The sequence below is a fragment of the Faecalibacterium sp. OM04-11BH genome, from assembly GCF_003482185.1.
Classification (GTDB): domain Bacteria; phylum Bacillota; class Clostridia; order Oscillospirales; family Ruminococcaceae; genus Faecalibacterium; species Faecalibacterium tardum.
In genome coordinates this window covers 1-177,699 of sequence record NZ_QULS01000005.1, presented here as the reverse complement: position 1 = coordinate 177,699, position 177,699 = coordinate 1, and the positions used below count along the sequence as shown (strand labels likewise).

Sequence of the window (177,699 nt, the reverse complement as noted above, 5' to 3'; positions counted from 1 at the left end):
AAAAATGGCGTTTGTATAGACAAAAGCCCTGCTTGCTACAATGGTGTTGGTTCTGAGAAGTTCACAGCCAGTGAGCTATACAGATGCCCAAACCTAAGCTACAATGAAGATGTGCTGAGAGAACGAAGCATTGCTTGAGCTGAACGCTCGTACGCGCAAACTGTTCTCCGCCATCTCCATTGCAGCGTTCGATTGACGCAGGTTGAGTTATCGGCAGATAAAAATGTTGCCGTACATTCGTGTCACAAAGCAAGCTGAATCGGTAATGGGCATAGGCGGAACCGGCATTAATATCCTCGACCGCGTGGGCGGCGGCGATGCCTTCGCCAGCGGCCTCATCTACGCCATGCTGCACGACTACAAGGCCATGGATATGATCAACTTTGCCGTGGCCAGCAGCGCCATCAAGCACACCATCCACGGCGATGCCAACATCACCGACGAAGTAAGCTCCATCCGCAACCTGATGAACATGAACTACGACATCAAGCGTTGAGTTTCGCCTTAGCGCTTCCGTCTGCCGGGAACCGACCGCTGCACGTTGGTTTCCGGCTTTTTTTATACCGTCAGCGTCACAAATTGACACCAATTTATCATTCTTCACGAAGTATGTGCTAAAATCTCTTGACAGCACCTCACAAAATATGTTATCTTTTGTAAACATCCTTGAAAAGATATGACATTTTCTGGGGACCGAACACAAACCGATTTTTCTCTGGAGGAAAGACCCATGAAACAGGAGATCATCCGCAAACTGAGCGCTGCCGTGGCCATGAGCCTCGTTGTTGGCGTCTCTCTGGCCGCCTGCGGCGGCAGCAGCAGCTCCACCGCTGCCGGTGTGACTAAGACCGGCTCTGCCGAAGGCTTTGGCGGTGCTGTCACCGCCACCCTGACCGTGGATGCCAACGGCACCGTTACCGACTGCAAACTGGAAGGCGCACAGGAGACCGAGAGCATCGGCGGCGCTGCACTGGAAGAGCTGTCCAAGCAGGTCGTGGCCGCCAACGGCCCCGCCATCGACGGCGTTGCCGGTGCCACGGTGACCTCCAAGGCCGTCCGGAAGGCCGTTGCCGCCGCACTGGGTGTGGAGCTGGCCGAAGAAGCCCCCGCCGACTCTGCTGCCGCAGCCCCCGCTGAGCCCGCCGCCATCGTCCCGGTGGAAGGCGGCATCCAGATCGGTCAGGCCTATGCTGCCGCCCACGGCACCAAGTGCTTCACCGAAGCGGTGGCTGTGGTGAAGGATGACGTCATCCTCGCCGCCTACCTCGACGATTTTCAGTTCACCAGCACCGATGCAGGCGTGACCGCCGTGCCCAACTCCGACTCCGACTTTGCCGCAGGCTACGCCGAGGGCAAGGTGCTGATGTCCAAGCGGGCCAACGCCGATTATTACAGCAAGATGATGGCTGAAAAGGGCGGCTCCACGGTCGCTCTGGATGCAAACTTCGACGCCATCCAGAACTTTGCCGTCGGCAAGACCATCTCCGAGCTGGAGGATGTGGCCGCCAAGGGTGCCGAGGCTGTGGACGCCGTCTCCGGCGCAACGCTGGTGGATACCGCCGGTTATCTCTCTGCCATCGTGGATGCCGCCAAAAACGCCCAGACCACGCAGGCCGTGGAGTTCAACGGCAGCTCCGAGGACCTGAAGCTGAATGTGGTCTATGGGGCCGCACACGGTACCAAGTGCTTCACCTCCGGCGCTGTCGCCACCGCCGGGGACACCATCGTGCTGAGCTACATTGACGAGTTCCAGTTTGCCGGTTCGGACGCCGGGGTCGTCGGTGTGCCCAACTCCGATTCTGACTTCGGCGCAGGCTACGCCGAGGGCAAGGTGCTGATGTCCAAGCGGGTCAACGCCGATTACTACAGCAAGATGATGGCCGAAAAGGCTGGTTCCACCGTTTCGCTGGATGCCAACTACGACGCCATCCAGAATCACGTGAACGGCATGAGCATTGCCGACGCCGAGGCTCTGAGCAAAGATGAAAAGGCTGTGGACGCCGTTTCCGGTGCCACGCTGGTGGATACTGCCGGCTACGTTGGTGTGCTGGTGGATGCCGCAAAGTAAGGCAAGAAAAATAACGTTCCTCTGAACACAGCAGCGCCCGCCGGGAGATCTCCCGGCGGGCGCTGCTTATTTATTATACGCAGTTAGCACAATCTAACCATCTGGTGGAAGAAAAGGCAGGCCACCTGTATGCAGTCTGCCTTTTGCCTGATGCGAAAGCTCGCAGACACGCGGAGCTTACAGCACCAGCGAGGGCGCGGTGTAGACCCGTGCCTTCAGCTCGCTGTTTAGCATATACAGTCCCTTGCTGTCACCGCCGAACAGATCCATCTTGGTAATGAGGTCAGCGGCGTTCTTCTCCTCCTCGCCCTGTTCCTTGATGAACCAGTCCAGCATCTGCATGGTGCGGAAGTCCCTGACCTCGTATGCGGCGGCGTAGATGGCATTGATGCTGGCGGTAATCAGCATCTCGTGTTCCAGTGCTTTTTTCAGCGGGGCCATGTGGTCGCCTCGTTCCCACTCCGGCTTTGCGATAGCCTCAAAGGTGACGTCCTCGCCGTTATTCTGCAAATACTGATAAAACAGCATGGCGTGATCCCGTTCCTCCTGCGCCTGTACCCGGTACCAGTTCTCAAAGCCGTCCAGTCCGACGGCGGCGTAGTAGTTGGCAAAGTCCAGATACAGATAGGCGGAGTAGAACTCCTTATTGATCTGCTCGTTGAGCAGAAGAGATACGTTAGTGTTCATGATACTTCTCCTCCATAAGATTGTCTTTTCCTGCTCCCGGCATGGGGGCAGATATACCGTACCCAGAGCGATGCTGGGATGCTCCCTTTTCATCTCCAGGAACACCTGCTCCGCCTTGGGATGCTGCTGCAGCTCCGTTGCGGCGGCCAATATCTCCTCTGCGTATTTTGGCATACCGCCAACTCTCCAAATGCAAGAATGAATCTTATTATTTTGCTTTTATTATACCTATATTTTTTTCTCTGTCAACAACCACAAAGGGCTTGTGCTCCAAAAGTTGCCTCGAAGCCGATTTTCTCAAATTATGTGACGCCGTCACAGTAAAACCGCTTGTCACGCGGTAATACTACGCATAAAAGCACAGCCGCAGAGTACATCTGTGGCTGTGCTTTGTGTTCAGTTGCTCACTGTTGTGTGGACTGGATATGGAGAGACAACATATCTCCCGATCTTACATGGGTTATCTTATCTGCCATCACTCTGGCAGTTTGCCTTGCAGATATGTCGGCATCCCCACTGCGGTCGTATCCGGCCTGACCTTAAACATGGCTTTTTCAATCTACCTCCCTTATCGGTTTTCCGCGATATATTTCTCCGCCATGTGAACTGCCACCGCGCCGTCCGCCACGGCGGTGACCACCTGACGGAGGGGCTTCGTCCGCACGTCGCCCACGGCGTAAACGCCGGGAATACTGGTTTCCGTGGTCTCTCCGGCCACGATATAGCCGCCGCCGTCCAGCTCCAGTTGACCCACCGCCAGCGCCGTGGCGGGCTGTCGGCCCACGCTGACAAATACGCCGTCGCAGTCCACCACGCTTTCCTCACCGGTGACGGTGTCCCGCAGGCGGACGCCGGTCAGCCTGTCCCCGGAAAGCAGCGCGGAAACGACACTGTTCCAACGGAATTCCACGTTTTCGGCCTGTGCCAGCGGCTCGTGATAGATTTTGGTGGCCCGCAGGGTGTCTCTGCGGTGGACGAGGATCACTTTTTTCGCCACGCGGCTGAGAAGGAGGGCATCTGCCGCGGCGGAATTGCCGCCGCCCACCACGACCACCGTTTTGCCCTTGTAAAACATCCCGTCGCAGGCGGCGCAGTAGGCCACGCCCCGGCCCAACAGCTCCGTCTCTCCGGCAACGCCCAGCGTTCTGGGTTCTGCGCCGGTGGCCAGCACCACGGTTTTCCCCCGGAAGATCCCCTCGCTGGTCTCCACGAGCTTGGGAACCGCCGTCAGATCCATGCGGAGAACTTCCGCGTATTCGCTGCGTGCCCCAAAACGCTCCGCCTGCTTTTGCATATTCTCCGCCAGAGAGAAGCCGTCGATCCCGTTCTCAAAGCCGGGGTAGTTGTCGATCTGCTCGGTCAGGGCCATCTGCCCACCGGCGGACAGTTTTTCCAGCACGATGGTGTCCAGCCCCGCCCGTGCCGCGTACAGGGCGGCGGTGTAGCCGCCCGGGCCGCCGCCCACCACGAGCATATCATAAACATGATTGTTGTTCATATCTGAACCCTCCGTTATTTCGCCAAGGCTTCCTGAATGAAACGGTCGATTTCTGCCTTTGAGCCGGGCGCGATGATGGAATCCACGGCCTTTCCGTTCCGGTACAGCACCAGAGTTGGGATGTCCTCGATCCCCTCGGCCCCCGCCAGCCGCGGCTCCTCGTCAATGTTGATCTTGCCGACGGCGAGGCTGTCCGCGTATTCCTCTCCGATCTTCTCATACGCGGGGCCGATCCTCCGGCAGTAGCTGCACCAGGGCGCCCAGAAATCCACCAAAACGGGCTTTTCGCCCCGGGTCGCCTGCTCAAACTGCTCCTGATTCATATTGATAGCTGCCATATCTGTCAGCTCCTTTCCTTTGTTTGGGTATTCTCAAGACTCCGGTCTCGCCCCACACCACATCGTGACCTCAACCTGAGATGACGGTACTCTGCCCTTGGGACATAAAGCAGATGAGTAAGACCATCATCTGTACGAAAATAGCTGCGGTTTGTTGCAGCTTATTCTGCGCAGAGCTCAGCCACCAGAGCGTCCATCTGCGCTTCGCTGGATTGGTTCAATGCACCACGCAGAGACACTACCGTTTCGTAAAGGTGGATATCCTTCATCTCCTCCAATTTGGTGCGCATCAGCCGCGCGGCAGCAGGTGCCCAAGAACCGTCTTCAATAAGGCCAACCCGGCGGTTTCGGAATCCCTTTGTCCGTAAATGTTCCAAAAACTCCCTCATGGGCGGAAACAGTCCTCCGTCATAGGTGGCGCTGGCTAAAACCAACTTCCCGCAGTAGAACGCACTGGCAACAGCGTAGGAAAGATCTGTCACAGTGAGATCACATATGTTGACCTGTACGCCTTTTTTCTCTAATTTACCCTTGAGGGTCTTCGCCGCATGGGCAGTATTTCCATGGATGGATGCGTGGGCAATCAGTATGCTCTCCGATTCTTCTGGTTCCCATTGTGACCAGAGATCATAGAGCCGCAGACACTCCTCCAGCCCTTCTGTAAGCACGGGACCGTGGAGCGGGCAGATTGTTTTGATCTCCAGCGCGGAGATTTTTTTCAGCAGAGCCTGCACCTGTGCGCCATATTTCCCGATAATATTGTAATAATACCGTCGGGCCTGCGGCACCCAGGGGGCACGGGCAGTCCGTTCCAGTGAGCCAAAGCGTCCGAAGGCATCCGCCGAGAACAGGATTTTTTCCGTTTCCTCATACGCCGTCATCACCTCCGGCCAGTGTACCATCGGCGCCAGCAGAAAGCGCAGCCGGTGCAAACCCAAGGAAAGCGTATCTCTTTCGCCAACCTCCAGCATACGGTCTTCCGACAATGCACCTGTGCCGAAGAACTGCTTGATCAGGATAAATGTTTTCGCGTTTCCCACGATCTTCATCTCCGGGTACTTTTGTGCCAGCCGCATGAGACTGCCGGAATGATCCGGCTCCATGTGCGTGACCACAAGATAGTCGGGCCTGCGCCCCTCCAACACCCGCGCCACATTGGAAAGCCATTCTTCCGTTGCCCGTGCGTCCACGCTGTCCATCACGGCAATCTTCTCATCCAGAATGACATAGGAGTTGTAGCTCACTCCCATAGGCTGGACGGGGTACTGGTTTTCAAAGAGTGCCAATGTGTTATCATCCACCCCTACATAGCGGATGGCATTTGTTACCGTTTGGATAGCCATATAAAAAACACCTCCTATTTTCCTTACTCAGACTCTGACTGATAGGTTCTTCTTTTCTAACGAAACATACGCTCAACCGCGGATCGACGGTCGCGCATTTTACCGTTGCCTTGCTTCCTCCAGAGTCGTTACATGTGGTACACCGCAGCGGAGCGAAGTCCTTCCGGCAGGCCGTCGGGAGCAGCAGGTGAAAGTTCCCAGCGTACCTGCCCCGCCCACTGGGAGGCGACGGCGGAGAAGTGGAGCATGACAATACCGAGATCCAATGCGGCATCCAAATTATCGGTGTAGGCATCCTCCTGCTGCACCAAATAGATGCTGTGATCCTGCACAAGGAAGCCATAGGGCTGACGGTTGAGATAGCTGGGGGAGAGCGAAGCGGCGTAGAAGGACTGCCAGAGCATATCGTCGTAGAAGTCCATCATCTCGTCAAGCCCAGACTTGTTGCTCCAGCTCCCCATGTGAACCAAATCGTTCACGCCCTTTTTGGGCGCGTAGTACTGCTGCTCGGCCCGCACATCGATCTGAGACATACTTAGGATATTCAGCCGCAGCTTTTTTGCGGTCTTTTCCCCGTAGCCAAAGGCAACGATTGCCGCCACCTCTAACGGGGTGGCGAGAGACAGTGCCTTTTTGATTTTGTCGCTGTCGGTGAAGGTCATCCAGCAGGTGTCAATGTCCAACTCAGTCAGCTTGAGGACGAGATCTTCCATCATGTAGCCGGCGTTGATGGCCGCATAGGAATGCGGGGCAGACATAAGGAGCAGGTAGTGCGGTGCTCCGATGAGAAATTGATTATAGCCCGCTGAGCTCTCCAGCGCCGGCTGTGCATCCTTATCCAAGACGATCAACTCCGTTGCAATCTCCGGGACAAGACGGGGGCAGGTCTTTTCATAGTAGGATCTGAGCTGGCCGATAGCCTCGCTCGGAACTTCCTTTTCGCGGAATGCGTGAACGGATCTGCGATTTTGAATCATAGCGCTGTAATTCATAGTAATATCTCCTATTCTGATGTCTTTGGTTTTCTTATAAATCGTCTATCAGTGCGGTGCTCTTGGCGTAGGCGGTACTGCGTGCCTCAAAGAAATCGGTCTTGACCATGTTGGCGTCGGCGTACTGGCTGACCCATTCCATGCTCTCCGGTTCGCTCTCAAAGCCTGGATACAATGCGGGATAGCCAAGGCTCGTCCAGCGGAGGTTGCCGAGATAGCGGATGTAATCGCTGATCATCTGCCGGTTCAGCCCCGGGATGTCGTCGCCGATTACATAATGCCCCCATGCGATCTCCTGCTCCACGCCCTCACGCATCATCTCGCGCAGCGCTTGTACGCTCGCGGCGGTGAACAACTCCGGCTGCTCCTTTTGCAGCTCCGTGATGATATTGCGGAACAGCCACAAGTGCGTGTTCTCATCGCGGTTTATGTAGCGAATCTCCTGCGCCGAGCCGGGCATCTTCCCGTTTCGGGAGAGATTGTAGAAGAACATAAAGCCGCTGTAAAAATAGATGCCCTCCAAAATATAGTTTGCCATCATCACGCGCAGCAGCGTGGGAGCGTCCTTCCGCTCCTGAAACTCGTTGTAGCAGTCCCCAATGAAGGTGTTGCGGCGCAGCAGATGCTCGTCCGTTTTCCATTGGTAGAGGATGTCATTGCGCTCCACGGGGGAACAGATGGTGTCGAGCATATAGCTGTAGCTCTGTGAGTGGACACACTCCTGAAACGCCTGAATGGACAGGCAGAGATTGACCTCGTTGGCGGTAATGTAGGCGCCGATATTAGGCAGGTTCGCTGTCTGAATGGAATCCAAAAAGACAAGAAAACTCAGAATTTTATCGTAGGCGCTGCGCTCGGCTGACAGCAGGCGGGGATAGTCCTTCACATCCTGCGAGAGATTGATCTCCTCAGGAATCCAGAAGTTGTTCATGGCCTGCCGGTACCAGTCGCTGACCCAAGCGTACTTCATATTGTTGAAGTCATTGAGGTTGGTGGTATTGCCGCCGATCATGCGCCGCAGGCGCACATCAGGGTCGCCCTCCGGGTTAAAGAGGGGCTTTTTCTTCAGTTCCGTCATGCTATCCTCCTTATGACGAGCAGCTTTCGCAGGCCTCGACCTCAAGGGCCTTGCTGCGGACATAGTAAATGGTCTTGACGCCGGCCCTCCACGCCTCCAAATACAGTCTGAGCACCTGACGCATGGAATAGTCGTTGGTGATATAGAGATTCATGCTCTGCGCCTGGTCAATATGTCTCTGGCGAAGGCCCGCGGCGCGTACCGACCAGCTTTGGTCGATTAGATGCGCTGCCTTATAGTACCACCATGTGTCCATAGAAAGCTCCGGAGCAACGCGGGGCAGCATGCTGCCCTTTTTTTCCTCTAAAAAGAATTTCTTCATAATTGGATCTATGCCCGCCGACGTGCCGGAGAGGATAGATGTGCTGGAGGTCGGTGCGACCGCCAGCAGATAGGCGTTGCGCATTCCCTGCACCGCCACCGTTTTCGCAAGCGCCCGCCACTTTTCGGAGGTATAACCCCGCTTTTCAAAATACGCGCCCGTCTGCCAGTCGCTGCCCTCAAAGAGCGCGTAACGACCCTTTTCCCGTGCCAGTGCTGTGTCCGCCTTGACGGCGGCGTAGTTGATGAGCTCGAATACTGCGTCGGTGAAGGCAAGGTGCTCATCGCTCTCCCAGTGGATGCCGCGCTTTGCCAGCATGTGGTGGTAGCCGCTGACGCCCAGGCCGATGCTGCGGTACTTCTGATTGGTAAGCCGCGCGTATTCCAACGGGTAGAAGTTGAGGTCGATCACATTATCCAGTGCGCGGATGGCCGTTTCCACCGTGCGTTCCATATAGGCCTCGTCCTCCACCGGTAGATTACCGAGAGACAGACTCGCCAGGTTGCAGACCACAAACTCACCTGGGCGTGTGGCCGTCACCACTATTGTGTCGCCGTTCTCCGTGTGCACCTCAGTGCTGATGTGCTCGATGGGCGCCATGTTCTGCGCGATCTCCGTACAGAGATTGGAGCAATAGATCATTCCCGTGTGGCCGTTTGGGTTCATATGATTTACACTGTCTCGATTGAAAGCGAAGGGCGTGCCGGTCTCCACTGCCGAGCGAAGCACCAGCCGCACGATGTCCTTGACGGTGACGCTGCGCTTTTCGATGCGCGGGTCATTGACGCAGTCCAGATACCGCTTCTCCCATTCTGTACCCCAGTAATCCTCCAGTGCGTAGCCCTTGACCGTGAGGATTTCATGCGGACACATGAGATGCCACGGCGCGTCTATGTTCTCCTCCGCCAGTCGCCAGAAGAGATCCGGATAGCACACGGCGGGAAACACATCATGTGCCTTCATGCGGTCGTCGCCGTTGTTGGTGCGCAGTTGAAGGAATTCCGGCAGATCCCGGTGCCATGCGTCTAAGTAAACCGCCACAGCGCCCTGCCGCATCCCCAACTGATCCACCGCCACGGCGGTGTCATTGACCAGCCGAATCCAGCGGATAACACCGCCCGCCGCCCCTTGAAAGCCGCGGATGGTGCTGCCTGCAGCGCGCACCTTACCGAAGTACATCCCCATTCCACCGCCGAATTTAGAGACCTTTGCGAAGTTGTCCAGCGAGCGGTAGATGCCGTCCAGACTGTCCGGCACAGTGTCCACAAAGCAGCTTGAAAGCTGATGGTAGGGCTTTCGTGCGTTGGACATGGTAGGTGTCGCCATCGTGACCTCCATACGGCTGAGCATATCGTAAAAGCGTTTTACCCACCCCATGCGGTCAGAGCCTTCGTTCATAGCAAGATGCAGCGCGATACCCAAAAACATCTCCTGCGGTGTTTCCAGCGGCACGCGGCTGCGTGACTGGATCACATAGCGTTTGAGCAGCAGGTCAAGGCCGGAGTAGGTGAACAGCTCGTCCCGTTCCGGGCAGAGAAAGTCCTCCGCCATGGCAATCTCCTCGTGGGTATAGTGGGCAAGGATATAGTCACCGTAGAGTCCCTTATCCGTCAGATAGCGAAGCTTGCCATAGAGGTCGCAGACGCCGCGCCCCTCCCATTCCTGTGCGTTGCGACAGCGAAAGGAGTGGTTCAGAAGCCGCGCCGCGATGAACTCCCACTTGGGTGCCTCTGCCGTAGTCAGCTCTACCGCCGCCTTGGTCAGTGCCTCAGCCCGCTCATCCTCCGTCATGCCCAGGCGACAGAAACTCTCAAACTTCATTTGAAGCGCCGCGAGGGAGTAGACTTCCTCGGTAAAATCCATCTGGATGCGGCGCAGCACCTCGTCAAGCGAGTCATCCCCCACCGTCCGCGCGATGGTATGCCGGACACGGCGCAGCGCAGACCGCTTTTCGCGGTAGAGGATGTACGCCTTGGCCACCTCATAGTGTCCGCGCTCCATGAGCGTTCGCTCCACCTCGTCCTGCACACGTTCTACGGTGAGCGGCACTGTGACGGAGAGATTGTTGAGAACGGTGGCGAGGATCTCATCCATCTCTCTGCTCCCGATCTCCTTGCCCTGTCCGTCAAACGCCTTTTTCATGGCGTTGAAAATTTTCTCCTGTTGAAAGGGAACAGACTCCCCGTTTCGTTTTCTGATCTCCATTTCGATCCTCTCATCTTCTCCGGGCACTTCTCATGTCCTTTTGGGCAAAGAGCGGGCAAGCGCAGTATCACGCTTGCCCGCTCTGTTTTTGAAAGCCGGTTTTTCTGCAGCCGACGCGGCGGGGCTGTTTGTTGTCTGTTGTCTTGGTTTTGGCTTTCCTTGCCAGTTACTTCATAGATTCCAGAATGGCGTCCGCCAGTGCTTCCAACTCAGTGCGCTTGTCCGTGCCCATGGACGAGGCGAGACTGAGCCGCTCGTTGAGCACTGTCATGTTCTTAAGCTCATTGTTGACGAATTTCTGCATGAGGTCACCGGACTTCACCGCCCATGAGCCGTTTTCAATGATGGCAAAGGTGCGGTTTTGCAGATTCAGTGCCTTCATATCCATGAGGAAGTCATGCATGGCGGGGTAGATGCCGAGGTTGTAGGTCACAGAGGCTAGGACAATGTGACTGTACTTAAACGCCTCGGAGATCAGCTGGGAGACATGAGTGGAGGACACATCGTACATCGCCACCTTGCTCATGCCCTTATCGCAGAGCGACGTCGCCAGCGCCTGCGCCGCGTTCTCCGTGTTGCCATACATAGAGGCGTAGACGATGAGCACGCCCTGGGTTTCAGGGGCATAGCGGCTCCATGTGTCGTACTTTTCGATGAACCAGCCCAGATTCTTGCGCCACACGGGGCCGTGGAGCGGGCAGATGTACTTGATCTGATCCAAAACGCCGCCGGCCTTTTTCAGCAGGAGCTGGATGTGGGGGCCGTACTTGCCCACGATGTTGGTGAGGTAACGGCGGGCGTCGTCCAGCCAGTCCCGCTCGAAGTCCACCTCGTCGGCGAACAGCTTGCCGTCCAGCGCGCCGAAGGTGCCGAAGGCGTCGGCGGAAAAGAGGACGCCGTCGGTGACGTCGAGGGTCACCATGGCCTCCGGCCAGTGAACCATAGGCGCGCCCACAAAGGTGACGGTGTGCTTGCCGAAGGAGAAGGTGTCGCCCTCCTTCACCTCGATGCACTCATGTCCGTCCACATGGAAGCCGAACTGCCGCATGAGCATGAATGCCTTCTCATTGGAGATCAATTTCACCTTGGGATGGCGCAGCAGGATCTCCTCGATGCAGGCGGCGTGATCCGGCTCCAGATGGTTGACCAGCAGGTAGTCCAGCTCGCGGCCATCCAGCACATACGCCAGATTTTCCAAAAGCTGGCGGCAGGCAGACCAGTCCACCGTGTCAAAGAGCACCGTCTTTTCATCCAGCAGGCAGTAGGCGTTGTAGCTTACGCCCCGGGGAATGGGAAAGCAGTTTTCAAACAGGGCCAGGCGATGGTCGTTGGCGCCCACCCAGTAGAGGTCGTTCGTTACTTTACGCACGCAATACATCTTATCTTGCCTCCTTCACGGCCTCAAGCCTTTACAAATTGATCCTTCGTCTCCGCGCACTCGGGACACACCCACTCGGCGGGAAGCTGCTCAAAGAGGGTACCGGGCGCGATCTCGCCGTCCTCGTCGCCCAACTCCGGCACATACTCGTAGCCGCAGCCGCTGCAGACGTAGCGGTCGCCGATGGGGGCGGGCTTCGGCGGCGTGGGCCGCTTCATCTTTACCATGGGCGGCGCGGGCAGCTTTTCGCCGCTATCCAGCGCGGCAGTGAGCAGGGGCAGGATCTCCTCCACATCGCCCACGATGCCGTAGTCGCAGTTCTTGAAGATAGGCGCGTTACCGTTCTTATTGATGGCCACGATGGTGGAGGCGTCCTTGATGCCCTTAAGGTGCTGGGATGCGCCGGAGATGCCGCAGGCGATGTACAGATTGCCGGTGAACTTCTGACCGGACATACCCACATAGCGGTTCAGCGGCAGATATTTGAGAGTCTCCGCCACAGGGCGGGAAGAACCGATGGCCGCGCCGGCGGCCTTGGCCAGCGACTCTACCAGTTTCATGTTCTTTTTCTCCCCGATGCCCTTGCCCGCGGAGACCACCCGCTCCGCCTGCGGGATGGGCGTATCCATAGGGATGCCCACGGAGAAGTCGTGACCATCCTTCTTCAGCGCCGCCACAAGGTCGGCCACCTGCTGGGCAGCATCCCCCTCCCGGAAGATGGTCTTTTTGCGAATGCCGGTGATGGGCGCGGGTTTCTTGGCCGCCGAACGGCTCTCGCCGCCGGAGCTCTTGCCCAGCCTGCCCAACAGATGAGAGGCGATGACCACCCGCTGGATCTCGTTAGTGCCCTCGTAGAGGGTGGTGATCTTGGCGTCGCGGTAGGCCCGTTCCACCTCCATGCCCTTGAGGTAGCCGCTGCCGCCGTGGATCTGCAAGGCATCGTTGGTGACCTCCAGCGCGATGTCCGAGGCGTACATCTTCGCCATGGCGGACTCCATGCCGTAAGGCGCGTGCTGCTCCTTCAGCTCCGCCGCGGAGTAGATGAGGAACCGGGCGCAGCGCAGCTTGGTTGCCATATCCGCCAGCTTGAAGGCGATGCTCTGCTGGGCCGCGATGGGCTTGCCGAACTGGACGCGCTCCTTGGAATAGCTCAACGCGTGCTCAAACGCGCCCTGGGCGATGCCCAGCGCCTGCGCGGCGATGCCGATGCGCCCGCCGTCCAGCGTGGACATGGCAATCTTGAAGCCCTCGCCCTCCTTGCCCAATAGGTTTTCCTTGGGAACCTTCACGTCGTTAAAGATCAGCTCCGCCGTGGAGGAGGAGCGAATACCCATCTTGTCATAGTGGTCGCCGAACTCAAAGCCCTTCCAGCCCTTCTCCACGATGAAAGCGGAGATGCCCCGGGTGCCGATGTCCGGCGTGGTGACGGCGAAAACCACATAGGTGTCCGCCTTAGGGGCATTGGTAATGAAGATCTTGCCGCCGTTGAGGAGGTAGTAGTCCCCCTTATCCAGCGCCGTGGTCTCCGTGCCGCCGGCGTCGGATCCGGCGTTGGTCTCCGTGAGGCCGAAGGCGCCGATCTTCTCGCCCTTGGCCAGCGGAACCAGATATTTCTTCTTCTGTTCCTCGGTGCCATAGGCGAAAATGGGCCATGAGCCGAGGGAGACGTGGGCGGAGAGGATTACGCCCGTGCCGCCGTCCACACGGGCCAGCTCCTCCACCGCGATGGCGTAGCTCAGGGCATCAAGACCGGCACCGCCGTACTCCTTGGGGTAGGGAATGCCCATCCAGCCCAGCTTGCCCAGCTTCTTGACAGCCTCATCGGGAAACTCATTGTTCTGATCCATTAAAAATGCGAGTGGCTTGATCTCCTCCTCCGCAAAACTCCGGATCTTCGCGCGCAGCTCTTCGTGCGCCGACGTGGTTTGAAACAGCATACGGGTACCTCCTTTTAAAATTTTACAGCTTGCTTGTATCTTGGGAATCGGATCCGCCGGTCAGCAGCCTGCGCAGGCTCACGGCACGGAACGCCTCGTCCTGCTTTTGCTGCAAGGCCGCCAGCTGACAGTGGATGGTGCACCGACCATGCTTGTCCTGCCAGCGGCATTCATATCCCGGCTCCATGCAGGCGCACAGGATGCCCCGCTCCCCCACGACCCCCATGAGATCGTAGAGGGAGGTTGCGTCCAGATCGCAGGACAGCTCGCAGCCGCCGAGAGCGCCGCGGCTCACCCGCACCAAATTGCCGGCGGAGAGCTTGCGCAGAATCTGGTAGGCAAACTGATTGGGGATCAATTCCGTTTCCGACATCTCGGCCACCGAATGCTTCTCCCCGTCCAGCAGCACCCGCAAAATGCGCAGCGCGTAGTCCGTCTCTTTGGTGATGATCATGCTCCACATCCTCTTTTCGCTTGCTTGTTAATACCATAATATCAATCTTGATAAATTTTGTCAAGATAGTTTCAAAAAAAATATCGCTTTATTACAGACCGCCCCAGCCCGGGTCAGCTTCGCTTTCCATTCAGCGAAAAGCCATGTTCCTTACAATTATAGAAGCCGAAAAAGCTGTGCCGTGGCAGTCCGCCGAAAGCAGAAAAGACTATGCCTGAAAACCAGAAAGCGGAGAAATTGGTTGGGGCTCGCAGGGGTCGCCCATCCAAGGCGGATGAGGCGATCCCTGACAAGCCTAAGCCATCCAACCGAAACAAGCAATAAAGTGCGTGCTTTTCATTTTATTTATGCCGATCATTCTTGGGAGACAGTAGAAAAATTTCCATTGTTATTGACATGATGTGCGTTACAGAGTAAAGTATTCATCAAGACTGATTCGCAATAAAGAATATCATGGTCGTTCCGTGATCGAGGTCGTTATGATAAAAGGAAATGTAAAAATAGATCGCAAAAATCTCATCAGCATCCTGCAAAGCTGCCTTGTGCTGATTTTGGTGATCCTTGTCGCTCTGATGATGGTCGAGATCGGCAACCTGAAGGGCACGGCCCGCGTCATCAATTATGCCGGGCTGGTGCGCGGAGACACGCAGCGGGCGGTAAAGCTGGAGATCACAGGCACCCGAAACGATGAGTTGATCGCGTATTTAGACGATATCTTAAGCAATCTGACATCCGGAGAAGGGCACTACGAATTGGTAAAGCTCAAGGACGCGGCCTATCAGGAAAGGCTGGACAGCCAGCGTGCCTACTGGGAGCGGCTCAAGGCGGAGGTCGCGGCGGCCAGACAGCGTGGATATGAGAACACCCAAATCGTTGCCATGAGCGAGACCTATTTTGAAATGGCGGACGAAACGGTGTCTGCCGCGGAACACTATTCAGAAAAGATCGCCATGAAGATCCGCACTATTGAGATCCTCTCGGCACTGGATATGCTGTGCCTGGTTATCCTAATCATGCTCCAGACCGCCATGGCACTGAAAATGGCCCGGAAAAACCAACTGCTGGAGCAGAAGGCATACATCGACATCCATACCGGCCTGCCCAACAAGGGCTCCTGCGAGGAGCTTCTCAACAACAGGGAAATTCTCCGGGAGCCTACGGCCTGCGTCATATTTGACCTGAACAATCTGAAAACCGTCAACGATACGAGGGGTCATTCGGCGGGTGATCAACTGATCCTGAGCTTTGCCCGGCTTTTACGCCGGGTGATCCCGGAAAAGCATTTCGTGGGCAGATACGGCGGCGACGAATTTATGGCGGTCATTTACCATACGGACCGGCAGGAGGTGGAGGGCATACTGGACAGTCTGCGCAGGGAAGCCGACGCTGCAAACCGTGACGGCAATCAGCTTCCTCTCAGCTACGCCTACGGTTGGGCGATCTCCGCCGATTATGAAGGCTGCATCATGCAAACGCTGCTGGACAAGGCCGACTATTGCATGTACGAAAATAAGCGAGCCTACTACGCCACCCACGACCGGAGAGCGCCAAGGCCATAAGGCTCTTTTCAAACGAAAAACAGCAAGAACGAATTCGTCGCCACTATTGCGAAAAAAGCCTGGCCTGACGAAGAAAGGACAGGGAGGCGGCACTGAACGTCCACGTCGCAGTTGTGATGGAGGTACTGAAGGCTGGTGGCAGCGTGCAGTTCATCAGCTTCGTTAGCTTTGAGGTGAAGGGGTGCGCTGCCCGATCTGCCGGTTCGATGGTTGGCTGTACAGGAAACTCACCAGCAGGTACTTTACGATGAACGCTGGGGCGAGGGGCGGACGACTATCTTCTTTGCTGCACAACTGCACCATTTTCTCATACACGGACGATAGATCCAGCACTGCCTTACATTTCCGGAGGATGGTCTCCTGCTGCATTAGATACTCGATTAATCCGCCAAGCTGATCTGGCCATTGCTGTAACGATACATAGCTGCCCTCCAGGTACAAGGTTTTTGCTGGATTTTTTCCAGTTCTCTTGCTCCAATTATACCACAGATTGGCCTCTATGGATTGAAATATAAGGCTTTTTCTTTTATTCAGTGCATATTAAGTTAGGATGTGCAGTAGATGCTCCATTTTAGCGTTTATCTGGAGATTGCCAAAGGATAAATAGAAGCAGTATTATGATGAGCAGCTTGCCGCAGAAAAGCAGCGCACCGAGCGTGTGCCCAAGCGCATTCTGACTGAGGAAGAAATGTCGGCTCTGTCCGATCGGCTGATGCAGGTCACCAAGGGCATGACCATCACGGTGCGGTATTTCAAAGAGGATACCGCCCACCCGGAGATTCCCGCAGTGGGCAACTACATCACGCTGACCGGAAAAGCGGACCGCATCGACCCGGTGTTCCGCACCTTGCAAGTGGGCGAAACCGTAGTGCCCTTTGAAGATCTGGTTGAGATCAGTGGGGAAAGCATCATGGAGATTGACCAATATCTCGGCATTACAGAGGATTAAGCACAAAAAAGGCCACCAGTCGAAAAAACGGCTGGTGGTCTTGCCTACTTATGATGTATCGTCGGTAACTGCTTGACTTTGTTTCTGACTTTTTTGCGTTCCAGTGAGAACACCATATCTGGAGTACGTTCAAAAAATCCTATATCACGCCGCCAGCTTGTGCCGCATTTGCAGTGGAACAGACCAATGAACTGCTGCTTCATTTTACGTCCGCAGTTCGGACAGATTCGCTTGCTGGCTTCCATAAAAATTTACTGGAGTTTGGCAACAATTTCATCAGCGGACATACCGCTGGCAAGCAGCTTCTTCAGCACATCTTCTGCTTCGCTCTTCTTTGCTTCTTCCATTGCCTTTGCTTCGGCGGCAGCTTTTTTGTTTTCGGCTTTGGTAAGTTCCTTGGTGACGGCTTTCAATTCTGCTTTCTTGGCTTTCATCTGCGTTTTCAGATCATCGAGATTTGCAGTCAGCGTAGCAACCTCAGATTCAATTTTTTCCTTTTCAGCGGTCTTTTCTGCAACGACGGCTGCATAATCAACGCTGGCCTTTACAGTACGAGCCTTATTCTTGCTTCCCTTGGGTCTTGCCATAATAATTTCCTCCCATAAAGTGAAATAATTTGATACTTACAAGTATATTTCCAAATAGTCAGAATTGCAATAGGTAACATGAGCCGTTTTCAACTGCTACTGTGCCACATCAGAAGGTAGGGCTTCATAATGGCAAGATACTTATCGCGTGCAGAACTTTCGTGCATATGCTTCTTGAGAATCCATCTAGTGAATACCGACACCCTCCATGATCTTTTCTATCCAATTTGTGGAAGAATCATTTTTCTCACTAAATGACCCCAAATAATGTGACGAACTCTCAACCTCTATTATTACACCATCCGGCATTCTGTATTTTTCTAAACTGAGATTCAAACCTTTAAGTGGGATTGTTCTAGCCAGTTGAGGGATAGAAACTGTATGGAGAATATCAATTTTTGATAAACCTCTATACGTTTCTGTCTTTTCGGCTTCACTTAGCAACCGTTCTGCATACTGATTTGAAATAACCTGTATGCGAAATTGTTCTTTTTCATCCTCGGTCATCTCAAGTGGAACGCCGTGCAATGTGTCTACAATATAGGACGAAATTTTAGCGAAGTGCTCGTCAAAATCAGTGGTATTCAAATTTTCTTCCTGATTCACTTCACTCTGCATGTACGGTCACCTCACTTTCCTTTTTTTTAGGCATAAACCAATAAAACATAACACAAAATGCTAAAGCAAACACAACACCAAAAACATTTTGACTCACTCTAAGACTAACCGCTCCTTGTAGTCCATATGTCTCTGCAGCAATGGCTAAAGCACCAAATGTGTTAAATACTGCCTGCCAGCCATATTGTGCTGAAAATCCTACACCGATTCCACCAAGAATTCCTATATATGCATAGATTGACGAAGGAAGCAGAAAATATAATACTGTAAAACATATAACACCTGCAATATTTCCGACAATCCTTTTACGGACTCTGTAGTGCATATCTTCCATAGACGGCAAAATCACGGACATGGCCGCAATACCAGCCCACATTGCACGTGGCATATTACAAAGTTCTGCAATGCAAAGGACAATCGGTACGCATAAAATCTGACATATCTGCCATTTTGTTCTGGAAGAAGTGATATCAAATTCTTGTATCAGATCTTTCAGATTTCTTTTATAAGTTCTGTTTTTATGATTTCGATAAAATACGAAGCAGGTAAGTGCTGCGCCTAAAGCCATTCCGACTAATCGCATCTGATAGCTTTTTCCCGTAACATCATAACCATATAGCAGCAGATACCCAAGAACCAATGTAGATTGATTAAACATGGATGGATTATGGCATCCGAACAGAATCAACACAGCCAGTGCCGCAATATTTAACAGCATTCCCAATACCGGTGAAAACTGATTTGCTAAATGCGGACATACAGTCATAATTACAAAGAACAAAGCCAAAAGCATCGTAGATTGTCCGGTGTGGATCCCCAGATCCGCATTCCTAAACACCATGAGACATAATAAGACTACTACACCTACAATGCTGTTCTCATTTCCAAATAGGATGCTGAAAATACTAACAAAGAAAAAACAAAATGCCATTGTAGCAGCTATCTTCACCAGATATACCCACATATGATATAATTTTTCTTTTAGTGTTTCACTCTTTTTCAACAGGTTTTTAGAACCCGCCTGATTTAACTGCAACTCCTGATAAAATGTCATATAAATTCTCCCATCTTCTAATTTATCTTAAAACTAGATAATCTCATCTTTCTGCTTTGGCAGCTCTATAACAAATCTGCATCCACCATATTCACGGTTTTCTGCTTTGATTGTTCCTCCGGCACTATCTACAATCCGTTTTACAAGTGCAAGACCTAGGCCATTTCCTTCTGCTTTATGAGATCCATCTACCTGATAGAACTTGTCAAATATTCTGGATTTTACATCATCCTCTATTCCTGGTCCTTCATCTTCCAGAATGAACTTAACAGAATCCTGTTCTTGTTTCAGAAACATCGTAATTGTCCCCTTTGAAGGGCTGAACTTAATCGCATTATCTAAAAGATTTATCCAGATATGCATAAAAAGTCCTTCATTCGCAGTATATTTAACTTCCTCCAATTCTACCTGAAAACCAATTTCTTTTTCTGTCCATTTTGTTTCCAATGAAAGAACTGCCTGGCGGATCTGTTCATCCAGACGATATTCTGTTTTTTTCATTGGTATATTCTGATTCTCTAACTTGGATAACAGCAAAATATTACCAACCAATCCGGAAAGTCTTTGGGTGTTAAATAAGATTTTTTCTACATATTCCTCTTGATCCGGAGACAGTTCTTCTCCCTGAAGCAACATTGTATATCCTTCAATGGCATTAATCGGGGTCTTAAACTCATGAGAAACATCAGATACAAAATCCATCTGCAGCACCTCTGTTGCACGAAGTTCTTTTGTCATAACGTTAAAACTTTGATAAGATTCTCCAACTTCTGCTATACGGCTGTTCGTTTCCAAATGCTGTTCAAAATCTCCCCGAGAAACTTCCTTCATTGCTTTACTAAGTCTTGTAATTGGTTCCAGTAACTTTGCATTAATAAAGGAAGTGATCAGCCCTGCAATCAATGTATTGAAAATCAAAAGCCAGCCAAGCACAGGTATGCTGCCCGGCAGATTAAAAAAATGATTCAAAAAAGCAAATAATAACGCAGATATGACTGTTGAAAATACAAGTGCCAGCCAGATTGCACCAGTCAGACAGGATCGGATCCGCAATCCTTTTTCTTTCTTTTGTTCCATTATTTTTTCACCACCTTGTATCCAATTCCGCGCATTGTTACGATTTCAAAATCAGGGTTATCTTTCAAACGCTCCCTGATTCTTCCTATATGTACCTCTATCGTATGTGGGTCTGCCTCCGTCTCGTATCCCCATACTTCATCCATCAACTGTTGTTTTGTAAATATTCTGCCTGGCGAAGCTGCAAGCTTATATAAAAGCAGGAATTCTTTTTTAGGCAAAACAAGACTTTCCTTATCAGTTGTAACCGTCATTGCATCATAATCAAACTCTGTTGAACCGATCACAATTTTGTGTTCATTCAGTATCTGTGCACGGCGAAGCAGTGCTCCGACTCTTAAAACCATTTCATTCACATTTACCGGTTTTACCATATAATCGTCACTTCCCGAAAGAAATCCCTGGCGCATATCATCAAAGGAACCTTTCGCAGTGATCATAAGTACAGGTATCTGATATCCTGCTGAACGGAGTTCCGACACCAGTTCATAACCATCCATAACCGGCATCATAATATCAGAAATGATCAGATCAATATATTCCTTAACCAATACTTCTAATGCCTGTGCTCCATCCGATGCACTTTTGACTTGATATCCATTCTTCTCAAGCACTTTTTGGAATAGCTGGCTTAATTCTTTATCATCTTCTACAATCAATATTTGAAACACGTTTTCCTTCCTCCTTATTAAAACAGATACCTTGCCCATCCAAGCAGATGCTGTACCAAAAATATTTTTCTCTGACGTTTCTTTGTTAATTCGATTGGCTTTACATGATATGGATCACGATAGGTTCCATCTTCCAATACCTGGCGGGACACTCTTTCATATTCCATCATGCCCTCTTCCAACTGTTTATTAATATCTTTACTGCGAATTACAAGCATCAGTTCCGTATCCAGATATGCACTTCTCATGTCCATATTAAAGGAACCGATTACAGACAGATCATCGTCAATCAGAATACTTTTTCCGTGGTATGAATAACCGCCTTCATATTCCCAGATATTAATTCCTGTACTTAAGATTCTATTTCTGTTTTTCGCATAATCGGCAGCCCCAAATGGATTCCCATTATTCGCAACTGAATTTGTCATGATAGAAAAATCTGAAACGTTCTCTGCAATCTCCTCCCATGTATTATACATCATATCATTACAGATAATATATGGCGTGTGGATCTTCACACGATTTTTTGCATTTTTCATCAATTCTCCCAACTGATACCACACTACTGGTTCTTTGGAACCTGTGTGAATAGGATTTGACACTAATGCAATCTTTTCTGTCTCAAAAGTTTCGTCCGTGTAATCGGTATCGCAGATTCTTTCCTTATTCTCTTCAAAATATTTCTGATAGCCGTTCTGCAGCTCTAAAACTGCGTTCTTTACAGATTTTCTATTTGCCAGTTTTTTATTGTCATGAAAATAATCACTGTCTTCTTGTTCCCATATCGTTTCAAAATACTCTAACAACTGGTTAACTGAATTTTCTTTCTCAGGTTCATCGCAAACCACTAACACGTCTCTGTCATAGTTCTTATGTCCCGGAAAATCACCCAGGAAATAATTGTATGTATTTCTTCCCCCAAGAATATATCTCTTTCCATCTGCAATCAAATATTTATCATGCATTCTACCCATTATTTTCCACGGTTTCAACGGATTGGCCTTATTATACAGTTTAATTTCAACATTCTCATGGGAAGATAATCCATAGAAATACGGATTTCCTTCCATATCAATCCAGCTCTCCATTCCATCTACTAACAGACGAATATGTACACCTCTGTCTGCCGCATCATGCAGTGCTCCTAAGATCAATTTTCCACTTTCATCGGATTGAAATGCAAAAGTAGAAAGAATAATTTCCTTTTTTGCATTCTTGATCAAACGCACTCTTTGTAAAAGCGCTTCTGGATTCTTTTCTATGATTACTGCCCGTTCTGTATTTTCACTGCATTCGTTCCATGACCCATTTTTTGTTTCTTTTTTGGTTGTATTGGACACTTCCAGCTGCTTTTTATATGCAACGCAGATTCCGAGCAATTCATAAAAAGCCACACATAAAAAAATTGCCAGTATAACAAGAAGGATTTTACATATTTTATGCTTTTTCATTGTACATCACTTGATTCCTTTTTATTTCTTATTCTTATTCATTAGCAATACAATACAATAGAAAACTCAATTTAACCTCAACAAGGTTTGTTTTTTCATCCATGCAAAATCTTCTTTGTACAACAGACTGTTAGATATAGCAAAAACGGCCTTTCAAAAACAGTTAACTTCTAAATCAACTGTTTTTTGAAAGGTCGTTTCATCAGATTCTTATAGCAATCCAGCAAATAATCTCATAAATAATTGTCCCAGTCGCAAATATGCACTTCGTCCGGTTTGATATTGGTCTGTCACATCACGACATTCTCCCATCGTTCTTATCAGATCATTTTTTATTTCCACAACTGCCTGACAATCTGCCATAAAACAGCCGTTTTCAAAATGGTGATATAAACTTCGATAATCCAAATTAATTGTTCCACAAGTTGCCATACAGTCATCTGCCACACTCATTTTTGCATGACAGAAACCAGGAGTCCACTCATAAACACGAACACCATGTTTAACTAATCCATGATAAAAAGAACGAGTTACATTATAAATGAATTTTTTATCAGGGATACCAGGTGTGATAATTCTTACGTCTACCCCTCGCTTAGCAGCCAGACATAACGCATGCGTCATTTCATCTGTTATGATTAGATATGGAGTCATAAACCAACAATATTTTTCAGCTTTATTTATCATACTGATATAAACTTCTTCTCCGACCTGCTCATTATCCATAGGACTGTCTGCATAAGGCTGAACAAAACCTGTTTGCTGTGCTTTATAATCGTAATGAATAATGTATTTACTAAAATCAGTATCATTCGTAGCTTTTTCACTAACAGCATTCCACATTTCTAAAAATGTCACTGTAAGCGACTGAACAGCATCTCCTTCTAAACGAATACCTGTATCTTTCCACTGTCCATACGGGTGTGTGTAATTAAAATATTCGTTTGCTAGATTATATCCACCTGTAAATCCGACTTTTCCATCAATAACTGTTATTTTTCTATGATCACGATTGTTCAAAAACAGATTTAAACCTGGCATAAACGGATTGAATACACGGCAATGAATTCCTATTGTCTCCATTTTTTTCACAAAATCTGTGTTAATAAAGCCTATAGAACCCATATCATCGTAGAATACTCTAACTTCCACACCTGCTTTTACTCGCTCTTCCAGAACATCTTGAATCTTATGCCATGCTTCAGCGTCTTCTATCGCATGATATTCCATAAAGATAAACTTTTGTGCTTTCTCCAAATCCTTAAGCTGTGCCTCTAATCCTTTCACTGCTTCATCAAAATACACAATATCCGTATTCTGATAGATTGGATACTGCGAATTTCTTTGTATGTAACTTGCTATATTTCCTGCTTTCGGAATTGTTTCTTTTATTCTGCTCAAACACTCCTGACTGTCCGGAAGCATTGGTAACAATTTTCTATCAATTTCTGCATACCGCTCACGCATTTTATGTGTGCCACCATTCAAACCAATCAACAAATACAGGCCTACACCCATAATTGGGAAAATTAGAATTAAGATGACCCAAGGCATTTTCATAGAGGATGTCTTATTTGATGCGTACAATCCCAAAACCAAGATCCCACTCAAAATCCTTGTAAATAAATTTATGACTTCTGCATATTCATTCAAGCGTGTTACGATAGTAATAATAAAAATCACTTCCAGAAGAATGCAGATTATGGAAAAACACAGCCGTTTTACCCCATTTTTTGTTTTTGCTTTGCCCTCTAAAGTATCTTGTTTCATATATATTCCGCCTTCCTACTTGCTCAGTTTTCTCCCTAAATTTCGTGGAACATACCAATTTTGTCTTTTATTCTCTGCATTTCATTACACCGGACTGGATAAGTTTGGTGCGGATGTCCTCATACAGTGAAATAATTTGATACTTACAAGTATATTCCAAATAGTCAGAATTGCAATAGGTAACCTGAGCTGTTTTCAACTTCCAAGGCAAATCTTATTCGGTAAGAGAGAAAAAAGAGACCTCATCTCGTAAAAAAGTCAATGCGGTCGTCTGCTTCTGTATTGAAATACAGTGGACGACCGCGTTGATCTTTGATGAGCAAGTACTGCCATGCCCCACACAGCGGGCAAAACTGGACGCGCTGCTGTATAATAATCCTTTGGAGTACGCCCAGCTTGTGCTGATTGGTGAGATTGAGCACTATCTCTCACTTGGTTGTGACCACGGTAGAATGGAAGACTAACCTTTAATTAAAATATCCAAAGCAGACAAAACAGCCCTCTACTTGCAGTCGTTGCAAATAGAGGGCTGTTGCTTAGTTAGCAGTTTAGCCTATTATAGTAACCATCTGAAAATACTGATATTGATATTCGTCTTCTAATACCGCCTGCATTTCTTCCATGTATAACGAGTCTTTCAACAATTTGGGATGAAATGCTCGCTCTCTCCAGAGTCGGACTCCAATTTCGGGAAAAAAATATTCCGTTCCCAGTTGCAAGTCCTTTTCGTTGCAAATAACGTTGTCCTTTTTCATTAAGCTATCAATAATACACTCGGCGGCTGTATTAAACATATCCATCCCGAACAATTTTATTGATGCCACTTTAGACAAATCACGCTGGATGCCGATTTCAGCAGCTTTTCCGTTCCGATACTGCACCAGAAAGAACGAATCATTATCCATATATCGTCCGGTTATCAAATTAGGGTCATCGGTTTCCGCACAACGCTCCATTTGCATTGCTTCATCAGAAGAATTCGACCGCTGTTTCTTCATTTGTAGAAGAGCATTTTCTAGCTCATCTGATGTCATACCTAATTTTAATTGTCCAATTCTAATATGCGGTTCAACAATTATCTCTTTCATAATAATATCTTCATATTCTCAAAAGCATCTATATTCATTTCATTGTTTAGGGCATGAAAATAGGATTATGGTAATCGAATACTGTATATCGTATCAAACTGATAGGGGTCAGATAACAAAACCTTTCCATTGGAAACTACCACAATATTTTCGCCTTCTTCAATTTGCGATAGCTGAATATTTCCTTTTAAGTATTCCGAAGCTCCCTGAATGAGATAGTAATCATTTGTACCGTACAGTTGATTGGGAGCGGTTGCATAGATAGAATTATCGCTTAAATCCACCTTTGTTACAGTAAGTTCCGATTTTGTCCTCTCCCACGGATGCAACAGGAAACCGCCTATAAGAATTGCTAGGGCCAAAGCTATACCAAAAGCAGTCAATTTCTTACTTGATTTCGTCATTTTAAGCACCTCTTCATCATAGCTCCATTTGAATTTTCTGAACGTCACATTTTTTCCGAACGATTGCAGCTATAAGAATCACATCAATGGTATCATGATTATTGGCTTCTCTGTTTGAATAACGAATTTTAAGCCTGCTTTATTTCATCTGTCCACAATTCTTTTCAAAATCGTATAGCTGCACATAAATTCCCAGAAAACTTGTAGCACAATCACAATTTTTCTTTTCACTCAGATAAACCACCACGGCAGTTCCAGCCACAGGTTATCCATATCCCCCACCGGCTTGACGGCATTGGTTTGAGTGACCGAACATCAAAATCAAGTCATGGAGGCTCGCATATTGAGCAATCCATTTTCTTTCCACTGCATCATAGGGATAACCGGAATTCCCCAGCATCTCTTTTATTCAGGATTTTTCTACTGAAATCCGGATTCCAAATCCTCCCTCTGAGTATGCAATGCTTATCCATGTTTCATCTTTTCTTAGCAAAACGCCTGTCGAAACGCTTTCTGAAGCCGATGCCTCTTCAGCGTATCCTAAGGTTTTCAATTGGTCAATATATTTTTGTATTTCTTCTTCAGAGATATTATTATAAAAGATTGCATAATACCCAGCATTAGAACCATCCAATATATATTCTATCGTTCCACTTTCCGGCTCACAAATAAGCCTAGTGTATTCATTATCCGGCCAAACTGAAGTATAAATACATTTTACATCAGACGGATTGGTTCCTCCATGTGTAGCAAATTTTCCCTGACCTGAAAAACGAATGCAAAGAAAGACCAATATCAAAACTATAAAGGCAACCGCCATACTGCTAAAAAATTCCAATTTCTTATTCATTTAGCTTGCTCCATAATTCAAACGTACAAAGCCACGATTCTTTTCTTTCGACTCTAAAGAATCGTGGCTTTTATACCCATTATCTAATGCTTTTATTACGGAATCGTGATGTCGTAGGAAATGGAGAAATGGCCACCGTTTGCCAAAGCATTCAATTTGTTTTCAAGGAAATTATCTGCATTGGAATCACCTCCATCACGGTTTCCATTTTAGATGTTGATAATAGCAAAGCACAAATAGAAAAAAATCCACAATATTGTAGCAAGACGGAGAAAAAATGTCACCAAAACGGTGTAAGCGCAAAGCAGGGATTGGTTCTTGATCTCTGTTGTGAGAGTTCACAAACGTCCGGGGTGCTGTTGCCGGAAGGATGCTTTCTTCAATTTTCTTCCAGAATTCTCTGCAAATAGCGGGCTGTTTATGCTTCTTGAGAATCCATCTAGTGAATACCGACACCCTCCATGATCTTTTCTATCCAATTTGTGGAAGAATCATTTTTCTCACTAAATGACCCCAAATAATGTGACGAACTCTCAACCTCTATTATTACACCATCCGGCATTCTGTATTTTTCTAAACTGAGATTCAAACCTTTAAGTGGGATTGTTCTAGCCAGTTGAGGGATAGAAACTGTATGGAGAATATCAATTTTTGATAAACCTCTATACGTTTCTGTCTTTTCGGCTTCACTTAGCAACCGTTCTGCATACTGATTTGAAATAACTTGTATGCGAAATTGTTCTTTTTCATCCTCGTTCATCTCAAGTGGAACGCCGTGCAATGTGTCCACAATATAGGACGAAATTTTAGCGAAGTGCTCGTCAAAATCAGTGGTATCTTCGTTGGTCATATTTCTGTTCTACCCTCATTATAAGCTTTCCGGTCTGCTTAAAGTTACAGCTTTTAGCGTAAAGCTTCCGTAGTTTTTAATGCTAAACGATAGTTATCGAACTTTTCCACAGTTTTTGCAAAAACGTTCAGAAGAAGCATTTAATGTTCCGCAGTCCGGGCAATACCATCTTCCGTCTGGCATCGGTTCAACAGGCGAGGGCGTTTGGTGTGCTTTTGCTGGAGTTTGAACGGGTGATGCAGTAAACAGCGGCGCAATATTCACATCTCTACGGCCAACACCAGCGAGACTTCTAAAATCCCACGATTTAACTTCTTGTGCCAATGTCCGTTTTGGTTCAATATACTGACCGCACCGTTGACAATATCGAACACCCAACTTGTTTTCATAACCACAATTTTTACAAGTCATCAAAGCTCCCTCCTTGCTTTTTGTTTAGATAACGAAATTTAAGCCTGATTTATTTCGTTTGTCCACAAAATTTTTCAAAATCGTATAGCTGCACATAAATTCATGGAAAATTTGTTGCATAATCACAGTTTTGTTTATCTGCATCGCTATTGAGGACGAGTACGGCAACACCCCGGTACAGCGGGCGAAACTGGACTGGTTGCTGTACAATAAGCCTTTGGAGTATGCCCAACTTGTGCTGGGTGATGAAATTGAGCATTATCTCTCACTTGGCTGTGACCATGGTAGACTGGAAGACTAATCTCTAATTAAAATATCCGAATTGAATCAGCCATCTACTTACAGTCGTAGTGACTGAAAAGAGAACTGCTATAATGCTATGAATTAGAGTATTATGAAAGCTCGCCAGACATAAAATCTGGCGAGCTTTCACTTTTCCGTAATGGGATTAGATTGCTGTAGACCTTGATACAAAAAGATAGATAATGAAAATGCACCACAAAACGACTTCAGCAATTATCAGATACTTTAAGTGCTGATGCAACTTATCTGGATCAATTTTTTCCTTTTTTAATAAAATGAAAATGAAATCTCGCATTTTATCAATATCTTCCTGCTTAACTTCCAACTTCAAATAAAAATTCTTCCCAAAGAGGAGTTGGTGCAATCCATAGTAAATTGAAAGCAAAATCAGAAATAAAGTAACACTTGCAAAAGCTGGTTGCGCCCAATCTACCACCGTTGCGCTTTCCGACAATGTAACATTTCTATAAAAAACAAGGTCGTTTAAGCCCGTAGCAAATAGAAACAAATCCCACAGGAGAAATGTATATAGAGCTTTCTTCATTTTCTATACCTTTTAACCACCAACCGCTTGATAATAATCCTTTTCGGTTAAAAAAGGTGTGGATTCGAGGAATCGGTTAATATTTTAAGTTCTGCACTGGGATCACCTCATATCAATCTCATATTCGTGCTTTAGGTATTAAAAATATCAAAGCACAAGAATCAATCCCTGTCCATGATTTTGTAACAACAGAGAGAAAATTTGTAACGAAATCGGTGTGGTTGCAAATAATATGACCCTCAACACTGGGCATCCAGCATTGAGGGCCATGTCTCTAAGTTATCTTTTGCATTGTTCTCGCACTGTATTGCAAATCAATCGTTAACCGAAGGCTTTTATTATGTCATGAAGAATTTCCATCTGCTGCGGCGAAAGATCATTTCCTTTTTGGCTTGGCGAAAGCAATTCATTACGGAGTTTAATTAAAGTTTTCTTTTGCGTACCAGTCAATCCAGAAAGAGATAGTACTTCTGGCGCATCCAGTCCTAGGAGTTCATCTGTTGAAATGCTAAATAAGGATGAAATGCTTGCAAGAACATCCAACGGAATTGCATGTGCATCACTTTCATATCCACTGGCCGTGGATACAGCCTTATTTAACCGTTTAGCCAAATCCGCCTGCGTCCAGCCACGACTTTCTCTCAGCTTTTTTAGTTTTTCTCCTAAATAATGCTCCATTCCCGTACACTCCTATCCTATATAAAGTGTACTATTTGAAATTTCAACATAATCGTACTATACTACATATAATGTTCGATTATATTGAAATTCAATTGACTTGTGAGGAGCAGGGCTGTATGTTGTGTGATAAAAAGCATTCCCATGTGCAATGGAGGGATTTCAAAATGAATGTCTTGGTTTGTGATGATGACCAGCAGATTGTTGATTCTATTATTGAAGAACTCAAAAAGAAAAGTGAGGAAACGCATGTAGCATCAAGATTTTATGGAGTTTCGCAGCCAAGTCAAATAGACTTTTCTCGTCCTTATGATATTGCGCTTCTGGATATTGATATGGGCGAAACAAATGGAATTGAGCTTGCCAGAAAGTTACGAGCAGAAAATGAAAATATTGTGATTATCTTCATTACGAATTTCATTCAGTATGCTCCAGAGGGATTTGAGGTTCAAGCCTTTCGATACTTACTAAAAGCAGATCTCTCTGCTAAACTTGATTCCTACTTTGATTCAGCTGTCCAAGAAGTACTTCGACGGAAACAGCTTGTCACAATTTCAATCAACTCTGAAATTATCGATGTACCTGTAAATGACATTCTGTATTTAGAATCTCATCGAAGAATCATTGTTATGCACTTGTTGGACGAAAAACGCCCAGCATACCAATTTTACGGCAACATAACGGAACTATCCGAAAAAATCGAGCCACTCGGTTTCCTTCGTATTCAAAAAAGCTATCTTGTCAATATGCACTATGTCGAAATCTTTCAATACAATAAAGTCCAATTGCGCGGTGGTCTTTGTCTGGCTCCAAGCGAAAAGAATTATAGTGAGCTAAAACAGAAATATTTACATTGGCGAGGTAAAAGTAGATGGATGCTTTGATCAGTTTGGTTTACACAATCATAGATTCAGTCTGCGTATGTCTGTTTTTAGACGCTTTTGCTTCGCACCGTTGGAAAGGTCATAGATTCCTTGTCGGTGTAATAGTTCAAACTATTTTAATGTATGCATCCATTGAATTCAGTGTTATTGCCTTAAATCGAAACCAAATCGTCAAAATTCTCTTGATTCTACTATCCTGCTTTATTGTTGCCAGAACTCTATATGAGAATATCTCAGGAAAGTTTTTATTATTTCTTATCGTTGTAGAATATCTCTTGACTTATAGTTTATCTTTTGCAGTCGGAATGCTTGCAACATCGGTTTGTGGGATGGATGCTCAGACGTTTCAAGCAAACAAGACGTTATCCCTAATCTATGGAATCTCTTATTATTCATCCGAATTATTTATTATTGCGCTATTTCGCAAAATGATGCTTCAGCGTATGGGCAACAGACCCAGAAGCGATGCTCAACATTCGCAGCTGATACTGTACTTTCTATTCCCATGCGCATCGTTTGTAATGCTTGTGATCCTACTTTACGTTACAAGCGGTCATAATATAGAAGAGTTTGTTTCTGCTGGCTGTTGTATTCTCATTTTTATTTCAAACGTCGCAGTCCTCTTTTTATTGGAGCGAATGGAGTATGCAGCATCGGAAAGAGAACAATTATTGATGCTTAACCAGCAGATTCAGCTACAATCGAAAAACATGACTTCGGCAAGCGAACTTTATTCTGCCCAAAGGAAAAAAGTTCACGATTTCCGGGCGCACCTGAATATCCTAAATCGATTGATGAAGAATCAAGAGTATTCTGCCGCTGAAGAATATCTTGAAAAAATCACCGAACAGCAAACTGATCGGCTATTCCTTGTCAACACACATCATCCCATCTTGGACGCACTTTTCAATACAAAAGCTGCCGAAGCAACTCAAAAGAAGATCAGCATTGATTTTGAAGTGAATGATCTATCAAATCTTCCATTTGATGTCTCCGATATGGTAGTGCTTCTATCAAACCTTTTGGATAATGCCATTGAAGCGTGTCAGCAGTATGATAAGGGCGATAAAGCGATTCATGTCATGGCCGTTGCACAGCAAGACTTTTTTATCTCTGTCCGAAACACATCGGAACCTGTTGTAATTATAAGTGGTTCCATTCCAACGACAAAACCAGAACCGCAGATGCATGGCTTTGGACTTGCGAACATCCGGCTGATTCTCGAAAAATACAGTGGAGAGTATACGATGTTCTATGAAAATGGGTGGTTCCAGTTCACCGCTGATATACCGTTCACCCCGATTTCGTGACAGATTTTCTCCATCTTATTACAGAAACGTAGACAATATTGCTTGCTGCGTATACAGTGTAAGAAAGGATGGCACAATGCACAAATCGAAAGGAGTTACTCCAATGCAGCAATATAGCTTTGAATGAAATTCAAACTTATCAATTTAATAAGAAAGGATTGCTTATGGACGAGTAACGGATATCGAGAGCAGACCAAGGATTTTGACATTCCTGCATCTCAGAAAGACTGGACAAAATACCCTGATTCCTCTTGGGCTGGTGTTCTGGTAGATGCAACAAATCGCGTTGGCTGCTACTATGTTGTCAATATTGCTGCAAAGACCGGAAAGACTTGGTATGTTGAAATTTCAAATAATATCCGATAACCGTTTTTGAGCAAGGAGTTTTTTATGCTACCGTTTTTTAATCAAAAAGAGTTGGTGGTTTGCTCAAATCAATCTCAATACCAAAAATACACATCTCTTTTAGAAAAAGAAGGAATCGGATATCGAACAAAAGTACGCGATTTATCATCGCCGTCTTTGTTTTCGATGGGAACCCGTGAAAGAACTGGAACCACATTTCAAAAGGTCAATTGTCAAACAATCTACACAATATACGTTCGCAAAGTTGATTACGAACGTGCTGTTCACGTTATCATTGTTTGATTAAACCGCCAAAACCATATACGCTTTTCCTCGCCAAACAACCAGTTGCAAAGCAGATCTGATTGTTTGGCTTTTTATTTTGCAAAGGAGCGTGATGCCATGACCCAACCCCAAACTGACCTTGCCTACCTCCGTAGCGAAAAAGCCAAAGCGGACCCAGTACCCACAACCAAGGCAGTGAAACCGTTCTCGTCACTTTTAATACCGTAAGCACCAGCGTTAAAGCAAATAAGAGGGTCATTGCAATTATTTCGGAACGGTCAGGTTTCTTCTCCATACGCAGATCACCTCGAAAGTCCGGTCACATCTGAGAAATAGTATAAAAGTCAGTATGCTTCATCCGGTTCGGTAGGTGCTGCGGTAATATCACGGTAGAAAGTGGCCCATGCAGCTTCCTCATAGGGGCATACAAAAAAGAAGCCAATGCTCAATGGAATTGTCAGCAGAAGAAAAAGAGAAATCGCCATAGCCTCTGAACCGGTGAAATATTTGAGAACCAGAAAACCCCCGGCATACAGTGGCAACGAACAGAGCAGCTCCCAGCCAATGAAGCTGAAATCCAGACAGAACAGCCGCCATTTGTTGCCGTCCATAATCCGCCGGGATTCTGTGATCGCTTCATTTGCAGTCAACGAAGGATGCTCGGACATGATGTAAGGTGTCATCGCATAGCTGTATGTTTTCACGATTCCCGGAATCACCAACAGCAGCGACCAGAGGGCGATGTACAGACCCTGCAGGAATTTCATGCAGAAGCCATCCCACAGACGATCTTTCTGAGAGAACAAGTCCGAGATGGCAGCATCATTTCCATCTACAAGGTTCAGATTAAAATGAGCATATCCCAGTTGAACTGCACCGCCCACGATCAGTTGGAGGATTGCCCACAGACCAATGCCGACAAGCAAAACAGCAAGCAGCCGACCGCCGTTTGGCTGGGCGAACAGGTTAAAATGAATGTCCTTTGCCTGATTGGAATTGGAAACGACACTGTTGGAACTGCTCACAATGGTAGCACCGAGCGCACTGGCGGCAATACCTGTCAGAACAGCAGTTTTCCATTTTCCGCGCAGAGCATCGAGAGCGAGCATACGATAGTCGGCAGATATTTTCATAAAAGCAACCTCCTGTCTGAAAATGGCAAGTATGTGTGAAAAGGAATATGATATGCCACTTTAATTTAGATACGTTTGAAACGCTGAAAAAATTGCAGCATGAATGAAAAAGAGGCTGTTGCACCGGCTTTTATCCGTGTGCAACAGCCCCTTCCTTTACTTTAGCAGCTTGTCCAGTTCATCATAAACGGATTTGACGTTCGTGCCGACAATGACCTGACAGGCATTCTTCCCCGGACGGATGATGCCTGTTGCGCCTGCCGCTTTTACAGCCTGCTCATTGACCTGACGGTAGTCCTTGACCTCAAAGCGCAGACGGGTAGTGCAGTAGCTGGCGCTTACTATATCACGCCGCCAGCTTGTGCTGCATTTGCAGTGGAACAGACCAATGAACTGCTGCTTCATTTTACGTCCGCAGTTCGGACAGATCCGTTTGCTGGCTCCCATAAAAGTTTACTGGAGCTTGGCGATAATTTCATCAGCGGACATACCGCTGGCAAGTAGCTTTTTCAATACGGATTCCGCTTCGGCCTTTTTGGATTCTTCTGCGGCCTTTTTTTCGGCTGCAACCTTTTTTGCCTCTGCTTTAGAAAGTTCCTTTACTGCAACCTTCAGCGCAGATTTTTTGCTTTTCAACTGCTCTTTCAGTACGCTGATGTTGTCAGACAGCGCAGCGATCTCAGTTTCAATTTGTTCCTTGGCAGTAGTCTTTTCAGCAACAATAGCCGCATAGTCAACATTTGTTTTCTTGGTACGCACTGCATTCTTGCTTCCTTTTGGTCTAGCCATAATAGTCCCTCCACCTAGTATTGGAATTTACTAATATAAGTATATTCTTTCTGCCTCGAAATGGCAATACTTTCTTAGACAACAAGAGCAGAGCTTTTGCGAGGCCCCGCTCTTATTGCTGCCGTTAAGCAGAAAATGAAGGAGATCTATCTTTCAAAACCGCCTGCGGACTGCTGCAGCGACGGGGAGCCACAACAAACCCATCAGACAGGCTTTGGAAGAAGCAAATAGGGATGTGAGAAATGCACTGTCACAGGTTGATGCCGATTCCAAGGATCACGAATAGGATCGCCAGACAGATGCAGCTTAACATTTATCTGGAGATGGCCCAAGGATAAAATAGAAGCAGTATTAAAGCCGCTCACCGTGCAGGTTTCCAGCATGGTGAGCGGCTTTTTACTATAAGTATGAGGAATCAAAGAAGTCTTTTAAGGTGATTCCCAAGCCAAGACAGATTCTTTCGATGGTTTCTACGCTTAACTGCCCTCCCCGACGGGCAGTTGTTTGAATCGTGGAATACGATATTCCGCATTTCTTTGCCAACACAAACAGATTCATATCACGCGCTTGCATCAAATCCTGAACACGCTTGATCGTATCCACGAAAACTCCTCCCATCTTTTTAGTTCAAAACTTTTCCAACAACCTCGAATCTTTGCTCTGGAGATATAAGGATCGGTGAATATTTGGTGTTAAGAGAAACTAAAACCGGTTGGTTATGCACCACGCCATAGCTGTCGGTAAAAAACTCTGCTTGGGACTTATCTGGGGTATGTTCATCGTATTTTTTCAGATATCCACAGTCATCATATACGAATATCCCGATATCCCCGCATTCAAGTTCTTCGCAGTGCTTCACCCATACGATTTGTCCGTCATGATAACGCGGCTCCATACTATCGCCACTAACGTATATCCCGAACTCAGCCCCTGCCGGAACGCTACTGGCAGGCACCTGTATCTGTTGAAACATTTCACCTTCAAGAAAAGCTCCTAGACCTGCCGATACTGGCAACTCTGATACTGGCATCATTATGCAGTCGATTTTCGCAGGTTCTTCTGTGCCTGGCTGGTAGCGCCGAGATGCAATCAAGTCCATTTCGTACTCAGCGACTTTTTTTTGCCCGATGGCATTTAGAAGGGCGGGTTTCTGAAAGGTCTTTGTAAAGTAGGAAGGTCCTTCCTTGATGTTCAATGCGTGGCAGATTGCAACCAGTTGGTAGATGCTGGGAGTGGTGTATCCTTTTTCCCATTTACTGATTCCCTTGTCACTGACATCGACGCCATAGTGGCGGAGAAGTTCGGAGAAAGTCACAAGTGAATAGCCATTCCTTTTTCGTACAGCTGCGAGAATCAGGCCAACCTCATTACTATCCCTTGCGGCGACTGCATCATAGCACACCGTGGATGGGGCTATGTGCATTTTGGTGAGCGTGGTTTTCTTTTTCATAACAAGAACACTCCTTTGTGATCCGGTAGCCCTATTATAGTATAGAAAATACAGGAAATCAATAAGAAATCTCCAAAATAGCGACAAATTCGTAATTGACATCTCCATAAAGTGGGCGTATAATCGAACCAAATCCACAAATAACAGCTTTTTGGTGTTAATTCTGGACCGAAATCGTGTATATTTGGCGTTTTTGAGAGGTGATAATATGAGAAAAGAAAATGTAAGATGCCCGATGTGCGGAACCATGAACTATGATGTAGATCTTGATGCAACCGACGGCTGGACAAAATGCCGTCTGTGCAAAGCAGTAACCTGCTCTATGGATGAGTGGAAAAAGCATACAGTGTCCGTTCCTCTGTTAAACGAAAAACAGCTCGTGGCACGCAGTATGATTCGCAAGTAATGCACGCTGCATTCTGATAAATCTGCAAAAAGGAGGAATTCTGATGTGTGGTGATTACAACCTTCGCCGTGAGAAAAGATACGTCGAAGTGGATGTTCGTTTTACTCCTGACGGCAAGATCCGTCCTCTTGCCATAAACTATGACAAGACTCGCACTTATGGAATTGATCGTGTCTTGGCAGTCAAGCACGGTACATCACGTTTTGGCGTGAAAGGGCATTGCTTCACCTGCCTGATTTGCGGGCAGAAACGGAATCTTTGGCTTGAAAAGGGCAAGTGGTTCGTGGAAGCCTACTGTGCCACATCAGAAGGTAGGGCTTCATAATGGCAAGATACTTATCGCGTGCAGAACTTTCGTGCATAGCAGGCAAATATATTGAAATGTACTATGCACTCTTCGGAATAAGCAAAAATGACCCCGCTCCTATTAACCCAGAGCAGTTTGCAAATTCTGTTCTTGGACTGAATCTGAAGATGTTGCCGCTGTGTAGCGATGGTCACATCCTTGGATTAACGGTTTTCCAGAGATGTAGCTTCACCGCAACCCTTGAGGATGGAACAAAGCTTGTTGAAGTATTTATGCCGAAGGATATCGTAATCGATTCTGCTCTTGCGGCAGACAGATGCACTGGATGCCGGAATTTCACAATAGCGCATGAAGCAGCACATCAGATTTTGGCTGATCTGTTTCCGAACGACTACGGAAAAGCAGTCAAGTGCCGTGGGCACATTGCCTATCGGGAGAGAAACGGAAAGCCCTCGTGGGAAGAATGGCAGGCGGATACCCTTGCAGCAGAGCTGCTGATGCCAACATTTCTGATCAATGCCGAAATAGAACGTGTAGCGTTGACTCTGCCAAATGGGATTCTGTACAAATCAGTGTCTGACCCTAACTATGAAAAAATTCTGGAGATGGCTCGACGGATTGGGGTTTCTTGGTCTGCAATCAGGATCAGACTGCAGCAGATGCAGGTTATAAAAGGCAAACCCATCCACTGCCATCCATTGGACATCATGCGATTTGGAGAATGAATATGATTCAGTTAAAGAACCGTCCCTTTGCCGGTAAAGCACCGACTACTACACAGCAGGCAGAATTTAGCATAGGCTGGAGATTTTGCCCTGTTTGTGGAAATAAGTTATACCAAAAAATCGAGGGGTGTTCAGGTATACTACAAGTGAAGTGCAATAGATGCAAAGAAACCCTGAGACTTGATCTGGCATTTAGATGCCGGTGATTTTCCAGTCATTTTAACAAATACGGGTGCATTGCACCCTGAATATGGACTGTTCGCTCCGAGCAACGGGCCATTGCCGCAAGGCAATGTATGAAACGTGCTCCAAATAGCCGGGCAACAGCTGATTGAGAGATTTTCTTTGAAGATCCCTCAGTTGGTTGTTGTCCGGCTATTTTTTTAGCCTTCAGGAAGCCTGCTCCCGTAAAAAGGAGCAGGCTTTATGTTTGTCCGTTTTTCGTGGATGCCCCAAGCGGCTAGATATCCGTAGCAACTCCGAGTTTTCGACTTCTCACGCTTTATCGAAAATTTGGAGGTCACACATGAGTTTTGATCCGAATGCTATTGGTAACCGTATTTTTACTTTGCGTACAAATGCGAAGTTATCGCAGGAAAAACTTGCTGAAAAACTTGGTGTTTCCCATCGCCACCTCGGCGATCTTGAAAGGGGAAGCTCCAATGGCTCTGTAAAAATCCTGATCGATATTGCAGAATACTTCCATGTCAGTATGGATTATCTTCTTTTGGGCCGAGATCCTTCTAGGGATCAGTTTCAAAATGAACTGCAAGCCGCTATAGATCATCTTGAAAAAATCAAAGGTCTTTTATAATCACTTCAACAAGAAACGCTCCTGCCGGTTTTACACCGACAAGAGCGTTTCTTGTGTTATTCAAAAATATCGGCAAGGGTAAGCAGCTGTATTTCTCCGCGTTCCTGTGCCTGAAGTAGTCCGTCCGTAAATCCGCCTTTCGAGAAAATGTAGTAGTGGTAGTTTGTTCCTTTCCCAAAGACTGCTGCATATTCCCGAATCAGTTCCAGTTCGTCCAAACCGATTTTTTCATTGCGATATTTGCAGGAGCCGATGATATAGTCATTGCCCTCAACCGGCCTACCGACAATATCGATTTGTATCTGCTTCTTTTTTTGAGGGTCGGTTCCCCACCACTGCCCAATCTCACTCAACTCGATAGGAAGATCATTCGCATAATAGAGCAAGTAGTCTTGGCACATCTTCTCAAAAATCAGACCCATATAGTCTGGAAAATACTGCTTCACCGCATGGGGGTAGGTCTTTGCGATCCGCCCCGAATCAATGGCACTTGCATTGACCGGCACAAAACGGTACCAAAAACGAAAAAAATTGTCTGCCAGAAGATAGATCGTTTTTTTGCCCGGTTTCTCAGTGATCGGCGTTTCCTTTTTGACGATTCCAAGGTCTATCAACGTTTTGAGGTACTTCGCCACCACAGAGTTTTCTTCACCAACTTTCGTGGTGATATCATTCAGGCGAGAAGCCCCCTCTGCAATTGCCTTGATGATTGCATTATAAATTGCTGGCTCACGCAGCTCCTGCTTTAACAGGTTGGCCGGTTCCTCATAGAGGTAGCTGGAACGGTCAAACAAGTTTTCCATCAGTGCTTCATCTACGCTGTCCCGAACATCCAATTTGTTGATATAATGCGGAACGCCGCCTGTGATGCCATAAATCAGGGCGTTATCTTCCTCGGACAGATTCGGATGGAACACCGCTGTTTCCTTGTAATCCAGCGGCATGATCTTGAATTGCGCTGTTCTGCGCCCATACAGAGGGCTTTCTTTGCCCAAAACCTGACTTTCCATAAAACTCATGGACGAGCCACACAGGATCAGGTACATTTGGGACTCTGTCCATTTATGGTCGATGATGTGCTGAAGCATTGCGGAAATAGCGGGTTTAGCCTTTGCAAGATAAGGATACTCATCAATTACAAATACGATCCGCTGCTCCTTGGAGAGAGCTGTCAGTTCGTCCAATGCTGCATCGTAGGTTGTAAATTCCGGAGATGATTCTGCATTGGGTCGTTCAAAACTCATGATTGCCTTGGACAAGGCTTCCAGATTTTCTTTTCCGGTCGTATTCAAGGCAGAGAAGAAAATGGTCGGTTTATCCTTGCAGAATTCATTGATCAGCGCAGTTTTTCCAACACGGCGTCTGCCGTAAATGACAACGCATTCAAACTTTCCATTCTCATATCGTTTGTTTAACTTCCGAAGTTCCTCATCGCGGCAGTAAAATCGGCTCATTTTGTTCCCTCCCCAAAGTGTATTTATCGAATTTATATACTCGTAAGTTAGTTTCTTACGAGTATAATACTTCATTTCTTACATAAAGTCAAGAAATATATTTTTGACGGCTCATCGAAAAACAGGAACTATACTTCCTATTTTCCTCAAAAATTGTGAACTCTGAGTTCCTGTTCATTTCGTTCCGCATCGGTTACAATACAGCCATAGCTTCGGAAAGCGTTCAAAGCAGCCCTCAAGCTATCCCGCCCCTTGAAAATTGAACACGCATTCTTCAGTCACGTTCCTGTGATGATGAGCCACGTCCGTAACAAATGCGATGATCTCCCACTGAGGGAATGAGCGGTAGGTTGACGGTAAATGGATGACAGCTTCTCCATAGCTAAGAGCCATCACAGAATAATGATACTTCTGCCTTCGGGCAGCTCGGTGAGAACCACGGAGAGGTGAGAACCCTATGGATTCGGTACGCTGCCGGACGGCTGAAAGATTTCCCACACGAAAACTGAGTTTTCGTTTTCCGGGGATGTCGGGGACAAATACGGAAAGGTATAGAACTATAAATCACAGCATTTTTGCTGTTTGAGATAGTAGGGTGGGCTGTGCGAGCAGCCCACTGTTACATATACGGATAGAAAGGAGAAATCCAAATTGGCAACACGAGGCAAAAAAGAGAAAAAGTATCCGCCTATGCCCGCAAACTGGATGTACAAGCGCGGGGATGTCTACATGATGGATCTGAATCCTTACAGCGGTTCCGAACAAGGCGGCATCCGACCTGCCATTGTTGTCCAGAACGATGACGGTAATTTTTATTCCAATGTTCTTCTGGTCGTTCCGCTGACAACACAGATCAAAAAGCGAAATATGCCGATGCATTTTATTCTGCACAATCGCTTTTTGAGTGCGCCATCTATGGCGATTTGCGAAAGTCCGCGCCCCGCAGATAAATCCAGAGTGTTAAGCTACCTTGGGCACCTGTCCAAATATGAAATGCGGCAAGTGTCAGTGTGTCTGCAATACAGCTTTGGCTTCATTGGGTATAAGTCATTCCGAAAATACCTTACGGCTCCTCCGCAGGAGGATGTTCTCGCCGCTGCAAAAGAGCTGCTCTCCCAGCAGTTTCAGAATCTTCGTGTGCTGAACAGTCAGCCCCCTGCTCTCACCAAGCACACAAAAGGCGATTTACATAGCATTGAGCAGATATCGGAAAGGATGCTCTCCACCCCAACAGAATCTTCTGTTGAGTTCATGGTCGCAGAACTGGATGATGCACTTCAATCGCTTATGTTCCGCTGGAATATCTGTTATGAACGGTATTCCAGTTTTCACTTATCCGATAACGAAAAGAAGAAAATCGGTTTGATTATCCAATCAGGAATTGATTTTCTGCAAAAGAAGAAGGAGGTTCCTTTATGATGAACGCAGTTGTAAAACCTTACCATGAGATGTGCCTGAACAGCAGCGAACTGATCGTGCCGCGCGACACTTATCAGCGTGCTCTTCACCCCGCTCGTGTTGCCCGCATCGCAAAAGAATTTGACGAGCGGGTTGCCAATGAGCCGAAGATCAGCTTCCGGGATGGTCACTACTATGTGATGGACGGACAGAACACCATCGCTGCACGGAAATTTCTGAACGGCGGCGAAGATTTGCAGATTCGCTGCAAGGTTTATTTTGGTATGACAGAACGAGAAGAAGCCCTCCTGTTTGCACAGCAGACAGGCATTTCGGAACGGCTGAGTGCAGGACAGAAGCTCCGTGCCCTGATTTTTGCAGGGGAGCCTGCTGCCGTTGCATTCCAGCAGGCCACCGAATTGGCTGGCGTTCATCTTTCTTTTGAAGAAGGCCGGGGCAAGCAGCGGATCAGCTGCATCGCAACCGCCTATCACGAATTCATCCGGCTGGGTCCGGAACTGTATATCGAATCCCTTGATGTTTTGCTGAATGCGTGGAACGGAGAACCTGATTCCATGAGTTCTGCAAATCTGCTCGGCATCTGCCGCTTTGTAGAACTGTACCACTCCGAATACAGTAAAAGCCGTCTGATTGCCAAACTGCGGCAGGTCGATGCATTCACGATTTTTCGCCTTGCACGAACCGCAGGCGTAAGCCTTCCCGGCAAGACGAAGTACCTTCAGCAGGTCTATACTATTTATAATGGTGGCAGCCGCCGGGCTGCATTGCCGCTCAAGTTTTAACTTTAAGTATATTTAACGAGGTATTATCCAATGATTATCCATGAAGAACCTTCGCCCAACTCGGTTTCCTCCCCTGTTTCCACAGCAAAGGACAGCCGCTGCTATACCGTAGGACCTGATGGAAATGCTGCTCCTGAGCCGTCCCACTGTCTACCGTCTACTGAAGCAGAACGAATTCCGCTGGTTCAAGGTAAGCGGCGCTTACCGTATTTCCAAAGCCAGCTTTGAAGCATGGCTCAATGATGGCACTGTTGAACGCAATCCTGCTGTTTGACATCCTCAACATTTCACGCGAAATCTGCTATTCTTTAGCCGGGATGAGAAATCCCGGCTAAACTTTTACATAGATAGAGAGGTGTCTTTCATGGATGATATGCGGAATACTTCGGCTCCCTTATACGGAAAAGCTGAACCTGCCACTACCAAAACCACCATGTCGGTTCGTGAGATGCGGCAGCTTCTCGGCCTTGGTAAAACAGACAGCTATTGGCTGCTTCATAAGAATCTCTTTGAAGTCATTCTGATAAACGACAAAAGGCGTATCGTTATTTCCAGCTTTGAGAAATGGTATGCCAATCAGGTCAAATATCATAAGGTCAATGGTTCGCCACCGGGCGAGGAACTTTGCAAACGGTCCTATTCCGTTCCTGACGCCGCCGAGATATTGAAGGTGAAACCCGAAACGATCTATACACTCATCCGACAGGGCAAGTTGAAAACAGAAACGGCAGACTTCTGTATGAGAATTCCCAAAGAGGACTTTGAGCGGTGGTACCGATCACAAAGTCGCTACCGCACAGCAGCCGACCGTGAGCGTGACCGGGAGATTGAAGCGCAAACCATCTCCATCCCGGAAATGGCAAAACTACTCGGTATCCCACGCAAGAATGTTTATGGGATTCTTGATTGCAAAAAATACCGAGATTGTTTCGTCATTGAGCGCGTGGCCGACAGGCCGCGCATTACCAAAAAAAGTTTTAAGGCATGGCTTAAAAGCCAATCTACATACCAACTTCAAAAACCGAAAAAAGAAACGCATGAGGAGCCGCCGCTAAAACTGCAATGTCCCAAGAATGGGAAATACTACAGTTTTCAGGAAATTCAGGCTTTTTACGGAATCAGCCGCCCAACACTTGACTCGTGGGTTCTCAAAGAAGGAATTCCAACGATGAAGTTGGGAAGGGTAAAACGCATCCAAAAAGATGCTTTCGATGAAGTTCTGAAGTCCAAACGTAAAGTAGAGGAGGATGTATAATGGCTAGCATTGTCAAACGCAATAACCGATACTGCGTTGTCTATACCTACAAACACACTAATGGAACGCTAAAGCAGAAATGGGAAACCTTTACCGACCTTGCAGATGCCAAAAACCGTAAGAAAGAGGTCGAATACAAAGAATCCGTCGGTACCTTTGTGGCACCCCAGTGCCGAACTCTAAAAGACCTGCTTAAAGAATACGTCACCCTGTACGGAAGAACCAAATGGGCACTTTCAACCTATCAATCAAACACTGCACTGATTTCAAACTACATAGAACCGCTTATCGGCTCAATGAAGCTGCAAGATCTCACCACCCGCGTAATTGAGGGATATTATCAGCGGCTGCTTAAATACGAAGCCGTTGACCCTATGTGTGGAAAGCGTCAGCATCAATACGTTTCTCCCGGCACGGTTCGTTCGGTTCACAAAATTTTGAGAAGTGCCTTTGAGCAGGCTGTAAAGTGGGAACTTATGGAAAAGAATCCCTGTATTTATGCCACCTTGCCCAAATACACTGCAAAGAAGCGTGATATCTGGACTGCCGAGACCCTGTTCCATGCCTTAGAAGTCTGTGATGATCCACGGCTCCGGCTTTGCATCAACCTCTCCTTCTCTTGTTCCCTGCGCTTAGGGGAATTGCTCGGTCTGACATGGGATTGTGTGGATATCTCCCCCGAAAGCATTGAAGCCGGGCGAGCCTCCATTTACATAAATAAGGAATTGCAGCGTGTAGATATTGCTTCGCTGAACGCCTTGGAAAATAAAAATGTCATCACTCGTTTTCCCTCGCTGAGTTCCCGCTGCACCACGGTCCAGGTTCTGAAAAGCCCTAAAACAGACAGCAGTATCCGAACCATTTTTCTCCCCAAAACAGTTGCTGAAATGCTTGTCCACTATAAAGCCGAGCAGGACATGACAAAGGACGCACTGGGTGCAGAGTATGCAGACTATAATCTCGTGGTTGCCGGCCCGCTGGGAATGCCGACCGAACAATCCACCATTAACGGTGCATTGAAGCAGCTGATTGAGGAAAACGATCTCCCCAAAGTGGTTTTCCACAGCTTCCGACACTCCAGCATTACATACAAGCTCAAGCTGAACGGCGGCGATATCAAAGCCGTGCAGGGCGATTCCGGTCATGCACAGGCTTCGATGGTCACCGAGCAGTACGCACACATTCTGGATGATGATCGGCGTTTGAACGCACAACGATTCGACGATTTCTTCTATCAGCATCATGGTGCAGAGCCTGAAGCCCTCCCTCGCGCAGAGCAATCCACTCCTAAAGCCAGTCCAGTCGATACAGATGCGGCAGCAGCTCTTGCTAAACTGCTGGCTGACCCCTCTATGGCTACACTCATTAAAAATCTTGCAAAGAACCTATAAGCCTCTATACATAAACAGCGGCAGTTTTCCGTATATGGAAAACTGCCGCTATCTGTTTTAGGATGATCCCGTTTCTTTGTGTTTTTTCGCCTTAGCTTCCTCTATGTCCATCTTCAGCTGATGTGTAAGCTGTTTTACATAATCGAGTGAAACTTCATAGCCTTCTGCGATTTTTTCTGCCGGCATCCCATCAAGGATACGGGAGATCACAATGTTCTGAGTGGCTTGTTTTCTCGACTCTGCAATCATTTCCTCAATAGAGGGGCAATGTTTATTATGCATCCAGTTCAAGTAATCCAAGCGTTCAGCTTCTATCCGTGATAAAAGCCTGACTGCATAGAAATTGTCATCCACCTCGAAGCGAACTTCCTCTCCGGGTTTAACTTCAAGTTTTTTCAGCACCTCATCCGGGAGTTTTACCGTTCCATCTTCACTGACTACAATGTTAAATTTCTTTTCCATTGTACACTCCTAAAATCACGCAAAATTCTTTGTGCACAGTGCCTATACTTCCATAAGAATACCATAAAACCGTTCTTTTTACAAGATGAAGTATACTTTCCACTACATAGGTCAGAATCCTTTTATATTGTGTTCTGGCCATGTTCCTATTGCAACTGCGATTCCGACATGGTATCATAAATCCAGAAACAGGCTTCAGCTGCTTTTTGCAACTGGTGTTCTTCTGGTGCCATGAACAGCCACACGCCTCCCAGCTAATGAAAGGTGGGCATTTTACAATGAACCTTCCACTTTTCATTAGCTCTGCTAATTTTCTGCTAATGAAAAGCCTTTTACTCGCTTTATTTCGGGGTTTGTGTTCTTTACTTAGATTGACAGCGCAACAAAAAATCCATTGATAAAGCGTTACTTGTTTTACCTACTTTTGCCTAGGATTTATAGCTTCAGCCCCTACTCCTAAGCGGAAGGCCGTGTGTTCAAATCACATCGGGGACGCCAGTGCAAAAACCAAGCCCGGAAGGTCTATGAACCCTCCGGGCTTGGTTTTTTCTATTGAAAGCGCCGCCACAGCGCTCACACCAGCCTTGCCCCGGCGTGGGGCAAGCTTTCTGCGCCAAGGCTTTGCAGCTTTTGGGGCAGGGCGGCAAGGTCGCCGCCGGTATAGTACCACCCGGCAGCCAGCGCTGCCAGTGCCAGCAGCAAAAGCACCGTCAGTACCTTGCCCAGCCGGTGATGCTTCGGGTTCAGCGGCGTGGGCGGCGCAGCCGCAAGAACGGCAGGGGTCAGGGCTGCATCCGGCACAGCTCTGCCGTAAGGCTGCCAGTTTGTGCCCCCAGCCTGCGGCAGACCACAGGCGGCACGGCGCAGCAGATCCAGCAGCCACAGGCCGGGGTTCTCCTCCGGCGATACGCACCGCAGCCAGCAGCCCTTTTTGCTGCCCACCAGCAGCAGGCGGCTTTGGGGCAGCTCCGCACAGCCCGCTACCAGCGCGGCACCGGTCATCCGCTGCATGGCCTGCACCCGCGCCAGTGTGCGGGCAGGCTCTGCCTGCGGTGCTTTGCGCAGCTTCCGGCTGAGCCGGGCGTTGAGCGCGGCGTTGGCGTAGCTCATGGCCCCAAAATCGAACACCTTTTCCGCGCCGGGAAGGTTTTCCAGTCGGGTCTCCAGCAGCGCCCCGGCAGCGGCATCGCTGCACACCAAAAGCTTGCGGTGCTGCTCCAGCGCCTGCACTGCGGCGGCGGCAAGGGTCTGTTCCCCTTCCCCGTACAGCGCCGGGGCAAGGCTTGTCCGCAACTGCTGTACCGCCCGGTGCAGCTGCTGCGGGGTGCTGCTTTGCAGCGCCACCAGCGTTTCCGCACCCCGGCTGCGGCAGTGCACCGTGCCCTGCCAAGTGTCCGGCAGGGCTTCCACAGCCTTTTGCACGGTCTGCTCCGGCGCACCGAACAGCCGCAGCACGCAGCCCGCCGGGCGCTCTTCCTTATTTGTCATGACGCATCCCCCCCTGCGGCCGCAGGGGCCGCCCTTACTCTGCCCGCAGGGTCTCGTCCAAGGCGGTCAGGGCGGCGGGGTCATGCTGTGCGCTTTCGGGCAGCACCTGCGTACCGGCTGGGGTCTTGCCCTGCGCCAGCCGCAGCGCCAGTTCCAGCGCAGTCTGTGCGGCGCGGGCGCGGATGAGTGCACGGTCCGGGCGGGAGACGAACAGCTTTTTCACATAGACCTTGTCTCCCCGGGCAGCGCCCAGATACACCGTGCCCACAGGCCGGACGGCATCACCGCCGCCGGGGCCTGCCAGACCGGTAACGCTGACCGCGATATCCGCACCGGCGGCCTTTGCCGCGCCCAGCGCCATCTGCGCCGCCACGGGAGCCGACACCACATTATATTGCGCAATGACCGCCGGGTCTACCCCGACAAGCTTCGCCTTGGCCTGCTCCCAGTAGGTCACAAAGCCGTAGCCGAACACCTCGCTTGCGCCGGACACGTTGGTCAGGCGCTGGGCGATCATGCCGCCGGTGCAGCTTTCGGCTGTGGCAATGGTCAGGCCGTTGGCCTGCAGCGTGTGCACCACCGTCTCTTCCAACCCGGCGACATCCTCATCATACACCGCATCGCCCAGCAGATCATAGAACTTTTTGGCGTAGGCGCGGCACATGGTCTGTGCCTCGGTGTCGTTCTGTGCCCGGGCGGTGATGCGGATCTCGCACTCACCGGTCTTGCAATAGATGGCGGCGGTGGGATTCGTGTTTTCCAGCAGCGGACGCACCCGGTATTCCAGATTGCTCTCGCCGCCAAGCACCCGCAGCGTCAGGCTGTGCAGGGCGCAGCTTTGCCGCGCCAGCAGCAGCGGGCGCACGCTTTCCTCCCACATGGCCTTCATCTCGTGGGGCACGCCGGGCATCAGCACGGCACAGTGACCGTCCTGCTCGAACCATGCACCCGGCGCGGTGCCGTGGTGGTTGACCACCTTATGCCCATGCACCGGCACCATGGCCTGCTTACGGTTGTTGGGGGTGGTCTCGCGCCCGGTGCGGGTAAAGAAGTCCACGATCTTCTGCCACTCGTCGGAGTCAAAGGTAAGGGTGTCGCCAAAGCAGGCGGCCACCGTCTCCTTGGTCAGGTCGTCCGCCGTGGGGCCCAGCCCGCCGGTGAACACCAACAAATCGCACCGTTGCTTTGCTTCGTTGACAAAATCTGCCAGACGGTCATGGTTATCGCCGATGGTGCTCTGCCGCCGGACGGTGATGCCCAGTGCAGCCAGCTCCCGGCTGAGGTACTGGGCATTGGTGTTAAGAATGTTGCCGAGCAGCAGCTCGGTACCCACACTGATGATCTCTGCTGTCATGGACAAATCAACCCTCGAATTCTACCTGATCGGTGATGCGCACCCGGATGCGCTCGGTCTGTTCTGCGGCCTCGGCCTCCAATGCGGCAAGGCCGGGCATGGCGGCTTCGGCGGCAAGGATCTCCTCCAACTCGGGGCGGATCTTCGGGTGCGGCGGGGTGAAGATGGTGCAGCAATCCTCGTAGGGCAGGATGCTGGTCTCAAAGGTATTGATGTGGCGGGAGGTCTCGATGATCTCGGTCTTGTCCATACCGATGAGCGGGCGCAGGATGGGCAGATCCTGTGCGGCATCGGTGCACTGCAAAGCCTTGACGGTCTGGCTTGCCACCTGTGCCAGACTTTCGCCGGTGACCAGCGCTTCGCAGCCCTGCTTTTTGGCGATCACGTTTGCAATGCGCATCATGCTGCGGCGCATCAGCACCGTGAACAGCACATCCGGGGCGTTGTCCCGAATGTATTCCTGCGGTTTGGTGTAGGGCACCACGAACAGGTTAGCGCTGCCGGTATATACGGTAATAAGCTGCGCCAGGGCCTTTACTTTTAGTTTTGCACGCTCAGAAGTATACGGAGGGGATGCAAAATGGATGTGATCCAGTGCCAGACCGCGCTTTGCCATACGATAGGCCGCCACCGGGCTGTCGATGCCGCCGGAGAGCATATTCAGGGCACGACCGCTGGTACCCACAGGCAGACCGCCCTCGCCCGGTATTTTCGGGCCGTGAATATACGCACCGTAATCGCGAATTTCCACGATGACCTTGAACTGCGGGTTATGCACATCCACCTTCAGGTAGTTGTGCTTGCCCAGCAGGTAAGCGCCCAGCTCCCGCATCAGCTCCGGGCTGGTCATGGGGTAGGTCTTATCGGCGCGGCGGGCTTCCACCTTGAAGGTGCGAATGCCGTGCAGCGCGCTGCCCAGATAATCCTCAGCGGTCTGGCAAATGGTATCGAAATCCTTTTCGCACACCACGGCGCGGCTGAGCGCGGCAAGGCCGAACACCTTGCTGACCCGCTCAAAGGCTAGGTCCATATCCACGTCCTCTTCCTCGGGTTCCATATAAAAGGTGGACTGGGTGCAGTACACCTTGAACTTGCCCACCGTCTTGAGACGGTAGCGCAGGATCTTCATCATGGCTGCTTCAAACTGGTTGCGGTTGAGGCCTTTCAGGGACATTTCGCCCTGATAGCCCATAATAATTTCCTTCATAAATGTTGCATCTCCTGATGTGGGATTTATAATGGCCTCCGCTTTCGCTCTGGCCATATTCAGCGGATGAATGATTTTTATCTGTGAATGGAAAATGACCGCAGTCATTTTCCATTCACTCTTTCACAAATCGGGGTCGTGCAGGCAAACTGTATCTTCCCATAGAACGGCTTCCGTTTTTACTTTCTGATCTTCTGCAAATGCTTCATGCCGTCCTCGAAGCGGTTGAGGAAGGCATCCACATCCTCCGGGGTGTTGTCGGCGCAAAAGGACACCCGGATGGCGGTGTCGATGGCAAGCGGGTCGCGCCCCATGGCTGCCAGTGTGTGGCTGGGCTGACCGCGCCCACAGGCGCTGGCCGAGGAAACGTAGATCTGCTCTTCGGCCAGAAAAGCCAGCATGGTCTCGCTCTTGATGCACATCTCGCTGAAGTTCAGCACCTCGGGCACGGCGTTCTCCGGGCTGTTGATGACCACCTCCGGGAAGGCCTTCAGCCCCTCCCGCAGCTGCCGGTTCAGCGCACGCATGGCGGTGTCCCGGCTTTTCATGGTCTTGGCCAGACGGGTAGCCGCTGCGGCCAGACCCATGGCGTAGGGCAGATTTTCAGTTCCGGGGCGCATCTGCCGCTCCTGCTCGCCGCCCAGATAGGGCGGCTGGAAGGCCTGCACCAGCCGGTCGGAAAGGTAGAGCACACCAATGCCCTTGGGGGCATGGATCTTGTGGCCGCTCACCGAGAGCGTATCGATGTTGTCCAGCTTGATGGGCACACGCATCCACGCCTGCACCGCGTCCACATGGACGATGGTGCGGCTGTTGCGGCGCTTTACCTCGGCGGCAAGGCGTTCCACATCGTTGCGGGTGCCGATTTCGTTATTCACCATCATGCAGGCCACAAGAACGGTGTTTTTGTCCACCCGCTCCAGCATGGCGGTAATGTCCAGCGTGCCGTCTGCCCGGGGTGCTACCACGGTAACGTCGTAGCCTTGCTTTGCCAGCCGCTCCAGCGGCCGCTGCACGCTGGGGTGCTCGAAGCCGGACACCACGATGCCCTTGCCAAAGGTGCGGGTCTGCACCGCGCCCAGCAGCGCCAGATTATTGCTCTCGCTGCCGCAGGAGGTAAAGTACAGCTCCCGGCTTTTGCAGCCCAGCGTGCGCGCCACGGCGGCGCGGGCGGCGTTCAAAGCCTCTTCACTGCGCGCGCCCGGGCCGTACAGGCTGGAGGGGTTTGCCCAGTGCTCCCGCATGGCCTTGTTTATGACGTCCGCCACCTCGGGCGCTACGATGGTGGTGGCCGCGTTGTCCAGATAATGTAACTGAGGGTTTTGCAGCATATATGGATTTCCTGCTTTCTGTCGTTGTTTTCATAATAACCCAGAATAAGTATAGCACAAACCCTTGGATAACGCAAAAAATTTTCTGCATTTATGAGTGATTTTTCTCTTTTTTTGTAACTGTACCTCCTTGACAAACACCCCGGTGGTGTGCTATCTTTACAGCATAGACCGCATCCCTGCTGACGGAACCTTGTGGAGCACCACAGTGCAGGGGTGCATGGGATGTCAATGCCGACCGTCTGGGCAGCCTTGCGCAATTGCTGCGCAAAGCTGCCCTTTTTTGCTATCAAGGAGGATGTCTGTATGAAGACCGATATCGAGATTGCGCAGGAAGCCAAAATGAAGCCCATCACCCAGATCGCCGCCCAGCTGGGTCTGAAGGAGGAAAGTGTGATCCCCTATGGCCGCTACAAGGCCAAGATCGACCACCGGCTGATCCACAACGCCAAAAAGCAGGGCAAGCTGATCCTTGTCACCGCCATCAGCCCCACCCCTGCCGGTGAAGGTAAAACCACCACCAGCGTGGGTCTGGCCGATGCCATGAACGCACTGGGCAAAAAGACCATGCTCTGCCTGCGCGAGCCCAGCCTTGGCCCCGTGTTCGGCGTAAAGGGCGGCGCTGCCGGCGGCGGCTACGCACAGGTGGTGCCCATGGAGGATATCAACCTGCACTTTACCGGTGACCTGCACGCCATTGGCACCGCCAACAACCTGCTGGCTGCCATGATCGACAACAGCATCCAGCAGGGCAACCCGCTGAACATCGACCCCCGCCGCATCACTTGGAAGCGCTGCATGGACATGAACGACCGGCAGCTGCGGTTCATCGTGGACGGTCTGGGCGGCAAGGTGAATGGCACCCCCCGCGAGGACGGCTTTGACATCACCGTGGCCAGCGAGGTCATGGCCATCTTCTGCCTTGCCACCAGCATCTCCGATTTGAAGGAGCGGCTGTCCCGCATCGTATGCGCCTACACCTACGACGGCAAGCCGGTGACCGCCGGTGAGATCGGCGCAGCCGGTGCCATGACCGCCCTGCTGAAGGATGCACTGGACCCGAACCTTGTGCAGACGCTGGAGAATAACCCCGCCATCATCCACGGCGGCCCCTTTGCCAACATTGCCCACGGCTGCAACAGCGTGCTGGCCACCAAGCTCAGCCTTTCGCTGGCAGACTACACCATCACCGAGGCAGGCTTCGGCGCTGATCTGGGTGCGGAGAAATTCCTGGATATCAAGTGCCGCTATGCCGGTATTGCTCCCTCTGCCTGTGTGCTGGTGGCTACCGTGCGTGCCCTCAAGAGCCACGGCGGCGTAGCCAAGGCCGATCTGAACCAGCCCAACCTCGAAGCTGTCAAGGCCGGTGCCTCCAACCTGATCCGTCACATCGACAACCTGAAGAACGGCTTCGGTCTGCCGGTGGTGGTAGCCATCAATGCCTTCCCCACCGACACCGCCGAGGAGCAGGCCTATGTGGAGCAGGTGTGCGCCGAGCAGGGCGTGCCCTGCGTGCTGAGCGAGGTATTCGCCAAGGGCGGCGAGGGCGGCAAGGCACTGGCTGAGAAGGTGCTGGAGATTTTGGAGGATCGTCCCATCCAGTACACCTACCCGCTGGAGATGCCCCTGAAGGACAAGATCAACGCCATTGCCACCAAGATCTACCGCGCCGACGGCGTGAACTTCAGCGCCGCCGCCAGCAAGACGCTGGCCGAGCTGACCGAGATGGGCTACGGCAACCTGCCCGTCTGCATCGCCAAAACCCAGTACAGCTTCAGTGACAACGCCAAGCTGACCGGTGCGCCCACCGGCTTCACCATGGAAGTGCGCGAGGTGCGTCTGGCCGCCGGTGCAGGCTTTGTGGTGGTGATCTGCGGCAACATCATGACCATGCCCGGCCTGCCCAAAAAGCCCGCCGCCGTGAACATCGACGTGGACGCCGACGGCAAGATCACCGGCCTGTTCTGATAAAAGAGCCTGATAAAACACAAAAGGCGCTGTCCGCAAGGACAGCGCCTTTTACGTTCTTTTTCACTCCATGGTGTGGCTGCAAAGGTATTTTACCCATGCGGCGTAGCCCTCCGGCTTGATGTGGTAGCCGTCCGGCTGGGCATAGCTTTCAATCAGGTCGCCGTTTTCGTCTGCCAGTACCTCCCAAAGGTTCAGGAAATAGCAGTCCTTTTCCAGCGCAATGGCGGCAAGTTCGTTGTTGATGTGACACAGGCGGTCCCGGTTTAGCCCTGCGTGGTTTGCCTGTGTGCCCACCTCCGGCCGTACCGGCGTGATGGACTGCACATAGATCTTTGCATCCGGCAGCGCCTGACTGATCATATCCAGCATCAGGCGGTAGTAGGTCAGAAAGCTGGTGTAATCGGTGTCCCGCCCCAGCACATTGCTGCCCAGCAGTACATAGACGGCCTTGGGCTGCTGGGCGGTCAAAGCGTCCAACGGGATCTCCGTCACGCCGTCCGCCCGCTTGCAGCTGGTGCCGTTGACAAAGGCGTTGGGGCCTACCCCCTTATAGGCGCAGAACTGCGCCCCGGGCAGACCGGTATCGTAGATCTGCAAGCCCTGCGTCAGGCTGTCACCCACAAAACTGACCTGTGCAAACCAGCTTTTTTCCACCGGAGCGCTGGCCGGCAGCGCTGCCATGCGGAAGTCCAGCGCGGTCTCGGTGCTGTCCTCCAGCGTCTGCACCCGGAGCTGCCGCGCCAGCGGGTAGTTGACCGTGTTCCATGTATTATCCGTGGTCACCTGCCGCAGAATGGTGTTTTGACTCAGGGCAGTATCCACGCGCTCCCGGTGCAGCACCTTCCACAGAATGCCGATGGCGCTCAGCAGCGCCACCAGCGCCAGAAGGGCGACGATGATAAACACCCTGCGCCAGCGCCGGTGCAGGATGCGCCGCCGGTATTCCTGATAATCTGCCATTGTCGTTCCCTCACTTCCGGCCCGGAATGCGGGCTGTTCTATTTATAGTATAGCATAACTGCACCCAACAGCAAACCCCATTTGCCAAAAATGTACTGCCGGTTTTGCACGGTACGGGGCTGTTTTGGTGCAAAACTGACAGAGCACTGCCGCAAACGCTTGCATCCCATAGGCAGAATGTGTTATACTAAGGTGAATCAAACGACAGGGAGGCTTTCACGATGGCATATACACCGAAACTGACTTATAAAGGCAAGCCCCTCGTCCGCAAGGACAACGAGCTGTATTACGGCAGCATGACCGATCCCTATGTGCTGTATCTGCAGATCCTGACCACCACCCCGGTGGGCGAGCAGCAGGTAGCCGACAAGGTACACCTGATGCTGCTTTCTACCGATACCACCAAGGCACCGCAGGAGCGCGTAGCGCGTCAGACCACTAAGCACGGCCTGTACAATGCGCTGGACATCGGCGGCATCTGGCTGCAGAAGGCCAACGAGACCCGCTGAACCAAATTAAAATGAACAATGCCGGACAGTCTGCGGACTGCCCGGCATTGCGTTTTTACAGGGACGATTTGGAATGGCCTTCGCGTGCGCTTTGGCCATATTCATAGGAATTTCTTTTTTAGATTGCAATTTTGGAAAATCTGCGGATTTTCCAAAATTGCCTTTTCACGGGCGATGAAGAAGCGTTTACTCCTCGGTCACCTCAAAGTCCAGCGGCTCACCGCAGTTGGGGCACTTGGGTGCGCCGTCCAGCAGCTCATCCTCCTCAAATACGGCGGTCTTTCCGCAGGCGGGGCAGGTCACCTCGTACTGCACAGGGGCGTCCTTGGCTTCGTCCTCGTCGCCTTCCAGTGCGACCTCAAAGGTCACACCGCAGTGGGCGCAGTTGGCTTCGCCTGCATCCAGATCATCCTCGCTGACGTAGACGGTCTCGCCGCAGGCGGGGCAGGCTACCTCGTAGAAGGGCTCGCTGGCGATGTCGTCATCTCCCGCATCCTCATCCTCGTCGGCTGCGTCGTCGTCCTCGTCCTCGGCATCCTCGTCCTCGTACAGGTCGGCTTCCAGATCCTCCAGCTCCTCGCTCAGATCGTTGATCTGGTCGTAGGCTTGGGTCAGATCCTCGTCCATGGCGGCAATGGCATCGGCCATCTCGCCCAGCAGAGCGGCCATGGCCTTGATGATCTTGCCCTCTTTGGTGCTCTCATCCACGCCCAGACCATCCACTAAGCCCTGCAGGTAGGCTGCTTTCTTGTTCAGTTCCATCTGAAATGCCCTCCTAACTTATCATAAAAAAACCGGGCAAACGGTTGCCCGCTGCCCGGTATGCGACAAATGATCAGACGCGCTCCATATACTCGCCGGTGCGGGTATCGATGCGGATGTGATCGCCCTCGTTGATGAACAGAGGCACACGAATCTCGGCGCCGGTCTCAACGGTAGCGGGCTTCAGGGTGTTGGTAGCAGTGTTGCCCTTGACACCCGGCTCGGTCTGGGTGACTTCCAGCTCGATGAAGTTGGGGATCTCAACGCTGAACACCTTGCCCTTGTAGCTCAGCAGCTTGCACAGCTCGTTCTCCTTGCAGAACTTGAAGTTGTCGGGCACGTCGGCTGCGTTGACGGGGATGTCATCGTAGGTCTCGTTGTCCATGAAGTGGTACAGGTCGCCATCCTCGTAGCTGTAAGTCACGTCCTTACGCTCGATGAAAGCCTGCGGGAACTTTGCGGTGGGGTTGTAGCTGGTCTCGACCACAGAGCCGGTGATGACGTTCTTGGTCTTGGTACGGACAAAGGCAGCGCCCTTGCCGGGCTTGACGTGCTGGAACTCAACGACCTGAAGAACCTGGCCGTCCTGCTCAAAGGTCACGCCATTGCGAAACTCGCCTGCAGAAATCATAGGAATTCCTCCATAAATTTAATCTCAGATGCTTAACGCATATCTCTATTTATTTTACCCAATCTGCCCCTGTTTGGCAAGGGGTTTGGGCAAAAAAGACGATAAAAACACAAAATTTTTTACACATTCCGCGCTGCGCGGTACATTTGCTGCATGGCGCACGCATCCTCGGCCTGTGTGCCTGCGCTCTCACAGATGACCACCGGCGCAAGCTTCCGCTCTGCCAGCAGCTCCATCAGGGGCTGAGGCTCCGGGCCGAACTGAGTATCGGCAAAGGTCCAGTGGCGCTTTTCGCCGCCCGCCGAGTACTCGATGCGGGAAAAATGCACATGGAACTGCCTGGCGCGGTCATCGCCCAGCACCTCAGCCATGCGGTCCAGAATGGCGGCATAGTCCGCCTTGGTCTGGATGCCGCCCAGCGTGCGGGCGTTCAGGTGGCCGAAGTCGATGCAGGGGGTGATGCGGCTGTCCACGCCGCACAGCGCCAGCACCTCGTCCAGCGTGCCCAGCTGCCCTACCTTGCCCATGGTCTCCGGGCACAGGGTCATATCCCCAAAGCCTGCCTCGTCCAGCGCAGACACGGCGCGGCGCATGGTATCCAACGCCTTTTCCAGCGCAGCTTCCCGGCTCTGCTTGCCGCAGCTGCCGGAATGGAAGATGATGCGTCTGCCGCCCAGTGCCCGGCACACCGCCGCGCTTTGCAGCAGGTACTGGATGCTGTTCAGCCGCTTGTCCTCTTCCAGACTGGACATACTGATATAATAAGGTGCATGGACGCTGAACAGGATGTCCCGCTCCGCTGCAAGGGCAGCCATGCGGGCGGCCTTATCCAGCCCCAGACGCACCCCACGCCCGCACTGGTACTCAAAGGCGTTCAGTCCCATTTTGGCGGTGTACTCCGGCACATCCAGACTGCTTTTGTAGCCTTGGGCGGCAAAGCTGTCGCTGGTACCTGCAGTGCCGAACCGGATGTTCCAAGCTTCGCTCACAGGGTTTTCCCTCCCCGGTCGTAGTATTTCTGCCAGTGTTTCTTTTCCCACTTGCGCTTGAGGATGACCTGCGCACCCAAATCCGGCCCGCGGGGGATGACCATCAGCCCGGGGATGCCGTACAGCGCCGCCACCATGCGGTCGGCGTAGAGCTGGTCGCCCACCATGGCCATCTGGCGGTGCTTCACGCCCATGCGGTGCTGTGCCACCATCAGCGCAAAGGGCAGGGGTTTGGCTGCGCGGTACAAGTAGGCAAGCCCCAGCTTTTCAGCAAAGGGGCGCACCCGCTTTTCTGCACCGTTAGAAACGATGGTCAGCTTTACCCCGGCTTTGCGCATGGCGGCAAGCCACGCGGCCACCTCCTCCGGCAGCTCCTGACTGCGGTCTGCGGTCAGGGTGTTGTCGATATCCAGCACCAGCGCCGTGATGCCCTTGGCGGCAAGCCATTCCGGCGTGATATGGGTAACGTCCTTGAAAACATATTCGGGGGTAATGAGCATAAATAGACCCTCTCAGTCTGCCCTGCGCAAAGCAGCTTTAAAATGAAAATAGGGGAACCTGCATAAACAGGCTCCCCTACATCGGCGTTAGCAACGCGTTTAAAATCTAAAGCAACGTGCGATTCCAAGCAAGTGATTACTTGAACTTGCGCTTGCGGGCTGCTTCGGACTTCTTCTTGCGCTTAACAGACGGCTTCTCGTAAGCCTCGCGCTTACGAACCTCTGCGAGCACACCGCTGCGAGCAGTGCTGCGCTTGAAGCGACGCAGTGCGCTTTCCAGCGACTCGCCCTCTTTAACACGAATTTCCGACATCTTATTCCCTCCCTTGGACCGTGAGGCAGGAATTTCGTTGTTACATGGTAACTAACAGTAGACAGTATAGCGCATTTTATCCGGTTCGTCAACCTTTTTTTGAAAGTTTTTGCTCAAAACTTTTGAAAGATTTTTGAACAGACGCTCCCGGGTGTTTCCTGCGCTAAATCCGCCTCTGCGGGTGATGATATGTTCACGCTTATTCAGCGGAGCAGCAGTTCTCAGCCCTTGGCAGCCAGATTGACCAGACGGCCCTTGACGTAGATCTCCTTGACCAGCTGCTTGCCCTCCAGTGCGGCAGCCACAGCGGGGTCTGCCTTGGCGGTGGCAATGGCGTCCTCGGCGGTGATGTCTGCGGGCACCTTCAGGCGTGCCTTCACCTTGCCGTTCACCTGCACGGCGATCTCCACAGCAGCCTCCACGCACTTGGCTTCCTCGTAGGCAGGCCACGGATAGTAGGCCAGCTGCTCGTCGTGGCTGTGCCCCAGCTTCTCCCACAGCTCCTCGGTCATGTGGGGAGCAAAGGGGTTCAGCAGCTGCACCAGCGTCTCAAACTCGGCCTTGGTCGCGCCACCGTTGTCGTACAGGGCGTTGACCAGCGTCATCAGCTGGGCAATGGCGGTGTTCATCTTCAGGCTCTCGATATCTGCGCTGACCTTCTTGATGGTCTGGTGCATCAGGGTCTCCATGGCGGGGCGGTAGCCCTCGCCCTCCACCAGTTTATCGCTCAGTGCCCACACGCGGTCAAGGAAGCGGTTGCAGCCCGCAATGGCAGAGGTCTGCCACGGTGCAGCCTGTTCAAAATCGCCCATGAACATCTCGTACAGACGCATGGTGTCGGCACCGTACTGATCCACCACCTCGTCGGGGTTGATGACGTTGCCAAGGCTCTTGGACATCTTCACGATGGGATGGCGTGCCATCTCGCCGTACTTCTCTTCCAGTGCCTTCTCGGCGGCCTTCTGGCTGCCGTACTCCTTGAGCAGCTTCTCCTGCTCCTCAGCGGGCAGGTTGACAAAGCTGTGGGGGTTCAGGCCAAGGATCATGCCGTGGGCGGTACGCTTCTGGTAGGGCTCTGCCGTGGGCACCACACCGATATCGTACAGGAACTTATGCCAGAAACGGCTGTACAGCAGGTGCAGGGTGGTGTGCTCCATACCGCCGTTGTACCAGTCCACCGGAGACCAGTATTCCAGTGCTTCCTTGGAGGCCAGAGCATCCTTGCAGTGGGGGTCCATGTAGCGCAGGAAGTACCAGGAGGAACCAGCCCACTGGGGCATGGTGTCGGTCTCGCGGGTAGCGGGGCCGCCGCAGCAGGGACAGGTGGTCTTGACCCAGTCCTTATGGCGTGCCAGCGGGGACTCGCCGTCCGGACCCGGCTCAAAGTCGGTGATGTCCGGCAGGGTCAGCGGCAGGCTGCTCTCGGGCAGGGGCTGCCAGCCGCACTTGTCGCAGTGCACCATGGGGATGGGCTCGCCCCAGTAACGCTGACGGCTGAACACCCAGTCGCGCAGCTTGTAGTTGACCTTATCGCGGCCCTTGCCGTTCTCTTCCAGCCAAGTGATCATCTTCTTTTTGGCATCGACCACGGACAGGCCGTTCAGGAAGCCGGAGTTGACCAGCGTACCGGTAGCCACATCGGTAAAGGCAGCTTCGTCCAGATTGGACGGGGTGTTGCCCTTGACCACCTCGATGATGGGCAGGCCGAACTTCTTGGCGAATTCCCAGTCGCGGGTATCGTGGGCAGGCACGGCCATGATGGCGCCGGTGCCGTAGGTGGACAGAACGTAGTCGGAGATGAAGATGGGAATCTCGGTCTCGTTGACCGGGTTAATGCCCATCACGCCGTCCAGCTGCACGCCGGTCTTTTCCTTGTTCAGCTCGCTGCGCTCAAAGTCGCTCTTGCGGGCAGCTTCGGCCTGATAAGCCTTGACCGCATCGGCGTTCTTGATGATGCCCTTTTCCAGCCATGCCTTGAGCAGGGCGTGTTCCGGGGAGATGACCATGTAGGTAGCACCGAACAGGGTATCGCAGCGGGTGGTGTACACGGTCAGGGTGTCCCCTGCGGTGGTGCCGAAGTTCACCTCGGCACCGTGGCTGCGGCCGATCCAGTTCTTCTGTTGGGTGGACACGCGCTCGATGTAATCCAAGCCGTCCAGACCGTCGATCAGCTTATCGGCATAAGCGGTGATCTTAAGCATCCACTGGCTCTTGACGCGGTGCACCACCTCGCTGCCGCAGCGCTCGCACACGCCGTTGACAACTTCCTCGTTTGCCAGCACGCACTTGCAGCCGGTGCACCAGTTGACGTTCATTTCCTTCTTGTAAGCCAGACCGTGCTTGTACAGCTGCAGGAAGATCCACTGGGTCCACTTGTAGTACTCGGGGTCGGTGGTGTTGATCTCACGATCCCAGTCAAAGGAGAAGCCCAGCGCCTTGAGCTGGCTGCGGAAATGATTCACGTTGCTCTTGGTGACGATGGCCGGGTGGATGTGGTTCTTCATGGCGAAGTTTTCGGTGGGCAGACCGAAGGCGTCCCAGCCCATGGGGTACAGCACATTGTAGCCGTTTTTACGGCGCTTGCGGCTTACCACGTCCAGCGCGGTGTAGCTGCGGGGATGGCCGACGTGCAGGCCCGCACCCGAGGGATACGGGAACTCCACAAGGGCATAGAACTTGGGTTTTTTGTGGTCGATCTCGACGTGGAAGGTCTTTTCGTCCTCCCACACCTTCTGCCACTTGGCTTCAACAGCCTTGTAATCATACTTCATGTTTGTAATCAGCTCCAGACTTTAACCAAAATACCGTTGCTTGTGGGTGTGTATGCTTTTAAGGTACTTCCGGTACAAACCTCTCTGCCAAATCCCCCGAGGGGAAGCTTTTCTGCCAACTTTCCCTATTGCGCCGCAATAACGGAGCGGGTTCTGCCAGAAGCAAACCTTTTTGCCTTAATTATTCAATGCTGCTATCCGGGGTCAGGTACTCCGAGATGTCCACCGGCTCGCCGTCTGCCCACAGGTGCTCCAGATCATAGTAAGCGCGGCTGTTGGGCACAAAGACGTGCACGATGACGTTGGAGTAATCCAGCAGCACCCAGTTCTTGGTGTCGTGACCCTCAACGCTGTAGGGTTCCAGACCCTTCTGCGAAAGCTCGTACTCCACCTCGTCGGCCAGAGATGCCACCTGCGTGGTGGAGGTACCGGAGGCGATGACGAAGTAATCAGTCAGGACGGTCAGGCTTTCCACCTTGAGCACCCGCACATCCTGTGCCTTTTTCTTGTCCAGGATCTTGGCGATCTCAATGGCAAGCGCCTTGCTGTCGTTGAAATTATCCATGTGTTTCTCCCTTCTGTCGGAACATCCCCGCACCCGGTGTGCAGGGCATTGTTTTTGTTGTTACTGTCCGGTGCCCGCTGCCTGACCATCAGTGGTCACAGCGCCGGAAAGGTCGGTATCGCCGCTGAGGATGGCGTCGTCGGATTCCTTATCGATGCGTCCCATATACTGCACGTTGGCATCGGTGGATGCGTTGCCATGGGGCCACTGGTCGGTGACCATGTGCAGCTCGCTTACCTCCACCGGGCCGGTGTAAGTGCAGAAATACTGGTTGAGCAGGTTTGCGATGGAACCGGCATCCGGCACCACGCAGGAATAACCGGCAAAGGAGTCGGTCTTGCCCACGTTGGGCACACCCATGAACACCGGCGTCTGCGCCAGAATGATATTGGAACTGTCGATCTTGAGGAAGGATGCCAGCAGCTTTGCGATGGTGGTGATATCCATATCCGTGTGGATATAGTCCTTGAATATCAGCGGCAGCTGGTTCAGGATATCGGTAATGCCCATGGCGCGGGCGCGCTTGAACAGACCTGCGTAGAAGTAGCGCTGCATATTCAAGCGGTCGATATCGGAGTTTGCGTAGCCGTCGCCGTGGCGGCAGCGCACAAAGAACTCTGCCGAGGCACCGTTCAGATTGCGGTAGCCCTTCAGCAGCTTACTGCCGCCGTAGGACATATCCCGGGGGATATACACCTCGATGCCGCCGAAGTTATCCACCATTTCCACCAGTGCCTGCATATCGATGGTGACATAGTAGTCGATGGGCAGGTGGTACTGGTCGTAGATGACATCTGCCAGCGCGGCAATGCTGCCGCCGTTGGAAAGCGCCACCGAGTTGATCTGGTAGTTGGAAACGGCATAGGTCTTGCCGTTGGAGAGGGTCAGTTTGCGGTTCTGGGTGGTCACCAGCGTATTGCGAGGGATCTGCAGCATCCGCAGCGCACCGCCCTTGATATCGAACTGGCAGTACAGGATCATATCCGTCATGCCGTCGTTGGAGCTGGCGTCGCTGTAAGAGCGTCCCTCTTCAAAGTCGATGCCGCAGACCAGAATGTTGACCACATCGCCCTTGTACTCCTCGGCGGTCTGGATCTCCTGTACGATGGAGGGGGCGCTTTCTGCCGGGCGGATGCTGTCCTCCACCTTGTTCACAAGGCTCACACCGTACACCACCACACCGGAGATCACGGCGATCACCCCCATCACGATGGCAAAGGGCAGCCACAGCGGGGTCTTTTTCTTCTTTTTGCGGCGGCGCGGTGCATTATCCCCGCCCATGTCGGGCTGTGCCGGGCGGCGGGGCGGGGCGGCGTGCTGCGCCCCGGCGGTGCTGCGGGTGTTCTGCTCCGGGGCAGTCTTAGGGGCGCGCGCCGCCTGATCCGGGCGGCTGAGCGAGCGGTCTGTATTGATATGGCGTGGCGTCTGGCTCATGCTTTTTGTATCCTCCAGCTTTTCACTGCTCTGCAGAGTTTTTTACTTGCAGACCTGTCATATCCTTCAGTATAGCATGGTACGGCAAAATCTGCAATGTTTTATCCGGGGATGACCGGAACCATTTTTAACCGGCGTCCGGCGTTTCATCCTTCATTCTGCCCGCTGTGCGCTAAGATATCCTCGTAGGCAGCCTTGCTTTCGGGGTCAAGGGGCTTGCCCTCGGACAGCACAAAGCCGTTGGTCTGCTTGAGCGCCGCCAGCATGGCGGCGTCCAAGTCCTTCATTTCCAGCTTGCGCAGCTTTTCCACCCCGGGCCAGTCCCGCTCGGCACTGGTCATATCAGCCAGATACAGGATCTTGTCCAGCTGGGTCATGCCCGCCTTGCCTGCGGTATGGCAGGCGATGGCGCTGAGCACGGCTTCGTCCGTAACGCCCCACTCGGTACGCGCCAGAATGGCGGCGCAGATGCCGTGCCACACCGGCGTGGGGCGTGCTTCGCCGCCCTGTGCATACTCCGGGTGTGCCTGCATGATGGCGCGCATTTCGTCCTTGGGCAGTTCCTTGGCGGAATCGTGCAAAAGCGCCGCCAGTGCGGCCTGCTCCGGGTCGGTGCCGTAGTGCTTGGCCAGCTTGACGGCCATTTTTTTCACATTGATGGTATGCTCGTAGCGCTTATCGCTCAACCGACTGCGCACAAGCTCCTTTGCCTGTTTCAGCTCCATTATCTGCTACTTCCTTCTGTATTCCGGTATAGTCCCTCCCGCCGGATGACGGCGCGCACCATCTCCGGCAGTTCGGTTTTGCACTCCTCTCCGGCGGCAAGCCGGGCCCGCAGCTGGCTGCTTGCCATAGGCAGCGCCTGCACGGGGGCAAACAGGATGCGTCCGCCCGACGGGTCCAGCTGCTTTGCCTTTGCGTGCAGCGCCGGGGCATCGCCGATATCCCGGCTGGTGACCACCACCCGCGCAATGCGCAGGATATCCTGCCAGCGGTGCCAGCCCTCAAAGCTGAGCAGCATATCGCTGCCAATGGCAAGATACAGCACAGCGCCCGGATTTTCCCTTGCCAGCATTTCCAGCGTGAGCACAGTATAATTGCGGCTGCCCGCTGCGGCCTGCGCCACCTCCCAGCCGCTTACTTCCAGCGGCGGCATACCCGGCTCCTGCGCCAGTGCCGCAAAGCACCGGCACATTTCCAGCCGCAGCGCACCAGAGGCATTCGTTCCCTGCTTAAAGGGGGAAGTACCTGCCGGCATCACCACGATCTTATCCGGGCGCACGCGGTCTGCCGCTGCACGCAGGTTATTCAGGTGGCCGTTATGGGGCGGGTCAAAGCTGCCGCCATAGAGAAGGATCTTCATCTTACTTCAGCAGGGCAGCGTAGGCGCTGTCCTTTTTCTTCTGCAGATACAGCACGAACTTGGAGCCGATGACCTGCACGCAGTCTGCGCCGGTGGCCTCAGCCAGCTTGGCAGCGGCCTCACGGGCGTTGTACATACTGTTTTCCAGCACCTTGAGCTTGATGAGCTCCCGGGCATCCAGACAGTCCTTGACGCCCTGGATCAGGGTCTCGTCGATCTCGCCCTTACCCACGATGTAAACGGGGTCCATGGTATTTGCCTTGCCGCGCAGAATAGCGCGCTGTTTGCTTGTCAGCATAGTTTTTCTCCTTTATTTTCAGGTTGATATTTCGGATTTTTCAATTTCACTTTTTCACGGGAGGTGACCCGAGCGGTAGGCACGTTTCTCTTCGGACACGAATCGGGCCATTCCATCGCCCGCCCTATTGCCCTGCGGGCAACAGGGTCCCACCCCAGCGGACGGTCCTCAGAGAAAGTACCAATCGCCCGGGTCAAACACAGCAACCCTTTTACTCCCCCAGAAAGCTGGGCAGCTGCTTTTCCAGCGCTGCCAGCGCGTTGCCGCGGTGGCTGATGGCATCCTTTTCGTCCGGGGTCAGCTGGGCATAGCTGCGGTTCTCGGTGTTGGGGCGCTTGTCCGTTTTGCCCACACCGCAGTCGGCGGGGATGAACAGCGGGTCGTAGCCAAAGCCGTAGTCGCCGCACAGCCGCGTAAAAGCGATGCTGCCCGGGCACTCGCCCATGCAGGTCAGGTGCCGACCGTCCGGCAGGATGAAGCACACCGCCGAGACGAACTTTGCCCCCCGCTGCCCGGCAGGCACCGCCTGCATGGCAGCCAGAAGCTTATCGTTGTTGGCTTCATCATCGCCGTGGTGGCCGCAGTAGCGGGCGCTGTACACGCCGGGTGCGCCGTCCAGCGCGTCCACACACAGGCCGGAGTCATCGGCGATGGTAGGCAGGCCGCTGGCCTTGCAGATGGTCTCGGCCTTGATGAGAGCGTTTTCCGCAAAGGTGGTGCCGGTCTCCTCCGGCTCGATGGTGATGCCCAGCTCTTTCTGGCTGACCACCTCATGTCCCTGCGCTTCCAGAATGCGGCGCAGCTCGCGGAGCTTACCGGCGTTGCCGGTGGCTGCACAAATTTTCATCTTGATACTCCTTCCGCTTTCAAAGCTCCCCCTGAGAGGAAAGACTCTCCCCGGTCGGGGAGAGATGGCGCGTCCAGCGCCAGAGAGGGGAATCTCCGTTTCCGCGCCGCTGTAAGCGGACGGAACGGTGAGAGGGTTTTGTTTTAATGCTTCCATTCCCGGGGGAGCAGCTCTTCCACAAAGCCCTCCGGGGTAAAGGGCAGCAGGTCGTCGATGCCCTCGCCCACGCCGATAAAGCGCACCGGCAGGCCCAGACGCTGCTTGACCGCCACGACGCAGCCGCCCTTGGCGGTGCCGTCCAGCTTGGTCAGGATGATGCCGGTGGCATCGGCAGCCTTGCAGAACTCCTTGGCCTGACTGATGGCGTTCTGCCCGGTGATGGCATCCAGCACCAGCAGGGTCTCAAGGCTGGCCTCCGGGCTTGCCTTTTTGACGCTGCGGCTGATCTTGGAAAGTTCTGCCATCAGGTTTGATTTGTTGTGCAGACGGCCTGCGGTGTCCGCAATGACCATATCATAGCCGCGTGCGGTGGCAGACTTGACCGTATCAAAGATGACGGCGGCGGGGTCTGCGCCTTCGCCCGCGCTGACGATGGGCACGCCGGCACGGCTTGCCCAGATCTCCAGCTGCTCGCTGGCAGCGGCGCGGAAGGTGTCGCCGGCGGCCAGCATGACCCGCTTGCCCTGCCGGGTGTAGTAATCGGCCAGCTTGGCAATGCTGGTGGTCTTGCCCACGCCGTTGACGCCGATGACCAGAATGACGGCGGGCTTGCCGTCCAGTGCCATCTCGGCCTCCGGGGTCATCTCCTCGGCAATGATGTCGCGCAGAGCATCTGCGGCCTGCTCACCGGTTTTCAGCCCCTTGTCACGCACACGATCGCGGAGCTTGTCCACCAGATGCACCGCCACCTCGCCGCCTACGTCGGCAAGGATCAGCTGCTCCTCGAGATCATCGTACATTTCATCGTCGATGACGCTGCCGGTCAGGGTGTTCATAATGCTGCCCCAGAAGCCGGTGCGGGTCTTTTCCAGACCCGTTTTCATCTTGTCTTTTTCTTTTTTTCCAAATCCGAAGAACGCCATAGTGGTCCTCCTATCTATTTTCTATTTACTTTATATCAGGAAACCAGCGTTGCGTCAACCTGTTCCAGATCCAACTTGAGCAGCTTAGACACGCCGTCCTCCTGCATGGTAACGCCATACAGCACGTTGGCGGCCTCCATGGTGCCGCGGCGGTGGGTGATGACGATGAACTGGGTCTTGTCGCTGATGCGGCGCAGATACTGGGCAAACCGCACCACGTTGGCATCGTCCAAGGCGGCTTCGATCTCGTCCAGAATGCAGAAGGGCGCGGGGTTCACCGCCAGAATGGCAAAGTAGATGCTGATGGCCACCAGCGCCTGCTCGCCGCCGGAAAGGGCTTCCAGATTCTTGATCACCTTGCCCGGCGGCGCCACCCGGATGCCGATGCCGCAGGCCAGCACATCGCTTTCGTCCTCCAGCACAAGGCTGGCTTCGCCGCCGCCGAACAGCTCGGTGAATACGCGGCTGAAGTTTTCGTTGATGGCGCGGAAGCTGTCGGTGAAGATCTCCCGCATCTGGGCAGAAAGCTTTGCGATCATGCGTCCCAGTTCGTTGCGGCTCTCCTCCACGTCGGTCACCTGACGGGACAGTTCATCGTAGCGGGCTTTGACCTCCTTGTACTCCTCGATAGCGCTCACGTTCACGCTGCCAAGGGCGCGGATCTTGCCGCGCAGGTCTGCCACCTGTGCCCGCAGCGCGGTCAGGCTGTCGAACTCCACGCACAGCTGCTCCGCCTGACTGACTGAGAGCTGGTACTCGTCCCACAGCTTTGCCACGGTCTGGTCGTACTCGGTCTCGGCAGCGGCCTTGCGCTCGGCAAGGCGTGCCATCTCCCGGCCCATCTCCTCGCGGCTGTCGGAGGCGGTGCGGGCTTTTGCCAGTGCTTCCGTTTCCTTCTGCTGGCAGGCAAGCCGCTTTTCAGTAGCTTCGCGGATGGCCTGCTCCTTTTGGGTAATGGTGGTCTGGCTGTCTGTTTTGGCCTTGCGGATAGCTTCGATCTCGGTGCGGCAGGCTTCACTGCGGGCGGCAAGGGCGGCAAGGCTTTCTTCCAGTGCGGTGCGGCGGGCAGCGGCGTCCTTGGCACGCTGTTCCAGCGCGGCGATCTGGCTGTAAGCCAGCTCTGCATCCTTGCGGCGGGTCACCTGTTCCAGCCGCTTGGCGCTGAGCGCCTGTGCCAGCTGGTTCTGTTGGGTCAGAAAGCTGTCGCTGCCCTCTGCAATGCGGCTCAGCTCGGCAGTCAGCTGCTCGATCTGCGCTGTCAGCTCTGCCTGCTGCAAGGCAGCGGCATCCGCCTTTGTGCGGCTGTCGTTCAAAGCAGCCTGCAAAGTGTCCATCTGCTGCTGCGCGTTCTGCACGGCAGTTTCCAGCTGGGCGGCGGCAGCTTCCAGCCGCTTCTGTTCGGCCTCCGCACGCACCCGGTCGTTGGCAGCGGTGATCTGCTCGCTGGCGGTGGCGGTCAGCTCTGCCTGCAAAGCATCTGCCTGCTCTTTACACTGGTCAGTCTTTTCCTGTGCGGCAATGCAGTCCTTTTGCAGCTTCGCCGCCTTCAGACGCAGCTCCTCCATCTCCTGCTTGCGGGTGAACAGACCGGCGCTGCGCTGCACGCTGCCGCCGGTAAAGCTGCCGCCTGCATTGATCACCTGTCCGTCCATGGTGACCACTTTGTTGTGGTAGCCGTTGTCCCGCGCCACGCGGGAGGCTTCGTTGATATCCTCCACCACGATGATGCGTCCCAGCAGGTTCGAGACGATATTCTCGTACCGGGGGTCAGCCTGCACCAGCGCAGAGGCCAGCCGTGCCGTGCCGGACAGCCGTCCCCGGAACGCGCCGGGCTGCACGGTGTCCAGCGGCAGAAAGGTGGCGCGGCCTGCATGGTCGTTGCGCAGCAGGGCGATAGCGGCTTTCGCGGCGGCTTCGTTTTCCACTACGATGTTCTGCAGCGCGCCGCCCAGCGCGGTCTCGATGGCAACCTCGCACCCGGACTCCACTTTCAGGATGGTGGACACCGGCCCCAGAACGCCCCGCAGACGGCGGGCCCCGGCGGCGCGCATGACCGCGCGCACCGAGTTCTGGTAGCCGTCCATGTTCTTTTCCAGCTCCCGCAGCACCGAAAGGCGCTGCCGGGCGGCATCCAGTTCCCTGCCCAGCCGCTGCTCAGCGGCATCGGCTTCGTCCAGCGCGGTCTTGCGTCCTCGCAGCTTGAGCTCCAGACCGGAGCGGATGTTGCCCAGCTGCTTTTCGTTTTCCTCCAGCGTCTGGCGGTACTTTACGGTATCGGCCAGATCCTGTCTTGTTTCCTCCAGCTGTGCGGCGGCATCCCGGGCGCTCTGCTCCAGCGCGGGCAGACGCTGCCGGGCGGTATCTCCGGCTGCTTCGGCGGCAGCCTGTGCCACCTGCGCTTCGGTGCGCTTTGCAGTGTGGTCGGCAAGCTCTGCCCGCAGGCTGTCCTTGCGGGCACCGCTGGCGGTGCTGGCATCTGCCAGCCGGGCAAGTTCGGCATTCAGCGCTTCGATCTCTGCCGCCAGCTTTTCGCCCGCCGCTTCCATGGTCTTTGCCACGGCGCGGTGGCGCTGCAACGCGGCGTCTGCTTCGGCGGTGTCTTGCTGCCCGGCGGCGATCTCCTGCTGCAGGGAAGCCGCGCTCTCGTCATTGCGCAGAATATCGTTTTCCAGCACGGCGATGCGGCTTTCGGAGCCGCTGATCTGCTGGGTGATGCTGCGGATATCCCCATTCAGGCGCTCGACAGCAACCGTCAGCTGCTGTGCCTGCATACGGATCTCCTCAGCCTCCTGCTCGGCGGCCTTGGTCTCCCGGTCAAAACGCTCGTAGTCGGTCTGGGCAGTCTCGTAGTCCCGCACCTGCTGGCGCACGGCCTCCCGGGCGCGGTGCACCCCATCGGTCCACAGGGTCACTTCCAGCGTTTTGCGCTGGGCGCTCAGTTCCAGAAACTTCTGCGCCTTGGCGCTTTCTTTTTCCAGCGGGCCCACCCGGCTTTCCAGCTCGCCAAGGATATCCCGCAGGCGCTCCAGATTTTCGCCCGCCGCAGCCAGACGGCGCTCGGCCTCGGTCTTGCGGTAGCGGTACTTGGCAATGCCGCAGGCTTCTTCAAAGATCTCGCGGCGCTCGCTGCTTTTGGCTGCCACGATCTCCGCAATGCGTCCCTGCCCAATGACCGAATATCCGTCCCTGCCGATGCCGGTATCCAGCAGCAGCTCATACACGTCCCGCAGACGGCATACCTGCCCGTTGATGGTGTACTCGCTGTCGCCGGAGCGGTAGTATTTGCGTCCGATGGTCACCTCGTCCGCGTCCACATCCAGCGTGTGGGCGGTGTTGTCCAGCGTCAGCCGCACCTGCGCAAAGCCCATGGGGCTGCGCTTGCGAGTGCCGCCAAAGATGACGTCCTCCATCTTGCCGGCGGCGCGCAGCTGGCGGGAGCTGGTCTCGCCCAGCACCCAGCGTACCGCGTCCGAAAGGTTGGATTTGCCGGAGCCGTTAGGCCCCACCACGCCGGTGACGCCGGTATCAAAGCTGATCTTTACCTTATCGGGAAAGCTTTTAAAGCCCTGGATCTCCAGTTCCTTGAATACCATTTACTTTTCCTTTATAACGCCCAGCAGCTTGAGCGCTTCCTTGGCGGCGCACTGCTCGGCGGCTTTTTTGCTGCGTCCCTCGCCCCGCGCCACGCGGTCGGAGTTAAAGCGCACCGCCACCACAAAATGCTTGTCGTGATCCGGGCCGGACTCGCTTTCCACCACATAGCTCAGGCGCTCTTCCGGGTTCTGCTGCACGATCTCCTGCAGACGGGTCTTGTAGTCTGCCTCGGCGTGCTTGCCCTCGGTGATGAAGGGTAGGATAAACTTGCGCGCCACCTCCATGCCGCCGTCCAGATACAACGCGGCAATAACAGCCTCAAAGGCGTCCGACACCACGCTGGGGCGGGTGCGGCCGCCGCAGCGCTCCTCGCCGCGGCCAAGGCGCAGATACTCGCCAAGGTCGATCTCCTGCGCAAACTGGAACAGTGCACCCTCGCTGACAAGGCTGGCGCGAATGCGGGTCAGGTCGCCCTCCGGGCGGTCAGCGTAGGCGTGGAACAGGTAGTCTGCGGACACGATCTGCAACACGCTGTCACCCAGAAATTCCAGCCGCTCGTTATGCTTGACCGGGGTACGGCTCTCGTTGGCGTAGCTGGTGTGGGTAAGCGCGGTCTCCAGCAGCTCCGGGTTTTTGAATTTGTAACCGATGATAGTTTCCAACTGATGGCTCATGGTCGTTTTTACTCCCTTTTATTCCTCAGTTTTCTGCGCTGCGGCCAGCTCGTCCAGTGCGGACTGCATGGTGCCGCACAAATCGTTCTCCACGCAGATCTTTGCCTGCCGGATAGCGTTTTTGATGCCCTTTGCCTTGGAGGAGCCGTGTGCCTTGATGACCGGCTGCTTTGCGCCAAGGAAGGGCGCGCCGCCGTATTCCTCGCTGTCCATCTGGTGCTTCAGGTCGGTAACGCCGCCCTTGAGCAGCAGATATGCCAGCTTGCCGCCAAGGTTTGCAAGGAACATCTGCTTGAGCATACCCAGCAGCATCTTTGCCACGCCCTCGGTCAGCTTGAGGATGACATTGCCGGTAAAGCCATCACAGACCACCACGTCCACCTCGCCGTTGGGCACATCACGCGGCTCGATATTGCCCACAAAGCGGATGCCCGGGGTAGTCTTGAGCAGCTGGTGGGCGTCCCGCAGCACGGGGGTGCCCTTGCTCTCCTCGGCACCGTTGTTGGCCAGTGCTACGCTGGGGTTTTTGCGTCCCTCTACTTTGTTCACATAGCAGCTGCCCATGACCGCAAAAGCGGCCAGCATCTCCGGGCGGCACTCCACATTGGCACCGCAGTCCAGCAGCAGATAAGCCTGCCGCTTTGCGGGCACCATGGTAGCCAGTGCCGGGCGCTTGACGCCCCGCAGGGTGCGCACGATGAGGCTTGCGCCAACGTGCAGCGCACCGGTGCTGCCGGCAGAGACAAAGGCATCGCCTTTGCCCTCTTTAAGCATATTCAGACCCACCACGATGGAGGAATCCTTCTTCTGGCGGATAGCGCGGGCGGGCTCGTCGCACATCTCGATGGTCTCGGTGCAGTTCACCAGTTCGATGCCGTCCAGCGGAATGTTGTGCTCGGCGGCAGTTTTGCGCACCAGCGCCTCGTTGCCCACACCGATCAGCTGCACGCCGTACTCCTTGACGGCCTGTGCAGCGCCTTCCAGAACAGCCAGCGGGGCGTTGTCGCCGCCCATCATGTCCACAATGATCTTCATACCTGTTTTCTCCTTTCAGGTGGTTTGCCTTACAGAGCAGTTTCCTCCAGCCACTGCTGGAAGCTGGCAACAGCGCGCTCAGCCTGTGCCATGTAACGCAGCCGCTTGTCCCGGGGACGGGTCTCGGCGGGCAGCGGCGGCAGAATGCCCATGTTTGCGCCCATGGGCTGGAAGTTCTTGTTCTCGGTGGTCAGATACTGCACCAGCGCACCGCACATGGTATCGGCGGGCGGCGGGGGCAGCTGTTTGCCCTCCAAGTGGGCGTAGAGATTGCGTGCCGCCAGCAGACCGCAGGCGGCGCTTTCCATATAGCCCTCAAAGCCGGTGATCTGCCCGGCAAAAAACACGTTAGGGTGTGCTTTCAGGCACAGCTGGGCGCTGAGCACCCGGGGCGCATCCAGAAAGGTGTTGCGGTGCATCACACCGTAGCGCACAAACTCCGCATTTTCCAGCCCGGGGATCATGCTGAACACCCGCTTCTGCTCACCCCATTTGAGGTTTGTCTGGAAGCCCACGATGTTATACAGGGTGCGCTCCTTATTTTCTGCGCGCAGCTGTACATTTGCCCAAGGACGGTGGCCGGTGTTCGGGTCTACCAGACCCACCGGGCGCAGCGGGCCGAACCGCATGGTGTCGGCACCCCGGGCAGCCATGATCTCAATGGGCATACAGCCCTCGTACACAGTGACGGTATCGGCCTTTTTGCCGTGGGCGTCCGGGTCGGGCTTTGCGCTCTGCTCTGCACCGGTGTCAAAATCGTGCAGGGGGGCACGTTCCGCACCGGCTAGTGCTGCGTGGAAGGCCTCGTACTCTGCCTTGTTAAAGGGGCAGTTCAGGTAGTCGGCCTCGCCACGGTCGTAGCGGGAGGCGGCAAATACCTTGTTGTAGTCCAGACTTTCGGCGGTGACGATGGGGGCAACGGCATCGTAGAAATGCAGCCGCTCGTCCCCGGTCAGGCGTCCGATCTCATCGGCCAGCGCACCGTCGGTCAGCGGGCCGGTGGCTACCAGAATGGGAGTGCTCTCGTCGATGGTTTCCACCTGCTCCCGGTGGACAGTGATATTCTCACACTGCTCCACCATGCGGGTGACAGCGGCGCTGAAGGCATCGCGGTCCACCGCCAGCGCACCGCCGGCGGCCACGCGGGTCTCCTCGGCGGCAGTCAGCAGCCGACTGCCCATGCGGCGCATCTCTTCCTTCAGCAGACCGGAGGCGGAGTCCAGCCGCTCAGCCTTCAGGCTGTTGGAGCAGATCAGCTCCGCAAAGCCCTCGCTTTTGTGGGCGGGGGAAAAGTGGACGGGCTTCTGCTCGTACAGTTCTACCTGCACGCCCTTGCCCGCCAGCCAGAGAGCCGCTTCGCAGCCCGCCAGACCCGCGCCCAGAATGGTTACTTTGTACTCGTTCATTTGGTTTTTCCTTTAATCCTTTTTGGGCACCGGCATCTCAAAGCCGCAGCCCTCCTTGGCGCAGTACAGCTTGCCGCCCTTGCGGAACAGGGTGCTGCCGCACTTTTCGCACTTGGTAGCCACCGGCATATCCCATGTCATAAAATCGCAGTCCGGGTAGCGCTCGCAGCCGTAGTAGATGCGTCCCTTGGAGCTCTTGCGTTCCAGCAGACGCCCCTTGCCGCACTTGGGGCAGATGCCGCCGGTATCCTTGACGAGGCGCTTGGTGCCCCGGCATTCCGGGAAGCCGCTGCACGCCAAAAACTTGCCGTACTTGCCCACCTTGATGACCATGGGACGGCCGCACAGGTCGCACACCTCGCTGGAAGGCTCGTCCGGCACCTTGACCTTTTTGCCCTCCATGTTCTTTTCGGCCTGCTCCAGACTGGCTTCAAAGCCCTGATAGAAGTCGTCCACGGTCTTGCGCCAGTCGGCCTTGCCGCTTTCCACCTTATCCAGATTCTTCTCCATCTGGGCGGAGAAATCCACGTCCACGATGTGGGGGAACTGCTCCAGCATCAGCCCGTCCACAGCCCGGCCCAGCAGGGTGGGCTTAAGCTTTTTCTGGTCGCGTTCCACATAGCCGCGGTCGATGATGGTGGTAATGATAGGTGCGTAGGTGGAAGGACGGCCGATGCCGTTTTCTTCCAGCGCCTTGATGAGGGTGGCTTCGGTGTAGCGGGCGGGCGGCTGGGTGAACTTCTGCTCGCTCTTCAGCTCCCGCAGCTTGAGCACCTGTCCCTGCTCCAGCGGGGGAAGGTTCGTTTCCTTCTTTTCCTTTTCGTCGGTGGCTTCCTCGTACAGGGCGGTAAAGCCGTCAAAGGTCACGGTGTAGCCGCTGGCCTTGAAGTGGTAATCCGCCGCACTGACGGTGACCGACACGGTATCCTGCTGGCAGTCTGCCATCTGGCTGGCCATAAAGCGGCTCCAGATCATGCGGTACAGCTTTGCAGTGTCGCCGCTGATGCTCTTGTCCACCTCGTCCGGGGTCAGGGAGGGCACAGAAGGACGAATGGCTTCGTGGGCGTCCTGTGCTGCCGTGGCGCTTTTGGTCTTCCATGTGCGCTTATAGGGGCAGATATACGCCTCGCCGTAAGCACCGGCGATATACTCCTTGGCGGCGGCCACAGCCTCGTCCGAGATACGCAGACTGTCAGTACGCATATAGGTGATCAGACCCATCATGCCGTGCCCGGCAATATCCACGCCTTCGTACAACGTCTGGGCGGCGCGCATGGTGCGGGTGGCCGTAAAGCCTAAGCGGCGGGAGGCCTCCTGCTGCAGGGTACTGGTGATAAAGGCCGGGGTGGGCTGCTTTGCGCGCTTGCCGCGCTTGAGCTCGCTCACCACATAGCTTGCGCCCTCCAAACCCTTTTCAATGGCGCGTGCCTCCGCCTCGCTTTTGGGCAGCAGCTTTTTGCCGTTGGCGTCCGTGGCAAGGCGTGCCACAAAGCTTTTGTGCCCGGCACCCAAGGTGGCGTCCACGTTCCAGTATTCATCGGGCTTAAAGTTTTCGATCTCCTTTTCCCGGTCGTCGATCAGCCGCACCGCCACGCTCTGCACACGGCCTGCGGACAGGCCGCGGCGCACCTTGCGCCACAGGAACGGACTGAGCTTATAGCCCACCAGACGGTCCAGCACGCGGCGCGCCTGCTGGGCGTTGAACAGATCCTCGTCGATGGCGCGGGGGTGGGCCATGCCCTCCTTCACGCCCTTTTTGGTGATCTCGTCAAAGGTGACACGGTTGGGCTCGTGGGGGTCCAGCCCCAGAATATTGGCCAGATGCCAGCTGATGGCCTCGCCCTCGCGGTCCGGGTCGGTCGCCAGCAGCACGCCGTCGGCGTGTTTGGCCTTGCTCTTCAGTTCCTTGATGAGCTTTTCCTTGCCCTTGATGCTGATGTATTGCGGGGTATAGCCATGCTCCACATCGATGCCCAGCTGAGATGCGGGCAGATCGCGGATATGGCCCATGCTGGCGGTGACCTCGTAGTCATCGCCCAGATATTTGCCGATGGTTTTCGCCTTTGCAGGCGACTCCACGATAACCAGTTTCGCCATTTCTTCTTTTCTCCTCTATCTGCAACGTGCCCCCAAAGGGATGCACGGTCATTCGCTCATATTATTGTACCACAGCTGTTGTGTGCTTTACCAGCGGAAATATTCCACAATTTTACCGCAGCACATACCGCTGCCCCGGCTGCTTGTACACCCGGCCGGTGAGTTCCAGCTTCATCAGGGTGCCCAGCAGTGCGGACATGGGCAGGCCGGTGCTCACGCACAGTTCCTCGATGCCCACGGGCTTTGGCCCGATGCCCGCCAGCACCCGGCGCTCGGTATCGCTCAGGGGTGCAGGCTGCTTTACAGCCGCCGGTGCTGCCTGCCGGGTATGCAGGCCCAGCGCCGCCAGCAGGTCGGCAGCGCCGGCCACGGCCCGGGCGCGGCCGTCCCGCAGCAGACCGTTCGTGCCTGCTGAATTGGGGGAATAGATGCTGCCCGGCACGGCGTACACCGGCTTGCCGTAGCGCTCGGCGTGGGCAACGGTGGACATGGTGCCGCTTTTTTCCCGCGCCTCCACCACCAGTACGGCAGAGGAAAGCGCCGCGATGAGCCGGTTGCGCTGCAAAAAGCAGGTAGGGCCAATATATTCACTGTATGGCGGGTACTCGCTGATGACGCAGCCCTTGTGCTCGATTTTCTGCCGCAGAGCGGCATTGGCTGCCGGATAAGTGCGGTCGATGGGTACGCCCATCACCGCGATGGTGGGGCAGTCGTTTTTCACTGCCGCCCGGTGTCCGGCGCTGTCCAGCCCATCGGCCAGACCACTGACGATAACAGCTCCGTTTTTTGCCAGTTCGCCGCCGATATCTGCCGCCGCGTTCAGACCGTATTCCGTGGGCTTTCGGCTGCCCACGATGCCCACCGCCCCGGGCTCGTTGAGCCAGCAGGGGTCGCCGGTGCAGTAGAGCACCAGCGGCATATCCGGGATGCGGGAAAACGCCAGCGGGTAGTCCGGGTCGTCAAAGGGCAGAATGCGCACCCGCAGGGCATCGCACTGCATCACCAGCGTGTGGAAACTTTCTGCATCCAGCTGTGCTGCCCGCTTAAAGGCCGTATCCCCTGCCGCCTGCCGGAATTCCTCGGTCTCCCGCGCTTCCCACGCCTCCTGTGCGCCGCCAAAGGCATCCAGCACCTTTCCGGCGTGGAGACTGGCGGGCCCCAGCACCTGCGCCAGCCACAGCCAGCACAGCAGCGGGTCGGGTGCAGGCTCCGGCGGGAACAGGCTGGTCTGCCCGGTCACAGGCTCTCCTCCCGGAAATGCCACAGCAGGATGCTGCCCGCAATGCCGGCGTTCAGGCTTTCCACCCGGTCGGTCATGGGGATGCGCACCGTGCTGTTGCAGGCGGCGATGGTCTCGTCGGTCAGACCCTGTCCCTCGCTGCCGATGACCACGCAGACACCGCCGGGGTACCCGGCCTTTGCCGCGCTGAGCGGCTGGGACTGGTACAGCGCCGCCGCAAGGCAGGTGATGCCTTTTTCCCGCAGCAGAGCGATGGCCTGCGGCATGGCACCGGTCTCGATGACCGGGATGCGCACCGCTGCGCCCATGGAGGCGCGCAGGGTCTTAGGGGCGTAGACACTGGCGCAGCCCTCGCTCAGGATAACGCCGTCAAAGCCAAAGGCCGCTGCGCTGCGCAGCAAAGTGCCCACATTGCCGGGGTCCTGCACCCGCTCCAGTGCCAGATACCGCCCACCGGGGCGCACCTCCTCCAAGGTATGCACCGGGGTGCGGAACACCCCGAACACCCCCTGATGGGTGCCCACGTCTGCCAGCTTGTCCGCCACATGATCCTCTACCAGATAATGCTCGCCCGGCAAAGCGGCAAGCTCCGGGCACTTTTCCAGTGCATTTTCGGTATAAAACAGGGTCTCCAGCTCTGCACCGCGGCAAAGCTCCGGGCACAGCTTGCGCCCTTCGGCCAGAAAGCGCCCCTCGGCGCGGCGGAATGCTGTACTGGAAGCAAGGCGGCAGGCATATTTTATTTTTGCGTTTTCCCGGCTGGTGATCTTTTCGTCCATGCGTTCCTCCTGAACAGGTGTGTATGCGTTCTGCTTTGGATACAATAGAAAAAGGGCAGCGACTGCCGCAGATTTCTGCGGCAGGGCGCTGCCCCGTTGCCTTGTTTCCCTGGCCGCAAAAAATGCCCGGATACAAAACGGACGCCCGCGTATACGCGCGGGCGTCACGATGCAAGGTCTTTATCAGGCGTTCTTCACGGTCTCGACCAGAGCGGCAAAGCTCTGAGGATCGTTGATGGCCATCTCGGACAGCATCTTGCGGTTCAGCTCGATGCCTGCCTTCTTCAGGCCAGCCATGAAGGTGGAGTAGTTCATGCCCAGAGGACGAACTGCGTTGTTGATGCGGCAGATCCACAGGTTGCGGAACTGACGCTTCTTCATGCGGCGGCCAGCCAGAGCGTAGTTACCGCTCTTCATGACCTGCTGCTTGGCCATCTTAAAGTGCTTGCTCTTGCAGCCGTAGAAGCCCTTGGCCAGCTTCAGCATCTTCTTACGACGTTTGTGGGTCATGGTTGCGCCTTTGATACGTGCCATTTTTTATATCTCCTTTAGTATCTCGTAGAAAGTTTTGTGTACCTGCGGCTCGCTCTTAGGCGTAGGGCAGCATGCTCTTGATGGTAGCTGCGTTGGTCTTATCAACGTAGCTGGGCTGACGGTAGCCACGGGTCAGCTTGGTGGTCTTCTTGGTCAGGATGTGGCTGCGGAATGCATGACCACGCTTGATCTTGCCGTTCTTGGTCAGCTTAAAGCGCTTCTTAGCGCCGGAGTGCGTCTTCAGTTTCATCTTAGCCATTTTAGTTTCCTCCTAAAATTAGTCCTTATTGGGTTTCGGGATCAGCAGAATGGACATCGTGCGGCCCTCGAGCACGGGCGGCTTATCGGTGGATGCCTGAGGCAGCGCCTCGGCAAACCGCTTCAGCACGTCTGCGCCCAGAGCACTGTGCGCCATTTCGCGGCCGCGGAAACGGATCGAAACCTTTACCTTGTGTCCGGCTGCCAGAAACTTGGCAGTCTGGTTGAGCTTGGTGTTGAAGTCGTTGGTGTCAATATTGAGCGAAAGGCGGGTCTCCTTGACCTCGACAACCTTCTGGTTCTTCTTGGCTTCCTTCTCCTTCTTCTGCTGTTCAAAACGGTATTTACCGTAGTCCAGCACCTTGCACACAGGCGGCACAGCCTGCGGTGCGATCTTTACCAGATCGAGCCCGGCTTCTTCTGCAGCGCGCATGGCCACCTGAATGGACACAACGCCCTTCTGCTCGCCGTCTGCACCGATCAGGCGAACCTCACGATCACGGATCTGGCCGTTGATCTCCAGTTCCTTCGACTTTCCAGCGGTAGCGATAATGAATGCACCTCCAAACAAAATCCATAGTGTTGCAATATTTGGCATAGAAAACGCGGCCGCCCATATTCTGGACAGCCGCGCGAAATTTCACACAAAGCCGCAGCATTCGCAAAGGAATAAGCTGCTGTTTCGGGTATAGCCCGGGGACATTCTCCCACAAGGCGAGCGCGGCACAGGCCGTAGCTGCTTTCTTTACCCGGTTATTTTACCACGCCTTGCCTGCCCTGTCAAGCACTTTTTATGCGTTCTTTGGAAAAAATATGACTTTTCCCTTTTACGCCTCGATCAGTTTGCCCAGTGCAAAGGAGTAGATGCCCTTATAGGTCACCTTTTTTGGCGCAAAGCGCTTTTCGATGGCAATGGCGTAAAGGTTCAGCTGGGCGCGGTAGGCGCGCAGGAAGTCGCTTTCCGCCTTGCGGCGGTCGGTCTTGTAGTCCAGCAGTTCCAGATGATCCGGGTACACCAGCACAAGGTCGGCAATGCCCTGCACCAGCACCTGCGCGTCTGCGGCAGCGGGCAGTTCCTCGTGCCCCTGCGCCGCCAGCACTGCACCGGCGGGCAGCGCCGTGATGAAGGGCAGCTCCCGCAGCACCTGCTCGGCGGCGCAGATCTTTGCAAAGGCTTCGCTTTCCACAAAACGGCGGATGCACACCGCATCCAGCTTTTCCGCGATCTCCGGGGCGGTCAGCTGCAATGCCACCTGACGGTCCCGCTCTGCCGGGATGGCCTCGTCCAGCGTGCCCGCGGCCTTGGCCGCAGCCAGCCGGGCAAAGTCTGCGTGCTCCAAAAAGGCGTGCAGCGCGGTGCCCATCTCGGCGGCGGTCAGGCCGTCCTTGGAAAGGAAGCCCGGGCGCTCCAGCGTGGTCTGTTCGGTCTTGTGCACGATGCTGGTCACGCTGACCTTGGCGGGCACCTGCGCAAGCGCTGCCGCCGGGTACTGCCATGCAAAGTTCTGCCGCAGGGTCTCAACCAGTGCCGGGTCGGTCTCCGGCGCTTCGTCCGGCGTATCTGTATCTATTTCCTCGGACAGCTGCACGGCATCGTCGCACACTTTGATTGCCATCGTACTTTCGGTCTGCACAAACAGCAGCTCCCGGTTGCCGGAAAGCTGCCGCAGCACCCCGCCGTCCGGGTGCACCAACAGCGCCGCCCGCAGCCAGTCGGCAAAGCTGTTGGCCTGCTGGTGCAGTGTGGCTCCCGCCCCGGCAGCCAGAAAAGCCGCTGCCTTGGCAAAGGGCTTTGCGCTCTTGCCACTGCTCAGGGGTACGGTGAGGATGAGCTTATCCTGTGCACGGGTGAGCGCCACATACAAAAGGCGCATCTGCTCGCTGCGCAGTTCCTTAGCGTGGGCAGCGGCCAGCGCAGTGTAGGCAGCGGTCTTGTAGGCGCCCTCGCCGTTTTCCGGCCGCAGCCGCAGCCCTGCGCCGAAAGTGCGGTGCACCAGCACCGGCTGACGGATATCCGAGGCATTGAACTTGCGGGCTGTATCCCCCACGAACACCACCGGGAACTGCAAGCCCTTGGAGCGGTGGATGGTCATGATGGACACGCACCCGGGGTGCACCCCGCTGGGTACGGTGTCCTGTCCGGTGCTGCCTGCCTGTGCGGCGGCATCAATGGCGCGCACCAGCGCCGAAATGCCGCCTGTACCGGAAGTGGCGCAGAAGTTGGCAAAGCGGCGGGCATCCTCCCGGCGGCGGGCACCGTTTTCCAGCACGCCCAGCGCCGCCAAATAACCGGTGGAGGCAAAGATCTCTTCCAGCAGCTGCTCTGCCGGGGCGCTGCGCGCCATCTGCCGCAGGGCGGTGAGGTGGGCGTAGAAGTCCTTCACCTTCTCGGTAAAGGGATCGTCTGCCGGGTCCTCCAGCGCCAGCAGCAGCGCGCCGTACAGGCTGATGCGGGCGGGCTTTTTGTCCGGCTCTGCCGACACCTGACGGCTGCGGGCGCGCAGTCGCACAAGGTCATCCTCTGTAAAGCCGAACATGGGGCCCAGCATGGCGGCAGCCAGATAGATATCCTGCGAGGGGTCGTCGATGACCTTGAGCAGGGCGATGAGGGGACGGATGTGGGGTGCAAGCATCAGGTTCTCCCGGGCGTCGGCATATACCGGGATGCCCCGGGCGGTCAGTGCCTCCACATAGGCCGGGAACTCGGTGCGCGCTGCCAGCAGTACACAGCAGTCCTCGTACCGCACTGGGCGGGTGGTACTGCCCTCCCGCACCGGCTCTCCGGCAGAAACCAGCTGCGCGATGCGTTCGGCGATCCAGCCTGCATCGGTTTCCGTCTCATCGTCCGGCAAAAACTGCACTTCCACGCTGCCCTGATATTCCCCGGGCGCGCCGCAGACCAGACGCTGCCCGTCGCCGTAGGCGGTATCGCCCAGCTCCGGGGTCATGAGCTGCTCAAAGAGGTAGTTGATGCCCGCCACCACCTGCGGTGCGGAGCGGAAGTTTGCATCCAGCGCCAGCAGTGCGTCCGTGCCCGGGGTGCCCTCCGGCGGGCGTGGACGAGCTTTTGCGCCCGGCAGCAGCGGCCAGCTGTCCAGCTTTTGCCGGAAGATGCCCGGCTCTGCCTGCCGGAAGCGGTAGATGCTCTGCTTCAAATCGCCCACAAGGAAAAGGTTATCTCCCGCCGGGGCGGCAAGGCAGCGGTAAAGCGCATCCTGCAAGGCGTTCGTGTCCTGATATTCGTCCACCATCACGGCGGCGTAGTCCTGACGGATGTTCTCGCACAGGGGAGTGGGCACCCCCTCCGGGGTGCGCAGCAGGCGCAGGGCAAGGTGTTCAAAATCGCTGAATTCCAGCAGCTTGCGCTCCCTTTTTCTGGCCGTGAACCGGGCATCGAAGTCCCGCACAGCGGCAAACAGCGCCCGCAGCCGGGGCAGGGTGATCTGCCGGTCGGTCTCGGCTTCGGCCTCGGAGCAGCAGATGAGTTGGGTCATCTGCTCAAACAAAGCGGCAGCTTCGTCCGAACGGGTCTTGATCTCCGCCTTGTGGTCGCCGCCCAGACGCTTTTTCATGCCTTTCAGGCCGGGCGCTTCCTCCATGCCCAGCACATAGGGGGTGAGCAGATCGTACAGCGGGTCCCACTGCCCGGCAGCTGCCAGCTGCTCCGCCTGCGCAAAGAGGGCGGCAGTTTTTTCCAGCCTTGTACCGGCCTCCTCGTATTTTTCTGCCACCGCGGCCTGTGCCTTTGCCCGGGCAGAGGGGGTCTTTTTTTCCTCAGCAGCTGCCTGCTCCTGCGCAAAATCCGCATGGCAGTCGGCCAGTGCTGCCTTCAGCAGCTCCCGCGCAGCCTTGGCGCAGCGGGCAGCTTCGGCCAGAAGCAGATCGTGCCAGCAGGTATCGGCAAAGCCGTTTTCCTGTTCATAAGGCGCAAGAAATTCGTCCAGCTTGCGGTCATAATCCGGCAGTGCCCGCAGAAAATCGTAGATCTGCAAAATGGCATCGCCTGCGGGCTTGTCCGTGCGTCCCTTGCCGTACAGGTCTGCAAAGGCGCAGAAATCCGGGTCGCGGTAGGCGTTTTCCAGCGTTTCAGCCAACGCCGCGCCCCGCAGCAGCTGCACGGTACCGGGATCTGCCGGGGCAAAATCCGGCGGGATATCCAGCGCCTGAAAATGCTTGTGCAGCAGGTTCAGACAAAAAGCATCAATGGTGCAGATGGGCGCGCGCTGCAATAGCATCCGCTGACGGCGCAGCATGGCGTTGCCGGGCTGCAGCTGGCTGCGGTGCAGCAGCGCCTGCCCGATGCGGGCACGCAGCTCTGCCGCCGCCGCGTTGGTAAAGGTAACGATGAGCAGCCGGTCGGCGTTGACCGGCTGCTCCGGGTCGGTGATCAGCTGCACCGCCCGCTCGGTCAGCACGGCGGTCTTGCCGCTGCCTGCGGCTGCGCTTACCAGCAGCGCACCGCCCCGGTCGGCAATGGCGGCCTGCTGCGCCGGGGTCCATTTGGGTCCGCTCACGGCTGTTCCTCCTCTTCTTCGGGTTCTTCCTCAGGTTCAAAGGGCTTTGCGGGGGCTTCCAGCGCACGCTCGTGCAGCCCGGTCTCGTGGCAGCAGATAAAGCTGTAATCGCACCAAGTACAGGGGCTTTTGCTGCTGCTCACCACCAGCGGCTCGGCGTCGATCTGCCCGCCGTAGAGCTGCTCGCCCATCTGGGTGACAAGGTCGTCCAGATGCAGCTGGATGCGGCTGAGCTTTGCGCTGTCCGCCCGTTTGTCCTTCTGGTAGGGACTGGGTGCGCCGTTGCGGTAGCCGAAAGGCAGATACTTGCCGGTTTCGTCCGCATCCATTGCGTCAAAGATCTTCTGCTCGTCCCGCACAAGGCCGTCCAGCTGGTACTCCACCGCCCGGGCAGCCTGCCCGCGGGGCAGGGTCTGGGGGGCGGGGTCGGCCAGCAGATACAACACGCCCGCCGGCTGTGCGCCGGTAAAGCGCCCGCCGGAATCCCGGGTCAGGCTGAACAGATACAGCAGCATCTGGCAGTCCAGCCCGCAGTAGACCTCTTTCAAGTCCAGCTTTTTGCTGCCGGTCTTGTAGTCCACCACCCGCACCCAGCGGGTGCCGTCGTCCTCGATCCACTCGTCCGCGCGGTCCACCGTGCCCACCAGCTGCACCGTGCGCCCGTCCGACAGGCGGTACACCTGCCCGGGCACTGCATCCTCGCCCCGGCCTATTTTCAGCTCACAGGCCACAGGCTTGAATTGGGACTGGTTCTGCTCGTCCCGCAGGTAGCACAGCAGGCTGGTCATGCTCTTTTTCAGCCGGGAGAGCAGGTAGGCAAAGCGTGCGGTATCCTCCGGCAGATAGCGCCGCGCGTACTCATCCACCAGCGCAGCGGCAAGGTCAGCCATGGCGGCATCGTCCAACTCCAAAAAGGGGCGCAGCCCGGCACAGGGGTTGTCCTCCCCGGGGTGGGGGTCCAGCGCCATCTGCAAGACCCAGTGCATCAGCGTGCCGCTCTGGTCTGCCGAAAGCTCCGCACGGCGGCGGGGTTTGAGCCCCAGCACATACTGCAAAAAGTAGCCGTAGCGGCAGGTATAGTATTTTTCCAGCTGGCTGGGCGAGATGTGCAGCCGCCTGCCCAGCAGCATTTCCAGCGTGGGCAGATCCTGCACCTGCCGGGGCGGGTCCTGCTCCATGCGCTGCAACAGGGCAAGCCCCCGGGGCGCCTGTACCCCTTCGCCGGGGGCGCGCAGCGCCTCGGTCAGGCTGGCACGTTCCAGCTCGGTCAGCGGCCAGCCGCCGCCCAACACGTCTAAGCCGTCTGCGGGGGTGGCAGCAAGGTCGATCAGTTCCAGCTGCGGCGCGGCGGGCTGCAATGCTTCCACGATGGGCTCCAGCGCGGCGCACAGAGTCTGCCCCTGCCCTTTCGGCCAGCTCATCCACAGCCCCTTTGCCGGGGCAGTAAGGGCCTTGTAAAAACAGACCTGCTCGCGCACCACGCGGTTCTCAAAGCAGTCCGGCAGGTCGATCTGTTTTGCCATCAGCAGGTCGCGGTCGGCGTGGGTCAGCAGGCCGCTTTCTGCGGGGGTACAGGGAAATTCCCCCTCTGCCAGCCCCAGCACAAATACATAGTCCGGTGCATCCAGACGCATTTTGCCGGCACTTGCCAGCACCACCGCATCCAGCGTCTGCGGGATGTGCCCAAGGTCGGAGGAACGCAGCAGCAGGTTGAAAAGATCCTCGTACTCCGGCACGGTGATGCCCTGACTGCCCAGCAGCCGTGCCATCTCGTCCAGCAGCTGCATCACCACGTTCCACTCGCGGGCGGCTTCCTCTGCCGCCGGGATGCCCCGGGCGGTGCGGATATCCTCCACCTGCGCGGCTTGCTGTCCCTCTGCGCCCAGCTCCTTCAGGCAGAAATACAATGCCCGGCTGATCTGCTCGGCGTTGGCGCTGCGCACCTTGCTGCGCAGGGTATCCACCGCCGTCACCAGCTTTTTGCGGGCGTTTTCGGCGCGGGTCAGGTTCTGGGTATCCTCCTCGGTCAGCTCGGCGTCACCGAAGCCCCGGGGGCTTTTTGTAAATTCTGCTCGCCACGCCGCTGCATTGGGCGACCATGTGTAGGCGTAGTTTTCCAGCGCGCAGACTTCCGGCTCGGTCAGGTCGCACAGGCCGGTCTTGGCCAGCACGGTCAGCTGCTCGGTCATGTCTGCGCCCCGCAGCAGTGCCAGCAGTGCCCGCACCGCCGTAGCGGGGGCGCTGAACTCCGGGGTGGTGGGCTCGTCACAGTACAGTGGGATCTCTGCCATGCGGAACTCGTACCGCACCGCAGCCCGGTACAGGCTGATATCGCGGCAGACCACTGCGATCTTTCCGCAGCGCACCCCCTGCCGCATCAGGCGGCGGATGGCGGCAGCGGCGCAGCGGGCTTCCTCTTCCCGGCTGGCAGCGGCAAACAGCCGCAGCTCCGGGGCGCTTTCCGGCGGGGTGCAGCTGCCGGTCTCCAGCAGCTCAGTCAAGGCGGCAAGGCCCGGGGCGTCTTTGTGGCGCAGGTCCCGCCGCAGCAGCTCCGGCGCTGCCACCTGTGCGCCGTTTTTGCGCGCCAGCTGGCGCAGCTGCGCCGCCACCTGCTTTGCACCGGAGAACAGTTCCAAATCCCCGGGCTGCATGGGTGCACCGTCCTCGCATAGTGCCACCGTCACGGCGGGCAGAGCGGCCAGCATCGCGCCCATCAGCCGCTTTTTGGGCGCGTTGAAGGTGTCGAACTCGTCAATGAACACCTCGCGCTCGCGCAAAAAGTCCGGCAGCTCGTTCCGGGCAAGCGCGGCTTCCAGACGGTCAGCCGCCAGCTCCAGACGGTCGGCGGGATCCATGCCGGTGCCCGCCAGCAGGCTCTCGTAGCCCTGAAAGATGAGCGCCAGCTCGCCAAGCTTTGCGCTCTCGGTGCCGCAGTCCCGGGCAAGCTCCTGCAATTGCTGCCCGGAAAGCCCGGCGCTTTTCAGCTCGTCGATGGTCTCGGCTGCCATCTGGCAAAAGGCCGCGCTGCGCCGGTGGCGGTAGTAGTAGTGCACGTTATCCTGCAATTCCTCCAGCGCACGGCGCACCAGCACCGCCCGCCCGGCATCGGTCAGGGTCTGCACCGCCGCGCCGCCAAGAGCCGCAAGGATATGCTCCGCCAGACTGGTGAAGGAATAACTTTCCACCATGCCGGAAAGGGCATCCCCCAGCTCCCGGTAGATGCGTGCCTCGGTGCTGGAGGTGAACTGCTCCGGCACCAGCAGGATACTGCGCTTTCCCGCCTCGGCACGGGCGCGGATGCGGGCATACAGCAGGGTGGTCTTGCCGCTGCCGGAAGCACCCAGAACCAGTTTCAGCATTTCGGTCTCCTCCCGCTCATTGATTTTTGTCTTTATTGTAACACGAAAGCAAAGATAAAACCACCGCTTTTCTTTGCAATCCCGCCGCCGCTGTGGTACACTGAAAAAAACATTCTGCACACCGGAAAGGGACTTTGTATGAAGATTTTAGCCGTTGACTACGGAGACAGCCGCACCGGCCTTGCCACCTGCGACCGCACCGAATTTCTGACCACCGCCATCACGCCCCAGATCACCTTAAAGGCCCGCAACAAAGTTGCCGCCCGGGTATGCGAGGTGGCGAAGGAGATCGAAGCCGAGATGATTCTGATCGGTCTGCCGCTGAATATGGACGGCACCGAGGGTGAGCGCGCCGCCAAGAGCCGCAAGCTGGCAAAGACCGTGGAACTTTGGAGCGGCCTGCCGGTGCGGATGTGGGACGAGCGTCAGACCACCTGCGCCGCCGCCGATCTTCTGGACGAAAGCGGCACCTACGGCAGCCGCCGCAAGGAGATTCTGGATTCGGTCAGCGCCACGGTGATTTTAGAGGACTACCTTGCATGGCGCAAGGAGCACCCCGGGGAGATATAAAAAATGATGCCTGTGCTCACGCACAGGCATCATTTTTTTGACTTTACTATTTATCCCTGATAGGTCTCGATGCTCACGCTGTTGATGGTGATCTCGGTGGTGGGCTTCTGGCTTTCGTCCACAGCGGTCTGGGCGATGGTGTCCACGATGTCCATACCCTCGTACACCTGCCCGAACACAGTGTCGGTGTAGTCCAGATAGGGCGCACCGCCCGCCGTCTGGTAAGCGGATACCACCTCGGCGCGGTAACCGGCGGCGTTCATCTGGTCTGTCAGTTCCTGCGTTACCGACTGTTCTCCCGGCAGCGATTCCACCACATAGAACACACTGGCGCACGCGCCGGAAGCGTCCACGCCCATGCACAGCGCCCCGGCGTAGTGGTGCAGGCTGTCCGATGCTTCCACCGGGTAGCGGCTGCCCTTCCAGATGGTAGAGCCCTTGCCGTCTGCGCCCTGCCCGGCTTCCACCACGAACTGGTTCTCCACCCGGCTCACGGTAAGGCCATTATAGTAGCCCTGCTGCACAAGGCCGATAAAGTTGTCGCAGGCCTGCGGGGCCTTTTCCGGGAAGAGCACCGCCCGGAAAACACCCGCAGAGGTATCGAACACCGCAACCGTGTCCCCCGCTGCCGGGTGGGTGAATTGCAGCTCTGCCGATTCCACCGCCGGGCGGCTGATGCTCTGGACTTTACTGCCGTTTTCCTGCGGCCGCAGACTGCAGCCCGTAAGCAGCAGCACCGCCGCAAGACAGACCGCCCCGAATTTTTTCAACATACTCCCGCTCCCTGTTCCATATACTGTACTACAACGCTGCACAGCGCAGCGCAAAAGATTCAACCAGTAGTATACCATATTCTGCGCGGCAGTGCGAGAGGAAATTGCGTGAAAATTTATCCGGTGAATTCTGTGCGAAAAAGCATCTTGACGAACCGGGCAAAACACGCTACACTATAAACAGACCAAGCGGGGTACAGCCCGCAGCATCAACTGCTTTTTGTGATGAAGCAATACAGGAGCGTATTATGTCTGACGAGATCAAGAACCCCAATACGGAAGAAGAATATCAGCCCGACCTGATGACCCTTGAGGACGAGGACGGCAACGAGGTCACCTTTGAGGTGATCGATGCACTGGACCACAAGGGTGTGCATTATCTGGCTGTTGTGGAATACGCCGAGAACGAAGAGGACCTGAACGAGGACGCCCAGCTGGTGATCCTGAGTGTCGGGGAAGATGACGAAGGCGAATATCTGGACGTTGTAGAGGACGACGAGGTGCTGATGGAAGTCAGCAAGCTGTTTGAGCAGCGTCTGAGCGAGGACTACGATATCGAGTAAGTCCTTTGACGGATTGACCGTGCAAGACTTCCTGCCCGGCTCGATTTGTTGCGGTTTGTATGATCCTACTAATCATTCAACGGGAGCCCGGAGTTCTCCGGTGGATTGCAGACCTCCCCGCCATGGGTCGACCATGGAGGTTCGATGAGGAAGCGTGATTCCGGAGACAGGGCACCCACCTGTCCGTAAGGGTAGGTTTGATTGGCCGCAGACGACCGGGCGGGATCTTTATAGTAATCCAATCCACCGCTTGTGCCCCTGCAAACACAGGGCACGGCTGTGGATTTTTTTATCACCATTTGAAAGGATGTGCAATTGCGGCATGAGTTCTGAGCATCTGGTTGGTACTTCCATTCCCCGGTTCACCTTTGACACCCCCACCACCCCGGGCAACGATTTTTACGCCCTGTGCGAGGGCACCGAGCCCCTGTGCATGATCTTTCTGCCCGGGTTCGACCACCCGGTCACCCGGGAATACCTGACCCGCTACTTAAAGACCCTGCCGCGGCTGCGGGGTGTGCGGCTGGCCTGCGTGGTGCGCTCAGCGCCCCGCGCGGTGGCCGAGGCTACGCAGGGGAAAGAGTTTCCCTTTCCCATCATCTGCGATGCGCCGGGTGTGCTATACAGTTATCTGGGGGTGGAGCAGGCGCGCGGGCTTTTGAGCTGGAGCTTTTCTGCCCAGCGCATCTACAAAAGTGCCCGGGATGCCGGTTATCACTACGACCGCAATGCCCCGCAGATTTTGCCCATGACCCTGATCGTCGGCCACGAGGGCAAGATCCTGTTCACCCACTCCGGCCGCAGCCAGACCGACCTGCCGGAGGACTGCGTTGCCATCCGGGAGCTTGCCCGCGAGGTGATCCATACGAAAGCTGCCGACCAGCGCCGCACAAGCCACCACTGCTCGGACGAGACGCTGACCCTGCCCGACCTTATCGGCTGGGATGATGTGGACAACGACCAGTAAACCACGCAGAAAATATTTTATATTTTCGCTGGAAAAGCTATAACCTGAAAACGGCTGCCGCACGCAAAAGTGCAGCAGCCGTTTTGTTATTCTTCCTCCGGTTCCTCGCTGAACAGATTCGGAATGCAGCCAAGGGCGGCCAAGCCCACCAGCGCAAACACGATACGGGACCACACCGAGGTACTGCCGCCCAGCAGCCAGCCCACAAGGTCGAACTGAAAAAGCCCCACGAGCCCCCAGTTCACGCCGCCCACAATGAGCAGCAGCAGGCAGATTTTGTAAAAGGTCTGCACAAAAAAGACCTCCTTCCTTTGGGGCCAGTATGCCCTGCAGGAAGGAGGTTTATACTTTTTAGCGGATCACCCGGGCACCGCCGCGGTCGGGCTTGGCAACGTAGACCTGCGGCCACTGCCGCTTTGCTGCCGCTGCGGCGGCTCTGGCGGCAGCTTCGTCCCGGAACACGCCGAACACTGCTGCGCCGCTGCCGGTCATCAGGGCGGTAACAGCGCCGTGCGCCCGGAGCAGGGCTTTGATTGCTTCGTTGTCCTTTGCGCCGCTGCACTCTTCCAGTGCATTCCCGGCGGCAGCGCATACGGCGTCCAAGTCTCCGGCGCGGATGGCCTTTTCCTGCGCCTCACAGTCCGGGTGGGTGCTGCTGCCCACGGTATCGTAGGCGGCAAAGGCTTCCGGGGTGGACACACCGTAGTCCGGCATCACCACCGTGAACCAGCAGTCCGGCACAGGGGGCAGCGCCTTGAGTAGGTCACCCACGCCCTGCACCCGGCAGGTGCCGCCCATCAGGGCAAAGGGCACGTCCGCACCGATGCCTGCGCCCAGCGCGCACAATTCGCTCATGGAAAGCTTTGCGCCGTACAGGGCATTTAAACCCACCAGCACGGCGGCTGCGTCTGCGCTGCCGCCTGCCATGCCCGCCCGCACCGGGGTATTTTTGTAGATGGTGATATCCACCCCCGCCAGCAGGCCGGTGTAGTGGAAGAACGCCAGCGCCGCCTTGATAGCGGTATTTTTATCGTTGGGCTGCACAAGGCTGCCCGGCAGACGCAGACTGAGCCCGGCGCTGCGGCGCAGCATCACCCGCTCGTACAGGGTGATGGTCTGCATGGTCATGTCCAGCGCGTGGTAGCCATTGGGCAGCAGGCCCACTACATCCAGTGCCAGATTGAGCTTGGCCGGGGCCAGCACGGTCACTGCGTTTTTCCGCTCTCGCCGTTCCATCTGTGTTCCTCCTCAGTTGCCATGGTAGATGTTGTTTTCCACCAAAAACTCCCGGATGCGCTTCAGTGCCTCGGTCAGGTGCTCCACGCTGTAAGCGTAGGAAACGCGGCAGTACCCCTCGCCGGAAGCGCCAAAGGCATCGCCGGGGATGATGGCAACGTGCTTCTGTTCCAGCAGCTTTGTGCAGAACTCCTGACTGCTCATGCCGGTGCTCTTGATGCAGGGGAAGGCGTAGAACGCACCCCGGGGCTCAAAGCAGGTCAGACCCATATCGTTGAAGCTGCGCACCACCAAGCGGCGGCGCATATTGTACTCGTCCCGCATCCGGTCGATCTCGCCGTCACACTCTTTCAGGGCGGTGATGGCGGCGTACTGGCTGGTGGTGGGGGCGCTCATGATAGCGCTCTGGTGGATCTTGGTCATAATTTTAATGACAGCCTCCGGGCCGCAGGCATAGCCCAGCCGCCAGCCTGTCATGGCGTAGCTCTTGGAAAAGCCGTTCACCACGATGGTGCGCTCTGCCATACCGGGCAGGGTGGCAATGGAAACGTGCGGCCGCAGACCGTAGTTCAGCTCTGCGTAGATCTCGTCCGACAGCACCATGATATCGGTGCCGCGCAGCACCTCGGCCACTGCTTCCAGATCCTCCCGCTCCATCACCGCACCGGTGGGGTTGTTGGGGAAAGGCATGATGACCAGCTTGGTCTTGGGGGTGATAGCTGCCTTCAGCGCCTCGGCGCGCAGACGGAACTCGTCCTCCTGACGGCAGGCAACGTGCACCGGCACGCCGCCGGACAGGGTGGTGATGGGCTCGTAGCACACAAAGCAGGGCTCCGGGATGATCACCTCGTCCCCGGGCTTGACCAGCGTGCGGATGCACATATCAATGGCTTCGCTGCCGCCCACGGTCACAAGGATCTGCCGCATGGGGTCGTAGCGCAGGTTCATGCGCCGCTCCAGATACCGGCTGATCTCGGCGCGCAGTTCCTTTAAACCGGCGTTGGAGGTATAGCGGGTGCGGCCATGCTCAAGGCTTTCGATGCCGGCTTCGCGCACAGCCCACGGGGTCTTGAAGTCCGGCTCGCCTACGCCAAGGCTGATGCACTCGGGCATTTCGGCGGCCAGATCGAAAAATTTGCGGATGCCGGAGGGGCGCATGGCCTTGGCGGCAGGCGCGATCAGTTTATCATAATCCATCACAGCACCGTGCACTCTCTTTCATCAATTTCTTCATCCTGATACAGCCGCCCCTCTTTTTTATAGGTGCGCAGCACAAAATGGGTGGCGGTGGACAGCACATCGTCCAGCGGCGACAGCCGCTTTGCCACAAACAGGGCGATCTCCTGGAAGGTCTGTCCCTTGATCACCAGCTGCAGGTCGTACCCGCCGCTCATCAGCAGCACGCTCTCCACCTCGTCAAAGGCGGCGATGGTGGCAGCGATTTCATCAAAGCCGCGGCTCTTTTTGGGGCTGACGTTCAGCTCGATGACCGCCTCCACGCGGTTCACCTTGGCCTTTTCCCAGTCCACAAGGGTCTTGTAGCCCTTGATGATGCCCTGTGCCCGGGCAAGATCCATCATCGCCGCCACCTCGGCGGGGGATTTGTTCAGCATGGTGGCAATGTCCTCCACGGGCAGCCGGGCGTTGTTTTCCAGAATCTTCAAAAGCTGTTCCATTGTCATATACTCCTTATCAACCCTCTACACGGAAATCCGCGGGAAATTAAATATAAGTATAGCACAAGCCCCGGCAGAATGCACTTGATTTTTATATAGAATGTCTTTTGCCCTTGGATTCTGCTCTTTTTTACAAAAAGTGTGTTCAAAATTTGCTAAATCTGCTATACTGGAAGGGTAAGCGTGTGCCGGGTCTTTGGCGGCACCAATCACTATAAGGAAAACGAGGGTGGAAACCATGAAAGCTTTCATTACCGTCATTGGACACGATACCGTGGGCGTTGTCGCAAAGGTGGCCGGTCTGTGCACCGAACTGAACATCAACATCGAGGATGTGACCCAGAGCATCCTGCAGGGGATGTTTGCCATGATCATGCTGGTGGATCTTTCCAACTGCAATGTTGACCATGACCAGCTGCACAAGCGCACCGATGCGCTTGCCGCCGAGATGGGGATGCAGATCAACGTGACCCGTCAGGAAGTTTTTGACGCCATGCACACCATCTGAGCCGGAAAGGAGCCCGCAACCGCTATGAGTATGTTTAACACCGGGGATATCCTGGAGACCATCGAGATGTTCACGCAGGATAATCTGGACGTGCGCACCGTGACCATGGGCATCAGCCTGCTGGACTGCATCGACCCGGACCCCAAAAAGGCCTGCGAGAATATCTATAACAAGATCACCACCAAGGCTGCGAACCTTGTCTCCACCGTGGAGCACATCAGCGCCGAGTACGGTATTCCCATTATCAACAAGCGCATCAGCGTTACCCCCATTGCCATGCTGCTGGGTGCCTGCCCAGAGGCAGACCCCGTGGACTTTGCAAAGACGCTGGACGCCGCCGGCAAAAAGGTGGGCGTCAACTTTGTGGGCGGCTACAGCGCACTGGTGCACAAGGGCTTTTCTGCCGGTGACCGCCGCCTGATCGAGTCCATCCCCCGCGCACTGGCCGAAACCGACATCGTGTGCAGCTCGGTGAACATCGGCGCCACCAAGGCCGGTCTGAATATGGACGCCATCAAGCTGATGGGTGAAGCCGTGAAGAAGGCCAGCGAGCTGACCGCCGACCGTCAGTGCATCGGCGCTGCCAAGCTGGTGGTGTTCTGCAATGCCCCGGAGGATAACCCCTTCATGGCCGGTGCCTTCCACGGCCCCGGCGAGCCGGACTGCGAGATCCATGTGGGCGTTTCCGGCCCGGGCGCTGTGCGCGCCGCGCTGGCACGCCTGCCCAAGGACGCCCCCATCGACGAGGTGGCAGAGCTGGTAAAGCGCACCGCCTTCAAGATCACCCGCGTGGGTCAGCTGGTGGCAAACCTTGCCTCCAAGGCACTGGGCGTGCCCGCCGGTATCATCGACCTTTCGCTGGCTCCCACCCCTGCCATCGGCGACAGTGTGGCAAACATTCTGGAAGAGATGGGTCTGGAGACCTGCGGCTGCTGCGGCACCACCGCCTGCCTTGCCCTGCTGAACGATGCCGTGAAGAAGGGCGGCGTGATGGCCTCCAACCACGTTGGCGGTCTGTCCGGTGCCTTTATCCCGGTCAGCGAGGATGCCGGCATGATCCACGCTGCCGAGATCGGCTGCCTGACCATTGAAAAGCTGGAAGCCATGACCGCCGTCTGCTCTGTGGGCATCGACATGGTCATCATCCCCGGCGACACCACCCCCGCCGTCATCAGCGCCCTGATCGCGGACGAAGCCGCCATTGGTATGGTGAACAGCAAGACCACCGCCGTGCGCGTCATCCCCGCCATTGGCCGCAAGGCCGGTGAGGTGCTGGACTTCGGCGGCCTGCTGGGCTACGGTCCCATCATGCCGGTAAACAGCCACGACCCCTCGGTGTTCATCAACCGCGGCGGCCGCCTGCCCGCACCCATGCAGTCTTTGAAGAACTAACATAAACTCCCTCTCCGTCATTTTGCAGTAATGGCGGAGAGTTTTTTTGTATAACCCCGCCGCAACAGACCCATCCTCTGGTTATCATTTCCAGAAGAGGGGTCTGTTTTTATGGTGCGTTTTTTCTTAAAGCCGCTTTCCGTCCGGCAAATGCGGCTGCTGTGCGCCAGCTTGCTGGCGGGCTTTGCGCTATGCGGCGCTTTGCAGGGGCTGTGCTGGGGGCGCACCCAGCTGGATGCAGGGGCAGCGCTGTGCGCCGACACCCTGCGGCTGCACATCCGGGCAGCCAGCAATGCCGTGGCCGACCAGAGTGCCAAGCTCCGGGTGCGGGACGCCGTGCTGGCCGTGATGCAGCAGTGCCCGGCGCAAAGCGCACCGGAGGCGCGGGCATGGGCGGCGGGGCGGCTTTTGCAGTTTCAGCTGGCGGCGCAGCGGGCATTGGCCGCGCAGGGCATCCGTGCCCCGGTGCGGGTGTATCTCGTGAATATGTACTTTCCCGCCCGGCGCTACCCCACCGGTCAGCTGCCCGCCGGGCGGTACGATGCCGTGCGCATCGACATCGGCAGCGGCGGCGGGCGCAACTGGTGGTGTGTGCTGTACCCGGGGCTGTGCAGCTTTGCGCAGGGCGGCTACGCCCTGCCTGCGGAGAACGACCTTGTCTGCGGGCAGTATATCCTGCGCTTCCGGCTGGTGGACTGGGCGCACCGGCTGACCGCCCGGCGGCAGACGGTGCTGCTGGTAGGGTGACGCCGCACCCCGCCGGAGCATAGCATGGAGGGAAAGGAGGGATCCCTCTATGGCGATTCCCGGTTATTATTCCCTGCTCCAGCGCGGCTCCTCCGGGCCGGACGTAGCACTTGTACAGACGTGGCTCAACGGCGTGCGCGATGCTTGCACATGGTACGATGCGCTGAAGGCGGACGGCAAATTCGGCGCAAGCACCCAGCGCGCCGTACAGGAGTTCCAACTGAAGAACAAGATGAACATGGACGGCAAGGTGGGGCAGAACACATGGAACGTGCTCTACACCCGCTACACCGCAAAGCACGGGCTGAAGGTGCCATACCCCGGCATCGTGCTGCACACCGGCTCTTCCGGCGGCACGGTGCGTTTGGTACAGCAGAAGCTCAACTCTCTGGGCGAGCGGCTGAAAGATGACGGCAAGTATGGTGCGTCCACCGCTGCCGCCGTGCAGCGGTTCCAGCGGCGCAACGGTCTGACGGCAGACGGCAGCGTGGGCTACGCCACTTGGGAAAAGATGTTCTGATATACGCAGACCGTAAAACGATTTGGAATGGCCTCCGCGTGCGCTTTGGCCATATTCAGCGGAAAAATCATTTTAAATTTCGGGACACCGGAGCGTCTGCGGACGCTCCGGTGTCCCATTTTCACAGAAGGGGTCGCAACGGCAAACAGCAGTTGTCCGTTTTTCTGTTCTCCTTGGTTGCGCCCGCAGCGGCGGCTGCGTTATAATAGGACAAAGCATTTTTTGAAAGGCGGTGTTCCTGTTTGCGTTTTCTGCATTTGTCCGACCTGCATCTGGGCAAGCGGGTGTGCGAGTTTTCCATGCTGGAAGATCAGCGGTATATTCTGGAACAAATTCTAGCCCTGCTGGATGCCACCCCTGTGGACGGCGTGCTGCTGGCAGGCGACCTTTACGACAAGCCCGTTCCCCCTGCCGAGGCGGTGCGGCTGCTGGACTGGTTTTTGACCCAACTGGCGGCGCGGAAGCTGCCGGTATTCGCCATCAGCGGCAACCACGATTCTGCTGACCGGGTGGCCTTTGGCTCTGCCTTGCTGGCCGACAGCCGGGTCTACGTCAGCCCGGTGTTCACCGGTGCGCCGCAGCCCATCCCCTTGCAGGATGCCCACGGCACGGTGGATGTGTACTTACTGCCCTTTTTGAAGCCCGCCATGGTGCGGCACGTCTGGCCGGACGAGCCTATTGAGAGCTACAACGACGCCCTTGCCTGCGTGCTGCGGCACTGCACCCCGGACCCCGGCCACCGAAGCGTGCTGGTAGCGCATCAGTTTGTGGCGGGTGCTGCCGCCTGCGAGAGCGAGGAGCCCTCAGTGGGCGGGGTGGACAGCGTGGACGCCGCCCTGTTCGATGCCTTTGACTATGTGGCGCTGGGGCATCTGCACAGCCCGCAGAAGGTGGGGCGGGAGACCTTGCGCTACTGCGGCACGCCGCTGAAATATTCTTTCTCGGAGGCGGGGCAGCGCAAAAGCGCCACCTTTGTGGAGCTGGGTGCAAAGGGCGAGGTGCACATCACCACCGCGCCCCTGACCCCCCGGCACGAGCTGCGCGGGCTGCGGGGCAGCTACATGGAGCTGACCGACCGCCGCTGCTACGAGGGCACCGCCGTGGACGACTATCTGTATATCACCTTGACCGATGAGCAGGATGTACCGGATGCGCTGGCGCGGCTGCGGGTCATCTACCCCAACCTGATGCAGCTGGACTACGATAACCAACGCACCCGCCAGCAGCAGGAGATCAGCGCCCCGGAGCGCACCGAGAGCATCTCCCCGCTGGAACATCTGGCTGCCTTTTACCAGCTGCAAAATAACCAGCCCCTGACCGCCGAGCAGACGGCATTCTGCCAGGAACTGATCGAGGAGATCTGGAAGGAGGGCGACACCGTATGAGACCGCTGCGACTGACCCTTTCGGCCTTTGGCCCCTATGCCGCCCAGACTACGCTCGACCTTGAAAAACTGGGCAAAGGCGGGCTATACCTTATTACCGGCGACACCGGTGCGGGCAAGACCACCCTTTTTGACGCCATCACCTATGCGCTGTACGATCATTCCAGCAGCGGCATCCGGGAGGGCTCCATGCTGCGCTGCAAGTACGCAGACGACAAGACCCCCACCTTTGTGGAGCTGGAATTTGAGGTGCATGGCGTGCGCTACACGGTGCGTCGCAACCCGGAGTATCAGCGTCCCAAAACCCGGGGCGAGGGCATGACCACCGAAAAGGCAGATGCCACTCTGACCTACCCGGACACCCGTCCGCCGGTGACCAAGGCAAAGGACGTGACCGCCGCCGTGCAGGAGATCATCGGGCTGGACTATAACCAGTTTTCCCAGATCGTACTCATCGCGCAGGGGCAGTTCACAAAGCTGCTCAACGCCTCCACCGAGGAGCGCAGCCGCATCTTCCGCAAGCTGTTCCGCACCCAGCGCTATGCTCAGTTACAGGAGCGCTTACAGGCCGAAGCCGCCGCGCTGAACCAGCAGCGCACCGCCCAGAACGCCAAACTGGACAGCCTGCTGGGCGGGCTGCAATTCAGCCCGGAGGACCCGGACGCCGAGGCGCTGCGCGCCTTGTGCGCCCAGACCGTGCCGGAAACGGCGCTTGCTTTACTGGACGCCCTCACCGCACGGCAGGCTGCGGCGCTGGAAGAAGCCAGCACCGCCCTGCACATCACCGAAGCCCAGCTGGACAAAGTACAGCAGCAGCTGGGTGCCGCCGCACAGGCGCAGCGACTGGCGCAGCAACTGGCTACCCGGCAGGCAGAGCTTGCCGCCGCAAAGCCCGCACTGGATGCCGCCCGCGCCGAAGCTGACCGCCACGCCGGGGACGCTGCGCAGCTGGATGCCCTGACCGCGCAGGTGACGCAGGCGCAGAGCGCCCTTGCGGCCTATGACGCGCTGGACACCCTCTGCCGCCAGCGGACAGAAGCGCGGGACGCCGCCCAGCTGGCGGCGGCGCAGGCGCACAAGCGGCGCACCCAGCTGGACAGTCTGAACGCCGCCCTTGCTGCCGCCGAGTCCCAACTTGCGGCTCTGGCAGACGCGGACACCCGGCTTTTGGTGCTGCAAACCCGCAGCGCCCAGCTTTGCCAGCGCGGTGAAGCGCTGGCAAAGCTGGAACAGCGCCTTGCGGACTGCCAGCGACAGGCCAAGGCCGCACACAAGGCGCAGGAAAGCTACCGCGCCGCTGCCGCCGCACAGGACGAAGCCCGCGCCCGGCAGAATACGCTGGAACGGGCATTCTTGGACGCACAGGCCGGGCTGCTGGCCGAAAGCCTTGTCGAGGGCGCACCCTGCCCGGTGTGCGGCAGTACCCATCACCCCGCCCGCGCCCTGTTGCCCCATACCGCGCCCACGCAGGCACAGGTGGAAGCTGCACGGCAGGCCGCTGCCGCCGCTGACCGACAGGCGCAGACCGCCAGCGCTGCCGCCCAGAGCGCACTGGCTGCTGCCAACGAAGCAAAGACCTCCCTCCGGCGGGACGCCGAGACCCTGCTGCCGGAGCGCTTTACCGCCCCCGAGGGCACGGTCCCCCTCACCTTTGCCCTGATGACCAACGTTCTGGCTGAGGAAACGGCTGCTTTGCAGACGGAACAGGCAGACTGTACCGCCCAGTGCCAACAGGCAGATGCCGACTGCCGCCGCAAGGCACAGCTGGAAGCTGACCGGCAGGCAAAGACCCGCCAGCGCCCGGCGCTGGAACAGGCCGCTGCCGAAGCTGACCGCAGCGCCGCCGCCCAGAGTGCAAGTGCAGACGCGCTGGAGGGTCAAATCGCAGAGCGGCGCGCCGCTCTGCCCTATCCCCGGCGTGCGGACGCACAGGCGGCGCTGGACAAGCTGGAAGCCGACCGCCGCACCCTGCGCACCGGTATGGACACGGCGCAACGCAAGCTGAAACAGGCCGAACAGAGCGTTGCCGCCGCTGAAGCTGCTGTGGAGGCGCTGACCGCACAGCAGACCGCCGCCCAAAAGGAACTGCCCGCCCGCAGCGCCGAGGAGCTTACCGCACAGCAGACCGAACTGACCGCCGCGCGGGAGGCTTTGCGCAGCCGGGAAAAGCAGCTTTCGGTACAACTGCTGCCCAACCGCAAAACAGCGGTGCAGTACCGTGCTGCCGCCGAAGCGCGGCAGACGCTGGAAAGCCGGTGGCAGTGGGTCAGCGCACTGGCTGCTACGGCGGGCGGCACTTTGACCAGCAAGCAGAAGATCAAACTGGAAGCCTACATCCAGATGAATTATCTGGACCGCATTCTGCGCTACGCCAACACCCGCCTGATGCAGATGACCGCCGGGCAGTACGAGCTGGAACGCATCGGCGCAGAGAACCAGCGCAGCCAGTCCGGGCTGGACCTTGGCGTCATCGACCACTACAACGGCACCCGCCGCAGCGTAAAGACCCTTTCCGGCGGTGAGAGCTTCAAGGCTTCGCTGGCACTGGCGCTTGGCCTTTCGGACGAGGTGCAGAGCAGCGCCGGCGGCATCCGGCTGGACACCTTGTTCTTAGACGAGGGCTTCGGCTCGCTGGACGAGGAATCGCTGGAGCTCGCCATCCGGGTGCTCTCCGGCCTGACCGAGGGCGACCGTCTGGTGGGCATCATCTCCCATGTGGGGGCGCTGAAAGACCGCATCGACCGGCAGGTGGTGGTGCACAAGGCCCGCACCGGCGGCTCTACCGTAGAGCTGCGGGTGTAAAACGCCGCCGGCGGGGCACACTAGGGGCGGAGGTGAATTTTGATGAATTCTCTGGAACCCTTCATCCGCCACGAACTGGAAAACCAGCCCGGCACCGCTGCCGCCCCGCAGGCAAGCAGCACCCGCATCGCCCCGCCGCTGGGCAGTATGCCCCTGCAGCCCCCTGCTGCGCCGGACGCCCCCGGCACCCAGCTGCCCCCGCCGGAACTGCCGCAGCCCGAAAAGCCCGGCGTTCCCATGACAGACGGCACCCCCATGGCCTGCCGCCAGAAAAACGCCGCCGCCTTTCTGGCCGGGGACGTGCAGACCAGTGTGATGGCGCACTACGCGCCGGGGCTGTTCAGCACAAAGCAAAAGCTGCACAGCCGTCACCCTGCCCCGGATGAGGACACCGCCGCCGTTTTGGAACTGGTGGAATGGCGCGAGGACGCCCCTTACGGCTGAGCGTAACAAAAATTTTTTAAAATATTTCAGTTTACCTGTTGAAATCTCGCCGCACTTCCCTTATTATGGTAGCATATAAACATAAAGGCAGGTTTTGCAATATGGCAGAGATCAAATACGAAGTTGTCCAGCGTGTAGCCGTGCTGAGCCAGCGTCCCCGCGGCTGGGAGCGCCAGCTGAACCTTATCAGCTGGAACGACGGCGAGCCCAAGTACGACATCCGCGACTGGTCCCCGGACGGCACCCGCATGGGCAAGGGCATCTCCCTGAGCCACGACGAGCTGGCCATCCTCAAGGGCATTCTGGAGGACATGGAGCTGTGAGCGGGGGCGACCGCGCAGAGTTTCTGGACGTGTGGCAGCAGCATGTCACCCGCCCGGGCAGCGAAAAGCTGCTGGACTGGCTGGACAAAAAGACGGATTTTTTCACCGCACCGGCGTCCACCCGCTTTCACGGAGCCTGTGAGGGCGGGCTGTGTATGCACAGTCTGAACGTCTACCACGCGCTGCACGACAGCTTTTTCACCGAGGGCGAAAGCGAGGAGAGCTACGCCATCTGTGCCCTGCTGCACGATCTGTGCAAGGCCAACTACTACAAGCTGGGCACCCGCAACGTGAAGAACGAAGCCACCGGACAGTGGGAGAAGGCGCCCTTTTACAGTGTGGACGACCTTTTTCCCTACGGTCACGGCGAAAAGAGCGTGTTCCTCATCGAGCGGTTCATGAAGCTGAAGGTGGAGGAAGCGGTTGCCATCCGCTGGCACATGGGCGGCTTTGACGATGCGGCCCGGGGCGGCTGTTTTGCCATCTCGGAAGCTTACGACAAGTACCCGCTGGCGGTCAAACTGCACATCGCAGACCTGCAGGCTACCTACCTGATGGAGCATCGCACCAGCAATATGCGCTGAATAAACTAAACAGGCGGCTGTACAGCATTTTGTACAGCCGCCTGTTTGTTTGTAGAAATTTTCAGCAGCCTTCCCCGGTGCAGAGGGCTTTCACCTTCTGCACGGCGGCAGCTACAAGGCTGCCGATGGGCTGGTCGGGCACGCCGACGATATAGTTTTCACAGTGGTTCACCGGGATCAGCACCCGGGTGGCACTGCTCTGGCACACCGCCGTGGCCATGGCGGGGGTGATCTCCCCCAGCAGCGCATCTGCAATGACGATGCCGATGGGCCCCACGATGATATCCGCGCTGCGGCAGTTCACCACCACGGCGTTCTCACCGGTGGCGGCGCGCTGCGCCCCGGCCTTGTGCATGGCCTGCGCAGCCACACTGTTGGTGCCCACGGCCACCAGCCGGATGTCCGGGCACTGGGCGCTGAGAGCCGCCACCAGCTGGCGGCCCAGTCCCCCGCCCTGCCCGTCAATGACAAGCACGTTCATGCTGTACCTCAGAAGTCGACCTCTTCCAGACGCAGCAGCGCCAGAATGTAGATCTTGACGGCCTCCAGCAGCTTGTCGATGGGGGCAGCCTCGTTGGCACCGTGCATCGGGCCGCCGAACTCCGGCAGCTTCACATCCTCATGCTCCGGGCCGAAGCTGACGGCATAGGGGAAGTGGCGGGCATAGGTGCCGCCGCCCATGGTGAAGGGGGTGGCATTCTCGCCGGTCACCTCGTTGTAGGTGTCGATGCAGGCGCGGATGGCGGGGCTGTCGGCTGCGATATAGAACGGCTCGGCTGCGTCCACATCCTCCAGCTTTGCGCCCTCGCCCAGTGCAGCAGTGACCTGTGCAGTCAGCTTTTCACCGTTGGTGCAGGTGGGGAAGCGGCTGTCGATGGTCTGCACCAGCTTACCGTCCTCCATATAAATGCGGCCACCGATGATGGTCAGCGGGCCAAAGGGGCCGTCGGCGCAGTCGATGCCAAGGCCGGTGCCTGCGGTGGAGCTGTGCAGTTTGCGCAGTGCCTCCAGATAAGCGCGCTCAGCATCGTTGCACAGGCCGTTGTCCAGCAGATACTCCGCCACCAGACCAATGGCGTTCACCGTGCCCTCCGGCATAGCGGCGTGGCCGGATTTGCCCCAGCCGCGCACCCGTACGCCGTCCCCTTCCGGTTCCAGCGTGATGTTGGGGGCGTTCTTCAGCTTGCGGATATCGGTCTTGACCAGTGCGCTGGCGCGGTCCGGCACCGCGTTGTTGGCAACACCGCCCTCAAACTCTGCAATGACGCCGTTGCACACCGGGCTGACGATCTTGCCGCCGAAGTGGCCTTTTTCGCCGTTGCACACCGGGAACTCCGCATCCGGGGTAAAGCAGAACACCGGGGCGGGGTAGTTTTCCAGATAGTACTTCACATCGTTCATGTGGGTCTCCTCGTTGTCGCCCACAATGGCACGGATGGGGTAGCGCAGCTGGTAGCCCTGCTCTTTGAGGAACTTCAGCGCGTACAGAGTAACGATCATCGGGCCCTTGTCGTCCGAGACGCCGCGGCCCAGCAGCCAGCCGTCCTGAATGCGCATCTTAAAGGGGTCTGCCGTCCAGCCGTTGCCCACGGGCACAACGTCCACATGGCAGATGGTAGCCAGATATTTTTCCGGGTCCGCACCGGCCAGCTCGGCATAGCCGATGTAGTTTTCGCAGTTGCGGGTGGCAAAGCCCATGCCCGCTGCCAGCTCCAGCGTCTTGTCCAGCGCTGCACGGGGGCCTGCGCCGAAGGGTGCGCCCTCCTCCGGGGTGCCCTCCACGCTGTCGATGGCGACCAGCGCTGCAATGTCCTGCAGCAGCTGCTCCTTATTTTCCGCAATATATGCGTCAATTTTCTGATTCAGTGCCTGATCCATGTTCTATAACGTCCTTTCTGACCGGGAGCAGATCCCTGTCTTTACACAACTGTTACCTAGTTTAACACACTCCGGGCGGAAAAGCTACCGGCATTTTTCACGACAAAAGCGTCCGCGTTTTGTCAGCCTGCCGCAAACAGCCCGCTGAGCGCGCCCAGCAGCCCGGCGCTTGCCAAGCCCATGATGATGCCCGCCAGCAGCACACCGCCCATACAGGCGATCAGCACGTCCTTGAACTTCATATCCAGAATGGAGGCTGCCAGCGTGCCCGTCCACGCACCGGTACCCGGCAGCGGGATGCCCACGAACAGCAGCAGTGCCACAGTCAGACCCTTGCCGGCCTTGGCTTCCAGTGCGCGGCCGCCCTTTTCGCCCTTGTTGATGCAAAAGCGGCAGATGGGGCCGATGAGGGGCTTGTAGTAGCCCCAGATAAGGAATTTGCGGGCAAACAGGTAGATGAAGGGCACCGGGATCATGTTGCCCAGCACGCACAAAAGGTAGGTGGGCAGCACCGGCAGCCCCATGCCCAGCCCGATGGGGATGGCCCCGCGCAGCTCAATGATGGGCACCATGGAGATAAGGAAGATCAGAAGATAATTTTTCAGCATTGGCTTCTCCTTATATTACAGGTCGATCTGCAGCTCCACCGGGCAATGGTCGGAGCCAAAGATCTCGTTGTGGATCTCGGCGGCGCGGATGCGGTCTGCAATGCGCCGGGAAACGATAAAATAATCGATGCGCCAGCCCGCGTTCTTTTCCCGTGCGTGGAAGCGGTAGCTCCACCAGCTGTACTTCACCTCGTCCGGGTGCACCACCCGGAAGCTGTCCGCAAAACCCGCCGCCAGCAGCTCGGTCATCTTGGCGCGCTCCTGATCGGTAAAGCCCGCGCTCATGCGGTTGGTCTTGGCGTTTTTGATGTCCATCTCGGTGTGCGCCACGTTCAAATCGCCGCACAGGATCACCGGCTTTTTTGCGTCCAGTGCCAGCAGGTATGCCCGGAAGGCGTCCTCCCACTCCATGCGGTAGTCCAGCCGCTTCAGCCCGTCCTGACTGTTGGGGGTGTAGCAGTTTACCAGATAAAAGCCGGGGTATTCCAGCGTCAGCACCCGCCCCTCGTGGTCGTGCTGCTCCAGCCCGATGCCGGTGGTCACTGCCAGCGGTGCCGTTTTGCACCAGCAGGCTGTGCCGGAGTATCCCTTTTTCTCGGCCGAATAGGTGTATTCGGTGTAGCCCTCCGGCGCAAAATCTGCCTGTCCCGGCTGCATCTTGGTCTCCTGCACCGAGAAGATGTCCGCGTCCAGCGCGGCAAAGCTTTCGGCAAAGCCGTGGGTCAGGCAGGCGCGCAGACCGTTCACGTTCCAGCTGATCAGTTTCATGCTTTTCTCCTTATTGTTATGCCTGATATTTTGTTTTCCATGCGCCGCTGCGGAAGCGCAGCACAAAGCAGGTCACGCGGCAGGTCCAGTCGATGACCATAGCCACCCACACGCCCACAGCGCCCCAGCCCATGCGGACGCACAGCAGATAGCTGAAGCCCAGCCGCCAGCATGCCATGCTGAGGATGGACACCACCATGGTAAATTTTACGTCGTTGGCCGCGCGCAGGGCGTTGGGCAGCACGAAGGACAGCGGCCAGAAGATAATGGCGCAGCCCGCGTGGATGGTGACCAGCGTGATGGCCAGCTCCATCGTCTCGCCGGAAAGGGCGTAGATGCCCACCAGCTGCCGGAGGAACAGCAGGATCGCGCCGTTGGAAAGCCCCATGGTAATGTAAGCCCACAGCAGCAGCTTGCGGGTGTAGTAAACGGTCTGCTCGTGGTCGCCGGCACCGATGCAGCGCCCCACTACCGTGATCATGGCAAGACTGATGGCCTTGCCCGGGATGACACCCATGCCGTCCAGATTGTTGGCCACGGCGTTGGCTGCGATCTGCACCGTGCCGAAGGTGGAGATCATGCTCACCACCAGAATGCGTCCGGCCTCGAACAGGCTGTTCTCAAAGGCTGAGGGGATACCGATGCCCAGAATGCGCTTTGCCATGCCGCCGTCCAGCCGCAGGGTCTTGGGCACGGTAAGCACCGCATCCTCCCGGTAGCACTTGCGCAGGATCAGCGCCGCAGCCACCACACGGGATACCACACTGGGCCACGCGACACCGTCCACCCCCATTTTGAAGCCGAAGATGCACACCGCGTTGCCCACGATGTTGATAATGTTCATCAGAAAGCTGATCTGCATGGAGATCTTGGAGTTGCCAATGCTGCGGAACAGTGCCGCACCGCCGTTGTACAGCGCCAGAAACGGGTAGCTGAGGGCGATGATCTGCAAATATTTCACGCCCGCGTCCAGCACGTCAGCGTCAATAGAGCCGTAGAATAGCCGGATCATGGGGCGGGCCAGCACAAAGCATATCACGCCGATCACTACACCGGACAAGCCGCTGAGCAGCAGCAGCTGACCGGCGCTTTTGTCGGCATCCGGGCGGTCCTTTGCCCCCAGATACTGACTTACCACCACCGCACCGCCGGTAGCCAGCGCTGCAAACAGCACGATGATGAGGTTATTGATCATATCTACCAGACTGACGCCGGAGATGGCCGCCTCGCCGCAGCGGGACACCATCATGGTGTCGGCCATGCCCACCGTTACTTCCAGCAGCTGCTCCACCAGCAGCGGAACGGCCAATACCAGCAGTTCCTTCTGGCTGAACAGCGGCTCCCGCCCGCCGTTCAGGCTGGTTTTTTCATTGCCATGCAGTAGCTTTGTCATTCGTTTCTCCCCTCCCGGCACTAGGCACTTTCCCGGTACGCCGCCGCTGCCCGGCGCGTGCATTTTTCCGGTTGCAGCAGATGTGTCCATCTTAACACACCACCGGCTACTTGTAAAGCGGTGCAGGCTACATCCCACGAAAATCCGCTTTCCATGCCTATCTCCCATTGCCCGCCGGTTTTATAAAGGTATCCTGCACGGTTTTCCGGCAGGCTTTCCGTTTTTATGCTTGTTCGTCAGTTTGCCGGGAACTTTCCGTAAAATTTGTGCGTTTCTACAAAAATGCGATTTCCCGCGTATTTTTTGGGAGAAATTTTAAAAAACCTCTTGCAATTTCTGTTCCAAAGTGGTATGTTGTATCCAACAAAAACGAAACTTGGATACATCTTCACTTTGGAGCAGCAAATTCGGCTCCGCACACGCTTTTGTTTTTCACCTTGCTATTTTCTTCATTTACCTTCTTATCATTTACCCTGCCTGTCCCGCAAGGGACGAGAAAAGCGATGACCCACCTGCACGGGTCGTCGCTTTTTCTTTTGTTCACGACTGTTCTTTGGGCTGGGACGAGCCTGAATGTCCTCTGAGCATTTTCAGCGGAAAAAACATCTTAACGCAAAACAGGGCGCTCCCCGGAGGGAACGCCCTGCTGGATGCACCCATTATGCAAGGTGGAACAGATCGATCAGCACGACCATGGCAAGGCCATAGTAGACCACGACCGCCACCAGATCGTTGATCGTGGTGATCAGCGGGCCGGAGGCGACCGCCGGGTCGATATGGATCTTATGGAACAGCATCGGGATCAGCGTGCCCACCAGACTGGAAATGACCATGGACACGATCAGCGACAGCCCGACACAGCCGGACAGCAAAAAGGCCGAGGTCCAGACATAGCCCTTGAAAAAGTGGATGTAGCAGCCCAGAAAGCCCAAGGCCATCACAGCCAGAATGGCACCGTTCAAAAGACCCACGCGGGTCTCCTTCCAGAGCAGCTGCAACTTTTTGGAAAGGGTCAGGTTTTCATCCACCAGCACGCGGATGGTAACAGCCAGCGACTGGGTGCCAACGTTACCGGCCATATCCAGCACCATGGATTGGAAACAGATGACCACCGGCAGTACCGCTACCACCGATTCAAACGCGCCGACGACCGAGGAGACCAGCATCCCGAGGAACAGCAATGCGATCAGCCACGGGAGACGCTTTTTCACACTTTCAAATACGCTTTCGTTCAGATCCTCTTCGCCGGTCAGACCGCCCAGCTTTGCGTAATCATCGCCCATCTCATCATCGACCAGCTCGACCACATCGGACGAGGTGATGATGCCCACCAGCTTACCGGCATCGTTCAGCACGGGCAGACTGCGCTCCGCGTAGTCCACGATGCGGTCGATACAATCGCTGATCTGCTCCCGGTCCGTGACATAGGGATAGGAGCGGACGATCAGGCTTTCCAAGCTTTCCTCTGCCCGGGCAATGATGAGGTCTTTCAGGTCGATGGCACCGTAGAAGTGCTCGTTTTCGTCCACCACATACAGGGTGGAGATGTTGTCGTTTTCTCCGGCCTGCTTTACCAGCTCGCTCATCGCCTGCCGGATGGTCATATCGTTTTTGATGGAGATGTAGTTGGTGGTCATTCTGCTGCCGATCTCATCCTCGTCATAAGAGAGCAGCATCTTCACATCTTCCACCGAGTCTTTGTCCAGCTTGTTGACGATCTCGTTTTTATCGGTATCGTCAAGGTCTTCCAGTGCGTCCACCGCATCGTCCGAGTCCATGTTGGAAATGACCTTTGCGGCTTCGTGGCTGGGCAGCTCCTTCAGATACGGCTCGGCATCGTCCAGATAGGTAAAGATCTCGGCAACGGTATCGACGCCCAGAATGGAATAGAGCGATTGACGTTCAGCGGGGGTCAGTACCTCCAACGCATCCGCCAGATCCTTTTCATGGTAATCCGACAGTTTTTCGGCCAGTTCTGCCTTGGGCAGACCGCTGTGAATGATGCTCAGAATTTCCTGTACATAATTCTTCTGCATGGGTAGTTCCTCCTGATTCCGCGAGCTCGACAAATCAAAATCTATCGCTCCGCTTCAAATTTTGCACCTCATCATAGCACATCCGGTATGCGGCGGCAACCCTGCCAGAGTGAATTTTTTGTAAAAAAATCGGGCGCAAAAATCCCCGCAAAAGCAAAAGGCTCCGGCGGGGAAAAGGGAAGCCCGGCCGCTTGGCAGCACTTTGAAAAATCAGAACGCTGCGCGGGCAACGCCTTCCTGTACTCCCCTTTTTGTCGCTATGCGACATCTTCCCCCGACCGGGGGAAGTCTTTGCTCGCAGGCAGCGGTCGTCGAAACCCCATACAAAACAAAAAAGACAGCTATCAAAAGCTGTCTTTTTGTGGTGCAGTTACGCAATCAAAATCCGAACCATTTCCCTTTGCTTTGGATTCCTCTACTTTTTCAAAAGGAATGGTCTGTGTACCCTCTTTATAGTTAAAGGTAATCAAAACCTTATCGTCATACAGGTAAATCGAATTGATGAATGTATCCACCAATGCCTGCCGCTGATCTTTCTGGTTCATGTTGAGCTTACGAAACCGCAGCAGCCAGAAGCGGATGAAATCTTCCGTGACCTTGGGTTTTGCCAGCTTTTCTTCCGCAATGCGGGCTTCAAGCTCACGCTTGGTTTCTTCGAGCTGTTCCAACCGCTCCTTGGTGGAACTGGTCAGGATACCGGCCTGAATCGCATTGAGCATATTCTGGATACCAGATTCCGCATCTCGAAGCTGTTTCTCATAGAGGGGAATGTTGGTGTTCTCCTTGTTTTGCAGCTCCATGACCTTGGCGATGATGGATTCCATGGCGGCATCATCCCGGACAAGCTGCATGGTCTGGTTGACCACCAGATCTTCCAGCCACTGTTTGCGGACGGTCTTTTTCTTACAGCCCTTGTGCTTCTTGGCAGTAGCACATTTATAGTAGCGGTGAACTTCACCTGTCCGGCTTGTGCCGCTTTCGCCAAACATCAGCGCACCACAGTGACCACAGAACAGCTTAGTGGTGAGCAGGTAATCATCCTCTGCCTTTCTCCGGGCAGGAGCTTTCTTGTTTTTCAACATCTTCTCCTGCACCTCATTGAAAATCTCCACGGACACGATGGGCGGAATCGCATCGGGAATCAGGATGTCCCGGTACTTCAATTCACCAATATAACGGCGGTTGCTCAGCATATGCTGAATAACATTGAAGCTCATCGGCCCACCGCGCTTGTTTTTGATACCTTTTTCGTTCAGCCAATCCCGAATTTCTCGCATGGTCTGGCCGTCGTTGTACCGCTGGAAGGTTTCTGCTACAAAAGGTGCGGTGAGAGGGTCAATTTCAAAGCGGCGGTCTGCATTGATAGTGTAGCCGAAAGGGATAGCACCGCCAGAGAACTTGCCTTTCAGGGCGTTTTCCGTCATGCCGCGAATGACCTTTTCGGACAGGTCAGCGGAATAATATTCCGCATAGCCTTCAAGCACCGATTCCAGAATGATGCCTTCCGGGCCATCCGAGATGACCTCGGTAGCCGACATGAGCTTGACACCGTTCTTCTTCAACTGGGTCTTGTACCGGGCACTGTCGTAGCGGTTTCGGGCAAAGCGGTCCAGCTTCCAGACCAGCACAATGTCAAACAGCTTCTTGTCGCTGTCTTTTATCATCTGCTGAAACTCCGGGCGGTTGTCTGTCTTAGCAGAGATGGCACGGTCAATGTAGTGCTTGACGATGGTGATGCCAGTCTTTTCCGCATAGGCCGTGCATTCACGAATCTGGCCTTCAATGGATTCTTCGCGCTGGTTATCCGATGAATAGCGGGCATAGATTACGGCGGTCATGGCAGGCACCTCCCATTTACACATCATTGAACGGTGGAGTGTTCTTTTAAAGCAATGTTTCGTATAATGGATATACCATGTTTTGATAGGAAAATCAAGACTTTTTAGAATTATCTTGCAGAGATATCTTTTTCATTAGTAGTCGCAATCGAGTAATTCTAGGGCATCCGGCTGGTACGCTGTACAAACGCCTCCCGTGTCCAACTTATACATTTCCTGTAATCCACCCATCCTCGATCCGAATGACCTGCTGCGCCTTCTGCGCAATTTCCGGGTTATGCGTGACAACGATAAGCGTTTGTCCAAACTCCGCAGCGCATTCCATCAGCAGCCGCATCGTATCCTCGCCCGTCCGCGTATCCAAATTTCCAGTAGGCTCGTCTGCAAAAACGATGCGCGGTTTTGCGATGAGTGCACGGGCGATCGCCACCCGCTGCTGCTGTCCACCGGAGAGCTGCGCGGGGCGGGAGTGCAGCTTGCCCCCAATACCCAAGATTCCGGTCAGCTTATGGAGCATCTGTTCATCCGGCGCTCTATGGTCGAGATAAAACGGGATCAGAATATTATCCTGCACCGTGTACTCCGGGAACAGCCGGAAGTCCTGAAAAATAAAGCCGATCTTTTGCCGCCGCACCTGTGCCAGCTGCTCCGCATTCATTACATAAATGTCCTGACCGTCCAGCAGCACCTTACCGGTGGTGGGTGGCAAAAGTCCTCCCAGAATTTTCAGGAGCGTGGATTTTCCGCTGCCGCTGGAACCGATGATGGACGCAAATGTACCGTTTTCAAGGGTCAGGTCGCTATTTCTGAGGGCATGAACAGCGCTTTCTCCTTCCCCGTAGGTTTTGGAGATCTGCACTGCTTCCAGAATTTTATCTTTCATAAGATATCCCCCTTGGATGCTTTTTTACGAATAAAGGAGAAGATCGGCAGCAACGCTGCGGACAGCCAGAACACCATCAGCAGAATGCTGACCATGATCTGACTTCCAACAGGTTTATGGAACGCATACTCCCGTCCGCTTGTATGGATACGGATCAGGTCGAGAATGCTCTGGATCGGAACGATACGCGAAACTGCCGCATAGACAACGATGTTCACAAGCAGCTTTGTCCACTTTCACAATTTTGACGTGAAAAGCGCAAAAACAATTGACTTTCAGGCAAGCTCCATGTATTCTGAACACAGAAAGCCAAATGGTTTTTTCCCATAAGGCGCATAAAGCAAAAGACATAACAGGAGGTTTCATGTTATGAAAATGACCCGCCGTGATTTTTTGAACGTTTCTACTGCGGCTGCGGTGGTTTGCGCAGCTACACTTTTGCCCGTAGAGAAAGCCGCAGCCGCACAGCAGACGCTGGCTGCACAGAACCTTCTGGAGCAGGCGTATCTGTACGCCTTTCCGCTGGTGATCATGGATGCTACGCGGACGGCTTCCACAAACACCCGCACAGCTACAAGCAACAAAGCCCCCATCAACCAGTTCATCCATGCGGAAAAGCTGGCAGATGCAACGACCCGTGCCGTGGTTACGCCGAATGTGGATACCATCTATACGCAGGCGTTTCTGGATGTCGGCGCAGAACCAATGATCTACGGCGTGCCGCAGACCGACCGCTTTTTTAATGTACAGGTGCTGGACGCGTGGACAAACACCGCCGCTGTGCTGGAAACGCCGGGGCTTTATGCCATTACCCGTGCAGACTGGCAGGGCGAACTGCCGGAAGGGGTGCAGCGCATTGATGTGCCTACCACGATGGTCTGGACCATTGCCCGCATCGTGCTTTCCGGACAGGAGGACCTGCCCAACGTCCGGGCTATTCAGGATAAGATGCAGCTGATGCCGCTTTCCGCCTATCAGGCGGGTGGATGGACCGCCCCCGCAGGCAGCTATGACCCTGCCAATGACTTTGTGCCGGTAAAGCACGTTCTTGCTATGGACGCAAAGGAATTCTTTGATACCGCCAATCAGCTGATGGAAACCAACCCGCCCGCTGCGGCAGATGCGCCGGTACTCCGGGAGCTTGCAGCACTGCATATCGGCCCCGGCGAGAAGTTCGATGACAAGGCGCTGGGTCTGTTCAGCGGGCTGCGCTGGAAGCTGATGCTGCTCCAGCTGAAGAAAAAGCTGCTGAGCGAATCGAAGGGCTATACGCGCCAGATGGGTCAGTGGACCTATTTCGGCGACCCCATCGGCAACTTTGGCACAGCATATACCTACCGTGCCATGGTTGCGCTGCGGGGTCTGGGTGCCAACACCACCGATGTTGCCATCTACCCTAAAACAGATGTGGACAGCACCGGCACAGTCCTGACCGGCAAAAAGACCTATACGCTGCATATCGAGGCAGATCCTCCCACACTGGAAAAGGGCTTCTGGTCGGTGACCGCCTACGGGGAGAACGATTTCCTCATTGAAAACCCCATTGACCGCTACTGCGTCAACGACCGCTCCGGTCTGCACCGTAATCCGGACGGCTCGATCGATATCACCCTTTCCAAAGAGGCACCGGCGGACACGACCAACTGGCTGCCGGTAGGAGAGGGAGATTTCCACCTCTTCCTTCGTATCTATAAACCGGATGCCGCCGCACTGACAGACTGGCAGCCGCCGGTCGTCCGCACAAACTGATCCGTAATAAGGAGGATCCTGCTATGAAAATGACCCGTCGGAATTTTATTTCAGCTTCGGCTGCTACAATGCTGGCGTGCGGAGTATCCTTGTCTGCACATGCAGCCGGAAGCGAAGCCGAAAATAATAGCCTGAACTTTATCGCTGATTTCTTCAGCGACCCTTCAAAGCCGGGGACGACGCAGGATGCGACGAGCTGTACCGCAGAAAAAAATGCGGAGTGGTACAGCAAACTGGATTTTTCCGACCGGCAGGAATTTGACAATGCAACGCGCGGCCTGCTGGACGATCAGGAAGGCAGGGTCATTTACAACGATGACGGAACAACGGCGTGGGATCTGCAAAGCTATGGCGATCTGGATTGCGATGCGCCGGATACGGTCAACCCCAGCCTGTGGCGGAATACCCAACTCAACGCCAAAGCCGGTCTGTTTGAAGTATGTGACGGCATCTATCAGGTGCGCGGCTTTGATATGGCCAATGCGACCTTCATCCGCACCAACCACGGCTGGATCATTTTTGATGTCCTGATGTGCAAAGAAAATATGCAGGCAGCAAAAGCGTTGATGGAAAACCGGTTCGGACCGCTGGATGTCAAAGCTGTGCTGTACAGTCATAGCCATGTGGATCACTTTGGCGGCGCAGAGGGTGCGATCGACCGGAACGATGTAGCGGACCCCAGCCTTTCCATTGACAAACAGTTTGCCTCGGGCAAAACGGTCATCCTTGCACCGGAAGGATTTTTGAAACACGCCATCAGCGAAAACGTCTATGCCGGCATCGCAATGGCCCGGCGTGCGCAGTATCAGTATGGTACAGTGCTGGAAAAAGGAGAGAAAGGAGCACTCTCCATCGGCATCGGCATGGGACAGTCTACCGGTACGGTGACCCTCATCGCTCCTACCTACGAGATCGGGGAAGATGTTCCAAAGCTGACCATCGACGGGCTGGAGATCGAATTCCAGCTGACCCCCGGCACCGAAGCCCCTGCCGAAATGAACGCCTATTTCCCGAAGTACCGTGCCCTCTGGATGGCCGAAAACTGCACCGGCACCCTGCACAACCTCTACACCCTGCGTGGCGCACAGGTGCGGGATGCCAACGATTGGGCGAAGTACATCATCGAGGCTGACCAGCGCTTCTGTGACAAGACCGACGTGGTGTTCCAGAGCCACAACTGGCCGCACTGGGGCGAGGAGATCCACGAGTATCTGTTGAACACGGCTGCGATCTACAAGTTCATCCACGACCAGACCCTGCACTATATGAACATGGGGTACACCTCCAACGAGATCGCCGCCATGATCTCGTTGCCGGATGCGCTCGAAAAAGTCTGGTATACCCGCCAGTATTACGGCACGCTGCCGCATAACGCCAAAGCCATCTACCAGAAATATCTGGGCTGGTACGATGCGAACCCGGTCAATCTGGACCCGCTCCCGCCCAGCGAAACAGCAAAAAAGATGGTGGAGTATCTCGGCAGTACGGAAGCCGTTCTGCTTCGGGCAAAAAAGGACTACAACAAGGGCGAGTATCAGTGGGTGGCGCAGATCACAAAGGAGCTGGTCTTTGCAGATCCATCCAACCAGAAGGCGCGCAACCTGTGCGCCGATGCGCTGGAGCAGTTGGGTTATCAGGCAGAGTCCGGTGCGTGGCGCAATGCGTATCTGATGGGCGCAGCGGAACTGCGGAACGGCAATCTGTCCGGGCGTGCCCGCACGGCGAATGGTCTCACCAACAGTATGCGCGCAATGACGGTCTCCATGCTGTTGGACTATATCGCCATCCTGACCGATGCCAACGCTGCGCAGAACGATGACCTGACCCTGAATTTAACCGTAACGGATGAGAACGAGCAGTTCTATGTCACCCGCAAGAACGGCGTGCTGCTGACCTATCCGGGCGAGAACCGCCCGGATGCGCAGGCGTCCGTTACCTGTCGGCGGCTGCAACTGTTTGCTCTGATGACCGGTCAGCAGGCGGGTCAGGTCCAGATCACAGGCGATGCCACCGTCCTGAAGCGTCTGCTGGCGTATGCCTCCAAGTTTGAAAAGACCTTTAATGTGATCGAACCGTAAAACTGACCCCGCTTTTTAGCTTTGCTTCAAAAAACCGGGCTTTTGATAGCCGGGTATGTCAAGAGGGCTGGCACTGCCAGCCCTCTTTTTTGTGTTGTTTCTGCCTTACGGCACGCTTATAGTGGTCTTTCGTGCTTTTTCACTGATAGCCAGACCGTTGTTTTTGCCCCGCAGGGGGGCTACCGCCATGGGCTAACCGCGCCATTGCCGAGTATGACCGCGCTGTTCACGTTATTCTTGCTTGATTAAATATGAATGCTCCATTCAATTAAGACTACTGTCTATGGTACAATGATTATACGCAATCGGACTTTTACCGTGAAAGTTCGATTGAACTGCGAGAATTAAGAGTTTTTCTAAAACACAGTGTTGCTTTCCACTTGTACTGTGTATGTTTTGCCTATTTCATGTATTCATTCTCCTAAAGTGTTGACACCTTGCAGAGAATATGCTATTATTTCCGAAAGTCCCACTGATTTTGTGGATTGGTTACAAGTCATCCACAAGATGTGGTCGTGTTCATTTTGAACACAGCCACAGAAAGTGGTTGGTTATCACCGTGAGACCCACCACTTCAGTGAGGGAAAGTCCGCAAAAGAATTTACCGCCCCGCAACACATCCGATCTATTTTGCCGCCGATTCACCCGACAAAATCATCGCTGCGCTGCGTGGGCGGTATTTTTCTTTTTCACAAATAAAATCTTATGTGGTTGTTCAATCTTCCAAAATTTGTTTTCGGTTGTTGACTTCACAGCTTCAAAGTGTTGCTCTTGTGCTTGAAAGAAGCAGGACGTAGTGTCCGCACTGCGCCCGGCTTTCTTCATACTGTACCTTGAACCCTTCATAAGCCGTCTGAACGTGATACTGTGCCACGACCTCACACTTTCTGTGAGCGAGCCGGAAAACGCCGCTGCACAAACAGGGGCAGGAACTTCGTTCGGAGCAAACGGCGATCAACATACACGAGCAGCGGAACTCTCTACTTATTTTTGCGTCTTAACAATTCGGAAACAACTCCCGGAAATGCGTTTTGAGCGCAGCGGTAGAGGGCAAGAACCGTCCCGTGGCCACAAATTTTCAATTCTTGAAAATTTCCTGTCCATCCGGGACTTCACTTCTCAAACTCTTGCGAGTTTTCCAAGTGATCTTGTTGGGGCGTGCCTGCCCCAAACCCTGCCGAGTAACAATAAAGTTCATAATTGTTCCATGGACTGAGTATAACACATCCTTCGACGATACACTACTCCTCTTTTTGCAAAAATCCAATTATCTTTGGTGACCTGTCATGAGATGCAATTATTTCATGTCGTTTCACCAATCACTTGACTTGGTTTGAAAAAACACAGAGCATATGATACAATAGAACAAATAATGTTGTCTACCAAGAAAGGAAGTGTCTTTCCATGAAAAAAATCCATAAGTTCTTTTCTAAAGATTTGCTCCATATTCTTGGTGCTGTTGGGATTTTTGTTGCTTTTCTGATTTCTATCGCCTATAAGCAAGTTGGAATCGGGGCACTCATAGCTGCGTGGCTTATTGCTATGGCAATTATCGGGGTAGCATGGATTACAGACATCCGCAAAGCAGACCTGCTGAAAAACGGAAAGATTGTTTCCGGAAAAGTTAATGCAGTAAAAAGGGTTCACATAAAATTCCACATGAGTACCTATCACCTTGCTGATGAAGATGTAATTTATCCTTGGGTGATTCGGTACCAATACAAGATTGGAAAAGACACTTATTATGGACAGTCCCATTGGTTTTGGTTCAAGCCTCTCGTGAGCAAGGGAACACCTATAAAGGTGACTATTGACCCTCAAAACCCAGAAAGAAGCATTGTTGCTGCATGGGAAAGTTAATAGATTGTTTCTTTCCTCTATGATAACGGAAATTTCAAAGGAGCGTAATCTCCTTTGGCACACGACTTTGGAACAAAGTCTAGTGTGTTACACCTCGATAGAGGTGTGCCGCTCCCAGACACAAAAAGTCCCATGGCCAACACCTCGGCGGTGTGGTCATGGGACTTAATGCTTTTTAGGCCTAGCGGAGTGAACAGTAACCAATCCTGACATCCAGTTGCCGTGTCATTTGTTGAATACTGTTTTACGAACAGTCTGCGGACGTGAAGACCCACCATTATATCATCAGCTTCGACCCGAAGGACGCAGTAGAGAACGGCCTGACCATGGAGCGGGCGCAAGCCCTATATGCAGAAGCCCCGCGATTGGCGTGAGGGCATGAAGCACTCCAGCACAGCCCAGACCATGCGGCACTTGCGTGTTGAGGTCATGGAGCTGTGCGAGGGTGCCGGACTGTACCAGATCGACCTGCTCAACGGCTCGAAGGAGCGTGTGAGCGAAGCCGAGTATTGGGCGCGTAGGCGCGGCCAGTTGAAACTTGACCGTGAGAACGCATCCCTTACCGCAACCGGACAGCATCCCCGGCAGAAGAAGTTTGAAACCGTGAAAGTCGCTTGTCGGGGCGAGGCCCCTCCATTTGCTGCGCAAACCGCTCGGTCACTCAAAAGCCTCACTGGGGCTTTTGTTGCTTCGCAAACGCGAACTTTGCGGAAACAGATTTCTTCGGTGTTGTACCGCACAACGAGTTTTAAAGAATTTTCCGATAGGCTCATGCAGCAGTACGGCATCACGGTCAAGGAAAGCCGTGGGCAGCTCAGCTATCTGCCCGCTGGCAGAACGAAGTTTATCCGAGCGAAACATCTCGGTGACAAGTTCGATAAGGCAGCAGTGCTTGCCACGTTGCAGGCAAACGCCGAACGCAAACCCAAGGCGCAGTTCAAGCAGGATACCATCGGGAAACTGATCGACATCCAGTCGAGAATGACCGAGGGCAAGGGCATCGGCTATAAGCGTTGGCTCACGAAACACAATCTCAAAGTTATGGCACAGACCGTGAAGCTTTTGCAGGAAAAGGGCTTGACCGACGAGGACGCCCTGAACCAGCGCATCACCGAACTGGAAACCAAGTATCACGACGCACTGGCAGTGGTGAAAGACCTCGAAGGACGCATGAAAGCCAACAAAGAGCTGCGCTATCACGTCGCAGCCTACACCAGTACCAAGAATGTTGCCCAGCAGTTAAAGATCGCCAAGCGCCCCGCAGTCTTTGAGGAACAGCATCGTGCAGAGCTGACAACGTACCGGGCGGCAGCAGCCTATTTCAAGGCAAACAACATCACAAAGCTGCCCAACCCGAAAAAGCTGGAAGCCGAGTATGCGCAGCTGGCATCCGAAAAGGCAAAGTTCTACGAGCAGTACAAAGAAGCCAAAGAGAAACTTCTCAAGCTGAAAACCGCAAAGCAGAATGTTGCGTCCTTTTTCCGGGAGGAAGAACCGGCGCAGCAGGAGAGATAAAGGAGTGTGCGAATGATCAACCTGAAAATCGACCCGGAGTTCCAGTCCCAGATCCCTCCTCTGACCGATGATGAATTTAAACAGCTTGAAGAAAACATCCTCAAAGAAGGCAAGCTGCTCTCTCCTTTGATTGTCTGGAACAATACCCTTGTTGATGGACACAACCGTTATGCCATCCTCCAGAAGCATCCTGAGATTTATTTCTCCACCACGCCGCTCCGATTTGAGAACCGCGAAGAAGCCATTGCGTGGATTTGCCGGAATCAGTTGGGACGGCGAAACCTGAGTCCCGAACAGAAACGCTATCTGCTTGGGAAGCAGTACGAAGCCGAGAAGAAAGCTGCAAAAATCTTTCGGGGCAATCAGTACACTTTAGCAAAGAAAAGTGGGTGCCTCGGTTCTTCGTGCCAGCCACTATACACGAGGCATCGACATTGCAGATAATCTCTCTCCCGGCATCAAGCAGAAAGTCTTTTCCGGCGAAGTGAAGTTTACCAACGAAGAAATGTCCAAACTCGTGCAGGCAAGTGCCGAGCATCGTTCAGATGTCCTTGCTCAAATCCTGCACCCAGAGGCATTGGAAGTGTTGGAATCTGCCAGCGCAGAATTTGAACCTGAAAAAGCGGAACCCGTTCCCATGCCCACACCACAAACAGAAGAATTTCGGTGCTATCAAGTACCGGACGAGTTTATGAAGGTTTACAAATCTTTGAGCCGTGCGACCGAAATGATGAAAAACTCATGGAAGAAAACGCTCAAAAACAATCCCAGCTATTTCACTGACCCGGAAAAGCAGAAGGTTCTCCGCTTCGCAATGCAGCGACCTGCTAACTACCTGACTGAAATCGAAACCTATCTGGAAAAGGCTCTTGCAGAAGCCCTTGAAGAAGAAAAGACCGCATAACGACAGGCACTTGTAAGCCATCAACGAGCCACCAGCCGCAAGTGCAGGGCGGAAAGCATCCGCGCCCTTGCGCCTGATAAAAAATGGAACTTTGATTTTCTTGCCCGGCTTTGCTGCGGTGGGACGATCAAAGGAGCGTGCGTTTGAACAAAAAGAAAAAGTCCACAAACATTTCCCCCTATCCCGATGAAGTCATCGACCGTCTGGCACGGGCATTCTACCCGGCCATCCTTGCCTGCTGGAACAGCGAGGAAGGCCAGAGGGAGTTTGCCGCGTGGCAGGCAGAGCAGGCTCATCATGCAAACAACGAAAAACAGGAAGTTCCCACTGGGGAACTCCCTGTTGTACATATCGCTATCGTCTGTGGTCTTTTGCAGGGTGCGTCCGCAGGGCGCATCCTGTTTTTTATTTTGTCCTTAATCTTCTAACCCACGGCTCCCAGCCGTATTTTTCAAATATTCTTCCGGCTCGCCGTTTAGAATCAAATCTGCATAATGCCATTCTTTTCGGCATACGCCGTGCATTCCTGGATCTGGCCTTCGACGGATTCTTCGCGCTGATTGTCGCTGGAATAGCGGGCGTAGATTACAGCGGTCATAGGAGGGCCTCCCTTCGCTCTGGATGGGGATGGATGTAACCGTATTGCATTTCGTATAATATATACCATATTTTGTGTCCTATTGCAAAGCTTTTGAGTGCCGTCTGGTGGTGTTCTTTTTGAACACTACCTGTTCTTGTACACCAAAGGCAGATGTTCGGCTGCCCGCCGTTATTTTTGGTATGACTTTCTTTCAAAACAATACGCTTCTTTGACATTTCGCTGTCAAATATGATACAATAAAAACACTTTGAGAAGGCGAGGGGAGGCAGCAGCGATGAGCGAAGCAAGAGCGATGGGTTCTCTGGCAGACAGGCTGCTCAGTTTTGTGAGCACCACACCCGAACGGGACGCAAACTATGATATCGCAGTGACTCTGCTCAAGCATTACCCCCAGCTCAAAGGGATGACTCTCGGCCAGATCGCGAACCTGTGCTATACCTCCAAGGCGTCCATCTCACGGTTTTGCCGCTTTCTGGGGATGGACAGTTTCAAAGCGTTCCAGGCCTGGCTGGAGCAGGACTTCACCATGAGGACCGACTATTCCCGACAGTTCTACACCATGCTGCACAACAATCAGGAAATGGCCATCGGTTTCTATCGAGACGCGCTGATCAGCAACATCTATGCTACCATCACGCCTGAAAACGCCGAAGTCATCCCCGACATTGTGCGGGTGTTGCACGGCTGCGGCAAGGCGGCCTATTTCTCCCACCACTTTTTGTGGGACATCGGCCACTACTTCCAAAGTAAAATGATGATTATGGGCCGCTATGTCGAGCTGTTCATGGATTATGCCGCTCAGCTGGAGTGCGCCCGCAGCCTGACCGAAAACGACTTTGCCATCATTTGCAGCGTGGGCGGCAGCTACCCGACTCGTTACCCGGACATCTGTAACGCAATCATTTCCAGCGGCTGCAAGGTTCTGGTCATCACCCAGAACCTTGCCAGCCCCTATTTGAACACCGCCGATTTCATCCTGCAATGCGGCACCACCAACCGCAACGACGTGGGCAAATATGCAGCCCTCATGGCCAACGACCTGATCGTCATGGGCTATATGCAGGCATACGATAAAGCGTTCCAGTAAAGCATAGCAAAAAATACAGCAAGGCCGCGAGGGTTAACCGCCCTGCGGCCTTTTTGTTTTGTCAAAGCGCACAAAAAACGATAAAAAAGTTTTTCGCTTTTCAGAAATTGAAACATGCGCTACCAATCTGAAATGGCGCACTTGTATTTGCAACCAAATCAAGTTCCAATTATGTTATAATTTTAGTGCAAAGAGGAAATCAGACTGGCCAGTCGTGAAAACCTTGGTATTGAAACAAATGAAGCAAGAACCAAAAGCAAAAACTGTAACTTTTTCTTTGTAGAGGACAAAACCATGAAACGATTACTCATCCGTGCTGATGACCTTGGCTACTCTGAAGGCATCAACTGCGGCATTGCGGCGGCGGTAGCAGCCGGACTGGTGCGCTCAGTGGGTGTGATGACCAATATGCCCGCAGCTGTCCACGGACTGGGGCTGCTGTATGGCCGCCAGCTTTGTCTAGGGCAGCACACCAACATTTGTGTGGGCCGGCCGTTGACTGACCCCGCTCGCATCCCCAGCCTCTGTACGCCGGAAGGAGAGTTCAAACCCAGCCGCGCCTACCGAGAGGCCGCCAAAGAAGGCCGTGACTTTGTGGTGCTGGACGAGGCGATCGAGGAGATCGAAGCCCAGTATCGCCAGTTCAAAGCCTTGACCGGCCGCGAACCGAGCTATTTTGAGGGACACGCAGTGGCCAGCGCCAATTTCTTTCAGGGATTGGAAATCGTTGCCCAGCGGCACGGCCTGCCCTACTTTGCGATGGGCCGTCCCGGCGAGGCAGTAACCTTCCGCCACACCAAAGTGTACGCCTATATGCCAAGAGATTTTAAGGCATACGAGACCGCCCCCTTTACGGGCGTGCAGGACGCGGTGGCAAATGCTCACGAGGGCGGGTGTGACTTGATGGTCTTCCATCCGGGTTATATCGATGCCTATCTGCTGGACCATTCCAGCATGACGACCACCCGTTTACGAGAAACTTCTATGCTCTGCCGGCCCGAGGTACGCGCCTGGCTGGCGGAGCAGGATGTTCAGCTCGTCACTTACGATGATTTGACTTAAAATAGGAGGAATCAGTATGACAGACAATAAAAAGATCGCCGAGCAGGTTCTGGCGGCGGTAGGTGGAGCGGCCAATCTCAAGGATGCCACCCATTGCATGACACGCCTGCGTCTGTATCTGAAAGACGACAGCCTCCCCAAAGACGATGAGGTGAAAAAGATTTCCGGTGTGCTGGGTGTTGTGCGCGGCGGCCAGCAGTACCAGATCGTGATCGGCACCAATGTTCCGAAAGTGTATGAGGAACTGTGCAAGCTGGCAGGCATCAGCGCCAGCGCCGCCGTCAAGGATGATGCTGCTGCCGTCCAGGATGCCGCCATCACCAAACGGAAGCTGACCCCCAAGCAGGTGGGTAAGAATATCATGGGCTATCTGGCAGGCTGTATGACCCCCATGATCCCGGTGCTGCTGGCCGGAGGCTTGTTCCGTGCTGTCAACTCTATCTTTGGCCCCGACTTGTTGGGACTGTACACCCTGGAGAGCAACTTATATATCCTGTTTGATTTCTTGTACGATGCGGCGTTTTACTTTATGCCTATTCTGGTGGGTTACAATGCCGCCAAACAGCTGGGTGTCAACGGTATGCTGGGTTCTTTCATCGGCAGTGTTCTAATGGTGCCCGATTTCGCGGCTTTTGCCACCAACGGTCAAACGTTCACGGTCTTTGGCATCCCTGCTACCGTGACCAATTACGCCCAGACTGTTCTGCCTGTTATGCTGTCGGTGCCCCTGTTCTGCCTGATTTATAAACTTGTCAAAAAGTTCATGCCCGACCTGCTGACGAGCGTTTTTACCCCGTTCTTCAGCCTGATTATTTCCATGCCCTTTATCCTCTGCCTGCTGGCACCTCTGGGTACCATTGTGGGTAATGCCATCAGCGGCGGTCTTGCCTGGTTTGGCATGACCACCGGCTGGTTCGGCGTGGCTGTCATCGCCGCTCTGTGGGAGTTCCTGGTTATGAGCGGTATGCACCTGGCTCTGATGATGCCTATGATGGCCGATTTCTTCGAGACCGGCATCATCAGCGGCCCCATGAATGCGGGCAACTTTGCGACTTGGGCATGCTTCGGTGTGGCTCTGGGCGCAGCGCTCCGCCTGAAAAATAAGGATGACCGCAGCACCTCCTTTGCAGCCTTCGCTTCTGGCATTCTGGGCGGCGTCACCGAACCCACTCTGTATGGCATCTGCTTCCGCTTTACTCGTTGCTTTGTAACGATGGCCGTTGGCGGCTTTGTGGGCGGCGCCATCGCCGGCATATTCGACCTCAAGGGATATGCAATGACCTCCCCCAACTTCCTGTCTCTGCTGGGCTATGTGGGTGGTACCAATGCCAACATTGTGGTTGGCGTGGTAGCCTCCTTTGCTTCTCTGATCGTGGCAGCTGTTCTGACTTATCTGTTTGGCTTTTCCCAAAAAGATTTGGAGAGCGTTTGACTGCGTGATACCATAAAATCAAAAAGGCTGGTGTTATCGACTTGACGAAACAAATGATTTTCCCCACCAATTTCCTCTGGGGCGCGTCTACCAGCGCCTTTCAGGTAGAGGGCGGTTACAACGAAGGCGGCAAAGGCGTTGCCACCACCGATCTGGGGGCACGCCGCCCCGGCATCGCCGACAACAAAGTGGCCGCAGACCATTACCACCACTGGAAAGAGGACGTGGATCTGATGGCCGAGCTGGGCCTGAAGGTCTACCGGATGGGCTTTGCCTGGAGCCGCATCATGCCGGATGCCACCTGCACCCCCAACCCCGAGGGGCTGGCCTTTTACGACAGGCTCATCGACTATCTGTTGGAAAAAGGGATTGAACCGCTCGTTACTCTCTATCACTTCGAGTGTCCGCAGGCGCTGGTGGACGCCTTCGGCGGCTGGCTCGACCGCAAGATGATCGACGCCTATCTGAAATATGCCGAGGTCTGCTTTACCCACTTCAAGGGCCGCGTCAAGCGGTGGGTCACAGTGAACGAACAGCTCATCGCCACCGCCGCCGGCATCATGAACGGCAACTTTGAGCAGGACAAGCAGAAGAACCTGCAGAACATCTACCAGATGAGCTATCATGTCTCGCTGGCCGAGCACCGGGCTATTTCGCTGCTGCGGCAGATTGACCCGGAAGCCCAAATCGGCCCGGTGTGTGCTATCCAGGTGGTCTATCCCCAGTCCAGTCGCAGCGAGGATGTTCTGGCTGCCGAGAACGCCGAAGAACTGATGGAGTTCTACCTGCTCGACCTGAGTGTCCGGGGCGAATATCCGCCCTATGTGGCCAGCTACTTAAAGAGTCATGGACTTTACCCCCAGACGCTGCCCGAAGATGCAGCCGTGCTGAAAGCCTCGACCCCCGACTTCATCGGCATCAACTATTATTTCAGCATTTGCGCCAAAGCCAAGGAGGGTCCCGTCAACTACGACCAGCCGCCCTTCTGGGTGTCGGACGCCTTCGACATCTGTGATAATCCCCACCTGCGCAAAACCGAGTGGATGGACAAGGGCATCGACCCGATGGGCCTGCATATTGGGATGCGCAAGGTCTATAATCGCTACCGTCTGCCCATGATCGTCACCGAAAACGGCATGGCCTATAGCGAAACACTGGGCCCGGACGGCCAGATCCATGATCCCTACCGCATCGAATACCTCAAAGAGCACATCGAACAGCTGGCCATCATGATTGACGAGGGACTGCCGGTGTTCGGCTATTGCCCCTGGAGCTTTGTAGACGTGGTGTCCAGCCACCAGGGCTTTGCCAAACGGTACGGCTTAGTCTACGTGGACCGCACCGAGACCGATCCCAAGCAGTGCGCCCGGGTGAAAAAGGACAGTTTCTACTGGTATCAAAAAGTGATCACCAACAACGGCCTGACAGAATAAGCCATCACCTATTTTCCCCGCAGCCGTGCGGGCAACGTCCTGCGCTGCCTGCATGGCTGTTTTGTTGTTTGAAAGGAGTTTTTGTATGCATATCGCATTCGTATCGCTGGGCGCCTTCGGGCACATCAATCCTACCCTGGCCCTCGTCACCGAACTGGTGAAGAAAGGCGTCCGGGTGACTTATTTCACCACTGAAGCCTTCCGCACTATCATCGAGCCCACCGGGGCAAAGTTCGTCGCCGTACCCTCCTGGATGGCGGAAAACGACAAGCATAATGAGGACGGCGAAAAGAAAGAGGATGACGGCGGAGTGGCCGCCGCGGTGCCCTTCCTGTTCTTAAACGAGGCAGGAGCCTACATCGACACTGTGCTGGACACCCTGAAAAACGACAAACCCGACGCTGTCGTCCACGACTTTGCGGGCATTGCCGGCACAATCGCGGCGGACAACCTCAAGGTTGCCAACGTCATGCTCTACACCAGCTACCCCTCCAACGACAGCTACTCGGTAGCCGCCGGGTTCGAGAACTGCCCGCCGGACCACCCTCTGCGCAAAGCCGCGGCGCAGTTGGCCCAGACCTATGCCGAAAAATATGGCTGCCGCCTGCTGACCGTCAAGGAAATCTTCGACGGCCACGGGGACTTCAACCTGGTCATGATGCAGAAAAAGTTGGTTCCCAATTACGAGACTTTCGATGACAGTTTCGTGTTCACCGGGGTACAGATCGGCAAGCGGACCGCCTTCGGCAGCTGGAAGGCCCCCGACAACGGCAAACCCCTGCTGTACTCTTCCCTGGGCACCGCCTTCAACAACTGGCTGGAGTATTACCCTATCCTGTTTGACGCAGTGCGGGACCTGGACATCAACGTCTTTGCCGCGCTCGGCTCCATCGACCCCGCCAGCCTGAAGGACATCCCCGCCAACGTGGAAGTCGGTCAGATGGTGCCCCAGCTGGATATCCTGTCCCAGGCGTCGGTGTTCATCACCCACGCCGGCATGGGCGGCACCGGCGAGGCCATCTACTACGGCGTGCCCATGATCGCCATTCCCCAGATGGAAGAACAGGCTATCACCGCCCGCCAGATCGAGAAGCTGGGCCTTGGCTGCGCCTTTCCGGATAAAAACGCCATCACCAGCGAGGGACTGAAAGCAGCTATCTTCAAGCTGCTGATCGAACCTTCTTATAAGGAGACGGCCCACGCCTTCAGCGAGGATATGCGGAGCCTGGGCGGGGCCAAGGCATCGGCGGAAGCCCTGCTGGCCTATTTGAAGCAGTAAGAAGGTGACGTGATCGAGGGCAACTGGTTTACGATGCAGTGTGCCCGCCCCTGCCACGACACCCTCTATTCAAGTTTAGAGGTGGCCGAAAAATTATCCGCTGCCGAACAGGGCGGCCATGTGCCTACAGAGTTGGTGCCGCGCTGTCCCAAGTGCGGAGGTCCCATGGACATCCACATGGGCGCGGGTCAGAGAATGATTCCGGATACCGCTGCTCAGGCACGGTTCCAAACCTTTCTGAAAACCTACCACGGGAAGAAACTGGTGGTTCTGGAGCTGGGCATTGGCTGGCGTAATCAGCTGATCAAGGCTCCGATGATGCGCTTGGTGGCCAGCGAGCCAAACGCCACTTATGTGACCATCAATCTGGGGGAGATCTATATTGCGGACAATATCAAAGAGAAGTCCTTCGGACTGGACGGGCGGCTGGATGAGCTGCTGCCTGCTCTCCGGGAGGCGTGCGAGGCATAACGATTTACGTATTTTCCGGACATAGCAAAACCTCCTCGTGTAGTTCTATTATCCTACACGGGGAGGCTTTTTTCTATTTTCTACTTTTTATGGATCGGTTCAATTTTTACACCTCTCCGGAGGTTTATGCAACTATTGGGATGACTCCAAAAAAATGCTGGACAACACCAGCTCAAAATGGTATTGTCCAGCATACTTCATGTTTGTGTCCTTTCTGCCTTACGGCACTCTTACAGTGGTCTGTCGTGCTTTCTTATGATAAGGTTTGGGACGCTTTTCGATGGAAGCAAGGGATTCGTTCTGTTTTCCAAAGAATACAAAAAATCCGAACCCTTCTCCTATCGAGAAAAGGTTCAGATTTTCATGGTTTGGTGCGGATAAGAGGACTTGAACCTCCACCGAGTTGCCCCGATTAGAACCTGAATCTAACGCGTCTGCCAATTCCGCCATATCCGCATATTCTGTTGGTACGGATATTACTTTCTCAGTCAGGTTTCGTTATGGAATTCCAACCGTTTTTCACGTTCAGAGGTTTTTGTTCATCTTCCCGGCGGGTTTGACCCTCGTAAGACTTTCTCAGCTTTCACTCGTAAAACTCCAAATTTTCATAGGGGTTATCTGAGCCGTTCTCTATGAAAACTCGTTCTGCTCTTAAATTTATCATACCGGAAATTTTATTAAAAGTAAAGTGGATACGCTTAAATAGTTCAGCTTGAAGAAAGAGCAAGGAACCAATGAGAGTCTTTCATAAGCTGAAAACCAGTTTTAAGAAAGCGATTTCTCGTTTTTAAGTGATTTTTTAATAGCAGTTTAACGCCAAAGGGGCACCAGCGCTTTGAATGCTGGTGCCCCTTTTCCCTATTAAATCGAAAAATCAGGTCACGTCTTGGAGGTGATGATAGGTACACGTTTGATAGTTCCTATGTCGTCTTTGAGCCAGTCCGTTGTAATCTCAATCTCCATGTTGCCCTTGCTATTTTTCTTACTCTGAAAATGGATGCCTTTGCTCGCAAATGCAGCTTCGTACTGATGGAGTGCCCTGCTCAGGTGGTTTGCTTCTTTGGGATACGTCCGGGGATTGTAAATTTCCTCCGTCATATTTTGCTGGCTCATGAAATCCTTGAGCGACTTATAAAGCAGGCTCATCGTTCCTTTCCAGTAGCCCTCATCTTCTTCATTCTTCAAAAAATCTTCCACGAGAGAGATAATCATGGCGTTCTGACAAGTGATCTCCATCTGGCGGGTCTTATTATCCTCCAAAACTTCATTGAACTTCTTGCCCAGCCCCGTTTTCATCGCTTCAGCTACTGCATATCCAAAAAGGTGGAAGTCTGCCAGCCGCTGTAATTTTTGAAGTTTGACAGTCGGCAGGATTTTCATTGCCTTCGAGTACAGGTCAAAGATACCGCCCAAGATATACGGTAAATCAGCAGAAAAGTCTTTCCAGAACGTCATATCGCTGATACGGGAAGTATCCTTGATCAGCTTAGCGGTAAAGAACAGTACACGCTCTGCCAAATCAGCCTTTTGAACAAAGGGCGAGATACCGTTCAGACACATACCACGCTTGATATAAACGCTGTTGATGGTGTTATCCGTATACTTCATACGGTTGGAACTTGTTACACCTGTAATCGCCGCGCAGAGAAAATCGCTCTGTTTTTTGCTGATACTGGACAGGTTATCAAATGCGAGATAGTAGTCCTGATTCAGGCGTACCCGCAGGTCGTCAATCGTATCCGGGAGCGTTTCCAATTCATTGGAAGAAGGGTCGATGATTTTCTTGATGATTCTGGAAAGGGTGCTCTTACCGGAGCCGTTTGTTCCGTTGATACTGACAGACGGGAAAGTGATGTCCGGGTTGAAGCAGGTGACAAGATAAACCTTGAGCAGGAACTTTTCCTCTGGCGAGAGGTTCAAATAGCGGTCGATTCGGTCAAGTCCCTTCTTTCCGCTGCCGTGAATAGGTGTTACCTGTTCGATTTCATCCGCGCCTTTCAGAAACATCGGGTAGGCATTATCTACGATTCGCCAGCCTTTTTCATTTACTACAACGCACTTTCCATTCTGTAAGTCGTAAATCACCGATTTATCGCGTGAAGCGATTCGGTACTTTACCTCTTCCAACGGAAGTTCCATCGCATGGCTTTCCGTATACTGTAAGCAATTCTGGACAACTGCGTCTGGCGGAAACTCTCCAACTTCATCCTTGAACATACTTTTGAGCTTGATTTTCAGCCGATTGTCGTTCAAATTGTAGGCTTCCAGTTTTCCGTTTGTTTTGGGGATATGAATAAAGAATCCGTTCTTTGTATGGGAGATTCGATACCGCTGAATCATTTCCAGAAGGATGTCCTCCTGCTTTTTCTTCGGCTCCTTGTTTTCCTGATTGACCACTGCATTTTCCGCTGTCTCTGTAGATTTTTTCTTTGCCATAATCATTTTCCCTCCGGCATCGTTTTTCTTTTAGTCGGTTGATACAACCTTTCTGAATAAAGTGTATGCAACTATCCGGCGATAAATGTCAAGAAATGGGATAACTGGAAAATGACCTTAAAATGTAGAAATCAACAGAAAAGAGGTGCGGATTTTTATCTCCGTACCTCTTTCGTATGTTGGATTGTTCAATTCTGAATGCTTATTTGCTCTTGAATCTCTGCCAGAGAGCCAGCCAGTCTTCCATATCCTTCTCGCTGACATAAGGAAAGCCAACCGGCGGCTCTACTCCGTACTCCTTGAGCGATTCCCTCAACGTCCGTACTTCCCCCATCAGCTTTTCCCGGCGTTTCTCCCGCCGGGCTGAGGGCTTTTGCTCCGGTTCAGAAAAGGCTTCGTTCTGCGCCTGTACATATTTTGAATGCGCCCATTCATTCCGATACTCCCAGACCGCCAAACGTTTTTTCTTGGGAACAGTCTTGAACTGGTTAATACGGTCATACTCCGCCAACGGGTCAAAGACAGCGACTGTCCCGCCATTTTCAAAATCGAAGTCGTTCCATACGCACTCGCAGCCTGCGCCCTGAATCGTTCCCGCCAGCTTTCCGCAGGTAAGACAGGGCGTTTTCATCGGGAGAATCTTTATCAAGCCGTTGATTCGCTTACAGTAAATACAGCCGTTTTCGTCTGGATAGAGAAAATGTATTGTATCCATCCCGCTGTCCTCCTGCTCAGGCTAGCGCGTGTCCAATCAGGCTTTCCGCCCACTTCCGGAGTTCTTTTTCGAGTTCTGGTGTCTTGGCGGTGATGACGAACTCCTGACCCCGGCAAGCGGAGTTCAGCTCTGCGTGACCATTTACCAGCACGGGGGTATTCTTACCCTGCCAAGAAATGAAGATGTCACGAGAGGCGCAGAAAGCAGGCAAATTCCAAAGCCGACGGTTCGGCTGACCCGGTTTACTGAGAAGGAGAGAATCACGGTTCTCGAACACGCCGTAGTCCGTAGCGAGGTAGAGGCGGTTGTCCGGGTGTTCCGTACTCGCTGCGTGCGGGTGCCACGGATAAAGCTCTTTGATTTTATCCTGGTCTTTCAGGATTTCGCTTACCACCATATAGCCATAGATGATATGCTGGATGGGCGCGCCCTTTACAAAATGGAGCGTTCCATTTGGAAGTGCTTCGGTCTTACGGAACATTCCATAGAACAAAAAGACATCGCCTACGTCTACGCCCTGCCCATCCAGATGCTTTGCCGGGATTTCGTACTGACCAAAAGCAGGCTTCCACCCGGCGTGCGTATTTTTTAATACACCGTAAATATCCGGGTCAAGGTGACAGAACGGATGCTTCTGAAAATCAAAAGTCGGGTGAATCTGCTGGATAATTTGCTGATAAGTACGCCCCTTATAGACCAAATCTCCATAGGGGACACCGCTTTTTTCGTTTGGAATAGGAAGGGACAAAAGCGTGCCGTCCGGTAAAATCGGGCTGGGGATGCCACCCGCTCTGCTGTCCATTCCTTTTCGGCTTAAAACGACCTTCATAAAACTCGCCCTCCTTTTGTATGTTACCCTCATAATAGCATAGCCTTGCAAGAAAAGCAACTATAAGCCTACGAAAATACAGCTTTCAGCATATTACCACTGATGCCGACGAAATGTATCATTTTCTTATGCTGATAGCTGTATTGAGGAGTGCGCTTATGGATTATACCAGACTGGGAAAACGTATTAAGGAAGAACGGCTGCGTCTGAATCTTACCCAAGAGAAGCTTTCGGAAAAAGTGGGTATCTCTACCGCTTATTTAGGTCAGATTGAACGTGGTGAGCGTTGTATTACGCTGGACAAGCTGATTCCTCTGGCGAATTATCTGGGGGTGACAGTAGATTTTCTCTTGACGGACTATATTGTAACCGATGAAGATAACAACCTGAATATCCTTACTCAGCTTTTTCGTGGAAAGACGGTAGAAGAAAAAGAACTAGCTGTAAATATGCTGAAGCTCTTATTCTCCTATACGGACGGTAAGATTTGATGCCTGCCGGAGGTACGGAGATAATTTTCCGAAAGTAAAGCTTTGGGGGTCTATTTACCTTGCTTCGCAAGGCTGGTGCCTACAGGCGACAGTTTTTCCATAGCGAGATATAGTGAGAACGGCAACAGTTTTATAGGGCTAGGCTTTCTGACTTTCAGAGTTTCTAAGTTTTCTAACTTTATTTTATCATTCTCTCTAGTCCCCAATTTACTACATAAAAACAACAGAAAAATCTTTTCTTAAGCTGCGCGTTAGCGCAGCCTATTTGAGTGGATAGGGCGTTCCGTTAGGATAAGCCCGTTATCCACTCAAATAGCCTATGTAAACCCGAGGGTTTACTTAAAAAGAAGCAAAAACTTTTATATTACCTCCGTACCTCCGGGAATCATTTTCCAAACCCGATTTTTCCAGCAGTCCGAACAGTCCCCAGCGTATCCAGCGGATTAAAGCTTGTATAATCCTTCGTCAGGTCACGACCAAACATATTTACATATTCTTTTACAATATCCAGATTACTATGACCTAAAAGCTTTTGAAGGCGGAAAATATCTCCACCATTCAGTATCCAGCGCTTCGCAAAGGTATGACGGTACAGGTGAGCTGAAGTCTTGGAAACTCCACGCTTTTGATTATACTTCGCCAGCATTTCCTGATAGGAGCGAATATCACCCTTTCCTCCATACGAGTTACAGAATACATAATCGTCAGGGGAGCCTTTCCGGTAGGTCAGGTATTCTTTCAGGATCACTTTCAGGGAAGAAGCCATAGGCACGATTTGAGCCTTGCGGTTCTTACACTTGTTCAGTTGAATCGTTTCATTCTCAAAATCAAGGTCTTTGATTTGAAGGCTCAGAACCGTAGAGATACGGTTTCCAGTCGCCAGAAGATAGTTGGAGAACACCCAGGTCTTATATTCGTTGAACTCGCAGGTTTTTACATTCGGCTTTTTGAGAAGTTTCTTCAGTTCGGTATCCGTGTAGGTTTCCTTGATACGCTTATCCGCTTTGGGGAGTTTGATTTTGAAGCGCTGGAGATACCCTTCTTCCATCAGATAATAGCAGAAACAGCGCACTCCCCTCATATAGGACTGAACCGTGATGTCGTTACAGCCCCGGTTCTGAAGATAGAGGATAAAGCCTTCTAAGGTATCCTCCGTGATGTCAGAAGCCTTTTTATCCGGGTCGCTGAGGTATTCCCTGAAGAACTTGAAGTGGACAGTATAGATGTTCAGCGTTTTCTCAGACAGATTCTTAGCTCTGCACTTTTCCAAAAAGTCAGCAAAGGCATCGGTCAGCAGGGCATCTTCCGGTCGGGTCGGCTGCATTTTGATTTTTTCCATAGCGGGTTCCTTTCAGCAAATAAAAAACACTCGTCGGACTATTCGCAGAGAACGAAGAAGTTCGACGAGCATCTTTCTGCCGGAAAGCAAAAAAAGACCTTGTAAACTTTAAAAGTTTACAAGGTCTTTTCAGAAGATGGTGCGGATAAGAGGACTTGAACCTCCACCGAGTTGCCCCGATTAGAACCTGAATCTAACGCGTCTGCCAATTCCGCCATATCCGCATATTCTGTTGTGTTCGTGAGCTGTGACGCTCGGAACGATAGTTATTATACCAGATGCAGCAGAATTGTCAAGCACTTTTTTGAAAAACTTTTCGTATTTCTGGAAATAATCATACTTTCGTAAAAAACTGTCGTAGGCTGTGGTTCCGGTCAACATAGTGTCGCACCGGGTATCCTGTAAGCGTTTTTGCGGTGCCTTGCGTGTACCGTGCGCCGTTTTGGGTTTGACAGGGTTTTCGCGGCGATGTAGAATAGAGGTACTGTTTTCTTACAATTACATAGAGGAGCGTTTTGCCATGCTGTATTTTGAAAACGACTATTGCGAGGGTGCACACCCCGCCATTCTGCAAAAGCTGACCGAGACCAACTTTGAAAAGGTCTCCGGCTACGGCACCGACCCCTACTGCGCCAGCGCCCGGGAGAAGATCCGCGCCGCCTGCGCCTGCCCGGAGGCCGACGTGCAGTTCATCTCCGGCGGTACTCAGAGCAACGCCATCGTCATTGCGTCCATGCTGCAGCGGTGGCAGGGCGTAGTGGCTGCTGCCACCGGCCATGTGGCCGGGCACGAAGCCGGTGCCATCGAGTACACCGGCCACAAGGTCATCACCCTGCCCCAGCACAACGGCAAGCTGGACGCCGCCGAGCTGCGGGCGCTGGTGGCCACCTTCTACGCCGATGACAACCACGACCACATGGTGTTCCCCGGCATGGTATACATCTCCCACCCCACCGAGTACGGCACCCTGTACACCAAGGCAGAGCTGGAAGCCCTGCACGCTGTGTGTCAGGAGTATAAGATGCCTCTGTTCCTCGATGGTGCACGGCTGGGCTACGGTCTGGCTGCCGAGGGCACGGACGTGACGCTGGCCGACCTTGCACGGCTGACCGATGTATTTTACATCGGCGGCACCAAGGTGGGTGCGCTGTGCGGCGAGGCTGTGGTGTTCCCCCACGGCGCACCGGCGCATTTTATGACCATGGTCAAGCAGCAGGGCGCACTGCTGGCAAAGGGGCGGTTGCTGGGCATCCAGTTTGACGTGCTGTTCACCGATGACCTGTATTTCTCCATCAGCAAAAACGCCATTATCACCGCTAACCGCCTGAAAGCCGGTTTTGCGGAAAAGGGCTATCGCTTCTTTATGGACTCCCCCACCAACCAGATCTTCCTTGTGCTGGAAAATGCCCAGCTGGCTGCGCTGGAAGGCAAGGCAAAGTTCGGCTTCTGGGAGAAGTTCGATGACACCCATACCGTGGTACGCATCGCCACCAGCTGGGCCACCCGCATGGACGAGGTGGAAGCACTGATCGACCTGATGTGATCCTGCGCTCCTTTTTGGGTATAACGATTTGAATGCCCTCCGCGTTGCTTTGGGCATTTTTAGCGGAAAAATATTTATAATTTTGGGACAGCGAAGCGTCTGCGGACGCTCCGCTGTCCCGTTTTCACGGAAAGGGCTGCTACGGAAAACTGGCTGGTTGCCGTCACGGCTCCAATCGTGAAAAGAGGCTCAGAAGCGCCGACAGGTGCTCCTGAGCCTCTTTTATTGTTCTTCTGTGTTCCACGGCTGCGGGGTGCTTTCCACCGGCTGGCCGGGGGCGGCAAGGGCGCGCTCCATCAGCAGGGCAAGGTAGGCGTCCTGCAAGGCATCTGCCAGCGGGTACACCTCTGCCCCGCCGGCAAGATAGCCCTGCATCCTGTCCAGAAAACAGGCGATGGCAGTCTCGTCCTCGTTCAGCCCTGCCTGCGCGGCGGCAGCTGCCAGCGGGTCCGGCAGCGGGGTCAGTTGACGGCACACCGGCTCCCCGGCGGCATCCAGACAGCGCAGGGTATCATCGAACACTTCGCCCCGCTCCCCCTGCACATTGGTGTGGGTGCTGCGCAGGTAAGAGTGGTACTGCACGCCGTTAAAATCCAGAAACGCCGTGCCGCCGCCCGCAAATTCCAGCGTGTGCTGCTGCAACGTCTTTTCCACCAGTGCGCCGTTATGCACCGCACCCCAGCGGGAATCCGTTTCGATGATCTTTTCCGTCCAGCTGCGGCCGGTCACCCGCACCGGCTGCTGCCCGGCATTCAGGAACTGCCGCGCCAGACTGACCGCGTGGTAGCCGTGCGCCACCGACAGCCGGGCAAACTGCGGCGTGCCCAGTGCGCCGCTGCGCACTGCTGCCAGCCGTTTTGCCAGCGTGGGGTACAGCCAGTACTGCTCCGCCACCTGCAGCTTTGCGCCCTGCTGGTGCAGCTGCCAGAGGGCGCGCAATGCGTCCTCCTCCAGTGCCGCCGGGGTCTCGCACAGCACGGCAAAGCCCCGGGCAAGCCATTCGGTGCTGACGGCGGCGATGGACGCTTTATTCACTGCCACCACCACAAGGTCCGGGTGCAGGGCAGTGCACTGCTCCGCCGAGGTACTTACCGGCACGCCGTACTCCCGATGCATTTTTTCGGCCTTTTCCTCGGTGCGGCAAAGCATGGCGCACAGCTCGAACCGCTCCGGCAGCGCCTGCGCGATGCGCCAGTAAAACAGCGACCGCCAGCCGGAGCCTACTACTACAAACCGCAGCTTAGCCATTTGCCTGTTCCTCCTGAATATGCTTTTGCAGCTCCTGTTCAAAGCGGTCTGCATCCAGCGGCAGGGTGAGCTTTTCCCCCAGCCATGCAGACAGGTAAGCCGCATCGGTCAGCTCCAACGCCCGCACGCCCTCCACGCCGGGGGCGGTCAGGGGTGTGCCGTGCAAAATGGCGTCCGCAAAGTTTGCCAGCATCTCCGGGTAAGGCTCTGCCTGCGGGGCGAACTGCTCGGTGGTGGTGGTCTCGGTGAGCTGCTGGCGCTCGGTGCAATCGGCGGTGCGGCGGTAGGTCTCGGTGTCTGGCGTGTAGGTGTGCAGGGTGAGGGTGTCCTCTTCCAGCAGGGCAGTGCCCTTGGTGCCCACGATCTCCAACCGCTCTGTGTAGCTGCCCTCGCCGGTGGAGAGGATAAAGGTTGCCGTGCGCTGCTGCGGGTACTCCATCAGCAGAGTAGCCTCGTCATCCACCATGAAATTGTTATACTTACCGTAGGGTATCACGGCATAAATACTCTCCGGCATTCCGAACAGCCACTGCCAGATATCCAGAATGTGCTGGCCCTGATTGAGCAGCGCACCGCCGCCCTCCCCTGCCCAGCTGGAACGCCAGCTGCCGGAGCGGTGGTACATCCATGTGCGGAAGTAGCGGCTGTTTTCCAGCTGCACCCGCTTGACCTCGCCCAGCGCCCCATCATCCAGTAATTTTTTAAGCCGCATATACTTTTTGTAGCGGCGCTGATGAAACATCATGGCGAAAACAAGGCCGCTTTTTTCGGCGGCGCGGTTCATTTCCAGCGCCGGTGCCAGCGCGTTTGCGCTGGGCTTGTCGCACAAGACGTGCTTGCCGTGGGCAAAAGCCTGCATCACCAGCGCCGGGTGGGTCTTGTGCGGGGTGACCACCAGCACGGCGTCAAACTCCTCTGCGTGGGCGTACAGCTCCTCGGCGCTGGGGCACACCCGCACCGTATCCGGCAGGGTATCCTTTGCCCACTGCTGCGCCCCGGCGCTGCGGCAGACCACGGCGGTCAGGCGCAATGCGCCCGCCTTTCCTTCTGCGATCATCTGGGCATACTTGCGCCCCATGACCCCGGTGCCAATAACGGCTGCGCGTACTTCCTGCATGATGCTCCCTCCTGTTTTTCCACAATGTATTTTGTTATAGTTGAAAATAGAAAATCAACTTTCCGAATGAAGGCTTCCCCCGGTCGGGGGAAGCTGTCACCGCAGGTGACTGATGAGGGCGATACTGCCGAAATCACCCCTCATCCGTCTGCTCACTGCGTTCGCAGCCACCTTCCCCCCAAGGGGTGAAGGCTTTTGCGCCGGGTCACGCTGCAAAAGTTAACTTTCGTAGCCCTTCAATTTTGCTTCAATGGCGGCTTTGTCCAGCCCTTCGCCGATGACGATGACTACCTCCTGCCCCTGCGGGATGGGCGCAAGGGTGCAGCCGGCAGCGGTGGCGTTCAGCTCCAGCCAACCGCCTGCCGGGGCGGGCGCAAAGCCCTTGACCCGCAGCACCTGCCCGCACTCGGGCGCGGCGAACAGCCGCTGTGCGGCGGCTTGCAGCTGCTGTGGGGTGAGGTGCAGTTCCAGAAAGCAAAGGGAGGTAAAGGCCGCGTGCTGGTCAAAATGCAGCTTTTCGCAGCTGGCCTGCCGGTAGCCACAGGCGGCAAGGGCAGCAAGGTCGGCATCGGTCAGAGCATCCCAGTCCTTGGCAAGGATTTCCCCGGGTGCAAAGCGGCGGGAAGATTTTGCGGCTTCCAGTGCACGCTCCAAGTGGGCAGCGGCGGCAGCACACTGGGCGGGCGCTGCCAGCTGGGCGCGGCTCAGCAGTACGCGGCCCGCGTTCATGGTCTCGGAAGCCAGCAGGTACTCTGCCTGCGGCGAAAGCGTTTCCGGCAGCAGGGCGTCCACGATCGCGATGACGCTGCCAAGCTGATACCACCGGTCCAGCGGGTCGTCCCGCAGGATATCGAAAAACTCGTCCACATCAAAGATGCCGCTGGGCTCCACCACTACACGGTCAAAGCCGCGCATGGCCATGGCGATGAGCTTGGTGCGCATCCGGCGCTGGTGGGTATCGCAGTCGCAGCCGCCGCTGATAGTCTCCACATCGCAGCCGGGGCCCAGCACCTCCTGCACCAGCATGGCGTCCACGTTCACCGCGCCGAAGTCGTTTTCCAGAATACACACCTTATGCCCCTGCTGTACCAGATACCGCACATAGCGGCGCAGAAAGGTGGTCTTGCCTGCGCCCAGAAAGCCGGTGATGAGATCCACCTGAACCATATCTTTTTACCTCCGTTGCAAAAACCCTCCCAGCGCCGCAGCGCCCGGGAGGGCTTGTATTTCAGTCTTTTTTCCGGCGCTGCAACTCCCGGATGATCCCCGCTGCTTCCGGCGCGATATCCCCCGGCACAATGGCCGGGCGTGCCAGAAAATAGCCCTGCAAAAGGTCTGCGCCCAGCTCGATGACCGTGCGCAGCTCGGCGGCGGTCTCCACGCCCTCGGCAACGATCTTCATGCTGCGGGGGTGGGCGTAGGCCACCACATTGCGCAGGATCTGCTGCTTGTCCGGCGAGGTGTCGATGCCACGGATGATGGTAATATCCACCTTGACAAACCGGGGTGCAAGCTGCAATAGCGTATTCTCGTTGGAATAGCCGCTGCCGTAATCGTCCAGTGCAAACATCCCGGAAAAGCCCGGTGCATTGCGCTTTCTCTCCAGTGCTTCGTAGTCGATTTCTTCCTCTTCGGTGATCTCGACGACCATGCGGCGGCACAGCTCGTGCCAATGGTTGTTTATATATTTGCCGTCCTCATGCGACAGGCAGGTGTTGGCGATGGAGTTGACAAAGAGCATGGCATCCTCGGACACGCTGCCCGCCCGGCACAGGCTGTCAAAGGTCTCCAGCGCCTTGGTAAAGGTGATGCGCTCGATCTCGTACAGTGCGCCCTGCTCCCGCGCCAGCTTCATGATGGTGGCCGGGGAGCGCAGGGTGGGCAGGTCGGAGCGCATCAGCGCCTCGTAGGCGACTACCCTGCCGCTGCGCGCCGAGAAGATGGGCTGGAAGCAGTAGAACACCTGCGCATTGCTGAGCAGCTGCCGGAACTCCCTGCGGGTGCGCTCAGCATAGGCTTCGCGGTTGTACACCCCGATGTCGAACTCCTCCACCCGGCCCTTGTCGGCGTGCTTGACCTGATACATGGCAAAGTCGGCGTATTTTTTCAAGGTCTCCCAGTCCTGCCCATCGTCCGGGTACCACGCGATGCCGCCGGAAAGGCTGATGTGCAAAGCGTTGCCGCTGGGCAGCAGCGCCACGCTCTGCTGCATGGCCTTCGTCAGGCAGTCGATCTTTTCCCGCACTGCGTCCCGGCTGCGGTAGCCGTGGAACAGCACAAGGAACTCATCGCCGGAAAGGCGGGCGCACACCGTCCCGGCGGGGGTATTGTCCCGCAGGCACTGACCGGTGCGGCGGATGTACTGGTCGCCCCAGTCGTGGCCGTAGGTATCGTTGATGTGCTTGAGGTTATCCAGATCCATCATCATCAGCGCCGCCACGCCCATGCGCTCCGGCGCGGCGAACAGCTCGGTGCACACCCGGTTGAAGGCCTGCCGGTTGTACAGCCCGGTCAGGATATCGTGATCGCGCTCGTGCTCGATGCGCTTCCGCTCCAGCACAGCGGCGGTCACGTCCTCGGCAAGGCCGATCTTAGCGTGTCCCTCGATGGTGCTGCGCAGCATGATGTACCGCACCCCGTCCGGCTGCTGAATGGTCAGCAGCTCGTCCCCCTCGGCGGTGTGGTCACAGGGATTCTTTTCCCGGATGTCCTTGAGCACCTCCTCGAAGCGGCGCACGCTCAGCGGCTCGCCCTGCATCTCGGGCTTGCCCAGCAGGGAGAAGAAATTATCGGTCACGAACACGCTGCCGGTGTCGGTGCGCAGCTCGTAGCCGCCGATCTCCACACTGGCCATATCCATGATGCGCAAAAACTTGGTGGAGTTGGTCACCAGCTCCCTGTTCAGCTCTGTAATGGTCTCGGCAAAGCGGTCCACCTCCCGGATGGCCGTGCGTGACAGGCGGGGGAAGGTCTTTTTCTCCTGCGCGTCTATCACCTCGCGGTACAAATGGTTGATGGGGCTGGCCAGCCGTGCCGAGATCAGCAGGCTGCCCAAAACGCTCAGCACCAGCGTGAACAGTAAGGTAGCCAGCAGCACCTCGCGCACCCGGTCGGAAAAAGCCAGCAGCACCGACTGCTCCATGGTACCGGCCAGAAACCACTTTTCGGCGGCAAAGGGCGCGTTGCGGTTATACACCAGCAGCGGCTCCAGCACCATATAATAGCGCTTGCCGTTCAGCTCCGCCCAGTTGCCGCCGTTGCCGTCGCTGCGGCAGTTCAAAACGCCCAGCGGTGCATCCGCCGTTACCAGATCCTCGCCGGAGGTCACGGTCTTGCGCAGGGAGAGCACGCCGTCCGTCAGCGCATCATCGGTAGTGGTCACGATAAAATAGGTGCCTGCCTTGTCCTCGTCCAGCTCGGTGAAGGGCAGTTTTGTTTGCAGATAGTCCGTGAGCAGTTCCACGCCCACCACGCCGTATACCGTGCCGTCCGGCAGGATCAGCGGCATCGAGTAGGCAATGGCGTGCCGGTCGTCCCCTGCCAGACAGTAGGAGTTGGTGGTCCAGCGGCCATAGCTTTCCGCCGAAAGGCTGGCACCGCTCTTATACGCGGTCTGAAAGACCGTGCGCAGGATGCCGCCCTTGGTATCTCCCTGATAGGGGAAAGCGGGCTGCCAGCCCTTATCCGTGCCGATGGCCAGTTCTTTTACCACTGTGGCGCTGGCGCGTTCCAGCAAAAGGTCGCTGTTGCGCTCCGAAGGGCGGGCGTCCGGGTCCATATCCCGCAGGTAGATGCCGGGCATTTTTTTGCCCACCTCGCAGGTGTCCAGATCATGGGTGTTCAGGATGAGAAAGATGCCGGTCACCTGCTTTGTGCGCAGGGTGTCCAGAAGCTGCGGGGCAAGCGCTACCAGCAAAGCATCGCTCTGCTCGCTGCTGTTATCCAGCGTATCCAGCGAGATATCGCCGCTTTTCAGCAGCTGCTGGGTGGTGGCGGTGATCTGCTCGCTCAGCTGATCCAGATCCTCCGCGTTCCGCAGGATCTCCTGCACATAGCTGGCGCGGTTGCGCACCCGCATGGTAAGCAGATCCTTGGCGTTTTCGTCCAGCTGCCCGGTCACGTTGACGGCAAGGATGCTGGCGACCGCCATCAGCAGCTCCACCACCAGCACCAGCATCATGGTGGCAAAAATATTGTAGAACACGGTTCTTTCCGGTCTGTTTTTCAAGCGCTGCCGCTGGCGCTCTTTCCATGCGTCAAACATCGCCCTGCCCCCTTTCCGTCTTTTTTGCGGGCGGTCAGCCCTCGTACTGCTGTAACTGTGCAAGGGTGGCCTGATACCACGCCTCAAAATAGTCGTCGGTCAGAAACTCTGCCATGGCTGCTTCCGCGCTCTGGCCTGCGGCGATGCGTTCCAGCACCGTGTCCCGGTCGGCACTGGCCTGATCGCCGATGCTGTATTCCAGTATCTTGCGGACTGCATTGCCGCCTGCAAAGGCCGTAGGGGTGTACAGCTCGTTTTTGCGCACTGTTTCCACCGCGCCGGAAAGGACCTGCTCCATATTGTCGGTCAGTTCCAGCCCGCTTGCGCGGATGGCGTCCATGTCGTTGGCGGCAGTGGTCACCGGCAGATAGCCCGACTCCACCGCGAAAGCGATGTTATTCTGCGGCTCGGTGAGCCACTTTAAAAAAGTGACTGCGCCGTTGATCTCGGCCTCGGTGCCGGTGGTGACCACCATGCCGGCGCCCTGCTGCACCGCCACCTTTTCACTCCCGGCAAACCGGGGCGCAGGCAGCACCTTCATCTCGATATCGTGGACCTGATTGTCCCCGGGCATCACCTGCTTCGGGAAGAAGGTGGCGCTGGCACAGGAGCCTACACAGCCCAGCAGTGCGCCGGTTTTTACGTCATCGCTGCGGAAGCGGCCATTCGCAGCAAAATACCCCTTGACGAAGGGCACATAGTAGTTATCCCACAGTTTGCGCACCACATCATGGTCAAAGTGCAGGGTCATTTTGCCGTTGTGCACTTCAAAAATTTCGCAGCCCAGCTGCTTTGCGCCCACAATCATATAGTTTGCCAGCGCGTCCCGACCAAACAGCGCCTTGCCGCCGGACCAGTTGTAGTACTGTTCGGCCACCGCCGTCACACCCTCCATGGTGGAAAGGGCACCGTAACGCACAAAGGTGTCCTTTGAGAACCGCTGCCAGTCGGTATCGTTAAAGAACATCAGCTCGGTGGATTTTGCCACCGGAAAAATTTTTATGCTGCCGCTGCCGTCAAAATCGCCCTCGGTGATATAGCCGGGCACAAAGGCGGCCTTTTCATCCTCGGTCAGGTAGTCCTTCAGGTCCACCACCATGCCCATCTGATCCAGTTTATAAGCGGTATCCGCGTAGGCGGCAAAAATGGTGGGCATCTCCGCAGAGCCCACCTTGCCCTCGGCAGCGTCCATCACGTTGGCTTCCAGATCGTTCACCGTGCCCTGACTGGAGCTGGACACCCGGATGCCCTTTGCCTTGCCGATGGTCTCGTTGAAGGTGCTCACAAGGCGGTTGAAGCTTTCCAGCTGGTCGCCGTTGTAGTAGTTCCACACCGTGATGTCGGTCACTTCTTTTTTGCTCGTTTTTGCATCACAGCCGGACACGGCCAGTGCCGCTGCCGAGACCGCAGCCGCCGCCAGAAAGCTGCGGCGCGAGATCTTGTTCTTCATCTTGCCAATACCCTCCCGGCGTACGCAGGCGCATTTTACGCCATGATATACTATTTTATATAATACCACTGTTTCCGGCATAGTGTAAACTCTTTCTTAAAAAATCTGGTAAAAAAGTGCAGATGACGAATTTTCGTCTTATTTTTTGGTAGTTTTGTCAAGGTGTGTCTCCCTCCGTAAAAACAAAAAAATCGGACAGCCCGCAGACTGCCCGACTTTGTATTTTTATGGGAGGGGTGCAACTGCCGTTTTCGGTTACGACCCCACCCGTGAAAAAAGGATTCAGAAAAGCCCGCAGGCTTTTCTGAATCCCAAATAAAAAACCAATTCCTCTGAAGATGCGCAGAGCACAGCGGCGCGCATTCAAAATCAGCCCCGTTACATCCGTATCCGCTGCGCGGCGCGGGCGATGGAGGCAAGCAGGGTCACAAGGCGTTTTTCGTCCATCTGACCGCAGTAGCTGGTAAAGGTGTAGTAACACCCCTGTACACAGAAGGAAAGCACCACCTTGCGCACTACGTCTGCCTCAAAGGTGGGGTCGGTCTGGGCGATGCACTGGCACATGGCCTGCTCCACCCGGTTGATGAACAGCCCCTGCCGGGAGCCGGAGAACAGCACGCTGATCTCGGCCTGATGCGCGGTGAAGGCGCGGAACATCTCCCGCGTCAGCCACTCGGTACGCTCGCTCACATCGCTGGCGGTCAGGCGGGGCAGACTTTCCACAACCGCGTGCACCATCTCGTCCTCCATGGCGTTGGCCAGCGCATAGATATCCTGATAATGGGCGTAAAATGTGGATTTATTGATACAGGCGCGGTCGCACAGCTCCTTGACACGGATCTTCTCCACCGGCTTTTCGCGGCGCAGCTCCATAAAGGCTTCTTTGATGGCGCGCTCGGTCTTTTCAATGCGGATATCCAGAAAACCCACCTCTTTTGCTTTTTTGTTGATTTTCCAACATTTTTCCGGTTTTGCGGATAGACAAGCCCCACAAGCCTTTTTATACTGGGTATAAGCGGAGCAGGGTCACTCCTTGCGGTACAAAAGCCCCCGCTGCTCCAAAGCATCGCGGATGCGGGCAAAGGTGTCCTTGTCCGGGCAGCGCAGGGTGTGCAGGTGCACACCGCCGGTCATGCGGCTCAAAAGGCTCTCGGGCGCATCGGCTGCCTGACGGATAAAGTTGTCCACATCGTACCGGTTGCACAGGTTCAGGGTGGCGCGGATCTCGCCGTAAAGGCTGTTTTCCACCGCCACATCCACCACCGTGCCGCCCTGATCTACCACGGTGTACAGCTCCCGGCGCATCTCCTCCTGCGTGCAGTGCACACAGGCCAGAATGCCGGTATAGCCCTTTTCCACCGGGTGCAGCTGGTAGCCCCGGGGGGTGGCATCGATCTGCGCCCCGCCGGCGCGCAGCAGCGCCACATCCCCTACCACGATCTGCCGCGACACCCCCAGTTCTGCCGCCAGTGTGCTGGCGCTTAAGGGGGCACCGGCGCTGTTCAGCCGGGTCAGGATGCGTTCTCTGCGCTGTGCTGCATTCATAGAGGGTCAGGCTTCCTTTCCGTAAAACGACTTTTCTCTCCTTATTGTAGCAAAACGCGGCGCAATGTGCAAGGTTATTCCAGCCACAGGCACGGGAATCAATTTTCCTCTGAAGGCTTCCCCCGGACGGGGGAAGCTGTCACCGCAGGTGACTGATGAGGGCGCAGGTAAGCAGCAGCTTACGGGGAATTACCCCTCATCCGGCGCTGCGCGCCACCCGCTCCCCCTTTTGTCGCTGCGCGACATTTTCCCCCGGCCGGGGGAAATCTGTCCCCAAGGGGTGAAGGCTTAAGCGTGGGTTTATTCCAATCTCAGCAGGGTGGCGTAATTGGAGGGCAGCTGCACCTTCATGCGGTTCCACTCGGTAGAGACCAGCACCTCCTGCGCGCCCACGGTGTCCGCCAGCAGGTCGGTGACCTTGGCGGTTTCCACCGGCAGCTGGAACTCCAGCTGTGCGGGGGTATCGCCGTTGTTCAGCACCGCCACCACGGCCTTGCCGTCCAGCACCCGTGCAAAGGCGTAGCACTGGGTAGTAAGCTGCAATTCTTTTACCTCGCCGTAGGTCATTTCCGGCAACTCAGCCTTGCATTTCCCCAGCGCTTTGTATACACTGGTAACAGGATTTGTACGTTCTGCATCAGCGTAGTCGCTGAGCTCCAAGCAGGGACGCAGCGGCCAGTCGCTGCCCCACTCCTTTTTGCCCTCGATGCCGAACTCTGAGCCGTAGTAGATGGACGGAATGCCCCACAGGCTGTACACCAGAATGGCGATATGCCGGATGTGCTCCCGGTTGCGCAGCTTGTTGGGCAGGCGCTCTACATCGTGGTTATCCGAGAAAAGATACAGCCGGGTGTCGTGGCACAGTCCCTGCAGCCGGCGCATGGTGTGGGCAATTTCAAAATAGTTATGGTCGTTGTGGCCGCTCCACAGGCCCTTGTGCAGCTCGTAGTTGGTGACCGAGTGCAGCATTTCGGGGTTTGCCCAGCGGCTGTAATCGCCGTGGATGACCTCGCCCATCAGCCAGAACTCCGGCTTTACCTCGTTTGCCAGACGGCGCAGCCCGCGCATGAAGTCGAAATCCAGCACGTCCGCTGCGTCCAGACGGATGCCGTCGATGTCGAACTGCTCCACCCAGAAGCGGACGGTATCATAATGGTACTGCTGCACCTCCGGGTTGCGCTGGTTCAGCTTGACCAGCAGGTTGTAGCCGCCCCAGTTGCCGTAGGAAAAGCCATCGTTATACTCGTTGTTGCCCCAGAAGTTCACATCGCAGAACCAGTCCTTATAGCGGGCGTTCTCGCGGTTTGCCTTCAGGTCCTGGAACGCGAAGAAATCGCGGCCCACATGGTTGAACACGCCGTCCACGATGACCCGCTGCCCGCGGGCGTGGCAGGCTGCCACAAAGGCCTTGAACTCCTCGTTGGTGCCAAGGCGGCGGTCCACCAGACGGTAGTCGATGGTATCGTAACCGTGGGAGCCGCTTTCGAACAGCGGGCCGATGTAGATGGCCGTGCAGCCAAGTGCTGCCGCGTGGGCTGCCCATGCTTCCAGCTTTGCAAAAGCGCCCGGGGTGGGCTGGCCGTCGTTTTCGTGCGCACAGCCGCACAGCCCCAGCGGATAGATGTGATAAAATACTGCTTCGTCATACCAAGCCATGATCATTCGCTCCCGTTCTATTGCTTAAAAAGTTGCGCCGCTTGCACGGCAGTAGCAACAGTATACCACAAGATTTGGCAAATATGTGAAAATTTGCCGATTTTTGTCAAGATTTGCTAAGATTATCGGCTATCATGCCGGTAAACAGCCGTTTTTCTTGGATAGTTTGCCCAAACAGCCTTGTATCAACCGGCGCACGGCGCGCCGGTCAACATAGAGAAGTAAGGAGATCTTTGCATGAATTACCCTGTGATCCCCCGCACGTTTTTCAGTGGCGACTGCTTCGATGCCTACCGCATTCTGGGTGCGCACCCCTGCACCGACCCAAACGGCGCCGAGGGCTGGCGTTTTGCCGTGTGGGCACCCGGTGCCACCGCCGTGGAGGTGTGCGGCGGCTTTGACGGCTGGGAGCGCGGCGTGCCCATGGAAAAAGCCGATACCGGCGTGTGGAGCGCCTTTATCCCCGGTCTTGCGGAAGGAGATCTGTACAAATACCGCGTGCATGGCGCGGACAGCAGCACCGTGATGCGCAGCGACCCCTACGCCTTTGCCACCGAGCTGCGCCCCGGCACTGCCAGCAAGCTGACAAAGCTGGATTTTGCCTTTGACGACACCGCGTGGATGGAGCGGCGGGACAAATGCCGCAACCGCCCGCTGAACATCTACGAGCTGCACGCCGGCAGCTGGAAGCACAAGCCCGGCGCAACCCGACCGGACGGCTCGGACGGGTGGTACAACTACGAGGAGCTGGCGCGGGAGCTGATCCCGTGGCTGCTGGAGCACCACTTTACCCATGTGGAGCTGCTGCCGCTGGCAGAACACCCCTTTGACGGCAGCTGGGGCTACCAGACCACCGGCTATTTCTCGGTGACCAGCCGCTACGGCACCCCCGCCCAGTTTGCGGGCTTTGTCAACGCCTGCCACCGCATGGGCATCGGCGTCATCATGGACTTTGTGCCGGTGCACTTTGCCGCCAACGCCGACGCGCTGGCAAAGTTTGACGGCACCTACCTGTACGAGTACGACAGCGACGTGGGACAGAGCGAGTGGGGCACCTGCAACTTCAACTACTACCGCCGGGAGGTGTGCAGCTTTCTGAGCAGCGCCGCCGGGCTGTGGATGGACGTGTACCACTGCGACGGCATCCGCATGGACGCCATCTCCCGGGCGCTGTACTGGCAGGGCGACCCCAACCGCGGCGTGAATCAGGGCGCGGTGAACTTTTTGCGCAGTTTGAACCACGGCCTGAACGAGCGCTGGCCCACTGGCATCTACATGGCGGAGGACTCCACAAACTTTTTAAAGGTGACCGCCCCCACCCGTTACGAGGGCGTGGGCTTTGACTACAAGTGGGATATGGGCTGGATGCACGACACGCTGGACTACTTTGCCACCCCCTTCGGCGAGCGCCCGGGCTGCTACGGCAAGCTGCTGTTCAGTATGCACTACTTCTACAACGAACTGTATCTGCTGGCGCTGAGCCACGATGAGGTGGTGCACGGCAAAAAGACCATCATTGATAAGCTGTGGGGCAGCTACGCGGAAAAATGCGCCCAGCTGCGCACCCTGTATTTTTATATGTACACCCATCCCGGCAAAAAGCTGAACTTTATGGGTAACGAGCTGGCACATTTCCGGGAGTGGGACGAAAAGCGGGAGCTGGACTGGAATTTGCTGGAATACCCCTTCCACGATGCCTTCCAGAAGTACTTTGCAAACCTCTGCCGCATCTACGCCTCCGAGCCCGCCCTCTACGATGGCGAGTACAACCCGGACTGCTTTGAGTGGGTGGCAAACGAAAGCTGCGCCGAGGGCGTGTACGCATGGCTGCGCAAGGGGCGCGGGCAGAACCTGCTCTGCGTCATGAACACGCAGGACCACGCCCACAAAAAGTTCCCCCTGTACCTCAAGTTCCCCTGCAGCGCAGAGCTGGTGCTGGACACCGAGGCCGGCACTTGGGGCGGCGTGCACAAGGCGCACCGCAAGCAGAACTTCCACACCACCGACGGCGGCGTGTTCGGCAGGGACTACACCCTGACGCTGGACCTGCCCGCCATGGGCAGCTATCTGCTGCGGCTTACCCCGGAAGCCCCGAACCCGGACGCCGCCCGCCTGAGCGCCAACAGGGCGCTGGCGCAAAAGCGCAAGGCGGCAAAGGCTGCTAAGACCGCTGCAGAAGTTTCCGATCAGTAATATTTATGCAAAAATGTCCCGTCTGCTTTGAAAGCGGCGGGACATTCTGCATTTTTCGCCGCCGGGGTGCTGGACAGTGCCCCGGGGAGTTGTTATACTGTATTGTGTGAAACTTTGCAAGGAGGGCTCTTGTTCCATGTCCGATACTCTGACCAGACTGCGCACTTCTCCTGCGGCAAAGTGCATACTGGCGCTGGCGGCAGCTGCAGTGCTGCTGGCCGTTTTTGCGCTGGCTGTGCCCGGCAGCAGGTTGTTTTTTCCGCTGGTGAGCCTGTGGTGCAATCTGGCACTGTTTGCCTGTGTGCTGCTGGTGCTGCGGGTGGCGGGGGTAAAATTTGACCTGTTCCACAAAGCAATCATTGTTGGCCTGTGGGCGGCGGCGCTGGTCTATTTTTTCTGGGCGCTTGGCCGCCGCAGCTTTGTTTACATCTGGGATTATTTCAACTATATCAGCAAACAGTACAGTGCCGAAGCTGCCTTTCTGCAAGGCCCGGCGGCGGGCTTCCAGTTCATCTTCGGCTCCTTTGCCGAGGACTATACCAACTTCATCACCCTGTTTCTGGAGTTTCCCTTCTGCCTGAGCGACCACACCGGCGACAGCTTTGCCTTTTGTCAGGTGTTCAGCGTTCTGCCCATGCTGCTGGTGCTGCTGGCGGGGCTTACCATCAAGGTGGGGCAGATGCTACGGGTGAAAAACCGCTTCTGGTACTTCCTCATGGGCATGACGTGGATGGTCACCTTCCCTTTTTTGCGCATGAGCGCCATGCTCAGCCAGCCGGACTGGTTCGGGCTCATCTTCGCCTTCAGCATTCTGCTGCTCACGCTGGATTTCCGGTTTGAAAAACTGGAGCCGGTACGCTTTTGCCTTTTGTTTGCCGCCACGGCAGCCATCATCCTCTCCCGCCGGTGGTACTTATACTTTGTGGTGGGCTACTACTTTGCCTACGCAGTTCTGGTGCTGGTAAGCAGCGTGCGCATTGCCCGGGCCGGGCAGAAAAAGCAGGCGCTTGTGCAGGTGCGCAATCTGGTGCTGTTCGGGCTGATGAGCATGGTGGCCATGCTCATCCTGCTGTGGCCGATGGTGCGCAAGATCCTCGGCTTTGACTACGCCGGGCGCTACTCTTACTACAATTTCGGCGGCCTTACGCTGGAGCTTGCCGCACAGGCTTTGCGCATCGGGCTGCTGAACTTTATCCTGATCGGGCTGGGGCTGTGGTTTGCGGCAAAGCGCCGTCTGCCCGCCCTGCCTTGCCTTGCGGGCGCAGAGCTGCTGATCAGCCTTTTGCTGTTCATCCAGGTGCAGAACTCCGGCTCTCACCAGATGCTGCTGTTTTTGCCGGGGTGGCTGCTCCTGTTTTTGCTGGGCGCAGCGGCGCTGGTGGAGGGCATCCAGAAGCACCGGGACCTCAAGCTTTTCTACTGGGTGTTCACGCTGGTGTTTGCCGTCTCGGTGCGCTGCTCTCCGCTGACCGTTGTAGCGATGCCGGGCTTTCTGGTGGATCACTTCCCCCTCAAGGCGGCGTCGGAGTTCGTCCGGCTGGACAAGCTGATCTACGACCGCAAGGATCTGCCGCAGATCAAGGCCATTGCCAACTGGATCGACACCCACTGCGCCGAGGGTGAGCTCAGCTACATGATCCCCCACGATATGCTGTACTGCCCGGATCACTTCAAGAACTGCCTTCTGCCCGAAATGTCCATCAACGATAAGCTGGCCTTCGGTTTCTCGGTGCCGGGCACCCACAACTTCCCCATGCAGTTCTTCGAGGCAAAGTACGTCCTTACCGCCGACCCCTTCCCCCAGACCTTTGTGGGCAGCGGCGAGCTTTCCCACAAGCTGAACGAGAGGTTCCTTACGGTGCGGGACGAGTACTTTACACAGGAAGCCACCTTTGATATGGGCAACGGCACCACCTTTACGATATGGCGGCGCACCGCAAGCCCCACCCGCGCCGAGGTGGAATATTACCTGAGCGCCTTTAAAGAAGAAGATGCCCAGTACCCGGAGATGTTCTCCCAGATCGCAGAAAGCTGGCTGGCCGCCCGCGGGCTGTAACGCCGCTTTGCTATATAAAAGGAGTGTTCGACTATGGAACAGACTGCAAACACCATGCCCGCTGCCACTTTAGGGCAGTACAAGGGGCTTGCCTTCACCCGCCGGGTGCGCCCGGTATCGGAAAAGGCCGTGGACGCGGATATCGCCAACATGGCGCGGGTGCACGCGCCCTTTGTGCCCACTGACGCGCCCGCCGCCCGCGGGATGCGTGTCACGCTGGATTTCGAGGGCTTTCTGGAGGGGGCACCCATCCCGGACAGCCGGATGGAAAATGTGACCGTAGTGCTGGGCACCGGGCAGCTGATGCCCGCCGCAGAAGAAGCGGTGTACGGCCACTGCGCGGGCGAGACTTTCCGCTTCGACTTCACCTACCCCGCCGACTTCCGGGTGCCGGAGCTTTCCGGCAGGACGGCGCAGTTTGCGCTCTGCCTGCACACGGTAGAGCGCAAGCAGGTGCCCCCGGTGGACGATGCCTTTGCCAAGGCACAGGGCTTTGCGGACTTGGAAGCCCTGCGGGAGAGCCTGCGGGAGAAAAAGCGCCTTTCCCACGAAGCCAACGCCGACCGCATTGCCGGGGCGGCGCTGCTGGATATGGCAGGCGCGAACCTGACCGTGGAACTGCCCGCAGAGCTGCTGGCGCAGAACGCCGAATACCAGATGACCCAGCTGCGCCAGCGGCTGCGCAAGAGCCATATAACCATGGAGCTCTACTGTAAGAGCGCCGGGCTGACCCCGGAGCAGGTGCGGAAGGGCTACCGCAAGGAAGCCGAGCGCCAGCTGCGGGCAATGCTGGCAGTGCGCGCCATTGCCGAAGCCGAAAAGATCACCGTGACCCAGCAGGAGGTGGACGCCGAGATCGCCCGCCTTTCCAAGCTGCACGACACCCCGGAAGAAGAGATCCGCAAGGTGCTCAGCCGGGACGCCATCGCCGCCGCCGTGACCAACCAGAAGGTGCAGCGTTTCCTGCTCGACCACGCCGCCCTTACCTCTGTTGTGGAAAAGGAGTAAGACCATGGGCTTTTTTACCAGAACTGCAATGGATGCCCTGATGAAGACCAGCCATCCCGAGATCAACCGCCGCCAGTGCTGGAATTTGCACCCTCACCGCAAGCCCTGCACGACCTGCAAGGACATCTGCCCATACGGCGAGGAGATCTTTACCCGCCCGAACCTTGTCAAGGACTGGGACCCCTGCACCGACTGCGGGCTGTGCGTTTCTGCCTGCCGCAGCGGCTGCATTGCGCCTTCGCCGGAGCAGGTGCAGCGGGATACCGCCGCAGCGGACACCGACAACGATACCATCTGGATCGGCTGTGAGAAGTCCAGCCGCAAGAACACCGTGGTGCGCAGCTGCATCTGTGCGCTCTCGTGGGAAGCGCTGGCGTATCTGGCGCTGAACAAAAAGATCGTGCTGGACCTGACCCCCTGCGGGCAGTGCGAGAACGACCTTTGCGCCGAGCAGCTGCGTAAGGAACTGACCCGCCTTGTGGACTTTTTCGGTCAGCCGATGTTCGAAGCGCGGTTCTCGCTGGCTTATGAGGAAAAGGAGTACCCCTACCATGTGCAGGAGCTGACCCGCCGCGAGATGCTGGAACAGGTGAGCCACGGCTCCAAGAGCGGCACCAAAAAGCTGCTGCAAATGCTGCCCGGTCTGCGCAGCGAGGAGGACAGCGGGGTGGACTTCCGTCTGCTGCTGCACCAGCGCACAAAGCAGCTGAAAGCCGCCATGGAAACGCCCCTGCAGTACGGCTACTATATGCCCAAATTCACCGACAACTGCTTTGGCTGCGGCCGGTGCGAAAAAGCCTGCCGCGCCAACGCTTTAAAATTCGAGGAGATGCCCAACGGCCAGACACGCATGGTGCTTACCCCGTGGAAGTGCAGCGAGTGCGGTGTGTGCATGAACGTGTGCTCCAACAAGGGCTTTGACGGCATGAAGCTGTACCAGCTTACCACCCTTGGCCCCGTGGTGCTGCACAAGTGCACCAAGACCCTGTGCAAGCAGTGCGGCAAGCCCATTGCCCCGGACAGCGCCGAGGGACTGTGCTCGGTGTGCCGCATCAAGGCACGCACCCAGAAGCGGCAGGAGGAAGCGCGTCTGCGCGCCGAACAGCTGAAGGCCGAGCGCGCCGCCAAGGCCGCCGAGGAAGCCGCCAAGGCAGCGGAAAACGCTGCCGAGACCACAGCGGAAGCCGTCCCGACCGTAGAGACTGCTGCTGCCCAGACCGTGGAAGCTGCCGCCCTGCCCGATACCATCCCTGCCGGGCAGAGCGCAGCCCCTGCCAATGTGGCTGCGCCCAGTCTCGAAGCGCCGCGCTCCGAGTAATAGCTGGACGATTGGGAATGCGCTCCGCGTTGCTTTGCGCATAAATAGCGGAAAAATTATTTTAAATAGAGCAATGCCGGAGCGTCTGCGGACGCTCCGGCATTGCATTTTCACGGGGAGGGGTCAGCCCCCGCCCCGGCGGAATCCGATTGACGTTGCGCCCAAACAATGCTATACTGGGCTTAAAGTTACCGTTGGTAGCCGATGGACTTGTTACAGAGAGGTAACGGATGTGGTTCCGTTGCCTCTTTTTTTACAAAGAGCGAAAGAGGTTTTTTATGATGCATCATGCTTTTTCCCGCCGTCAGTTCCTCAAGGCAGGCGGCGCGGCAGCCCTTTCCACCGCTGCTGCCGGGCTGCTGAGCAGCTGCGGCGGCTCCGCTGCGGGCGGCACTGCCGCAACCGGCGACAGCACCACCTACACTGTGCTGTACGCCCGCCAGCCCGCCACCCTGAATTATCTCATCTGCTCTGCCGACCCGGACCTGTACCACGGCACCCATTGCGTGGACACACTGGTGGAGTACGACAGCCGCGGTAAGATCCGCGAAGGCCTTGCCACCAGCTGGGACTGGGACGCCGACACCCTGACATGGACCTTCCACCTGCGGGACGAGAACTGGGTGGACTATACCGGCGCGGTGCTTGGCCCCGTGACCGCGCAGGACTTTGTGGACGCGCTGGCCTATCTGCTAAACCCGGACTACGCCTCCGGCACCGCCAGCCTGGTCACCCCCTATGTGGCCGGGGCTGAGGACTACTATAACTACTGCGTCTGGCGCAACAACGCCCAGAATGGCACCGTGGCCGAGGACGGCACCACCTACACCATCGACGCCGCAGGCACCGTCACCGTGACCGCCGCCGACGGCAGCACCACCACCTGCCCCGCCGTGGATTTTTCCTCCGTGGGCGTGGCTGCCGTGGACGAGCACACCCTGACCTATACCTTGAACTACGACTTCCCGGGCTTTTTGAGCCTGTTGAACTACGCCCCCTTTGAGCCTGCCTACGGCCCCATGCTGGCGGAGCTGGGCGACCAGTTCTGCACCAGCGCCGAGACCGCCTGCAACTGCGGTGCGTTCTATCTGGCGGAGTACACCCCGCTGGAAAGCTGGGTGATGAAGAAAAACCCCGAAAACTACGATAAGGACAGCGTCTATATCGACACCATCCGCTACATCTACAATCAGGAGGCGCTCATCAGCGGCCCGGAGATGGTGCGGCGCGGCGAGATCGATCAGGCCACCATCAGCTCGGACATTTTGGACAGCTGGCTGGCAGACGATACCACCAAGGACATGGTATCCATGGAGCGCCCGGAGACCGGCAAGAGCTACTTTTATTTCTTTAACTTCCTGCCCTACGCCCACCAGTTCCACAACTGGAACACCACCGGCGTGGATGCCCAGTACCAGCCGGACAACTGGGCCAAGGCGGTGAACAGCACCAACTTCCGCAAGGCGTTCCTGTACGCCATCAACCCCGCCGTTACGCTGGCGGTCACCGCACCGGAAGGGTACGAAAACTACAAGCTGCACACCATCACCCCGCCCTCCTTCTGCGCGGACAGCAAGGGCGTGGACTATACGGAATGCGGCGCGCTTGCCAAGGTGACCGACCACTTCAACGAAGCCACCGCCAAGCAGTACCGCGATGCCGCCGTGCAGGAGCTGACCGCTGGGGGGGCTACCTTTCCCATTAAGGTGCAGTACCCCTACAACCCCGCCGTGGTGGACTGGGACAAGCAGTGTCAGGTGTTCAAGCAGCAGGTAGAGGGCGTATTGAACGACGGTTTCGACTTTGTGGATATTATTATTACGCAGGGGCCGTCCGATAACTTTTTGAACGCAGTGCGCCGCGCGGGTGCCTACGAATTCATGTCCTACTACTGGGGCGCGGACTACTCCGACCCTGAGACCGAGGTGTACCCCTTCTATCAGGAGGCGGGCGACCGGGGCACCTGCTACGCCTTTCTGCGCACCGGCGTAGAGGACGGCATCATCACCGGTGAGACCGCCGACTATGTCATGACCTACATGGACATGGTAGAAAAGGCCAAGGCCATCACCGCCGACCTCGACGCCCGGTACGCCGCCTTTGCCGATGCCGAGGCGTACCTCATCGAGAATGCGCTGGTCATCCCGCTCAGCCTGCCGGTGCCGCCCTACATCGCCACCCGGCTGAACCTGTGGGAGGGACAGTACGCCCCCACCGGCTTCTCCTCGAACCGCCTGAAGGGCATCCATATCCTCGACCACTACGTTTCCATGGACGAGTATAACGCCAACCGGGATGCACGGTAAAACGATTTAAATGCGCTCCGCGTTGCTCTGCGCATAAATAGCGGAAAGAATATTTTTAATAGAGCAAAGCCGGAGCGTCTGCGGACGCTCCGGCTTTGCATTTTCACGGGTGGGGTCGTAACGATCAACTGCATTTGCAGCGCCTGCTTCCTGCGGAAGCGGCGGCGCTGCGGGGAGCGGGCAAACCCTCTCCGTCATCGCTACGCGATGCCACCTCCCCCGAAAGGGGGAGGTTTTGCTCTACTGACCGGGAGATGGCAAAAAGCTCCCCCTTCGGGGGAGCTGGACGCGACCAACGGGAGCGGACTGAGAGGGTTTGTTCCCCGAAGAGCTGCCGCTCCCGGCTACGACCCCACCTGTGAAAATAGCGTTTGGAGCGCTCCGCAGAGCGCGACAAACGCGAAATTATAAATATTCTTTCCGCTGAACATGGCCAGAGCATAGCGGAGGCCATTCAAAATCGTCCCTCTCCCCATTTTCCCGCAAAAAACCACAAAGCACTTCCCAAAAAGGGCAATTTGCGGTATGCTATATCTATCGGTATTTCAAGTAAAAAGAGAGGTGCACACCATGGTGCAATATCTTGCAAAGCGCATCGGGCGCTCGGTGCTGACGCTGTTTATCATCGTGACGCTGGTGTTCTGTCTGCTGCGGCTCATGCCGGTGGAAGGCTACTTTGCAAACTACGAAAAAATGTCCGAGGCGCAGATTCAGGCCGGGCTGCAGGCTATGGGTCTTTTGGACCCTCTGCCGGTGCAGGTGGGGCGCTTTTGGAAAAACGCTTTGCACGGCGACCTTGGGGTGAGCCATATCTACAAGGTAAACGCTCCGGTCACCCAGATATTGGCGCAGAAGCTGCCCATCTCCATCCAGATGGGCGTGCTGGCCATGCTGCTCAGCCTTGTGCTGGGCATCCCGCTGGGGCTTGTGATGGGGCAGTACAAGGGCCGCTGGCCGGATAAGCTGGGCACGGCGCTCATCGTGCTGATCCAGGCTGTGCCCGCTGCGGTGTACTTTTTGTACATCCAGATGTACGGCACGGCGGCGGTGGGCGTGGGGCTGCTTTTCAACGCCGCAAACTGGCGGTACTGGGTGCTGCCGGTGTGCAGCATGAGCCTTGCAAACCTTGCCTTTTACGCCATGTGGCTGCGCCGCTACATGGTGGACGAAAGCAACAAGGACTACGTTCGCCTTGCCCGCGCCAAGGGCGTGTGCGGGCGGGATATCGCGCTGCATCATGTGTTCCGCAATGCCATGGTGCCGCTGGTGCAGTATATCCCCTCGGCGTTTCTCAATACCGTGGTGGGCTCCATCTACATCGAGAGCCTGTACAGCATCCCCGGAATGGGCGGGCTGCTGGTCACCTGTGTGCAGCGCCACGACAACACCATGGTGCAGGGCATCGTACTGCTGTACGCCTGCGTGGGCATCGTGGGGCTGATACTGGGCGATATCCTGATGGTGCTCATTGACCCCCGCATCAATTTTGGCAGGAAGGAAGGTGGCCGCTGATGTTTAAACGCGCGTGTTCCCGTCAGCTGGAAGCGCAGCTGAACGCCCTGCAAAAGGACGGCCCCGCCGCGTGGGCAACCCTGCCGGAGGAGGAGCTTTTCACCCCCGCCGGGTTCAGCAGCCAGCAGGCCGAAGCCACTGCCAGCACCAGTTACAGCTACTGGGGCAGCACCTTCCGCGCCTTTTTTAAAAATAAGCTTGCCGTGGCGCTGCTGGCAGCGCTGGCGGCGGTGGTGGTGTTCGCCTTTGTGCAGCCGCTGCTGCCCGGGCAGGCAGACCCAAACTTTTGCGCCGTAGACCCCGCCACCGGCATCCAGTACCGCAACATCGCCCCGGGGCAGCAGGGCTTTCTCTGGGGCTCCAACTCCATCGGACAGGATCTGTGGGCGCGCATCTGGGCGGGCGCGCGCACCAGCCTGACCATCGCCTTTTTCGTGGCGGTCATCGAAGCTGCCGTGGGCATTACCGCCGGTGTGCTGTGGGGCTATGTGCGCAGGCTGGACTTTGTGTTCACCGAGCTGTACAACATCTTCGATAACATCCCCACCGCCATCGTGCTCATCCTCATCTCCTATGTGGCTACCCCCAGCATCTGGACGATGATCTTGGGCATGTCCATCAAGGGGTGGATCGAGATGGCGCGGTTCATCCGCAACCAGATTTTAATTATCCGCGACCGGGACTATAACATCGCCTCCCGCTGCATCGGTACGCCCACCCTGCGCATCGTACTGCGCAACCTGCTGCCGTATCTGGTTTCGGTCATCATGCTGCGCATGGCACTTACCATCCCGGAAGCCATCGGCAACGAGGTGTTCATCACCTACATCGGCCTTGGGCTCTCGGTGGAAACCCCCTCGCTGGGCAATCTGGTAAACGATGGCCGCAAGGTGATGATGCAGGCGGGGCTGCGGTATCAGCTGCTGTACCCCACCCTCATCCTAAGCTTTGTCACCATCGCCTTTTACCTGATCGGCAACGCCTTCTCGGACGCCGCCGACCCCAAGAACCATCTGCAATAAGGAGGATCCCCCATGACCCAAGATTCCATCCTCTCGGTGCGCGGCTTGCAGATCCGGTTCGGGCTGCGCGGGCGCACCCTGCACGCCATCCGGGACATCGACCTCGACCTTTACCGGGGCGAGGTGCTGGCCCTTGTGGGCGAGAGCGGCTCCGGCAAAAGTGTGTTCACCAAAAGCTTTATGGGCCTTTTGGACGCGAACGGCAGCATCACCGGCGGCAGCATCGACTACTACCCCACGCCCGGCTGCGCCCCGCTGCACCTTGCGGCGCTCAGGACTGAAAAAGAGTGGCTCACCGTCCGCGGGCGGGAGATCGCCATGGTGATGCAGGACCCCATGACCAGCCTGAACCCGCTCAAGACCATCGGCGAGCAGATCACCGAGGCCGTCACCCTGCATCAGGGCTTAAAGGGCGCTGCTGCGCGGGAAAAGACGCTGGAATACCTGCGGGACGTGGGCATCTCCGACCCTGCGCTGCGGTACAAGCAGTATCCCCACGAGTTCTCCGGCGGCATGCGGCAGCGGGTGGTCATTGCCATTGCGCTGGCGTGCAACCCGAAAATATTGCTCTGCGACGAGCCCACCACCGCGCTGGATGTGACCATTCAGGCGCAAATTTTACAGCTGCTGCGGCAGATGCGGGAAAAATACCACTTGACCATCGTGCTCATCACCCACGACCTTGGCGTGGTGGCAAACCTTGCCGACCGGGTGGCGGTGATGTACGCGGGCGACATCGTGGAGATCGGCACAGCGGACGAAATTTACTACGACCCCCGCCACCCCTACACATGGGCGCTGCTATCCAGTATGCCCCAGATGGGCGTGAAGGGGCAGGACCTGTTCAGCATCCCGGGCACGCCGCCCAACCTGTTTGCCGAGATACGCGGCGACGCCTTTGCGCCCCGCAACCCGCAGGCGCTCAAGATCGATTTTGTCAAGCGCCCGCCCTACTTTGCGGTATCGCCCACCCATAAGGCGCGCACATGGCTGCTGGACCCCCGCGCGCCCCACATCGAGCCGCCCGCTGCGGTGAAAAAGCTGCAAAAGGAGGGGCTGTGATATGGCAGAGCCGTTACTGGAAGTAAAAAATTTGCAGGTGACCTACGGCAGCGGGCGCAAAGCCTACTCTGCGGTGCAGAACGCCAGCTTTACCATCTATAAGGGCGAGACCTTCGGTCTTGTGGGCGAGAGCGGCAGCGGCAAGACCACCATCGGCCGCGCCATTCTGCGCATTTTGCCCACCACCGGCGGCGAGATTTTATACAAAGGTCAACGCATCAACGGCAAAATTTCCCGCGCGCTGGACAGGCAGCTCACCCGGGAAATCCAGATGATCTTTCAGGACCCGCAATCCTCCCTGAACGAGCGCGCCAAGGTAAGCTACATCGTGGGCGAGGGCTTGCAGAACGTGCGCCCGGAGCTGAGCGCCGCGCAGCGGGAGGAGAAGGTGCGGCAGGCGCTTTTGGACGTAGGCCTGCTGCCGGAGTTTGCCAGCCGCTTCCCCCACGAATTTTCCGGCGGGCAGCGCCAGCGCATCGGCATTGCCCGGGCACTCATCGTAGAACCGGAGTTCATCGTGGCGGACGAGCCCATCAGCGCACTGGATATGTCCATCCGGGCGCAGGTGCTCAACCTGCTGCGCCAGCTGCAAAAGCAGCGCGGCATCACCTACCTGTTCATCGCCCACGACCTTTCGGTGATGCGTTACATTTCCGATCGCATTGCCGTCATCCGCAAGGGCAATATTCTGGAACTGGCGGACGCCGAGGAGCTGGTCACCCACCCGCTGCACCCCTACACCCGCAGCCTGCTGTCTGCCATTCCCATGCCAGACCCGCGCCGGGAGCGGGAGAAAAAGCTGCTGGTCTACGACCCCGCCATGCACGACTACACCACAGCACCCCCCGCGTGGCGGGAATTGCGCCCGCGCCATTGGGTGCTGTGCAATGACGCCGAGGCGGAAAAGTGGCTTGCCGGGAGCGGGACGATTTAGAATGGCCTCCGCTGGCGCTCTGGCCATATTCAGCGGAAAGATTATTTTTAATAGAGCAAAGCCGGAGCGTCTGCGGACGCTCCGGCTTTGCATTTTCACGGGAGGGGTCGTAATGGGAAGTGGCATTTGCAGCGCCGCTTTCTGCGAAAGCGCGGCGCTGCGGGGAAAGGTTTTTGCAGCCTTTCAGCGGGCTAAACTCCCTCAGTCAAAGCCTGACGGCTTTGCCAGCTCCCTCGGGGAGGGAGCCTTTGGCGCGCCCGGGAACTTTCCCACTGCCGCTGAAGCCTTCACCCACCGGGGGAAGCCTTCAGCGGGAAATTGATTTCCGTGGGTTGCACGGTTTGTTTATTGACTTTCCCCTGCGGTTCTACTACAATACTGAATGAGAGGTTTTGCCTTCTCTGATGCAGCAGCATCCCGGCAGCTTTCCACTATGGCAAGCTGCCTTTTTTGTCTGCCGCAGCCGCTGCGCCGGGCAGCAGACCTGAAAAGAGAAAAGAAGAAAAAAGTGAAGAAAGGTTTTGATCCTATGACGGAAACCACCAAGCAGCCGGTCTATGCCTCCAAGGCAAAGCCATGGCTGAAGTATTATGAGGAAAAGTACATCCACCAGACCGTGCCGGAGTGCTCGGCCTTTGAGCTGATCTGCCGCAACAACGAGCGGCATCTGGGCGACACCGCGCTGGAATACTACGGCCGCAAGTTCAGCTATGCCGACCTGATCGTGCAGGTCAAAAAGACCGCCGCCGCCCTGCAGGCGCTGGGGGTGAAAAAGGGCGATATCATCACGGTGGTCAGCGTGATGACCCCGGAGGTGGTCTACGCCTTCTACGCCGCCGACCTGCTGGGCGCTACCCTGAATCTGGTGGACCCCCGGTACAGCACCGAGGGCATCCGGGAGTACATCGAGGAGGTGGAGTCCCGCCTGCTCATCTGCCTGAACGTGGTGTACCCCCGCTGCCATCAGGCCGCAAAGCGCACCAGCGTGGAGCGGGTGGTGGTGCTCAGCCCCGCCGACAGCCTGCCGCTGGCCAAGGCCGTGGGCTACAAGCTGACCAACCCGGATAAAAACCGCTACGCCTCCAACGTGCTGCGCTGGAAGGACTTTATGGCCGCAGGCAAGGGGCACAGCCCCGCCGCCGCGCCCTACGACCCCCAGCACACCTGCGTGGTGGTGCACACCGGCGGCACCACCGGCTCGCCCAAGGGCGTTATGCTGACCGACTACTGCTTCAACGCCCTTGCGCAGGAGTTTGCCGCCCAGAGCCGCCTGTTCCACCGCGGACAGAAGATGCTGAACGTGATGCCGCCCTTCATCGCCTACGGTTACAGCTGCGGCATCCACATGCCGCTGGTCATGGGGCTGCACGTCATCATCATCCCCAATCTGGACCCGGATAAGCTGGGCGCACTGGTGTGGAAGTATAAGCCCGCGCACATGTTCGGCGTGCCCACTCACTACCAGCAGCTGGCCGCCGACCCGCTGCTGAAAAACAAAGACCTCTCCTTCATCCGCAACTACGCCGCCGGCGGCGACTCCCTCTCGCTGGGCGCGGAGCAGACGGTGAACCAGTTCCTCAAAGCCCACGGGGTGGAGTACCCGCTGGCAAAGGGCTACGGCATGACCGAGGTATCCTCGGCAGCTACCATTGCCGCCGGCAACGTGACAAAGCCCGGCAGCGTGGGCATCCCCATGGTCAACACGGTGGTCTCCATTTTCGAGCCGGGCACCGAGACCGAGCTGCCCATCGGTCAGCGCGGCGAGATCTGCATCTGCACCCCCACCGCCATGAAGGGCTACTACAACAAGCCCGAGGAGACCGCCTATCTGCTGCGCCGCCACGCCGACGGCCAGCTGTGGGCGCACACCGGCGATATCGGTTCCATGGACGAGGACGGCTTTGTGTATCTGGATGCCCGCATCAAGCGCATCATCATCCGGCACGACGGCTTCAAGGTGTTCCCCTCCATGATCGAAAACGTCATCAGCCGCCACCCTGCCGTGCAGCAGTGCTGCGTGGTGGGCTGCGCCGATACCGACCACACCCAGGGACGTCTGCCCTTCGTTTTTGTGGTGCTGGACCCTGCCGCCACCGGCAAAAAGCGCCAGATCCTGCGGGAGCTGCGCCAGCTGTGCCGCGAGGAGCTGCCGGAGTATGTGCAGCCCGCCTCCTCGGCCTATAAGATCATCCCCGAAATGCCCATGACCCCCGCCGGCAAGGCCGACTACCGCAAACTGGAAGAAGAGGTGGGGTGAACACTCCCGTGAAAATTCGTTTGGAGCGCTCCGCAGAGCGCGACAAACGCAAAATAAAAATAATCTTTCCGCTGAATATGCGCAAAGCGAGCGCGGCGCGCATTCCAAATCGTCCCACTGCCCTTGAGAAAGAAGGAATCATCCATGAAACATCCCCGTTTTACCGCATGGCTGTGCAGCGCCGCTGCGCTGGTGCTGCTGGCTGTGCCCGCCTTCGCCCAGCAGCCCGATGCCCTGCCGCCGGAGGATGCCCCCGCCGCGCAGGTGCAGACCGCCCCTGCGGATGTTCCGTCCCCGACAGCGGAGACTGCCCAGCCCGCCCCAGACGCAGAACCCCCTGCCGCCGACCCTCAGCGCACCTATGTGGCGCTGGGCGACAGCATCGTTTCCGGCGTAGGTCTGCCGGATTTCAAGTACACCGAAGCCGCCATCGGCATGGACGTGGCCGCAAACTTTGAGGGTTACCCGGAGCAGTGCTATGTTTCGCTAGTGGGCAAGGGGCTTGGACTGGACCGTCAGCACGCCATCGATCTCGGCCTGCCCGGGCTGACCACCGGCGACCTTGTGGATATGCTGCGCACCGGTGCAATGCCCAAAATGAACCAGCTGGCGGGCACCTACTACGTCTACCCCCAGATGCTGGACTATATCCGGCGTGCGGATATCATCAGCGTGCAGGTCGGCTCCAACGATGCGCTGGTACCCGCCCTTGTGGCGCTGGGCAACGCCACCAACTGGAAAAGCGAGCAGCTGGTAGCCACCCTCATCAGCGGCGTGCTGCGTACCCCCAGCTTTGAGAATTTGCAGCGGCTGAACAGCGGCCTTTCCCGCCTGCGGCTTACCCGCGAGGAGCGCAAAGCCACTACCCAGCTTTTGCTGGGCGGCGGCACCGACGCTATCTGCGAGCAGGCGTATCAGGACGCCGCCGTCAACATGCCGCAGGTGGTGGCCCAGCTGCGGGCGCTGAACCCGGACGCACAAATCATCCTTGTAGGCTACACCAACCCCGTGCCTCTACTGCCGGAGTGGACGCAGCTGTTCCGGCGGCTGAACGCCCTTGGCAAGAGCCTTGCCGCCCAGAACGAGAACGTGACCTATGTGCCCATCCCCTTTGCCATGACCGCCACCGATGCCCACCCCACCGTGAGCGGGCATAAGTACATCGCCAACCGCATCCTGCGGGCGGTTAAGAAATAAAAGGATACGCAAAAACCGGGCAGCCCGCGGGCTGCCCGGTTTTTGCTGTCTCATCGTCCCAAAAATCGCACATTTTCGGTGCATTATGCGGGGTCCTCCTCTTCCACCATCCGCTCATAGTCGGCGGTAAAAAGGCGCTGGGGCAAAGCGCTGGTCATGGCAAGGGCGGCGTTCCACTGCTCCTCGCCGGTCAGTTCCCCGCTCACCGGCGGAAAGTGCGCCAGAATGGCGTCCAGCTCCTGCTGCACCCGCTTTGCCACCCAGATGCCGCGGTCGGTCAGGTAAATTTTACCGTAGTACTCCTTTACGATCATGCCCTGCTCCATGAGCAGGTTCAAAATGCGCACCACCGAGGGCTTTGTCACCCCCAGCTTTTCCGCAATGCTGCGGGAGCTGATGTCCAGATGGGTGCGGCTTACCTCGTAGATGGCCAGCAGATAGCGCAGATGCGCTGCGGTCAGCTGCATACCGGTCACTCTCCTTTTTACGCGCCGGGGCCTGCCCGGTGTTATCATAAGCTAACTTTGTTTTAACTAAAAAGGAGCGCGAGCCGAGAGTTTCAGCCCGCGCTCCTTGCGGTTCAGTGCTTATTAGTTCAGTGCTCAGTGGCAGCCCTTGCAGTGGCTGCAATCGCCGCCGCAGCTGCAGCCGCCGCCGTGCTTGTGGGTGTGCCATACGACCCAGCCCAGCGCGCCGAACACCAGCGCTGCCACGATGATGGTGGGCAGATTAAAGTTTGTTGCAATAAATTCCGTCATACAGTACACACCCTTTCATTTCTATCAGATGCGGGAAGTATCCAGCTTTACTTCGTTGTTGTCGGCGTACTTGTTGGGGCGCACCATCAGGTAGATAAACGCTGCCAGCACCACAACAGCCACCACGGTGAACAGGCCGAAGTGCACCTCGCCGGTGATAAGGCCGCCCAGCTGATACACCACCAGCGCAGAGCAGTAAGCCAGAGCACACATGTAACCAATGGCGATGGCCGTCCACTTGCCGTTATTCATCTCGCGCTTGATGGCGCCCATAGCAGCGAAGCAGGGGGCACACAGCAGGTTGAAGATCATGAAGGCGTAAGCCGACAGAGCGGTGTAGTCCTTCGCAACAGCAGCCCAGATCTCGTCGCCGTTCTCAGACAGCTCGCCGCCGAAGTGATACAGAACACCGAAGGTACCAACCACGTTCTCCTTTGCAATCAGGCCGGAGACGGAAGCGACGGTTGCACGCCAGTTGCCGAAGCCCAGAGGTGCAAAGATCCATGCGACCTTGGTAGCGATAGCAGCCAGCACGGAGTTGTCCTGATCCTCGACCATACCGAAGGCACCGTTCTCGAAGCCGAAGCCCTGCATAAACCACAGGATGACGGTAGCGAGCAAAATCACAGAGCCTGCGCGCTTGATGAAGGACCAGCCGCGCTCCCAAGTTGCCCGCAGCACGTTGCCCCATGCGGGCACATGGTAGGCGGGCAGCTCCATGACGAAGGGAGCGGGATCACCTGCGAAGAGCTTGGTCTTTTTCAGCATGATGCCGGAGCAGATGATGGCTGCCATGCCGATGAAGTAGGCAGACACTGCCACCAGCGAGGAGCCGCCGAACAGTGCACCGGCGATCAGGCCGATGATGGGCATCTTTGCGCCGCAGGGGATAAAGCAGGTGGTCATGATGGTCATGCGGCGGTCACGCTCGTTCTCGATGGTACGGCTTGCCATAACGCCCGGCACGCCGCAGCCGGTGCCCACCAGCACCGGGATAAAGCTCTTGCCGGAAAGGCCGAACTTGCGGAAGATACGGTCCATGATAAAGGCCACGCGGGACATATAGCCCACGTCCTCCAGAATGGACAGCAGGAAGAACAGCACCAGCATCTGGGGCACAAAGCCCAGCACTGCGCCCACGCCTGCCACGATGCCGTCCATGATCAGGCCGTACAGCCAGCCAGCCACGCCGATGCTCTCCAAAAAGCCGCCCAGCGCATTGGGAACGATCTCGCCAAACAGCACATCGTTGGTCCAGTCGGTGGCAAAGGTACCGATGGCCCAGCCGCCGTCCGCAATGGAGGTGCCCATGGACAGGGAGTACATCAGGTACATCACCACTGCAAAGATGGGCAGTGCCAGCACACGGTTGGTAACGATCCGGTCGATCTTATCGGAAACGGTCAGGTGCTCCACGCGGGCCTTCTTCTTGACTGCCTTGCCCACCACGGTGTTGATGTAGGCATAGCGCTGGTTGGTGATGATGCTCTCGGCGTCATCGTCCATCTCTTTTTCGCAGTCCTGAATGTGCTCGTCGATGTGGTCCACCAGTGCCTTGTCCAGCTTCAGCTCTTCCAGCACCTTGTCGTCCCGCTCGAACAGCTTGACGGCGTACCAGCGCAGGAAACGGTCATCCACCTTGCCCTGAATGCTCTCCTCAATGTGGGCAATGGCGTGCTCCACGCTGCCGGTGAACACATGGGGCAGCTCGCCGGTCTTGCCGGCCTTGGCGGCGGCTACCGCAGCCTTGGCGGCGGCCTCGGTGCCCTCGCCCTTCAGGGCGCTGATCTCCACTGCCTGACAGCCCAGCTCTGCGCTCAGCTTCTTCAGGTCGATCTTATCGCCGTTCTTGCGCACCAAGTCGATCATGTTCACAGCCATGACCACCGGGATGCCCAGCTCGATCAGCTGGGTGGTCAGGTACAGGTTGCGCTCAATGTTGGTGCCGTCGATGATGTTCAGGATGGCGTCGGGCTTCTCCTTCACAAGGTAAGTACGGGAGACCACTTCTTCCAGCGTGTAGGGGGACAGCGAGTAGATGCCGGGCAGATCCTGAATGACAACGTCCTTGTCACCCTTGAGTTTGCCTTCCTTTTTTTCCACGGTCACGCCGGGCCAGTTGCCCACATACTGGTTGGAGCCGGTCAGGTTGTTGAACAGGGTCGTTTTGCCGCAGTTCGGGTTGCCGGCCAGTGCAATTTTAATGCTCATTGCGGATACCTTTCCTCCCTTTTGGTCGTATCAGACCACTTCGATCATCTCAGCGTCGGCCTTGCGCACGCTCAGCTCGTAGTTGCGCACGGTCAGCTCCATGGGGTCGCCCAGCGGCGCCACCTTGCGCACATAGATCTGCACCCCCTTGGTGATGCCCATATCCATGATGCGGCGCTTCACCGGGCCTTCGCCGTGCAGCCGTGCCACGGTGGCGGTCTCGCCCACCTTTACGTCTTTCAGTGTTTTCATCGTACTCGTTCCTCCCTTGCAGTATTTCATGCAGCACCGGGAAGGCGCTGCCTCAGTCCACCATGATGCGGCTTGCCATGGTCTTATCCAGTGCCAGCCGGCTCTGCTTGACCTGCACGATCAGGTTGCCCGCGATCTCGTTGACCACGGTCACCTCGCTGCCAACCACGAACCCCAGCTCGGCCAGATGCAGCCGCACCTCGTCCTTGCCGCTGATCCTGCGGATGGTGACGGTCTCGCCTGCTTTTGTCATCGTCAAAGGCATCATCGCTGTGCTCCCCTTCCCTTGAAAAATATGTGATGCTGCGGTGGTTAGTCAGCCGTAACTATCAGCGTAGACAGTTTACCGCTGCTAACCCCAACTTGTCAATAGATTTTTCATATCTCATGGTTAGTTTATATGAACAAACAAATTTTATGCCGGTATCGCCCTGCATTTTTATCAAAATCATCAATGACTAACTCTGTTTTTTGAGGTAAAGTTAGCCATTGTTTACATTTTCAGGGGGTCGTTTTGCCATTTTATAGGGCAGGGTGACGGAGAAGAACCCTCTCAGTCATCTCGCTGCGCTCGATGCCAGATTCCCCCTTTTGTCGCTACGCGACATCTTCCCCCGGAGCGGGGGAAGTCTTTCCTCTCAGGGGGAGCTTTTCGGCTCCTTCCGGTAAGTAGAGCAAAACCTCCCCCTTTCGGGGGAGGTGGATTTGCGAAGCAAAGACGGAGAGGGTTCAGTCCGCTGAACTCCCCCAGTCATCACTGCGGGAGTGCCTTTCTGCTTGCCGCAAACGTGCAGGGACGCTCCGCTGGGCCAGAGGTAGGGAGGGGTGTCCCGCCTCCCCCCTCCCTACCTCTGGACTCCACCCACCCCACAACGGGCCAAGGGCTACACGCCCTTGACAATCCTAAAGAAGAAGTCGAAGCACAAAAAAGCTAGCGCTGCGCCAGTCGGCGCTATCGCTTTAACGCTTTTTTCGCTTCTCCATTTATAGCCCCTCAGTCGCTGCGCGACAGCTCCCCCAAGGGGGAGCTTTTCGGCACCTTCCGGTAAGTAGAGCAAAACCTCCCCCTTTCGGGGGAGGTGGCACGGCGCAAGCCGTGACGGAGAGGGTTCAGCCCGCTCGCGCCAAGCAGTGCTTTCCCCGCAGCGCCGCGCTTTCGCAGAAAGCGGCGCTGCAAATGCCGTTTCCCATTACGACCCCTCCCGTGAAAATGGGATAGCGGAGCGCCCGCAGGCGCTCCGCTATCCCGAAATTACAAATAATCTTTCCGCTGAAGATGGCTAGAGCGCAGCGGAAGCCATTCAAAATCGTCCCCCAAACGCACGACTGCCCGGCGCAGGGGTCAAAGCTGCACCGGGCGGTCATGTGTAAAAAGGAGGATCGCTCTCTCCTGTGTCGGATGCATAGGAGAGTTGCCAGGATAAAAGAGAGTATTTGAAAAGAGAATATCAATTTTTCAGGCGGCGACTGCCAGCTTTAAAATGGGCGTGCCGCTGTGGAACAGCCGCAGATACACCGCCGTGCACTTGGCCAGCTGGTCAAAGTGCTGCCGGGCGGCGGCAGGGTCGCCGTAGGACTTCCAGCACCCGCAGCAGGTAAAGCACTTGCCCCGGTGCCGGATAAAGCCCACGACGTCCTCCAGCGGATAGCCCAGAAATACCCCGATCTCATGAGGGAAATCCGCCGCCTCCGCCGCGCAGCACAGCCGCAGGCTGAGCTGGTCCAGCAGCGCGTTGCAGTCCGCGGCATCTTCCGGCAGACGGTAGCCCTCCCGGGCTAAAAAGCCGCGCACAGCGACATCTGCCAGCACCGTTTGCAGCTTGGCGGCGCGGTAAACGTACACCAGATACTGCCGGGTGGCAATGCACCCCCGCAGCACCCGCACCTGCAAGCCCTTGGGGTTCAGCTGGGCGTTCCAGCCCGCCACCCGCCGGGCAAGGTCGGCACGGTCGCGCGTTTCGTAGCGGAACAGCCCCGCAGGCTTCAGCCCCGCCAGTACCGGGGCACATTGTTCGATCATTACGGTCTCAAAATCACGCTCCATGGCGGTTCTCCTTTGGCGGCGGTGTCGGGGTCAGTATGCCCCGGATGCCGGGCCGTTATAAGTAAGACACAGCTAACCGTCACTCCAAAAAAGAAGCAGCACGCCCGGGCTGCGGGCACTGCCGGTGGGGTCTCACATGGTTAGTTGTTTCTAACGCCAGTAGTGTACCACAGCACCACCGGCTGTGTCAAGCCTTTCCAGCAAAAAAGTTATTTATGGCAAACCACACCCGCGCTACCCTTCCGGCGGCGGCTGTGGTATAATGGGGTATTATCGGGTCTGCCCCTTGGGGCGCACCCCTGCCAAGGAGGTTCACCCCCATGCCCACACCCATGCCCACACCCATCACCGCGTCCGCCCTGTCTGCGCTGCTGAGCGCTGCGCTGGCGCAAAAGCCCACCCGCCCGCTGGTACTGGCGCTGGACGGCCGCTGCGGCAGCGGCAAGACTACCCTTGCCAACGCACTGGCGGCGCAGCTGCCCGGCTGCACCCTGCTGCGCACGGACGATTTCTACCTGCCGCCCGCCCGGCGCAGCCCGGACTGGGCACACACCCCCTGCGCCAACATGGACCTTACCCGCCTGCGGGACGAAGCCCTGCGCCCGGCCTACGCGGGGCAGCCCGTAACCTACCGGGCGTACAGCTGCCGGGAAGGGGCTTATCTGCCCCCGGTGCAGCTGCCCGCGCAGCCGCTGGTGATTTTAGAGGGCAGCTACAGCCACCACCCGCTGCTGCGCCCCTACGAGACGCTGCGGGTGTTTGTGACCTGCACCAAGGCCGAGCAGACCCGGCGCTTACAGGCGCGGGAGGGCGCCCGCTACGCGGATTTTGCCGCCCGGTGGGTGCCGCTGGAAGAGGGCTATTTTGCGCAGTACGGCGTTGAGGAAGCAGCGGATTTTGTGGTGGAGACCACCGGGAGCGGGACGATTTAGAATGCGCGCCGCGTTGCTCTGCGCATAAATAGCGGAAAGAATATTTATAATTTCGGAATAGCGGAGCGTCTGCGGACGCTCCGCTATTCCATTTTCACGGGAGGGAACTCCCTCAGTCAAAGCCTGACGGCTTTGCCAGCTCCCTCTGAGAGGGAGCCTTTGGGTGCTGCCGGAAACATTGTCACCGCCGTTGAAGCCTTCACCCGCCGGGGGAAGGTGGCGCGTAGCGCCGGATGAGGGGCAGCACCCATTAGCCTTGCTGCGCCCTCTCAGTCAAGCCCTGTCGGGCTTGCCAGCTCTCCCAAAGGGAGAGCCAAGAGCACTGCCAGAAACTTTCTCATTACACTTAAAACTTTAGCAACGAGCTTAACGGCTTGGCTCCCCCCTTGGGGGAGCTGGCGCGGGAGCGCCTGAGAGGGCGTGCTCCCCATTCGGGGGAGCTGTCACCGCAGGTGACTGAGAGGGTTTCTTTGCGCACTTTGCCCAAAAAGGCGGGAAATATTTCTCTCTCCCTGCGTGAATGGGGGTTATTTTGCATCGAATCGCGCTTGCATGGGGTGGGCGGCATCTGTTAAACTATAATCACGAAGAAAGCAACGCCACACTACAACAAAGAACGGAGGATAACCCTTATGAAAAAGTTGGCAAGACTGACCGCCCTTTTGCTCACCGGTGCGCTGCTGCTGGTGCTGACCGCCTGCGGTGCCGAGACCGAGCAGCAGGCAAAGCAGCGGCTGCTGGACGAGATCAACAGCTACCGCGCAAGCATCCACCTTGACCAGCTGGAGGAAGTAAAACAGCTCTCTGATGCCGAGCAGGTTTGGGCAGAGCAGTTCCGCGCCGCCAACACTACTGTGCTGCTATCCAGCGAAACGGGGGCAACCTATAAAAAATGGGAAAGCATGACCGCGGACTGGGTGTGTTTTGATGATTTCGGCTGGGGTTGGGATGAAAGAGAGGATGGCGAGCAAATCGACTTTCTGTCTGCCAAGGTTCCAGCCAACACCCCGGAGGGCAAGGCAGAGCTGTTGAAAGAATTGAGAGACTCTGGTACCTTTGATGATAAATGCAAGAGCATCGGCATTGCTGTTGTGACCATTGATGGCCAGATGTACTGGACCTGTGACGTGTTCAGAAACTGATTTTCCCTTCCCCGCAGACCCAACATGAACCTGTAAAAAGAACGGAGGATAACCCTTATGAAAAAACTGGCAAGACTGACCGCCCTTTTGCTCACCGGTGCGCTGCTGCTGGTGCTGACCGCCTGCGGGGCCGAGACCGAGCAGCAGGCAAAGCAGCGGCTGCTGGACGAGATCAACAGCTACCGCGCAAGCCTTGACCCTAGCCTTGACCAGCTGGAGGAAGTAAAACAGCTCTCTGATGCCGAGCAGGAGTTGATAGAGCACTTCCGCGCCGCCGGTAAGACCGTGCTGCCAGAGAGCGAAGCAGATAAAGCCCTTGATGATTGGGGCAGCGCGACTGAGGGCTGGTCTTCAGATATGGATTTTGGCTATGATTGGGTTAGAGAGGATAACAAGTGGATCTACACTCTGGATGCCATGGTTCCAGCCAACACCCCGGAGGGCAAGGCAGAGTTGTGGGCAGCATTGAAAGGCTCTGGTAAGTTCATGGATGAAGATTACAAGCACATCGGCATTGCCGTTGTGACCATTGACGGACAGATGTACTGGAGCTGCGCCGTGTATTACTGATTTCCCCTTCCCCGCACAGAATAACACCCCTTGAACAGAACAAAGCCGGACAGCTTGCGGGCTGTCCGGCTTTTGGTTTTGCTTGATTTACAGGCTGTTACTTATTCTTGTACATATCCTGATAGTAGTTCTGGTAGTCGCCGCTGGTGACGTGGTTCATCCACTCCTCGTGGTTCAGGTACCAGTCAATGGTCAGCACGATGCCCTTCTCAAAGGGAGTTTCGGGGTACCAGCCCAGATCGTTCTTGATCTTGGTGGGGTCGATGCCGTAGCGGCGGTCGTGACCCAGACGGTCGGCGACGTGCTTGATGAGCTCCTCGCTGATGCCCTCGTCCTGCAGACGGTCGTGCAGCTGGTTGATGATGGTCTTGACGATGAAGATGTTGGGGCGCTCGTTGTGGCCGCCCACGTTGTACACCTCGCCGATCTTGCCGCCGTTTGCCACCATATCAATGGCCTTGCAGTGATCCTCCACATACAGCCAGTCGCGGATCTGCATACCGTCGCCGTAGACGGGCAGCTGCTTGTGGTGCTTGACGTTGTTGATCATCAGGGGGATCAGCTTCTCCGGGAACTGGTAGGGGCCGTAGTTGTTGGAGCAGCGGGTGATGTTCACCGGCATGCCGTAGGTGTCGTGGAAGGCCATGACGAACATATCGGCGCTTGCCTTGGAGGAGGAGTAGGGGCTGTGGGGGCACAGCGGAGTGGTTTCCATAAAGAAGCCGTCTGCGCCCAGAGCGCCGTACACCTCATCGGTGGAAACCTGCAGGTACTTCTTGCCCTCTTTCCAAGTCTTGGCATCGGCGTCATACCATGCCTCCTTGGCACGCTGCAGCAGGTTGACGGTGCCCATCACATTGCTCTGCACAAAAATTTCGGGGTTCTTGATGGAGCGGTCCACATGGCTCTCGGCGGCAAAGTTGATGACGTAGTCAAAATCGTACTTTGCAAACAGGCTCTCCACCAGCTCCTTGTCGCAGATGTCGCCCTGCACGAACACATGGCGGGGGTCGCCCTCCACGTCCTTCAGGTTTTCCAGATTGCCCGCGTAGGTCAGCTTATCCAGATTGACCAACAGGATCTCCGGGTATTTTTTGAGCATATAGTGCACAAAGTTGGAACCGATAAAACCGGCGCAGCCGGTGATCAGATAGGTTTTCATAGGTCAGTATCCCTCTTTATTTATTTGTTGTTGTCCCCGGACTGCGGGCGGGCTGCGGCGCGGGCGCGTTCCTCCTCGGCGCAGCAGTGCTTTGCCACAATGCTGTTCATGGTCTTGCCCATGGCGTCGGTGTATGCTTCCAGCCCTTTGTTCATGCTGTGAAGCTCCTCATAGGTGGCTTGGGTGTACCGCGCCAGACCCGCGCTCATGTTGCTGAGTTCCTTGTGGGTCTCTTTGGTGTACTCCACCAGCTCCGCGAAGGCGTACAGCGCCCATGCAAGAAACATCTGCAAGACCCAGAACACCACGGCGACCACCAGCCCCAGCACGATGGCTGAAAACCGGCTGAAGGGCTTCAGCATTTCATGGACCGCGCCACACAGCATGGCTGCAAGCACAAAGGCCAGCACACACTGCACCTTTGCAAGGATCTTTAATATCTTGACAGATTTGCCAAAAATCGCATCAAACATGATACATCCTCAGTTCTTCCGCAGGGGGTATTTTCAGTTTTTTCTCAGCCCTTCATGCCGTTTTCGCCGTCCCAGTGGGCGAAGAAGCAGGCCAGCGCATCCTTCCAGTCGCGGACATCGTTGCCCACGGTGCAGCGCAGCATCCGGTTGTCCAGTGCGCTCCACTTGGGGCGGTCGGCGCTGTCCGGGTGCTTTGCCTTGTACTCCTCGCTGGTGCAGGGGGCAACGGTAGCGTCCACACCGGAAAGGCGGATGATCTCGGCAGCAAAATCGTACCACGAGCAGATGCCCTCGCCGGTGCAGTGGTACAGGCCGTACTCGTGGGTCACGCACAGCTGCAAGATCTCGTGGGCAAGGTCGGCAGCGTTGGTGGGGTTGCCGCACTGGTCGTTGACCACTTCCAGCTTGCCGAACTTTTTGCCCGCGTTCACGATGGTCTTGACGAAGTTTTTGCCGTAGTAGCTGTACAGCCACGCGGTGCGCACGATAAAGTGGCGGTGGCAGAACCGCTCCACATACTTTTCGCCCATGAGCTTGGTAGAGCCGTAGGCGCTGATGGGCCCGGGCAGGGTGGCTTCATCCTGCGGGATGCCGCCGTTCTCCCGACCGGAGAACACATAGTCGGTGGAAACGTGCACCAGCCGTGCGCCGGTCTTTTCGGCAGCCTGCGCCAGATTGCGGGGGCCAAGGGCGTTTGCCTTAAAGGCATCGTCGTGGTGCACCTCGCACCCGTCCACGTTGGTGTAGGCGGCGCAGTTGATGATGATATCCGGGCGGTTGCGCCGCACGAACTCGTCCACCATCCTGTAGTTGGAGATATCCAGCTCCGGCAGATCCACCGGGATCACCGTAGCGTTGAGCAGCTTTTCGGGGATGGGGCCCAGCTCGCTGCGGCCCTCCTGCAGCTGCTTGAGCAGCTCTGTGCCCAGCTGCCCCTTGCAGCCTGTGACAATGATTTTCATACCAATGTGCCTTTCCTTATGCTTAGTAGCGCAGCTTGCCGTCGGCCACGTTCTTCAGATGCTGGCCGTAGGGGCTCTTGCCGTAGCGCTCGGCGCTTTCCAGCAAGGTGTCGCGGTCGATCCAGCCGTACTTGAAAGCGATCTCCTCCGGTGCGCTGATCTTGATGCCCTGACGCTTCTCGATCATGTGCACAAAGTCGGCAGCCTCCACAAGGCTTTCCATCGTGCCGGTGTCCAGCCATGCAAAGCCGCGGCCCAGCAGCTGCACATCCAGCTCGCCCTTCTTCAGGTACATATCGTTCAGGGTGGTGATCTCCAGCTCGCCGCGGGCAGAGGGCTTTACCTGCTTTGCCATCTGCACCACTTCCTTGTTGTAGAAGTACAGGCCGGTGATGGCGTAGTTGGACTTGGGATGCTGGGGCTTTTCCTCCACGCTGAGCACCTTGCCGTCCTTGTCGAACTCCACGATGCCAAAGCGCTCGGGGTCCTGCACATAGTAGCCGAACACGGTGCAGCGGCCCTTGTTCTCTGCGTTAGCCACGGCGCTCTTGAGCAGCTTGGAGAAGCCGTTGCCGTAGAAAATGTTATCGCCTAAGATCATGGCGCAGCAGTCGTCGCCAATGAACTCCTCGCCCAGAATAAAGGCCTGTGCCAGACCATCCGGGGAGGGCTGCACCTTATACTGCAGATGGATGCCGTACTGGCTGCCATCGCCCAGCAGCGCCTCAAAGCGGGGCGTATCGGTAGGGGTAGAGATGATCAGGATATCCTGAATGCCAGCCAGCATAAGGGTGGACAGCGGATAGTAGATCATCGGCTTGTCGTAGACCGGCAGCAGCTGCTTGCTGGTGACCATGGTCAAGGGATAGAGCCGTGTGCCGGCACCGCCGGCGAGAATAATGCCTTTCATACTTGTGCACTCCTTTTTTCTGATAAAAAGATGTGCAGCTTAATTCAAAGCGGAGCTGCGTCCGCTGTAAACAATTTTGGGTCTGCTGCGTCCGCATTTTTGCAAAAGACGATAGCAGTACACTTTATTTTACTATGAAAATACAGAAAAAGCAAGAAAGAACGGCTCTTCCAGAAAAAATTCTCTGGAAAAGCCGTTCCTGTATTTTTCTTTGGCTGCACTCAATCTGCTGCTCCCGGCTGCAAAAAGTTATCCAGCCATGCCGCAAAGGTGTAGCGTTTTTCCGCCGCTTCCGGCAGCGGCTGATACGCCGCCTGCAAAAAGGCAGGCAGTTTTTCCTGCACACCCGGCTCCCAGATAAGGACGTTGCACGGATGATACAGCGGGGTCTTACGGATCGCAGCGTTGTTCGTGATCAGCTTTTTGTGATAGAACATTGCCTCCAGCGCCCGGACCGTAATGCCCACCTGTCGGCTCTGCACCACCTCCACCACAATGTCACTCTGGATGGTGTGCTGCAAAAACTCTTCGTACGGCAGTCCTTTTGTCTTGATCCACGCGGCGTCCTCAGCCGCATACCGCCGGAGCGGCTCACTTACAAGACAGAAATCCGTAGCAACGCCCTGCCTGCGCAGCGCCTCCCGCATTTCCTTCATCATGGGATAGCGTCCCTTATCGACACAGGCCGAAAACGCCGTAAGACCGGCTTTGCCGTCTGCGTTTTCCCGGACGGGCAGGGTCTCCGGCGCAAAATAGAACTGCTCGTTCAGCTTCCAGCCAAACTTTTTTGCATCTACTGCATCAAACGTCCAGTTTTCGCAACGGCGGCGCAGCGGAGCATTTCCGCGCAGCCATGTGCGATTGGTGATATTCCAGTTCCAGAGCACCAGCCTTGTCCGGCTCGGGTCGATCCGTTTTTTCAGGTACAAAAACAGTGCCGGTTCCTCAAACAGCACGATCAGCCGATACTGCGCCAGATAGCGCGGCGTAAGCTGCCGGAGCTGTAGCGGCCGCAGCACGCTCAGGCCGTATTTTTCCCGGCGGAAATCGCTGATCGGCAGCACCGTGCAGCCGCATTCCTGCATTTTCCGGTTGTAAAAACGCTCAAATCCATTCGTATCCAGCTTGATCAGCAGCACTTCACTCATCTTCATGGCAGTACCTCTTTTACCACGCAAAGCCCCACTTGGAAAAGTAGCGCAGCAGGCTGCGCAGCTGCCACAAAAAGGGCTTCAGGCTGCGGTGCGCCGCACGGTGCCATGCGTGGATGGCGGTGTACTGGGGCACCAGATACACCTTGCCCCGGGTGCGCATCTTCTGGGTAAGGTCGGCGTCCTCCACATACATGAAGTACCCCTCGTCAAAGCCGCCCACGGCCTTGAAGGCGGCAGTGTCCACCGCCGAGAAGCTGCCGGTGCAGAATTCAATTTCGGTGGGCTTTGTCAGGTCTTTGTCTGCCATCAGGTAGCGGTCGTTGCACTTTGCCCAGAAGCGCAGACAGGGCAGCTGGCGGTAGGCCATGGCGCGCACATTGCACCGGCGCAGCGGCAGCTGCTGGGGTCTGCCGTCCGGGAAGGTCAGCCCCGGGCGGGTCATCACCACACCGGGGTGCGCCGTCATCCAGTCCGCAAGGTCGCTCAGGGTGTCCGCCGTCAGCTGGATATCCGGGTTGAGGATAAAGTGCACCCGGCTGTGCAGCAGCGAGAGCACTGTGTTGTGCCCGGTGCCGAAGCCGCCGTTTTCCAGCCGGCAGAGCACCTGCACTGTCTGCCCGGGGACGGTGCGCAGGGTGCCGTCCTTGGCGGCGGCGGTCAGCTGCTGGCCGCTGCCGTCCGGGCTGGCGTTATCCACCAGATATAAGGTGAGCGGGTAGCGGCGGGTGCAGTCCAGCACGGTCTGGGCGGCCCTGATGGCCTCCCCGGCGCCGTTATACACCACGATACAGGCCGAAAGCTCCATCTGCGTTTCCCCTTTCGTTTTATCTTGGGTCACGGAAGGCTCACTCCAGCGGCTTGATGTCAAAGCTGAAGTCCTCCTTCATCAGGTCAAAGTTGGGGTTCATGCAGGGGTCGCCCGCAGCCAGCTGCTTTGCCCACCGCTTCTGGAAGCGCTCCACCTCGGAGGCAAAGCGCTTGCGCTTGGCAGGGCTTTCGTCCAGCCCGCGGCTCTTGCTCTCGTAGTGGTACAGCTGCGCAAAGGGGGTGAACACGTTGGTGTACCCTGCCTCCCGCACGCGCACGCAGAAGTCCACATCGTTGAAGGCCACGGCAAAGCTCTCGTCCAGCCCGTTTACCTGCTCGTACACGTCCTTGCGCACCATCAGGCAGGCGGCAGTCACTGCGTACACGTCCTGCGCGTAGGAGAGCCGCCCCATATAGCCGGGGTGCCCCACAGGGAAGTTCTTGTGCATGTGCGCCGCCAGCGTCAGGAAGCCGAAGCCGATGCCCGCGTGCTGGATGGTGTTGTCCGGGTAGAGCAGCTTTGCGCCCACGCAGCCCACCCGGTCCTGCTGGGCGTACATGACCATCTCCTCCATCCAGCGGGGAGAGATGACCTCGGTATCGTTGTTGAGCAGCAGCAGATACTCGCCGGTGGCAGCGCGTGCGCCAAAGTTATTCAGGGCGCTGTAATTGAAGCCGGTGCCCTGCCATGTGAGCACATGCAGGGTGTCCGGGTGCTCCTTTTGCAGCTGCTCATAGCAGCGGAAAGTAGCAGGCTCCTTGCTGTTGTTCTCGATGATGATGATTTCAAAATCCGGGTAGGTGGTCTTGCGGTAGATGGACTCCACGCACACCCGCAAATCGCCCGAATGGTCGCAGCTGGGGATCAGCACGCTGACCCGCCCGGGCTTTGTAATGGTGTAATCGGTCTTGTAGAAGCCCGGGGTATTGGGCACCATGGTCACCGCGTCCACCGGCACGCCCATGCGCTCGTAGTGGGCGCGCAGGGCCTTCATGGCTGCTTCCAGACAATAGGTCTTGGCAGAGATGTTGCTGGCTACGCTGGCCGGGCTGGAACGCCAGTAGTACAGCAGATGCGGGATGTGCACGATCTTTTCCGCCTGTTCGGTCAGGCGCAGGTAGAGGTCGTAATCCTGACTGCCGTTGAACTCTGCCCGCTCATCGCCGCCCACCTTTGCCAGCAGCGCCGCGCTGAACACGCTCAGGTGGCAGATATAGTTGTTGGAGCGCAGGTTATCCAACATATAATCCGGCTTGAAGTGGTAGACCGTCAGATGGTCGATATCCCCTTCAAAGGTCACCTCGTCCGTGTACACAAAGTCCGCGCCCTGCTTGGCAATGGCTTCCGCCACATACCACAGTGCGCAGGGGTGCAAAATGTCGTCATGATCCAGCAGGGCGATATACTCGCCGGTGGCAAGGGCAAAGCCCTGATTGGTGTTGCCCGCAATGCCCTCGTTGCTGTCCAGTTTCTGGTAGCGGATGCGGCTGTCAGTGCTGGCGCGCTCCTGCACGAGGGCACCCACGTCCGCGTCCTGCCCGGCATCCACCATGCACAGCTCCCAGTTGCGGTAGGTCTGGTTCTGCACCGAGTCCAGCAGTTCCACCAGAAAATCGTGGGGGGTGTTGTACAGCGGCACCACGATGCTGATGCGCGGTGCAGCGGGCTGGTCTGCGGCCTGCCGCACCAGCAGTTCTACGTCCGCAAAGCGGTCGGCGGGCATCGCCTTACCCGGGAACAGCTTTTTATACTCCTTTTTGGCCTTGGCCTGTGCCTTTACGCCTGCAAAGCCCACCCGGCGCAGGGTGGCAAAAAAGACGAACAGCGGGAAGGTGCGCCACAGCTGGCGGCACTTGCTTACCAGATACCGCAGCGGCCAGCTGGCCTTCCAGAAGGTGGAGTTGACCACGCTGTTCAGGGTCTTTTCCAAGTTCTGCTCGTGGCTGCGGCTCAGGGAAAGGTCGCTGCGCAGCCGCTCCAGCTGGGCAGACTGCTCGGCGGCGGTGCGCTCGGCCAGCAGGGTGCGCTCCCGCAGAACGTCCAGCTGCTGCTCGTAGCCGTTTTCCAGTTCCGGCAGCTCCGGGGCATCCATGCGGCAGAACAGCGCGGTCAGCTGCTCCTTGCCGTGATCCTTCCATGCCAGCTCCCGGCAGAAGCCCTGTGCAGCAAGCTGCTTTGCGCAGTCTGCCATGCCGGCGTACTCTGCGCACACCAGCAGCACTTTTTCCGCCTGTACGGCGGGCAGGCTGACCCACTGGGGGTCTGCCACCACCAGCAGCTCCGGGGCGCTTTGCACCACCGCAGTATTCATTTTACAAAAAGCTTTTTCCAGCAGCCCGCTGTCCTCCAGCACCTGTACGCTGCGGGGAGCCAGCTCCCGCACGATGCGCTGTGCCAGTGCACGACAGCGCTCGGCGGCCTCCTGATTTTGCTTTTCCTGATCCAACTCCATGCTGATACTCCAATCCGTGCGCTTTTCTACGCAGTTATGTTTCCCGTTCATTTTTCACAAACGGATATAGTATACCAAATCCTGCGGCGTTTGAGAAGGTTTTTCCAAAATTTCAGTCAAACTGTTGCTCAGCCGAACAGCCCCGCCAGCCAGCCGAACAATCCGCCGCTGCGGGTAGTGCGGGTACGGATCTTCGCCCCGGTGTAGTAGTGCTGTAAGATCTGCTTGTAATTCATGCCTTTCTCGGCGGCGTATCCCACTGCGCCGCACTGGCTCATGCCTACGCCGTGACCAAAACCGTAGTAGGTCATGCAGGGGGTGCCGCTGGCATCGGTGCCAAAGTCAAAGCAGTAGCGGGAGGAAACGAACTGGTTGATGTACCGGTAGCTGCGCCCGTTGGACACCAGCGTGTTGTACTGTACAAAGCCGCCCAGATCCTTGTGGGTAGTGTCGGCGCTCTGGTAGGGCTCGCCGGTGCGGCTGTCGTTGTATTCTATATAGGTGTAGTCCTTGCCGATCACCCGGCGCAGCAGGTTGTGGTACTGCTCCTCGTAGGGACTTTCCACGCTTTGGAGGTAAGGCACATCCGTGCCCCACGCGTCCAGACTGGCGCAGGTGCCGTACACGCCGGTCTGGGTGTTGTAGCCTGCACTGGCCGACCATACCGCATCGCACACGCTGCCATTGTACACCAGTACCTCATCCTTGACCGCCTGTACCGCCTTGCGGATGGCGTTGCGGGCAGAGGAAGGGATCTGATTGACCGGGGTGTAGATCAGCGCATTGGTGGACGAACCGTACTGTTTGTGGTATTCCAGATAAGAGTGGATGGCCACCGCCTGCGCCTTCCACGCCTGCTGCGCGGCGCTGGCGCTGACATAGCTGCCAATGGAGCCAAGCTCGGTGTAGGTGATGCCCACCAGACAGTCCACCAGATCCAGCGTGACATTGCGCTTGAGCCCCTGTCCTTTGATGTTCAGGTAGGGCATGGTGATCTTATCCTTGGAGCCAAACAGCCAGCTGAGACAGTTTTCGTCCTCTGCGGGGATCAGGGTCGTATCGGCCCCGCCGATGGTTGTGGCAGCCGAAGCCGCTGCCGCCGGGATGCAGACGCACAGCACCGCCGCCAGCAGAAACGCCGCCGCGCGGCGGGCAAAAGAATGCAGATGTTTCAAAGTCCGGTTCCCTCCTTGTGGGCATATTTTAGGTTTTGATATGACCTTAGTGTAGCACAGCCCGCGCCGCCGGGCAAGAACCGGAGTTATGTATTTTGCGCCGGGCGGGACAATTTGAGAAAAGGTGCAAAACTTCCTCTTGATTTTACCCATAGAATCCGGTATAATAAAAGTCGTTCAAAAACATGCGCCGGTGTGTCGGAATGGCAGACGAGGGGGACTCAAAATCCCTTGTGCTAATAACACGTGTGGGTTCGACCCCCACCACCGGCATAAAAAAGAGAACTTCCCCAGCTTGTCTGGGGGAGTTTTCTTTTTTATCTGCGGCGTGTGAGCGGGTCGAACAGCACGGCCCTGCTTTGCAGGGCGAGCGATCAGCCCTGCGGGCTGTCGCTCAGTGCGCGGGAGACCCCCACCACCGGCATAAAAAGAAGCTCCCTCAGCTTGTCTGGGGGAGTTTTCTTTTTTATCTGCAGCATGTGATGACGATCTCGTAGTTTGCATAGGTCGTGATTGCCACGCGGGACTTCATCATTTTCAACCAGTCCATGAGAAAATCGTTGAAAAGTACCGGGGAGTTATCAAGGCAGGGTTCAACCGTCTTGACGGGGTTCTCTTTCAGCCAGTTACTGTCAACAGCATACTGAAGGGCATCGGTCAGCTCCCTGTGCCAATCCAGAAGCTGCTGTACGGTCGCTTCCTCCTGCTGACGCTCATAGCGGAAAAACGTTTCCAGATCGCGCGGAGTGAGCGCTTTTAAAGACAGCCGCTTTCGTTCAAAGTAAGTATCGGTTACTGTGGTCACTTTCCGATACCGCTTCATCAACGGAGAGTTTTCATCCTCACTGCATTCAAACGTGTCGGTCGAAAGCTCCTGCGTCCGCTCCAGATGGGCGCGTTCGGCGTTGAACTGCTGACGGTCATAGTCGTACATCTTCTGGATGGCATCTTCCGTCATTCCCGCAGCCGCGTACTCAATGCGCAGCTTTTCCCAGTGTGCTTCAAACTTCTTCAACTCATAGCCCTTATTAAAAAACATCGTAAACCTCCAAATTTTCGATAAGTCGTGAAAAGTCGAAAATTTGGAAGGCTACGGATATTTCGCCGCTTGGGGCATCCACGAAAAACAGACAAACATAAAGCCTGCTCCTTTTTACGGGAGCAGGCTACCTGAAGGCTAAAAAAATAGCCGGACAACCAACTAACAGAGCGGTTCTAAAAGCAGAATCACTCTATCAGCTGTTGCCCGGCTATTTGGTGCGCATTTCATACATTGCCTTGCGGCAATGGCCCGTTGCTCGGTGACGAACAGTCCATATTCAGGGTGCAATGCACCCGATTTTTAAAATTGTGTTTTGCCTATAAAGCAATCAGCGCCTGCGGTAGGCTAAATCAATCGTTGCTACGTTGCCGCACTTGAGACACTTTATGCGGATAGTGCCTGAACAGCTCTCTTCTTTTTGGTAGAGCTTGTGTCCGCAAACGGGGCAAAACCTCCAGCCGATGCTGAATTGTGCCTGCTGTATATTGCTCAGCGGTTTATTTTTAAAAGCTTGAATGAAATACTCATTGCAGTCCATTGAACCTCATCT

The 177,699-nt window shown here is 55.9% G+C and carries 161 protein-coding genes, 3 tRNA genes, 1 other RNA gene, 3 pseudogenes and 1 riboswitch; of the genes and pseudogenes, 62 read left to right on the top strand and 106 right to left on the bottom strand.

Features of this window, described 5'->3' with window-relative positions; all coding sequences use genetic code 11:
- Nucleotides 1-289: 289 nt before the first annotated feature.
- Nucleotides 290-496: pseudogene (locus tag DXB44_RS06865) on the top strand (PfkB family carbohydrate kinase); the annotation flags it as partial.
- 234 nt (nucleotides 497-730) lie between these two features.
- Complete coding sequence (locus DXB44_RS06860) at nucleotides 731-2,068, top strand: FMN-binding protein (protein WP_015536769.1); 1,338 nt, start codon at nucleotides 731-733, stop codon at nucleotides 2,066-2,068.
- Between the two features lie 177 nt (nucleotides 2,069-2,245).
- Here DXB44_RS06860 and DXB44_RS06855 read toward each other — a convergent pair whose 3' ends face one another.
- From DXB44_RS06855 to DXB44_RS06810, 10 genes are all read right to left on the bottom strand, one after another.
- Nucleotides 2,246-2,758 (bottom strand): ferritin, encoded by a 513-nt coding sequence (locus DXB44_RS06855; RefSeq protein WP_097784888.1) that lies wholly within the window; start codon nucleotides 2,756-2,758, stop codon nucleotides 2,246-2,248.
- Between the two features lie 565 nt (nucleotides 2,759-3,323).
- Complete coding sequence (trxB, locus tag DXB44_RS06850) at nucleotides 3,324-4,253, bottom strand: thioredoxin-disulfide reductase (RefSeq protein WP_118658172.1); 930 nt, start codon at nucleotides 4,251-4,253, stop codon at nucleotides 3,324-3,326.
- A 14-nt stretch (nucleotides 4,254-4,267) separates the two neighbouring features.
- Nucleotides 4,268-4,591: a thioredoxin domain-containing protein gene (locus DXB44_RS06845; protein WP_117949769.1), complete on the bottom strand. Its 324-nt coding sequence runs from the start codon at nucleotides 4,589-4,591 to the stop codon at nucleotides 4,268-4,270.
- A 161-nt stretch (nucleotides 4,592-4,752) separates the two neighbouring features.
- Complete coding sequence (locus DXB44_RS06840; RefSeq protein ID WP_118658171.1) at nucleotides 4,753-5,934, bottom strand: MBL fold metallo-hydrolase; 1,182 nt, start codon at nucleotides 5,932-5,934, stop codon at nucleotides 4,753-4,755.
- A gap of 128 nt (nucleotides 5,935-6,062) precedes the next feature.
- Nucleotides 6,063-6,926 carry a nitroreductase family protein gene (locus DXB44_RS06835; protein WP_097777347.1) on the bottom strand — a complete coding sequence of 288 codons (864 nt, stop codon included), beginning with the start codon at nucleotides 6,924-6,926 and terminating at the stop codon, nucleotides 6,063-6,065.
- 34 nt (nucleotides 6,927-6,960) lie between these two features.
- Nucleotides 6,961-8,004 carry a ribonucleotide-diphosphate reductase subunit beta gene (locus DXB44_RS06830; RefSeq protein ID WP_118658170.1) on the bottom strand — a complete coding sequence of 348 codons (1,044 nt, stop codon included), beginning with the start codon at nucleotides 8,002-8,004 and terminating at the stop codon, nucleotides 6,961-6,963.
- A gap of 10 nt (nucleotides 8,005-8,014) precedes the next feature.
- Nucleotides 8,015-10,531 carry a ribonucleoside-diphosphate reductase subunit alpha gene (locus tag DXB44_RS06825; protein WP_165852639.1) on the bottom strand — a complete coding sequence of 839 codons (2,517 nt, stop codon included), beginning with the start codon at nucleotides 10,529-10,531 and terminating at the stop codon, nucleotides 8,015-8,017.
- Between the two features lie 166 nt (nucleotides 10,532-10,697).
- Entirely contained in the window at nucleotides 10,698-11,909 is a 1,212-nt protein-coding gene (locus tag DXB44_RS06820) for an FprA family A-type flavoprotein (protein WP_118658168.1), read from the bottom strand.
- A gap of 23 nt (nucleotides 11,910-11,932) precedes the next feature.
- Nucleotides 11,933-13,846 carry an acyl-CoA dehydrogenase family protein gene (locus tag DXB44_RS06815; RefSeq protein ID WP_118658167.1) on the bottom strand — a complete coding sequence of 638 codons (1,914 nt, stop codon included), beginning with the start codon at nucleotides 13,844-13,846 and terminating at the stop codon, nucleotides 11,933-11,935.
- A 22-nt stretch (nucleotides 13,847-13,868) separates the two neighbouring features.
- Nucleotides 13,869-14,300 (bottom strand): Rrf2 family transcriptional regulator, encoded by a 432-nt coding sequence (locus DXB44_RS06810; protein ID WP_112122112.1) that lies wholly within the window; start codon nucleotides 14,298-14,300, stop codon nucleotides 13,869-13,871.
- A gap of 479 nt (nucleotides 14,301-14,779) precedes the next feature.
- Between DXB44_RS06810 and DXB44_RS06805 the strand changes: the two genes are divergently transcribed.
- Together DXB44_RS06805 and DXB44_RS06795 are read left to right on the top strand one after the other, a co-directional pair.
- Nucleotides 14,780-15,859, top strand: a complete 1,080-nt coding sequence (locus tag DXB44_RS06805; RefSeq protein WP_112122111.1) for a diguanylate cyclase — start codon at nucleotides 14,780-14,782, stop codon at nucleotides 15,857-15,859.
- A 658-nt stretch (nucleotides 15,860-16,517) separates the two neighbouring features.
- Nucleotides 16,518-16,808: a hypothetical protein gene (locus DXB44_RS06795; protein WP_242983658.1), complete on the top strand. Its 291-nt coding sequence runs from the start codon at nucleotides 16,518-16,520 to the stop codon at nucleotides 16,806-16,808.
- 251 nt (nucleotides 16,809-17,059) lie between these two features.
- Here the strand turns inward: DXB44_RS06795 and DXB44_RS06785 are convergent, their stop codons facing one another.
- From DXB44_RS06785 to cls, 7 genes are all read right to left on the bottom strand, one after another.
- A complete protein-coding gene (locus DXB44_RS06785; RefSeq protein WP_112122108.1) occupies nucleotides 17,060-17,395 on the bottom strand; it encodes a hypothetical protein in 336 nt (111 codons plus the stop codon).
- A gap of 186 nt (nucleotides 17,396-17,581) precedes the next feature.
- Nucleotides 17,582-18,013, bottom strand: coding sequence for a hypothetical protein (locus DXB44_RS06780; RefSeq protein ID WP_005921183.1), 432 nt, complete (start codon nucleotides 18,011-18,013; stop codon nucleotides 17,582-17,584).
- Nucleotides 18,003-19,067: an FUSC family protein gene (locus tag DXB44_RS06775; protein ID WP_015536754.1), complete on the bottom strand. Its 1,065-nt coding sequence runs from the start codon at nucleotides 19,065-19,067 to the stop codon at nucleotides 18,003-18,005. The genes DXB44_RS06780 and DXB44_RS06775 overlap by 11 nt, the downstream gene beginning before the upstream one ends.
- 33 nt (nucleotides 19,068-19,100) lie before the next feature.
- Nucleotides 19,101-20,144 (bottom strand): HAMP domain-containing sensor histidine kinase, encoded by a 1,044-nt coding sequence (locus DXB44_RS06770; protein ID WP_005929825.1) that lies wholly within the window; start codon nucleotides 20,142-20,144, stop codon nucleotides 19,101-19,103.
- Nucleotides 20,144-20,854: a response regulator transcription factor gene (locus tag DXB44_RS06765; RefSeq protein ID WP_005946428.1), complete on the bottom strand. Its 711-nt coding sequence runs from the start codon at nucleotides 20,852-20,854 to the stop codon at nucleotides 20,144-20,146. Before DXB44_RS06765 ends, DXB44_RS06770 begins: the two co-directional genes overlap by 1 nt.
- Nucleotides 20,833-22,266: a phospholipase D family protein gene (locus tag DXB44_RS06760; protein WP_118658166.1), complete on the bottom strand. Its 1,434-nt coding sequence runs from the start codon at nucleotides 22,264-22,266 to the stop codon at nucleotides 20,833-20,835. Before DXB44_RS06760 ends, DXB44_RS06765 begins: the two co-directional genes overlap by 22 nt.
- 210 nt (nucleotides 22,267-22,476) lie before the next feature.
- Nucleotides 22,477-24,036 carry a cardiolipin synthase gene (gene cls / locus DXB44_RS06755; protein WP_112146250.1) on the bottom strand — a complete coding sequence of 520 codons (1,560 nt, stop codon included), beginning with the start codon at nucleotides 24,034-24,036 and terminating at the stop codon, nucleotides 22,477-22,479.
- 281 nt (nucleotides 24,037-24,317) lie between these two features.
- On the opposite strand from cls, the gene DXB44_RS14770 reads away from it, so the two are divergent.
- The gene (locus DXB44_RS14770) at nucleotides 24,318-24,500 is read left to right on the top strand and encodes a DUF6061 family protein (RefSeq protein WP_242889553.1); all 183 of its coding nucleotides are present in this window, start codon (nucleotides 24,318-24,320) and stop codon (nucleotides 24,498-24,500) included.
- A gap of 84 nt (nucleotides 24,501-24,584) precedes the next feature.
- Here DXB44_RS14770 and DXB44_RS06750 read toward each other — a convergent pair whose 3' ends face one another.
- The 5 genes from DXB44_RS06750 to DXB44_RS06730 all read right to left on the bottom strand — a co-directional run bounded on the left by DXB44_RS06750 (nucleotide 24,585) and on the right by DXB44_RS06730 (nucleotide 27,639).
- Nucleotides 24,585-25,124: a hypothetical protein gene (locus DXB44_RS06750; protein WP_118658165.1), complete on the bottom strand. Its 540-nt coding sequence runs from the start codon at nucleotides 25,122-25,124 to the stop codon at nucleotides 24,585-24,587.
- 65 nt (nucleotides 25,125-25,189) lie between these two features.
- Nucleotides 25,190-25,528 carry a hypothetical protein gene (locus DXB44_RS06745; RefSeq protein ID WP_118658164.1) on the bottom strand — a complete coding sequence of 113 codons (339 nt, stop codon included), beginning with the start codon at nucleotides 25,526-25,528 and terminating at the stop codon, nucleotides 25,190-25,192.
- A 409-nt stretch (nucleotides 25,529-25,937) separates the two neighbouring features.
- Complete coding sequence (locus tag DXB44_RS14400; protein WP_005929376.1) at nucleotides 25,938-26,378, bottom strand: hypothetical protein; 441 nt, start codon at nucleotides 26,376-26,378, stop codon at nucleotides 25,938-25,940.
- 439 nt (nucleotides 26,379-26,817) lie between these two features.
- Nucleotides 26,818-27,228: a hypothetical protein gene (locus tag DXB44_RS06735; protein ID WP_112115049.1), complete on the bottom strand. Its 411-nt coding sequence runs from the start codon at nucleotides 27,226-27,228 to the stop codon at nucleotides 26,818-26,820.
- Between the two features lie 93 nt (nucleotides 27,229-27,321).
- On the bottom strand, nucleotides 27,322-27,639 hold the full coding sequence (locus DXB44_RS06730) for a zinc-ribbon domain-containing protein (protein ID WP_097791374.1): 318 nt from the start codon (nucleotides 27,637-27,639) through the stop codon (nucleotides 27,322-27,324).
- Nucleotides 27,640-27,778: 139 nt separating this feature from the next.
- On the opposite strand from DXB44_RS06730, the pseudogene DXB44_RS14630 reads away from it, so the two are divergent.
- Nucleotides 27,779-27,940 (top strand): annotated as a pseudogene (locus DXB44_RS14630) (DUF6061 family protein); the annotation flags it as partial.
- A 147-nt stretch (nucleotides 27,941-28,087) separates the two neighbouring features.
- Here the strand turns inward: DXB44_RS14630 and DXB44_RS06725 are convergent.
- Nucleotides 28,088-28,486 carry a hypothetical protein gene (locus tag DXB44_RS06725; RefSeq protein ID WP_098924823.1) on the bottom strand — a complete coding sequence of 133 codons (399 nt, stop codon included), beginning with the start codon at nucleotides 28,484-28,486 and terminating at the stop codon, nucleotides 28,088-28,090.
- A gap of 321 nt (nucleotides 28,487-28,807) precedes the next feature.
- Nucleotides 28,808-29,164 carry a helix-turn-helix transcriptional regulator gene (locus DXB44_RS06720; protein WP_118658162.1) on the bottom strand — a complete coding sequence of 119 codons (357 nt, stop codon included), beginning with the start codon at nucleotides 29,162-29,164 and terminating at the stop codon, nucleotides 28,808-28,810.
- Between the two features lie 119 nt (nucleotides 29,165-29,283).
- Here DXB44_RS06720 and DXB44_RS06715 point away from each other — a divergent pair, with 119 nt between their 5' ends.
- The 3 genes from DXB44_RS06715 to DXB44_RS14625 all read left to right on the top strand — a co-directional run bounded on the left by DXB44_RS06715 (nucleotide 29,284) and on the right by DXB44_RS14625 (nucleotide 32,006).
- Entirely contained in the window at nucleotides 29,284-30,048 is a 765-nt protein-coding gene (locus tag DXB44_RS06715; RefSeq protein WP_118658161.1) for a LytTR family DNA-binding domain-containing protein, read from the top strand.
- Nucleotides 30,036-31,358 carry a GHKL domain-containing protein gene (locus DXB44_RS06710; protein WP_118658160.1) on the top strand — a complete coding sequence of 441 codons (1,323 nt, stop codon included), beginning with the start codon at nucleotides 30,036-30,038 and terminating at the stop codon, nucleotides 31,356-31,358. The genes DXB44_RS06715 and DXB44_RS06710 overlap by 13 nt, the downstream gene beginning before the upstream one ends.
- 390 nt (nucleotides 31,359-31,748) lie before the next feature.
- Entirely contained in the window at nucleotides 31,749-32,006 is a 258-nt protein-coding gene (locus tag DXB44_RS14625) for a hypothetical protein (RefSeq protein ID WP_199680576.1), read from the top strand.
- Here DXB44_RS14625 and DXB44_RS14395 read toward each other — a convergent pair.
- The 6 genes from DXB44_RS14395 to DXB44_RS06685 all read right to left on the bottom strand — a co-directional run bounded on the left by DXB44_RS14395 (nucleotide 31,996) and on the right by DXB44_RS06685 (nucleotide 35,360).
- Nucleotides 31,996-32,283 carry a hypothetical protein gene (locus DXB44_RS14395; RefSeq protein WP_147366399.1) on the bottom strand — a complete coding sequence of 96 codons (288 nt, stop codon included), beginning with the start codon at nucleotides 32,281-32,283 and terminating at the stop codon, nucleotides 31,996-31,998. The genes DXB44_RS14625 and DXB44_RS14395 overlap by 11 nt on opposite strands.
- 49 nt (nucleotides 32,284-32,332) lie before the next feature.
- Entirely contained in the window at nucleotides 32,333-33,121 is a 789-nt protein-coding gene (locus DXB44_RS06705) for a DUF975 family protein (RefSeq protein ID WP_118658159.1), read from the bottom strand.
- 156 nt (nucleotides 33,122-33,277) lie between these two features.
- Complete coding sequence (locus DXB44_RS06700) at nucleotides 33,278-33,526, bottom strand: PTS transporter subunit EIIB (RefSeq protein ID WP_242889524.1); 249 nt, start codon at nucleotides 33,524-33,526, stop codon at nucleotides 33,278-33,280.
- A gap of 48 nt (nucleotides 33,527-33,574) precedes the next feature.
- A complete protein-coding gene (locus DXB44_RS06695; RefSeq protein ID WP_113992742.1) occupies nucleotides 33,575-33,910 on the bottom strand; it encodes a hypothetical protein in 336 nt (111 codons plus the stop codon).
- A gap of 399 nt (nucleotides 33,911-34,309) precedes the next feature.
- The gene (locus tag DXB44_RS06690; RefSeq protein WP_243111071.1) at nucleotides 34,310-34,513 is read right to left on the bottom strand and encodes a helix-turn-helix transcriptional regulator; all 204 of its coding nucleotides are present in this window, start codon (nucleotides 34,511-34,513) and stop codon (nucleotides 34,310-34,312) included.
- Nucleotides 34,514-34,532: 19 nt separating this feature from the next.
- Nucleotides 34,533-35,360: a S24 family peptidase gene (locus DXB44_RS06685; RefSeq protein WP_243111070.1), complete on the bottom strand. Its 828-nt coding sequence runs from the start codon at nucleotides 35,358-35,360 to the stop codon at nucleotides 34,533-34,535.
- A gap of 208 nt (nucleotides 35,361-35,568) precedes the next feature.
- On the opposite strand from DXB44_RS06685, the gene DXB44_RS06680 reads away from it, so the two are divergent.
- From DXB44_RS06680 to DXB44_RS06665, 4 genes are all read left to right on the top strand, one after another.
- A complete protein-coding gene (locus tag DXB44_RS06680; RefSeq protein WP_005928340.1) occupies nucleotides 35,569-35,766 on the top strand; it encodes a hypothetical protein in 198 nt (65 codons plus the stop codon).
- Between the two features lie 43 nt (nucleotides 35,767-35,809).
- The gene (locus DXB44_RS06675; protein WP_005928337.1) at nucleotides 35,810-36,091 is read left to right on the top strand and encodes a hypothetical protein; all 282 of its coding nucleotides are present in this window, start codon (nucleotides 35,810-35,812) and stop codon (nucleotides 36,089-36,091) included.
- On the top strand, nucleotides 36,091-36,798 hold the full coding sequence (locus DXB44_RS06670) for an ImmA/IrrE family metallo-endopeptidase (protein ID WP_199680574.1): 708 nt from the start codon (nucleotides 36,091-36,093) through the stop codon (nucleotides 36,796-36,798). The genes DXB44_RS06675 and DXB44_RS06670 overlap by 1 nt, the downstream gene beginning before the upstream one ends.
- Before the next feature lie 526 nt (nucleotides 36,799-37,324).
- A complete protein-coding gene (locus DXB44_RS06665; RefSeq protein WP_005928332.1) occupies nucleotides 37,325-37,612 on the top strand; it encodes a helix-turn-helix transcriptional regulator in 288 nt (95 codons plus the stop codon).
- A 56-nt stretch (nucleotides 37,613-37,668) separates the two neighbouring features.
- Here DXB44_RS06665 and DXB44_RS06660 read toward each other — a convergent pair whose 3' ends face one another.
- Nucleotides 37,669-39,066, bottom strand: a complete 1,398-nt coding sequence (locus DXB44_RS06660) for an ATP-binding protein (protein WP_055185881.1) — start codon at nucleotides 39,064-39,066, stop codon at nucleotides 37,669-37,671.
- 651 nt (nucleotides 39,067-39,717) lie between these two features.
- Here DXB44_RS06660 and DXB44_RS06655 point away from each other — a divergent pair.
- The 5 genes from DXB44_RS06655 to DXB44_RS06635 all read left to right on the top strand — a co-directional run bounded on the left by DXB44_RS06655 (nucleotide 39,718) and on the right by DXB44_RS06635 (nucleotide 43,913).
- Nucleotides 39,718-40,485 carry a type II toxin-antitoxin system PemK/MazF family toxin gene (locus tag DXB44_RS06655; protein WP_243111068.1) on the top strand — a complete coding sequence of 256 codons (768 nt, stop codon included), beginning with the start codon at nucleotides 39,718-39,720 and terminating at the stop codon, nucleotides 40,483-40,485.
- Nucleotides 40,482-41,267, top strand: a complete 786-nt coding sequence (locus DXB44_RS06650; RefSeq protein WP_055185880.1) for a DUF6551 family protein — start codon at nucleotides 40,482-40,484, stop codon at nucleotides 41,265-41,267. Before DXB44_RS06655 ends, DXB44_RS06650 begins: the two co-directional genes overlap by 4 nt.
- A 118-nt stretch (nucleotides 41,268-41,385) precedes the next feature.
- Nucleotides 41,386-41,541 carry a helix-turn-helix domain-containing protein gene (locus DXB44_RS06645; RefSeq protein WP_242651624.1) on the top strand — a complete coding sequence of 52 codons (156 nt, stop codon included), beginning with the start codon at nucleotides 41,386-41,388 and terminating at the stop codon, nucleotides 41,539-41,541.
- Nucleotides 41,542-41,631: 90 nt separating this feature from the next.
- Nucleotides 41,632-42,522, top strand: a complete 891-nt coding sequence (locus DXB44_RS06640; protein WP_005928318.1) for a helix-turn-helix domain-containing protein — start codon at nucleotides 41,632-41,634, stop codon at nucleotides 42,520-42,522.
- Nucleotides 42,522-43,913, top strand: coding sequence for a site-specific integrase (locus DXB44_RS06635; RefSeq protein WP_113992753.1), 1,392 nt, complete (start codon nucleotides 42,522-42,524; stop codon nucleotides 43,911-43,913). Before DXB44_RS06640 ends, DXB44_RS06635 begins: the two co-directional genes overlap by 1 nt.
- A 57-nt stretch (nucleotides 43,914-43,970) precedes the next feature.
- Here DXB44_RS06635 and DXB44_RS06630 read toward each other — a convergent pair whose 3' ends face one another.
- The 5 genes from DXB44_RS06630 to DXB44_RS06610 all read right to left on the bottom strand — a co-directional run bounded on the left by DXB44_RS06630 (nucleotide 43,971) and on the right by DXB44_RS06610 (nucleotide 49,755).
- Nucleotides 43,971-44,375, bottom strand: a complete 405-nt coding sequence (locus DXB44_RS06630; RefSeq protein WP_118658155.1) for an AbrB/MazE/SpoVT family DNA-binding domain-containing protein — start codon at nucleotides 44,373-44,375, stop codon at nucleotides 43,971-43,973.
- A 573-nt stretch (nucleotides 44,376-44,948) separates the two neighbouring features.
- The gene (locus tag DXB44_RS06625; protein ID WP_118658154.1) at nucleotides 44,949-45,863 is read right to left on the bottom strand and encodes a CinA family protein; all 915 of its coding nucleotides are present in this window, start codon (nucleotides 45,861-45,863) and stop codon (nucleotides 44,949-44,951) included.
- Nucleotides 45,864-45,897: 34 nt separating this feature from the next.
- A complete protein-coding gene (locus DXB44_RS06620; RefSeq protein ID WP_118658179.1) occupies nucleotides 45,898-47,217 on the bottom strand; it encodes a competence/damage-inducible protein A in 1,320 nt (439 codons plus the stop codon).
- 7 nt (nucleotides 47,218-47,224) lie between these two features.
- Complete coding sequence (gene thiI / locus DXB44_RS06615; RefSeq protein WP_015536741.1) at nucleotides 47,225-48,424, bottom strand: tRNA uracil 4-sulfurtransferase ThiI; 1,200 nt, start codon at nucleotides 48,422-48,424, stop codon at nucleotides 47,225-47,227.
- A 179-nt stretch (nucleotides 48,425-48,603) separates the two neighbouring features.
- Nucleotides 48,604-49,755 (bottom strand): cysteine desulfurase family protein, encoded by a 1,152-nt coding sequence (locus DXB44_RS06610; protein WP_118658153.1) that lies wholly within the window; start codon nucleotides 49,753-49,755, stop codon nucleotides 48,604-48,606.
- A gap of 168 nt (nucleotides 49,756-49,923) precedes the next feature.
- Nucleotides 49,924-50,010: riboswitch (ZMP/ZTP riboswitch) on the top strand.
- Between the two features lie 51 nt (nucleotides 50,011-50,061).
- Here DXB44_RS06610 and DXB44_RS06605 point away from each other — a divergent pair.
- Nucleotides 50,062-51,723, top strand: a complete 1,662-nt coding sequence (locus DXB44_RS06605; protein WP_199680572.1) for a formate--tetrahydrofolate ligase — start codon at nucleotides 50,062-50,064, stop codon at nucleotides 51,721-51,723.
- A gap of 63 nt (nucleotides 51,724-51,786) precedes the next feature.
- Here DXB44_RS06605 and DXB44_RS06600 read toward each other — a convergent pair whose 3' ends face one another.
- The gene (locus tag DXB44_RS06600) at nucleotides 51,787-52,686 is read right to left on the bottom strand and encodes a GDSL-type esterase/lipase family protein (RefSeq protein WP_118658151.1); all 900 of its coding nucleotides are present in this window, start codon (nucleotides 52,684-52,686) and stop codon (nucleotides 51,787-51,789) included.
- A 221-nt stretch (nucleotides 52,687-52,907) separates the two neighbouring features.
- Here DXB44_RS06600 and DXB44_RS06595 point away from each other — a divergent pair, with 221 nt between their 5' ends.
- Complete coding sequence (locus tag DXB44_RS06595) at nucleotides 52,908-53,195, top strand: hypothetical protein (RefSeq protein WP_005928286.1); 288 nt, start codon at nucleotides 52,908-52,910, stop codon at nucleotides 53,193-53,195.
- A gap of 186 nt (nucleotides 53,196-53,381) precedes the next feature.
- On the opposite strand, the gene DXB44_RS06590 is transcribed toward DXB44_RS06595, so the two are convergent.
- The 25 genes from DXB44_RS06590 to DXB44_RS06470 all read right to left on the bottom strand — a co-directional run bounded on the left by DXB44_RS06590 (nucleotide 53,382) and on the right by DXB44_RS06470 (nucleotide 84,240).
- A complete protein-coding gene (locus DXB44_RS06590; protein WP_097784948.1) occupies nucleotides 53,382-53,957 on the bottom strand; it encodes a CD1247 N-terminal domain-containing protein in 576 nt (191 codons plus the stop codon).
- A 73-nt stretch (nucleotides 53,958-54,030) separates the two neighbouring features.
- On the bottom strand, nucleotides 54,031-54,588 hold the full coding sequence (gene efp, locus DXB44_RS06585) for an elongation factor P (protein ID WP_005928281.1): 558 nt from the start codon (nucleotides 54,586-54,588) through the stop codon (nucleotides 54,031-54,033).
- Between the two features lie 119 nt (nucleotides 54,589-54,707).
- A complete protein-coding gene (locus DXB44_RS06580; protein WP_118658150.1) occupies nucleotides 54,708-55,577 on the bottom strand; it encodes a TIM barrel protein in 870 nt (289 codons plus the stop codon).
- A complete protein-coding gene (locus tag DXB44_RS06575) occupies nucleotides 55,574-56,077 on the bottom strand; it encodes a YqeG family HAD IIIA-type phosphatase (RefSeq protein WP_005928274.1) in 504 nt (167 codons plus the stop codon). Before DXB44_RS06575 ends, DXB44_RS06580 begins: the two co-directional genes overlap by 4 nt.
- A gap of 136 nt (nucleotides 56,078-56,213) precedes the next feature.
- Nucleotides 56,214-56,390 (bottom strand): 30S ribosomal protein S21, encoded by a 177-nt coding sequence (gene rpsU, locus DXB44_RS06570; protein WP_005928271.1) that lies wholly within the window; start codon nucleotides 56,388-56,390, stop codon nucleotides 56,214-56,216.
- 221 nt (nucleotides 56,391-56,611) lie between these two features.
- Nucleotides 56,612-59,161: a leucine--tRNA ligase gene (gene leuS / locus DXB44_RS06565; protein ID WP_118658149.1), complete on the bottom strand. Its 2,550-nt coding sequence runs from the start codon at nucleotides 59,159-59,161 to the stop codon at nucleotides 56,612-56,614.
- A gap of 181 nt (nucleotides 59,162-59,342) precedes the next feature.
- Nucleotides 59,343-59,726: a ribosome silencing factor gene (gene rsfS / locus DXB44_RS06560; RefSeq protein ID WP_005928262.1), complete on the bottom strand. Its 384-nt coding sequence runs from the start codon at nucleotides 59,724-59,726 to the stop codon at nucleotides 59,343-59,345.
- Between the two features lie 60 nt (nucleotides 59,727-59,786).
- Nucleotides 59,787-61,160, bottom strand: a complete 1,374-nt coding sequence (locus DXB44_RS06555; protein WP_243111066.1) for an LCP family protein — start codon at nucleotides 61,158-61,160, stop codon at nucleotides 59,787-59,789.
- A 146-nt stretch (nucleotides 61,161-61,306) separates the two neighbouring features.
- Complete coding sequence (yqeK, locus tag DXB44_RS06550; RefSeq protein ID WP_118658148.1) at nucleotides 61,307-61,885, bottom strand: bis(5'-nucleosyl)-tetraphosphatase (symmetrical) YqeK; 579 nt, start codon at nucleotides 61,883-61,885, stop codon at nucleotides 61,307-61,309.
- Nucleotides 61,885-62,523, bottom strand: coding sequence for a nicotinate (nicotinamide) nucleotide adenylyltransferase (gene nadD / locus DXB44_RS06545; protein WP_055185868.1), 639 nt, complete (start codon nucleotides 62,521-62,523; stop codon nucleotides 61,885-61,887). The genes yqeK and nadD overlap by 1 nt, the downstream gene beginning before the upstream one ends.
- Nucleotide 62,524: 1 nt before the next feature.
- A complete protein-coding gene (locus DXB44_RS06540) occupies nucleotides 62,525-62,821 on the bottom strand; it encodes a YhbY family RNA-binding protein (RefSeq protein WP_005928250.1) in 297 nt (98 codons plus the stop codon).
- A 211-nt stretch (nucleotides 62,822-63,032) separates the two neighbouring features.
- Entirely contained in the window at nucleotides 63,033-63,668 is a 636-nt protein-coding gene (gene rdgB, locus DXB44_RS06535) for an RdgB/HAM1 family non-canonical purine NTP pyrophosphatase (RefSeq protein WP_015536735.1), read from the bottom strand.
- A gap of 143 nt (nucleotides 63,669-63,811) precedes the next feature.
- Nucleotides 63,812-64,750, bottom strand: a complete 939-nt coding sequence (gene ftsY / locus DXB44_RS06530) for a signal recognition particle-docking protein FtsY (protein WP_005928244.1) — start codon at nucleotides 64,748-64,750, stop codon at nucleotides 63,812-63,814.
- Nucleotides 64,751-64,785: 35 nt separating this feature from the next.
- Nucleotides 64,786-68,343: a chromosome segregation protein SMC gene (smc, locus tag DXB44_RS06525; protein WP_118658147.1), complete on the bottom strand. Its 3,558-nt coding sequence runs from the start codon at nucleotides 68,341-68,343 to the stop codon at nucleotides 64,786-64,788.
- A complete protein-coding gene (rnc, locus tag DXB44_RS06520; RefSeq protein WP_055185866.1) occupies nucleotides 68,344-69,018 on the bottom strand; it encodes a ribonuclease III in 675 nt (224 codons plus the stop codon).
- Between the two features lie 18 nt (nucleotides 69,019-69,036).
- Nucleotides 69,037-70,053, bottom strand: coding sequence for a phosphate acyltransferase PlsX (gene plsX / locus DXB44_RS06515; protein WP_118658146.1), 1,017 nt, complete (start codon nucleotides 70,051-70,053; stop codon nucleotides 69,037-69,039).
- A gap of 29 nt (nucleotides 70,054-70,082) precedes the next feature.
- Nucleotides 70,083-71,459 carry a methylenetetrahydrofolate--tRNA-(uracil(54)-C(5))-methyltransferase (FADH(2)-oxidizing) TrmFO gene (gene trmFO / locus DXB44_RS06510; RefSeq protein ID WP_118658145.1) on the bottom strand — a complete coding sequence of 459 codons (1,377 nt, stop codon included), beginning with the start codon at nucleotides 71,457-71,459 and terminating at the stop codon, nucleotides 70,083-70,085.
- Between the two features lie 12 nt (nucleotides 71,460-71,471).
- Nucleotides 71,472-73,556: a type I DNA topoisomerase gene (topA, locus tag DXB44_RS06505; protein WP_005928228.1), complete on the bottom strand. Its 2,085-nt coding sequence runs from the start codon at nucleotides 73,554-73,556 to the stop codon at nucleotides 71,472-71,474.
- A 112-nt stretch (nucleotides 73,557-73,668) separates the two neighbouring features.
- Complete coding sequence (gene dprA, locus DXB44_RS06500) at nucleotides 73,669-74,796, bottom strand: DNA-processing protein DprA (protein ID WP_118658144.1); 1,128 nt, start codon at nucleotides 74,794-74,796, stop codon at nucleotides 73,669-73,671.
- On the bottom strand, nucleotides 74,793-75,575 hold the full coding sequence (locus DXB44_RS06495) for an RNA methyltransferase (RefSeq protein ID WP_118658143.1): 783 nt from the start codon (nucleotides 75,573-75,575) through the stop codon (nucleotides 74,793-74,795). The genes dprA and DXB44_RS06495 overlap by 4 nt, the downstream gene beginning before the upstream one ends.
- Before the next feature lie 183 nt (nucleotides 75,576-75,758).
- The gene (rplT, locus tag DXB44_RS06490; protein WP_005935552.1) at nucleotides 75,759-76,109 is read right to left on the bottom strand and encodes a 50S ribosomal protein L20; all 351 of its coding nucleotides are present in this window, start codon (nucleotides 76,107-76,109) and stop codon (nucleotides 75,759-75,761) included.
- Between the two features lie 55 nt (nucleotides 76,110-76,164).
- Entirely contained in the window at nucleotides 76,165-76,368 is a 204-nt protein-coding gene (gene rpmI / locus DXB44_RS06485) for a 50S ribosomal protein L35 (protein ID WP_005928215.1), read from the bottom strand.
- Nucleotides 76,369-76,386: 18 nt separating this feature from the next.
- Nucleotides 76,387-76,965, bottom strand: coding sequence for a translation initiation factor IF-3 (gene infC / locus DXB44_RS06480; protein WP_055185860.1), 579 nt, complete (start codon nucleotides 76,963-76,965; stop codon nucleotides 76,387-76,389).
- 229 nt (nucleotides 76,966-77,194) lie between these two features.
- Nucleotides 77,195-80,881 (bottom strand): UvrD-helicase domain-containing protein, encoded by a 3,687-nt coding sequence (locus DXB44_RS06475; RefSeq protein ID WP_118658142.1) that lies wholly within the window; start codon nucleotides 80,879-80,881, stop codon nucleotides 77,195-77,197.
- On the bottom strand, nucleotides 80,878-84,240 hold the full coding sequence (locus tag DXB44_RS06470; protein WP_118658141.1) for a PD-(D/E)XK nuclease family protein: 3,363 nt from the start codon (nucleotides 84,238-84,240) through the stop codon (nucleotides 80,878-80,880). Before DXB44_RS06470 ends, DXB44_RS06475 begins: the two co-directional genes overlap by 4 nt.
- 138 nt (nucleotides 84,241-84,378) lie before the next feature.
- Here DXB44_RS06470 and ruvX point away from each other — a divergent pair, with 138 nt between their 5' ends.
- Nucleotides 84,379-84,810: a Holliday junction resolvase RuvX gene (gene ruvX / locus DXB44_RS06465; protein WP_015536729.1), complete on the top strand. Its 432-nt coding sequence runs from the start codon at nucleotides 84,379-84,381 to the stop codon at nucleotides 84,808-84,810.
- Between the two features lie 50 nt (nucleotides 84,811-84,860).
- Here the strand turns inward: ruvX and DXB44_RS06460 are convergent, their stop codons facing one another.
- The gene (locus DXB44_RS06460; RefSeq protein ID WP_118658140.1) at nucleotides 84,861-85,583 is read right to left on the bottom strand and encodes a peptidylprolyl isomerase; all 723 of its coding nucleotides are present in this window, start codon (nucleotides 85,581-85,583) and stop codon (nucleotides 84,861-84,863) included.
- Between the two features lie 248 nt (nucleotides 85,584-85,831).
- Between DXB44_RS06460 and DXB44_RS06455 the strand changes: the two genes are divergently transcribed.
- From DXB44_RS06455 to DXB44_RS06445, 3 genes are all read left to right on the top strand, one after another.
- Entirely contained in the window at nucleotides 85,832-86,146 is a 315-nt protein-coding gene (locus DXB44_RS06455) for a DUF1292 domain-containing protein (RefSeq protein WP_005928201.1), read from the top strand.
- Between the two features lie 25 nt (nucleotides 86,147-86,171).
- Nucleotides 86,172-86,376: non-coding RNA, 6S RNA (gene ssrS, locus DXB44_RS06450), on the top strand.
- A 92-nt stretch (nucleotides 86,377-86,468) separates the two neighbouring features.
- Entirely contained in the window at nucleotides 86,469-87,113 is a 645-nt protein-coding gene (locus DXB44_RS06445) for an AhpC/TSA family protein (RefSeq protein WP_118658139.1), read from the top strand.
- 86 nt (nucleotides 87,114-87,199) lie between these two features.
- Here DXB44_RS06445 and DXB44_RS06440 read toward each other — a convergent pair whose 3' ends face one another.
- The 4 genes from DXB44_RS06440 to DXB44_RS06425 are packed head-to-tail and all read right to left on the bottom strand — an operon-like array spanning nucleotide 87,200 to nucleotide 90,025.
- Nucleotides 87,200-87,406: a DUF378 domain-containing protein gene (locus tag DXB44_RS06440; protein ID WP_055185854.1), complete on the bottom strand. Its 207-nt coding sequence runs from the start codon at nucleotides 87,404-87,406 to the stop codon at nucleotides 87,200-87,202.
- A gap of 58 nt (nucleotides 87,407-87,464) precedes the next feature.
- The gene (gene ispE / locus DXB44_RS06435; RefSeq protein WP_113621398.1) at nucleotides 87,465-88,349 is read right to left on the bottom strand and encodes a 4-(cytidine 5'-diphospho)-2-C-methyl-D-erythritol kinase; all 885 of its coding nucleotides are present in this window, start codon (nucleotides 88,347-88,349) and stop codon (nucleotides 87,465-87,467) included.
- Nucleotides 88,350-88,361: 12 nt separating this feature from the next.
- A complete protein-coding gene (locus tag DXB44_RS06430; RefSeq protein WP_097782360.1) occupies nucleotides 88,362-89,546 on the bottom strand; it encodes an aminotransferase class I/II-fold pyridoxal phosphate-dependent enzyme in 1,185 nt (394 codons plus the stop codon).
- On the bottom strand, nucleotides 89,546-90,025 hold the full coding sequence (locus DXB44_RS06425) for an Lrp/AsnC family transcriptional regulator (RefSeq protein WP_015536725.1): 480 nt from the start codon (nucleotides 90,023-90,025) through the stop codon (nucleotides 89,546-89,548). Before DXB44_RS06425 ends, DXB44_RS06430 begins: the two co-directional genes overlap by 1 nt.
- A gap of 238 nt (nucleotides 90,026-90,263) precedes the next feature.
- On the opposite strand from DXB44_RS06425, the gene DXB44_RS06415 reads away from it, so the two are divergent.
- From DXB44_RS06415 to DXB44_RS06370, 9 genes are all read left to right on the top strand, one after another.
- Nucleotides 90,264-90,533: an ACT domain-containing protein gene (locus tag DXB44_RS06415; protein ID WP_005928182.1), complete on the top strand. Its 270-nt coding sequence runs from the start codon at nucleotides 90,264-90,266 to the stop codon at nucleotides 90,531-90,533.
- Nucleotides 90,534-90,557: 24 nt separating this feature from the next.
- Entirely contained in the window at nucleotides 90,558-91,925 is a 1,368-nt protein-coding gene (locus DXB44_RS06410) for a PFL family protein (RefSeq protein ID WP_005928180.1), read from the top strand.
- A 111-nt stretch (nucleotides 91,926-92,036) separates the two neighbouring features.
- On the top strand, nucleotides 92,037-92,672 hold the full coding sequence (locus tag DXB44_RS06405) for a stage II sporulation protein R (protein WP_118658137.1): 636 nt from the start codon (nucleotides 92,037-92,039) through the stop codon (nucleotides 92,670-92,672).
- A 49-nt stretch (nucleotides 92,673-92,721) separates the two neighbouring features.
- On the top strand, nucleotides 92,722-93,192 hold the full coding sequence (locus DXB44_RS06400; RefSeq protein ID WP_097778695.1) for a peptidoglycan-binding protein: 471 nt from the start codon (nucleotides 92,722-92,724) through the stop codon (nucleotides 93,190-93,192).
- A 242-nt stretch (nucleotides 93,193-93,434) separates the two neighbouring features.
- The gene (locus DXB44_RS06390) at nucleotides 93,435-94,577 is read left to right on the top strand and encodes an exonuclease SbcCD subunit D (RefSeq protein ID WP_118658135.1); all 1,143 of its coding nucleotides are present in this window, start codon (nucleotides 93,435-93,437) and stop codon (nucleotides 94,575-94,577) included.
- Nucleotides 94,574-97,378 (top strand): SMC family ATPase, encoded by a 2,805-nt coding sequence (locus DXB44_RS06385; RefSeq protein ID WP_118658134.1) that lies wholly within the window; start codon nucleotides 94,574-94,576, stop codon nucleotides 97,376-97,378. The genes DXB44_RS06390 and DXB44_RS06385 overlap by 4 nt, the downstream gene beginning before the upstream one ends.
- A 42-nt stretch (nucleotides 97,379-97,420) precedes the next feature.
- Nucleotides 97,421-97,822 (top strand): hypothetical protein, encoded by a 402-nt coding sequence (locus DXB44_RS06380; protein ID WP_118658133.1) that lies wholly within the window; start codon nucleotides 97,421-97,423, stop codon nucleotides 97,820-97,822.
- Nucleotides 97,823-97,923: 101 nt separating this feature from the next.
- A complete protein-coding gene (locus DXB44_RS06375) occupies nucleotides 97,924-98,145 on the top strand; it encodes a PC4/YdbC family ssDNA-binding protein (RefSeq protein WP_015536721.1) in 222 nt (73 codons plus the stop codon).
- Nucleotides 98,142-98,729: a hydrolase gene (locus tag DXB44_RS06370; RefSeq protein WP_118658132.1), complete on the top strand. Its 588-nt coding sequence runs from the start codon at nucleotides 98,142-98,144 to the stop codon at nucleotides 98,727-98,729. The genes DXB44_RS06375 and DXB44_RS06370 overlap by 4 nt, the downstream gene beginning before the upstream one ends.
- A gap of 61 nt (nucleotides 98,730-98,790) precedes the next feature.
- On the opposite strand, the gene DXB44_RS06365 is transcribed toward DXB44_RS06370, so the two are convergent.
- The 9 genes from DXB44_RS06365 to DXB44_RS14390 form a co-directional block, all read right to left on the bottom strand.
- Complete coding sequence (locus DXB44_RS06365) at nucleotides 98,791-99,210, bottom strand: DUF3842 family protein (RefSeq protein WP_097778689.1); 420 nt, start codon at nucleotides 99,208-99,210, stop codon at nucleotides 98,791-98,793.
- A gap of 8 nt (nucleotides 99,211-99,218) precedes the next feature.
- Nucleotides 99,219-100,607, bottom strand: a complete 1,389-nt coding sequence (locus tag DXB44_RS06360) for a Sapep family Mn(2+)-dependent dipeptidase (RefSeq protein WP_118658131.1) — start codon at nucleotides 100,605-100,607, stop codon at nucleotides 99,219-99,221.
- 122 nt (nucleotides 100,608-100,729) lie between these two features.
- The gene (locus tag DXB44_RS06355; RefSeq protein WP_055185843.1) at nucleotides 100,730-101,215 is read right to left on the bottom strand and encodes a small multi-drug export protein; all 486 of its coding nucleotides are present in this window, start codon (nucleotides 101,213-101,215) and stop codon (nucleotides 100,730-100,732) included.
- A 15-nt stretch (nucleotides 101,216-101,230) separates the two neighbouring features.
- On the bottom strand, nucleotides 101,231-101,983 hold the full coding sequence (locus DXB44_RS06350; RefSeq protein ID WP_005928145.1) for an exodeoxyribonuclease III: 753 nt from the start codon (nucleotides 101,981-101,983) through the stop codon (nucleotides 101,231-101,233).
- 16 nt (nucleotides 101,984-101,999) lie between these two features.
- The gene (locus DXB44_RS06345; protein ID WP_118658130.1) at nucleotides 102,000-103,376 is read right to left on the bottom strand and encodes an MATE family efflux transporter; all 1,377 of its coding nucleotides are present in this window, start codon (nucleotides 103,374-103,376) and stop codon (nucleotides 102,000-102,002) included.
- A 659-nt stretch (nucleotides 103,377-104,035) separates the two neighbouring features.
- Nucleotides 104,036-105,412 (bottom strand): magnesium transporter, encoded by a 1,377-nt coding sequence (gene mgtE / locus DXB44_RS06340; RefSeq protein WP_118658129.1) that lies wholly within the window; start codon nucleotides 105,410-105,412, stop codon nucleotides 104,036-104,038.
- A gap of 344 nt (nucleotides 105,413-105,756) precedes the next feature.
- The gene (locus DXB44_RS06335; RefSeq protein WP_118658128.1) at nucleotides 105,757-107,250 is read right to left on the bottom strand and encodes a recombinase family protein; all 1,494 of its coding nucleotides are present in this window, start codon (nucleotides 107,248-107,250) and stop codon (nucleotides 105,757-105,759) included.
- A gap of 205 nt (nucleotides 107,251-107,455) precedes the next feature.
- Complete coding sequence (locus DXB44_RS06330; protein WP_118658127.1) at nucleotides 107,456-108,133, bottom strand: ABC transporter ATP-binding protein; 678 nt, start codon at nucleotides 108,131-108,133, stop codon at nucleotides 107,456-107,458.
- Nucleotides 108,130-108,351, bottom strand: a complete 222-nt coding sequence (locus DXB44_RS14390) for a hypothetical protein (protein ID WP_147366397.1) — start codon at nucleotides 108,349-108,351, stop codon at nucleotides 108,130-108,132. Before DXB44_RS14390 ends, DXB44_RS06330 begins: the two co-directional genes overlap by 4 nt.
- 151 nt (nucleotides 108,352-108,502) lie before the next feature.
- Here DXB44_RS14390 and DXB44_RS06325 point away from each other — a divergent pair, with 151 nt between their 5' ends.
- The 6 genes and pseudogenes from DXB44_RS06325 (at nucleotide 108,503) to DXB44_RS06300 (ending at nucleotide 116,667) form a co-directional block, all read left to right on the top strand.
- Nucleotides 108,503-109,882 (top strand): DUF1254 domain-containing protein, encoded by a 1,380-nt coding sequence (locus tag DXB44_RS06325; RefSeq protein ID WP_243111064.1) that lies wholly within the window; start codon nucleotides 108,503-108,505, stop codon nucleotides 109,880-109,882.
- Between the two features lie 89 nt (nucleotides 109,883-109,971).
- On the top strand, nucleotides 109,972-111,960 hold the full coding sequence (locus DXB44_RS06320; RefSeq protein WP_243111063.1) for an alkyl sulfatase dimerization domain-containing protein: 1,989 nt from the start codon (nucleotides 109,972-109,974) through the stop codon (nucleotides 111,958-111,960).
- A 1,404-nt stretch (nucleotides 111,961-113,364) separates the two neighbouring features.
- Complete coding sequence (locus DXB44_RS06315; RefSeq protein WP_015537049.1) at nucleotides 113,365-113,820, top strand: DUF3592 domain-containing protein; 456 nt, start codon at nucleotides 113,365-113,367, stop codon at nucleotides 113,818-113,820.
- Between the two features lie 348 nt (nucleotides 113,821-114,168).
- Nucleotides 114,169-115,335: a relaxase gene (locus DXB44_RS06310; protein ID WP_243111061.1), complete on the top strand. Its 1,167-nt coding sequence runs from the start codon at nucleotides 114,169-114,171 to the stop codon at nucleotides 115,333-115,335.
- A 12-nt stretch (nucleotides 115,336-115,347) separates the two neighbouring features.
- A pseudogene (locus DXB44_RS06305) lies at nucleotides 115,348-116,239 on the top strand (hypothetical protein).
- A 137-nt stretch (nucleotides 116,240-116,376) separates the two neighbouring features.
- Nucleotides 116,377-116,667, top strand: coding sequence for a transposase (locus DXB44_RS06300; protein ID WP_118658126.1), 291 nt, complete (start codon nucleotides 116,377-116,379; stop codon nucleotides 116,665-116,667).
- 53 nt (nucleotides 116,668-116,720) lie between these two features.
- Here DXB44_RS06300 and DXB44_RS06295 read toward each other — a convergent pair whose 3' ends face one another.
- On the bottom strand, nucleotides 116,721-116,837 hold the full coding sequence (locus DXB44_RS06295) for a recombinase family protein (protein WP_243111059.1): 117 nt from the start codon (nucleotides 116,835-116,837) through the stop codon (nucleotides 116,721-116,723).
- 277 nt (nucleotides 116,838-117,114) lie between these two features.
- On the opposite strand from DXB44_RS06295, the gene DXB44_RS06290 reads away from it, so the two are divergent.
- The 6 genes from DXB44_RS06290 (at nucleotide 117,115) to DXB44_RS06265 (ending at nucleotide 123,604) form a co-directional block, all read left to right on the top strand.
- On the top strand, nucleotides 117,115-117,927 hold the full coding sequence (locus tag DXB44_RS06290; RefSeq protein ID WP_118658125.1) for a MurR/RpiR family transcriptional regulator: 813 nt from the start codon (nucleotides 117,115-117,117) through the stop codon (nucleotides 117,925-117,927).
- A 294-nt stretch (nucleotides 117,928-118,221) separates the two neighbouring features.
- A complete protein-coding gene (locus DXB44_RS06285) occupies nucleotides 118,222-118,989 on the top strand; it encodes a ChbG/HpnK family deacetylase (RefSeq protein ID WP_118658124.1) in 768 nt (255 codons plus the stop codon).
- Between the two features lie 16 nt (nucleotides 118,990-119,005).
- Entirely contained in the window at nucleotides 119,006-120,421 is a 1,416-nt protein-coding gene (locus tag DXB44_RS06280) for a PTS transporter subunit EIIC (protein ID WP_118553856.1), read from the top strand.
- A gap of 41 nt (nucleotides 120,422-120,462) precedes the next feature.
- Nucleotides 120,463-121,854: a glycoside hydrolase family 1 protein gene (locus DXB44_RS06275; protein ID WP_223449893.1), complete on the top strand. Its 1,392-nt coding sequence runs from the start codon at nucleotides 120,463-120,465 to the stop codon at nucleotides 121,852-121,854.
- 85 nt (nucleotides 121,855-121,939) lie between these two features.
- On the top strand, nucleotides 121,940-123,133 hold the full coding sequence (locus DXB44_RS06270) for a macrolide family glycosyltransferase (RefSeq protein ID WP_158581879.1): 1,194 nt from the start codon (nucleotides 121,940-121,942) through the stop codon (nucleotides 123,131-123,133).
- Between the two features lie 9 nt (nucleotides 123,134-123,142).
- The gene (locus DXB44_RS06265) at nucleotides 123,143-123,604 is read left to right on the top strand and encodes a hypothetical protein (protein WP_243111057.1); all 462 of its coding nucleotides are present in this window, start codon (nucleotides 123,143-123,145) and stop codon (nucleotides 123,602-123,604) included.
- Between the two features lie 369 nt (nucleotides 123,605-123,973).
- On the opposite strand, the gene DXB44_RS06260 is transcribed toward DXB44_RS06265, so the two are convergent.
- The 4 genes from DXB44_RS06260 to DXB44_RS06245 all read right to left on the bottom strand — a co-directional run bounded on the left by DXB44_RS06260 (nucleotide 123,974) and on the right by DXB44_RS06245 (nucleotide 127,584).
- Nucleotides 123,974-124,060: transfer RNA gene (locus DXB44_RS06260), tRNA-Leu, on the bottom strand.
- Between the two features lie 423 nt (nucleotides 124,061-124,483).
- Complete coding sequence (locus DXB44_RS06255) at nucleotides 124,484-126,040, bottom strand: hypothetical protein (RefSeq protein ID WP_147366395.1); 1,557 nt, start codon at nucleotides 126,038-126,040, stop codon at nucleotides 124,484-124,486.
- 202 nt (nucleotides 126,041-126,242) lie between these two features.
- Nucleotides 126,243-126,755, bottom strand: a complete 513-nt coding sequence (locus DXB44_RS06250; RefSeq protein ID WP_118658121.1) for a hypothetical protein — start codon at nucleotides 126,753-126,755, stop codon at nucleotides 126,243-126,245.
- Nucleotides 126,756-126,771: 16 nt separating this feature from the next.
- Nucleotides 126,772-127,584, bottom strand: a complete 813-nt coding sequence (locus DXB44_RS06245) for a hypothetical protein (protein WP_118658120.1) — start codon at nucleotides 127,582-127,584, stop codon at nucleotides 126,772-126,774.
- Between the two features lie 158 nt (nucleotides 127,585-127,742).
- Here DXB44_RS06245 and DXB44_RS06240 point away from each other — a divergent pair, with 158 nt between their 5' ends.
- Entirely contained in the window at nucleotides 127,743-128,075 is a 333-nt protein-coding gene (locus DXB44_RS06240) for a helix-turn-helix transcriptional regulator (protein ID WP_118658119.1), read from the top strand.
- Nucleotides 128,076-128,460: 385 nt separating this feature from the next.
- Here the strand turns inward: DXB44_RS06240 and DXB44_RS06235 are convergent, their stop codons facing one another.
- Nucleotides 128,461-129,414: a tyrosine-type recombinase/integrase gene (locus DXB44_RS06235; protein ID WP_118658118.1), complete on the bottom strand. Its 954-nt coding sequence runs from the start codon at nucleotides 129,412-129,414 to the stop codon at nucleotides 128,461-128,463.
- A 137-nt stretch (nucleotides 129,415-129,551) separates the two neighbouring features.
- Nucleotides 129,552-129,638, bottom strand: a tRNA-Leu gene (locus DXB44_RS06230).
- 296 nt (nucleotides 129,639-129,934) lie between these two features.
- On the opposite strand from DXB44_RS06230, the gene DXB44_RS06225 reads away from it, so the two are divergent.
- The gene (locus DXB44_RS06225) at nucleotides 129,935-130,957 is read left to right on the top strand and encodes an aminotransferase class I/II-fold pyridoxal phosphate-dependent enzyme (RefSeq protein WP_118658117.1); all 1,023 of its coding nucleotides are present in this window, start codon (nucleotides 129,935-129,937) and stop codon (nucleotides 130,955-130,957) included.
- 222 nt (nucleotides 130,958-131,179) lie between these two features.
- Here DXB44_RS06225 and DXB44_RS06220 read toward each other — a convergent pair whose 3' ends face one another.
- The 8 genes from DXB44_RS06220 to DXB44_RS06180 form a co-directional block, all read right to left on the bottom strand.
- Complete coding sequence (locus tag DXB44_RS06220) at nucleotides 131,180-132,205, bottom strand: Gfo/Idh/MocA family oxidoreductase (RefSeq protein WP_118658116.1); 1,026 nt, start codon at nucleotides 132,203-132,205, stop codon at nucleotides 131,180-131,182.
- Nucleotides 132,198-133,322 (bottom strand): Gfo/Idh/MocA family oxidoreductase, encoded by a 1,125-nt coding sequence (locus DXB44_RS06215; RefSeq protein ID WP_118658115.1) that lies wholly within the window; start codon nucleotides 133,320-133,322, stop codon nucleotides 132,198-132,200. Before DXB44_RS06215 ends, DXB44_RS06220 begins: the two co-directional genes overlap by 8 nt.
- A gap of 219 nt (nucleotides 133,323-133,541) precedes the next feature.
- Nucleotides 133,542-134,489: a GTP-binding protein gene (locus tag DXB44_RS06210; protein ID WP_118658114.1), complete on the bottom strand. Its 948-nt coding sequence runs from the start codon at nucleotides 134,487-134,489 to the stop codon at nucleotides 133,542-133,544.
- A 61-nt stretch (nucleotides 134,490-134,550) separates the two neighbouring features.
- On the bottom strand, nucleotides 134,551-137,586 hold the full coding sequence (locus tag DXB44_RS06205; protein WP_118658113.1) for an EAL domain-containing protein: 3,036 nt from the start codon (nucleotides 137,584-137,586) through the stop codon (nucleotides 134,551-134,553).
- Nucleotides 137,587-137,620: 34 nt separating this feature from the next.
- Entirely contained in the window at nucleotides 137,621-139,036 is a 1,416-nt protein-coding gene (locus DXB44_RS06200) for an extracellular solute-binding protein (RefSeq protein ID WP_118658112.1), read from the bottom strand.
- Between the two features lie 378 nt (nucleotides 139,037-139,414).
- On the bottom strand, nucleotides 139,415-139,966 hold the full coding sequence (locus tag DXB44_RS06190; protein ID WP_055186714.1) for a TetR/AcrR family transcriptional regulator: 552 nt from the start codon (nucleotides 139,964-139,966) through the stop codon (nucleotides 139,415-139,417).
- 96 nt (nucleotides 139,967-140,062) lie between these two features.
- A complete protein-coding gene (locus DXB44_RS06185; RefSeq protein ID WP_118658110.1) occupies nucleotides 140,063-140,581 on the bottom strand; it encodes a transcription repressor NadR in 519 nt (172 codons plus the stop codon).
- A 300-nt stretch (nucleotides 140,582-140,881) separates the two neighbouring features.
- Complete coding sequence (locus DXB44_RS06180; protein WP_118658109.1) at nucleotides 140,882-142,243, bottom strand: alpha-amylase family glycosyl hydrolase; 1,362 nt, start codon at nucleotides 142,241-142,243, stop codon at nucleotides 140,882-140,884.
- 231 nt (nucleotides 142,244-142,474) lie between these two features.
- On the opposite strand from DXB44_RS06180, the gene glgB reads away from it, so the two are divergent.
- From glgB to DXB44_RS06115, 11 genes are all read left to right on the top strand, one after another.
- Complete coding sequence (glgB, locus tag DXB44_RS06175; protein WP_118658108.1) at nucleotides 142,475-144,430, top strand: 1,4-alpha-glucan branching protein GlgB; 1,956 nt, start codon at nucleotides 142,475-142,477, stop codon at nucleotides 144,428-144,430.
- Nucleotides 144,431-144,566: 136 nt separating this feature from the next.
- On the top strand, nucleotides 144,567-146,486 hold the full coding sequence (locus DXB44_RS06170) for a hypothetical protein (protein WP_118658107.1): 1,920 nt from the start codon (nucleotides 144,567-144,569) through the stop codon (nucleotides 146,484-146,486).
- A gap of 33 nt (nucleotides 146,487-146,519) precedes the next feature.
- A complete protein-coding gene (gene tig, locus DXB44_RS06165) occupies nucleotides 146,520-147,494 on the top strand; it encodes a trigger factor (protein ID WP_118658106.1) in 975 nt (324 codons plus the stop codon).
- Nucleotides 147,495-147,498: 4 nt separating this feature from the next.
- Nucleotides 147,499-148,812 (top strand): 4Fe-4S dicluster domain-containing protein, encoded by a 1,314-nt coding sequence (locus DXB44_RS06160; RefSeq protein ID WP_118658105.1) that lies wholly within the window; start codon nucleotides 147,499-147,501, stop codon nucleotides 148,810-148,812.
- A 278-nt stretch (nucleotides 148,813-149,090) separates the two neighbouring features.
- Nucleotides 149,091-151,118 carry an ABC transporter substrate-binding protein gene (locus DXB44_RS06155; RefSeq protein WP_243111054.1) on the top strand — a complete coding sequence of 676 codons (2,028 nt, stop codon included), beginning with the start codon at nucleotides 149,091-149,093 and terminating at the stop codon, nucleotides 151,116-151,118.
- A 570-nt stretch (nucleotides 151,119-151,688) separates the two neighbouring features.
- Nucleotides 151,689-152,630 carry an ABC transporter permease gene (locus DXB44_RS06145; RefSeq protein WP_118658103.1) on the top strand — a complete coding sequence of 314 codons (942 nt, stop codon included), beginning with the start codon at nucleotides 151,689-151,691 and terminating at the stop codon, nucleotides 152,628-152,630.
- Nucleotides 152,630-153,652, top strand: a complete 1,023-nt coding sequence (locus DXB44_RS06140; protein ID WP_118658102.1) for an ABC transporter permease — start codon at nucleotides 152,630-152,632, stop codon at nucleotides 153,650-153,652. The genes DXB44_RS06145 and DXB44_RS06140 overlap by 1 nt, the downstream gene beginning before the upstream one ends.
- 12 nt (nucleotides 153,653-153,664) lie before the next feature.
- The gene (locus tag DXB44_RS06135) at nucleotides 153,665-154,714 is read left to right on the top strand and encodes an ABC transporter ATP-binding protein (RefSeq protein WP_118658101.1); all 1,050 of its coding nucleotides are present in this window, start codon (nucleotides 153,665-153,667) and stop codon (nucleotides 154,712-154,714) included.
- Between the two features lies 1 nt (nucleotide 154,715).
- Nucleotides 154,716-155,648, top strand: a complete 933-nt coding sequence (locus DXB44_RS06130; RefSeq protein ID WP_118658100.1) for an ABC transporter ATP-binding protein — start codon at nucleotides 154,716-154,718, stop codon at nucleotides 155,646-155,648.
- 433 nt (nucleotides 155,649-156,081) lie between these two features.
- Nucleotides 156,082-157,905 (top strand): class I adenylate-forming enzyme family protein, encoded by a 1,824-nt coding sequence (locus tag DXB44_RS06120; protein WP_243111052.1) that lies wholly within the window; start codon nucleotides 156,082-156,084, stop codon nucleotides 157,903-157,905.
- Nucleotides 157,906-158,049: 144 nt separating this feature from the next.
- On the top strand, nucleotides 158,050-159,102 hold the full coding sequence (locus tag DXB44_RS06115; protein ID WP_118658098.1) for a GDSL-type esterase/lipase family protein: 1,053 nt from the start codon (nucleotides 158,050-158,052) through the stop codon (nucleotides 159,100-159,102).
- A gap of 83 nt (nucleotides 159,103-159,185) precedes the next feature.
- On the opposite strand, the gene DXB44_RS06110 is transcribed toward DXB44_RS06115, so the two are convergent.
- The 6 genes from DXB44_RS06110 to DXB44_RS06080 all read right to left on the bottom strand — a co-directional run bounded on the left by DXB44_RS06110 (nucleotide 159,186) and on the right by DXB44_RS06080 (nucleotide 164,367).
- Nucleotides 159,186-159,569, bottom strand: a complete 384-nt coding sequence (locus tag DXB44_RS06110) for a MarR family transcriptional regulator (RefSeq protein ID WP_118658097.1) — start codon at nucleotides 159,567-159,569, stop codon at nucleotides 159,186-159,188.
- Between the two features lie 135 nt (nucleotides 159,570-159,704).
- The gene (locus DXB44_RS06105; protein ID WP_117554208.1) at nucleotides 159,705-159,860 is read right to left on the bottom strand and encodes a FeoB-associated Cys-rich membrane protein; all 156 of its coding nucleotides are present in this window, start codon (nucleotides 159,858-159,860) and stop codon (nucleotides 159,705-159,707) included.
- Nucleotides 159,861-159,884: 24 nt separating this feature from the next.
- Complete coding sequence (feoB, locus tag DXB44_RS06100) at nucleotides 159,885-162,071, bottom strand: ferrous iron transport protein B (protein ID WP_118658096.1); 2,187 nt, start codon at nucleotides 162,069-162,071, stop codon at nucleotides 159,885-159,887.
- 30 nt (nucleotides 162,072-162,101) lie between these two features.
- Nucleotides 162,102-162,323, bottom strand: a complete 222-nt coding sequence (locus DXB44_RS06095) for a FeoA family protein (RefSeq protein WP_005927392.1) — start codon at nucleotides 162,321-162,323, stop codon at nucleotides 162,102-162,104.
- 52 nt (nucleotides 162,324-162,375) lie between these two features.
- On the bottom strand, nucleotides 162,376-162,591 hold the full coding sequence (locus DXB44_RS06090; protein WP_005927389.1) for a FeoA family protein: 216 nt from the start codon (nucleotides 162,589-162,591) through the stop codon (nucleotides 162,376-162,378).
- A gap of 1,188 nt (nucleotides 162,592-163,779) precedes the next feature.
- Complete coding sequence (locus DXB44_RS06080; protein WP_118658094.1) at nucleotides 163,780-164,367, bottom strand: DUF3793 family protein; 588 nt, start codon at nucleotides 164,365-164,367, stop codon at nucleotides 163,780-163,782.
- Between the two features lie 320 nt (nucleotides 164,368-164,687).
- On the opposite strand from DXB44_RS06080, the gene DXB44_RS06075 reads away from it, so the two are divergent.
- The 3 genes from DXB44_RS06075 (at nucleotide 164,688) to DXB44_RS06065 (ending at nucleotide 167,011) form a co-directional block, all read left to right on the top strand.
- On the top strand, nucleotides 164,688-165,299 hold the full coding sequence (locus tag DXB44_RS06075) for a uridine kinase (RefSeq protein WP_243111050.1): 612 nt from the start codon (nucleotides 164,688-164,690) through the stop codon (nucleotides 165,297-165,299).
- 632 nt (nucleotides 165,300-165,931) lie between these two features.
- Entirely contained in the window at nucleotides 165,932-166,441 is a 510-nt protein-coding gene (locus DXB44_RS06070; RefSeq protein WP_118658093.1) for a hypothetical protein, read from the top strand.
- 57 nt (nucleotides 166,442-166,498) lie between these two features.
- The gene (locus DXB44_RS06065) at nucleotides 166,499-167,011 is read left to right on the top strand and encodes a hypothetical protein (RefSeq protein ID WP_118658092.1); all 513 of its coding nucleotides are present in this window, start codon (nucleotides 166,499-166,501) and stop codon (nucleotides 167,009-167,011) included.
- 97 nt (nucleotides 167,012-167,108) lie between these two features.
- On the opposite strand, the gene rfbB is transcribed toward DXB44_RS06065, so the two are convergent.
- From rfbB to DXB44_RS06025, 8 genes are all read right to left on the bottom strand, one after another.
- Nucleotides 167,109-168,173 carry a dTDP-glucose 4,6-dehydratase gene (rfbB, locus tag DXB44_RS06060; protein WP_055187037.1) on the bottom strand — a complete coding sequence of 355 codons (1,065 nt, stop codon included), beginning with the start codon at nucleotides 168,171-168,173 and terminating at the stop codon, nucleotides 167,109-167,111.
- A gap of 20 nt (nucleotides 168,174-168,193) precedes the next feature.
- On the bottom strand, nucleotides 168,194-168,646 hold the full coding sequence (locus DXB44_RS06055) for a hypothetical protein (RefSeq protein ID WP_118658091.1): 453 nt from the start codon (nucleotides 168,644-168,646) through the stop codon (nucleotides 168,194-168,196).
- Between the two features lie 44 nt (nucleotides 168,647-168,690).
- The gene (gene rfbD / locus DXB44_RS06050; protein ID WP_005927376.1) at nucleotides 168,691-169,608 is read right to left on the bottom strand and encodes a dTDP-4-dehydrorhamnose reductase; all 918 of its coding nucleotides are present in this window, start codon (nucleotides 169,606-169,608) and stop codon (nucleotides 168,691-168,693) included.
- 22 nt (nucleotides 169,609-169,630) lie between these two features.
- Nucleotides 169,631-170,518: a glucose-1-phosphate thymidylyltransferase RfbA gene (gene rfbA, locus DXB44_RS06045; RefSeq protein WP_118658090.1), complete on the bottom strand. Its 888-nt coding sequence runs from the start codon at nucleotides 170,516-170,518 to the stop codon at nucleotides 169,631-169,633.
- A 221-nt stretch (nucleotides 170,519-170,739) separates the two neighbouring features.
- On the bottom strand, nucleotides 170,740-171,672 hold the full coding sequence (locus tag DXB44_RS06040; protein WP_118658089.1) for a hypothetical protein: 933 nt from the start codon (nucleotides 171,670-171,672) through the stop codon (nucleotides 170,740-170,742).
- Between the two features lie 13 nt (nucleotides 171,673-171,685).
- Nucleotides 171,686-172,510 carry a glycosyltransferase gene (locus DXB44_RS06035; RefSeq protein WP_243111048.1) on the bottom strand — a complete coding sequence of 275 codons (825 nt, stop codon included), beginning with the start codon at nucleotides 172,508-172,510 and terminating at the stop codon, nucleotides 171,686-171,688.
- 7 nt (nucleotides 172,511-172,517) lie between these two features.
- Complete coding sequence (locus DXB44_RS06030) at nucleotides 172,518-174,932, bottom strand: glycosyltransferase family 2 protein (protein WP_118658087.1); 2,415 nt, start codon at nucleotides 174,930-174,932, stop codon at nucleotides 172,518-172,520.
- Between the two features lie 128 nt (nucleotides 174,933-175,060).
- Entirely contained in the window at nucleotides 175,061-176,107 is a 1,047-nt protein-coding gene (locus tag DXB44_RS06025; protein ID WP_118658086.1) for a SpoIID/LytB domain-containing protein, read from the bottom strand.
- Between the two features lie 189 nt (nucleotides 176,108-176,296).
- On the opposite strand from DXB44_RS06025, the gene DXB44_RS06020 reads away from it, so the two are divergent.
- Nucleotides 176,297-176,380, top strand: a tRNA-Leu gene (locus tag DXB44_RS06020).
- A gap of 193 nt (nucleotides 176,381-176,573) precedes the next feature.
- On the opposite strand, the gene DXB44_RS14765 is transcribed toward DXB44_RS06020, so the two are convergent.
- Nucleotides 176,574-177,146 carry a hypothetical protein gene (locus tag DXB44_RS14765; RefSeq protein ID WP_243111046.1) on the bottom strand — a complete coding sequence of 191 codons (573 nt, stop codon included), beginning with the start codon at nucleotides 177,144-177,146 and terminating at the stop codon, nucleotides 176,574-176,576.
- Between the last annotated feature and the right edge of the window lie 553 nt (nucleotides 177,147-177,699).

Excerpts from the sequence above, each read along its gene's own strand:
- DXB44_RS06860 (WP_015536769.1), top strand. The coding sequence starts at position 731 with ATGAAACAGGAGATCATCCGCAAACTGAGCGCTGCCGTGGCCATGAGC.
- trxB (WP_118658172.1), bottom strand. The coding sequence starts at position 4,253 with ATGAACAACAATCATGTTTATGATATGCTCGTGGTGGGCGGCGGCCCG.
- DXB44_RS06845 (WP_117949769.1), bottom strand. The coding sequence starts at position 4,591 with ATGGCAGCTATCAATATGAATCAGGAGCAGTTTGAGCAGGCGACCCGG.
- DXB44_RS06840 (WP_118658171.1), bottom strand. The coding sequence starts at position 5,934 with ATGGCTATCCAAACGGTAACAAATGCCATCCGCTATGTAGGGGTGGAT.
- DXB44_RS06835 (WP_097777347.1), bottom strand. The coding sequence starts at position 6,926 with ATGAATTACAGCGCTATGATTCAAAATCGCAGATCCGTTCACGCATTC.
- DXB44_RS06830 (WP_118658170.1), bottom strand. The coding sequence starts at position 8,004 with ATGACGGAACTGAAGAAAAAGCCCCTCTTTAACCCGGAGGGCGACCCT.
- DXB44_RS06825 (WP_165852639.1), bottom strand. The coding sequence starts at position 10,531 with ATGGAGATCAGAAAACGAAACGGGGAGTCTGTTCCCTTTCAACAGGAG.
- DXB44_RS06820 (WP_118658168.1), bottom strand. The coding sequence starts at position 11,909 with ATGTATTGCGTGCGTAAAGTAACGAACGACCTCTACTGGGTGGGCGCC.
- DXB44_RS06815 (WP_118658167.1), bottom strand. The coding sequence starts at position 13,846 with ATGCTGTTTCAAACCACGTCGGCGCACGAAGAGCTGCGCGCGAAGATC.
- DXB44_RS06810 (WP_112122112.1), bottom strand. The coding sequence starts at position 14,300 with ATGATCATCACCAAAGAGACGGACTACGCGCTGCGCATTTTGCGGGTG.
- DXB44_RS06805 (WP_112122111.1), top strand. The coding sequence starts at position 14,780 with ATGATAAAAGGAAATGTAAAAATAGATCGCAAAAATCTCATCAGCATC.
- DXB44_RS06785 (WP_112122108.1), bottom strand. The coding sequence starts at position 17,395 with ATGGCAAGACCCAAGGGAAGCAAGAATAAGGCTCGTACTGTAAAGGCC.
- DXB44_RS06780 (WP_005921183.1), bottom strand. The coding sequence starts at position 18,013 with ATGCAGAGTGAAGTGAATCAGGAAGAAAATTTGAATACCACTGATTTT.
- DXB44_RS06775 (WP_015536754.1), bottom strand. The coding sequence starts at position 19,067 with ATGACATTTTATCAGGAGTTGCAGTTAAATCAGGCGGGTTCTAAAAAC.
- DXB44_RS06770 (WP_005929825.1), bottom strand. The coding sequence starts at position 20,144 with ATGGAACAAAAGAAAGAAAAAGGATTGCGGATCCGATCCTGTCTGACT.
- DXB44_RS06765 (WP_005946428.1), bottom strand. The coding sequence starts at position 20,854 with ATGGGCAAGGTATCTGTTTTAATAAGGAGGAAGGAAAACGTGTTTCAA.
- DXB44_RS06760 (WP_118658166.1), bottom strand. The coding sequence starts at position 22,266 with ATGAAAAAGCATAAAATATGTAAAATCCTTCTTGTTATACTGGCAATT.
- cls (WP_112146250.1), bottom strand. The coding sequence starts at position 24,036 with ATGAAACAAGATACTTTAGAGGGCAAAGCAAAAACAAAAAATGGGGTA.
- DXB44_RS06750 (WP_118658165.1), bottom strand. The coding sequence starts at position 25,124 with ATGAAAGAGATAATTGTTGAACCGCATATTAGAATTGGACAATTAAAA.
- DXB44_RS06745 (WP_118658164.1), bottom strand. The coding sequence starts at position 25,528 with ATGACGAAATCAAGTAAGAAATTGACTGCTTTTGGTATAGCTTTGGCC.
- DXB44_RS14400 (WP_005929376.1), bottom strand. The coding sequence starts at position 26,378 with ATGAATAAGAAATTGGAATTTTTTAGCAGTATGGCGGTTGCCTTTATA.
- DXB44_RS06735 (WP_112115049.1), bottom strand. The coding sequence starts at position 27,228 with ATGACCAACGAAGATACCACTGATTTTGACGAGCACTTCGCTAAAATT.
- DXB44_RS06730 (WP_097791374.1), bottom strand. The coding sequence starts at position 27,639 with ATGACTTGTAAAAATTGTGGTTATGAAAACAAGTTGGGTGTTCGATAT.
- DXB44_RS06725 (WP_098924823.1), bottom strand. The coding sequence starts at position 28,486 with ATGAAGAAAGCTCTATATACATTTCTCCTGTGGGATTTGTTTCTATTT.
- DXB44_RS06720 (WP_118658162.1), bottom strand. The coding sequence starts at position 29,164 with ATGGAGCATTATTTAGGAGAAAAACTAAAAAAGCTGAGAGAAAGTCGT.
- DXB44_RS06715 (WP_118658161.1), top strand. The coding sequence starts at position 29,284 with ATGTTGTGTGATAAAAAGCATTCCCATGTGCAATGGAGGGATTTCAAA.
- DXB44_RS06710 (WP_118658160.1), top strand. The coding sequence starts at position 30,036 with ATGGATGCTTTGATCAGTTTGGTTTACACAATCATAGATTCAGTCTGC.
- DXB44_RS14625 (WP_199680576.1), top strand. The coding sequence starts at position 31,749 with ATGCTACCGTTTTTTAATCAAAAAGAGTTGGTGGTTTGCTCAAATCAA.
- DXB44_RS14395 (WP_147366399.1), bottom strand. The coding sequence starts at position 32,283 with ATGGAGAAGAAACCTGACCGTTCCGAAATAATTGCAATGACCCTCTTA.
- DXB44_RS06705 (WP_118658159.1), bottom strand. The coding sequence starts at position 33,121 with ATGAAAATATCTGCCGACTATCGTATGCTCGCTCTCGATGCTCTGCGC.
- DXB44_RS06700 (WP_242889524.1), bottom strand. The coding sequence starts at position 33,526 with ATGAAGCAGCAGTTCATTGGTCTGTTCCACTGCAAATGCAGCACAAGC.
- DXB44_RS06695 (WP_113992742.1), bottom strand. The coding sequence starts at position 33,910 with ATGGCTAGACCAAAAGGAAGCAAGAATGCAGTGCGTACCAAGAAAACA.
- DXB44_RS06685 (WP_243111070.1), bottom strand. The coding sequence starts at position 35,360 with ATGAAAAAGAAAACCACGCTCACCAAAATGCACATAGCCCCATCCACG.
- DXB44_RS06680 (WP_005928340.1), top strand. The coding sequence starts at position 35,569 with ATGAGAAAAGAAAATGTAAGATGCCCGATGTGCGGAACCATGAACTAT.
- DXB44_RS06675 (WP_005928337.1), top strand. The coding sequence starts at position 35,810 with ATGTGTGGTGATTACAACCTTCGCCGTGAGAAAAGATACGTCGAAGTG.
- DXB44_RS06670 (WP_199680574.1), top strand. The coding sequence starts at position 36,091 with ATGGCAAGATACTTATCGCGTGCAGAACTTTCGTGCATAGCAGGCAAA.
- DXB44_RS06665 (WP_005928332.1), top strand. The coding sequence starts at position 37,325 with ATGAGTTTTGATCCGAATGCTATTGGTAACCGTATTTTTACTTTGCGT.
- DXB44_RS06660 (WP_055185881.1), bottom strand. The coding sequence starts at position 39,066 with ATGAGCCGATTTTACTGCCGCGATGAGGAACTTCGGAAGTTAAACAAA.
- DXB44_RS06650 (WP_055185880.1), top strand. The coding sequence starts at position 40,482 with ATGATGAACGCAGTTGTAAAACCTTACCATGAGATGTGCCTGAACAGC.
- DXB44_RS06645 (WP_242651624.1), top strand. The coding sequence starts at position 41,386 with ATGGAAATGCTGCTCCTGAGCCGTCCCACTGTCTACCGTCTACTGAAG.
- DXB44_RS06640 (WP_005928318.1), top strand. The coding sequence starts at position 41,632 with ATGGATGATATGCGGAATACTTCGGCTCCCTTATACGGAAAAGCTGAA.
- DXB44_RS06635 (WP_113992753.1), top strand. The coding sequence starts at position 42,522 with ATGGCTAGCATTGTCAAACGCAATAACCGATACTGCGTTGTCTATACC.
- DXB44_RS06630 (WP_118658155.1), bottom strand. The coding sequence starts at position 44,375 with ATGGAAAAGAAATTTAACATTGTAGTCAGTGAAGATGGAACGGTAAAA.
- DXB44_RS06625 (WP_118658154.1), bottom strand. The coding sequence starts at position 45,863 with ATGACAAATAAGGAAGAGCGCCCGGCGGGCTGCGTGCTGCGGCTGTTC.
- DXB44_RS06620 (WP_118658179.1), bottom strand. The coding sequence starts at position 47,217 with ATGACAGCAGAGATCATCAGTGTGGGTACCGAGCTGCTGCTCGGCAAC.
- thiI (WP_015536741.1), bottom strand. The coding sequence starts at position 48,424 with ATGAAGGAAATTATTATGGGCTATCAGGGCGAAATGTCCCTGAAAGGC.
- DXB44_RS06610 (WP_118658153.1), bottom strand. The coding sequence starts at position 49,755 with ATGCTGCAAAACCCTCAGTTACATTATCTGGACAACGCGGCCACCACC.
- DXB44_RS06605 (WP_199680572.1), top strand. The coding sequence starts at position 50,062 with ATGAAGACCGATATCGAGATTGCGCAGGAAGCCAAAATGAAGCCCATC.
- DXB44_RS06600 (WP_118658151.1), bottom strand. The coding sequence starts at position 52,686 with ATGGCAGATTATCAGGAATACCGGCGGCGCATCCTGCACCGGCGCTGG.
- DXB44_RS06595 (WP_005928286.1), top strand. The coding sequence starts at position 52,908 with ATGGCATATACACCGAAACTGACTTATAAAGGCAAGCCCCTCGTCCGC.
- DXB44_RS06590 (WP_097784948.1), bottom strand. The coding sequence starts at position 53,957 with ATGGAACTGAACAAGAAAGCAGCCTACCTGCAGGGCTTAGTGGATGGT.
- efp (WP_005928281.1), bottom strand. The coding sequence starts at position 54,588 with ATGATTTCTGCAGGCGAGTTTCGCAATGGCGTGACCTTTGAGCAGGAC.
- DXB44_RS06575 (WP_005928274.1), bottom strand. The coding sequence starts at position 56,077 with ATGCTCATTACCCCCGAATATGTTTTCAAGGACGTTACCCATATCACG.
- rpsU (WP_005928271.1), bottom strand. The coding sequence starts at position 56,390 with ATGTCGGAAATTCGTGTTAAAGAGGGCGAGTCGCTGGAAAGCGCACTG.
- leuS (WP_118658149.1), bottom strand. The coding sequence starts at position 59,161 with ATGAAGTATGATTACAAGGCTGTTGAAGCCAAGTGGCAGAAGGTGTGG.
- rsfS (WP_005928262.1), bottom strand. The coding sequence starts at position 59,726 with ATGGATAATTTCAACGACAGCAAGGCGCTTGCCATTGAGATCGCCAAG.
- DXB44_RS06555 (WP_243111066.1), bottom strand. The coding sequence starts at position 61,160 with ATGAGCCAGACGCCACGCCATATCAATACAGACCGCTCGCTCAGCCGC.
- yqeK (WP_118658148.1), bottom strand. The coding sequence starts at position 61,885 with ATGGAGCTGAAACAGGCAAAGGAGCTTGTGCGCAGTCGGTTGAGCGAT.
- nadD (WP_055185868.1), bottom strand. The coding sequence starts at position 62,523 with ATGAAGATCCTTCTCTATGGCGGCAGCTTTGACCCGCCCCATAACGGC.
- DXB44_RS06540 (WP_005928250.1), bottom strand. The coding sequence starts at position 62,821 with ATGCTGACAAGCAAACAGCGCGCTATTCTGCGCGGCAAGGCAAATACC.
- rdgB (WP_015536735.1), bottom strand. The coding sequence starts at position 63,668 with ATGAAAATTTGTGCAGCCACCGGCAACGCCGGTAAGCTCCGCGAGCTG.
- ftsY (WP_005928244.1), bottom strand. The coding sequence starts at position 64,750 with ATGGCGTTCTTCGGATTTGGAAAAAAAGAAAAAGACAAGATGAAAACG.
- smc (WP_118658147.1), bottom strand. The coding sequence starts at position 68,343 with ATGGTATTCAAGGAACTGGAGATCCAGGGCTTTAAAAGCTTTCCCGAT.
- rnc (WP_055185866.1), bottom strand. The coding sequence starts at position 69,018 with ATGAGCCATCAGTTGGAAACTATCATCGGTTACAAATTCAAAAACCCG.
- plsX (WP_118658146.1), bottom strand. The coding sequence starts at position 70,053 with ATGAAGATCATTGTGGACATGATGGGCGGCGACAACGCCCCGCTGGCT.
- trmFO (WP_118658145.1), bottom strand. The coding sequence starts at position 71,459 with ATGAACGAGTACAAAGTAACCATTCTGGGCGCGGGTCTGGCGGGCTGC.
- topA (WP_005928228.1), bottom strand. The coding sequence starts at position 73,556 with ATGGCGAAACTGGTTATCGTGGAGTCGCCTGCAAAGGCGAAAACCATC.
- DXB44_RS06495 (WP_118658143.1), bottom strand. The coding sequence starts at position 75,575 with ATGGACGAAAAGATCACCAGCCGGGAAAACGCAAAAATAAAATATGCC.
- rplT (WP_005935552.1), bottom strand. The coding sequence starts at position 76,109 with ATGGCACGTATCAAAGGCGCAACCATGACCCACAAACGTCGTAAGAAG.
- rpmI (WP_005928215.1), bottom strand. The coding sequence starts at position 76,368 with ATGGCTAAGATGAAACTGAAGACGCACTCCGGCGCTAAGAAGCGCTTT.
- infC (WP_055185860.1), bottom strand. The coding sequence starts at position 76,965 with ATGCCAAATATTGCAACACTATGGATTTTGTTTGGAGGTGCATTCATT.
- DXB44_RS06470 (WP_118658141.1), bottom strand. The coding sequence starts at position 84,240 with ATGCTGAAACTGGTTCTGGGTGCTTCCGGCAGCGGCAAGACCACCCTG.
- ruvX (WP_015536729.1), top strand. The coding sequence starts at position 84,379 with ATGAAGATTTTAGCCGTTGACTACGGAGACAGCCGCACCGGCCTTGCC.
- DXB44_RS06460 (WP_118658140.1), bottom strand. The coding sequence starts at position 85,583 with ATGTTGAAAAAATTCGGGGCGGTCTGTCTTGCGGCGGTGCTGCTGCTT.
- DXB44_RS06455 (WP_005928201.1), top strand. The coding sequence starts at position 85,832 with ATGTCTGACGAGATCAAGAACCCCAATACGGAAGAAGAATATCAGCCC.
- DXB44_RS06445 (WP_118658139.1), top strand. The coding sequence starts at position 86,469 with ATGAGTTCTGAGCATCTGGTTGGTACTTCCATTCCCCGGTTCACCTTT.
- ispE (WP_113621398.1), bottom strand. The coding sequence starts at position 88,349 with ATGGAACGGCGAGAGCGGAAAAACGCAGTGACCGTGCTGGCCCCGGCC.
- DXB44_RS06430 (WP_097782360.1), bottom strand. The coding sequence starts at position 89,546 with ATGGATTATGATAAACTGATCGCGCCTGCCGCCAAGGCCATGCGCCCC.
- DXB44_RS06425 (WP_015536725.1), bottom strand. The coding sequence starts at position 90,025 with ATGGAACAGCTTTTGAAGATTCTGGAAAACAACGCCCGGCTGCCCGTG.
- DXB44_RS06415 (WP_005928182.1), top strand. The coding sequence starts at position 90,264 with ATGAAAGCTTTCATTACCGTCATTGGACACGATACCGTGGGCGTTGTC.
- DXB44_RS06410 (WP_005928180.1), top strand. The coding sequence starts at position 90,558 with ATGAGTATGTTTAACACCGGGGATATCCTGGAGACCATCGAGATGTTC.
- DXB44_RS06405 (WP_118658137.1), top strand. The coding sequence starts at position 92,037 with ATGGTGCGTTTTTTCTTAAAGCCGCTTTCCGTCCGGCAAATGCGGCTG.
- DXB44_RS06400 (WP_097778695.1), top strand. The coding sequence starts at position 92,722 with ATGGCGATTCCCGGTTATTATTCCCTGCTCCAGCGCGGCTCCTCCGGG.
- DXB44_RS06385 (WP_118658134.1), top strand. The coding sequence starts at position 94,574 with ATGAGACCGCTGCGACTGACCCTTTCGGCCTTTGGCCCCTATGCCGCC.
- DXB44_RS06380 (WP_118658133.1), top strand. The coding sequence starts at position 97,421 with ATGAATTCTCTGGAACCCTTCATCCGCCACGAACTGGAAAACCAGCCC.
- DXB44_RS06375 (WP_015536721.1), top strand. The coding sequence starts at position 97,924 with ATGGCAGAGATCAAATACGAAGTTGTCCAGCGTGTAGCCGTGCTGAGC.
- DXB44_RS06365 (WP_097778689.1), bottom strand. The coding sequence starts at position 99,210 with ATGAACGTGCTTGTCATTGACGGGCAGGGCGGGGGACTGGGCCGCCAG.
- DXB44_RS06360 (WP_118658131.1), bottom strand. The coding sequence starts at position 100,607 with ATGGATCAGGCACTGAATCAGAAAATTGACGCATATATTGCGGAAAAT.
- DXB44_RS06355 (WP_055185843.1), bottom strand. The coding sequence starts at position 101,215 with ATGCTGAAAAATTATCTTCTGATCTTCCTTATCTCCATGGTGCCCATC.
- DXB44_RS06350 (WP_005928145.1), bottom strand. The coding sequence starts at position 101,983 with ATGAAACTGATCAGCTGGAACGTGAACGGTCTGCGCGCCTGCCTGACC.
- DXB44_RS06345 (WP_118658130.1), bottom strand. The coding sequence starts at position 103,376 with ATGACAAAGCTACTGCATGGCAATGAAAAAACCAGCCTGAACGGCGGG.
- mgtE (WP_118658129.1), bottom strand. The coding sequence starts at position 105,412 with ATGCAGAAGAATTATGTACAGGAAATTCTGAGCATCATTCACAGCGGT.
- DXB44_RS06335 (WP_118658128.1), bottom strand. The coding sequence starts at position 107,250 with ATGACCGCCGTAATCTATGCCCGCTATTCATCGGATAACCAGCGCGAA.
- DXB44_RS06330 (WP_118658127.1), bottom strand. The coding sequence starts at position 108,133 with ATGAAAGATAAAATTCTGGAAGCAGTGCAGATCTCCAAAACCTACGGG.
- DXB44_RS06325 (WP_243111064.1), top strand. The coding sequence starts at position 108,503 with ATGAAAATGACCCGCCGTGATTTTTTGAACGTTTCTACTGCGGCTGCG.
- DXB44_RS06315 (WP_015537049.1), top strand. The coding sequence starts at position 113,365 with ATGAAAAAAATCCATAAGTTCTTTTCTAAAGATTTGCTCCATATTCTT.
- DXB44_RS06310 (WP_243111061.1), top strand. The coding sequence starts at position 114,169 with ATGCAGAAGCCCCGCGATTGGCGTGAGGGCATGAAGCACTCCAGCACA.
- DXB44_RS06295 (WP_243111059.1), bottom strand. The coding sequence starts at position 116,837 with ATGACCGCTGTAATCTACGCCCGCTATTCCAGCGACAATCAGCGCGAA.
- DXB44_RS06290 (WP_118658125.1), top strand. The coding sequence starts at position 117,115 with ATGAGCGAAGCAAGAGCGATGGGTTCTCTGGCAGACAGGCTGCTCAGT.
- DXB44_RS06285 (WP_118658124.1), top strand. The coding sequence starts at position 118,222 with ATGAAACGATTACTCATCCGTGCTGATGACCTTGGCTACTCTGAAGGC.
- DXB44_RS06280 (WP_118553856.1), top strand. The coding sequence starts at position 119,006 with ATGACAGACAATAAAAAGATCGCCGAGCAGGTTCTGGCGGCGGTAGGT.
- DXB44_RS06270 (WP_158581879.1), top strand. The coding sequence starts at position 121,940 with ATGCATATCGCATTCGTATCGCTGGGCGCCTTCGGGCACATCAATCCT.
- DXB44_RS06255 (WP_147366395.1), bottom strand. The coding sequence starts at position 126,040 with ATGGCAAAGAAAAAATCTACAGAGACAGCGGAAAATGCAGTGGTCAAT.
- DXB44_RS06250 (WP_118658121.1), bottom strand. The coding sequence starts at position 126,755 with ATGGATACAATACATTTTCTCTATCCAGACGAAAACGGCTGTATTTAC.
- DXB44_RS06245 (WP_118658120.1), bottom strand. The coding sequence starts at position 127,584 with ATGAAGGTCGTTTTAAGCCGAAAAGGAATGGACAGCAGAGCGGGTGGC.
- DXB44_RS06240 (WP_118658119.1), top strand. The coding sequence starts at position 127,743 with ATGGATTATACCAGACTGGGAAAACGTATTAAGGAAGAACGGCTGCGT.
- DXB44_RS06235 (WP_118658118.1), bottom strand. The coding sequence starts at position 129,414 with ATGGAAAAAATCAAAATGCAGCCGACCCGACCGGAAGATGCCCTGCTG.
- DXB44_RS06225 (WP_118658117.1), top strand. The coding sequence starts at position 129,935 with ATGCTGTATTTTGAAAACGACTATTGCGAGGGTGCACACCCCGCCATT.
- DXB44_RS06220 (WP_118658116.1), bottom strand. The coding sequence starts at position 132,205 with ATGGCTAAGCTGCGGTTTGTAGTAGTAGGCTCCGGCTGGCGGTCGCTG.
- DXB44_RS06215 (WP_118658115.1), bottom strand. The coding sequence starts at position 133,322 with ATGCAGGAAGTACGCGCAGCCGTTATTGGCACCGGGGTCATGGGGCGC.
- DXB44_RS06210 (WP_118658114.1), bottom strand. The coding sequence starts at position 134,489 with ATGGTTCAGGTGGATCTCATCACCGGCTTTCTGGGCGCAGGCAAGACC.
- DXB44_RS06205 (WP_118658113.1), bottom strand. The coding sequence starts at position 137,586 with ATGTTTGACGCATGGAAAGAGCGCCAGCGGCAGCGCTTGAAAAACAGA.
- DXB44_RS06200 (WP_118658112.1), bottom strand. The coding sequence starts at position 139,036 with ATGAAGAACAAGATCTCGCGCCGCAGCTTTCTGGCGGCGGCTGCGGTC.
- DXB44_RS06185 (WP_118658110.1), bottom strand. The coding sequence starts at position 140,581 with ATGAATGCAGCACAGCGCAGAGAACGCATCCTGACCCGGCTGAACAGC.
- DXB44_RS06180 (WP_118658109.1), bottom strand. The coding sequence starts at position 142,243 with ATGATCATGGCTTGGTATGACGAAGCAGTATTTTATCACATCTATCCG.
- glgB (WP_118658108.1), top strand. The coding sequence starts at position 142,475 with ATGAATTACCCTGTGATCCCCCGCACGTTTTTCAGTGGCGACTGCTTC.
- DXB44_RS06170 (WP_118658107.1), top strand. The coding sequence starts at position 144,567 with ATGTCCGATACTCTGACCAGACTGCGCACTTCTCCTGCGGCAAAGTGC.
- tig (WP_118658106.1), top strand. The coding sequence starts at position 146,520 with ATGGAACAGACTGCAAACACCATGCCCGCTGCCACTTTAGGGCAGTAC.
- DXB44_RS06160 (WP_118658105.1), top strand. The coding sequence starts at position 147,499 with ATGGGCTTTTTTACCAGAACTGCAATGGATGCCCTGATGAAGACCAGC.
- DXB44_RS06155 (WP_243111054.1), top strand. The coding sequence starts at position 149,091 with ATGATGCATCATGCTTTTTCCCGCCGTCAGTTCCTCAAGGCAGGCGGC.
- DXB44_RS06145 (WP_118658103.1), top strand. The coding sequence starts at position 151,689 with ATGGTGCAATATCTTGCAAAGCGCATCGGGCGCTCGGTGCTGACGCTG.
- DXB44_RS06140 (WP_118658102.1), top strand. The coding sequence starts at position 152,630 with ATGTTTAAACGCGCGTGTTCCCGTCAGCTGGAAGCGCAGCTGAACGCC.
- DXB44_RS06135 (WP_118658101.1), top strand. The coding sequence starts at position 153,665 with ATGACCCAAGATTCCATCCTCTCGGTGCGCGGCTTGCAGATCCGGTTC.
- DXB44_RS06130 (WP_118658100.1), top strand. The coding sequence starts at position 154,716 with ATGGCAGAGCCGTTACTGGAAGTAAAAAATTTGCAGGTGACCTACGGC.
- DXB44_RS06120 (WP_243111052.1), top strand. The coding sequence starts at position 156,082 with ATGGCAAGCTGCCTTTTTTGTCTGCCGCAGCCGCTGCGCCGGGCAGCA.
- DXB44_RS06115 (WP_118658098.1), top strand. The coding sequence starts at position 158,050 with ATGAAACATCCCCGTTTTACCGCATGGCTGTGCAGCGCCGCTGCGCTG.
- DXB44_RS06110 (WP_118658097.1), bottom strand. The coding sequence starts at position 159,569 with ATGCAGCTGACCGCAGCGCATCTGCGCTATCTGCTGGCCATCTACGAG.
- DXB44_RS06105 (WP_117554208.1), bottom strand. The coding sequence starts at position 159,860 with ATGACGGAATTTATTGCAACAAACTTTAATCTGCCCACCATCATCGTG.
- feoB (WP_118658096.1), bottom strand. The coding sequence starts at position 162,071 with ATGAGCATTAAAATTGCACTGGCCGGCAACCCGAACTGCGGCAAAACG.
- DXB44_RS06095 (WP_005927392.1), bottom strand. The coding sequence starts at position 162,323 with ATGAAAACACTGAAAGACGTAAAGGTGGGCGAGACCGCCACCGTGGCA.
- DXB44_RS06090 (WP_005927389.1), bottom strand. The coding sequence starts at position 162,591 with ATGATGCCTTTGACGATGACAAAAGCAGGCGAGACCGTCACCATCCGC.
- DXB44_RS06080 (WP_118658094.1), bottom strand. The coding sequence starts at position 164,367 with ATGGAGCGTGATTTTGAGACCGTAATGATCGAACAATGTGCCCCGGTA.
- DXB44_RS06075 (WP_243111050.1), top strand. The coding sequence starts at position 164,688 with ATGCCCACACCCATGCCCACACCCATCACCGCGTCCGCCCTGTCTGCG.
- DXB44_RS06070 (WP_118658093.1), top strand. The coding sequence starts at position 165,932 with ATGAAAAAGTTGGCAAGACTGACCGCCCTTTTGCTCACCGGTGCGCTG.
- DXB44_RS06065 (WP_118658092.1), top strand. The coding sequence starts at position 166,499 with ATGAAAAAACTGGCAAGACTGACCGCCCTTTTGCTCACCGGTGCGCTG.
- rfbB (WP_055187037.1), bottom strand. The coding sequence starts at position 168,173 with ATGAAAACCTATCTGATCACCGGCTGCGCCGGTTTTATCGGTTCCAAC.
- DXB44_RS06055 (WP_118658091.1), bottom strand. The coding sequence starts at position 168,646 with ATGTTTGATGCGATTTTTGGCAAATCTGTCAAGATATTAAAGATCCTT.
- rfbD (WP_005927376.1), bottom strand. The coding sequence starts at position 169,608 with ATGAAAATCATTGTCACAGGCTGCAAGGGGCAGCTGGGCACAGAGCTG.
- rfbA (WP_118658090.1), bottom strand. The coding sequence starts at position 170,518 with ATGAAAGGCATTATTCTCGCCGGCGGTGCCGGCACACGGCTCTATCCC.
- DXB44_RS06040 (WP_118658089.1), bottom strand. The coding sequence starts at position 171,672 with ATGAAGATGAGTGAAGTGCTGCTGATCAAGCTGGATACGAATGGATTT.
- DXB44_RS06030 (WP_118658087.1), bottom strand. The coding sequence starts at position 174,932 with ATGGAGTTGGATCAGGAAAAGCAAAATCAGGAGGCCGCCGAGCGCTGT.
- DXB44_RS14765 (WP_243111046.1), bottom strand. The coding sequence starts at position 177,146 with ATGTTTTTTAATAAGGGCTATGAGTTGAAGAAGTTTGAAGCACACTGG.